We start from the raw sequence: 230686 nt of genomic DNA, 5'->3' as shown, positions 1-230686 counted from the left end.
TTGGAATTCCTGGTTTTAATGAGGGAAAACCTTTGGTTGAAAATAACTCACTTAAGGAAAAAGAGGAATTTTTTATCAATTTTCTTTCAAAAAATCGGAATGAGATTTTTATTAAATCCAGTAGAATGCTTGGAGAACCAATAAAGGTTGGAAAGCAGTATAAGGGCACAATGCAAATTGTTATTTATATCAATACATTAAAGAAAGATTTATTAAATAATAACATTAGGTTGATCACTGCAGAAAAGGAAATGCAAATGGATTTAGCAACTATAGCTGAGGAAATCCAAATGCCAACCATAATGGTAATTCCTTACAAGAAAGCAGGAGAATCCTTCAAAGACATACTACAGAATGATTTTGATAAGAGGATTGCTGCTGCTACAGTTCAGGAAGGTTTTAACCAAAGAGGTGTAACTACCATCGATTTTGAGGCAAAAATGAATGCAGCCATTCGTTCGGCAAATTTTGAAATGAATGATGCTCAAACTGTAGACAAGCAGCTGATCCGAAATTCAGGGTCGGATATCTATGTTTCAGTTGATATCAAAAAGGATTTTGCAGCCAATGGAAACAGAGTTGCATTAATTTTAAAGGCCTACGAAACGGCATCAGGAAATATCATTGCCAGTAAACAGGCATGGTCGCCGCGTTTTCGAACTTCGGCTATAGATAAGCTAGCTTCTCTGTCAATCAAAATCATGTTGGATGATTTTTTGGCCCAGGTAAATACAAATTTCCAGAAGAAGGCCAGTAGTGGAAACACCATTGTGTTGAATGTTTCAATTGCCAGCGATTCCATGACAGATATGGATACTGAACTTGGAAACGATATGATTCCATTGTCAGATCTATTGCGTCTTTGGGTGAAAAAGAATGCCTATAAGGGTAAATATCACGTTCAGGGATCTGTTGCAGAAGCGGTGATATTCGATCAGATTCAGGTGCCACCTAAAGATGAAAATGGAAATCCGTTTAGTGTAAGTGATTTCGCTTTTAATCTATGGGATTATTTAAGAAGTGATGTGGGCATTGTCGTTAAGAAACGAGTGGATGGCAATACGGTTTATATCACCATTCAGGAATAGTTGATTTCAAACAAATAGAATAACAATGAATTTTCTTGTTTTAAATAAGAAAGGTACTAGCCGGAGTTCTTTATGGACTCTGGCCCTGTGCCTTTTACTTTTAATTCCAATTCAATTGATTGGACAGAATAGGCCTTCTTGGGTAAGCAGTAGACCAATTAATACCATGTACTATACAGGTATTGGATATGCGGAAAAATCGCAGGAAGACTATATGAAAATTGCCAAGCGTAAAGCACTTAGTGATTTGGTTTCCGAGATAGAAGTAAAGGTTGCCAGCAATTCTTTGCTAAATACTTTGGAAGACAATGGGCAGGTATCAACTTCTTTCAAGGAAGATATCAAAGTGGAGGCTCAACGCACCATTGAAGATTATCAATTGGTTGAAACCTGGGAGAATGATACCGAATATTGGGTGTACTATCAGTTGAATAAATACGATTACAAAGAAAAGGAACGTCTTCGAATTGAAAGAATTCAACAAAAGGCTCACGATAATTTACAGAAAGCTAAAAGACATAAGATTTCCGGGAATATATCAGGAGCCATTTTTAATTACGTTGAAGGTTTAAAACTAATACAGAATGACCTTAACAAAAACTTGGCATACCAGGTGAATGGAGAAACCATATACCTGGGAAATGAATTGTATCAAGGTTTACTTGGTGCGTTCGAAGATGTTGAGTTATCTGCAATACCGAATTCTGTTAAAGCGCAAAACTTTCAGGCAGTTAAAGAACCAATCAGTTTAATTGCAAAACAAGGAGCATATTCCATTGCAAATTTGCCATTAAAATCAGAGTTTACTTCGGGTTCTGGTGAATTGAATGCAAACCTTATAACCAATGAGCATGGTAGTGCAAAATTGCAAATTTTAAATGTGACCAGTAAGCAAAGCAGACAGATGGTTCGCATAAAACCTGATATGGAAAAACTTTGTGCTGCCAATGATAAAGTGGTTCGAAACTTAATTCGCACCATAAAATCTATTCCAGAGGCACAGGTGACCATTAATTTGGAAGCACAAACGCTTAAAGCTTTTCTAAGACAAGGGCAATATGGCAATTCAGCTTTAATCAAATCTGTAAAGAGGATTTTGAGTAATAACTACTTCAACTTTGTTCCCAATGAAGCCTCAGCAGATGTTATTGTGGATTTAAGTGAAGAGTTTCGAAAAGGTGGAACTGTTCCTGGTGAGATGTACAATATGAAGGAGTATTTCACATCGGTAAGTTTGCAGATTGTGAAAAGAAATACCCAGGAAACTGTTTTTCAGTATTCGGTAAATGACCAGAGATCTTTAGCTCCGGAAAGCACTTCTGAATCAACAGCACGCATGTCGGCGAGTCGCAATGTTTTAAAGAAAATGCAGCGCAAGCTCATTCAGGAGTTGAAAAAATTACAAATGACCATTGATCATTCTGCTGCTGCTCCTTCTGTTCAGCCAAGAGTTCAAACCGAGAGGGTTCAGCAAAGCAATACAACGCAAACTCATGAGTTATTGGTTCCTTCAGGCTTATTGGCCTACTATACTTTCGACGATGGAACTGGAAAAAATAGTATGGGTTTGAGCAACTACAATGCCTTGGTACAGGGAGATCATGCCCCAATGGTGATCAATAGTACTTTAAGTGGGGCAGGTAAATCGGCACAATTTAATGGCGATTCTTATTTGGCAATCCCACAGCATCCAATCGAAAACTGGAGTGCTTACACCATTAGTGCTTGGGTAAAAACAAGTTCGGGAGGAGCCATTCTAGGACGAAAAGCTGCTGGTTGCACCATTTTAGGAACTACCCTTCAAAATCAGTTGTTCTACCAGAAAAGATATTCCGATGGAGGATACCTAACATTTGATTTTGATGCCAACCGATTGTTGCTGGACAACCAATGGCACATGATCACCTTAACCGTTGAGGTTTTGGAATACGAATCACGTTCAAAGTTGTTTGTAGATGGCCAAATGGTCTTGGTAGAGAATACAAAGATGCGAGGCGATATTAAGAGTGGTGAAGGAGGATTTATTGGCTACGACCCAGGTGCAAAAAGGTATTTCACAGGGGAGATTGACAACCTGAGAATTTACAATCGCCAATTACGCGAGAATGAAATTCGCCAACTCTATTTCAAGCATCAATAAGAATAGAAATAACACAATACAATAAAAACTTAAAAATTAACAAGAAATGAAAACACGTTTAGGAAAATTATTTGCAGTAGCAATGATGGGTGCAATGTTCGCATGTTCGGCACCACAGCAGGTAGCACAGGTTCAACAACCAGATGAAGTAGATTTTGACGTTCCTTGTTCTGGACCAGAATACTTTACCAATGGAGAATATTTTAGAGCATCGGCTGATGGTTTAAGTCCAAATATGAGTATTGCAAAGAAAATAGCTTATGCAGATGCTCGTGCCGGTTTGGCATCGGAAATTCAGGCAAAAGTAAATGTTGTGACAGACAACTACTCTTCACAGCATGATTTTAATGGAAATCAGGAAGCAAAACAGCGTTTCCAGGATCTTTCGAGAAGTATTGTAAGCCAAACGCTTAATGGAACTCGTGTAATTTGCGAGAAAATGAAGAAAACCAAAGATGGTAAATTTCACTGTTATGTTGCAATGGAACTTGCAGGCGAAGAAATCATTAAAAATATGGCAGACAGAATTAGCCAGGATGATAAGCTAAAAATCGATTTTGAATACGAAAAATTCAAGAAAGATTTTAAAGAGGAAATGGCGAAAATAGGATCTTAATCAATAGTTTTTTCAAAACAATGAATATCAAATCACTTTTGATATTATTCGTAGTTTTCTTAGTTAATCTACAACTAAAAGGGCAGGTTCGGGATTCCTGTTCTTTGGTTGTGGATTCTCTGGAAACTAAATTTTCACAAGATTCTGAGGATGGAAAATTTCCAGCATGGATTCAGCTGGCAACCTCCGATGAGTTTTGCATAGGAATTTCGGATCCTTATATGGATTCGGATATGGCATTGGAACAGGCGAAATTGAGAGCCGTTGCCATTGCCTGTTTAAAAAAGAATCTTGCCTACCGATCGATTGTAGACAACTATACCTCCGATAAAAAGGAAAGGTATGCCAGCTCAAAATTTGTGAGCTTAACCAATGTTTTGTCGGCTGCACAAGTCGATTTAAAAGCTTTGCTAATAGAAAAGAGTTTCACTTCAAGTTTCGATGAGGTATTTGTTTTGGTGAATTCAGCCAACATCAGGCAATTATCAAATGAATGCGACAGTACAAATACCATTCGAATTTCGGCAGATCTACTACAAAGTGAAATCAAAGGCTCCCGAGAGGAGAGCTATAGTTTTATCAAACTTTACATCAATACACCCAAGCAGTATCCCATTAAGGAGTTGAAATACTACTCCTATAACACCCAATCGGGAAAGGATATTGTTTCAAAAATTAACCAGTTCGAAATCAAATTCCCTTCTGGGATATTCAGGTATCAACCATTTCAAAAGTCTGATACAACAGCTTACCAAAATGGAATGCTGGATGCATCGTTGCACTATTCGTTTTGGAATGCCTACCTCGATGTGGTTCTGAATAACCTACTGCTGATGACAAAGGAGGGTGGAAAAATAAAGTCGGTGGGAGATCAGTACAATACCATGTTTAAGAATTTATTTCGGGTTATCGATTATCAAAAAATGAAATTTAGCATTACAGATATAAAGGTGGAAGGCAACCGATTATATATGAAAACCGATTTTTAACCAACAATACGATTATGAGGAAGTATGCACTATTATTGGGTTTTTTGTCAGCTATTTTGCTTGTAAATATCGGACAAGTTAGAGCACAAGAATTAGATTCGTTCGAAGCCTATAAGAAAGCTGAGAAAGCTCGATTTCAAAAATACAAGGAAGAATACAAGCGACAGTTTGAAGCTTTTAAAAAGAATGAACTCGATTGGAACAAGGAGATTTTGGGAATTGAAGTTGAAACACCTGTGTCGGAAAAGGTGGAGGCAAAAGACAAGGATTTGATTGCCAAGCCGCCAGTTCCCAACTATGTAAATCTGACGGCAAGTTTAGATGACGAGATCAAACAAATTAAGCGCAAGGTAGAGAAAATCAAGATTGAGGAAGTTCCTGCTGAAGCAATGAAGTCTGCCGAAGTGCAAGCAGAGGCTAAGCAGGAAACAAAGGCACAAACAGTAGTGGAGCCGCCAAAAGCCATGAGCAATCCTATACTTGCAGCCAAGAAAAGTGCCAACTCGAATCAGATGACAAACCCGGTTTCAAATCAAACAGCTACAAAGGCAATCGTTAATAATACACCAAGTCAGAAAATGGCTGATCCTGATGTGAAGGCCAAGGGAAACGAGATGGTAAACAGCAAAACAAGTGCAACTGCCCCCAAGGCTGTAGCACTAGAGAACCATAAGGCTAGTTTAATCGAAGTTGAAAAGCGAAGTATTCCTTCTACAAAACCGATCTACGACAAGTACCGCTTGAGTTCGAAATTTGGCAATCGCTTTCATCCAACTTTGTACCGTTGGCGATTCCATGGAGGAGTTGATATGGCTTGTCCGAAAGGCACCAAAATTCATGTTCCTGCCGATGGTGTAATCGTAAAATCGGGATGGAACGGTGGATATGGCAACTACATTAAGGTGAAGCATGGTAATGGCTACGAGACCATTTATGGGCACTTGTCGAAAGTGAGTGTGAAAAAGGGCCAGAAGGTGAAAAAAGGAGATGTAATTGGCAAAGTGGGAAGTACTGGTCGTTCAACCGGACCTCATTTGCATTACGAAATCATCAAAAACAAAAAACGTGTGAATCCTGAGCGATTCTTCGGATAGAAAAAGCAATTATGATCCCGATAGCTATCGGGAATAAATGATGAGTTATGAATGTTGCTCCCTAATTCATCATTCATAATTCCTAACTCATAATTTAATTACTCATGATAACCAAACTATTTAAAATACTAACCCCTCTGCTGATTTATGCTTTCGGGCGTGAATTTATTGCTACACTACAGATGGTATCATTTGCAGATGTATTTCAGAAAATCTTTTTTATCGCCTTGGGAGGTGGATTTTTATTCACCACAATTTTTATAAAAACCCATGGTTACCTGGCCATTTTGGCACATGAATTAACCCACAATGTGCTGGGCGTTTTAACCTTTAACAAGCCCATTGCTTTAAATGTTGAAGCCAATAGTGGAGGATTTTTTGCCTACCAGGGAAAACAGAATATCCTATCGGTATTGTCTCCTTATTTCTTCCCATTGCTAACCGTTTTTATCTTCCCGATCTATTTTATTTTGGCCAGTTCGGGAGCCGAAGTCTATTTCGGATTGTTGGGAGCAACTCTTGGATTTTCATTTTCCATTGCCATTCGTCAGGGCAAACCACATCAGCCCGATTTACATGTGTTTGGCATCACTTGGTCCTACCTGATCATCCTGTTTTTTCAAATCTTCATTTGGGGATTGCTCATCTCCTTCGTGATTGGAAGAATACCAATGTTGGTAAGCTTTGTGAAAATGAGTACCGATCATATCATTGAACTTTACCAAATAGCAAAGGCCTTGGTGATGATGGGATTGGATATGATAAAAGGCTCATAAATGTAAGTATTTTTAAAAATTAGATAATTATGAAAAAAAATGCAAGTGTTAACCTAATAATTGTGTTGATAGTTTTATTTTCAACTACAGCTTGTAATAATTACGTGAAAAATCCAACATTTGGAGAGTATCCATCTCTAGTTAAACAATATGCACTCAAAGTAGAGATAGCAGATAGAGAACGTTATTTACATAGACCTGGTACAAGAATGAGGATTGGAAAACAAAAAAAATATGATAGGTTAAGCGACAAGTGGGTAAAGAATAAAGAAACGTACCTAATGAAGTATCCTCTCGAAAATAAAGCAGTTCCGTATGTATGTAAGCCAGATCTGTCTTTTGATGTCAAGCATTCGATTATTAGAAGTTTACGATGGGGAGGAGGAATAGTAATTGAAATTTATGTAGAAAAAAGAGATAGAGATGGTGTAGGGTTTCCTCTTGATGTTAAGTTTATAGATGATACTGGTAAAATAATTTTAAAGCGAAAGGTTGTACTGAGAAGTGGTACAAGCTTTTCTCCAAGGAAAGATAAATATTCAATAGTATTATCTCCAGATGAAGTGGTAAAGATGGAACATTTTAACAATATAGAAATTTTGAAAGTGAAAAAATAAATGTCACTACAATTTCAAGAAACCAAAAGATATGGATTTAGAAAAAAGAAAAGAAATTGAAGCTGCATCTGCAGAAAATGAAGGAGGAGTAATTGCAGTTGTTGCATATTTATGGATCATTGGTCTTGTGATAGCCATTGTTATGAATTTGAAGAAGAAGAATGCTTTTGCCAATTTTCATATAAGACAGATGGTCTATTTGTGTTCAATTCAAATATTAAGTTATCTAATACTAGAATTGTATTATGAGAATGTTATGGTGCTTATTTACATTTGGTTGGCTTTGTGCTGGTTTTATGGCATTCATTCGGCAATTAAAGGAAGAATAGCTTCAGTATTGGCGTTAATAGAAAAAAACAATGGAAGATTTCGTGTTAAGTTGTTTATTTTATTTGGTTTATTGAGTATTCCTACATTTTATTATTGGATGGCAACACCACCTAAACCTGGTCTTCTATGGGCTCTATCAAGGTTTGAAACAGTATTTGACCGATTTGAAGATGCATTTGTTATGATCATTTTTGTGATAGTTTTTGCAAGCATTGGTGGCATTTTAGAATATGTAATTAGTAAGAAGCAGAATACGAATAACTCTGTAGTTTCCTCCCAAAATTAACTAAAATCTAAATATGATCTAGGAACAAAATGGAGTTCAGAACCCATGTAAAAAAACGAGGCGGAACCGAAAAGCTTTACGAGTAGGAAAACCTAAAACTTAAATTATGAAATACATATTACTAGGCCTTTACGTTGTGTTAACACTTGTATTGCCTTTAACTTTAGTTTTGTTTGTTATGGATACTGATCCAACAATGACTTCTTATTTTTTAATAAGCATTATTATTGGTTGGGTTATGCAGACGGTATTTTTAATCCCTCCTGTTTTGGTAGTTAATACTTTGTTAGGAGCAAAAATAAAATTAAATACAAAAAAAGCAATTGATGCAGAATATGAACACCTTACAGAGGATGAAAGAAATACATTATCATATTCCATATTGGAGCAGATGTATGGAAAGCTTCCTTCAGCTGAGATGGAAGATGGATCAGAAGGCTTTAAAATAGAAACAGGAAAAGATGCGATTAGGTTGAAAAGAACTATAGAATATATAGTTAGGGAAATTCAACCAAACAACGAAGAGATAAGTGAACTACTAGAAAATAATGCTTCGTTTTACAAGGAGGAAATGAAACGAGTATTTTTTGGAGCAAAGGCTGTTATGGTGGTTATGATAATTGCACTTGTTATAATTACGTTGTCTCAGAATGAGATTGGTGGAGTAATTGCAATGCTACTGATGGGAGGATTTTATATTACTTTCTATTACTATTCAGCTAAGCGTCCAATTTATTTGTTAAGAAAAGATGAAGAGAAAGGTAAAGTGTTTGATTCAAGTTTACTTTCACAATCTATAAAAAGTATCTGGGGACCAGGTAAATATAAAACAAGGCACTATGATGTTAATGATGGAAGAGTCAGTAGAAATTATGGACGGGAAGCAGAGGATAGTATTATGAATTTAGTAATAAAACTTATTGCAACTGTAATTACATCTATAATCGCTTTATTCTTGAGTCCGATTTATATTTTTTACTATTTCTGCTCTAATTATTGGGGAAACTGTTTAAATCCATTTAAGAATACTGAAAAGTGGATGAAAGAGGAATATGATTTTGATTACAGTAAAAAGCTTACAGAAGAAATCATGGCAGAAGTAAACTAATATTCATGTAATAGTTACAACATAAGGATATTAATACAGAAAAATAGTTTTCATTTCTCACAATTGTTTTGATTTTAATAAAGAGTAAGTGCCACTCTTGAAAGGGGGTGGTGCTTTAAACAATTTAGATAAAAATTGCCCTTATTATTGGGTAGATATAATCTTTTTATTTGAACACAGATTAATAAAAACCTGAATATGATCTAAGAACAGAATGGAGTTCAGAACCCATGTAAAAAAACGAAGCGGATCCGAAAAGCTATACGAGTAGGAAAACTAATACCCAAAATATGAAAAAACTGCTTATAGTAATTCTATTGTTTGTTCTCTGTGGAACAATTGGTGTGCAGGCCAGTGCTTTGGCTCAAACCGATCCTTCTGTAGAGAATGCGACAGAGCAAACGACCCCTGCCAATCAGACCGAATCAAAAGGAGGAGGAATTGATTGGATGCAAGTAATTTTTGCAGGAAGCTATTTATTAGGCGTTTTTGTATTGTTTCCTTTGGTAGTTTATACCAATTATCAGGAAAAAATGCTGGGCGATGAAAATCCTGAGAAGTTTAAAATACCTGAAGACTTATCAGAAGATGAACGAAACGACAGAGCTGAACAAATTTTGGTGGGCATTGAGGAAAAACTAACTCCTTTTACCGATGATGAGGGGAATGAAATGATTACCATTACCAGCGGTGCTCAAGCCAGATATATGCGTCATGGATTAAACTACATCAACACACGCTTGTGTCCTAGCGACCCAGTTGTATGTGCTCGTGTTAATGAGTTTTTAGATGTGTACAAGGATAGAACCACAAGAGAGTTCACCGGATCGAAATGGATACTGGGATGCGCAATTGGTATTTTGGTATTTATGGGCATCATGGATATTGGCATATTGCTTTCATCATTCACCTTGATTCATATTATTGGGATTACATTTTATTACTTATCGAGCCGAACAGCAAGGTATGCCTTGGAGAAAAGAATGGAGAACTTTAACTCTCGCAAGCTAGGTATTATTGGAGGTGTTATGGCTGCTTTGTTTGCAGGATTTTCTATTAAAGAATATGTAAGTGTAAACGGAGGCCCTTGGCAAAGAGATTACGAATCGGAGGGAACATCAAGCATGATGCTTATTGTAGCGATTGTAATGGTTGCCTTTTTCGTTGGGTTCCTGGTAGCCTTTTTCGGAATATTAAACTTTATCATCAACTATTCTACTTCATTTATTAACCCACTGAAAAAGCCAGAGGATTGGTATGCTGCAAAATTTAAAGAGCAAGAGGTAGCAATGGTTTCTTAAGAATTTCTGTTGCTTTAAGCTGGATAATAGAATCAACCATTTTGGAAATATTGTTAGTAGGGACAATTTACTGGTGCCAATTTGGTTGGTTCTAACTTTACAAACTTCAAATCAATTCGTTTGAAACAAATTAAAGCTTAAGACAGGCTCAAACTGATTGGAAAAATGAAAATTGAAGCTTGAGATGCACTCAATCAACTTGATTGATAAAAATTAAAGCGTGAAGCAGAGCCCTGCTATTTGTTTGGCCCCAATTGAAGCTTAAGTTGGCTCCACCCAAAATGAGCGAAACAAATTAAAGTGTGAATTGGCTTCCCTCAAGTTGATTGGATAAGGGGAAAGCTTGAAATGCCTTCAAACGAGATGAGAAAGTGTACATTAAAATTACAAATAGTATAGCACAAATACATTTATAGGGAAGAGTGACTTTACCTGATATGAACCACTTGGTTTAGACAGGACTCACCCATAATAACTGGTGCTGTATGATTTATAATGGGTAATTCTAAAGAAGTGCCTAAAGTACTTAGAATACTTGGAGTACTTAAAGTGTTGGTACGAAAATATTTTTTAATCAGTATTATTTAATACAAGCTTAAATGAGTGATTGTAATGCTTATACCATACATTTTAATTTTAAGTACTTAAGGCACTTTAAGTATTTTAAGTACTATTTAGTAACTCACCCACTAAAAATCATATAGAACCTAATAACTAACCAAAAAAAGTAAGAGATGATAGAAAACATGTCTTTTCATGCTCTGCACAGAGATGAGTATTTTACTTTTGGAAAAAGAGTAAAAGAAATTTTTACTGGTTATGAGCTTGAAACCCTTAACTTAAAACACCCTTACGATAGGGTTGTAGCAGCGCTCACCAATCTTGATGAGGCGATGATAAAAAACAGTACAGCTGCTTTAACTACCGAAGTAGTAAATAAAGACACTCGACGCGATGATGGTTTTATAGCCCTTCGTAACTACTTGCGAGCATGTGTAAAGCGTTTGAAACCAGAATGGCAAAATGCGGCACGTTTGGTATTGAATGAAATAAGAGTTTATGGTGTGAATTTACACAAAGAATCTTATTCGGCTGAATCAGCAAGGTTGAACAATTTGCTTTCTGATTTTGAAAACAAGCCAGAGCTAAAAGCAGCCATTACCCTATTGCTATTGACCGAATGGGTAGCTGAGCTGAAGCAGGCACAGGCTGAGTTTGAAACAGCTGAGAAAGCCAGAATTGATGCCAAAGCCAGTACCAGCGAAATTAAAACCGATGAGGCTTGTTTGGAACTTCGCAAAACGTTGGAATTCCTTTTCCAGTTTATGGAGCTGAACTATCAGATGACTCCAAGCGAAGAATACAAGCAAATTATGCGCAAAATAAACGAGGTAATTGCCGAATTTATGAGTGCCATTAAAGCTCGTAAAACCCGCAACGAAAAAGAGGAAGAAGAAAATGTAGAGGCTTAGAAATATAGGTTTTACATATTTATAGTTGCTAATGAAAAGCGCCACTTCTGTTAGGGAGTGGCGCTTTGATTATTGGGGGCATTTAAATATTATCTGCATGATACCGATTTATTAAATACATAAAAATTGCCTTTCGGGAGGTGAATCGATTAAATAGAAAACCAAAATTGCCGTTTTGTTTTATTAGTCGATTAAGTCAATTGTATTAATATAATATTATTACATTAGTAGTTTTTCAAATTTAATACTTTATAAAAGTACTATGAATGAGAAACTAGATACAAAGCTAATCGAATTAATTGCAGAAAAGATTCATGAGAAATGGATGCAGAAACGCATTGAAGAAGGTTGGACTTTTGGACCGGAAAGAAATGATACTAAAAAGCAGAATCCATGTTTAATTCCCTATCGTGATCTTCCTGATTCTGAAAAAGAATACGATCGTGCATCGGCAAGAGAAACTCTTGATGCACTGCACGAACTAGGTTTTCAAGTAATAAAGAGGAGTGATAAGCATAGTAAACTATAGAACATATGGAGAGGATTGTTGAGTTTTTTTCTGTCAATGTTAATTGGCTTGGATTTTATGTCTCATTTGGGATTATTTTATCTTTTATCGTTATATCATTTGGTAAGTTGTTTAGAAAACGTGTTGATAGACTGCTTTCAGGAAAATTGATATCTCAATTAGTCGTTTTATTAATTCTTTCAACTGGTATTATCTGGTTTTGTCAATCTTTACATACTTTATTCATTAAAGTAGATGGTACCGCCACCGGCAATTGGAATTCTGTTCTTCATTTTATTGATCCTGGAGCAATTCAGGAAAATAAATTTAAAGGCACTGAATTTTTGTTGGCTTTCTTAACTTCCTTTTTAGGATTGGTATTAATGGGAGGTATACTTATATCTGTATTTACAAACAATTATAATCAAAGAGTAGAACGATTTAAAAAGGGTTTTGGAAATTATTCGTTCAAGAATCATTTGATCATTTATGGTTATGACCACATGTCCTTACCATTAATTAAAGATTACCTTTTGGAGTCGGGAGATATTGTGTTGGTTTCGGAAAAGAATGTTGAAGAAATTTACCGATACATTCGTTCAAACCTTAGCCCCAAAGAGGAGAGAAGAGTTTACCTTCTGCAAGGAGTTAGAAACATTAATGAGGAAATAGAGAGAACCTATCCACATAGAGCCAATAGAATTGTTATTCTTGGTGAAGACAAGGAGGAGGGACGAGACTCCAAGAATATGGATTGTTTTGTAAAAATAGCCGAATTTATAAGCAAGAAACATTCTTCTTCAGGCTTTGGTAACAAACTACTAAAGAAAGTTGACTGTCATATCCATTTTGAAGAACAACAAACTTATTCCATTGCCAAAGAGTACAATTTGCCTGAAAAGTATAAAGATGTAATCAATTTTACTCCGTTCAGTTTTTACGATTTATGGGCCAATAAAACCTTGGTTCAGGGTTTGCAAATTAAAGAGCGAAATTTGAGTCTAGACTATCAGTCATTAAACAGAGAATCGGAGAAGTATGTGCACCTGGTATTAATTGGTTACAACAGAATGTCGCATGCTATTGCAGTTGAAGCGGGAAGAATAGCGCATTATCCCAATTTCATAAAAGGTGATAAAAAAACAAAAATTACCATTATCGACAAGATGGCCGAGGAACATGAGATGGCATTTAAGAATGCCTATCCAGGTATCGACCAACTAGAAGATATCACATACGAATTCAGGCAAGACAATATCTTTTCCAGTGAGTCGAAAGAGTTTTTGTCCAATTTAATTCAAGATGAAAACTGTTTGCCTTATATCATGGTTTGTTTTAACAGTTCTGAAATGTCATTGTCGGTGGGAATGAATTTGCCAAAAGAATTTTACGATACAGAAATACCAATAATTATCAGGCAAAGACATACGCATGAATTGCATAACCAAACCTTCTCTAATGTATATTTTTTCGGAACAGAAGGAATTGCATTGGATTTTAAAAAGATGAAAATGTATGAGGAATATGCTGCCGAATACAATGATGTTTACAACGAAATTTTTGGTTACGATACAGCTTGGGATGAACTTCCTCAGGATAAAAAATGGGCCAACAGATATGTAATTGATGCAATTCCAAATTTTTATCGAAACTCAATTCAAAATTGCATTTTATCAGATGAGATTGCAGAACTGGAACACAGAAGGTGGTGTGCCGAAAGAATATTTACCGGTCGTGTTTTTGATCCGGTAAAAGATGAGCGATTAAAAAAGCACCCTTTATTGGTTCCATACAAGGAATTGGGCATTAAAATACAGTACCAAAACAGAAAACTAAGTGAAGTTTACAGAAAAATTGACATCCCTAAAATGGATATTCAACTGTGATTAAAATAAAGAGAATGATGTGGGGGTAAATATTACTTGTTTCATAGGCAGAGTGAGATATGGATAAAAAGCTTTAGTTGAAAGTATTGAAAAGTTAAATAGAATTTAGTTACTAAGAAGGTTTATCTAAAACCTTTGATGTGGAATGATTTTATAGGGAGTGTCAATGGAATAAGTATGAATAATATGGATTGCTTAATGAAAACGTATTAACCTTATTGAAAGAAAAATCAGATAGCGATATGATTCTTGAATGTTATGCTGATATAAGCTATTGCTGATTAGTATACAAGAATAAGAAATATTTACTTGACAATAACTATTTCTATGGAGCAAATTTATTTTCTCCTAAAAGCTTATGGTAAAATAGATAAAAAACTTTACAAGATAATATCTATAAATTTGTAAATACGAATTAACCATTATCAAAGATAAACTAACATGAACAACTCTAATCCTGTGTGTCCTAAATGTAAGAGTGATGAAATTCATTACCGTAAGAAAAAAGCAAACTGGATTTGTGATGATTGTGATTTCGTTTTTGAAGAAGGTGTCATCCTGGAAAAAAATCAACAAAAAAAAGTAAAATTTCCTTCCCGAAATATATTTATTTCATACGGTCATGATCAATTTGGCAAAATCGCTTGTCGCTTGAAGGATGATTTAGAAAAGCGAGGTCATAAAGTTTGGATTGATCATGAGCTTAAAGCAGGTAATGATTGGGAAATTGATATCGAAGCTGCCCTAAATAAGTTAATTATAAATAAGCCGAACAGCTGTTTCTTGTTTTTAATGTGTCCACACGCGGTTCGCAGGCCTAATGGATACTGTTTAAATGAGCTCTCAGTTGCAGTTTCAAATGAAGTTTTTATACTACCAATTAAATTAGCAAATCTTACACCTCCGCTTTCAATTGCTCGAATTCAATGGATTGACTTAATAGGTGTTGATTTTGATGTCCATAAGGCATCTTTTGAGGAAAAAGAAAAAGCTTTAATTGAGGCATTGGAAAATGAAAATCTCGATTTTGAAGGCAGTTTCTGTAAATTGCAATCTGCACTGAAACCAATACATTTTAAAGCTGAAATTCAGAGATACACAAAGAGTTTTGTTGGTAGACAATGGATTTTAAGGGATATCAAAAGATGGCTAGAAGATGAGAAAAGCTCTAAGGTGTTTTGGATAACTGGAGGTCCTGGTGTAGGAAAGACAGCTATTTCCTTATGGTTGTCCTGCTGTGTTATTGAAGAAATAAGAGCTTGGCATTTGTGTCAACATTCTAATACAATTACAAGCGACCCCAAAAGATGTGTTTTGTCAATAGCATTTTTTCTATCTACCCATTTAGAAGAATATAGGAATTATATTGCTCGATTAAATTTAACAGAAATAGCCAATAATAATAGTTCAACGATATTTAATGAATTATTGATTCAGCCTCTCAATCAAATTAAGGAAGTGCAACGACCTGTTGTGATTTTAATAGATGCATTGGATGAATCCGCAGATGAAAATGGAAGAAATGAACTGGCAAAATTTATCGGTTTAAATTTTGGACTGTTACCAAGTTGGATCAAACTTATTGTTACCAGTAGACCTGTAAATGAAGTTACTAAATGGTTTCGTAAATTAAATCCATATTTTATTGATGCAAATGATCCCCAAAATATAGCAGATGTCTCTTTATATATTAGAAAAGATCTACAAAAACTTAATTTGGATGATCAGACCATGAATTCTGTGATTGAAAATATTATAAATAAATCAGAGGGGAACTTCTTATATGCAGAATATGTTTGTAATTCGATTGTTAAGGGGGAGTTAGATTTTAATAATGTTCATGATTTTCCTGATGGCTTGGAATGTATTTATGAAAGTTATTTTGAAAGACGATTCGAAGATTTAAAAGATTATCGAATTAGAGTTGCGCCATTATTGAGAATTATTGTTGCGAGTTATATTCCATTAAGCCTTAATATCTTTTCTGATATACTTAAATCAGATCATCTATACAATGAAGAGGGAATACTTCAGTTAAAAAAAGATTTTGGAGCTCTTTTTGTTTTTAGAGATGAATCTATTCTACCTTTTCATAAATCTATTTCAGATTGGCTTACCAATGATAGAAAATCTGATTTTTACATCAGTATAAAGGAGGGGCATACAATGATAGCTGATTGGGCTATGTGTCGATTTAATAATGATAATTATCAGAATGAGTACATTCTTAAATTTATTATACAACATATAGTTTGTGCAGGAAATATAAACAAGGCTTGTGAAATATTGAATAGCAATGTGTTATTTGAAGAAAGAATCAGATTATTTGGGTTTGACAATACGATTCAGTTATTTTTTAAAGATCTAAAGGGAATATTTAATTCGTCCAACTCTAAAACACATATTATATTTCAAAGTGGATTGTTTAAACAAATATTAAGTAACAATCGACGATATTTAATGGATTATGGTTTTTATTTAGATCTTAAAGAAATGGGGTTTAGTGCTGCATTGGATAATATATCTTTTCAAAATATTTCTAGAGGAGAACAAACTGCTATATTATATTATTACTATTTACATGAAGATTACCGAAAAGTAATCAAATTAGTGTCTTGTATTCAATATGAGATAGAAAAGGAATGTACATTTGTTGTTTGTCAAATATGTGAAGTTCTAGGTATGTGCCTAAGAAAAATAGGAGATTTCAATTTAGCAAAACAAGCTTATTATCGTACCATAAAAATAGCGAATGATCTGAATGATAACTACCAAAAATCTATTGGTTATATGAGTATGGCCAAATTAGATTATCATGAAGGGAATTTTAAAAGTGCATTTTTAAATAATGAAAATGGTATAGAAGCACTTCGTCTTTATTTGGATGAACAAGTGAAGCAAAGAGCAGATTTACAGGTTAGTGTAAGAATGTTTCTTGCTGAATATCACAGGTTATCTGCTGAAGCTTATATCTGGAATTCAGATTTTAAAAAGGCGAAAGAACTGCTTGCTTACACAAAAGAAATATATGATAGTATTCAAATCAGAAATAGATATTTTGTGAGATTTTTATACAATTCAGCTCAATTAGAAACAGGTATAGGTAATTGGAAGAAAGCTCTACATTTACTTTCAGATTCTAAAAAAATAGTAAGAAATCAATACGATAGTGGAGCTGTAGATTATTTTTCAGCAGTAGCATTGTTGAGAAAATATAATGATACTGGAGATGATAGCTTACTGCCAATTGCTGTGAACCATATAAAAAGATCTATAAAAGTATACACAAAGCTGGAAGCAATTATTGAACTTCTTGAAGCTACAATAATTGAAAAGTTAATTAGACAAATTCAAAACCCTAGAATTGAAAAGATAGAGATAGGGAAGTTTGATCAACATAAAATATGGGCAAAACACGTTATAACTTATATTTTTTCTAATATTTTAAACAATGAAAGAATTAATTATACTGGGAAGTGGAGGTTGGATTCCAACACCGAAAAGGGAAACTTGTTGTTATTTATTTCGAACTGAAAAAACATTATTGTTTCTGGATGCAGGTTCAGGTATGTCAAATTTATTTGATTATTCTGATATTATAAAAGACTATGATGAAATAAACATCGTTTTAAGTCATTATCATCTTGATCATATCATTGGACTTTCATTTTTATTGAATTGGGTAAGAAATGATCAAAAAATAATCATTTGGGGACCTGGGGCACCATACTATAATGCAGGATGTAAACAGATACTTTCCACAATTATAGGCGGCGATTATTTCTCAAGAAGAATTGACTCATTAACGGAACATGTTGAAATAAAAGATTTTCCTGATAATCAATTTAAAATAAACGAAATTAGTTTAGAAGTATATTTACAATCTCATTCTTCTCCTTCTTTCGGAATAAAATTAAACAACGATTTATACTATGCTACTGATACTGCTGTTAAGAAAGAAACATTTTTACATTCTAAGGACTGTAAACTAGTACTTCATGAATGCTGGGATTTATATGAAGAAGAATGTACGGGAAAGCACTCATCTCTTGAAGAGTTACTAAGAATAGTATCCAAAAATAAAGAACAAAGTATACGATTAATTCACATAAATCCCAATTGGTGTTTAGAAACAGAGAAGAAAATTGCTCAAATTATTGATGATAGAGATAATTTTCAAATGGCAACAGATTTTGAAGTGTTTAATTTTGCGAAATAGATGTGTGAACGTTTGACTCAAATATAATTTAAAGAAAATACTCAATAAAAGTAGAGAGTATTTTCTTTAAGTTTTCTATTTGAGATTAGTGTTTTTAAAGGTTTAGAATGATTTATATCGATTTAAGCATAATCTTCATCTAGATAAAGCAGTATGTATTTTTATCTATTATCTCCTTAAGTTTTTTCTTATTTGTTGAGATGCAATTTGTATCGATCTCCTTATTATCAAAAATAGAATCTATTTCTTCATTATTCAATATATCGCTTACAAGCTCTAAAAAATCTTTAGATAAATCAAATTGTGTTGTTTTGGCCTTAGTTAAGAATAATTTTAATGGCTCTCTCATTTTTGGACTATTATCTCTGCTCAATATTCGCTCCCAAACAATAACCAAATGCTCCAGGTTTCTTGTCTCATTAATCAATGCTTCCTGAGAGATTATTTCAAGAACTTGCTTTTGGTGCTGCCTAATATTGGCATAATCTTTTAGTTCCGACCAAATTTCGCTAGAATGAAAACTGCTGTCCTTCATGATCTCCAGTAAAATATTACTTCTCAACTCTTTGTATTTCTTAAAATCGAAGCTTAAAAGCAGGCTAAGTATATAATTGTTCGTGGAGTCGTATTTGGCAACTTCAATAATGAGTTGCTGATAGAATTCCAATTCCTTTTCGGCATGAGGAACGGCATGCATGCGATCCTCAATTTTTTTCAGATATTCAGGCAAGTACTTATAAGGAATGGATTTGCTCTCACATATTTTAATGAAAAGGGTAATGAAATCGTTATTGGCATTGCTATCATCTTTAATGCAAGCCTGAATCAATTCATCAATGGCCTGTTCTTCCCAATAGGAAACGTTGAGTTGCTGAATTTTTTCGCAAAAACGAAGACTTGTAGGTACACATTGCAGTCTCAACATCAAATAAGCCCCATACAATCGCTCTTCAAGCTGGAGTGAAAAGTGCCCTTTGCCTCGCTGATCCAGTAACAGATCGTAGCAAATATTAATTTCCTTTTTAATGCGCTCTTTATTGTGAATCTCGCTGAACTGATGCTTTTGAGCAAGCAAACAGCAAATGTCTACCCAATCACTTAAATCATCATTTGAATGATCCAAGCGCGTGTGAAAATCATTCTCAATTACATCGCAATGCGCCAATAGAAATTCATCCGATTTAAGATACTGTAGGCTGCTATCGGCCCAATATTTCACAAATCCGCTAAGCGAATTACTTGCTTCTTGAATAGTGTTTCGAATATTTTTAATTTCTGTATAGTCCAGGAGCTTGAACTGTTTTACCAATTCCCCAAAGCAGGAGTATAAATTCCCATAAAGCTGAGGGTGGTAAGTTGATCTGTTTTCACTGACAGATTGAAGGATTTCAATATAAATTTCAGACAGCTTGGTAATAAACTTCTTGCTTTTGTACCATTCCATTGTTTTTACCATTTCGAAAAACAATGGGAGTACATCGAAGTTCTCCCTCGAATAGTTTGTAAGACATGCCTCAATGATTTCTTTTAACTGTTTTACAAAGGAGTTTTTGAATTTATTCTGAAAATCAGATTGTAATTTGCCGTAAATAATTTTTAAATCATCAGTAATTTGTTGCTGCCATCCCGATTGAAATATTTGCAGAAAGTCAAGCAATTCAAAAACCTGCATTTCATGTTTTTCTGTTGCCAACGTATCAACATCTATTTTCGACAGGTAGGTAAGAAATCTTCTTTGATTGCTTAGGTTCGGATGCTTTTTACACACTTCCAGCTGTGAGTTCAATATATTGTTGATAAACACGCTTTTTCCGCAATAATAGGATTTAAAAGCCAGTAGCATGTTACCAAAATCGTGCAGATTTTCATTCTTCATTAAAGAAAGAAAGGATGCTTCGCTAAGGTTTTTCCCAATTAACCTACAGGCAAAGTAGTATTGTAAATTCAGGTTTTTGAAATGAAAGTAATTCTTGGAGTTTTTGTTTTTAATTACGCCAATTCCATACCGAATCATCTCATTTTCCAATGTAGAATTCTGAGCTTCCATATGAAATTGCCCATCCCTAAGCATTTGATACGCCAGCTTGGCAACTTCCTGTAAAAAGTCATGCTTTTGCTTTTCAGACATATCTTTCTTCAATTCACCATCTTCAAATTGATTTTCAAAGTGGATGCGTTGCACATCATAAACAGTATCATGCGTACGACCAATATAAGGCGATTGATCAGGAATGCTGTGTTGAATTGAATAATGATTTTGCAGCAAGTACTGGTTCGAAATCCTTGTAAACACTAGGTAACTCTGCTGGTTGAGCTCTTTAAGTACCTTCTGTAAATGCTGCTGTTTGCTATTGCTTAAGCAGTGGTAATTGTCGATAATTAATTTAAAGGATGATTGAGTTAACAGATTTTGAATGCTGTTGTAGTTCTCAAAAATAGAAGGATATTTAATCAACAGGTAAGCATCAAGTTCCTGGTCAATCAGCTGTGCAGCATCAACATAAATGGGTAGCTGGAATTGAATTTCTCTCTGCTTTGCCCAGCTTTTACAAATGGCCTTGGCAACTTTCGATTTTCCAGAAAAGGGATTCCCCGCAATGGCAATTGCCCTTTTCGAAATCAACAATTGCTGAATATTTTCTATTGTATCAATAGACTCAAAGTAATTCTCCTGCTTGCTATTTTGGCAATTCATAAAAAACTGACTTACCGTTTCGCGGGCATTCCTAATTGTCACGAATTCATTTTCATAATGCTCAGCCAGTTTCGTGCTTTTTTTGTTTTGTGCTATTTCTACTTTGTTTTGTTGGGATGCAATGCCATAGAAAAGCTCAACAAATTCAACAATTCGTTCATCGTAACTTTCACTTGTATGATTTGGATCCAGAACATATACAGCACTTCTAAACTTCTGTCTGTCCAAACAAGCCAGTATCCCTTCCTGAATTTGATCTTCATAATTCGAAGCTAAAACCACAATAGCCCGGGCCTTGTCTTCCTGTAGGTTTTTAAGCATTCTATAGAAGTGCGCACTATCAGTTAAGCGGTAATCTTCTGTTTCCAGATCTTTCAAATAGTTTACAACATCCTTTCGAATACTGCTATTGCTATAAACTTTTTCTTGCTCGTTAGAGCGATTAGGGTTAAGAGAAGAGTGCTTAATTCTGTCGATTCGTTCCTTCAAATTCATGTTTCTCCAAAATTTTTTATGTGTATCTGCTAGTGTATCCCTGTGTATTTGCCTTCCTCTTTTACTTACACCCTATACACAAATACATACACCAAAATACACATGTAAAATCGTGGTGTGAAGCAAAACGAAAGAGACTTACCGAACAAACCCGGGAACATGTAAAAGTAAGAATTTATTGTTAGCCGATCAATTGAAACTAGCACTTATTGATAAGAAGATAAAGGTACCAATCCGAATTGAAATCAAGCGCTAAACCAAAAGAAAAGGTCAAAAACAGGTGACCAATAATTTTTAACCAATAAAATTAAAACAAGATGAAAACTAATACATTTTTTTATTCGCTATTAATTGCCCTATTTACAATTTGCCTTTATAGCTGCGATGACTCATCTGAGGATTTTGGACAGGAAGAAGCACAAAGTTCCATTTCAATAAAAATTGTAAAAACAAGTTTAAAATATGGTGACGATGATGATATTGCACCAGATTGGCCAATTACCATTGAAGGAAAGACTAAGAGCAGTTCTAATGTTAGATTGGAATCAATGCCCGAGTTTGAAACCATGGATGAGACTACATCAAATATGGATGGTATTTTTTACCTGGAGGTGGAGAAAGCAGGGGAGTATCTGATCACCGTAAATCATCAGGATGGATTTAGCGAAGAGCTAGCGATTAATTTGGAATAAACGAGTATATTCAATTAATTTTAATAAATTACGAGGGTCATGAAAATGGCTCTCTTTTTTAATTTCAGCTAAGCCCAATGAAACAATATTTACTGCCTAAATTTTTATTCTGCAAATTGATTGTATGTGTATTTATCCTGTTCATATCCAAAACACTTGTAGCAGAAAATAAATCGGATCGTGAAGAGATTATCAAGTTAATTACATTGGGCATTGAACAATGGAAACAACATGCTTACGATAGTGCATATGTATACTTGTTAGAATCGGAAAGAAGAGCTACACAAGCGCAAGACACTCAGTTAGTAGTGGTAAGTTTGAATAATTTGGGTGGGCTCGAAACCTCAAGATCAAATTACGAGAATAGTATTGAATATTTCAAAAAATCATTGAAATACAATTCGAATACCAATAGCTCAAAGCTAAATGCACTTTTAAATATAAGTAAAGCTTATCGCAAGATGGGAGATTACAAATCAGCATTGAGTAATTTGCATAAAAACAAGGAAATTGCGCAAAGCTTGCAAAAAGATAAAGAACTTTTGCGTTGTTATAATGAATTTGGAATTATAAAAAAACTACAGAAGAATTACGAAGAAGCTCTTTCTTATTATCAGAAGTCCTTACGGATTGGTAGAATTTTGGACTATAAGAAAGGAATTGTAGGCGTATTAAACAATATTGGAAATGTATACAAGGAACAAAAGAACTTTTCAAAAGCTCTATTGTATTTTAATGAGGCCTTAAATCTTAAACTTGAATTGGGAGATAAAAGATATTTGTCATCTGCTTATCTTAATGTGGGCGAAGTTCAAATGAAATTGAATGATTTTATAAATGCCGAAAGCAGTTTAAAGAAAGCATTGAAATACAGTCGGGAATCTAACAATAAAGAACTGGAAATTACGAGTTGTTTTTTATTGGGAGAGATGTTCGTTTACAAAAATAATTTTTCACAATCGAAATTGTTTTTGCAGCAAGCTCATGAGAAGGCTGAATTGATAGGTGCCTTGGATTTACAAAAAGAGGTAATGTTGCGAATGAAAAACCTCTACGCCGCCCAAAACAAAGGAAAAGAAGCCTTGGCTTATTACGACAGGTACATCAGCATTAAAGACAGTATTTTCAGCATGGAGAGCATGAAAAGTATCAACGAAATGGAAGTTCGCTACCAAACTCGTGAAAAGGATATGGAAATAAAAGTCCTACATGTTCAGAACGAAGCCAAAGCAAATGAAAGTTTCTATATGAAGATTGTACTTGGGGTGTTTCTGTTTTCACTTTTGCCTATTGGTTTCTTTGTAAAGCAGCGCCAAAAAACGAGAATCTTAAAGGAAAGAGTAGCCGCATCGAACAGGGAGTGCACCAAACTGGGAATGGAACTGCATGATTCTATCTCTGGCAGCCTGACTTATTTGTGCCGAAGCATGGAGAAGGAAAGTGTGGGGGAGAGCTTTGTAGATCAGTTGCGACAAGTAAGTGATGAGGTGAGAGGCATTTCTCACCAACTGAACATGACGGCCATTGCCAATCAGGAATTCCGCGATGCCTTGTCGGATTCCTTGCAATTGGATCATTTTCCCGAAGATATTGATCTGAAAATATATGTTCCCGATGGCTTCGAAATTGATGACTATGAGAAAAAAATCAACTTGATTCGCATTGTTCAGGAATTAAAAACCAATAGTTTAAAACACGGCAATGCATCTTCTATTGTAATCAGCTTTTCACGATTGCAAAACAAAGTACGCCTTGATTACTCAGACAATGGCATGGGCTTCGACCTGAAAGAGGCTAAAAAAGGAAATGGCCTAATCAATATTCAGGAGCGGGTAGAGTTGCTCTCAGGAAAACTGGATTGGCAAACCTCTCCGGGCAATGGGGTTTCTTTTCATTTAACGGTGTAGTTGGAACTGTAGTGTTTGTTCACAAAAGCACACAATTTGGCACAAATGTTCAGTTGAACGAACATCACCTACAATCAGGGGCGTTAGCCCTGTCATCTGAAAGTTTACTAATTCTCCTTCACTCTATCATGAAAATGCTTTAAGCCATCCTTGCTTTTGATATCCAACTTGCGATAGATATTGCTAAGGTGTTTTTTTAAGGTATTGAGTGTAATTCCCAGTTTGTTTGCCAATTGTTCGTTACTATCGCTACTGTTTTCAGAAGTGGCTTTTGTTACCTTTAATTCGGTTTTGGTAAGCGATTTTTGTTTTTCGAAATCAGAAATGAAGAATTTCTGTTTCTCTTCTTCAACGGTCTGTTTGTATTTCAAGTAGGATGGAGATTCATAAAAAACATCCGAATCTTGGTTCATTACGGCATCAATGGTCGAAACAATGTCCTCTATTTTCGCATCCTTGTTTAAATAGGAGTTAAATTTGGCCTTAAGCAGATCTTTTAAAATCACTTTTAATTTGTGGTTGGTATAAGCAATGCATTTAAGATCTTTTCTGTTTTGCTTAAGCTCTGCTACAAACGAAACAATATCCTCATTAATGCTATTGTAATCAAAATCAACCAACATCAAATGGATTTCACGATTTTGAATATAGGCTGTGGCTTTCGACGGATAAGTAAAGCTTTCGATATGAGCTTCAGGATACATTTTGGCCAATAGATCGGCACTTGCCTTCTTTAGTAAATGATGATCTTCGATTACAACAATGTTCATATCACAAGTTATATGCTAATGAGATAATTATCGAAAATAGAAATTATTTTCTCTGAAAAGATCATTGGCATACATATTTTTATGAAAAAACAGAACTTGTACTTTAATCACTTAAATTGGGTGTTGGATATCTAAAAATCGGGCTAGGATCATTTCATAAGTGCAAAACCTACTACTTCGGGTTATTTTTTTTGCTTAAACAAATGTGGAATTTTGTTTCAATAGAAAATCAAACTAAAAAGTCCCGACCATGAATGTTTATTTAATCGTAGATCACTGCAAAAAGGAAATTGCAGATTTAAAATCGAAACTAAGTAAAATTGAACCGGAATGCAAGGTTTATCATTCTACTACCGTTGAAGATGCTTTATTGCTTTACGTATTGCACAAGCCACAATTGGTTTTTTTAGAGGTAAATCTGAAAAACGAAAATGGTTTTGAGTTAATTCATGGCTTATTGGAATTGGGAGAGCATCCAAACTTTGCCATTACAACCAAAAATGAAAGCTTTGCCATTAAAGCCATCCGATCTTCGGCAGTTGATTATTTGCTAAAGCCAATTTCCATTGAGGATTTGCAGTTTTGTTTGAATCGTGTTCTGACCATGGAATACGAAGAAATGGAGAAACAACGCATGACAGAATTGTTTCTAAAGTTGCAAATACAGAAGAGGGTCACCATTAAAAATCGTGTTGGTTTCGAGGTAATTAAACCAGAGGAAATACTTTTTTGCAAAGCCGATAGAAATTATACCGATATCAAATTGGTTGATGGCACAAGCTTAACCACTTCCACAACTTTGGGAAGCGTGGTGCAACAATTAACAAGCAAAGTGTTTTTCAGAATTGGCCGATCGGCAGTAATCAACCTGGATTACTTGAAGTCGGTGAACCGAAAAGACAAGCAATGTTTGCTGTCTTGTAATAGCGAAATTTATAAACTTCCAATGTCTCCTAATCGGGTTCAGGAATTATCAAGAGTATTGAATTGACTAATTCATGCTGATAGGTATTTAAAATGGAATCATAGGTGAATATCACCATCCTACTACTACAAAAAAAACAGCGCATGAATAATTCCATGCGCTGTTTTCATTTATACATTGAAAGGTTTTAGAAACCTCTTTGTTGAGCTTGTAATTTTTGCATTTCTTCTTCGAAAGTTTTCTTGAACTTTTCGTAATCGTAATCAACTTTCAACTTGTCGTCTTGCGATAATTTTTGGTTGATTGCTTCTTCCAAATCTTTAGCACTCATTTCAAGAGCGATGTAAGTTTTGTATTTGTTTTGAGCAGTTCTGGTTTGCTTTTCGCAGATCACCTTAATGTTGTTCAATTGTTGGTTGATTACTTCGCGAGTTAAACCTTCAAAACGTTCTTCCACTTGTTCAACATTGTTCAATTCAGTTGAATTTACGTAGTTGTCGATTGTTCCTTGAACAGTAGATTGAATTAAAGTTGCCAATTCGGCACGAGCATTGGTTCCAGCTTTTTTCTTAGAAACCATTTGATCTAAACTCTCGCCAATAGCAGAAGCTCTAAAGTGGTTTTTGTCACTTTGGTAATCAGGACCAGTACAATAAACTTCGATAAGCTCTTCGCCTTGTGCTTTGGTAGAAACTGCTTTTTCAGCAGATCCACATGAACTTAACCCTGCAGCTAATAAAACTCCTAAACCAAGGAATAATGATTGTAATTTTCTTGTTTTCATCTTTTCTTGTTTTGAGGTAATAAGGCAATTAATTACTCATTACCAATTGTTCATTATTAATTATTATAAGTCCAGTTGATTCAATTTTGGAATAATGACGTTGTGAATTTCTTCAACAGCTTGTTCGTATGCTTCTTTTACGGCATAGTCGTAGCTGATTGGTTTCATTCCTTTCACTTCATATATCGCATCATTAAATATTTCCATGCCACTCTTAGCATCAGTCAAAGAGAAGAAACAGTCAAGATATACAATGAATACTTTGTAGTTTCTGCCTTCCTTTACTTCGCCTTTGGTAACATTGGTATTGATTTTAAGAAAAACTTTGGCCTTCTCTTTATCGTTGGTAAACGAGAAGAAATTTTCCGATAGTTCTTTCTTCATGTTGTTCTTCAGAATCTCACGATTCGAATCCTTTCCAAATATCTTTTCGCTAAAGTTTAAATATGCTTTTAAACGCTCAACATTGATGATGATTTTGCTTTTTGGAGCCGATTCTGGCGTAAAGAACAGTTTGTTTAGCTGATAATTTTCCAATTCTTCATCTAGAATGGAACTTAAATCTAGGCCAACTTCGATTTCCTGTAATTTCATTTTCGAAGTTACTTTTGAAAGTTTCGAAGCTGCATAACCAAATTCGTCGGTGCTAACCTTGTTGTTTAAAACCCCTTCACCTTTCGAGAAATCGATCTCTAGAGGAAGATTAGGAATTAAACTGTTTCCACTTTCTCCCAACCATTCTGCTTTCACCAAAATAGGTTCTTTTTGCGATGTTGAAATTTCAATTTTTATTGTCTTTCTATCGGGAGTTAATTGTGTTCTCTTAAAAATATTCTGAATGGAGTTGTAGATATCGGTACCTAGGTTTATTCTTCCTTTAAAAGTCATTACCGACAAGTCTTCGTCCAAATGTTTCTTAATGGCATCAAGGGCTTTAGCATAGTAATTTAAAGCCTGGAAGATTTCTAATTTTTCTTCGCTCATTTTTCCTTGTTCGAAGAAGTTCTGAGCCAATTTTTTGGCTTTGTTCAATTTCAATCGCTTCTGTAATTCGTATTGCGATTTCGATAAACGATAGTAAACCCAATATTCATTTCCCCTTTTGTTGTCCCAAGTTCCAACAATTTCATATCCTTCCAATTCTTCCATTAATGAGGTTCTAACTTCCGATTGAAATTCCTCACGAAAGGCAGTTTCATCTTCGAATTGTTGAAGAACTGAGTTGGCAGAAATGTTTACCGATATCTCGGAACACAAATCGTGTAAAGCCTGATTTTTGGCCAATTGTATGTAATTTGTTTTTGAATCGTCCTTTTTAACTACCGAAATACCCACATAGTAATCAGGAGTAATAGGTCTTTCTTTAACCCACTTTGGAGGTCTTCTCTTTGCCATACCTTGTTGTGCCGAACAACCAATAAGCAAGAGTATTATCAATGAAAAATTGAGAGTCGTGCGTAGAGTTTTTATCATTTGTATAGGTTTAATGTAATATTAGATAGCAAAATTAAAGATAAACATTCCTTAACAATAAGCTTGCCAAAAGTAAATTTAAAGTTTTATTTTAATTCTGAGAGCAAGTCATCAATAAGATTTAAAGACAATTGAGATTCAAATCCTCGGCTTTGTGCAAAGCGATACATTTTTGTCTTTAACTGATATGGATCATCATCTTTTAGGCTTCGCAATTTCGACTGTAAAAGATCCTGAAGATTTTCTTTGTATTCCTGATCGTTAATCTGTTCCAGGGCTTCATTTATGATTCTTTCCGGGATTTGTTTGTGCTTTAAGTGGTATGATATTTTTATTCTTCCCCATTTGTTAAAACGATATTTATCGCGTACAAAAAAGTTGGTAAATCTGCTTTCATCGATAAACTTGTCTTCGATTAAGGAGCTTATGATTTCATCCTGATCATCGGCAGAGATGTTCCAATCTTGTAATTTTTTACGAATATCGCTGCAGCATTTTTCTTGTTTGCTACAAATAAATTGAACTTTTGAAAGAGCTGCCTTGGAACTTATTTGGGTGGGCTTTTTTTTATACATTGCTTTTTGAGTGATTTGTAAAGACTTAGCAATGCTACGTCACTACATTATAAAATTATTTTATTGCCGACATCATTCTGTCTTTGCCATTAATGTCTTTTCGAACTTGTATGCTGGAAAATCCTTTTTGCTCTAGCAATACTGTCATTTCTCTCCCCAAATTTTCGTTGATTTCAAAGTACAGTCTTCCTCCTTTTTTCAGATGATCTTGTGCTAATTCTGCTATTCTTCGGTAAAAAATTAATGGGTCATGATCGCTCACAAAAAGAGCTGTGTGCGGCTCAAAGTCCAATACATTTTTCTCCATTTTTTCCTTTTCAGCATTGGTTACATATGGTGGATTACTTACAATGATATCCAATTGTTCCCACTCATAAATTTCCCAATTAAGGATGTCTCTTTCATCAAATATAACCTGAACTTTATTTCGCTTAGCATTTTTTGTAGCAGTTTGAATGGCTTCTGGTGAAATATCAACGCTACTAACATTTGCGTTTGTAAGATGTTTGGCAAGGCAAATGGGAATACAGCCGCTTCCTGTTCCAATATCCAGAATATTCAGGTTGGCTTCCTTATTTTCATTTATAATGGCATGAACCAACTCTTCTGTTTCAGGTCTTGGTATTAATGTGTGTCGATTTACTTTGAATTTTAGTTCATAAAAATCAGCTTCGCCTAAAACATATTGAATCGGTTTATTGTCTTTCAAATCTGCAATGTATTCTTTTACTTTTGCGAATTGATCATCTTGAATGGACTCCGTTTTATTCAGTTGAATTTGAGTTCGTGAGTAATTCAGAAGCTCTTCAAGCAAAATATAAGCAATACTTTCACTTTCTCGCGAACTATAAATGCTTTCAAGTTCTTTTTTTATGTAATTTATTGTAGATTGTATGTTGTTTAATTGACTCATTTGTTCTGCATGATTTTTCTTTGAATTTCTGAGTTATATTCAGGCATTGCAAAGCGAATTTAAAAGCAAAGATACAAATCTTCTATTCTCATAGATTTATGTTACTATCAATTAATTGGTCAGATTTTTGGATACAGTTGTTTGGAGCCTTAAGTATTCTTTATGCTCTAACCATTATTACTACCATTATCATTGTTCTGCTTGAGAATAGAAGTCCTTTAAAAACCATATCGTGGACTTTGGTTTTGATATTTCTCCCGGTTTTTGGTTTTGTGGTTTACCTGGTTTTTGGACAAAGTTTCCGCAAACGAAAAATGTTTAGCATGAAAGGTTTGGGAGATTTAAAATGGTTGCAGGTGATGAGTCAGGATCAAAAACTTCGTTTGGATAAAAGCCGTTTCTTGAAAGATGAGCGCATCCATGAGAAGAAAAACATCATGACTTTGTTGTTGAATAATTCCAAGGCTTTACTGAGTGGTTATAACAAGGTGACAGTCTTGAATGACGGCAAGGAAACTTTCTCAGAAATTTTTAAATCCTTGCGAAAAGCAAAGGATCATATCCATTTGGAATATTACATCATAGAAGATGGTGAGTTGGCTTCTGAATTGCTTGAAATATTGGTGGAAAAAGCACAAAGTGGAGTAGAAGTACGAGTAATTTACGATGATGTAGGCAGTTGGAAGCTGAGTAAACAGTTTGTGGAAACTTTGGAAGAGGCAGGTGTAAAAGTCCAGGCTTTTTTACCCGTTCGATTTCCTATATTAACCAGTAGGGTAAACTATCGCAATCATCGCAAAATTATCGTGATTGATGGTACTACCGCTTTTGTTGGAGGTTTGAATTTTGCTGATCGTTATCTCAATGGAATTCCTGACATCGGTATTTGGAGAGATACACACTTAAAGGTGACGGGAGAGTCGGCTTCAAGTTTACAAATTGTTTTTTTGATCGATTGGTATTTTGTTCGTCAGGAGGTTTTGATCAATGAGAAATACCTACCCTATAAAAAAGCCAAAGAGAGATGTCTGCTACAAATAACTGCTTCTGGTGCCGATTCTGATTGGGCAAGTATTATGCAAGCTTACTTTTCGGCAATTACTTCGGCAAAACGAAATGTATATATTTCATCGCCTTATTTCATGCCGAACGGAAGTATATTAATGGCCTTAAAAACATCTGCCATGAGTGGAGTTGATGTTCGAATTTTGATTCCAAATAAATCAGATTCTTTCATGACTTATTGGGGAACTTTGTCGTACATAGAAGAATTGCTCGAAGCTGGTGTGAGAATCTATTTTTACAAAGCAGGTTTTAATCACAGTAAAATCATGACGGTGGATGGAATCCTGTCAACAGTGGGAACCGCCAATATGGATGTGAGAAGTTTTGAACAGAACTTTGAAGTAAATGCTTTGATTTACGATGAAAAAATAACTTTGGAATTGCGAGAACGCTTTTTAGAAGATTTGCAACAAAGTGAAGAAATCGTTCTTGAGAAATGGATTCACCGATCGAAGAAGCAAAAAATGCAGGAATCAATTGCTCGTTTGTTTACTCCTTTGCTTTAGTATATTCCTTATACTGATCGAGAATTTGTTTCATGACATCATAATCACTTGAATTCTCGGTTACATGAATTTTCTTTCCACAAAATTCCATGAATGCTACCAATTCATCCCCTTTTAATCCCGTTGCATTCGATACAATTTCAGCATTATATTTCGCGCCAATCTTTTTGTTTTTGCTTTCCGATTTAATGAGTTTACTGAGTTTTTTCTTGGTTTTTTCTTTTTTACTCAACTTGTTGTGCAGAAAATCCGTTGGTCTAAAAATGGCATCCAGAACATTCATTTTGCCCTCTACCTTAGGTCGATATTGGGCAGGAACAGGATCAGGCTTTTTGGTATTGTATGGAGCCAATTGTTTTCCAATATCCTTATTAATTGGGTTTTTCTCCTTCACTTTGGCTTTTACAAATTCATCTTTAAATTCGTCCCAAGTCCCCAAAGCGTAGATATCAATTTCTTTTAGCAGATAGGATATATCTTGCAGTTTTATTCGAAAGAATGGTGGAAAATCAGGGTTTAAAATTACAGGAACAGGCCATTCTTTCATTTCATAACCCAAAGCACTAATCACCAAAGTATCCCTTTCTTGAATCTGCAAATGAAAGACTCCGGTGCTATCACAAATAACACCTTTTCTCGACCTTTTAATGGTAACGGTAGCATTGGGAATTGCTTCATTGCTTTTCGAAGAATAGATTAAACCAGATATACTAACAGTTGAATCTTGCAGAAAAGATTGAGCATTGCCTTTAAAAGCAACTGCAGAGAGGAAAAGAATGAGTATGAATTTTAAAAAGATTTTCATATTAAGGTCGCAGGTGATTTGGTATTTTGTTTTCCTTATTAAGTTGTAATAAGCTAGAATTTGCCTTTTCAGGATCTAGTTTATATTCTTTGTAAAGTTCTAAAATTTTTGTTTGTATATCTAATTCACTGTCAAGGTAAGTGAAGTCTGAGTTTTTGCATATGTATGCATAAAGTTGTTCCAGTTTATTACCGGTTTCGCCTGTTAAGTTGGTAACAATTTCCCGGTTAAACTTTTCTTGAAGCATTTGCTGATGCAAGAAGCTCACCTCACTTGAGAATACAGGCTGAGGCTTCTTTTTCTTTTTGAATATTTTCTTCCCAATTCCAACTAAACCAGCAACCACATTAGGTGGTGTTCTTGCCTGTTCCTTTAGTTTAATCTCAAGCATTTGTGCTTCACTTAGTTTAAAGCCTTCTCCTTTCTTTTTCATTGGAGGAAGTTTTTTCTTAACGAACTCTTCTTTGAATTCTTCATAAGTTCCCAATGCATATACGTTTACTTCCTTTAAAGGAACTGCCTGACTTTTTAAATAAATTTTGAAAAATGGTGGAAAATTTGGATCTGAAATGGCAGGTACGGGCCATTGTATCATTTCAAAACCCATAGAACTAATTACCAAAGTATCTTTTGGTAGAATTTGTATATGAAAAACTCCAGAACTGTCGCTAATAACACCTCTTCTTGTTCTTTTAATGGTAATAATTGCATCTTCGATAGGCTCTTTCTGTTTGTCTGATAATATCAAACCAGAGATGCTAATTGTGGAATCCTGCAAAAAAGATTGAGAATATCCTCTAAAGTAAAGCGTAGATAGAAAAAGTATGATTATGATATTAAAAAAGGTTTTCATGGAGGAGTTAAGGACGTAAATGGTTAGGTATTCTATTTATCGTATCAATTTTTGCTATACTAATATTTGCTTTTTCTGGGTCTAGCATGAACTCTTTGTGAAGTTCTAAAATTTTTGTTTGAATATCTAACTCACTATACAGATAGGTAAAGTGTGATTTCTTACATATGTATGCATAAAGCTTTTCTAGTGTTTTTCCTGTTTCGCCAGTTAAATCGCTAACTATTTTCCTGTTAAATTTTTCCATGAGCACTTGCTTGTGTAGGTATTTTAGTTCATTTGAGAAAACAGGTTGTGGCGTTTTTCTCTTTTTTGGAAAAATTTTACTGCCTAGTTTAATACCTAGTCCAATTAAACCAGATACTATATTCCCTGGACAGCTTTCCATTTCTTTTTGTTTAATTTCTTCCAGCTGAACTTTACTCAGCTTATAACGTTCTCCCAAATTTTCTTTGGGAGGTGTTTTAGATTTTACAAAATCCTCTTTGAAATTTTCCCATGTTCCCAGTGCATATACATTTACTTCCTTTAAAGGAACTGCCTGATTTTTTAAATAAATTTTGAAAAATGGTGGAAAATTTGGATCTGAAATGGCAGGTACGGGCCATTGTATCATTTCAAAACCCATAGAACTAATGACCAAAGTGTCTTTGGGCAGGATTTGCAAATGAAAAACTCCAGAACTGTCGCTAATTACCCCTCTTCTAGTTCGTTTAATAGTGATAATTGCATCCTCAATAGGTTCTTTTTCTTTATCAGATAAAATCAAGCCGGAGATGCTAATTGTGGAATCTTGAGAAAGATTTTGTGCTGAACTAGTAAGTGATATAAAAATGAAGCAAATTAAAATAAGAGATTTAGGGTTTGGTTTCATCATAAGTGGGTTGCTATGCTTAAGGTCTTAGATGATTCTGGATTCTACCCAGTGTATCTGTGTAGCTTAGGTTGTTTTGAAAATCAGTGTCTTCTTGTAGAAATTCCTTATGCAATTCTTTTATTCGTCTTACGATGTACATATCGCTACTCTGATAAGAAAAACTGGCTCTGGAGTTAATGTATCTCATCAAAATCTCTAGGCGATTGCCATTTTCTTTTGTGATTTCAGCAACTACCTTGCGATTGTATTTTTGAGCAAATAAGCTTTCGTGCAGTTCTTCAATCGGGGTTCGAGGTTTCATGCCTTTCGCTCTTTTGTTTTTTTTGCCAAAACCCATGCTTAAGCCAAAACCACCACGGCGCATAGTTTTTGCTTCGGATTCGGCTAGTTTTAAACTTCCAAAATCAAAAGTTGAAGCTATGTTTTCCTCTTCTTCAATTTGTTGTTTTACGAACTTTTCTTTGAAATCATTCCAAGTTCCAAAAGAATGTACTTGTACCTCTTTTAGCATATAGCTTTCTTTTTCCATGTAAATTTCTTGGAAAATTTCGTTTTCAACGCTAGGAGTTTGAACAGCTACCAATTGTGCTTTATATCCCATAGAGGTAACTTTCAATTTCTGATCAGGATTAACACGTATTCTAAAAAAGCCTAAGCTATCGCAAATAACACCCCAATAGGTGTCATCTAAATTTACGTGAGCAAATGAAATTCCTTCTTTGGTTTCTGAGTTAATTACCTTTCCCGAAACAACAAAAGTTTGGTCTTTATGTTCCTGCGAAAATGAATTGCCAATGGTTAAAAGCAATAAAAAAATGGTGCTGATTGTAGTTTTCAAGATTCTTCGATTAAATAATGAATGATAAATATAGCTCACTCATTTATCTTAAAAACCGATTGTTACATTTTTTAACACACTTTAACCGAATTTAAGCGCAACCTTATTTGTTCAGACCTAACCAATCTACCTTATTTTTGGTTTCGGTAAACGGATTTATTTTGCCAAACAATATGTCATTATCTCTTTGATAGCACATCATTGGGTGCGATGTTTCTATTTTATTCTCAATTTGAATGTCGGCAACAATTTTTTGTGCATTATTTCCCCAAAGAAACCAAACTGCTTTTTTGTTATTATCAGCAAGATGACTGAGTACCTTCTGTGTAAACTTCGACCAGATTTTGGTATGAGAATTTGGATTGCCAATCTCACAGGTAAATGCAGTATTTAGCAGAAGTACATTTTCTTTTTCCCACCAATAACGGAACAATTGGTTTGGAGGTAGCACCTTAAAATCACCTTCCATTGGTAAGCGATCTCCCTCATTTAATTTTTTTAGGATTTCAGAATACTTCAACTCTTCGGCTGTATAAGCTTTGTAAATGCTTCTAAGAATATTTTTTAAGGATACATTCCTAAATTTATCGAACCACGAATTCAATCCATTGACCTCGAAAGATCGTCCCGTTGCAACACCTTCTTGTGGATAAGGATCTTGTCCTAAAATCACAACAGGAATAGCATGTAAATCCATCTCCAAAAATCTTAAAACCAATTCTTTTTTAGGTGTAGCACTTTCAATTTGAATGGATGATTCGATACTCTTAATCAAATCAATAATTTCATCAGTAAGAAAAGAATTCCACGATTCGTGAATGTTTAAGTTGGTAAGGAAGATTGAATTTTGCATGTTCTGATAATTTGTTTGCCCAAAAGTAATACGGATTCATTTTTAATACAACCATTTTATTTCTATTATCTATCTGATGAAAAATAAGTCTGCAACTTTTTGACTATTCGACATTTCTACATTTTGACTTTTCTACTTTTTAACTAGTTTTGTGAGCATTAACCAAAATTTTACAAGTAAAAAAGAATATGTACGAAAATCTTAAACAAAGCATTGAGTCTGCCTGGGAGGATAGATCTTTATTGAGTTCACCTGAAGTGCAGAAAAATATAGAAGAAGTAATTGAACTTCTTGACAAAGGAAAATTGCGCACAGCAGAACCAATTGAAGGAGGCTGGCAAGTAAACGAGTGGGTTAAAAAGGCAGTGATTCTTTATTTCCCAATTCGTAAAATGGAAACCATAGAAGTTGGTCCATTCGAATTCCACGATAAAATGGCATTGAAAACCAACTATGCCGATTTGGGAGTTCGTGTTGTACCTCATGCAGTTTCTCGTTACGGAGCCTTCCTTGCAAAAGATGTAGTGATGATGCCATCATATGTAAACATTGGCGCATACGTTGATGAGGGAACTATGGTAGATACATGGTCAACTGTTGGATCATGTGCTCAAATTGGAAAGCATGTTCACTTGAGTGGAGGTGTTGGTATTGGTGGTGTGTTGGAACCAATTCAAGCTTCTCCGGTAATTGTGGAAGACAACTGTTTTATTGGATCTCGTTGTATCGTGGTAGAAGGTGTTCATCTTGAAAAAGAAGTTGTGCTTGGAGCAAATGTTGTGCTTACAAAATCAACTAAAATTATTGATGTAACCGGAGAAGAGCCAGTGGAATATACAGGTTTTGTTCCAGCAAGATCGGTAGTAATTCCAGGAACCAGAACCAAAAAATTCCCTGCAGGAGAGTATCAAGTCCCTTGTGCACTTATCATTGGTAAGCGTAAACCATCAACCGACTTGAAAACATCCTTGAATGATGCACTGCGTGAATACAATGTAGCAGTATAGTAAATTTATTGATGATATGTAAAGGCGTAGCATTGCTACGCCTTTACCACATACAAATAATATGAACAACGACATTAACAAAGCACTAGAGGTTTTAAAGTCAGGAGGAGTAATTCTTTATCCTACCGATACCATTTGGGGAATTGGCTGCGATGCAACAAATGCAGAGGCAGTAAAAAGGGTTTATGAAATTAAACAACGTGAGGATTGTAAGGCAATGTTGGTGTTGATGGAAAATCCTAACAGACTGAATTCATATGTTGATGAGGTTCCTGAGATTGCCTGGGATTTGATTGAGGCCAACGACAAACCAATGACATTGATTTATCCGGGAGCAAAAAACCTGGCGCCTAACTTGATTAATTCGGATGGAACCATTGGTATTCGTATCTCGAATGAGGAGTTTACTCAGAATTTGATTCAAAGATTTAAAAAGCCAATCGTTTCGACTTCGGCTAACATTAGTGGAGATCCGTCACCTGCGAATTTTTCTGAAATCAATGAAGAATTGAAAGAGCTGGTTGATTATGTGGTGGAGTATCGACAAGATGATTTTGAAAAAGCGAGTGCTTCAAGTATCATTAAGATAGGAGTAGGAGGAGAAATCCAAATTCTAAGAAAATAGGCAATATAAAACCTCTCAGAAACTGTAATATCTGAGAGGTTTTCTTTTTACAAAATAACATTGCCTCTAGCAGCAGGAACAATACTTCTACAATGGTGAACGTTTCCTTTGTGCAAGAGCACCATGCCGCAGCGGATAACCACATTGCCTTTGTAGAAGAGAACGCTGCCGCTACGCATGGGAACGTTGTCTTTGCTTATCGGAACGCTTCCTTTATACGTGGGAACACAACAACTATTCCCCAATCGATTTAATAGATCCTGATCCTACAGATTTACAGTTAACATCTTTAGGGTTCCCTCTGTAATAAATATCACCGCTACCAGCAACTCTAGCAGTTATACTTCCCGAAGCATAAACTTTACAATCTCCAGATCCTGAAATATGTATGTCTGCAACTTTTGCTTCGAAATTCCCAGCTTCGATATCACCCGATCCACTAATGTGAATCTCCAATTCATCCTTACATTCTCCTTTTAAGCGGATATCACCTGAACCAGAAATGTGACACTCCACATTTTCAGCTTTCAATTTGTCGATAATAATGTTACCGCTTCCGCTAATTGCATAATCAACGCTACCAGATTCTATAGGAGTTTTTGCAATAATGTTTCCTGATCCTGAAATTCTAAGATTTTCAACATTAGGAGTTGAAATGTAAACTTCAACTTTTTTGAATGAGCGACTGTTCCAATTCCAGCCTCTGTTTTTTTTGCGTTTGATCTTTAATGTTGATCCATCTACTTCAGTGATGATTTCATCCAAATCATCGGAATAACCTTTTATTTTTACAGATGTTTTTTCGTTTTGACTCACATAAACTTTTGCTGAAATGGAAAGGCTGATAGACTCGAAGGAACGCACTTTTCGATCTTCAGTTTTTTGTGCAAAAGCAATTGTACTGCTTAATACCAAAGCAAAAACAGCAATAAGGGAAGTAATACGTATTGATTTCATATGTTATGGTTTTAGGTAAATTTTTATGTCGTACTTTTTAAAGGACGAACAAGTCTTCGAAAAGTTGCACTTATAATTTATAATTCTTTTTAATTTTGCTCAAAATTTGAAGAAAATGGAATTCAATCACATCAAGAAAATACAAATCCGATTTGGGGATATCGATTTAATGGGACATGCCAATAATGGCGTACAGTTGAGTTATTTGGATCTGGCAAGAATGGATTATTTTCAACAGGTATATGGTCAGGTGATCGATTGGAATGACTCAGCTCTTATTGTGGCTCATCTTGAAATTGATTACTTGTCGTCGATTACCTTGCACGACAAAATTGAAGTGCACACCAGAATTCACAAAATTGGGAATAAGAGTGTAGGAATGTATCAGAATATTGTAGACTCTGTTACTGGCGAAATCAAAACCAAAACATCTCAGGTTATGGTTGGGTATAGTCAAAGGTTAGGCGAAAGTATTCCTGTACCGGAAACCTTAAAAATCAGAATTCGTGAATTTGAAAAAGAAGTTGTGGGGTAACAATTGGCAGTGATCGTAAACAGATAACAATTATCAGCTTATGAGTTAAACATTAAACCCTAATAATTAATATTTATTCAAGATACAAATCAAGTAAACCATCTGGAGTTTCCATTACAATGGTTTTGTTTTCTTCATCAAGATCAATGAAGTTTTCATCGGCAAAAGGAATCATCACTTCCTCGCAATTAATCTCTACTACCAAAACAATATTTCCGGAAAAATCCTGAATATCCACAATCTCACCCAGTTCACCTTTTTCTTCATCCTCGTAGGTGAAACCAATTAAAACATTCGGATCCAATTCGTCTTGCTCCTCAATATAGTCTGGTACATCTTTCATTGGAATGTAAATATCACAACCAATAAACCTTTTGGCTTTTTCTTCGGTTGCCATATCTTCCAATAAAATTCTTACACTCGAATGATTTCTCGAGTTCATTCCATTTTTAGGAATGAAAAAAGGAACCAATCCTCCGTCGATATCGACAAGGATTGATTCCAATTTATTTCTTTCAAGAAGATCTCCATTAGTCTTTGCTACCAATTCACCTTTAACTCCATGAGTTTTAGTAAAAGTACCCGCTAAATAACAATCTTCTATTCTAAGCATGCAATTCAAATTAAGCTTCAGTTTCTTCAGCTCCTTCTTCATTTGCAGCTTCTTCGCCTGCTTCTTCAGCTTTAGCAGCAGCTTCAGCTTCAGCAGCTTTCTTAGCGATAGCTTCTGCTCTGTCAGCGCTAATTTTAGCTTCTGCTTCCAAACGTGCAGCTTTAGCTTCATCAGCAGCTTTCGAAAGACCATCTTTCTTAGCGTTGATTTTAGCTACTTTTTCTGTCTTCCAAGCCTGGAATTTTTCTTCAGCAGTTGCTTCATCAAAAGCACCTTTTTTAACACCTTCTAACAAGTGCTTTTTCATCATCACACCTTCGTATGATAAGATAGCTCTTGCAGTGTCGGTAGGCTGAGCACCATTACCAAGCCATGTTAAGGCTTTGTCAAAATCTAGGTCAATTGTAGCAGGATTGGTGTTTGGATTGTATGATCCAATACGCTCAATGTATTTACCATCACGTGGTGCTCTGCTATCCGCTACCACAATGTGGTAGAATGCACGTCTTTTACGACCGTGTCTTGCTAGTCTAATTTTTACTGGCATAACTCTTTTTAAATAAGATTAATAATTTGCCTACATTATAGTTGTGGTATACATACCACGTTTTATAAGCGCGACAAAGATACAATTTTATTTTTGATTCGAAATAGCTTGTTTAAGAATAATTTATACCCGTTCGAAACTTATATTCATTGCCTTATTAGTAAGCAATTGGGCTTGTCCCTTCGGATCGAGCCTTTCGCTTCAAGCCCTCGCGCAAACTGAAATGGAGCTATCAGCTAGCAGCAATCAGGAGTCAGCCTTCAACTGGGGACATGTATAAATCAAATTAGCTTGAAGCTTATGGCTGACTGCTGGCAGCTAAAATTAAAGTCTACAGCTTCTCAAATTCTAGCAAAATATCAAAGAATCCGTTCTGGTTCGAATTCACATTAATTCCTTATCTTCGCATTCCGGCTCCTCATATGAGCTTAAAATATAAAATTCCTGATACTGAGATGTTTTTAATATTTGATACCGAAACTACAGGCTTACCAAAAAAATGGAAAGCACCTTTAGATGATTTTGACAACTGGCCAAGAATGGTGCAGTTGGCATGGCAATGTCATGATATTGAAGGGAACTTTCTTTTTGCCAAAAATCATGTAATTACTCCTGATGGATATACGATTCCTGATGATGTTGTTGCTGTTCATGGTATCTCTACTGAAATCGCTCACGAAAAAGGAATTCCTCTTCAAGATGCTCTTCTTGATTTTATGGAGGATGTAAGAAACTCCAAATTTATCATTGGGCACAATGTTTCTTTCGATATTAATATTGTTGGTTGTGAGCTGCTACGTTCAGAAATGGAAGAGAAGGATCTTTTAAGAGCTCCTATGATCGATACCATGACAGGTAGTAAGGAATTTTGTGATCTAAAGCGTAGGGGACAACTTAAAAACCCTACTCTTACCGAATTACATACCAAATTATTTGGAGTTCCTTTTGCCGAAGCGCACAATGCTGCAGCCGATGTTGAAGCTACTTCTCGTTGTTTTCTGGAACTGATAAGAGTTGATGGATTAGGACAAGAAATTCATAGAATGTCTGTTGAGCAGATTCAGGCTTTTAAAATCAACAATCCGGATACTATTGAATTGGTTGGAATCGAGTATGAATCTTTCAAGGTAAATACTGCTTTTGATGATATTTCTATCGACAAAGAAGATAGAAAAAGGAAAGAAGCTGCGAAGAATATCACAACCAAGCAGCCCTTTGTTCATTTACATGTTCACTCGCAATATTCCATACTCGATGGAGCTGCAAAAACTTCTGCATTGGCAGCAAAAGCAAAAGAGGATGGTATGCCGGCTGTTGCCATAACCGATCATGGAAGCATGTTCGGGGTTAAAGAATTTCACGTAGCATGTAGCAAAGCTGGTATAAAACCAATTATTGGAGTGGAAGCCTATGTTGCGAAACGTGGGCATTTAATTAAAGAAAGTAAGGTCGATGCATCTGGGAATCATCTCATTTTGCTGGCCAAAAATTATAAAGGTTACCAAAGTCTGTTAAAGCTAACTTCTATTGCACATACGGATGGGATGTACTACAAACCGCGTATAGATAAAGATTTACTGGAACAATACAGCGAGGGCTTAATAGTAAGTAGTGCTTGTCTTGGAGGAGAAGTCTCCCAGCATATCATGGCAGGTAGTATCGATAAGGCAAAAGAAACAATACTTTGGTACAAAGATGTATTTGGAGAAGATTATTACTTGGAAATTCAACGTCATCCAAACGACGATCCTCGATTGAAAGGAGATGTATGGGAAAATCAGGTAAGAGTAAATAAAGTTATTCGAGAGCTAGCAGCAGAATTGGGTGTTAAAGTAATTGCAACCAACGATTCTCATTTTATAAATGCAGAAGATGCAGCAGCTCATGACGTTTTGGTTTGTTTGAGTACGGGTCGTGATTACGATGATCCAACTCGTATGCGTTACACCAAACAAGAGTGGTTCAAAACCACCGAAGAGATGAATGAGCTTTTTGCCGATGTGCCAGAAGCACTTGTCAATACTTTGGAGATTGCAGAAAAAGTAGAACCATATGAATTGGATGCGAATCCTATTATGCCTCCTTTTAATATTCCAAAGGAGTTTGGTACAGTAGAAGAATACAAAAAGAAATTCGATGAGGCTAGCTTAAAAGAGGAGTTTGAAGAAGAGCGTTACGAGAAACTAGGTGGTTACGATAAAGTACTGCAGATAAAACTTGAGGCCGATTATCTGGAATATCTGGCGTTTGAAGGTGCAAAAAAACGTTATGGCGAAGAGCTGGAAGAGAGTGTTGTTGAACGCCTGGAGTTTGAGCTGAACACCATTAAAACAATGGGTTTCCCTGGATATTTCTTGATTACACAGGATTTTATCAACTGGGCAAAAGACAACGGAGTAATTGTTGGTCCAGGTCGTGGTTCGGCTGCAGGTTCAGCGGTAGCTTATTGTATTTCCATTACCGATGTGGATCCAATTAAATATGATTTGCTATTTGAGCGTTTCCTGAATCCGGATCGTATCTCAATGCCCGATGTGGATATTGACTTTGATGATGATGGACGTCAGGAAGTATTGGACTATGTAACCGATAAATACGGACACGATAAAGTAGCACACATTTGTACTTTTGGTACCATGGCTACTAAGAGTTCTATTAAGGATGTGGCGCGTGTGCTTCGTTTGGATTTGGCTGAGGCCAATCGCCTTGCAAAATTGGTTCCCGAAGCACCAAAGATGAGTTTCAAGAAAGCTTACGAGGAAGAGCCTGCGTTGTTGGAAGAAAAGGATTCTCCAAATCCTCTGATTGCAAGGACAATGAAATTTGCAGAAGCTTTGGAAGGTTCGGTACGGCAAACGGGTGTTCATGCCTGTGGGGTTTTAATTGGAAAAAATCCGCTAGACGAACATCTTCCTGTAATGCCAACCAAAGGTGAGGAACTTCTAACTACACAATATGACGGTCGATTTGTTGAAGATATCGGCTTGTTGAAGATGGACTTTCTTGGACTGAAAACCTTATCCATTATAAAAGAGGTTTTATCCAATGTAAAATTGTCTCAAGGAGTTGATGTTGATATTAACAATGTTGATCTCGAGAATGAAAAGACTTTTCAGTTATTCAGTCGTGGAGAAACAACTGCCATATTCCAGTTTGAATCCCCTGGTATGAAGAAACATTTGCGTGCATTGAAACCAAACCGTTTCGAGGATTTGGTTGCCATGAATGCCTTGTATCGTCCGGGACCGATGGAATACATCCCTTCCTTTATTCGAAGAAAGAATGGTGAGGAGGAGATTGAGTATGATCATCCAATCATGGAAGATTACCTGAAAGATACCTACGGAATTACAGTTTATCAGGAGCAGGTGATGCTCCAGTCGAGAGCACTAGGGCAATTTACTCGTGGTATGTCCGATTCCTTGCGTAAGGCCATGGGTAAAAAGATCATTGCCATGATGGATAAATTGAAAGTTGAGTTTATCAATGGATGTCATGATAATCCAAAATTCATGGAAGGTGTTGGAGGCGATAATGCAAAAGCCGATAAATTGATCGAAAAAATCTGGTCGGACTGGGAAGCATTTGCCAAGTATGCCTTCAACAAATCTCACTCGGTTTGTTACGCCTACATTGCTTACCAAACAGGTTTCCTTAAGGCCCATTATCCGGCAGAATTTATGGCAGCCGTTCTGTCTCGAAATTTATCCGATATCACGAAAGTGACCATTTTCATGGATGAGTGTAAACGCATGGGATTGCCAGTATTGGGACCAGATGTGAATGAATCTTATTCAACATTTACCGTAAATAAGAATGGTGAGATTCGTTTTGGGATGGCCGGGATTAAAGGAGTTGGTGAGCAAGCCGTTGCCGATATTATAGAAGAACGAAAGAATGGACCATTCAAGGATATATTTGATTTTGTTGAGCGTGTAAATCTGCGATCAGTAAATAAAAGAACACTTGAAAACCTGGCCATGTCCGGAGGTTTCGATAGTTTCGGATTAAAGCGAAGTCAGTATTTCCAAATCGATGAAACTGATGTTACCTTTATGGAGCACTTGGTGAAGTATGGAAATAAACTTCAGGCGGAAAAATTAAATAATCAACAAACTCTGTTTGGTGGAGTAGAGGATTATGTGGTAACTCCTCCAAAAGCACCAGAATGTGCAGAGTGGGGTAAGCTTGAGCGCTTAAATAAAGAGAAGGAATTAATTGGTATTTACTTGTCAGCCCATCCTTTGGATGATTACAAGACAACCATTAATAACTTTTGTAATGCCAGCTTATCGGAGTTGTCATCCGAATTTGAAAGCTTTGCCAACAAGGATGTTAATGTTGCGGGAATGATTACTGCAATTAGAAGGGGAACAACCAAAAATGGAAATCCTTTTGCCATTGTTGGAATAGAAGATTTTTCAGATTCATATGAATTGGCCTTCTTTGGTAAAGATTTTATAGAATTTGGCAATTATTTTGTTGAAGGTCTCTCTGTTTATATTGGAGGTAGAGTTCAAACAAGATCCTGGCCAAAAGATTCTACGGAGTTAGAATTTAAGGTGAAAAATATAATGATGCTTTCCGAAGTCCTTGAAAAGAAAGCAAAAGAATTTACATTAGAAATTCCCATAAATGCATTGACAGATGAATTGGTTACAGAGATAGTGAACTGTATTGATGGGAACAAGGGAAGTATGAAACTTAACTTTGAAATTTTTGATAAAGGAAAGAAAGCATTGAAAATGTTTTCGAGGAGTTATCGAGTTGAGTTAACAAATGAATTAATAGAATATTTTGAAAATAATTCGGAAATTAAATTCAAAATTAATTAAATTGCACTAGTTTTAAATAAAATACATAAACGCTAAAAAATAGATTACCATGACAATTGAAGTAAACGATTCTAATTTTGAAGAAGTTGTTTTGAAATCAGATAAGCCAGTATTGGTGGACTTTTGGGCAGAATGGTGTGGTCCATGTAGAATGGTTGGTCCAATTGTAGACGAATTGGCAACTGATTACGATGGAAAAATCGTAGTAACTAAATTGGATGTTGACAGCAGCCCTGCAACTTCAGCTAAATTTGGAATCCGTAATATTCCTACAGTTCTTTTCTTTAAAGGAGGAGAAGTTGTTGATAAGCAAGTTGGAGCAGTTCCAAAATCAAGCTTAGCAGAAAAAATTGATGCTCTTTTGTAATAAGAGTATAAAAATATTTAGGGCATAGAGGTTTATCTATGCCCTTTTTTTATCCAAAAAATTAAAATGGTAAAGCAATTATCCGACCTGATACAGTTCGAACAATTCGATAATTTGGAGTTACTTGCACATCAAATTGTGGAGGGGTTTCTTATTGGTTTGCATCGCAGCCCATACCATGGTTTTTCGGTTGAGTTTGCCGAACATCGCTTGTACAACAAAGGGGAATCTACCAAGCATATTGATTGGAAATTATATGCTCGTAGTGATAAGATGTTTGTGAAACAATTCGAGGAGGAAACCAATCTTCGGGCTCATATTGTTATCGATACATCATCGTCGATGCTCTTTCCGTTTAAAACCAAGCATCAAACCAAGTTAGGGTATTCTGTATTGTGTGCAGCAGCCTTAATTCACTTGTTACGCAAACAACGCGATGCTGTAGGATTATGTACCTTTTCGGATAAAATAGACCTCTTAACACCATCAAAACTATCTCTTACGCATGCTCAATTAATGTACTCGCATTTGCACAAGGTATACAATGCCGAAGAGATAGGTAAGGAGAGGGAAACCAAAATTGCTGATACTTTGCATCGCTTGGCTGAAGGTCTACACAAGCGTTCGTTGGTGATTGTTTTTTCTGATTTTACAGGAGCCGAATCTCCTAAGGAAATCATGGAATCCTTGCAGCATTTGAGGTTCAACAAACACGAGGTAATTCTGTTTGCTGTGCGTGATCATGAATTGGAATTGGATTTTAATTTTGAGAATCGTCCAAGTCAATTTGTGGATTTGGAAACAGGTGAAAGCTTAAAGCTAAACCCAACTGATATTAAGGGAATGTATCAGAAAGAGCAGAAAAAGTTTTTTACAGAATTGGATTTGTTGTGTAGTCAGTTTTCTATTGATTTAGTAGAGGCTGATATCCGAAAGGACTTTGGCAATGTATTGCAATCATATCTTTTAAAGAGAAAAAAGTTAATGTAGCTTATTTGTTACGGAATAATTTTTAAGTTTTCAATGTTTAATATATTTTTATTGGGAATAACTCATATTCTTTATGGGTAGCACTAATTAAGAATCTCCTGATGAAATATAAATTTGTATTCCTTTTTGCTTTAATTTTGTTTGCCTGTGAGCAAAAAACTGATCGTTCTTCAAAGAAAGATCAGGATTTTGTGGAAAATGGAGTGGTAAAAAAATACGATGAGCAAAACAGGTTATCAGCAGAGATTACCTATCAAAATGGTGTTCGTAATGGAGTTACCAGATATTACTATTCTTCGGGTGCACTGAGCGACGAAATCATGTATGTTGATGATGAGAAGAGTGGTGTTGCCAAAAAATTTCACAAAAATGGAAATATCTATAGCTTAACACCATACCTCAATGATGAAAAGGATGGGATTCAGAAAAAGTATTATGCCAATGGTAAAATTTGGGCTGAAACACCTTACATGAAAGGTCAGCCAGGAATTGGACTCAAAGAATATAAGCGTGATGGTAGTTTGCGCGCGAGGTTTCCTGAGATTGAAGTACAAAAGTTGGAAAAATCAGATCGAATCATTTTAAAATTATTCTTAAGTAATTATTCGAAAAATGTGGTGTTCTACATCACAGGGTTAATGAAGGATAAATATATTCCACCTGCTGCAAAACCATATTATGCAAAAGGAGGATCTGCCCGTTATGAGTTCACGTTGGATTCGCAGGTAAAATTGGATACTACCTTGAATATTGTAGCTAAATATCAAACCAAAGATTATAATATTCACGTTTCTACACGTGAGTTGGTTTTAAAGAACTAGCTTATTTTTCTATAAAATTAAGTTCTGTGATTATTGGAAAGTGGTCGGAATATTTTTTCTTGATTCGCTTGTAATTGTGGCATATCATTTTGTCATCATGTAGGACAAAATCAATCCTGAAAGAGGGAAAATCACCAGAATAAGTTGTGCCAATTCCTAAGCCTTTTTCTCTAAAACAGTCGGTTAATCCATCTTTAATTTTGTGATAGGTGTAGGAGTGAGCAGTATCATTAAAATCACCACAAACAATTGTTGGATGAGGTGATTTAGCTATATGTCCCCTTATGATTTCAGCCTGTTTTGCTCTACGAATAAATGCATGTTGCAATCGGAACGAGATGTCTTTAATTTCCTTTAACTCCTCTTCATCAGCCTTAAACTCTTTCTTGTTGATGAAAGCATAGTTTCTACCTCCCAATCGGTTCGATTCCAAATGAAGGTTATATACTCTTACAATTTTTTCATTTTTTTTGATATCAGCATAAATGGCATTGCACCAATTGCCTTTTTCGAATTTAATTTCTCCTTTTCGAACAATTGGATACTTAGAAAATATGGCAACCCCATTGGTCTTTTTACCCAAAAACAAATACTTACAAGCTGTGACTTTTTTTAAGTTGTAAAGACTGAGCAAACCTTTACGAGTATTGTGAAACTCCTGAAAACAGTATATGTCGGCTTTATTTTGCTTTAAAAGTTCCACCATTTTATTAGGTGTTTTTTTGTCTTTGCTCCACTCATATTTATCGAAAGCCCTTACATTATAGGTCATCAGTTTGACAGATGGAGATTTGCTCTCTTCCGAGCTTGGTCTGTTGATTTGGATAAAATCTTGCAAATGACCATATCCTATCAATATCACAATTAATGGAATTAGGAAGCTCCAACGACGTCTTAGCATCCAGTAAATTGTGAAAACTACATTTGCCAAAAGCAAATAAGGATATGCTAAGCCCCAAAAGGCCGGCAACCAAAATTCCTCGGGACTTATATGCGGAGCAATGTAAGAAATGAGCAATGAGCCTGAAAATATCAGACTAAAGGCAACCAGAGCTTTATGGAGGAAGTTTTTCAATGTAAGTTTTACTTTTGATTGCTTGATTTAAATAGAATTTCTTTCTCCTCTTTGCTTAAACTGTCGTATCCCGATTTTGCAATTTTATCTAAGATTCGGTTCAATTCTTCTTGATTTACCTTCTTCGATTTGTTGTATTCTTCATCAGACATGTTGCGAGTATTTTTATAACTCACCTTCATTTTCTTTTTGCGTTTGAACAAACCAAAAAATGAATCCATTATAGAATTAAATCCACCTGAAATATCTTTTCCTTTGCGCAATTGAGATATAAAAAGCCAGCCGTAAAAAGCTCCACCCAAATGGGCTATATGTCCGCCAATATTTACACTTTCCGATAGGTAAAGTAAATCCATGGCAATAAAAAACAGAGCTATAAATTTGATTTTTACAGGCCCAATAAACATCAGGTGAATAACATGATTCGGTGCGTAAACAACAACAGCAAAAACAACTGCCATGACTGATGCTGAAGCACCCAAAGCATAGGCGATGAATTTAGTCTCATATAATGCCGGGAAAATATTATAAGAGAATAGGTAAATCGCAGCTCCAGTTAATCCACCAATTAAATAAACACTTAAAAGTTTTTTCTGATCGAGGTAGGTCAAGAATATTCTACCGAACCAGAAAAACCAGAGCATATTCATTAGAATGTGCATGAATTCGGTATGCAGAAACATATAGGTGAATACCGACCAAGGTTGTCTAATTAAAGTTTCAGGATAAGCAGGAACCATTAATTGGCGAACAATTACATCATCGATATTAGAGCCCGTTAACATGGCAATGATCTGTACAAGTTTTATGGCAAGAAATAATCCTAGGTTAATGTAAATTAACTTGGTAAGATTGCTTCCTTCTTTAAAGGAGCTTTTTATTCCTTCCCAAATGTTCTGATTGGAATAGCTCTGATATGGATTGTTAAAGTTCATGCTCATAATCAATCTTTGTTATCGATATAAACTTCCTTGCTTAATTTTTATTGTATGTAATTTAATAAAAACGATTCGAATTTTTTTGCCAATATTTTATTAGAATGTAACCAAATATCATACCTCCCAAATGGGCAAAGTGTGCAATGTTATCACCAGGTCTATTTAAAAATGCTAGGTATAATTCAATAGCTCCATATCCGATGACAAAATACTTGGCCTTTATTGGAATAGGAGGGAATATTAACATCAGTTCAGTATTTGGGAATAGCATACCAAAGCCTAAGAGAATACCAAAAACAGCACCTGAAGCACCAACTGTTGGGGCGTACATTATTGATGTTATTTTTTCTGAAATAGTTCCAGGGATATATTTTCCTTGAGCCGCAAGTTCCTTAAAATAGTCTAATTGATCAGGACTAAGAGACGATACCGCTACATTATACTCAATAAATGAAACTAGAACATGCAGTAAAGCTGCTCCAAGGCCTGTTATTAAATAAAACGATAAAAAGCGTTTAGGTCCCCAAACACTTTCCAAAACTCTACCAAACATGAATAAGGCAAACATGTTAAAAAACAAGTGAGTAAAGTCACCATGCATAAACATGTGAGTGAATATTTGATGAGGCCTGAAAAAGTCAGACGATGGAAAGTATAATCCCATATGTTGTTTTAAATCAATACCAAATTTTGATTTGACCACATATGTAGCAAGTAATAATATTACATTTATAATTAAAAGGTTTTTAACCACTGGAGGTAAATTCAACAGTGGTGGTCTATAGTTTGTCATTCGATATGCTTTTTTTAAATTCAGTTGAAGTCCAACAATAGTCAGACCAATTTAAAATTACAGGCTTCGGCCCATAATTGCAAGACAATTTGTCAGGCTAAAAGCCTTGTTTGTAGAATTTATGCTACTATTTAAATCGATTTTCCAATTCTTGAGTTTCCAAAACTGATATCACTGGCTTTCCATCAGGTGTAAAGTTGGGAACATTACAAGCAAAAAGTTGATCGATAATTGAACTCATCTCTTCGTTGGTAAGCGATTTGCCATAATTTACAGCAGAAGCTTTTGCCAATGATTTTGCCAAATTCTCTCTCACTTTCAGTTTTACATCCAGTTGATTGGTTTTATAGTTCGCCAATAGGTTTTCTAATAACTCTTTCGGATCACAATTCTGAATATCGGCAGGAGTACCATTAATCACAAAAGTTTTCTTCCCAAATTCACGGATGTCAAAACCCAATGCTTTTACATCTTCTAAAATCACTTGTAAAAGCGTGTAATCGGAAGCATTTAACTCTATGGTTTGAGGAAATAAAGTCTGTTGTGCAATTCCCTGTTGATTTTCCAGTGAACTTATAAACTTCTCAAACAAAATTCTCTCATGCGCTTTTCTCTGATCGATAATCATTAAGCCTGATCGGATAGGCGTTAGGATATATTTGTTTTTCAGTTGGAAAAAATTCTTTGTCTTCTGAGGTTGATCTACAGCCTGAAGTTTTGGTTGTTGAGGCATTGGTTTTTCAGGAGCCTGGAAATAGTCAGGAATATTTTCCCTGTCGATTACCGGTTGCTTTTCAATAATTTCTTCTTTAGGACTTTGATCTTTGTACAATTTTTCCCAATCGTCGGGCACTTGCTTCTTAGGCGCTCTGCTAACAGACGGTTCTGGACTTTTGGCTTTAAATTCCTGGAAAAATGGATTTGATTCGATTGAACTTGCCGATTGTTCGAAAGGATTGTAACTCTTTTCTGAATCAAAAGGATTGTAGTTCGATTCAGCTTCAAATGGATTAAATTCAGGATTAACCTTAATCATTGGAGCTTCCACTTCTGTGCTTTCATCAGCAACAGGAATCTCTAAACTTGTATCTTCATCAAAATCGATAGAAGGAACAATGTTGAATTTTCCCAATGCTTCGCGAATTGAAGCTTGAATGATTTGATATATGGCTCTTTCATCCTCAAACTTAATTTCCGTTTTGGTAGGATGAATGTTGATGTCGATAATCTTAGGATCTACCTCAAAAAAGATAAAATATGGAGGAATGGTTTCAGGAGGCAATATTTTGTCGTATGCCTGAATAATAGCCTTGTAAAAATAAGGATGTCGCATGAAACGATTGTTCACGAAAAAGAACTGTTCTCCAGTATTTTTCTTAGCATTTTTGGGTTTCCCAATAAATCCGGTAAGGTTTACAATGCTTGTATCGGTATTAATGCTGATCAGGCGGGAATTCATACTTTTCCCGAAAACATTAATAATTCGTTGACGAATATGCGATGCCGGAAGATTGTAAACTTCACTTTCGTTGTGAATTAATGTAAATGCAATATCAGGATGTGATAAAACGATCCTGTGAAATTCAGTAATAATATTTCGAAGCTCGGTTGAATTTGCTTTTAGGAATTTACGGCGAGCAGGAACATTGAAAAACAAGTTTTTCACAATAAAGTTACTACCATCGCTACAAGCTGAGGCTTCTTGAGAAACCAATTCGGACCCATCAATTACAATATGGGTTCCCAGCTCATCTTCGGTTCGTTTGGTTTTTAGTTCTACATTGGCAATAGCCGCAATGGAAGCCAGAGCCTCACCGCGAAATCCCATGGTACGAATACCAAACAAATCACCAGCTTTGCGTATTTTCGAGGTTGCATGTCTTTCAAAGGCCAATCGAGCATCCGTAACCGACATACCGCACCCATTATCAATAACCTGAATTAGGGTTTTACCCGCGTCTTTTAAATTAATTTTAATGGAACCAGCACCGGCATCTATCGCATTTTCAACAAGCTCTTTTACCACCGAAGCCGGTCTTTGTACTACCTCTCCCGCTGCAATTTGATTGGCAACATTGTCTGGTAGTATCTGTATCAAATCTGACATATATAGGTTTGAAATTTGATGTTAGCGATTAGATTTTAAACTCTCCATACCACCAATAATTCGTTCTATCAACTCATCCCAACCAAAAACATACACATAGGCTGCAACGGCAAGAATCACAAAGATGATAATTAATCTAAAGTTTGATTTTTGTCTTGTACCTCTTGCATCAGAATATTTATGGCGCAACTCACTTTTCATTCTCCCTTTTATATTGGGGATGTACTGTCCATTTTCATCCTTAATTCCAAGTTCCGATTTAACTCTGCGTTCACGCTCTTCTCTTTCTTCCTTGGCAGGATCCCAATAACGAGGCTGCAAATTAAATCTCTTATGTTGAGGTCTTTTAAAGAAACCGCTAGTAAATCCCATAATAAGTTGTTTTATACCTTGTTGCTAATAAGTGGTATAGGTGATTGTTATTCTTCTCTCAACAAAATAAGTTTCCTTATTGATTGTTGTTTAAAGAGACCTACAAATATACCTATAAAATCTGAATTTGCTTCGATAATTCACAAGGATCGATAGGTTAAAAATTGTAAAAAGTCGGTTCTGAATTAGTTCAGTTTGGCTCCACACTCGCTGCAATATTTTGCATCATGATTATGCCCTTCAGAAAGACATTCAGGACAAACCTGAGTTGAGGTTTCTTTGGTACTGTGCTTGGTAAGTTCGGCGGTTACAATCCCTGTTGGAACAGCAATAATGGCATAACCAATAATCATCACCATACTAGCTAAAAACTGTCCCAGTGAGGTAACAGGAGAGATATCACCATATCCAACAGTGGTTAATGTTACTACCGCCCAATAAATTCCCCGTGGGATGCTGGTAAAACCATGTTCGGCTCCCTCTACCAAATACATTACCGTCCCAATGATAATAACCAGTGTCAATACACCAAATAAGAAAACGGATATTTTATAACGACTCTCTCTTAAAGCTCGAATGATAACCGCACTTTCTTTCAAATATCGATTTAACTTTAAAATTCTGAAAATCCTAAGCAGTCGAAGTGCACGAATTACCATTAAACCTTGTGTGCCGGCAAAGAATAGAGCCAAATAACTGGGCAGAACAGCCAATAAATCGATAACTCCATAAAAGCTAAAAATATATTTTCGAGGGTGTCTTACAATCCAGATTCTGATGATGTATTCCAAACTAAAAATAATGGTGATGATCCATTCTGCGATTTTTAGAAAATCATGATACTTGTTTTCGATAGATGGAACACTCTCCAACATTACAAACAGAATACTAAGCAGAATAACAATTAGTAAGGCAAGATCGAAAAACTTTCCTATTCTGGTATCGGCCTCAAAAATTACTTCGTAAAGTCTCTGTTTTATTGGTAGCATGTATTAAACTTTGGATTTATTAGTAAACTTAGAAATAAAACTTGAAAAGTCCATTTTTAATTTATAACTCATTATTCTTAATTACTCGCTGCGTTTCGTATTTTTGGTAAAAATTAAAAAATATGATCATAAACGATATAAAGCAAAGTTTTCTTGATGCTCAGACAGTTTTAAATGAGTTTTTGGCAAAGGAAGAGAACTTTACAGCCATAGAAAAAGTAGGGGAAGCCATGGCAGAAACCATTCAAAATGGAGGCAAAGTAATTTCTTGTGGCAATGGTGGATCAATGTGCGATGCCATGCATTTTGCTGAAGAATTAACAGGTCGATTTCGCGATGAACGCCCAGGGATGGCAGCTGTTTCGATTTCTGATCCTAGTCATATTACCTGTGTTGGCAATGATTATGGTTTCGATTATATTTTTTCCAGATATGTAGAAGCCATGGGACAAAAAGGAGATGTTTTACTTGGAATAAGTACTTCAGGAAACTCTGCTAATGTGATAAATGCGATTAAATCTGCCAAAGAAAAAGGAATGACTGTTGTTGGATTAACCGGCAAAACAGGTGGTAAAATGGCCGAAATGTGTGATGTAGAAATTAGAGTGCCTTGGAATGAATACTCTGATAGAGTACAGGAAATTCACATTAAAGTAATTCATTGCTTGATTCAGTATATTGAAGCGAAGATGACCTAAGAGAAAAATTAAAAATATTTTAAGCTGTAGCAGATTTCTGTTGCAGCTTTTTTAATTTATACAATCTTCGTACTAGAATAAGCAGTTTTAGTCAGGAAGATTAAGGTCGTGGTTACTTATTGTATTGATTTTAAACTTATGAATGCATTAATATTCAATGCTATTTTAAATATTTCATTTTGAATTATGTTTTGATGAATTGTGGATTATTGTTATATTCATAGAATCATTCTATATATAAGATAATCAAACTATGCTTGTTAAGACTTATGGAAGTGCCGTATACGGCATTCATGCCACCACAATTACCATTGAGGTAAATGTTTTTCCTGGTGTGCGCTTCTCTCTTGTAGGATTACCCGATAATGCTGTGAAGGAAAGTCAGCAACGAATCGATTCTGCTTTGCGCGAAGTAGGCTATAAAATTCCTGGAAAAAAAATAATCATTAATATGGCTCCGGCCGATATTCGAAAGGAAGGATCGGCTTACGACTTACCTCTTGCCATTGGAATTTTAACTGCAACCGAACAAATATCTTGCGATAAGTTGGAGAAGTTTGTGATTATGGGTGAACTATCGCTCGATGGCAGTTTGGTGCCCATAAAAGGGGTTTTGCCTATGGCCATTCAGGCCAGGGAAGAAGGATTCGAAGGTTTGATTCTTCCGAAAGAAAATGCTCGCGAAGCTGCCGTTGTAAACAAGTTGAAAATATACGGAGCCGATAATATAAGCGAGGTAATTGGCTTTTTGAAAGGGGATGCAGAAATAAAACCTACTGAGGTTGATACAAGAGCAGAGTTTTATGCCCATCTGAATAAGTTTCCTCACGATTTTGCCGATGTAAAAGGGCAGGAGAATGTGAAAAGAGCATTGGAGATTGCTGCAGCCGGTGGTCACAACATTATCATGATTGGCCCACCAGGTGCAGGAAAAACGATGTTGGCAAAACGAATTCCAGGCATTCTGCCACCGCTTAGTTTGCAGGAGGCATTGGAAACAACCAAAATACATTCCGTAGCAGGAACTTTAGAGAAGGACAGTTCGTTAATTACTCAGCGTCCGTTTCGTTCTCCGCACCATACCATATCGGATGTTGCATTAGTTGGCGGAGGAACCTATCCGCAGCCCGGAGAAATTTCTCTTTCGCACAATGGCGTGTTGTTTTTAGATGAGTTGCCCGAGTTCAAACGCACCGTTTTGGAAGTAATGCGTCAACCTTTGGAGGACCGAACCATTACCATATCGCGAGCCAAGTTCACGGTAGATTACCCGGCAAGTACCATGTTGATATCTTCCATGAACCCATGCCCTTGTGGATATTACAATCATCCCGAGAAAGATTGTTTGTGTGCTCCGGGAATGGTACAAAAATACCTGAGTAAAATTAGTGGTCCACTCTTGGACCGAATAGACATTCATATCGAAGTGGTTCCCGTTACTTTCGATAAGATATCGGATACCCAATTGTCTGAAAAAAGTGAAGTGATAAGAGCAAGGGTAGAACATGCCCGACAAATTCAGGAAGATCGATTTAAAGATGAGGAGGGTATGCATTGCAATGCGCAAATGAGTTCCAAACTATTGCGTAAATATTGTCAGCCCGATGAAGCTGGTAATGCTTTGTTGAAAACGGCCATGGAGAAAGTGGGATTATCGGCTCGTGCCTACGACAGAATCTTGAAAGTTTCGAGAACCATTGCCGACCTGGCTGGTTCGGAAAACATAGAAAGCGATCATTTGGCCGAAGCCATTCAGTACAGAAGCTTGGACCGAGATGGATGGGGAGGATAAGCTAATTAATAATGATGAATTATAAATGATGAATGCTGGGCTGAGATTCTCACTTGAAGTGAGGCTCTCAGTTTTGCATCAGGCAATTCGTCAAACATCTCCAATTGTTTAGCGAGTAATTAAGTTGGAAAAAATCTATTGAGAATCCCACCCAAAGTGGGAGTCTCAAAAACAATATTTATTCTGAGGGTCTCACTCCAAGTAAGGCTCTCAGTTTAGTATTTGCCAATTCACCAAGCACCCTAATGCTAAGCAAGTAAGCAACGAATTAGAATTCTCCTCTTTAAGGGAGATGGCGACAGCCAGAGGGGTGTTTTATTTATCCAGTTATTTTCATCCACTTAACCCCATAATTTTTTCACAAAACATGATATTTATCATTAGTTTGGTATTATTGTTTTGTTTAATTTTAATATACCGATCATGAAAAGAGGCAGTTGAGGAGTGGTAGGTGAAGAAAAAGTGATGTTGAAATGATGGAAGTGATTAAAGAAGGCGTGTAGAGATCGGGCATCTGTATCTGCAAGAACAATTCATAAGGATAAGTTATTAATTAATCATTTAAACGATCTAGTTATGGCAACATTATTGAAAAATAGCATGTCATCGGAAACTCAAATCACTTATTCCGAAAGACATGTTCGTTTGTGTCAGCAAACCAATGGAGCTGAAAGTTTGGTAAGCAACATTCAGCCCAAAATCGAGAATCTTGAAATTCAAATCAAAAATCGAGTACAGAAAGTAAAGGCGCGTTATGCGGCCTACGATGCAATTGTTCTAAAAGATAGTCTTTTAGATGATTGTATTAAAAACTTGGTGGGTAGTGTAAAGCAGTTCGATAGAAGTAATCCTGGTCGCTCGGTATTCAATCAACTTTTTCCTGATGGAAAACCATCAAACATTACCAACGCTTCCTATTCCAAAGAGGTTGAAATTGCCGAACAATTGCTGTTTCGTTTACAATCTTTGGGCGAAGGGCATGTTCTACTATCGCATGTTGAATTGTTGAAGAATGCCATTGCTGCATCGCGAGAAGCTATTGCATTTCACAATGAGAAAAAAACCGAAGAAAAAGTGGCTGTTGCCAATGAGGAACTGGCTCAGTATGAATTGCAAAAGCAATACGAATTCAACACTTTAGATGCAACCAAATTGTTTGGGAAGAATTATGCCAACCGCCTGTTTCCGAAATTGACAAACGGAAAGAAAAAGGAGGCAGAGGAAGTTGTAGAAGAAATAGAAAGTCCTGTCAATGAGGAATAGTTTTTTTATGCCTAAAAATGAGTTGTTTCTATATGTTAATGCACTTCAGACCGTCTGAAGTGCATTTTCTTTTATGGCAGTGTGCTTCAGACGTTCTGAACAAGGCTGCCACAAATGGTAGAGCAGTTCAGACGCTCTGAACTGTATTGCCACAACGAGACAGAGTACCTCAGACGGTCTGAAGTGTATTTCCACAAATGGCAGAGTAGTTCAGACGCTCTGAACAAGACAGCCACAAATTGCAGAGCACTTCAGATGCTCTGAACTGCATTGCCACGAAAGTTGAAGCACTTCAAATGGTCTGAACTGCTCTACCTCTAATTGTAAGCGGCTTCCAACAAAAAACGCTGAATTTCATGAATAAGTAGAAAAAAATGATGTATTTTCGGGAAATTTTTAGTCCCAATTATCACGCACTTATAAATGGGCTAAGATTTGCAAAATTGTCGGCGATAGAAAACAAGAAAAACGAGATGAAGAATTTATCCATAATTACACCAGTAAAAGATTCCTTACATACTACCAAGGATACCATTAAAGCTGTTGCAAAATCAACAGTTTCATTTCCTTACAAAATTTATAACGATTTTAGTACAAAGGAAACTACAAAGTATCTTGACAAGCACCAAGAAAGCTTGAACTATACTTTGGTAAACCTGGAGGATATTACCAATACGCCATCCCCAAATTATAAATTGGTTCTTCAGATAGCACAGCAAGAGGCCATAAAAAATGAGTCGGGGCTATTGATTATTGAATCGGATGTGATGGTAAAACCAGATACGATTGAACAATTGTTTAAGCACAGCAAGGAGCTTGATTCTTGTGGAATGGTAGCTTCTGTAACGGTTGACCGCGATGAGAAATACAATTTCCCGTATAACTTTGTAAAAGAATCGGATCCGGAGATTATGGAAACCAGCAAAAGATTGAGTTTTTGCTGTACATTAATTACTTTGGATTATTTGAAAGCATTCGATTTTAGAGAGCTATCGGATGAAAAGGATTGGTTTGATGTTTACATTTCGAAAATGTCGCGAAAGCTAGGCTTTAAAAATTACATTCTTCGCAAGCATACGGTTTTGCATTTACCTCACAGTAGCCGACCATGGAAACAATTGAAGTATGATAATCCGTTGAAGTATTATTTCTTGAAGTTTATTAAAGGAAGAGATAAGATTTAAAAATATTATAAGAGCTGTTTCAAATGAATGAAACAGCTTTTTTTTTGCTCTGTTAGTTTGGAAAGAGTAATTCTTTAGATTTATTATTATCTAACTTAGCTTTGTTCTATTGACCAAAGTGGGCATTGGAAGATCAAGCTGATTAGACGCAGAAAAATTTTTAGAAAGACGGGGAAGCTGAGAACTTGTTCGAAGATCACCCCGCCGCACTTAAATTTTTCAAGTAGAAGAAGTTTGAGCTTACACGCCCTAGATTTTTTGCTTACTTTTTGATCAATGCAAAAAGTAAGAGCCATGCGGCTTGAGCAAAACGAAGTTAAACCAAAGAAGCATGGAAAAATTTTTCAAATAATAATCGGTATAAATTATTTACGCTTTTTAAAAATCCTTTTAAATCGTCCTCGGCGCGCTCTGTACTCCTGGTATTTTTTATCCATATCAACCAATTTCTCTGCGCATTCTTCAGGATCAATTCCCATTAGCTCACCATACCTTCTTCCTATAATCTTATAGTTCTCTGCTGTGGTATGAAGTTGCTTTAAATTCTCCATTCCTTTTTCCAGATCAATAGGGAAGAACTTCATTCGGTTCAGATCAATTACACTGTAAGAGTATCCATCTTTCTCTTTGCGAATCAGGATATTCCCCGGAGAATAATCCAAGTGAAAAACGCCATTCTTGTGCAATTTGTTTACCGTGTAATCAACAAAACCGTTTAAAATTTCCGTTTTGTTCTCTACTTTATCTTCGAGCACATCGCGCAAGTTACAATCGTGTTTGTGCTGAATGCTCACAAAATAACTCTCTTTTAGTACGCCACCATTATGGCACTCAACCCATGCTACTGGAGCAGGAGTTTCAATTCCTTTGCTCAATAAAAATTCAGCATATTCATACGATCGCTTGGCTTTTGAACCACGAAGGTAGCGATATGCAATTTTATTGAACAGATTGGGAACTTTATAGCTCTTTACATTTAAAAGATACCCATCTACATCGAAAATCTTTACTTCGTTTCGAACCTTATAAATTGATTTCCCTTCTTTTGGAAAGCGAATTGGCAGCTCTTCAATAAAGGATTTTAAAGCTAAATACTTGCTGTTTATTTGATATGGCATAATATTCTTAAAGTATGGCGTAAAACTAATAAGAATTTGCTGAATTATTTAGGATGTTAAGCCGGATTTATTCTATCAAACTGTTTGAGAGAGCTATGGCAACCGCTTGCTCCCGAAGTTTACCAAAATAAAGAAAATGTTGATGATGAAGTTACAGAGCGGCCTAAGTAGCCATCGGAGAGAAATAGGTATCAAAGAGTTATTTACAAGTATTAATGCACCTCAGAGCCTCTGAGGTGCATTGCTGTTAATGAGAATACACTAGGTTAATATGGAGTCTTTTAAGCGGGAGCTCATAATTTGAAATGGGCAATGATTCATGCTCCTGATATTAGTTTAACAACTAATGAAATAAGTATGTAAACAAAAAACATAAGTAGTCCAAATTGCAATGGCATTCTTATTTTTCCCCAAACCTGTAGTTTTAATGAACGGTGTTTTGGTGGACATACATCTTGATCCAGACAATTGAAACAATTTAAACATTCGTCTCCCATTATACTTTCTTTTTTCGATATGCGAATTTGCATTGGGCAGACCCTATCGCATTTTTTACAATTGATGCATGTTGATGAATCTCGAATAATACTGCTGCTCGGAAAAATGAGATTTAGCAAATTATAAGCCCCCTTTTGAAAACAAAGGTATTTGCAGAAAAAGCGAGGTAAGAATAGGGGGATAAATAGCACAGCTATGTGCTTAAATTTGATATACATTGATGTAAACCAATTGCTTTGGTACATGACCATGTGATCGCCAAAATAATCGATACCCTTAATGGCGAATAAGCTTAGAAAATAAACCAGAAGTAAATATTTACAGTATTTTAAGATGTTGTGAATCTTAGGTTGGATTTGAAACTGTAGAGATGGAAAGAGTTTGGCTCCTAATCTTGTCATAAAATAGGATGCATTTCCAAAAGGACAGGCCCAACCGCAGAACCAAGGACCGAGTAATAGAATGGATCCCAATACAATGTATTCCGATTCATATTCGAATCCTTCGTATCCTAAAATATGTGGGATAAGTACAAGAGCATAGAAGGAAAGTGCTGCAATAGCACGAACCAAATCTCTTTTAAATGTAAAGTTTGTGTTTTTTTTGATTCGTTTCATGTGTTTGATTGAGTTTATGCTTGAGATTAAAATTTATAGACGATATTTAAACCATAGGTTTTATTCCCAACCATGGGGGTAATTTGTAAGTTTTTGTTTTTCTCCCATCTATCGAAAAGGCGATAGCTTAAATCAACTGATAGGTAGCCAATACCAGCTCCCAGAACCACATCGCTTGCCCAATGCCTGTTTTTTAATATTCTGCATACTCCGGTGGTTGTAGCCATTCCATATCCGAGCCAACGGAGCCATGGATACTGTTTTCCATATTCTCGATCGAGAAAAGCTGCAGCACAAAATGCCTGTGCTGTATGACCTGAAGGAAAAGAGTTCTTTGCTGATCCATCAGGTCGCACGTGTTTGGTTTGTGACTTAATGGTGAAAACAGTGGCATTGCAGATGGCCTCGGCAAAAGCCAGTCGTTTTATTTGATGAGTAAATTTATGCTCACCTCTAATGCCGAATGCATTTAAACCCAGACCTATTGCAATAGGAGTGTATTGAAAGTAATCGTCGATACTGGTTTTTACATTTGGAAATTGGCGCAGCACATCGTCTTGAAATTCTTTCTTGTCGAAGATGCCCGAATATTCAAGTAAAAGCCCAGTTGCAATTACTCCTCCAGCAATATGAAGGGCTAACTTGTTATTGTTCTCATTGTAAGAATAACTTTCTTTTGGAATCGGAGGGTTTTTAACAAATTGAGAAAATGAAAAGTGTGAGAATAGAAGAAGGATAGTGGTAAGAAGAGAAATGATTTTTTTTGTTTGAGTCATTGTTACATAAAATTTAATTACCATTTGATTTATTGTAGGATGGTTTTGGTATGAATATTAGAACCTGTAAACGAGATTGATTCCGTACATATCTTTTCCTGCTATAGGTGCAATCATTAGCTTTTTGTTACCCAGTTTGTCAAATAGCCAATAGGTAAGGTCAACGGAAAGTACTCCAATACCTGCACCAACCAAAACATCAGAAACCCAATGTGAGTTGTTAAGAATTCTACAGGCCCCCGTAGTTGCTGCCATTCCATAACCTAACCAACGAACCCAATTGTGTTCTTTTCCAAATTCCTTGTCTAGAAATCGGGCCGACAAAAAGGCTTGAGCTGTATGTGCAGAAGGAAATGAGGTATAGCTATGGCCGTTAGGACGTAGGTGTTTGAATTTCTTCTTCATTTGATTAACCGTGGCATCCATTATTATTTGGGCACTAATCAATCGAGCCAATTGACCAATAATTCTATGTTCAGCCTTATTTTTACTGATGTTCATTCCTACGGCTAAAGCTAATGGGGCATATCGCAGGTAATCGTCGGATCGGGTAGAGAATCCAGGGAAATTTTCTCTTACTTTATTTTGGAAACTGTATTTGTTTTGCCACCAATGTTTATCGGAATTTGAATACTCGAGAGCCACTCCTAAACCAACAATACCAACCGCAATTGGTAGAGCTTTGTTCTTCAATAGGAAAGTTGGCTTGTGGTATGGAATTTCACTATTAATTGTATCTGTTTTTTGAGCCACACAATACAATGAAATGAAACTAAAAATTAGGATTAAACATTTCTTCTTCATTTGACTTACTTTTTGGGTGACAAAGCAAGTCTATACCTGAAAGGGAAGCGCTTTAAGTGCGCAAATCGAACATTTTATGAAGGGTTTGATGGTTCAGAGTGCGCATTTTGAACCCCCCATGAATAAGGTATTTGTTTGATTAATAGAGGTGGTTTTTAAAAAAGGAAGAGATTTGTTTAAAAAGGAGATAATGTGGAATAGTACTGATTCAATTACAAAATTTTATTCATTTTCCTTTAAACTTTGTCGATATTGTGAGGGAGTCATACCTGTATGTTTTTTGAAAATGGTATTGAAAGATGTTTTGGAATTAAATCCGGATTCCAATGCCAAAGCAAGAAGTGTATAGTTTTTAAAGGCAGGATTTTTAGCTTTTATTTTGAACTCCTCAACTCGAAAAAGGTTAATGTAATCGTTAAAGTTACATTGCATTTTTTCGTTAATAACCTGTGTAAGGTATTGTCTTGATATTTTGAGAGTGTCAGCTAATTCCTGAATGTTTAAATCGCCTTTTAGATATGGTTTTTCACTTTGCATTAGATCTTCCAATTTTTTTTGGATATCATCTAGTTTATTTTCGCTTAAATTTGATTTGGCATATTTTGCTATTGGCTCAGGTTTAGGTATAAGTTTCTTTACATCTTGAAACATTTGAGGCTGACTAAAGGCTTTATAGCTAATGAAGTATATCATTCCTAGGAAAAGGAAATCAATTACATCAAAAAAATCAAGACTTGTAAAAAAGTGAAAATGATCATTGAAATCATCAAGTATTTCCAGAAGAAGTGTAAATGAGATTAGAAGTAATAGTATTTTCAATAAAGATAAATACTGAGTTGTGATACTTTTTTCTCTTTTCGCAACAAGCAGATTTCGATAACTAAGAGGTAAGTATAGTAGCCACAAAAAAATATTCATCACAGATATAATGATCCCATAGGTAGAATTAATGAACATGTCGAAGCTTTTTATATTTACACTTAAAAAACACCAAAAGCTAAATGCAATACCTAAAATTAAGGGTGTTATTAGGTGTTTGCTAATATTCACTTTATTGTTTCTAACAAATGTTGAGATATAGCAATACAAAAGAATTGGAGTTAAAAACTTACTACTAACAAATAGAAAAATCCAATATCCATTGCTAAACTCCCAATATGTTTTTTCCAGTAACTCTACCGAAGAAAAAATTACAACCAAAAGTACAAAAGCACCTAAAAAGCGATTTTGAGTATGGTTAAATTTTCTCGTTAGAAGCAATAAAGAAAGTATGCTTCCCTGAATTAAAAGTAAAGTTAATAATGTATTCATACTGTATTTTGAGTATCTGCAAAAATAGAACAACGAATATAGTAAACAAGTTGAATGATTGTAGTACTTATACAGGATAGTCCTTATTAATGTTTGAAAATTGATTAATTATTGTCTTTGAATGTCGAATATCACCCAATTTTAATAATTAAGGCAAAAGAAAAAGGCATCAGGCTAGATTTTTATATTGTTTTACTACATTTGTTTATACCAAATGAATTAAGTTCGTTGTGCCAAAACGATACTTGTAAAGAAACACTTACTATGGGAAACAAATTAAACGATCCGATTGCAAGACTAATGGGCTTGCGATACAAATCACATCCATGGCATGGATTGGATATCGGAGATAATGCGCCAGAATCGGTAATGGCATTTATCGAGATGGTTCCAACTGATACAGTTAAATATGAGGTAGATAAGGTGAGCGGATATCTTAAAATTGATCGTCCGCAAAAATATTCGAATGTAGTTCCTGCCTTATACGGATTTTTGCCTCAAACCTATTGTGGCGATTCTGTTGGAGAATATTGTAGCGAACAGTCGGGCAAGCCTGGTATTAAAGGTGATGCTGACCCGTTGGATATTTGTATTCTTACAGAAAAATCGATTTCTCACGGAGATATTATTGCAGAGGTTCGTCCGATTGGAGGATTTAGAATGATTGATGGCAATGAAGCCGATGATAAAATTATTGCGGTTTTGATTAACGATGCTACCTACGGTGAGTTTACCGATATCAAGTGCATGCCTGATGTAATTGTTGATCGTTTGAAACATTATTTCTTAACCTATAAAGATATGCCAGGTTTAGATCGTCAGGCTGAGATTACACATACCTATGGTGTTGAAGAAGCGCACGAGGTAATCAGCCGATCGATGAACGATTACAAAACCAGATTCGAGAATTTGGAAGATATTTTGAAACACGTTTAAGCAGTGATCAGTTAGCAGTAAACAGTTAACAATGATCAGTTCATGATATTGAAAGCGATGGCCTTTGGGTTGTCGCTTTTTTATGACAGTCAAACAGTAAAAAAGGTCGGTTATTTACTAGAAATTGTAAACGAGCCTCACTCCATACGTTTGATTCCCGATGATAGGAGTTACCTGTAGGTTTTTATTCATCTCCCAGCGATCGAAAAGGCGATAGCTTAAATCTACCGATAGGTAGCCAATGCCAGCTCCCAAGACTACATCGCTTGCCCAATGTCTGTTGTTCAGAATTCGACAAATACCTGTTGTAGTTGCCATCCCATATCCGAGCCAACGTAGCCAGGGATATTGTTTTCCATACTCACGATCGAGAAATGCTGCAGCACAAAATGCCTGTGCTGTATGACCTGAAGGAAATGAATTCGTGGCAGATCCATCGGGACGTTCATGTTTGGTCTGAGTTTTAATGGTAAAAACAGTAGCGTTGCAAATGGCTTCAGCAAACGCTAGTCGTTTTAACTGATGGGTAAACTTGTGTTCCCCCTTTTTACCAAAGGCATTTAAGCCCAAACCAATGGCTATGGGTGTAAACTGAAGGTAATCGTCGACATGGGTTTTCGCATTGGGAAATGATCGCAGCACATTAGTCTGAAACTTCTTTTTATCGAACCACCCCGAATATTCGAGAAGTAAACCCGTAGTAATCGCTCCGGCAGCTATGCCTAATGGTAAGTTTAAATTTGGTTTCTTCTCTTGTAGAATTAATTGATCTGCATAAGTAGGATTTTGAAATTGTGCATAGCTTACATTACAAATAAGAAGCAGTGGGATCAGTAAAAATGCATTTACTTTTCTTACAATGTAAATCATGATAATGAAATCTGTTAATTATTACTTCTGAAATTGGAAGCAAAAATGAGTAGGAGATCTAACAGAATTCTAAACTGGGAGGAGGGTGATTGTGAAAGAAGGTTAAAAAGGATTAAAACAGTAATCAATGAACTTATGCGCTACATAATTTTAAGGACAACTCACTATAAATATTACAGAGCTACAATTCTAAAGTTGATTTATGCGATTGTTAAGCAGTAGTTAAATGTCTGTATAATTTAATCTAAATAAGGATTTAGATCTTGAAAAACTTGCACAATTCACAGATTTGTACGAGATTAAAATATTGATTTAAACCTTAAAATGAATTGATTAAATGAATATTATACTTGAAACCGACCGACTATACCTACGAGAGATACTACCAAGCGATGATGAAAGAATGTTTGAAATGGACTCAGATCCTGAAGTATATAAGTTTTTAGGACGCAAACCCATTCGTGATATTGATCAGAGTAGAAAGATGATTAAAAATATCATTCACCAATACAAAGAAAATGGCATTGGACGTTGGGCAATTATCGATAAGGAAACCCATAGTTTTATGGGCTGGACAGGTTTTAAGCTCGAAAAAGAAGAACTAAACGGATACAGCAATTATTACGATTTACGATTTCGTTTGCTGCGTAAATATTGGGGCAAAGGCTATATCACCGAAGCCAGCAAAGCTGCAATTGAATATGCTTTCGAAAAACTGGATATCACAGAAATCTGTAGTATGACCTTGGTCAGCAATGAAAAATCTCAAAAGGTACTTGATAAATTAGGATTGGAATTAATTGAGAAGTTTACTTATCAAGGAGATGAGATTACTTGGTACAAAAGAACAAGATAATGTGTAATTAATAATGAGTAATGAATAATACTTGTTTCAATTCTCGGAGCTTTTAATGATTTTGTAGAGAATCTTTAAGAGCTCCTTGTTTTCTTCATACAATGAATTGAATAATTTTTCTTCAATTATTTCAGTATCCTTTAATAATCGAAGCCAGTAATCTGTTTCACGAGATTCTTTATAAGCGATAGACATTTTCGCACGAAACTCTTTTTTGGAAATACCACCAACAGCTTCTTCTACATTTGCTCCAATAGATGTTCCACTACGCAGTATTTGCTTAGAAAGAACAAACTCTTTTTTCTCTTGCGTTAAAAACTGATTTAATTTGACAATTCTAACTGCAAATGCATATGATTTTTCAAGAATGATATTATTCTTCATAGATCAATGGATTAATGCAATTAAAATTAATTAAATATTATTATTCATTACTCATTGTTAATTACTAATTGAGTTTCTCTATTCATAGCGAAGCGATTCCACCGGATTCTTTTTAGCAGTTCTCCACGATTGCCATGTAACAGTTAGAACTGCTATACCAATGGCAATGATTCCAGAAAGTGCAAAAACCCACCAGTTTAATTCGGTTTTGTAGGCAAAGTTTTGAAGCCAAATGTTCATCACATACCAGGCAACCGGACAAGCCAAAATAAAGGCAATGATTACCCATTTTAGGAATTTGAGATTAAGCATTTGGATGATTTCATAGGTTTTGGCTCCATTGGCTTTTCTAATTCCAATTTCTTTGGTTTTTTGTCGCACTACAAAGCCAACAATGCCCAGCATACCAAGAATACTAATGATAATGCTTAGAATGGTGAATGCCTTGGTAGTGTTCTTTAAATGATTCTCATTGCGGTATTCAGCTTCCAAAAGATCATCGAAAAATTGAAAAGAAAATTCTCTGCCTTCTCTATGTTTTTTGTAAGTATCTCGAATAAAGGCAATACTTTCCTTGCGTTTGTGATTGGAAATCCTGATGTTCATGGTCATGATATTTTCAGGAGAATTCATTAACACCAAAGGCTCAATTCTGTGGTGTAACGATTTAAAATGAAAATCTTTTACCACTCCAACAATCTCATTGTTTCCAATTCTTTGACCAATAGGATCCTCGAAACCAAATAGTTTTTCGGCACTTTCGTTTATCACCACAGGGAATGAAAAAGTGTGATCATCAGATTTCTTTTTCATTTCTTCCCAATAGGTAGAGTAGTTCATATTTAGAAACTTACCTTTTGTAAGTTTCAGATCGTAATTTCTTGCAAATTCATCGTCAACATGAAGAATCACTGCATGAATGCTATCCTTAACTCCATTGTTATCGACAACAAAATTAGAACGAAAACCTCCGTACATTGGAGCATAAGTACTTGCCGAAGCAGAAAGTATATTCGGGTTTTGTAGAAGTTCATTTTTGAAAGAATTGCTATCATACCATAAGCCTGTAGGAACAACAAGCATGTTGCTATGGTTGATTCCCAAATCTTTTGTGGTAATGAAATGAAATTGCTTCATGAAGACTCCTGAAACTGAAATGGAAAAAATGGCAATCGCAAACTGGATGACAATGAGTAAATTCATCAGTCCAATATTTCCACCACTGTAATTTTTGGCTTTTAAAATCTGAACAGGATTCAATTTCGATAGGTAAATGGAAGGATACAAACCAGCTGCTATTGCTGTAAATACAATTAGCAGAAACAAGTATGTAATCAGTTGCATTGATAGATTGATTTGTAACTGCTGTCCTGTAAGTTCATTGAATTTTGGCAGCAAAACAAATGCCAATGCAATGGCAAAAAATGCAGCCACAAAAGTCTGCAGAAAAGAATTCATCATGAACTGTAGCAATAAGCTGTGGCGTTTTGCACCATTTACTTTTTGAATCCCAATTTCTTTGGCTTGTTCAGAATAGTTTACCGTTGAAAGAATGGTAAAGTTTAAAATCACCATAATAAGGATTAGCAAAGCCAAGCCCGAAAAAATTACAACATACTTGTAATTGCTGATCTTATTATCAAGCATATTGGTGGTGTAATCAGAGTGGAGGTGAACTTCAGATATAGGCTGAAACATCAGCTTGTCCGTTCTATTTGAGTATCGGCTAATATGATTGCTTATTCGGCTCAAAAACAGATCGTTTATTTCAGCATTTGTTGAAAGTTTGATATAGGTTCTAATCCAGTAGGAATCTCTCCATGAGTTTGTAGTGTGATGAAGGCTAAGATTGTCCTCAGACAATAAGTAACCAAAGTCAATATGAGTATTCCTTGGAATTTTTAAAACTGCACTAACCGTGTAAATGTTTTCACTGTATTTGTCACTAACTATTTTTTTGCCTAAAGCTGGTGAGTTGCCAAAAAGTTTATGTGCAACTTTTTCGGAAAGCACAATGTTTGATTTGTGTTTGAATGCATTTTCAGCATTGCCTTCCAGAAATTCAAAACCATCAAAAATATTAAAGAAATCAGTATTGGTAAAGTATTTTCTTGCTTCAATCTTTTTTCCATTCTCGAATTGTAGTGGGGAATCTTCTGATGATCCATACAGGTATGTGGCAGCCTCAATTTGTGGATAATCCTTTTTTATGGTTTCAGCGATTGGTTGGTATGAAGCTGCCGATTTAATAATATCCTCACCTTGCTTTGAGAGTGTTAAAACCCGATAAATTCTGTTGTAATCAGAATGAAATTTCTCAAAAGTGCTTTGATCGTAAACCCATAAATAAATTAGCAATGAAGCTAAAATTCCTATGGTAAAACCTGTGAAGTTAATGATGCTTAAAACAGGTTTTTTTAGAATTAATCGGAGTATGATTTTGAAGCTGTAATGCATATGTCTGAATTTGCTTTTTAATTGCCATGGAACTCGCCAATATTGTCATTCCTTTTTATGAGGATTTTTTCTCTCGGCTCGTTTCATTTGAGTGTTGTTGATGAAACTATTTAACCAGCATTAGCACTTGGTCGGTATCGGAGCAGGTTTTTGCTAACTGTATAAGCTTTTCTTTGTTGGCAGCAGGAGCTGTTGAATTTTTAAATTCATCCGAATTTACTTTTTCCTTGATATCTCTCCCCAGCAATGAAACCATTATATTATTCTTTCGATTTACCATGTAAGAGCTAGGCCAAACAGAAAATCCACCATCAATATCATTTTCTAGTAAATCCATCTCATAATTGTATGGATCATATTTAACGAAATTGAGTTTTTGATTCTTTTTGGAGTAGATGGCATATAGCATTCGAACACTATTCTTTTTTCTAGAATTTGGACAATAATTGTCATCTGCTGTTAATTCAATAAAGATAAAATCTTTACCATCTGCCCATTCCTGAGGAACAATTTTTCCTTTTAAATCGAATTTAGGATGAGAAGCATCTTGTTTACTAACTTTATGCTTGCCCAGTTTAATTACATATTCAGGTTTTATAATGTTTGGAGGTATCACTTTGAAAATGGTATCGTTATAATCTGATCTGAAATAATAATTTCCACCTTTTTCATATTGGGTTCCATAATCAAAACCTCTAATAACACGGGCTTTAAAATTGACCAGGCGTTCGAATTTGGTAAATTCGGCTAAGGTATCTCCTTTGGTATTGAAAATTTCCAACATGTTCCCCTTTCTGCTTCTCCTCGAAAAATAGGTGTTTCGGTCAGGAGTGAAAATTCCAATATACTGATATGTATTTTGGGGAGAAAATGATGACATGCCATTTGGATAGGGTGCCTTGAATGGTTTGTTCTGTCCTCTGTTTAGATCAACCAAAACTTTACCAGCACCTGAAACTGCTAATGGATTTTCAGGGTCGAACTGATACTGAGTATTGATTAAATCTTTGGAGCAATCTACCTCCATAATGTAATTTTGACCAGTATTAGTATTTCTGTAGTTATAGTACAATTGATCTCCTCTTGACCAAACATTAGGACTTCCACCTATTTTCGCATATTCGGAATAGTACACTAAAACTTGATTTTCATTCTCTTTATACTTTACACCACTTAGTTGGTTTTTTACAATTGTATTTTTGAACTCCCCATTTTTTGTAAACAGATGAATGCCATAAAGATTAGAGGCTACGATGTGCTTATCTGTCATGTAGTATTTGTAATTGATATTATTTGCAATACTTGAGTCTGGCAGATTTTGCATTTTAATATATTCAATGCTTTTTGCTACATCCGAGAGTTTGAATTCTTTGATGCTATCCATTCGGTTTTCAATATCGATAACAATTGGAGGATGAGAGGCATCCGTTTTTCTAACCGATTCGAATCGAAATCCTTTTGGTAACTTTGCCAAAGAGTCAGCCAATTCTTGCTCTTTTTTTAAACGTAGTTCTTCTTTTTGAGCTAAGATTTCTTCTTCACTTAAAATTTTTTGAGCCAAATCTTTTTCATTCAACTTCAGGCTTTTGTTTTTACAAGACGAAAGGATAAGCAAAGGAATGATAATTAAAAAAAAGTATCTCATAATTTAATTCTTGTGTTGTTACTTAAATCATAAATTTTCAATTGGTTCATGTACGATAATTACCCATGAATCAATAGTTGGTTTTATTTTACTAGCATTAAAACTTGGTCATCATTTTTGCAATTAGCTGCCAAATCGATTAGTTTCTGTTTGTTTTCATAGGTAGCCTTAGAATTTTTAAATTCATCAGAGGCAACTTTTTCCTTGATATCTTTTCCACGAAGAGCAAGCATGATTTCACCATTTCGGTTAATCATATAAGATTTTGGCCAAACAGGGAAACCTCCATCTATATTATTCACAAGAAGATTTTGTTGATAGTCATACGGATCTCGTTCTACAATAAATAGTGACTTATCTTGTTTAGAATATAGTGCAAAATAAAGCTGTGTGGTTTTATTTCTCATCGATTTGGGTGATAGATTATTATCTTTTAAAAAACTCATAAAGATAAACCGGGTACCATCAGCCCATTCATACGGAACCATTTTACCGTGCAGATCAAATGAAGGGGTTGTTGCATCTTGTTTGTTTACTTTGTACTTTCCTAGATTGAATACATATTTTGGTTGGATAATATTTGGAGGAATCACTTTAAAGATAGTGTCGTTATAATCAGTTCGAAAGAAGTAATTTCCTTGTTTTTCATATGACAGACCAAAATCGAATCCTCGCATGTTTTTATGCTTATAATTTATTAATCGTTCATGTTTCTTAAATTTTGATAAAGTATCTCCTTTTGAATTGAAAATACCCAATATATCTGTATTAACAGTATTGAGGATTTTTAATGAATTATCATGCTGATTAAGAGTTTTTATATAGGTGTTATTGTCGGGATTAAAATTTTCTAATCTTTCATATAGATATTCTGGATTAGTAATTAAAACACCAAGAGGAGTAGGAGCTTTGAGGACTTTATCTTGACCATGGTTCATATCAAATAAGACTTTCCCCATACCAATAATTGCTTTTGGTTCTTCTGGATTAAAATTAGGTTTCATTTTAACCAAATCCTGAGAACAATTAAGCTCCATAATGTAGTTTTGTCCTGTATTAGTATTTTGATAGTTATAATATAGTTTATCTCCTCTTGACCATACTGTAGGATTACCTCCTATCTTAGTATAGTTAGCATAGTACATCCAGATCTGTTTTTTTTTCTTATCATATTTAACTCCACTTAATTCGTTCTTTACCACTGTATTTTTATACGATCCATCCTTATTGAACAAATGGATGCCATAAATATTAGAAGCCACAATGTATTTATCGGTCATGTAGTATCTATAATCCATTTTATTGGAAATACTAGAATTTGGCACGGTCTGCATTTTAATATATTCAATACTTTGGGCAATATCAGAAAGTTTGAATTCTTTGATGCTATCCATTCGGTTTGCAATGTCGATCACAATTGGAGGATTAAAAGCATCCGTTTTCCTAACCGATTCGAATAGAAATCCTTTAGGCAACTTTGCCAAAGAGTCAGCCAATTCTTGCTCTTTTTTTAAACGCAGTTCTTCTTTTTGAGCTAAAATTTCTTCTTCACTTAAAATTTTTTGAGCCAAATCATTTTCATTTAGCTTCATGCTTTTGTTCTTGCATGAAAAACAAATGATTAACAAGAATGATAGTAAGAGGTTAAGTTTCATAATATATTGCTGTTTTGTTTTATTCGTAACGTAAGCTTTCCACCGGATTTCTCTTTGCTGCTCTCCACGATTGCCACGAAACCGTAAGCAAGGCAATTCCCATGGCAATGATTCCTGCCAAGGCAAAAATCCACCAACTGAGCTCGGTTTTATAGGCAAAGTTTTGCAACCACTTATTCATAGCATAGTATGCAACAGGACAGGCAATAAGAAATGCGATGCACACCCATTTAACAAAGCCTTTGTTTAGCATTAGAATGATTTCGTGAGTTTTGGCTCCGTTTATTTTTCTAACACCTATCTCTTTGGTGCGAACCAATGAGCCTATCCACGCCATGGTAAACAGATTGATTACACTAATTACAATTGCGAGGTAGACAAATGCATATAGCATTTTAATTAATTGAAATTCCTTGATAAACTGACGATTGTAAAAAGATTTGAGACTTACATATTGGAATGGGTAATTTGGAAAAGTAGTCTCAACTTGTTTTTTAATGTGGGCAATCTCTTCTTTTATATTGGGAGTCTTATATTTTACAATGTAGTACCCCCACATAATTTCTTGTGTCCAGTTTATTAAAATAGTAGGCCCTGGAAATTCTCGCAAACTTTGAAAATTAAAATTGGAACAAATCCCCTTAATTTCGAGCTCAAAGCCTTCCGTCATACTTTCATCTTTCAATTGTAATACTTTCCCAATGGCATCTTTAGGATGATTGTATCCAAGATCAGACAAACAAGCTTCATTAATCAAACATCCTGAATTAATGCTATTGGCATTTTTAGGGAAGTTGCTTCCTTCAATAAGAGAAATGCCAAAATTCTTTAGGTAATTGACATCAGCTACCATAAGGGATGCTTTCGCATTTTTATCTTTTCCTTTTTCTTTAAATGTGAAATTAAAGGCAAGTAATTCTCCTGGAATTTTATCGCATTGCGTAATCGATTCTACATTAGGATGTCTTAGGAGCTCTTGCTCGAATGTTTCGAAGTTCTTAAATCTACTGGATGATTTGCGCATGTTTTTTGGAACTGTTACAGCAATTTTATTGCTTAAATTCATTCCCATATTTTTTTCTTGTAAGAACTCCAGCTGCTTATTAATCCCCATAATACATATCAGAATAGCTATTACAATTACAAATTGACTTACCACAAATAGTTTCTGAATAGAAAAGCTAGAAGTAAGTGGATTAAATTTCAATTTTAACAATTCAAGACTATTGTATCGATTAATGAGGATGCCAGTGATAATACCATTGATTAAGGTGCTTAGTAGTATCATGCATAGTAGAATAATCCAAAAGAGCAGGGGGGCTTCTGAAAAATCAAGTGTAAGCCCATAATTTGAATATGCCAAAGGAGACAGAGCCTTGCAAATAAAAATGGCCAACACTAAAGAAAGTAAATGCAGAAGGAATGATTCCAGCAGAGATTGTGAAATTAAACTTCGACCTTTTGCTCCAACCACCTTTCTTAGTCCCCAATTGTTAGCATCTTTAATGGCTTTGGTATGCGAGAAATGAATGTAATTAAATCCAATGGCAATGAGTATTAAAAGGCTAATTGCCATTAAAACATACAAATAATCAGCACGGGTGTTTATTGCAAGTTCATCTTTTAAATGTGATTTTAGATGTATATCAGTTAAAGCTTGCAAATAGTAGGTATGTTGAATGTCCCCACCTTCAACGAGATTCCTTTTTTTGCTCAATGCAAGTTGATTCATCTTCTTGTTGAATCCATTAATGGAAGCATTGGCTTGGAACTTTAAATAAGTATAAAAAGCAGATTCTCCCCAAGCTTCCATAGCAGGAGGAGGAAGACGCATATTGTCATGAAAAGACAATAACATATTGGCCTTAAAGTGTAATTTTTGAGGTAAATCTTTGTATACCCCTTCTATTTCATAGCTAGCACCTGGATATTTAAATATCGTTTTACCTACCGGATTTTCATCTCCGAAATATTTTCTGGCATATGACTCAGAAAGTATTACAGTATATGGGCGCTTAAGAGCATTCGAGCGTGATCCGTAAATGAATTCAATCGAAAAGACATTTAATATGCCTGATGAAGCATGTAAAACATTTTCATCCTTAAATATTTGTTCATTTATTTTAAATTCAAGATTACCAGGTTTGAAAAAGAAGCCTGATTCCAGAACTTCAGGAGAATTTCTTTTTAACTCGTTACCCATATCTCTTTCGCATAGAGGTTTCGTAAGTTTAAGTTCTCCGGAAGTATAAATATTGGTTGCAATGCGATATATATTTTCAGCTTGTGGAAAGTCTCTGTCATAACTCATTTCTTGAGAAACATGACTTGCAATAAAAACAAAGGATACAAAACCAATGCATAAAGAAATCAGCAAGAATAAACTTGATAGTAAATTCTTGCTTAATGATTTAATTGCCATTTTCAACTGATACATACTTTATGTTTTTTTCTTAGAAAATGAATTATTCGTATCTCAAACTCTCAACCGGGTTTCTCTTTGCCGCTCTCCACGATTGCCATGAAACGGTTAGCAAGGCAATTCCCATGGCAATGATTCCTGCCAAGGCAAAAATCCACCAACTGAGCTCGGTTTTATAGGCAAAGATTTCAAGCCATTTGTTCATGGCGTACCATGCAATTGGAGATGCCAAAACAAATGCAATAATTACCCACCTTAGGAAATCCTTGTTTAGCATTTTGATAATCTCATGAGTTTTGGCTCCATTGGTTTTTCGAATTCCAATTTCTTTGGTACGTTGCTCCGAAGAAAAGTAGGAGAGAGCACTTATACCCATGATTCCAATGATGATGCCAAGGAGAGAAAAACTCAAGAGAATTTTTCTAAGTATATTTTCTGATTTGTATTGTTGGCCAACTTTTTCATCCATAAAGAAATAATCCATTTCTTGGTTTGGATAGTGTTTATGCCATTCTTCCTGAATGTAATCCATTGCCGATCTGATATTTCCGGAAGTAATTTTGATATGAGTAAACCTGGCTCTGCTTCGCGACTCTCCAATTAGGAAAACATAGTCGCCTATTTGATTGTGAGCCGAACTGTAATTGAAATCTTCAGCAACTCCTATAATATCAACCCTTCTCTGATCTGCTTCCAAAGGAACTCCTGCTCTGTAGGCATTCAGATTTTCAATATTTTGGTGTTTTTCCATCAATCTTTCGTACAAATGATTGTTGATAATCATTCCTTCAATGGTATCTTTCGATCTGTTGATGTAATCGTGAACCAACTGAATGTCCATTGTTTGTAGAAAATCGTAATTGGCTAAAGACATTTCTGCAGTTCCATCAATTCCCAAGCCATCCAATGAAATGGTTTGAGTTGGATGTCCAAAGTATTGCCTGGTAAAGCCAACGGAAACAATTTGAGAATTCTTTTTTAACTCGTTGGCAAACACTTTTGGGTCTTTAGAATAGTCCTTTTGATGGATGACCACAATATTGTCTTTTGTAAAGCCAAGGGGTTTGTCTAATATGAAGTTGATCTGTTTGTTTACAAGAATTGTTGATGCAATTAAAATGATTACAATTAGCATTTGAAATATCATTAAAGGTTGTAACAATTGCTTTCCTGATAAAGGGTGTAAACCTTTAATAATTTCGCTGGTAGAATAATTTTTAAGAATAAATAATCGAACAAATAAAACAGATATGATTCCACTAAGTGAAATGATCATTAGAATGGACAAATAGATAATAGGTTCGTTATAGAAAATATCAAACTGAATTTCGTAAAACTGGCTGATAATTGGTTTTATCAACTCTATTACAAATAAGGAAATAAAAATAGCAAGCGAACAAAGCAACAATACCTCAATTAGTATCTGGTACAACAAATGCTTTTTGTGAGCTCCAATGGAGGATTTCAAACCAAACTCTTTTGTTCTTTTGAAAAGATTAACTGTGATTAAGCTGATAAAGTTTACAAGAGATACAAATAGTATCACGAAAGAAACAATAGTAAATAAGCCAATATTAATTTTGGTATTGCTCTCTTTTAATTCAAACCTACAGTTCGATCTTAAATGAATGTCAGTCAGTTTTTGAAGATTAAATTTGTAATCTTTAGGACCTCTGGATTGTCTGAAAGCAGAATTGTTAAAATGGGTGAGTATTTTTTCGGCAATGAAAGTAGGTGAGGTTCCTTCTTTCAATTTTAAATAGTTGTAGACCCACTGTATTTTTCTTGTTGATAAGGAAGCATAACGTTGTTCAAGTGCTCCTTTTTGTGAAAGAAGTATTTCACAGTTGAAATGAGTTTTTATAGGCGTATTTTTTATAATCCCAACGATTTCAAATTTTCCGGGTTCTTTCCTTGATCGCAATGTTTCGGTCTCTATGTATTGACCAATTGGATTTTCATTCTTAAAATATTTTTTTGCAAACCGCTCAGAGATAAAAGCTACGTTAGGCTTCGAAATATCCTTTAAATTTCCAATTAGGCTTTCAATTCCAAACATGCTCATAAAGTTTGTGTCAACCGACAAAACATCCTTTTGAGCAACAGATTCATCGTGTATTTTGATATTTTCCAGCTTTGCATGGGAAAACCGTGTTGCATTTTCAACTTCAGGAAATTGGCTTGCAGCTTCTTGAATAAAGCCTAAACTTCTAGCCCAGGAATCATCAATGTGTGATGGAGTAGAGATTACCCTGTAGATGTCCTGATGATCATCAATGTGTTTGTCATAGCTTTTTTCATTTTGCACATGAATAAACAGTATAAAAAATGAGGCGATCCCAAAGCTGAGGCCAAATATATTGGTCAGAGAAAAAGCTTTGTTTTTAAGCAATCGTAAAACGGATAATTTCAAATGATACCAAAGCATAATTTTATTTTTTAATTATTCATATCTCAAACTTTCCACCGGATTTCTCTTTGCAGCTCTCCACGATTGCCACGAAACGGTAAGCAGTGCAATTGCCATGGCAATAATTCCTGCAAGAGCGAATATCCACCAGCTGAGTTCAGTTTTGTAGGCAAAATTTTCTAACCATTTGGTCATGATATACCAAGCAAATGGACTTGCAATAAGGAAGGATAATAGAACCCACTTTAAGAAATCTCTGTTCAACATTTTGATAATTTCATAAGTTTTAGCGCCATTGGATTTTCTTACTCCAATTTCTTTGGTGCGCTGTTCAGCAGAGAAAATTGCTAGACCTAATATTCCGAAACAGGAAATCAAAATGGCTAAAACAGCAAAAAGGCTAATGGTTTGGGCTAGTTTTTCCTCTTTTTTATACATTGAATCAAACCAATCATCGAAAAAGCGATAGGTGATAGGGTAATCAGAAAAGAATTCAGTCCACTTTTCTTGAACCAAATCCATTGCATCACCAATTTGGTTTGCTGCAATTCTTATATTCATGTGATAGGTGTTTAAATTTTTTGAATATAGAATGCATAGTGGTTCTATTTTCGAGTGCACGGAATTGAATTGGAAATCCTTTACTACGCCTGTGATATCGAATCCACCACCATTTTTGAATCGCTGTTTTTCCAGATTCTTAAATTCAAAAAACTTGTAATAAGATTCATTTATTAGGCATGTTTGATCATACTCACTTGGTAATGGCTTAGTTCCTTGTATCAAATCGATATTAAAAGTGGATAAAAAGTTGGTGTCAACATAAATACAAGGTATGTGAATCTGCTTTGTTGAATCTTTACTCATAGAACCCATTGAGATAAAAACTTCTCCGGGAACACCGTTAGTTAGGCTTATGTTTTTAATGAGCGTTGATTTTCTTAGTTCTTCAGCCAAGTAATCCACATTTTTTTTCTGATTTATTGGAAGGTATGGTAATCGGATACAAAGCAATTGCTCTTTCGAAAAACCCGCATCTTTATGTTTGGCAAAGTAGATTTGTTTCTGAATTACCAAAATGCAAATGATAAGAGCAATAGAGCTTGTGAATTGAAAAATGATTAAAGCATTGCGCGAATAGGATTTGTTTCTTTTTTTAGATCCTTTTATTGCATGATTAGCTTGGGTTTGTGATAATATGATTGCAGGAGCCAATCCACTTAAAATTCCCAATAGAACAATGCTCAAATAAAAGAATAAAAAAAGGTGATTTTGAAAGATTTGAGATAATTCAAAATTCACATCCAATATTTTTTGGAAAACTGGTTCTAGTAAAAGAATTATAAACAAAGAAATAAAAAATGCTAGACTGGAGATAATAATCGATTCTGAAATAAAATGCCAGAAAAGATTCATAAAACTGGCTCCATAACTTTTTCGTATGCCTGTTATTTTATTCTTTTTACTTTGCTGTGCAAGGGTTAGGTTGATGTAATTGACAATTGCCAATAACATGATTATTCCTGCAATAAGAGTTAATAAAATTAATAAACTATCATTGCCTTTTTTAGTTTGTGCACCTGTTGTATGATCATTTAGATAAATATCCGTTAAGGGTAAAAAATCAACTTCGGATACGTAAGGAGCCAACACTTTTGAATTCCTATTGATGTTTTGTTTTACCGATTCAAAATTGTTGAGAGGATTAATTTTTGCATAAAGTCTAAATTCATATCGATGCGTACTCTGATCATCCCAATTTTCACAACTAAATGAAAACTGAAACTTTCTGTTCTCTCCATTTACAAAAATACCACCTTCAATACTCGATTCTTTAGGAAAGTTTGCAATAACCCCGCAGATGTTTACGGTATCTTTTCCCAGAATAATAATCTCTTTGCCTATAACTTCATTGGTCCCAAATAAATGATTTGCAATTTCCTCTGTCAGTATTGCAGACTTTTTATCTTGAAAGGGCTGGTTTGGATTTCCCGAAATAAAAGGAATGGAAAACAAATCAAAAAATGAGGAGCTTACAGAAATAACATCAGATGATTTTAATGCCTCATTATTTGCTTTAATATTAAACTCACTTTGCTGTCTTGAAAGAAAGCAGGCATTTTCTATTTCTGGAAAATTTTCAAGCATTAAGTCTTTTACTCGATAATCGACATCACTCGAATTATCTTTGGCATCAACCAATCTTGCAATTTGATTTGCATCTTTGAAGTGACGATCATATGAAAACTCCTGAACCACATATAAAGTAATAGCTACACAGACTGCCAATGCAAAGGCAAACCCCATTACATTTAATAGCGTGAATTTAATATTGCAGCGTAAGCTTTTAAGCGATGAACTAAAGTAGTATAATATCATAAGTCAAATTGTTATTCGTACCTCAAAGATTCCACAGGATTAATTTTAGCTGCCCTCCACGATTGCCACGAAACGGTTAGCAAGGCAATTCCCATAGCGATGATTCCAGCCAATGCAAATATCCACCAGCTGAGCTCAGTTTTGTAGGCAAAACCACTAAGCCATGTGTGCAAGGAATACCAAGCAATAGGGCAGGCAATGATGCATGCAATAAACACCCACTTTACCAAATCGGTATTTAGCATTTTAATAATCTCGAAAGTTTTAGCACCATTGGTTTTTCGTATTCCAATCTCTTTGGTGTGAGTTTCAACAATAAAATAGGTTAAGCTGATTAATCCAAGGCAGGATAGGAGAATCGAGATTATGGTAGCGTAATTTAATATGCGCTGAAATTGTTTTTCCTTCTTGTACAAGGCTTCCCAGCTTGCATCAAGATATTTGATCTCCAAAGTGAAATTAGGAGATATATTTTCCCAAACCTTGTTGATGGAACGAATGCACCTTTGAGTACTGGCAGCACTGTTGGTGTTGATTTTAAAATAAATATACTCGTCGGTTTCTTTACAACTTCTAAAGCCCATTGGTCTGATAGCTGAATGCATGGATTCATGGTTGAAGTCTTCTACTTCGGCAATTACTTTACCTACCTTTCCATTGCGTGGAATGCTTGCATCTTCCGGCTTTTCAATATTGAATTGTTTAAAAGCTGTGGCATTAAAGATCCAGTCTGAATTTTCCTCTGAATAACGATTGAATTGTTTGCCCTGCACCAATTTAATTCCAAAAAAATCGAAGAAATTTGGACTTACAAAAAGATTGGCAAAGCCAATTTCTTGTTCTTCTCCCTTATTAATCATTGGTAGCCCCCAATTGGATTGATTATAACCTAATGGAGCAGATGTGTATGTATAATCGGAAATTTCAGGTATTCTTTTAATTTCAGAATTGAAAGCGCTACTGCTTTTCTCGATTTGTGGATTGGTGGCAGCATAAAGAATTTGCTCTCGATTAAAACCTGGATCTAATTCTGTTAGGAATTGGTTTTGTTTGTTAATTAGTAAGATTCCACAAAGCAAAATGATTGTGATGGTAAATTGGAAAATCAATAAAGCATTTCTCATGTGGTTTTGAGAACGGGTATTTACTGTGTTTTTTAATAATGCTGTAGTTTTTGTTTTACTAAATCTTATTCCGGGAATAATTCCGGTCAGTACAAAAGTAAAGGCAAGCAGAGAAATAAAGATTATCAGGTTTGAACCTGAAAAAATCTCTATTAATGTGAATTCTGAATTGGTAATTTGATTTAATCCAATTAATAAGAAATTGCTCAACACAATTACCAATATGCTAGTAAGGAAAAGCACTAAAGCGGACTCAACGGCAATTAACTCAACTACTTTGGCCTTTTTACTCCCCATTACCTTAAGAATACCAATGTTTTTAAGGCGCTTAATTTTTTGTGCAGTTACCAGGTTTATGTAATTGATACATGCAAGCAATAGAATTAAAAACCCTATGATTTGTATAACGTTTAAGGTAAGTTGATTTCCATGTTTTAAAATTTCAATTCCTGGCAATTCATTGTAAGCTTCGGAAAATGGCTGAATTTCAAAATTTGTATGATCCTTATATCTTTCAGGAATGTGATCGACGGAAATTTTGGCGAGTTTCTGATTGATTACACTGGCATCAATATTAGATGGTATTTTTGCAAATGCACTGTAGTTTTGAGTGCCCCAATATTCTTGGTTGTTTTTAAACCAAGGAATTTTATAATTGGTTTCAAGCGATAGTACCGCATCAAATTCCCAAGAGCAATGATGAGAAAGATCTTGAATAACAGCTCCTACCTCAACAATTACATTTTGCAAGCTGGTGGCATTGTATACCAATTCTTTCCCGATAGGATTGTCATCGCCAAATATCTTTCTAGCCACCGATTGAGTCAATACAATTTGATCGGCTGTATTTAAAGCTTTTTTAGGATCACCACAAACCGTTTCAAACTGAAAAACCTTGAAAAAGCATGAATCAGCAAGTAATAGATTATTCAACTTGTAAGCAGTGTTCTCTTTTTTTAGAAAATCCTGTGGCGACCAAGTATATCTTACCAATGTGATTGCCTCTATTTCTGGAATTTCAGACCTAACATGTCTAACCATACAGTTAGAAATATCAGGATATTTGTTATTTAAAAGTGTATAGGTTTGTTCAATTTCAGGAATCTCCTGATCCATATTTTTCTCCTTATTCACATAGGCGAAAACAAGTAGACTAACTGTAATTCCTATAACTAAGCCACTAATATTTATTGATGATACCAACTTATTCTTCAATAAGTTTTTGAATGATATTTTAATGTTGTAGAAATTCATTATTTGTTTAAAAAATTAGATAATTAGAGATTAGTTGGTGATCAATACTACTCGTATCTTAAACTTTCCACAGGATTAATTTTAGCTGCCCTCCACGATTGCCACGAAACGGTTAGCAAGGCAATTCCCATAGCGATGATTCCAGCTAATGCAAATATCCACCAGCTGAGTTCAGTTTTGTAGGCAAAACTACTAAGCCATGTGTGCAAGGAATACCAAGCAATAGGGCAGGCAATGATGCATGCAATAAACACCCACTTTACCAAATCAGTATTTAGCATTTTAACAATCTCGAAAGTTTTAGCCCCATTGGTTTTTCGTATTCCAATCTCCTTGGTGTGCGTTTCAACAATAAAATAGGTTAAGCTGATTAAACCCAGGCAGGATATGAGAATCGAGATTATGGTAGCGTAATTTAGAATTCGCTGAAATTGTTTTTCCTTCTTGTACAAGGCTTCCCAGCTTGCATCAAGGTATTTGATTTCCAGAGGAAAATTTGGTGAGATATTTTCCCAAATCTTGCTAATGGAATGAATACATCTTTGAGTACTGGCAACACTAGATTGATTAGTCTTAAAATAAATGAAGTTAGAAGTTTCACAACTTCTAAAGGCAATTGGTCTAATGGCCGAATGTAAGGACTCATGATTGAAATCCTCAACTTCAGCAATTATTTTGGTTGCTTTTCCATTTCGTCGAATTGTTGCATCTTCAAGTTTATCGATATTGAATTGTTTAAAAGCTGTCGAGTTAAAAATCCAGTCAGAATTTGCTTCAGAGAATTGATCAAACTGTTCTCCACGCACCATATCGATTCCAAAAAAATCGAAAAAATTAGGACTTACATATAAATTGGCAAAACCAATTTCCTGTTCTTCTCCTTTGTTAATCATTGTCAATCCCCAATTAGATCCATTTTCTCCCAATTGTGATGAGGCATATACAATGTCGTTTATTTCTGGTATTCTTTTGATTTCTGCATTGAAAGCTTTGCAACTTTTTTGTATCTGAGGATTCGTTGTAGCATAAAGTATTTGTTCTTTTTCAAAACCGGGATCCAATTCACTCATATAATCAATTTGTTTGTTGATCAACAGGATTCCGCACAGCAAAACAATTGTAATGCTAAACTGAAAAATGAGTAAAGCATTTCTCAAATGATTTTTCGAATGGCTATTGGTTGTATTTTTTAGTAAAGAAGTGGTTTTCTTCCTTCCTAAAGTGAGCCCAGGAATAATACCTGTTAGTAAAAAAGTGAAAGCAATTAAGGAAGCAAATATGATTAAGTTTGAACCTGAAAAAATCTCAAGTAAGGTAAATTCAGAATTGGTAATTTGATTTAAGCCAACCAATAAAAAGTTACTTAATACGATTACCAATATGCTGGTAATAAAGAGAACTAAGGCTGATTCTGTCGCAAGTAATTCAATTACTTTTCCTTTCTTTCCACCCACAACTTTTAAAATGCCAATATTTTTAAGGCGTTTAATTTTTTGAGCAACTACCAGGTTAATGTAATTGATACATGCCAATAGCAATATGAATAAACCAATAATTTGGATGACTCTAAGAGTACGTGGATTACCATGCTTTAAGATTGAGATTCCTGTTAACTCATTATATGCTCTTGTGAACTTCTGAATTTCATAATGGGTTTCTTCTTTGTAATCTTCAGGAACATTTTGGGTAGATATGTTACTAAGTTTTTCGTTTAGCGCATCAACATTAATATTTGATGGAATTTTTACAAAAGCCCCATAATTTTGTGCTCCCCACAAGGATTCTAACTCTTCGAACCATGAAATTCTCTTGTTTGTTTCAAGTGATATAATGGCATCGAACTCCCATGAACAATAATGAGAAAGATCTTTAATTACTGCACCAACTTCTACAATGACATTTTGTAATTGTGTAGAATTATATAGTAATTCTTCCCCAATAGGATTTTTGTTTCCAAATATTTTCTTTGCAACGGAATGAGTTAGAACAATTTTATCTGCTGAATTTAATGCCGCCTCAGGATTACCGTAAACTGCTTCAAATTTAAATACCCTAAAAAAGCTGGAGTCAGAAATTAAAAGGTTGTCCAATGTAAAGTTGTCATTATTCCGCTTTAACATATTTTGAGTTGACCAAACATGCCTTACATAGGTAATGGCTTCTATTTCGGGAATTTCTTTTATAACATGTCTAACCATCTCACTTGAGATATCTGGATCCTGATTGTTTATAAGAGTATATGTATTTTCAATTTCAGGAATTTCCTGATCCATATTTTTCTCTTTGTTCACATAGGCAAATACGAGCAAGCTGATGGTAATACCTATTACCAAACCACTAATATTAATCGATGATACCAACTTATTCTTCAATAAGTTTTTGTATGATATTTTGATGTTATAAAAGTTCATATTTTGTTGAATAAATTAATTATTAGAGATTAGTTGGTGATCAATACTACTCATACCTTAAGCTTTCCACCGGATTCCTTTTTGCTGCCCTCCATGATTGCCACGAAACAGTAATAAAAGCAATTCCGAAGGCTAATATTCCAGCTATGGCAAACACCCACCAGCTTAATTCAGTTTTGTAGGCAAAGTTTTCTAGCCATTTGTGCATTGAGTAATATGAAATCGGACAGGCAATTGCAAAAGCAATCAAAACCCAAATCGAGAAATCATAGTTTAGCATGTGCATGATTTCGTGTGTTTTTGCACCATTTACCTTTCGAACACCAATTTCTTTCTGCTTTTGCTGCACATAGTAAAGCGACATGGCAAACAATCCCATTACTGATATTATTACAGTGAGAATGGCAAAGTACTTTACTATTTTCCCTGTTCTCTCTTCCTTTTCGTACCAGCTTTGCACAGCTTGGTTAAAGAAGTTTATTTTAACAGGAGTACCATCGGTGAAGTCATTATGAGCTTTATGGATTCTTTGTAAGGTTTCCTGATTATTTACGCCATTCATTTTTACGACAAAGCTCCATGCATATTCATCCTTTGGTAAGATTTTAAAATAGGCCGGGCCCAATCTGCTTTTCAAATTTCTGAAATGGAAGTTTTTCACGACACCATATATAGGCCAAACATCAAACAATTCGTATTCACCAGGATTCTCTTCAATGTTTAGAATTTTTGCAGCAGCTTCATTAATCAGAATGGCTTCTTTGTCATAAGCAGTTCCCGTTTTACTTACTGGAATATCAAGAATTTCGAAAAAGTTTGTGTCTACTCTGAAAACCTGGAAGCTATATTGTTTCCCTTTTTCAGTAAAACAATTGTTATTTCCTCCGTCCAATGGTGTTCCGCAGGTAAGACACACATCTTCAACACCAGGAATATTCCTTAAAATCTCCTCAAATGATCTTTGCTTTTCTTTTGGAAGTGCATTTTCAAACGTGATTAAGTTTTCTTGTTCGAATCCCATTTTATAATTCTGCATGAAAGTGGTTTGCTTGTTGATAAAAAATGCAGAAATAATTAAGGTAATGATGATGAGGTATTGAAAGCAAATCATGATTTTGGAGTAAACATTTTTCTCCTTCATCCTAAATTTGCCTTTCACCACATCAATGGGGTTAAAATTTGAAATCTTAATGGCAGGAATGATCCCCGATAGAATACCAATTAGCACAATAAAACCAATGGCAATTAAAAGGTTCGATAGATTTAGCTCATTGATGATCTGAATATTTGTTTCCAGCAGATGATTAAAGATGGGTTCAACTTGAAAACTCAGTGCAATGGCAATAATTGAAGAGATTAGGCTAAGCAAAATGGATTCCATTAAACTAGCCGCAAGCAATCCGGGTTTTTTACCACCTATCAATTTGCGAATTGCAACTTCTCTACTTCGAAAAGAAGATTGTGCAATGGTAAGATTTACGTAATTGATAACCGATAATGTTAGAATCAGAAAAATGATCCCAGTTAAAACCTGAACGAAGCGTTTGCTCTTGTTTTTAACTTCGTAGGCATGCGAAGTGCTAAAATAAGATTCAGTAATGGGTTCCAATTCTACTGATTTGGCATAACCACCTTTAAACATCCAATTTACCCCCTTATACAACTCAAATATTTCATTTGCTTTTGAAGAAAGATTGGTTTTAGGTTTGGTAAGTACATACAATCCATAGGAGTTGTGGCTATACTTGTTCAGAAAAGTATCATCGTTAAATACTTTGGCCATGGTAGGAAAATTGATAATCATTCCGAACTTCTTAAAGTGCGTGTTGCTAGGAATATCTTCCATTACACCCGTTACTTCCAGACTTGTCTCGTCGTTCATCTTTATTTTGCTACCCAATTCAGGCAACTCTCCAAAAAGTTTTAATGCTAATGATTTGGAGAGAACAGCACTACCAATGGTTTTTAAAGCCGTTCTTGGATTTCCCTCTATCATTCCAAAAGAAAAGATGTTGAAAAAGGAAGAATCGGCAAAAAGTATGTTATCAGCAACTTTGGAAGAGCCATTCGCTTGCAAATAAGCTTCGTAGTATTTGGTTCTGGTAAAATTTTCAACATCAGGAAATGTTTCCATCAATAAAGCCCCCGAGGGAGGAGCAAATCCAGCATCTTTACCATGAGTTAATCTGAAAATTCTATCTTTTTTCTCATGAAATTCATCTACTCCGTATTCATTTTTGATATAAACACTTAGCAGAAGTATAAACATTAATGAGATCGAAAATCCCAATATGGTAATTGCGCTATACAATTTGTTATTCCACAAATGGATAAGAAAGGATTTCAAATGTTTAGATATCATGGTTCTGTGGTTATTGATTGGAAAATAAAATCTTACATTGGTTTTGGCTTAGAATACCTGCTCTGCCACCAAACTTTCTTCGGTTACAACTTTACCATCAAATAGGTTGATAATTCGGTGAGCATAACCTGCATCTTTCATGGAGTGAGTCACCATGATAATGGTAGTTCCTTCGCGATTCAATTCGGTAAGCAATTCCATTACTTCCTGACCATTTTTAGAATCCAGATTACCAGTAGGCTCATCGGCAAGTATCAGACCTGGGTTAGAAACTACTGCGCGAGCAATGGCAACGCGTTGTTGCTGTCCACCCGATAATTGCTGAGGGTAATGTTTTGCACGATGACTCATGTTCATTCTATCCAAAACCTGGCTTACCATTTCCTTGCGTTTTTTGGAGCTGATGCGCTGATAAACCAAAGGCATTTCAACATTTTCGAATACATTCAATTCATCAATCAAGTTGAACGATTGAAATACGAAACCAATATTTCCTTTTCTTAAATCGGTGCGTTGTCCTTCTTTCAAATTGGCAACTTCGGTTTGGTTAAAATTGTATTCCCCTTCCGATGGATTATCCAATAAACCCAAGATGTTTAAAAGGGTAGATTTACCACAACCCGAAGGTCCCATAATGGCTACAAATTCTCCTTCTTTGATGTTTAGGTTTACATCATTCAAGGCTAAAGTTTCAATTTCATCTGTTCTGAAAACTTTCGATAAATTTTTAATAGAAATCATATTCTTTGTTTTTAAATAGTACACCTGTAAAATTATTGCTCCCTGTTGCGAACTTTGTGCCGAAATTTGTAAACATCAAGATATCAGCGCAAAAAGAAAGGTGGGACTTTGAGGTGTGTAAAATATTTGGACAGTGCATGTCTAATATTTTGAAAAGCTGATTAAATTAGTGGTGGATGTTTACATTTAACCACGAATTACACAGGTTTGCACGATTTGCCATCTTATTCATAATCGGTATAATTCGTGGTTTTATAATTAAATCTTAAGCATATACACACTCATTCGCCCAAACATGAAAAAATCAAACATTCTAATTGTCGACGACAACCGAAGCGTTTTAAGTGCATTGGATCTGTTGTTATCGCCATACTGTGCAAAACTGAAATGTTTATCCTCGCCCAAAACCTTATTTGCCGAGCTGCAAACCGAAGACTACGATGTTGTTTTGTTGGATATGAACTTTACCGCTGGTATTAACAATGGGAATGAAGGCATTTATTGGTTAAACCAGATTCTGGAACAATACCCAGGCGTGAGTGTCGTAATGATTACGGCTTATGGCGATGTGGAATTGGCAGTGAAAGCGGTTCGTTCCGGAGCTACCGATTTTGTTCTGAAGCCTTGGGACAATGAAAAAATGATTGCAACCGTTGATACAGCCTGCAAGCTAAGTCAATCGAAGCGAGAGCTGAAAAAGATGCAGCTGAAAGAAAAGCAGTTCATCGAAGAGATTAATGGATCGAACAAAGATTTAATTGGCTCATCAGCTACATGGGAACGTGCCATGAAAATGGTTCGCAAAGTGGCCGATACCAATGCCAATGTTCTCATCACCGGTGAGAATGGAACAGGGAAAGAGTTGATTGCAAGAGAAATTCATCGAATTTCGAAACGATCCAACAAAGTAATGGTGAGTGTTGACATGGGGGCTGTGGCAGAATCCTTGTTCGAAAGCGAATTGTTCGGACACAAGAAGGGTGCCTTTACCGATGCGCATTCCGATAGAATGGGGAAAATAGAAGCTGCCAATAAGGGAACACTCTTTCTCGACGAAATAGGAAACCTTACCATGCCCATGCAGGCCAAATTACTGTCGGTGCTTCAGAACAGGATGCTTACCAAGGTGGGAGACAACCAGGCAACAAAGGTTGATTTGCGACTGATTTGCGCCACAAATGGAAACCTTAAGCAAATGGTATCCGAGGGCAATTTTAGAGAGGATCTTCTCTATCGAATCAATACCATACACATTGAAGTGCCACCTTTGCGCGACCGTAAAGATGATATCCCAGAACTGGCAGAATTCTTTGTGAACAAGTATGCCGATAAGTATGGAAAGGACCTAAAGATAAGCAGTCAGGCCATTTCGAAATTGAGCGATTACACTTGGCCGGGAAATGTAAGAGAGTTGCAGCATTCGGTTGAGAAGGCGGTAATACTTTCGGATGCTCAGCAGCTAAATGCAGGCGATTTTGTTTTCAAGAACGACGACATGAACAATGTTTCCAACTTTGGAGGAACCCTGGAAGATATGGAAGCACAACTGATTGCTTCGGCCATTGAAAAACATGCCGGAAACCTTTCAGCCGTATCAACACAGTTGGGCATTTCTCGTCAAACCCTCTACAATAAAATCAAGAAGTATGGGCTATAAGAATTACAACCTGGCACTTTGGATTAGAATGCTAATCCTGTTGACTACCGCCATTTCATGTGGTTATGCCATTGCCACAGCATCCTATCTGTCTCTTTCATTTTTTGCTCTGATGATGTTGCTTGAAGTTTGGGAACTCACTCGATTCCTGAACAAAACCCACAAACAGATCGATTTTTTTATCAAGGCCATTAAGAACGAGGATACCACCCTTCGTTTTCCCGAAAAATCAGGCAATAGCATTATTAACGAATTGCATCATAGTTTAAACGAACTAAATGGCATATTGCAGCAAGTGCAAACCAAATCCCGAATCAGGGAAAAGTACTTTGGCGAAATCTTACAGAACATATCCACCGGAGTAATTGTGCTATCGGAAAACACGCACATTACCGATGTAAATTCGGCTGCACTCGAACTTTTGGGATTGCCTGCGCTTACACACATCAGTCAATTGAATAGAATCGATACCCGATTTACCAATTCATTGCTTGAGATTTCGAACCGACAGAAGCAGGTTCTCGAATTGTCAACACCTAAGGAGAGAGTTCAGATCAGTACGGCATGTTCGGTGATTCGAATCGATCAGGAAGACATTAAGTTGATTACTCTGCAAGATATTAGGGGAGAGCTGGAACGAAAAGAGGTAGATGCCTGGATCAAACTGATACGAGTGTTGAGTCACGAAATCATGAACTCCCTGGCTCCGGTGACTTCCATCGCGCAATCGCTGAAGCGCATTTGGGAGGAGAAATCAGAAATGATTGTAGATGAAAATCTGGAAACAGAAGTAGGTAAAACCGTGAACGGACTAGGCGTGATCACCGAAATGAGCGAGGCATTGATCCATTTCGTGAAATCCTATCGCATGTTGTCAAAGCCTCCTAAACCAATTTTGAGTAGTGTAAACTCCATCGAGTTTTTCGACCGATTAAGCATTCTACTTTCTCCTATTAAGGAGGAGTTTGCCGGCGAATTACAGATTCAAACCCCCAAAAGATCCTTCGATTTTGTAGCCGACGAACAGATGATTGTTCAGGTAATTATCAATTTGGTGAAGAATGCCAAGGAAGCATTCAACGGAGAGGCCGAGACAGGAAAGATAAGTGTGAACTGCAACAAGAAAGGACCCATTTGTGAGATCAATGTAGTGGACAATGGTCCGGGCATTCCTGCCGAAATTGCCGATGAAATCTTTATTCCATTCTTCACCACCAAGACCAATGGCAGCGGCGTTGGCCTAAGCTATTCCCGACAAATTATTCGCGCCCATGGCGGCAGTTTGTATTGCAGTTCCAAACCAAATCAAACTGTGTTTAAATTGAGGTGGTGATCTTTTTTTTCCTCCAGATAAATCTGGAGGCTACTCAGAATCTGGAGGAAATTCATATTCTGGTGGCCATTTAAACCTGCATGATTATATTCTTTCCATTTTAGAATTACCTCTGCCTTTGAATTGCCTCGGGCTTTAGCCCGAGGAATATAAACACAATATCCTCCAGAAATTATGTAGGATATTTTAAAGATATTATGTATTTTTAATAGCAAATCAAAAAAACAATATTATGTCATCAGCCGGTCATGTATTCGATATGATTCGTAGATTGAGAGGCAATCGTGCCCAACTCACCTCTAACAAAGAAGGATTCCGCGATAATATAGAGATCAAAGAAAAGCGCAGAACCTTTGTACGCTTCAAAAAAATCTCCAAAGAAGAAATGAAGGAGGTAAAAGAGAACATTCGCTCTAAAGCCAAACGCGAAAAACGCAGATACTACATTGCCTCTGTTGTGGTGAGTGTCATTTTGATTGTTGCATTGATTTTTATTTTGAAATAGGACCTTTGTTTTCCTCCAGATTTATCTGAATTGCTACGGGTTTTATGAATTGCCTTGGACTGAATTCCCTCGGGTTTCAACCCGAGGAATATAAAAAATCATTTCATCCAAAATTAAAATAAAGCCATATGCCACATATAAAAGTGTATATTCATTTTGTATGGAGTACCAAGTGCAGAGAGCCTTTTCTTGACACTCCTGAGTTGAGAAATAAGATGTGGAATCACATCAAAAAAAATGCAAAGGAAAAAGGAATTCATGTCGATTTTATCAATGGGTATAAGGATCATTGTCATTGTTTGGTATCATTAGGAAGCAATCAAACTTTGAGTAAAATCATGGGCTTGATAAAGGGAGAATCATCACATTGGATCAATGAATGTGTTTTCCAGAAACCATTGTTTCAATGGCAAGAAGAATATTATGCGGTCTCTGTTAGCCAATCCATGCTCAATAAGGTAAGGGAGTACATCAAGAATCAAGAAACACACCATAGCCATAAATCATTTGATGAGGAGGAGAATGAGCTAATAGAGAAATATGGATTTGTGAAATATTCTGGGGTATGATTTTTATTCCTCCAGATAAATCTGGAGGCAATTTATAATCTGGAGGCAATTCAAAATCTGGAGCAATTCAAAATCTGGAGACAACTCAGAATTGTTCGAGCTTTGAACTCCCTTGGACTTTGAATTGCCTCGGACTTTGAATTGCCTCGGACTTTAGTCCGAGGATAAAATATAAATAAACAAACACATCATGTCACCAAAACAAACCATACAAAAATGGGTAGAGGCCTTTAACCAAGGCGATGCCGACCAAATAGCCGAATTTTACCATCACGATGCCATTAACCACCAGGTGGCCAATGAGCCTGTAGAGGGGAAGGAGGCCATTCGTAAAATGTTTGCCGAAGAATTGGCTGCGGCCGACATGACCTGCATCGTAGAAAACATCTTCGAAGATGGCGATTGGGCCATACTCGAATGGAAAGATCCATTGGGACTGCGAGGTTGCGGATTCTTTCAAATCATAGATGGCAAAATCAAATTTCAGCGCGGTTATTGGGATAAACTCTCATTCCTGCGAATGCATAATTTGTGTCCTCCAGATGAATCTGGAGGCAATTTATAATCTGGAGGCAATTCACAATCTGGAGACAATTTATAATCTGGAGGAATTCAAAATCTGGAGACAACTCAGAATTGTTCGAGCTTTGAATTGCCTCGGGCCTGAATTCCCTCGGACTTTGAATTGCCTCGGACTTTAGTCCGAGGAATGAAAAATAAAACAGATAATCCATCCATAAATCGAGAAATGGATGTACTTTTAAACAATAATTAAATTATCTACCAAGAATAATCATATGAAAAAATTACTAACACTAGCACTTATCCTAAGTGCTACACTTTTTGTACAAGCCCAAAAGTATGAGTTGGCTTTAAATCTTGAAGTGGGGAAGGTGTACATTCAGAAGTCGAATGCAAAAATGACCATTACCCAAAATTTTAACGGCATGCCAATCGAAATTGGTATGAATGTAAAAGGGGATTATACATTTAAGGTAATGAGTGCTGATAATAATCAGTATAATATGGAGGTGAATTACACTACCGTTGAGATGGAAATGGAAAGTGCACAGGGAAAAAGCTCATTCAGCTCCAATAATCCAAACGAACAAGATATCATGTCAACCATGTTATCAAGAATGATTAACAAGCCTTTTACGATGATCATGAGTCAAAGTGGAAAGGTAGTTGAGATCAATGGAATCGATAATCTTTTCGGGAGTTTATTCGAGGGATACGATCTTACAGAGCAACAGAAAGAGCAAATATTGGCACAGCTAAAACAATCATATGGTGCAAAGGCCATTAAAGGAAGTTTTGAGCAGATCACCGCCATTTACCCGGAGGAAAAAGTGAAATTGGGTAAAAAATGGTCGACCGAAACCAATATAGAGGCGGGCATGTCGGTGAATTTAACCACCAATTTCGAACTAAAGGCTGCCAATAGCGAGTACTTTCTAATTCATGGAGAAGGCGACCTGGTTAGCAATTCTAATGCCCCATATGTAAAGCAAAATGGCATGGACATTAAGATTTTGGTAGACGGACATTTGACTTCGGACATTAAAATTGACCGAAAAACCGGTTGGATTATTGATGCCACCATTGTTCAGAACCTAAGCGGAAATACCGAGCTTAAGGCTAGCGAGCAAATGCCTGATGGCATGAGCATCCCAATGACCATAAAATCAAAATCGGTAATCACAAACTAAAGATGTTCGGCATAATGCCGATTGTTATAGATCAGATGCCCCAAATCATTGCGATTTGGGGTTTGTTTTTTTTGTCCTCCAGATAAATCTGGAGGCAATTCTGAATCTGGAGGACAGAATTCCCTCGGGCTTTGAATTGCCTCGGACTTTAGTCCGAGGAGAGAAAAAAAATTCCCCAAAACCAAAGGCCATGGGGACAAACCAGATGTCAGAAAATTTACCATTAACTTTATGCATCACAGTTTAAAAGAGGAAAGGGGAAAAAGGAAAGGGGAAATTATTCTTCTGTTTCGTTTACAACTTCTTCGTTCACTTCTGTGTTTTCGGCTTCCTCCTTTGTGGCTTTAGGAGTAGGTGCCGGAAATCTAAACCACTTCAATAAATCCTCGTCATCTTCGTACATAATGCGTGCGGCCTTAAAATAGATGGCCAGCTTTTCGTACAAAGCATTCAGGGCAATGGTACGCTCTTCGGTAGCACGATTACGTTTCAGGATACAGTCCGATTGCTCATCCATAAAGCCTTTTAGCTTATCGCGATGTGCCAGAATCGCAGAAAAGGTATCCTCTGTCCATCCTTCTGCGGTAAGTGCCTCTTTGTACTTGTTGGCAATCATGTCGAAATCGGTTAGGAAAAGATACATCAACTTGCCACTTTTGCGGGCATTGTCGTAATCATTAAAACCAAACTGATTCCATACCTTCTTATCGTTCGGGAATCCCATTTCGATATCGAACTTGCATCTTTGGAAAAACTTACCCGATGCTGCCAATTCCTTATTCACATTCTCGGTGGCCTTGGCCTGAATGTCGATATAGGTATTGTCCGAAGGAATGTTACTGGCTGTTTCGAACAAAGTTTTCAGTTCAGCCTGCGTTTCTGCGGTAAAATGAGGCGAGAAAGCCACAAACTCATCATGCTTGTCGTTGATGATGTTAATACTTTGACTCGAAAAAATAATAAAATTGGCATCTCCGCCATTGTAAGATCTGGATTGTCCCATAATCATAAGTTTTAAGTTTAAGATTTACAATATGGAAATTAATGGGAACTTTTTGAATATGCAATAAAATGGATGGAAAATAATATGTAAATAAATTTCGATCGCCCTGTAAGGCTTGTAAATGCTAGTTGTTTGGGAGTTATTGTTTTTATTTATAAAATATTTACACTTTATTAATAAAAACTATGAAAAACAAGAAGAAAGAGCTGTATTGTCAATAAATACGGCTATCATAGGCTTTTTAGGCAAGAAAAATAGCTCATGTAAGGGTAAGCCAAAGAAGAAATGAAGCACCTTTGAAACAAAACTAAATTTCCTAAGGATGTAAAGTGCACATTTAAGGGGAGAGCAAGCATAGTTAAGATGGAAAGACACTATATTGTTAAGATTTGAAGGAAGTTTAGGAAAGGAAGCCCTTAGCCACAGACAAAAGATCAAAAGCCAAAAGCTAGTTATGCTTAGCCAAAGACCTTCCGCTCTTAGCCAATCACATTCCGAGCTTAGCCAGAGACTTTCCGTCCTTAGCCAAACACTTTCCGAGCTAAGCCAAAGGCATTCCGCCATTAGCCAATGGTTTTCCGAGCTTAGCCAAAAGCGTTCCGCCCTTAGCCAAAGACATTCCGTCCTTAGCCAAAGGCTTTCCGCCGCTCGGTTGAAGCTTTCCGCCGCCGCCAAGAGATGGGGAAGCAGCGGAATACCACAAAGGTGCGAGAACAAGAGACAGACTAGCAAGAATAGCCCTTAAAATGGAAGGGGAAAGGGGTGGAATACTGACGACAAACATAAAAAGAGCTTAGAGTGTTTATATTTATCTGATTACGGAATAATGGGTTCAGCAGGAAAAGGATTAATGGCTGACAACAAGAATGTAATTACAGATGTTAAGTGATTGATATAATTTTATTAACTTTGACATAACCCAAACAACATTGACTATTACTTATGCGTAACCCAAACTGGAGTGAGGAAGAACTCATTCTCGCTTTTAACCTCTATTTGAAAACGGAGTACCGGAAGATAACTCCCAAAAATCCACAAATAATTGAGTTGGCCAATATTATTGGACGAACTGCTGGCGCGGTAAGTTTTAAGTTGTCAAACTTGGCGAGTTTAGACCCTGCGGTAAAAAGGGCAGGTAAAAAAGGACATGCCAATGCGGGTAAAGCAACCGAGGAGATTTTCGAAAAATTCCAGAACGACAGGGAAGGCCTAATATACCAAAGTGAGAAGATACTGGCCGAACGCGAAGGATTAAGCCTTGAAAATAAATACGAAGCGGAATTGCCAGAAGCCAACAATTTGGTAGGAGAAACGAAGGAAAGATATGTGAAGACGCGGGTAAACCAAAACTTTTTCCGCCAGATGATTCTCACCAACTACCACAGCAAATGTGCGGTAACAGGCATTGACTTGCCGCAGCTATTAATAGCCAGCCACATTTTGCCATGGGCACAAAACAAAGCCGAACGCCTGAACCCCGAAAATGGCATTTGCCTTTCGGCACTATACGACAAGGCCTTCGACCAACACCTAATTAGTTTCGATGAGGATTACCGACTCATCCTCTCAACAAACCTGAAAGAACACTGCACCAAATCATACTACCAAACACATTTCGGAAAACTGGAAGGACAGGAAATGATCTTGCCGGATAAATGGTTGCCGAAAAAGGAGTTTTTGGAGTGGCATAGGGCAGTAATTAAATAATGACTTAAATAACAAGAATAAGATATGAGCAATAATTTGTTACAAATAGATTTACAGGAAGAGTTTAAAATTAAGATCGATGAACCGAATAAATTAGAAGAATCCTTTTTTAAAGATATATTTAATAGAGCTGCACAAGTAACTGCAGATATTCTCAAACTTGATCCCAAAGTATCAAAACAAAAGAGTCATTTTTTTGTAAATCAAGAAAATGAGTATAATAATATAATTTCTTTTTGTGGTGAAAGAGGAACGGGAAAGAGCTCAGCTATGATTACTTATGCCCGAAGTTTAATTAATATAAATGATGCGGAATACATTAAGACTGTAAAGGTTAATGATGAATTAAAATTATCGGATTTCAATTTTAAAAGTCTGGAGGTAATAGACCCATCAATGTTCGAGAAGGGTGAAAATATTTTTGAAATTATTTTGGCACAACTTTTTTTATCATTTGAAAATGAGTTGAAAGATTTAGATTCAAATAAAAAATTGAATGAAAAACGTGAATTACTTGAAGCTTTTGAAAAAGTGTATGAGAATTTACAAACAGTAAGGAAAAATGGTAAAAAATATGATGGAGAAGCTTTAGAAACTTTAAGTAAATTAGCATGTGGTGCTAATCTGAGAAATAATTTTAAGGAGTTAGTTAATTTATATCTTAAGTTTATTTCAAATAGTGAAAGAGAATCTATTTTAGTGATCGCCATTGATGATTTTGATTTAAATGTAGAAGCTGTTGCAGAAATGGCAGAACAGATTCGTAAATATTTAATGATACCTAAGGTGGTAATATTAATGGCTGTAAATATTGAACTCTTAAATCAAGCTAAGAAGAATGATATAATGGATAAAATGCCATTAGAGTATCAGAATGATATGGATACTAATGAATATCACTATATCGCAACTAGATTCACTTCAAAATTTATTCCAGAGAAAAATAGACTTTACCTCCCAAATTTAAAATTTTCTAATAACACTAATCTAATTAAAATCAATGGGGAAGTTAAAGGTATTGAGGAATTTGTATTAGAAGAAATTTATGAAAAAACAGGTATTATATTAGTTGCAAATAGAAATGAATCTCCCTTGATAGTTCCAGAAACAATAAGAGAATTAAAACATTTGCTTCATTTCCTTGATAGATTAGATACGATAGTTCCTTTGCATCTTAATCCAGATGAGAATAATAGAAGAATATTGAAATCAAATTTGAGTAAGTTTAATACATACCTTACCGAATATTGGGCTACGGTTAATCTATCAGAAGAATATAAAAATTTACTAAAAGAGCTGGATAGAATTGATTTCTCACAAAAGAATCAATTCGTCATAAGTAAAGTGATAAATAAATATCATATTGATTTTGCAAAAACTAGAAAGACAAAGGCTAATAGTGATATTGAGGCTCTTTACAAAGCTGTTCCTAACAGTGAGTCAATAGGAACAGCATTTATTAAGGTAATAGATAAGAGCAATAATTATGCGAATATATCTATCGGAGATGTTATTAAATTTTTTAAATCTTTGATTAGTATGCATAACTCTGCTGAGGATAAATTATTATATCTGATTTTTAAAATTAAATACTCATCATATATTATTGATGATTTAATTGTTGAAAAAAAGCATAGGAACACGATTTGTTTAATAAATGGTTTTGTAAATAATTTTGAAACTAATTTTATTCAAAATGAAACTATTGCAGTAGCTAATAGAAATGGAAGAAGTAATTATAGATTATTGTCTAGGCAGCATTTTAAAATAAACTACTCATTGCTAAAAACTAGGAAGTATGGAAATCAAGAGTTAAACAAAGTTGAGATAAAAAATGTTGAATTGCTTCATTATTTTATTAATCACTTTGGACATGAGGAGTTTAAACGTCCTTTTGAGTCAGTTTATTCTACTATATTCGATGAAACAGTTAATAATATTCAGAAAGCATTTTTTGATATTTTAATGCCTGTAGTTTCACAATTTTATAGTGATGAAATAAAGGTTATAAACGATGCCGATAGTGGAACTATTGATATGAAATCATGGTTTGAATTAGGTTATGTTTCAATCCTACCTATTTATAGTATAGATTTACTAGATTCAATATTAGATGTTAACGCGTTATACTATAAGAATTTTGCATCCACAATAAGCTATTTTGAGATAGTAAAAGGATTTTATTCAAAATTAGAACATCGTATTAAAGATGTTACAGAAGGAAATGTATGGGGTAATTTTATAGTTGAGAGTTTTACTTCTCACCCAGTCATGAAAGGAGTAAATAATGCTGATGATGATTTAAAACAGCTAATTAATGAATTGAGAGTTGAAGAAAAAGGGGAAGCTCCATATATTTTAATTATTAAAGAGCTTAATAATTTTATTAAACAATCATTAAATACTAAAGCAAAAACTTATACAGGATATAGAAGGTTCATAAGTAAGACAATTAAAAATACATTAAAGTATAGTAGAGAGCAATTTAGAAGTCATGTTTTTATGAATACTCTTCATGACATGAGGTCAGGGAATTTATTAAGAGTTCTCTCAGATGTGATTGATGAAATTGATTCTGATCTAATTGAAGAGTTAACAATTGAGTTTAAAGATGAATTCATAGAAGATTTTCAAGGAATAGAAACAGATTATGATATAGCAGAATCTCCAGTAGAGTTAAATGACGAATCCAAAATATATGATCTAATAGATTATCTTACGGAGTTAAAAGAATTAGAAATAGAGTTTGAATCTGATGATAGAAGCCTTATTGAGAATCTAGAGATTGAGATTAGCCAGGCATTATTAAGAGGACTTGCTAGTAAATTAATTGTAAAATAAATGAATAATCTAAGAGCAACTATAGATATTCTTTTTCGCAAATTACTACCTAACCAAGCGATAAATTCCTATTTCAATTTAAGGAGATCAGATAACTTGGTTGAATCTGCATGGAAAACAGATGAAAATCAAAGCCAAGTTTTCTACCATTTAGATTATTATTCCCACAATGAGTTAGGGAATGTATGGCAGAAGGTTCAAGAAGATTGGGCATTGGATGCTGATACAGGGAAAGTTTCAGTATTTGGCTTATTACATGAGTTTGGAAAGAATACTTTAAAGCAGATTGGTCATGATTTGGCTGTGGACTATCCCCAATTATTACGCTGGAGAGAATTGTCACATTTGGTTGGAGAGGATTTGTTGACTACTTGCTTTTTAGCGCAGAGGGATAAAGTATCAAGGCATCAGAGAACTTTTTTTGCTTGGCGCCCTGTCTTGAGTACCAATAATCATCGATTAAAAGTAATGCTGGAAAAGGGAGTGGCGGAAAATCACTTCCATTTGCAAGGGTCTGCACCTCATAGTCAGATAACATGGATTGCTTTGATGAACCGAGTAACTAATCGCAAAAAGGATTTTAAAGATTTTCTGGAAAAAGGAAAATTAGAGCCTGAAACAAGTTATGGTACCAATGCGGAACGATCGGATTTGTATGTATTGGTATTAAAGGCGGCATACATTCGTCTATTTTTATTCCAAATACTTCAAGGAGTCAAACACAATGAAAAATTATTCTCCAATAAGAATTTGGAAGTTCTTTTGAATTCGAAAACAGATCCTGATGGTTTGAGCATGATTTCAAATGTGAATGATTTGCAAAGAGAAATCAACAGCAATAGAATTTTGTTTGGGAAGCTGATAGATCCTAGTGTGGAAGTTGGGATTCCTGATTATTGTATTCCCAAGAATATTCATGAACAAAATTTTAATGGTAACATTTTGCTATGTGGAGAAAGAAAATTCTTATACGATTGTTTTCAAGCTTATTTTCAAGGGAACAAAAATTTCTTACCATATGCAGATCTATTCTATGCCTACTTGTTGATCAAATCGAAGTTTAGAGAAGAGATGATACAGGTAAATAAGAATGTCGGGTTTTCTAACTTTCAGAATTATCAGAATAGGAAGAAGATGTTTCTTACAAACAAAAGAGAAATATATCTGAAGGCTTTAAATTGTATGGCTGTACAAACGTCTAAAGACAATCAGGCAATAGAAAGTTTTGAAACTCGAATTCCTCCTCAAAATTCAAAGTATGAGAATCGAGAAATTCTTAATAGTTTGGATAAGGCATGTAACTCTAAAATCTTCTCAGATCCAAATCACTCGCATATCAATGAATTTCTAAAGAGATATGAAAAGAATGGAGAAGAAAAGAAAGAGGATTTCTTTTACGTACCTCATTTTATTAAGAAGGACGATAAGGTAAAGACTAAAAAAGAAATCGAGAAATTGATGAATAGTTTGACATCTAGAGATTCCAAAGTTAGGCAACAGGTTAAGGTACAAGCTCAAGCTTTGGTGGCATTGCGCAATGGTATCAATCAAGCCGCAAAACGCATTTATGGTATTGATGCTGCTTCTTCAGAATTTTCATGTAGACCAGAAGCTTTCGCACAGGCCTATCGCTTTTTAAAATATCAGCGTTTGGATGGTCGATTCGATCAGTTGAGAGAGAAGAAAGACATGCCTGTTTTAAAGGCAACTTTCCATGCTGGCGAGGATTTCTACGATGTGGTAGATGGGTTGAGAGCAATAGATGAAGCCATTAAATTTTTGAACCTTGAAGAGGGGGATCGTTTGGGACATGCATTGGCTTTGGGAATCAATCCTCGGGAATATTACGAAGGGAAACACAAAGATTTGATGCTGCCAAAGCAATGGCATCTGGATAATATTTCATGGTTGATCTCAAGAATTAACAAGTACAATCTTCACGAACATGCCTCTTATGCAAGTTATTTGCAATGGGAGTTTCGAACGCTATTCAATGAAATTTACGGACATGAAAAAGATTTGCAGGATGTTTCTCCTGAATTGTATTATGAGGGATGGAAGTTAAGAGGTGATGATCCGACATTATATAGTTCAGATGGTAAATTTAAAGAACATCAAAATATTACCTTTTGGCAGCGATGTGCGGTTAATGAAGTTTATCCTGATGGAGGGGCAAAACGTAAGGTGGGAATGGTAAATAAGCTGTATTATCTCTATCATTTTGATGTAGAAGCAAAGAATAAGGGAGCAAAGATCAAACGTTTTGAAGTAAAGAATGAATACATCAAGGTGGTGGAATCGGTGCAGAAACATTTTCAATTAGAGGTAGCTGAGAAACATTTGGGGATAGAAACCAATCCATCATCGAATTACTTAATCGGCACTTTCAAGCGATACGATAAACATCCATTGGTGAATTTCTACAATTTGGGTTTGGAGTTAGATCCACAGAAATTGCAGAATTGTCCACAGTTGTTTGTCTCTATAAATACAGATGATCAAGGTGTATTTAATACCTACTTGGAAAATGAATATGCTTTAATGGCATTGGCCTTAGAGAAAATGGAAGATGAAGATGGGAAGAAGATCTACAAACCAGCTATGATATATGACTGGTTAGATCGCATAAGGCAAATGGGATTAGAAATGAGTTTTAAGCAAGAATAATAATTGATTATTAATTTAAAATTTGTCTTATGAGAATTTCACATCGAATTTTAGAAACAGTTAGAAGGAATCCTACATCGGTTTTTGAATTAGGAAAAGGTCAGAGAGGTAGTAATTCCATTGCCAGAAATTGGGAGTATAAATTAAAGCCTTTTCATGTCCCAGGAGTGTCAATTGGTCAAGTGGCCAATACTTTCGAAGCCTATTGTTTGGGAGCTTTTAATAATAACAAAGCGAATCTGAAAAAAATAGGAGAGTTGTATGATAGATATCCTAAATATGAATTAAATTATCAACAACAGAATTTAGTTTTTCAAGACTTCCATAAAAACATAGAGTTTAATATTGCCGGAGATTTTTTATTAACAGGTGAAATCTTTAGGATTGATCGAACTAGAAATGGAGGATATGCTATAACGGTGGTTTGGAAGAACCAAGAAAGTGATATTTGGGCTCAAGAATTAAGATTCCCTGTATTACAAAAGTTTTATGCAGACGAATTTGGTGTGCCAACGAATAAAGTACAAGTTGGAATATATGATTTTGAAAATGTATCTCATGAATACATCTCATTTGATGAGGAGTCTATTGAAGATGCGATGAAAGAACTGCAGAATATCATTAAAGAAATTGGTGCAGCTACTGTTTAATTTCAAGAAAGCCCCAAGTGGGGCTTTTCTGTTATCATTAAAAACAAAGATTAAGACGCATTGTTTAAAAACTCAATGTAAACACAATCAAATCCGCCTTATCTCCTAAACGGCTAGCACTAATGGCTACAGAGCTGCCATCGGTAAGCGTGATGTCGTTTAGTTTTACACCTTGTGGCAGGCTGAATTCCTTTTCACTTTTTACAGAGCCTGCATCATCAATTTGTACCAGTTTAATTTTGTTATTGTAGGTACCAGCAATCACGAAAGTGTTATCGGCAAATGCCACAATGTGCTCGGGCATGCCATCGCCTGTAAGCTTTAGGGGCGAATCCCAAAGTTTTTTACCAGAGCTGTCGTAAGCTGCGGCAAAGGCTGCATTGTCCGTTGATCCTGCAAAGAGAACTTGCTTCTTGGCATTCATACCCACGGCAGTGGCCTGCTGATTCTCGGGCAATAGAATGTCCCATTGTAAATAACCCGCCTGGTTGATGGCAAAAATCCAGTTTCCGGCTGCAGCAAAAGCAGTGTTCGAATCGGTATCGCTGGTTAAAGCATACACTTTGCCCTTGTTGGTATAATTGCGCGACCATAGTTTTTTACCATCGGCATTTAGCTTTACCAAGGCAGGGGTGAACAAGGAGTCTTGGGTGTTTTGGGTATATCCGGCAATTAAAATCTGATTATCGGGGTACACCACAAAATCGAGCGCTTCGGCCAAGCTCACCTTTTGGTTGAATAGGTTCTGCCCATTGGCGGATAGCTTGTACATCCATGCCTGTCCTGCCACACTATCAACAATGGCATTGGTAATGCCTGCCACATAAATTTCGTTCTGCGCACTTACGCTAATCTTGTTTACCATGTCGTCGAAAGGATTTCCCAGCATCTTGTTCCAAAGCATTTTTCCATTGGCATCCAGACCTAAAATCCAGGAATCGTACATTTCGCCTTCGGCTTTGGGTGTGGCCGATACTACCACCAATTCACCATTGGGGCGAGTGGCAATTCCACCTCCAAAATCGTTAAACTCCTGATTGTCGAATCCTTTTACAAAGAGGTAATTTTCCTCGGGAAAGTCTTTCGAAATCTCATCGCCCAATATGCTGGCCTTTAAATTAAAAATATCGACAAACTGTTTTCCTTCGGGGTATAAAGACACAAATTGGTTGTAAGCCTCGAGGCTGTTTACACTTTTGGCCCATTCGAAAAGCAATTGCTTCTTTAACAATTTGGCCGCAGCAATTTTCGATGAATTGGGAAAGTCGGCAATATACTTGTCGATGGCCTCCAGGGTTTTTGTAGCAGCTGCCTCTTTAAAAGCCATGTCTGCCATTTGTTTTCTCACCTTATTTACTTGCTGTGCCTCGGGATAATTGCTCACAAAATCGCGCAGGTCTTGCAGCGTTCCTTTACCCATTGCATTTTGGTAAGCCAAATTGTTTCGCAGTTTTGTTGTAATCCCAACCTGAGCCGATTCAGGATAATCGTTTAAGAATTGATTAAAGGCATCCACGGTATTTTGCTTCTCGGCCTCGCGAAATTTAATGTAAGTTAAAATGTGGGCCACATTGGTTTTGTATTTCGAATCGGGAAATTCTTTCAAGAATCGCTTGGCATGCTCGGCATTGTTCTCCTCCCTCACGAATTTAATCAACTTGTCTTCCAGGTGCAGATATTCCCACTCCATGTTTTTATCAATGGGGCGGTTCTTGCGTCTTTTGTCTTGTCTAAAAAACAGCAGATTTAAAACCTCTTTCTCGTCGGCAGTAAAGGCTGGCTTTGCATCGTAAGCTTTCTGAAAATAGGCAAAGGCTTTAAAGTAATCTTTGCGCGAATATTTATCGACAGCGTAAAGGGCCGCCAGTCCGATGTTTGCCATTCGCGAATCAGGCTCTTTTACCAGCACTTTCTCGAAATTTGCTTTGGCCTTGTCGAGCTCAGCATCGATATCGGCTGTGGCCCGAGCTTCCATGCCTTTAAATAATGAATTGTTGAATATCCTTTTGGGATTTTGTGCCATGCCAAGCATCGAGATCAGCATGAACAGGATGAGTGTATTGATATATTTTGTATTCATGTTATACCATTTATATATTAAAATGAGCCGGTATAATGCCGATACATATTCGAAAGGGCTTTAGAAGTGAAACGCTCTAAAGGCGCTCCCGATAGCTATCGGGACTGAATAGTAATCGGTAAGTAGGGGCTTATTTTTTTAAGACTAAAAATTCCACACGGCGATTCTTCGAGCGTCCGTCGTCGGTTTGGTTGGTATCTATAGGTCTTGAAGCTCCGTAGCCAGCCGCTTTCATTCTATTGGGATCGATTCCCTTGCCAACAAGATACTTCACCACCGATTCGGCACGTCGCTGACTTAAACCCTCGTTCAATTCATCGGAGCCTTTGTTATCGGTATGTCCGCTAATCTGAATCTGGCTCACCATTCCTTCTTTTAGGAAATTGGCCACCTTGTCGAGCTCCTCAAAAGAAGTAGGCAAGAGTGTACTTTTGTTGAATTCAAAAAAGATATTGTCGAGAATCAGGGCAGCCCCTTCTTCAATTTGTCTCAGCTCTTCGGTAAACAAATCCTTAGGCAATTCAGGCTCTACGAAAGTAATGCTCCCTTGCGAGTGGCAATTGTTTTGGTCACTTACGTGATAAGTATAGGTACCCGCCTGCAGATTGGTCAATTTTGTGATGTCTTTCGAACCGTTGCTCCAATCGATATGATAAGGAGGCTGTCCGCCAGATATTACCAAACTAATTACACCATCGTTTATAATTTTACTGATTTGGCCCGTTACCGGATTTTTACCTCCTGTGTACGAAGAATCGATCACCACGGTCTCCAATCCTTTGGGAACACATGCACATGAGGTACAATCCACCAGGGGACGAATCTCAAAATCGTCGAAAAAGTAGTAAGCGTATTCTTTGCCTTTTTTGTTCTTGGTATCGCGACCGGTAACCACGTAGTTGGTGTTTTCGTAGTTCTTAAAGTTTCCTACAATAAAGTACTCCTCGTAACCTTGGGCAGTATAAACCATACAGAACTGGGCCCACTCTTCGGTATTGTCTAAAAACAGGCCTGCCTTATTGCTCAGGTGAGCTTTAAAAGTCAAATGGCTTTTGTTGCCGTTGGCCACTTTGGTTTCAGAAAAATGAATGCCCAACTGGTCAACCGCAAACTTACTTCCCGATGCCAATTTGTACCAAAAGGAAACGCAATATTTCTGCCCCTCAATCATAGGGCTGCTTAAAGTTCCTTGAAAATACTCCCTAAAATTGCGATTGCTTCCACTAAGAATGGCACCCATATAGCCTTTGCCAGTTTTGGCTTTGCTGTAGCCTGCAAAATTATCGGGTACGCCTACTTCTCCTTTGCTACATGCATTAAAATAATCGGGCGTGGTAAATGATGGATAGGTCCAATGCGGAATCAACTTGTGGGTTTTATCCATAAAGGTGTAGCTTTCGGGGCATTTCTCATACTCTTCGAAACTGGGGTTAAGCACCATATTCTCTTCCTGCGCATAGGATGCAAAGCAGGTAAAAACAGCACTCAATACCATGAGATACTTTCGGTAAATGTTCTTCATTACAAGTAAAGTTATAGTTAAGTCTTTCTCCTTCAATGTCAAATGTATTAACAAAACATATTTTAAACAATATTATGGCAATTAAATATTAAAATAGCCTGAAAGGCTAATAGCAATAGCATAAGGCGGAGCCCTATGAATGGGATGTATTAGAAAAGAAGCCCTGCAGGGGCGGGAGCAAAATTATCTATTAATTGATGTATCATATCGAAATGAGAAACATTCGAAATCAGGCTTACGCCCCTTCAGGGCTCAGGCAATGGAATAGATTCATTCCAATGGGCTACACCCATCGCTATTGCTATGGCCCTTTCAGGGCAATTAATTCTCCGAATAAATATTGAATTGCCTTTGAATTGCCTCGGGTTTTAACCCGAGGGAACAAATCATGCTATAAAACATCTATCTGAATTTATTCTAAATACAAACTGTATAAAACGATGAGATTATCCTTTTATCTGAAAAGGTTCTCTATCTATTGGATAATGGGGTATTCAGACATTATTATCTTTAATTGTGATTTAAAACACATCTAGATATCTAAACATAACGGGAGTCATACAAGCCTATATTTCATATATTTATTAGAGTTATTGATGTCTGACTCAATAAAATAAATCTATGAAACGTCCATGATTAAAGGAATGATCGAGCTACTACACGCATCAAAATCCTGAATCATCGGAATGTTCCATCTGCTAAAAAGAAAACCTAAAAGAAACAGATGAACATGGCGAACAAAAACGACAAGTCAAGAAGACGATTCCTGCAAAAATTGGGCATTGCAGGAGCGAGTACCGTTGCTGGATCGGCCTTGCTACTGCAAGGATGTAGCGATTCGAACAAAGCCAGCGGTAACAAAGTAAAAGTACTTACTGCCGATAACAAATTGGTAGAAGTAGATGTAGCCCACCTAAAACCCGGAGATAAAATCCAGGACCTAAAGTACCTACAGAAGCGAGGTCGCGAAGGAATTCCGGGAAAGAAATTTGTAATGGTTGTTGATTTGGCCAAGTGTAAGAATGCACGAAAGTGTATGAAAGCCTGCCAAAGTGCACATCAGCTAAAACCCGAAATGCACCATTTGAATGTGTTGGAAATGGAAGATCCGGTAAAAAAAACCTCTTACTGGATGCCTAAAACCTGTCAGCATTGCGACAACCCACCTTGTGTATCGGTTTGTCCGGTTGATGCAACCTTTAAGCGTCAGGATGGAATTGTTCTGATCGACAACGAACGTTGTATTGGTTGTAGATTCTGCGTGGCAGCATGTCCTTACTCGGCACGTACCTTTAACTGGACCGAGCCTAAGAATTCCGATAAGATGGCCGATGTTACCTACGATATGGAGCTGAATGTTCCTCAAAAGAAGGGTACAGTTACCAAGTGTGCCTTTTCGGCCGATCAGCTGCGTCATGGAAAGTTGCCTTACTGTGTGTCGGCATGTCCGAATGGGGTGTATTACTTCGGCGATCAGAACGAAGATTTGGTAACCAATGGTACTACCAAGAAAACCGTACGCCTAAGCCACTTGTTGGAAGAGAATGCTGCTTATACGCTAATGCCTGAACTGGGTACACAACCTAGTGTTTACTACTTGCCTCCGCGCGAAAGCGAGGGATAATTCAATTAGATTGGAAACACCCCTCTCCCTGTAGGGATCTCCCCTGAAGGGGAGAAATTAAAGATTGAAGTCGGTTTAAAACTTGTCAATCTGTTGAATAAGAAGGTTTCCCCTTTCAGGGGGAAATGCCGACAGGCAAAGGGGGTGTAGGTTAAAATGAATCTCAAAATCTAACTACGTTATAACTATGAACGAAACAATAGCAAAAGGTCATTTGAGCGAGGAGCAAATTGATAAGGACCTTTTAAAAAATGTGAACTGGGGAGGAAAGTTCAAGCTTTGGATGGGCTTTCTTACGGTATCACTTATAATATGCTTGTATTACTATTATCAACAATTGCAAAACGGATTGGGTGTAACGGGTCTTCACGACTATGTATCGTGGGGAATCTACATTTCTAATTTTGTTTTCTTTGTTGCAACCTCTTTAATTGGGATGCTGGTATCATCGGTACTGGGCATGATGAAAGTTGAATGGGTACGACCAGTAGCTCGAATTGCCGAGTTGGTAGCCCTTGCCTTTGCCATGGTAGCTGGACTAATTATCATTACTGATATGGGTCGACCGGATAGACTGTTGAATGTATTCATTCACGGTAGGGTGCAGTCGCCAATTGTTTGGGATATTGCCGTTGTGGTAACCTACGTTGTGATCAGTGGCTTACTATTATACATCCCCATGTTACCTGATATTGCATTGTGCCGCGATAAGCTAAACAATGTGCCGAAGTGGCAACAGAAAATGTACAGGAGCTTGTCCTTGGGATGGAACAACACAGCAAAGCAATTCCGTTTAATGAATCGCTACACTCGCATGTTGTTGATTCTGATTATCCCGATTGCCCTATCGATTCACACCGTTACTTCCTGGTTGTTTGCCATGACCTTGCGTTCGGGATGGGATTCGCCAATATTCGGGCCATACTTTGTGTCGGGTGCATTTGTAGCAGGTTGTGCTGCGGTAATCATTGCCATGTTCTTTTTCCGCAACAACTATAAGTTGAAAGAATACATCACCGCCGATCATTTCGACAGAATGGGTAAACTATTGGTTCTGGTTGCTTTGGTGTATGTATACTTCAATATCAACGAAATTATCGTTCCCGGATACAAGGCCAATACTGCCGATGCCAAGCATGTTCACGAAATGCTTTATGGACACGATTCGGTAATGTTCTGGCTGGTACAATTGGGAGGTTTGGTTATTCCTTTCTTACTGATTTTGTTCAAGCCAATGCGTAAGCCTTTGCCACTAACCATTATTGCTGTTGTGATTCTGGCCGGAGCCTGGTTCAAGAGAGTTCTAATTGTAGTTCCTACCCAGTTGGCTCCTTACTATCCAATTCAGAATGTACCAGAGGGATGGACAGGATATTCACCAACCACACCTGAGGTTGCCATTACCGTAGCATCATTCATTTTGGTAGTGATGATTATTACCGTGCTGGCAAAACTATTCCCTGTAGTTCCAATTTGGGAAGTTAAAGAAGACATGAACCACAAAAACAACAAGTAAGATGAAGAACAATAAAGGATATCATATAATCATTCTGTTCTGCCTTTGCTTTTTGGCTGTGGCGAATGTGAATGCACAAAGCGATTGGCAAGCACCTGCAGAAGAAAACGAAAAACTAAGCCCTTTCCTTTTCGATGATGATATGGTTTTGGAAGGGAGAATAGCCTACGAAAACTCATGTACATCTTGTCATGGCACACCAGGACAGGATGATTTCACACCAATGTCGCCACCTCCGGGTGATCCGGCAGCCGAACAGTTTCAAGCGCAAAGCGATGGATCGATGTTCTATAAAATTAAAATGGGACGTGGAACCATGCCGAAATTCGAAGATGCTTTTGCTGATGATGAGCTGTGGAACATTGTAGCATACATCCGTAGTTTCAACGAAGACTACAAGCAGGAGTTGCCAAATATGGAAGGTGTTGTAATTCCTGAATATGCGATGAGTTTAAGCTTTGATGAGAACGTAGATAAATTGGTTGTAAAAGTATTTGCTGAAGAATTACCACAGCCAGAAGTAAGCGTGAGTGCATATGTAATGGGGACTTTCGGGAAGCATTTATTGGGCAAAGCACAAACCAACGAATTGGGTATTGCCTATGTAGATGTTGATCCAACTCTGCCAGGCGATGAGGAAGGAAAAGTAAATGTAATGGTTAAAGCCACCAAAGAATTTGCTCGAGCGAAGGTAGAGAAGCACATGGTAATGGCTAAGCCAACCGAACGTCATTCTGCCATCGAAGGACGCCACATTTGGAGTACCGATAGAATGGCACCAATCTGGTTGAAGATTACCTTCTTCGTTTCGGTATTTGGAGTTTGGTTTGCACTTCTGTTCATTGTGTTTGGATTAAGAAATATCAAGAAGGCGAGAGAAGAAGCTTAAATAAGGTATGGTCTAATACACCCCTCTCCCTGTAGGGTCCCGATAGCTATCGCGGATCCCCTAGAAGGGGAGAAACACAAAATAGATTACAGTAGTTGAATTTAGATTCTTTCCCTTTTAGGGAAAGTGCCGATAGGCGAAAGGGTGCAGAGGAAGCTTAAGTAACAATTTTAGAAAATAAAAAAATCAAAATATATGAAACTTGCAAGGCGTGATTTTTTAAAGAGTTCGGCCGCCATAGCCGCTGCAACTGCTGTTGGAGTTGCAGTTCCGGAAACTCTGAAAGCAGAAGCTCGTGAGGCCGAAAGTGGCTGGACATGGGATAAGGCTGTATGTAGATTCTGTGGAACTGGTTGTGGTATCATGATTGCCACAAAAGACGATAAAATACTTGCTGTAAAAGGTGATCCATTGGCTCCTGTAAACCGTGGATTGAACTGTATCAAAGGATATTTTAATGCCAAGATAATGTACGGTGCCGACCGTCTGAAAAAGCCATTGCTTCGTGTGAACGAAAATGGTGAATTCGATAAACAGGGAAAATTTAAAGCTGTTAGCTGGCAGCGTGCTTTCGACGAAATGGAGAAGCACATGAAATCGGCCATGAAGGAATTGGGACCAACAGGAATTGGAATCTTCAGTTCTGGTCAGTATACCATTATGGAAGGTTATGCTGCATCGAAACTGATGAAGGCAGGTTTCCGTTCCCATAATATCGACCCGAATGCCCGTCATTGTATGGCATCGGCGGTAGTTGCCTTTATTCAGGCTTTTGGTATTGATGAGCCAGCAGGGAACTACGACGATATGGAAATTACCGATACGGTAGTAACCTGGGGAGCCAATATGGCCGAGATGCACCCAATTTTGTGGTCGAGAATTACCGAGAACAAACTGAGTCATCCCGACAGAACCAAGGTGATAAACCTTTCTACTTATACCAACCGTACTTCCGATTTGGCGGATATCGAAATTATATTCAAGCCGAATACTGATTTAGCGATTTGGAATTATATCGCTCATGAAATTGTGTACAATCAGCCACAAGCTATCGATTGGGATTTTGTGAAGAAGTATACCGTATTCGCAACTGGTTTTGTTGATATCGGTTACGGAATGCGTACGCCTGATCATCCTAAGTTTACCGATAAGGAAAAAGAAACCGTGAAGCATGAGGTTGCCAAGAAACTGACTGCCGATGAGGGGAAAACTTTGGCTTACCTGGGTTATAAGGAAGGTGATGTGATGGAAATGAAGCATCGCAACAAGGCAGTGAATCATTGGATCATTCAGTACGAAGAATTCAAGAAGGCATTGAAGCCTTACGATTTGGATACGGTAGCGAAAATTACCAAAGGTGATCCTGAGGAATCATTGGAAGATTTCAAGAAGAAATTGAAGGCCATGGCAGATCTGTACATTGAAAAAGGACGTAAGGTTTGTTCTTACTGGACCATGGGATTCAATCAGCACACCAGAGGTTCTTGGGTGAACGAGCAGGCATACATGGTACACCTATTATTAGGAAAACAATCGAAGCCAGGTGATGGTGCCTTTAGTTTAACGGGACAGCCATCGGCCTGTGGTACCGCTCGTGAGGTAGGAACATTTGCACATCGCTTGCCAGCGGATATGGTGGTTGCCAATGCCAAGCATCGCGAGATTTCTGAGAAATTGTGGAAAGTTCCTGCGGGAACCATCAATCCTAAAGTGGGGAGTCACCTGATGAAGATCCACCGCGATATTGAGGATGGAAAGATAAAATTTGCATGGATTAATGTTTGTAATCCATATATGAATACTGCCAATGCGAATCACTGGATTAAGGCAGCTCGCCAAATGGATAACTTCATTGTTTGTTCCGATGCTTATCCAGGTATTTCGGCTAAGGTTTCCGATTTGATATTGCCTTCGGCGATGATCTACGAAAAGTGGGGAGCTTATGGTAATGCAGAGCGCAGAACTCAGCACTGGAAACAGCAGGTAACTCCTGTTGGAGATGCAATGCCTGATGTTTGGCAGTTTGTAGAGTTGGCCAAACGCTTCAAATTGAAAGAGGTTTGGGGAGCACAAAAAGTTCCTGGATTGAAGGATGGTTTGCCAGATGTTTTAGAAGGAGCTAAAGCAATGGGTTACTCTCCTGAGGATACTTTATACGATGTGCTTTTTGCCAACGATGATGCGAAGAAATATGCTTGGCCAGATCCGATTGGAGAAGGTAAGATCAATACAGAATCTGGTGGTGATAAGCGTAAGGTATTAGGATCTGATGGGAAGCCATTTGAAGGTTACGGATTCTTTATGCACAAATACATTTGGGAAGAGTATCGCAAGTTTGGTTTAGGAAATGGTCACGATTTGGCTGATTTTGATACTTATCATCACTGCCGTGGATTGAAATGGCCGGTTGTAGATGGCAAAGAAACACTATGGCGATTCAATTCGGAATATGATGTATATGCCAAGAAGGCAGGAGTTGGACCATTTGCCTTCTACGGAAAAGCACTGAAGAAAATGCCTCAGGGATCCATCTCGAAACCTGATATGTCTAAGCCTAAAGTTGATTTGGCGAATAAGGCGAAGATCTTCTTCCGTCCGTATATGGAAGCACCTGAGGTGCCGGATAAGGAATATCCTTATTGGTTATGTACCGGTCGTGTACTGGAGCACTGGCATTCGGGAACCATGACCATGCGCGTACCTGAATTGTATCGAGCAGTGCCGGAAGCACTTTGTTACATCCATCCGAAAGATGCAGCTGAGCAAGGTTTTGCAGAAGGTGATTTGGTTTGGGTAGAATCAAGACGTGGACGAATTAAGGCGCACATCGAAACTCGTGGAAGAAATCGTGTGCCAAGAGGTTTAATTTACCTGCCATGGTTCGACGAGAAGGTGTTTGTAAACAAACTTTGTTTGGATGCCACTTGTCCGATGTCGAAAGAGACAGACTTTAAGAAGTGTGCAGTAAAATTAAGTAAAGCGTAAAACTAATTATGAATTAAGAGTTATGAATTATAAATGATTTTAAATCAGTTAATGCAATTCATAACTCATAATTCCTAATTAAAAATAAATATGGTGTCAAGAAGAAAAGTAATTCAAAGAGTACTGGAAGGAGCTGTATTTGTAGGCGGTGGCGGTTTAATTTGGGGGAAATCCATCAAAGCAAACACCAAGGCTGATTATGTGCTTCGTCCTCCTGGTGCTTTAAAGGAAAAAGACTTTCTGAAAGCATGTATCAAGTGCGGACAATGTGTTGAAGTTTGTCCCTATGATACACTAAAGCTTGCAGAGCCAGGTGATGGCATTGCAAACGGAACACCCTTTTTCGAACCTAGAACGATTCCTTGCTACTTGTGTACCGATATGCCTTGTACCGATTCTTGTCCTTCGGGAGCTCTGGATTTAAAGGTCCTGACCAAGGAAGAAGAGAAACCGGATATACTGAATTCTAAAATGGGCTTGGCTGTGATTCATAAAGAATCCTGTTTGGCCTATTGGGGAATTCGTTGTGAGGCTTGTTATCGCGCTTGTCCGTTGATCGATAAAGCTATTACGCTGGATTATGAGGTGAATAAAAGAACAGGTATGCATGCCAAGTTACTTCCTGTAGTTCATTCCGATGTATGCACCGGATGTGGCGTATGCGAACAAGCATGTGTTGCCGAGAAGGCTGCCATTTTTGTTCTGCCTTTGGACAAAGCAACAGGTGAAGTGGGCGACCATTACATCAAAGGTTGGGAAAAAGAAGATGAGAAAAGAATCAATGAGGAAGTCGAAAAAGCAGATGATGACAAGGATGTTAAATCGGCTATCGATTACTTGAATGATGATGATTTAATTGAAGACTAAAGATATTTGGATGAAAACGATTAAATATACCATACTAAGACGAATCATTCAGCTGTCCTTTTTGTTCCTGTTTGCTGGGGGAAACTATTTTGGATGGGAAATACTTCGAGGCAATTACAGTTCTGCCATCATTGCTGATTCTTTGCATTTGAGCGATCCTTATGCTGTTCTGCAGATATTGGTTTCAGGGTTTATTGCATCAAGTTCAGTATTGTTGGGAGCATTATTAATCTTTTTGATCTATGCATTGATTGGAGGAAGGATGTTCTGTTCCTGGATTTGTCCGATGAACATCATTACTGATATCGCTTTCCGTTTGCGCAGAATATTTAAGATAGAAACGGAAGCAAAGGTTTCGGTATCCCGAAATCTAAGGTATTATATACTGGCTTTAAGCCTAATTGTTTCTGCAGTATTTGGAATGGCTGCCTTTGAAATTATCAGCCCAATATCTATGCTTCACAGAGCCATTGTGTTTGGCTCAGGAGCTGGATGGGCAATTGTTGCAGTGGTTTTCTTTGTCGATCTGTTTGTTTTGAAAGCAGGTTGGTGCGGACACATTTGTCCTTTGGGAGGTTTTTATTCCTTAGTTGGAAAACAAGCTGTAATTAAGGTGAAGCACGATAAAGAGAAATGTACCCATTGTATGGATTGTTTCGATGTGTGTGTGGAAGAGCCTGTTTTGGATATTGTAGGCAAGAAAAGCGACTTTATTCGTAGCGGAGCCTGCACCAATTGTGGAAGATGCATTGAGGTTTGCAATGATAATGCGATGAAATATTCGCTGAAGTTCGATTTGAAAAATTAATTAAGAGATTAAATAAAATCTAAAAACATGAAATATCTAGCCCTAATTGCTTTGTTCTTTTTGGTTGCTTGTAATCAGCCTAAGGAGAAACAAATTGATGAAAATCAGTTGGGTTTTATTGATGCAGACTTGCATTCGGATGAAACCAATTTTAAAATGAAGGCCAATTTTAATGAGGATAAACCAGAGGTAGGGATAACCATTGAGCGTTCTTTTGAGAATGCACCACCTATGATTCCGCACACTACTGCTGGATTCTTCCCAATTAAAATGGACAATAACATTTGTTTGAGCTGTCACATGCCCGACAAAGTTGAGGAATCGGGAGCGCGTGAAATCTCAAAAACACATTTCCAAACCTGGCGTCCGCAAATGGATGTAAAAGATGGAGTGTATTCAAATCCAAAGGAAGACAACAAGGTATTTGTGAAAGATGTGAAGGATTTGAATATGGCATATTTTAACTGTTCACAGTGTCATGCTCCACAGGCAGATGTTACCATTGATATTGAGAATCTGTTTACGGTCGAGTTCCGTGAAAAATTTGGTATCAAAGAATCCAATTTACAGGAGAACATAGGTGATGGCGTAAATAATTAATTAATAATGGTAGAGACGCAAGGCTTTGCGTCTCTGCATGATATAAAGATTAATAATATGAATATATCCAGTGTAGTAGTTCGTGTTCTTCCAGAGAATACTGAACATTTAGTGGGAGTACTAAAGGATAGTGATTTGTGTGATTATCATTTGCATGATGAAGGAAAGATAATTGTTACAATCGAAGGAGAAGGTATCAGTGAGGAGATTGCCAAACTGAAGAAGATCCAAGCATTTAAAAATGTGCTTTCGGCTGATATGATGTATTCCTATTCCGAAGATGAATTGGATCAGGAAAGAGACAAGATTGACAAATCGGACGGAATAAAACCCTGGTTGAATGATAACAGCAAAGATGCCGGATTGATTAATTATGCCGGAGATCTGAAAAAGAAGAAATTATAATGTAGAGACACGCCATGGCGTGTCTTTTTTTTGAACATGCAATTCCAGGTTTATCGAAATGATTCGATTGTTAAGAGACAATTCATTTTTATCTTTATCGAATCATGAATAAGCATCAAAAGGAATACATACATCGAATAAATCGGGTACTGGATTATATAGAGTCTCATATTGATCAGGAGTTATCTTTGGAAACCTTGGCTGAGATTGCCAACTTTTCTCCCTTTCATTTTCATAGAATCTTTTCGGCATTTACCGGAGAAACAATCAATGGTTTTGTGAGAAGAATTAGACTTGAAAAAGCCGGCAGTATGTTGATTACATATGAGGAAAAAACGGTAAGTGAAATTGCCTATGCCTGTGGATTTCAAAGTGCTTCTGTTTTTTGTCGCAGTTTTAAATCTCGCTTTAAAATGAGTGCTCAGGAATTCCGTGAAAGCTGGGAACCCATAAATAGCAAGAATGGTCAATCGGATCGCAAGAATGGTAAAATCCTTACAGAAAATCAAACCTATGTTTGTGATGTTGAATTATTAAAAATGTCACAAATGAAATCGAAAATTGAAATTAAAGAAATGCCTGCGATGGATTTAATTTATTGCAGACATGTTGGTGAATACCATTTGATTGCGAATGCTTATGAAAAATTGAGGAAGTGGGCTGAACCAAGAGGTTTGTTCAAACCAGATACTAAAGCGGTAACCGTGTATCATGATGATCCGAAAGTAACAGAGCAGGATAATATCAGACAAAGTGCCAGTATATTATTGGATCATCCTGTAAAGGCAGAAGGCGAATTTGGCAACCTTTCGGTTCCTGGGGGAAAATATGTTGTTGGAAGTTTTACCATATCAGCAACAGAATTTAAAGAAGCTTGGGATGCGGTTTGTATTTGGCTATCGGAAAGTGGATATGAACCTACAGATGCTTGTCCTTATGAGTTATATCACGAGAGTGAGCCACCTGAAAAATTTGTAGTGGATATTTGTATTCCGGTTAAACCAATGTAATTGAATTGGGAAAACCAACAGATCTGAAAAAGACGAGAATATACTTCATTAATGAAATGATAATTTGTCCTGGGTTTCAACCCGGGGCTTTTTGTATTTTACAAATCAAACCCAACCTTCTCCGACGAGGCAATTACGAAGGTACTGTTGAAACGGGTAAGAAACTCAAATTTCGAAAGCTTCTCTTGAATAAAGTATTGAAACTCGTTCATGTCTTTCACCATAATCTTAAGCATGGCATCAAAATTTCCTGAGGTGTAATAAAATTCCATCACCTCTGGCAATGCCAAGGCTTCCTCCTGAAATTTATCCACCACATCTCGCGTATGCTTTGTCAATAGAATGGAGATAAAAACGGTCATACTTCTGTCAATCTTCTCAGGATCGAGCATGGCCACATAATTCTTAATAATTCCACTTCTTTCCAGCTTCTTTACACGTTCATAAACCGGAGTATTACTTAGGTGCAGCTTTTCTGCCAACTCCTTAATTGTGATCCTGCAATCTTGTTGAAGGAGTTCTAAAATCTTACGATCGGTTCTGTCCAGATTTTCCATAGGAGAAAAATTTTCTATTGATGTGCCTGATTTTGGCTTTTGTAAAGATATAAATTCTTCAGAATTGTACATTATATAGAGTAGTTTTCTGTATTTATTTCATATGCTAGTAAATCATTTGGTTGATGGGTATTTTTACAAGACAAAATTACGCCAATAATCAATGAGCAATTAAGAATTAACAATTAAGAATAAATCATGATTTGGTTCTTGATTATTAGTTTCTCCCCAAAAGGGAAAAAGGCCAAGGAAAAAGGGTAATTTTTAGTAAAAGAAAAAACAAACACTAAATAGATAATGAAAGAAATCAGATGGCACGGACGAGGAGGTCAGGGAGGATTTACTGCTTCTCGCTTGTTAGGAATTGCTGCCAGTGTTCATGGCGGAAAGCATGCTTTGGCTTTCCCATCATTCGGACCTGAGCGTAGAGGAGCGCCTGTATTGGCATTCACTAAAATTGATGACACAAAAATTCATGATCGAAGCGAAGTTCAGGAGAGCGACTTTGTTGTGGTTATGGACGAAACGCTAATTGTTCCGGGATTCGAAAAAGGAATCAAAGAAAATGCATGTGTATTGATCAACACCAGGGATGTAGAACAATATCGCGAGCAATTGAAAGGATTCGATTTACGAGGAATTGATGCTACCACTCTTGCCATGGAGGTATTGGGCAGACCAATTACCAATACTGCAATGTATGGTGCTTTGGCTGCTGCTTCAGGCCTAGTAAGCAAGGAAGCTGCAATTGCAAGTATTCATACCGAGATGAAGCCAAAGTTGGCTCAGCTAAACGAGAAGATCGTAGAGAGAGCTTTTGAACTAATTAGTCAATAGTCATTCGTCAATGGTTAGTGTAAAATTAGTGAAACGATTGACTAATGACCAGTTAACCAATGACCAAATAATTGAAAAGATGAGTCGTCCAAAACATACAGAATATAAAACTCCAACTCATATTGATGATTACCCAACCGGGCCACAATACGAAGCCGGATTTCTTCCGGAAAAGAATGCAGGTTGGAGAACCTTTAAGCCTGTAGTGAATCATGATGAATGTATTTACTGCTTGCGTTGCTACTTGCTTTGTCCTGATGGAACCATCATGAAAGACAATGGCAAAATCAAAATCGACATGGACTATTGCAAAGGCTGCGGAGTTTGCGCTCACGAATGCCCGAAAGATGCAATTAAAATGGAGAAGGAATAAAAAAGCTTGCAGCTGACAGCTTGCAGCTTGTTGATTGAAGATAATTGGCAAGCAAACCCCAAAAGATATTAATAGAGATGAAAAATAATAAGATTTTTATTTCCGGTGATGAAGCAGTAGCACAAGGTGTAAGACTTTCACGTCCTCATGTTGTGGCTGCATACCCAATCACCCCACAAACCATCACGGTTGAGCGTTTGTCTGAAATGGTTGAGGCAGGCGAGATGGATGCGGAATACATGCACGTAGAGTCTGAGCACTCTGCGATCTCAGCTACAATGGGTGCCAGTGCAGTTGGTGCCAGAACTTTTACAGCATCTTCTTCTCAGGGATTGTTGTACATGGCCGAAGGTCTTCACTATTGTAGTGGTGGTCGCTGGCCGGTGGTAATGATGAACGCCAACCGTTCGGTTGCTTTGCCTTGGAGTATCTATGGTGATCAGCGTGATTCATTGTCTTTATTGGATTCAGGTTGGATTCAGGTTTATGTGGAAGATGCACAGGAAGCTTTGGATATGATCATTCAGGCATATAAAATTGCCGAGCACAAGGATGTATTAACGCCAATGATGGTGAACCTTGATGGATTCATCCTGACTCATACTTATGAGTTGGTTGAGATTCCTGATCAGGAAATGGTAGATCATTTCTTACCTGCTTTTGAAACGCCTAACAAAATGTCTTTCGAGAATCCTAAGAACCTTGGGTTCAGTTCTCGTCCTGATGACAATACCGAGTTCAAATACCAGCAAAACGAGGCAATGTTTAATGCCATTGATGTAATTCACAAAACCGATGAGGATTTCGCTGCAATGTTCGGCAGAAAATATCACGGTATGGTGGAAGAGTACATGTGTGAAGATGCTGAAGTGGTATTGGTTGCTTTGGGTAGTGTATGTGGTACTGTTCGTGTAGTGGTTGACAAACTTCGTGCTGAAGGCAAGAAGGTAGGTTTGTTAAAGATCCGTTACATGCGTCCATTCCCTGTTGAGGAAGTGAAAGATTTGGCGAAGCGTGTAAAAGCAATGGGTGTAATCGATAAAGATATCTCATTCGGATACGAAGGAACGGTTTATACCAATGTGAATTCAGCTATTTCGCAGATTGACAAATATGTGTACAAGAGCAACTTTGTTGGCGGTTTAGGTGGTCGTGATATCACCAAAGCTGAAATTGAAGACATGTATAACAAACTGTTTGCAGGACTAGAAAACAAGAGTGAAGAGACAGTAGAATTTTTCAGCTTAAATGTAGAAGGCAATGACTAAAGTATTAGATATCCCAAAAGTGAATGCGAAGAACATGACCGAGAAGGAGTTTTTCTATGGTCATAAAGCTTGTGCCGGATGTGGCGGTAGTATTGCTGTACGTTTGGCTTTAAAAGTATTGGGCGAGCGCACCTATTCAGCTTTGCCTGCAGGATGTATGTCGGCAGTAGGATTTATCTTTCCTCAAATGGCATTCAACTCCAATGCAATTATTACAACTTTCCCTGGTTCGGCAAGTATGGCGGCTGGTATTGCTGCCGGAGCCAAAGCACTGGGACAGGAAGATTTTAAAACTGTAGTATTTGCCGGTGATGGTGGTACTGCTGATATCGGGTTCCAGGCACTATCAGGAATGATTGATCGTAACGATGATGTACTTTACATCTGCTACGATAATGAGGCCTACATGAACACAGGTATTCAGAAGAGTGGTTTGACTCCGTACGGAACAAAAACAACTACTACACCAGCTGGTCAAAATATCCCGGGAACGATAACACACAAAAAGAATTTGTTTGAGATTATTGCTGCGCACGACATTCAGTATGCTGCTACAGCTAGTATTGGTTACCCTCAGGATTTTCTGAACAAGGTGAACAAGGCGAAGCATGTAAAAGGAGCAAGTTTCATTCACGTGTATGCATCATGTCCGACAGGATGGGGAACTCCTACCGAAACATCGGTTGAGATTGCCAAAGATGCTGTGGATGCCGGATTAATTTTCCTTGCAGAATATGAAGATGGAGAGTACAAGCTGAATAGAAATCCTAAGGAATTCAAATCGGTTGAAGAGTACCTTAAAAAGCAGGGACGATTCAAGCACATGAGCGATGCCGATATACAGTGCGTTATTGAAAACCGCGACAAGAAGTGGGAACGCATGCGTAAGAATTGGCTATAAAACAATTAATAATTATCAATTAGTAATGAATAATTGCACCCCTCTGGCTGTAGCCATCTCCCCTAGGAGGGGAGAAATCCTAAATTGAATGTAGAACTTCAATTTTAAGTCTTCCCCTTTTAGGGGAAGTACCGATAGGCGAAGGGGTGCGATAAGCTTAAATTATGAATTCAGAATTATGAATGATTGATAATTAGATGGATTCTCGGTAATGAAAATTCATCATTCATCATTTATAATTCATAATTATAAAAACATGATCAGCGATTTAAAAGGAACTTTTTCCAACATTAGCAACAACATCAAAAGATCTGCTATTCGTGAGATCTTAAAACTGACTCAAAATCCTGAAGTAATTTCTTTTGCAGGAGGATTACCAGCACCGGAATCTTTCCCTGTAGACAATCTGGATGAGATCATCTCATGCATGTTGAAAGAAGAAGGAGCAGAGGTATTGCAGTACGACGCAACGGAAGGGGTAACGGAGTTAAGAGAGCTTCTTTTGAAGAGATATCAGAATGAAGGTGTTCAGTGCGAGTTGGACAACATGATTGTAACTACCGGATCGCAGCAAGGTTTGGATTTGGTTGGAAAAGTTTTTGTGAACCAGGGAGATGTTGTCATCTGTGGATTGCCATCTTACTTGGGTGGTATTAGCGCTTTCCAGGCGTATGGAGCTAAAATGGAAGGTGTACCAATGGATGAGAATGGTATGAGTGCAGAACTTTTGGAAGCCAAATTGATTGAATTGGCAGAGCAAGGCATTAAACCTAAATTCATCTATATCATTCCTGATTTCCAAAATCCAACAGGAATCACCATGCCTGAATCTCGTCGTTTGGAGATTATCGCATTGGCACACAAATACGATGTTTTGATTGTTGAGGATTGTCCTTACAGAGAGGTGAGATTCGAAGGAGAACCACAACGCATGATGTATGATTTGGACAATGATGATCATGTACTGACACTGGGAACTTTCTCGAAGACATTTGCACCAGGCTTGCGTATTGGTTGGATTTTAGGTCCGAAAGAAGTAAATGACAAGATTGTGATTGCCAAGCAATCGTCTGACTTGTGTACACCAACTTTCGTTCAGAAAATGGCGATTCGTTACATGAAATCGGAGCATTTTGAATCGAACCTTAAAAAGACCATCGACTTGTATCACCAGCGTAGAGATGTAATGTTGGCAGAGATGGAAAAATGCATGCCTGAAGGTGTGAAATGGACGCATCCTGAAGGAGGAATGTTCCTTTTCATTACTTTACCTGAGCATATGGATGCCTTGGGATTGTTCCACAAAGCAATTGAAAAGAAAGTAGCATTCGTAACTGGTAATGTATTCTATTGCGATGGAGGCGGAACCAATACCATGCGTTTGAACTTCTCATATGTGAACAACGAAAAAGCGATTGCAGGTATTCAGCGTTTGGCTCAAATCATCGAGGCTGAAATGACAGTTTGCAATGAACAATTAGTAATGAACAATTAATATATAGAATAGTTGAGATAATATTTCAATTGCCTCGGGTTTTAACCCGAAGATGATATTAATTATTGGGAGTATTTACATGATTCAGATTGTGTATCTGCTCCCTTTTCTTTTTTTTGATTAATTTTCCATGAATTTTGAGATTACGAACCTATGAAAACCTATTCAACAGCTTGTCCTAGAAATTGCTACAGCACTTGCAGTATTAAAGTTCGTGTAGAGAACGATAAAGTGATTGGAATTGACCCACATCCCGAAAATCGTGCTACACCAGAAGGACCATGTATTAAAGGTTTGGCTTATGTGGAACGCGCCAATTCGAAGGAGAGGATCTTGTATCCGCAAAAGCGAATAACCGAAGGAAAATACGAACGCATTTCCTGGGATGAGGCATTGAATACCATTGCTGAGCAGTTGAAGAACTGCAAGGAAACTTTTGGTCCGCATTCAATCCTTTATTTTGCGGCTAGTGGCATGTCTGGTTTGTTGAATGGAGTAGGAGCAAACTTTTGGAAACTGTTTGGAGGCGCAACAACTACTTATGGAAATCTTTGTTGGCCTGCAGGATTGGAAGCCACTCGACTGACCTTAGGTGCTAACAAACACAATGCACCCTGGGATTTAGAGAATGCCAAATTGATTTTGTTGTGGGGAAAGAATCCTGCCGAAACCAATATTCAGGAGATGATTCCTGTTGAGAAGGCACAGGAAAAAGCTGCGAAATTGATAGTAATTGATCCCCGCAGAACGCCTTCCAGCGAGCGTGCCAATTCACTCTTCCAAATTAAATCGGGAACCGATGCGGCCTTGGCTTTAGGGATTGCAAGAGAATTGATTCAGAATGATTGGATCGATCATGAATTCATAGAGAAATACGTATTTGGCTTTGAGCAATTCAAAGAGCGAGTGGAAAAATATACATTGGATAAAGTTTCTGATATCTGTCGCATTTCGGCGGAAGCCATTCAAGAATTGGCAAAAGAAATTGGAACAACAGATGCCATGACCTTGATTCCAGGATACGGCATGCAGCGATATGAGAATGGAGGACAAACCACTCGTTGTATTCTTGCCTTGTCGGTGATTACTGGAAATATTGGGAGGCCCGGTGCTTGTTTCCATTATGCAAATCTTCAGAGCTATGTGTTCGATGATTTGAAAGAGCCGGAATCCTACTTTCCGGGATGTGAGCATCCAAGTTTCAGAAGGAAGATATCCGTAGCCAAATTGGGTAAGGATTTATTGAATATCAAAGATCCGGAAGTGAAATTCATTTGGGTGGAAAGAGGAAATCCCTTATCTCAAAATCCTGATACAAATAAGATAAAAAAAGCATTTCGAAAGGCCGACTTTAGAGTGGTTGTAGATCAGTTCATGACTGACACCACTTTGGAAGCAGATATCATTCTGCCAGCAAAAAATATGTTCGAGCAATCCGATATCATCGGCTCTTATTGGAATCCGTATGTGCAATTGCGACAAAAGGTGATGGAGCCGGCGGGCGCGGTAAAGCCTGAGACGGAAATTTATTATCTGTTGGCAAAGAGGTTGGGATTTACCGATGAGGAGATCAAAGGAAATATCCCAGAGCCAAACGATGAGGCAATCGAAGAATATCTGAACGGATTCCTGAAAGATTTTCCAGAATTAAGTCTGGAGCAATTGAAGAAAGGTCCGCAATTGGCAAACTCTTTCGAAGAGATTCCTTTTGCAGATTATCAATTTCCAACTCCATCAGGAAAAATTGAACTGTATAGTGAACTGGCAAAAGAAATGTGGGGAGTAGATGAATTACCTGACTATGTTCCATTGCCTGAACAAACTGAATTTGAGTTTCAGTTGATTTCACCCAATTCAAAAAACAGAATACATTCACAGTTTGGCAATTTAAATGTGATCAAACAGTTTGAACCAGAAGCCTTTATTTTTGTTCATCCTTTGGATGCTGAAGAGAAAGAGATGAAGAATGGTGAAAAGGTTGAAATCTATAATCATCAGGGTAGAGCAGAAGTAAAACTGCAATATGATATGGGATTGCGCAGAGGGAATGTGGTACTGACCAATGGCCATCAATCTCATTTGGGTGCAGCACCAAACTTGTTTACTAAAGGATGCGAAACCGATATGGGACATGGTACTGCCTTTCATAACACGTGGGTAAACCTGAAGGCAATTAACAATGAGTAATGATTAATTAATAATTAGTAGGATGGTCTAAAATATCCCGAAGTGATATAACACAAATAACCATGGGTGAAGCCCATGGATAACAGAATGTAAATGGATCGTCGCAACTGCCAATGCTCCTAAAAGAGTTGGTGTAACATGCGACGAAATATGAAGAGCCTTACACTAGTATAAGAGCAAAAAATGAAAAAAAACTCATTCATATTTAATACCAACCGATGCGTAGGCTGTAATGCTTGCGTGGCGGGTTGCAGCATAGAAAATGGAACCGATTTTCGAGTAAACTGGCGAGAGGTAAACACCGGAAACAAAATCAAACACCCGGGATTGCCTGTCTTTCATTTTTCATTGGCTTGTAACCATTGCGAGGACGCTCCTTGTATGAAGAATTGTCCGGCACTGGCCTACACTCGAGATGAAAAAACGGGTGCCATCATTCATCATGCCGAGGCATGCATTGGCTGTACCTATTGCACTTGGGCTTGTCCCTACGATGCGCCAAAGTTCAATCCGGCTACCAAGATCGTTGAGAAGTGTAATTTCTGTGTAGATAGAATCTCAGATGGGAAACGTCCTGCCTGTGTGGAAGCTTGTCCGGTAGGAGCTCTTGACTTTGGACTTTTGGATTTGAAAGAAGAAGATAGAGTAACACCCGGTTTTGTGGATATGGGTATCAAACCATCCATTCAATTGATTCCGCTAAGAGAAGAAAATAAGGCGCCAAAGGTGGAGAATACCGATCAGGTAGAAGTAGATGAGAAAAAGATAGAGGAATGGCTGCCCAAACCAAAGGATAAGGTGGCATTGGACAAGGAATGGACCTTGGTGCTGTTTACCATAGCAGTAGCAGGATTGGTAAGTTGGCAGGCAGCTCATTTGATGGGCGCAATAGATATGCAATTGATTCCTTTTGGCATCGTATCGGTATTAGCCATTGCATTAACCTCATTACATATTGGCAAGAAAATGCGCATGTGGCGATTCATTCTCAACCTGAAAGGCTCTTGGTTGAGTAGAGAAATCTTCTCCTTTTCGGGATTTTTAGGATTGACAGGATTACAACTGCTTACAGTAAACGAAATGTTTGGCTATGCAGCTTTGACCTTTGGAATTTTTAGTTTAATATCGGTAGATATGGTCTACAAACTCCTGCAAAGAAAGGACAATTTGGTCTTGCATTCGGGCATGGTATCACTAACAGGTATTTTGCTCTTTGCATGGATGGCTGAGATATCCATTCTCATTGAGATGATCATTTTACTGAAAGGCATTATTTACGTCTATCGCAAGCGAGCACTAAAAAATAAAGGCATTGCCTATTTTCCGATACTATCATTGCTAAGAATTCTTTGTTTACTGATCCCCTATATTTTACTAGACTTGCAATTGGAATTGATTCTTCCGGTTTCCTTGGCAATCGTATTAATAGGAGAAATCATCGATAGGGCAGAATTCTATTATGAATCGGATGTGATCACACCGGAGAAGAAATTACGAATTAATAATTACGAACAATAAGGAATAGAGACGCAAGGCCTTGCGTCTCTGCAGGACCATACATTCACATACCATGAAAAAAAACATCAACGCATCGCACACCCCTCTTTATCGTGAAGCGGGATTCAACCTAAAAGATTCAAAAACCACACAGGAGGCATTCGCGGCCGAATTGGACCATCCGCACGAACCGGAGAATTACATTTATTCTCGTTACAGAAACCCAACTACCGTTGCAGTTGAGCAGCAAATTATGGAGCTGGAAGGCTGTAAATGGGCCTTGTTGGTAGAAACCGGAATGGCTGCCATCGATGTGGCGGTATCAGTTTTCCAAAAGGGAAAAGATACCCGACCTTGGTTGTTCTTCCATGAGATTTACGGAGGTACCAATTCATTTATCGATACGGTTCTAATCAAGCGACGCAATTTAGATGTACACCGATTCTATGCAAACGAAGGCTTGTACGATTTTGAGGAATTGGAGAGAATGCTAAAGGAAATCAAACCAGAATTCCTGTATTTCGAAGCGGTATCCAACCCAATGTTGATTGTAGCTGATGTAAAGCGAATCATGGAGCTGGCAAAGCAGTACGATTGCAAAATTATTGTAGACAACACCTTTGGAACCCCATATTTGTGGAAACCATTAGTAGATGGAGCAGATCTTGTGATTCATTCTGCAACCAAATACATGAGTGGACATGGTAACATTACTGCCGGTGTAATTTGTGGGAACGATGAGGAATTAATGAAGGAAGCCATTGAGTACCGTAAATGGGCAGGACACTTTTTAAGTCCTGATGATGCTTACCGTTTGGGATCCCAGTTAAAGAGTTTTGATCTGCGTTTTAAGCAACATTGCGATAATGCTCTGGCTTTAGCTGAATATTTAGAAAATCATCCAATGATTGAGGAGGTTTTGTATCCAGGTTTAGAATCTCACCCAACCCGTAAAGAAGCTCTTGCCCTGTTTGGCGACAAAGGCTTCGGCGGTATGGTCACTTTCGACATCAAAGGAGATTCGGATGAAGATAAGCGTGAAAAATGCAATCGCTTCATCGCTGCCTTGGAAGATCACATTCCTTTAGTACCAACACTTGGCGAGGTAGATACCATTCTTCTGCCGGTAGAACCTGTTTGGGGAGCCAAATATCCTCTACCGGGAACCATTCGATTGTCAGTGGGAATTGAGAATATTGAGAAATTGAAGGGGTGGATTGGAGATGCATTGGAGGAATTGTAAAAATAAAGAAGCTCACCATTTGGTGAGCTTCTTTATTTAAATGATATAGCAAATACTATTTTATATTTTTTATTAAGCCATCAATTATTTCTATTTCTGGTAAAATATTAATATTGATATTATTTTTTTCTACAACTAAATCAATCTGACTTTGAGTTTGAATAGCAGAGTGTGCGAATAATCCTCTTTTTGATCCAAAGCTATCCATAGTTCCTAACCAAACATCATCCAATTGAGATATTTCAATTCCTATCGGTAGTAGAATATTACAAATGTTTTTTGACTTTATTCCATGATTACTATCTAACTTATCAATAAAATGCCTGACTGTTTTATTAACACGGAAATCAAATTTAGATTTTTCCTCTTTACTTATACGTTCCCAATTAATTTCCTCAGAACAGAATGACATAACAGCAAGTAGGCAGTTACTTTTTTTTCTATCTGAACGCCAATCTTGTAATGCCTTTTGAATTTTTAATTTTGCAATATCTTCAAAATAAGATTCAATTTCCGCATGTACTAATAGGACATAACTACGAATTAGGTCAGATTCTTTTTTTGTATAATTACCATTAATTTTTACATCGGGTAAAATGTTGTTTTCTAAAAAAATGATTCTGGATTGCAGTTGATTATATCTTCGTGAATTAGCCATGATTAAACTAACTTAGTTTTATATACCTTTTCTGCATCTATATATGGAATTTCTATTTTTACATCCAAGATTTCAGCAAGGTTTTCTCCCCATGTTGTTAACCTTTTAAAAGTGTTATCAATACTTTTTGTTGTGTGTTCAAATGAAGTCATAAACTCAATATCGTTTGAGCATAAATCTTTAAAACGTTGTATTATAACTCCTTGCTTTTCTTTGGATTCATTTCTTATATCTGGATTACTAAAATAATAGACCATGATATCAAATATTGCTCTGTTAAAATTACCTTGGAATCCATCACCATTCCATTTACTAAAAGCATACTTTTTATTACCGAATAGACCTATTGTAAAACTAATTGCCTCATTGAATTCATTAGCTAATGATTTAATTTCATTTTCTTTACTTAGCCAACTTTTATTTAATTCATTTACAGTGTAATCAAAGGATTTTTTTAGGTTCCCATCATAAACATTTAGAAAGTACTTAAATGAAAAATATCTAATAACAATCTCAACATCACGCATTCTATAATCTGGCATATTAAGATTCAGCATCTCTTTGATGGGTTCGCTATTAACAGAAAAATCATCAGCAAAATCAATAAAATCCCCCGGATGCAAAGCTTGTCTCAGTTCCTGAGGACTTAGTTGTTTACTACCAGTATTTAACCTTAGAAACACAGTATACAAGAATGATTCATTTTGCCAGTTTTTAATTACTACAGTTCTAATACTTTGATTTTCTAATTGATTGAGTTCATCAGCAAACTGAGGATCGTTTTTTAAGTTCTCATAAGTTTTGCCATTTAAATTTGTTAAAATTTCAAGACCAGATAATCTTAAAGGTTTAAAATCTTTGCTGCTAGCAAAAAATCTACGTATGGTTAATAATCTTTGCTTTCCATCAATAACAATATATTTTCCTCTAGCATTCTTTTTTTCGGCTAAGATGATCTGTGGAATTGGTAATCCTAAAATAAGTGATTCTATAAAACGACTTTTATCTTTATTGGACCATGCATCTCTTCGTTGAAACTTTGGAAATAAATCAATAGTACCTCTTAATAATTGATTGTTTATTGTTTCAGAAGTCCAGTCTGTTCCCCATATTACAGCATTGCTAAAATATGAGTCATTTTGAATAAGATCATCCTCATTCTCAGAACCAACATTTTCAATGTCTAAATATAATTGTTCTTGATACTCTTCGTTATCTTTTATATCACTCATGTTAGGTAATTTAAATTCTAATTAGAAATAATCATGAATCAAATTTAATAAATCATAATGAACCGTAGCTAACTTTCCTATGAATTATTGTAAATAAACTAAAATCACTAAATCATCCCACAAAACAAAGCCCTATCGCCCCAATGCATATACCTATCGCGAATTCTGATATTCCTATCGCAAAAGAGTTCAACTATCGTAGGGTGTCCAGAAGGAATATATGGATTAGTGGTAGAAGGCAGCATTAATGATGTCTTTACATATTTTGTAAATCAGTAGCCAAACTTTATACTCCAGATTACTTACAACATTCTCCTGATTACAAAATGAGTCTCCTGATTAAAGAATTCATGCTTCTGATACCCAAATCAAGTCTCCTGATTGATAAAACACGCGCCTGATAGGCTACAACAGCCTCCTGATACCTAAATATACCCTCCTGATTAAAAACAAGCCAGCAGATATAGACCTTTCAGAAGATTTTAATGCCAGTTATCAGTTCCAAACACCAGTTAGGCATAAATAGCTTCTGTTGCAGAAAATCCCCCTTCAGTTAGATGATTTTATGCTTCTGTTAGATAAAACACCCTTCAGTTAGATGAATTTATGCTCCAGTTAGTTAAATAGGAGTTCCTGTTAGACTCGTCACCCTCCAGTTAGCAAAACTACACTCCAGTTAGGAGATAGACCAACAGATATAGGCCTTCCAAGATCCAATGACAATTTCATAATCGTACAGGCGGCATTTATGCCGTCTCTGCAAAGAATCCCACAACAAAAAAAGCCACGAAAAATCGTGGCTCTATATCATCTTTGCGTTCTTATTAAATAAGAATCTTCGCGCTCTTTGCGAGAAACCGAAATTACTCTTTCAATGTAGGCGCATCATCCATTCTATCGATTAAGGCTTGTGGTAGTTTTTTCTTCACCTTAGCACCCAGCTCTCTAATTTTTTCTGCACTTCGAACCAGGTTACCACGACCCTCGGTTAGTTTGTTCATCGAGGTAGCGTAGGTTTTCTTTGCCGTATCCATTTGTCTGCCCAGGCTGATCATATCATCAACAAAACCTACAAACTTGTCGTAAAGTGCTCCGCCTTGGCGGGCAATTTCCAATACATTTCGGTTTTGGTGCTCCTGTTTCCAGATTGAGGCAATGGTACGCAAAGTAGCCAATAGGGTAGAAGGGCTCACAATTACAATTTTGCTTTCCCATGCATAGCTGAACAATTCCTGATCGGCTTGCACCGCCATGGCAAATGATGATTCGATTGGCACGAACATCAATACAAAATCGGGAGAGTTTAAAGCCTCTGAACTTTGATAATGTTTATCGGCTAATTCCTTCACATGCGCTTTCATGGAGGTGATATGATCTTTCAGGTATTTATCTTTGTCTTCCTCGCCATTTGAATTTACAAATCGCTCGTAAGCTACTAGCGAAACCTTCGAATCAACAATTACATGCTTCTCTTCCGGCAAACGGATGATCACATCAGGACGAATGGTTTGTCCTTCGATATTCTGAGTTACTACTTCGCGTTCGTATTCTTCACCTTTCGATAGTCCCGAACGTTCTAGTATTCTTTCCAATACAACCTCGCCCCAGTTGCCTTGTTTCTTCACATCACCTTTTAGGGCTTTTGTTAGGTTATTGGCTTCATCACTAATCTTTGCATTTAGGTCGTAGAGCTTTTTTACCTCCTCTTTCAGGCTAATTTTATCGCGTAATTCCTTATCGTAGGTTTCTTCAACCTTCTTTTCGAATGATGTCAGCTTTTCCTTAATCGGCCCAAGAATATCATCCATATTCTTTTGGTTGGATGTGGTAAACTCTTTCGTGTTTTCCTTCAGGATTTTAGAGGCGATATTCTCGAATTCGGTAGTGAATTTCTTTTGTAATTCTTCCAATTCTTGCTTTTGGTTTTCCAAACGCTCTTCCAAATTCTTTCTTTCGGTGGCCGAAATAGATACCGAACGGGTTAGTCTTTCGTTTTTCTCCCTTTCTTCGCCCAGTAAATTAGCGGTTTCATCTTTTTCGCGTTTTATGTTATTTGCACGCTCTTCCAATATGGATAATTGGTGCGATAAATCTGATTTTTCTTTAATGAAAGCGTTTTCTTGCTTCAATAACTCCTCACGATTCAAAGTAGCTTGTTGAGTGATCTTTTTTCTCATCACCAGCCAGCCAATAATGAAGCCTTTCAGAATTCCGATTCCTATGTATAAATATTCCATGTGTTTAATATTTAACCACAAAGTAAAACGAAGTAATTCACGAAGTATCACAAAGTAGTACGTGTCCTTTGTTTATTTACTACACTTTATTCTTGTTTCATTTATTCTATCAAAAATAAGAATTTACAACACTTATTTCTTTGTGATACTTTGTGAAAAACCTTTGTGCCCTTAGTGGTTACTAATCGGTTTTTCGAATTCTTTCAATTCCATTACACCATTATCCAATACGGCATAGGTATAGTGTGTTACCCAATCGCCAGTATTGATGTATCTGCTCTCGTCATTCAAATTGATATTACAAGGCCAGTGGCGATGCCCGAAAACGAAATAGTCGAAATGTTCTTTTTTTAGTTCATCTTTGGCATAAAGTACCAACCATTCTTTGTCTTCTCCTCTAAATGTATCAGCTTCAATCTTGCCATTTTTAAGTCTACTGTGTCCCGACCAATTGTGAGCCAACCAAATTGCAAAATTTGGATGAACCCTTGCAAAAGCCCATTGCAGAAATTTATTGGTGAAGATCTTTTTCAGAATCTTATATCCCTTGTCGTATGGCCCTAATCCATCGCCATGTCCCAAAAAGAATTTTTTACCCTGAAGTTCGGTTTTTACAATATCACGATGAAGGATTACGCCAGTTTCGCTTGGCAGATAATCAAATACCCATATATCGTGATTTCCTGTAAAGAAATGCACAGGAATACCCGAATCGGTTATTTCAGCTAGCTTTCCTAATACGCGGGTAAAACCTCTTGGCACCGCACGTTTGTACTCGAACCAGAAATCGAAGATGTCACCCATCAGGTAAATTGCTTCGGCATCCGCTTTTACAGTATCCAGCCACTTTACAAACAACAATTCACGTTCGCGATTATTCTTTAAAGCAGGTGCCCCCAAATGCACATCCGATGCAAAATATATTTTTTTGTTTTTACTCATGAGAAAGTATCATGTACTTAAAATGCCTAAAGTTTAAAAGTAATGAAAAATCGTTTTTACCTTTGTACTTTAGGCACTTAATAATATTTTAGTTGTATTACTTTACGTATTCAGCAACTTTTTCTTCCAATCTTCTTGCAAAAAGATCCTTGCCAACAATTTCACCTCTTTGGTCGATTAGGTAGTTAGCAGGTACTTTTTGTACGTTTAACAAGCGAACTGCATAAGAACTTCCGTTTTCAACATCACAAACATTTGTCCAGTTCATTTTGTCTTCTTTAATTGCTTTTTTCCAAAGCTCTTCATCCTGATCAACAGAAATCTGGTAAATTCTTAATCCTTTGCTTTTATACTTGTCGTAGATTTTCTTAAGCGTTTTATTTTGCTTACGAGAATTTGGATCTTGAGATGCCCAGAAACTCAATACAATAAATTTCCCTTCAAAAGAAGAAAGTGCTACTTCTTTACCATTGGTGTCTGGTAATTTAATTTCTGGAAAGTTTGCGCCTTTTTCCTCTATCATTTTAGCCATGTTCAAATTGGCCATTCTTTTTTCAAGAGTTTTGTAGTTGGCCAAAATAGCTTTGGTATATTCATGTTCAGGGTAAAGTGCTCTCATCGATGAAGCCACAATTTTTACAAACTGAATGTCTTTGTTTTCATTCAAAGTAAATGTATTGTTATCAATTTTTTGATACAATGCCATGTAACTCGCTAAAGAAGTAGCATTTTGCATGATAAAATCGATAGAGAATTCTCTTTGTGCCTGAATGGCTTCTACATATTCAGCCACCAAATTTTGTGATACAGTTGAGAAATCGGCATCATTTTTCTTTTCCTCCAATTGCTTGCGGATTTTAGCAACTTTGGCTTTGGTAACATTTAAAGTATCGTTAATCTGTTTTACCAATTTCGAACCATTCGATCCTTCAACGATATATTTTTTATTCATGTTTTCGGCCTTGCTATACACCAACATTTTATCGTTTGCTTCTGCCAAAAGGGTAAGCAATTTACCGTTTGATAAACGTAACAAATAAAATTCAGGTTGTGTAACGTTCAAATCAAATTCAAATCGACCTTCTTCGTCAAGTTTTACCGAATCAACAGTAGTTTTGCTGGCAACATGTAAATGATCCAAATACAAAGTTTTCCCATCTGCATTATCGATTTTTCCTTCGATGCTTACATTTCCTTTTTGGCCACAAGCCCAAAATAAAACTAGTGGAAGTACAAATAATAGTTTTCTCATACTATGGATTAGATTGTGTTATTTAAACTGGTAAAATACTTGGTTTCGCAATCAAAACATTTATAATCAAAAGCTTTGGTTAATTTGAACTTAAGGTGTCAAATTCTTAAAGCGAATGGGCTACGAAACTTCAGGCGGAAATTTACTAATAATTTCCTGTATTATCATTATCAACCAATGCGAGATATTGAAGGAATCTATCATGTTCGGGAATTTTTCATATTTTTGCTTTCAGATTAAAAAGGTGAAATTTTCTGGCTCGATATATAGATGGGATGGATGATTTAGATCGAATTTCACCACATACAACTGATATTACTGATGAAGATATATACGGATCTTAAAGATTTTTCTGCTCTAAACCCCGTGGTTACCATTGGAACTTTCGATGGAGTTCATTTGGGACACCGAAAAGTAATTCGTCGATTACAGGAATTGGCCCATAGAGTAAAGGGGGAAACCGTGATTTTTACATTTTATCCACATCCTCGATTGGTTCTCAACAAGGAGAACAATGGTCTTCGCCTAATTAATACTTTGGAGGAGAAGAAGGTGTTGCTTGAGGCTGCTGGTATCGATCATTTGGTAATATATCCATTTACCAAAGAGTTTTCGCAATTGTCCTACATTGAGTTTGTCGAACAAATTTTGGTAAAGCAATTGGGCATGAAATACTTGGTGGTTGGTTACGATCACCGTTTTGGCCACAACCGCGAAGGGAAGTATGAAGATTTAAAGGTTTTTGCCGATCAGTTGAACTTTAAAATCGAGCGTCAGGATGTTTTAAATATGGATGCCATTAATGTTAGTTCAACCAAAATCCGTAAGGCCATTGGCGAAGGCGATATCAATACTGCAAATAAATATTTGGGTTATAGATTCTTTATCAAGGGAGATGTGGTTGACGGGAAAAAATTAGGAAGTAAAATTGGCTTTCCTACTGCCAATATCGATCCGCAGGAAAGTTATAAATTGGTTCCAAAAGATGGTGTTTATGCCGTTAAAGTTGATATTGACGACAAGCGCTATTTGGGTATGTTGAATATTGGTGTTAGACCAACGGTAAACAATCAGTTGGATAATCGATCTATAGAAGTTAATATATTTGATTTCGATCAGGATATCTACTACAAGAATATTACCATACATTTCTACAAAAGAATTCGCAACGAGCAATTCTTTGCATCAATTGATGAGTTAAAAGCACAGTTGGCAAAAGATAAGGAGTCGGTTGTTGAATTGTTAGGGAAATAAGAATTCGTATTCTTAGAGACGCAAGGCCTTGCGTCTGTTTTCAATATAAAAGATAAAAAAACAACCCCGAAGAAAATCCTCGGGGTTATTAATATTGAAATCAAAATTTAATTTGCATTAACTTTTACATCTTCCTGGTGATTGGCTCCAGGTTCTTCGGCATTAGCTTCTGGATTAGATTTTTCTTCACCAATTGGTTTATCAGGAATTCTCATTCCGTAGAAAGAACGGTAAACAAAGAATAATCCGATCAACAAGAATACACCACCAATGTATGGAGCCATATTCGCTTCTCCAGTTTTATCTGCATGAATAATTAATTCGATAGCAATTTCAGCTGCCAATAGGCCAAACAGAGTAGAGAACTTAATAATTGGATTCAATGCTACTGAAGAAGTATCTTTATAAGGATCACCAACAGTATCACCAACGATGGTTGCATCGTGAAGAGCCGTGTTTTTCTCTTTCAAATCAACCTCAACTACTTTTTTGGCGTTATCCCATGCACCACCGGCATTTGCCATATACATTGCCTGGAACAATCCGAAAATGGCAATAGAAATCAGGTAAGCCACAAAGAAGTTCGGGCTAAAGAATGCGAATGCCAAAGTTAAGCTTAGGATTACAGCAAAGATATTCCACATTCCTGATTGAGCATACTGAGTACAGATTTTTACGACATTTTTAGAATCTTCAATATCAGCTTCAGCCTTATCCAAATTTATATTTTTCTTGATGTATTCAACAGCTCTGTATGCACCAGTTGTAACTGCCTGCATTGAGGCTCCCGAGAACCAGTAGATAACAGCACCACCTGTAATTAAGCCTAGAATAACTGAAGGATCGGTTAATTCAATTTGTAATAACGATTGCCCGTTGGAAAGAATGGTTCCTTTCAGTAAAAGGATGATGGCAAAAATCATGGTAGTTGCACCAATAACTGCAGTACCAATCAATACAGGTTTGGCAGTAGCTTTAAAAGTATTACCTGCCGAGTCATTATCTTCCAGATTGTGCTTTCCAGTTTCGAAGTTAGGAGCAAAGCCAAAGTCTTTTTCAATTTCTTCACTAATGTTAGGAATACTTTCGATTTGAGACAGCTCGAATACCGATTGTGCATTATCGGTTACAGGTCCGTAACTGTCAACCGCAATGGTAACAGGTCCCATGCCTAAGAAACCAAAAGCAACCAAACCAAAGGCGAAAATACCTGGATATTCACCAAAAACATCAATATCTTGAACGGTGTAGAATGCAACAGCCATTAGCGCCATCATCACCATACCTTTCCAGAATGCAGAGAAGTTACCAGCTACCATGCCCGATAAAATGGTAAGTGATGCACCACCTTCGCGAGACGCACTTACAACTTCACCTACATGGCGAGAGTTTGAACTTGTAAAGGCTTTAGTAAATTCAGGAATAATAGCAGCTGCTAAAGTACCACAAGAAATAATGGTTGATAGTTTCCACCACAATCCGTTGGGAAGATCGGAAATCAACACATAACTCAACGCATAAGTCACCACAATGGAAATAATGGAAGTAATCCATACCAATGCAGTTAGTGGAGCTTCAAAATCGAAACTATCTTTTTTGCTATATTTTGCCTTCGCAATGGCTTGATTTACCAAATAAGCCAGAACTGAAGTGAAAATCATTAATACACGCATTGCAAAAATCCAAACAATCAATGTAGATGCAAAACCAACATTAGGAATCAATCCGGTTTCACCAAACATTAAAATAATGAAGGTAATCAATGCCACACCAGTTACACCGTAAGTTTCAAAACCATCGGCAGTTGGTCCAACGCTATCACCAGCATTATCACCTGTACAGTCAGCAATTACACCAGGGTTTCTAGGATCATCTTCTCCAATTTTAAAAACGATTTTCATTAAATCTGCTCCAATATCTGCAATTTTGGTAAAGATACCACCGGCAATTCGAAGGGCAGAAGCACCAAGCGATTCTCCAATTGCAAAACCTACGAAACATGCACCAGCACTTTCACCTGGAATGAAAAGAAGGATGGCAATCATCATGATCAACTCAACGCAAATCAAAAGTAAACCTACACTCATACCTGCCTGAAGCGGAATAGACATTACGTCGAAAGGCTTTTTCTTTAATGCAGCGAAAGAGGTTCTACTGTTTGCATAGGTGTTAATTCTGATTCCGAACCATGCAACACCATATGAACCAAGAATACCAAGAACGGTCCACAGAAGAATCAATAATGTCTTCGGAATACTTAAATGAGCTAATGCCAGGAAATAATAGCCAATAGCAACCCCAATAATCACGAAAAGAATAATCAGGAATTTACCTTGTTGCAACAAATAGGTTTTACAGGTTTCGTAAATAATATTTGAAACTTTTGCCATTGATTTGTGCGTTGGAAGTTTTTTGATGCGATTAAACTGCACCATCCCAAACAATAAACCCAAGACAATGATGATAATTCCGTAGAGGAGCAAGTCCCAGCCATTCATACCTCCAATTCCATCAAAGACACTTTGTCTTAAATCAGGAACTACCAAATCGGCTTCACTTGCAAATGTTGCGAACGGCGCACACAAAACCCCGAACACAAGTAGTAATAATGCTTTCTTCATAAGATTAAAAAATTAATTTGAATAGGTGAATTTCCTTTCAAATTATGCATTATTGTTTACCGAGTCAAGGTTTTTTTATATAAATATGCAATCAGAAAAACTTTCGTTGATTTGCTTTGTATCCTGATTTTGTTATATTTATGATGTCAAAATTAGTTCTGTTGGAAATGGGACTATTTTTTTGTGTCTAATATATACTGATTAGTTGTAAACCCTAAGTGTATTACCAGATACACTGGTTCTGTATGATTTTAATGGATGGATGGCAACAGATTCACTGGTTGGAGCTGCTCCTGTTGAAAGAATAAATTCGCTTCCACAAACTGGACAAGTCGCACCATTATTCCATGCATCATCATCGTCTGGGTCATTCAACACAACATGTTCATCAGCTTCAACATCATGAGTACAAGTAGCATCGTAGGCAAAGTATTGTCCATTGGATCTAAATACAAATATGCCATGACCTTTGTATCCTAACGAACGCCCTTCGATGAAATCGAAATACATTGCAGAATTGTTGGTCAATTGATTGTAATAGGTAAGATCGATGTGAGCATTAATTTTTTGGTAGGGAACAATTTCGTTTACATCTACAGAATCGGAACTACATGAACATATACTTATGCACAATGAAAATAAAACGAAAAAATATAGTAAATTTGATTTGTTGACTGACATAATTTTATAGTTTGCATTAATAAACGCAGGTTTATCCCGATTATTATTGTGAAAGCGTAAAACTAACAATTAAATATCAGAACTCTCATGGATGAAGGATGGGGAAATATAATATATCTGATCATATTAGCGATTGTAGGAATTTTTAGTTCTATCAAGAAGAACAAGAAGAAGCCTGTTCCATTGTCTCCACCCGATGATGGAGAAATTGCAGAACAACCCATTCCTCAAGCTCCAAAACCGCAAAACGATTTTGAATCGGTGTTTGAGGCTTTGTTGGGAAAGCAAATGCCTGAGCCTTATAATGAGGAAGACGAATGGGAAACTGAAGCTCCAATTGCCGAACAGGAGGTAGTTTTAGATTCAGTTCCTGAGCAAAAGGATTCTCGAGAAAGTAGTATCGAATATTCTGAGACACGACAAATTTCTACATTCGATGCTTTAAAAGATCTCTATCAGGAAGAAGAGGAAGAGGAAGTAAACGATAGGGAAGAAATTGATTGGCGTCAGGCAATAATTTACAAGGAAATTTTAGAGAGAAAGTACAATTAGTTTAATTTTTTAGTACTTTTATAAGTCCCAGTTTATACCGTATAAAAAGGAGCATAAATATAAATTTGTATATTTGTATTCCTGAAGAGTTCCGAGAAGTCGGGATTCTTTTTGTTTTATAGGTCTTTGGTGATCTGGGAATTAAGAAATCAAGAAAAAATAAATAGGAGGATATTATGTCTGGTTATTCATATGTGACAGCAGATGGTTTAAAAAAACTAAGAGAAGAATTGGAACAGCTTGAGAATATCGAGCGTCCAAAAATTTCAAAGCAAATTGGTGAAGCTATTGACAAGGGTGACTTGTCGGAAAATGCCGAGTACGATGCAGCAAAAGAGGCTCAAGGATTGTTGGAAGCAAAAATTGCTCAGTTGAGAGGAGTTATTGCTAACAGCAGAGTTATTGATGAAACTAAAATTGATACATCAAAGGTTCAGATGATGAACAAAGTTACCATTAAGAACCAGAAAAATGGTGCTGTAATGACTTACACTTTGGTGTCGGAAAGTGAAGCTGATTTTAAGAAAGGTAAACTTTCTATTAATACTCCAATTGCGAAAGGTTTAATTGGAAAGAAAGTTGGTGATGTAGTGGATATTCAAGTTCCTAATGGAATTATTCCTTTCGAAATCATCGAGATTTCTATCTAATGGAAACAAATTGTGAACTTCTTAAAACAGATAAAATGGCTTCAATTTTCACAAAAATAGTTCAAGGTGAGATTCCTTGCCACAAAATTGCCGAAGATGACAAGTACTTAGCATTTTTAGATATTAGTCCATTGGCTAAAGGTCATACATTGGTTATTCCAAAGCAAGAAGTTGATTACATTTTCGATTTGGAAGATGATGTATTGGCAGGTTTAAATGTATTTGCAAAAAAGATTGCCAAGGCAATTGACAAAAGTGTAGAATGTAAACGTGTTGGAGTTGCCGTTATCGGTTTGGAAGTTCCTCATACGCACATCCACTTGGTTCCATTGAATAATATCGGGGATTTAAATTTTGAAAATCCTAAATTGTCTCCAAGTCAAGAAGAATTAACCGAAGTAGCAGAAGCAATTCGCAAGAATTTAGAATAAGAGAATATCTTAATATATAGGAAAGTCGCTTTTTTGAGCGGCTTTTTTCGTTTGGTGTATTTATTTTTTTACTCGATTCGGATTGTTTTTTACAAAATCGGCCCATGAACTGGATTTTTTCGCCGTTACCAATGCATTATCCTGAAAAAAGTGACAAAGAGCAATTGCAATGGCATCCGATTCATCAGGATTTTGAGGAAAATCTTTCATCTTAAAATAACGCTGAAGAATAACTGCCAATTGTTCCTTTGATGCAGTTCCTGTACCTGTAATTGCCAATTTAATTTTACGAGGAGCATATTCAAAAATTGGGATATTGCGTTGCAAAGCGGCAGCAATGGCTACTCCTTGTGCACGACCCAATTTCAACATCGACTGAATATTTTTGCCAAAAAATTGAGATTCAATTGCCAATTCATCGGGATGATATTCATCTATGACTTGCAGTGTTCTCTGAAAAATCTTTTGAAGTTTAATATATGGATCGCTGATTTTTTTCAAATCGAGAACCCCCGAAACCATAATTTCAGGTTTTCTGTTTACCACTCTGATTAATCCGTATCCCATTAAATTGGTTCCCGGATCAATTCCCATAATAATTCTGTCGTTACTCAATTGAATTGGATTTTTGAACAAATTTTTGCAGCACAATTCCAGCTATAATAAGAACCAAGCCTGCCAGTGTACTAAGATAGATAGATTCTCCGAGAATCAGATTAATAAATATTAATGAGGCAAAGGGACTCAAGAAAACCAAGTGACTAATTTTATCGGTTGAACTGGTCAGTTTCATGGCTTTCAGCCAAAGTACATATGCAATTCCACATTCAACAATTCCAATGTAAATACCAGCCAATAAAGGTTTGGTATCAGGAAGTGTGAAATTAGAAAACAGGGCTATGGTTAGTGTAATGTAAATGAATCCAAAAATGAAGTTCAAGAATAGCTTGGCAACTTCTTCTCGCTTATCTCTTACATTATAAATCCAATACAAAGCCCAGAAAATCGAACTTCCAACGGCCAATAATACCCCGAAAGGATCTGGCATTTGCAATGAAGCAAATGAGCCTTTGTTAGCAATTACCACCACTCCAGTAAAACTGACCAGTATGCATAGAATACTTTTAATTCCTATTTTCTGTTTTAACAAAGGAATGGAAAGCAGTACCAAAGTAATTGGCCAGATATAATTTAAGCTCATTGCAAATTGGGCAGGTAAAATGGCATAGGCCTTCAGTAAAACCAGGTAGTATAAAAACGGATTTAATAAGCCTAAAATAGCTGAGCTGAAATAATGCTTTTTACTTACCTTAAAACTGTTTGAGAGTTGATTTTTTAGCACCAATAAAACAGATAGAAAAATAAGAGCCGTACCTGATGAAATCAAAAGCAAGTGCAGAAAGTCCATACCACCTAGAGCAATTTTAAATGCCGTTGCTACTGTAGACCAGCATAAAATTGCCAGTAATGCGAAAGTATATGCCCTTTTTTGCTGATTCAATGAATTCGAATTAAACTTCTTGCAAAAGTGAAGAAAATGTGATTACCTGGTTTTGAAATCTGGCATTAAAAACTGCTTTGGTTCTTGGCTCAAAACTATTAATGTATTTTTCCAGCTGCTCGCGAGTTTTGAATAAAAGTTGCAATGAATAAGTCATTCCACCATCTTCTTGTGCAACCATTACTTTGCAAAAATAGTTGTTCGAGAAAGTACCTGTTTCTTTTAGAAGAGGAATGAATTTAGTTTTCATCCATTCCACAAAAACACCCTCTAGTTCCTGTTCAAGCAAATAGCTTGTATTGTATAATAACATATCGTATATCTTTAAAAGTCGCGCAAATTTATAAAAATCTATCGCAAAGCATTAACCTTTTTTCTGGCTTCAACCGAGAAAATACTATCCGGATAATCTGTAATAATTGATTTGTAACAATCTAAAGCTGCTGTTGAATTTTGCATTTTTTCAAGCAGTTTTCCTTTTCGGAATAAAGCTTTATCCGCAATTGAATCCCAGGGATGATCAGTAATTATTTTTTCAAGATTCTCCAGTGCTTCACTTAGTTTATTCTGTCGCAAATAGATTTCATATTTTTTAAAATACACTTCGTCGATTAAACTATGGGCAGGTTGGTTTCTTATCAACTCATCCAATTTGTTTAAGGCTTCATCTTCCTTTTTTTGTAGGATTAAAAACTCGGCTTCAGCATAGGTTTTCATGGCCGTATAACTAGTATCCAAGGTAGTGTTATCACTAATTAATTGCGATAAAGCTATTGCATCATTGGCAATTAATTTAGAGGTACTACCTTTAAGTGCGTCCAATTGAGCTTTTGCCCATTTCAGTTCGCCCATATAATAGGAAACCTTCGCTTTTTTAAACTTAGCCTCATAGCCTATGTTATTGTTTTTATTTGCTTTTTCAATCTGAGAATAGAGTAGAATTGCATCCCACTTTTCATCGGTAAACAATTTAATATCTGCCAATTCCATTTTAATTTCGGACTTAAATTGTGGATGAATATTGCGGTTTTTTAGAATGCCTTCAAGTTTTTCAATTGCTTCACCATTTTTGTTTAGGTAAGCCGATAATATGTGAGCATGTCTAACGATAGCCCTGCTGGTTTGCCCAATGTTTTTTTCTTGGCCTAAGAAATCGTCGTATAACGAAGCCAGGTTTTCCCATTGTTCCTGCGAACTGTTTTTGGCTTCTTTTAATTGTAAAAATTTGGTTTCTAAATGTTCCGTTTTGGCCTTAAAATAGTTTGAAGCTTCGGCGCCTTTATCAATAACGAATTGAAAAGCTTCCAAGGCTGTTTCGAAATCTTTATTTGTTCTTGCTGTATGAGCTAAAGACATTATTCGAAAACCATCTTCTTTCTTTATCAGGTCAATAGATCTTGCTTGTGCCAAAGCTGGTTTAAACTGTTTTTTCTGCATAAAGTACCATTGCAATAATTCTTTTAAAGCAAAATTGTCTGGTTCTGTCTGCATTTTATTCAAAAGCTGATTTTTGATAATCGGATCAAGACTGGAATCTATATCCTGAGCAAGTGCAGATTGAAGTCGATTTTGTACAGTATTAACTTTGGTTGGATCAATGGATACGCCAATTAGAAATTCCGCAACCATTTTTTCAAAATCTCTTTGATAGAGGTGGATGTTCCCCAATTCGATATGATAAAGGTGTGGTTGCTTTAACAGTTCTCGTCCTCTTTCGTAGGCTTTGGCAGCAAACTCATACTCACGTTTGGAAATAAATGCATTGGCAATGCCATTAATATCAACCTTAATGGGCTTTAGTTTTTGCAGTGCTTTATTGTATTGCTTGATAGCTTCTTCTTCCTGATTCCATTTTTTATAGACATACCCCAAACTAATAATGAAACTGTTGTCATTTGGATTCTTTCGTACCTGTTTTTTTACAAAACTTTCGGCATCCTTAAATTCTTCCAATGCAAGTAGGCAATCTACATAGTAGTTGTAATAAGTTTTTGATTTTGTAAAATCATACAAATCGTAGAATAGGGTAGAAGCAGGTTTGTATTCTTTGTCGCGAAAATATTTAAATGCCAACTGACTTCCAGATTGAATGTTTAATTGACCAAACGTAGAAAGGCACGTAGATAGCAGTGAAATCAGTAATATGCTTGTTAGTATCTTTTTCAAAATGAAATTTTTATTGATTCAGCACCATAAAAATAAAAAAAAGCCCGACTTTAATGTTCGGGCTTTAGCAAATATTTTGATAATCGATTAGTCGATCATGTCAAATCCTGTGTAAGGAACCAGTGCTTTAGGAATTTTAATTCCTTCTGGTGTTTGGTGATTTTCCAATAAAGCTGCTACAATTCTAGGTAAAGCCAAAGCACTACCATTTAATGTATGAGCCAATTGTGGTTTTTTCATGTCTTTATCCTTAAATCTTAACTTCAAGCGATTTGCCTGATATGATTCAAAGTTAGAAACCGAGCTAACCTCTAACCATTTATCCTGAGCTGCTGAATACACTTCAAAATCAAAAGTTAAAGCAGCGGTAAAGCTTGTATCGCCACCACACAAACGCAACAAACGATATGGTAATTCTAATTTTTGAATAATGCTTTCAACATGATTTACCATGCCTTCTAATGCTTCGTATGATTTTTCAGGATGTTGCAATTGTACAATTTCAACTTTATCGAATTGGTGCAAGCGGTTCAAACCACGAACATCCTTTCCGTACGAACCTGCTTCTCTTCTAAAACAAGCAGAGTAAGCAGTGTTCTTAACTGGAAAATCTTCTCCTTTTAGAATTACATCACGATAAATGTTTGTAACCGGAACCTCAGCAGTTGGAATCAAATACAAATTATCTTCTGTAACATGGTACATTTGCCCTTCCTTATCAGGTAATTGACCTGTACCGTATCCTGAATCTTCGTTTACAACCAATGGAGGAATTACTTCTTCGTATCCTGCCTTGCGGTTTTCATCCAAGAAGAAATTGATTAAAGCTCTTTGAAGAATAGCACCTTTACCACGATAAAGAGGGAAACCTGCACCAGTAATCTTCACACCTAAATCGAAATCGATCAAGTTGTATTTTTTTGCCAATTCCCAGTGAGGAATTGCATCAGGAGCTAAAGTTGGAGCTTCACCAATTGTCTTTTCGATTACGTTATCTTCTTCGCCTTTACCTGCAGGAACCGATGAATGAGGAATGTTTGGAATCTGCAATAGCAAATTGTTTAATTCTTCAACAATGGAAGTTTGCTTGGAGTTTAATTCAGCAATGGAGTTTTTCAACTCACCGGTTTTAGTTTTTGCTGCATTAGCTTCTTCAGCCTTTCCACTCTTAAAAAGCATACCAATCTCTTTCGACAAGCTGTTCATTTCTGCTTGAGTTGCATCTTGTTCCGCTTGGGTCGCTTTTCTGTTCTCATCAAGATCAATAATTTTTCCGATAATTTCTCTTGCATCGAAATTTTTGATCTCTAAAGCCTTAATGGCTTCCTCTTGATTTTCCTGTAAATATTTTAGGCTTAGCATCTATTTTCTTTTGATGATGATTATTCCCTGATTTTTATGAAAGTGTAAAAATAAAAAAATCTCCTGTCTTTATACCTTGATAAAGCAGGAGATTTAAATATTTTAATACTGAATTAACTATTCAGCAAGAGGTTCAATAGAAACGTAAGATTTGTTGTCTCTTTTCTTTTTGAAAACAACAGTTCCATCAACAAGTGCAAATAGAGTGTGATCTTTACCACAACCTACATTCTCACCTGGATTATGCTTAGTTCCTCTCTGGCGTACAAGAATATTTCCAGCTTGTGCAAATTGTCCGCCGTAAATTTTAACTCCTAATCGTTTACTTTCCGATTCTCTACCATTCTTCGAGCTACCAACTCCTTTTTTATGTGCCATTTTGTAATATTTTTAAGGATTAAGCTACAATTTCTTCAATTTGAATTTGTGATAGGTACTGACGGTGACCGTTCAGTTTTTTGTATCCTTTTCTTCTTTTCTTTTTGAATACTTTTACCTTATCACCTTTCATGTGTGATAAAACTTTTGCAGTTACTTTAGCACCTTCAATAGCAGGAGCACCAACTGCAATTTCACCTTCGTTATCAACTAAAAGAACTTTAGCGAACTCAACTTGTCCACCTTCTTCAGCTTCTAATCTGTGAACGAAAATCTTCTGGTCTTTTTCAACTTTAAATTGCTGACCCGCGATTTCTACAATTGCGTACATTTTAATACAATTTTACGGTTTGTTCCAGGGGGTGGGCAACCTGCTAATCAAGTTATTCCTCTTGGTGAACCCCCGAAGAAAATTATTTTTCGGATTGCAAAAATAGAAAAGAATAATTGATAAACAAAGTTTTAAGGATGGAAAAGCAGTTTTTTACCGTTTTTTTTCTTTGTTAATTGTCTCATTTACAAAATGGGCTGTGAAATCCTTGCAAATGTACAAAGTTTCCTGATTCAGGTTTGGATTATGTAGGCTAATAATTGTATCTTCATGTAATACATTTAAGGAGGCTATTGAATAATTGGAATAAAGTATTCAAGTAGTTTTTTAGGTGAAAGTATAATCGGTGTTTGTATCGATTTTAATTTGAGGAATTGAGGAATGCAAATAAATAAGAAGTCTTGTTTCCCTTTATTGTTAATAAGCTTCAAAACAATTATTATATTTGCTTCCATAAAGATGGAAATTTGTAAAACCTATGGGTAAAATAAAATTAAACGTTCTTGGATTGTCATATAGTCAGACACAAACTGGAGCATATGCCTTGGTCTTATCTGAAGAAGATGGCGATAGACGTATTCCCATTATTATTGGAGGAGTTGAGGCGCAATCTATAGCCATTCAACTTGAGGAATTAGATCCACCAAGGCCTTTAACTCACGACTTGTTTAAAAGTTTTGCTGAGGCTTTTTCTGTAAATGTTACCGAGGTTAATATATATCGATTAGAAGAAGGAATATTCTATTCGGAGTTAATTTGTGAAAAAGGAAGCAATCGCATTCGTATCGATTCCAGAACCTCGGATGCAGTTGCCATTGCACTTCGATTTAAATGTCCAATTTATACAACAGATGAAATTATTGAGAAAGCGGGAATCGTTTTATCAATAGAGGGTGAACCTCAAGAGCCAACCATTACAGCACCAACTGCTGAATTTAGTTCGAGTGAAACAAGTTCAAGCAGTGGTGAGTTTAGTGATTATTCTATTGCTCAATTGCAAGGGATGCTAGATGATGCCATTCGGGATGAGGACTACGAAAAAGCATCTTTAATAAGAGATGAGCTTGATAAAAGAGGAGAGTAGTTAGCTAATGAAAATATTAAAAGGAAAGCAGGTTTATAGCCTGCTTTTTTTTGTTTTTATTGGAATATAGAGCTTTTAAATCCAGAGGAATACTTTAGCTTTTAAGATTAGTTTTTAATTAAACATCAAAAATTGTTATTTAAATAATAATCAATTAAGTTTGCTTTTGAATATTAACCTAATAAACAATTATGCAGGTGTGTGGAGGTTTGAAACTATTACTTTTATATAAACATAGTTCAGAGTTTTATACATCAAGAATCTAATTAAAAATTAAACTATGAAATTATTGAAACACGCAATTGGTATTTTGGTGTTGTTTTTTTTAAGCAATTCTATTGTTAATGGACAAAATAAAATTTGGGAGCAAGATTTGCGTTCAGCATTAGGGGAGGTAAATTGGATTGAGCAAACGAACGAAGGATTCATATTGGCTTCAGGAACAAAAGGATTATTAGCACTTGATAACAAAACAGGAAAGACTTTATGGCATAATTCAGAATTGAGAGGCGCTGTAAAAGAGTCATTAAAATTAATTGAAGGCTTGCCAATATGCTATATGGATTTTGCAAAAAGTGGTGTTATCCTTAATTCAAGTAATGGAGAAATTCTATATGATACAAAAAAGGATGGTGTTCGCGTTCAAAGTTATGGCATTCATAGAGATAAGAATTTAATTCTTTTTGAGATGTCGAGGGGAGACGATACGGCATTAATGAGTTTTGATCTTAAAACCTGGAAAAAGAAATGGATTACCAACCTTGGGAAGGTTTTTAAATTTTTAGGATTAAGGATCGACACGAGTATTATATCTCAAGGTCCATTCTTCACCAAGAAAGAGAGTATTATATTGAGTATAAAGAATAAGATCTTCGATCTAGATTTAAATACAGGAGAACTTTTATGGTCGAAAGAATGGAAAAAACCGGTTAGAACTTTAATTTACTCACCTCTTAATAATTGTGTTTATGTAGGTGTGCGCAAACATAAAAAATTGATTGTGCTGAATCCTAAAACAGGAGAAGACATTACTCCAGGTAAGTTCAAGTTAAAAGGAGAATTGGTTGATGTAATCAAGGATCAGGAAGGTAATTTAATACTAGTTGAGAACTATGGATTTAATCTTATTAATCCAGAAACGAATGGGGTAATATGGCCTAAAAAGGCAAAAGTGGATAATCTTCATGAAGTTATTCCACATGAAAAAGGATATTTTGCCATTTGTAAAGAAGAAAAGAAGGGAGATATTTATCTGTTTGATAAGAATGGGAAGAAAATATGGAAACAAGGTGTAAATGGTTACGTTTACTATGCTGTTAGTACCTCTAAAGGAATGATGTACATTTCAACGGAAAATTCTAATATTTTGAATTTTGAAAATGGGAAAAAAGTTTGGGACAAGACAGTTAAATTTAGAGCAATTCCTGCAGTAACTTTTGATCCCAAAGAAAAAAAAGTGATTCTTTTTGAGAATAAAAAAGGATACAAATTCGATTTAAAAACTGGAGATATTGAACAGTTTGCTGATGAAATTAAATTAGAGAAGGTTTCAAAATCTACTCCACTAGAGGCTGAATATATTACTAATGCAGGATATTTGTTAACAACTCCTCAACACATTTCTCTTTTAGGTTCAGGTGGCGAATTAAAATATACCCAATACTATAAACCGGCATCTTCTATAAAAGGAGTAAAAGGAGCTGCTCAATTTGGTTTAGCTGTTGCAGGTATCGATTTTGATATAGATGGTGCAATAGGAAATATTAACAAATTAAGCACCTTAGCAAATGGAGAAAAATTGATTGATGAAAATGAAGATACTGGAGATGCTGAAGTTCAAAAAAGTGATGTAATTGGACTTGCAGTTACGGATTCAAAAGGTGTGAGTCATGATGTTTTTAGAGTTACACGCGAACGATACTATAACTCGAAAAAGACTAAAAATGCTCAGTTTATTGTAAGTGCCGTAAAAGAAGAAACTGGTAAAAAACATTTTATTTATAAAGTTGATAAAAAGTCAGGGAATGTCGATTACAAAATTGAATTGACAGATAAGACTCCAAGTTATTTAATTGATGATATTGATAATGTAATTGTGATTAATGAGAAGAGTCATTTGATTACAGCTTATCAGTTTTAATTGAAAATATACTAATTGTTGACTTTAGTTGATATTGGAGGGGAGGTTTTATAAAACCTCCCCTTTTTACTTTCTATTTCAATGTAAGGTTAAATTGTCTACTTTTTCATCAAAGAGATCACATCTCGTAATATCTCACGTTCTTTTTTCAGATCTTCAATTTCTTTTTTGAGTTGTTCCTTTTCTTTATCTACCGGATTATTGATGTCAATAGCATCGGCCAATTGTTTAAAGATATTCACACCAGTGGCTTCGCAAATGGTCCAAAGTCGCCCAACCTGAACGCCACGCCTTTTTAATAGATAATGAACCGAGGAGTTTCCTATGCCAAGTTCAGCAGCTAAATCTACCGTACTCATGCGTGTTTCTGCCATGGCATCGTGTATGAGTTTATGAAGATCTACAGGTAGTTTAATGGGTTTTGAAGGTTTCATGAGCTATGTGTTGTTCATATAATAACTGTAATTTAGTGTATTTCAGTTATATTATCAACAAAATATCTAAGTAATAATATCAGACATGTATCAATATGAATCATAAGCCTATGAAATAGTCTCCTGCATATAGCAGCATGAAAACTACACTTATAACATAGCTTGCATCATATATCAGCATGAAATCTACACTAATAATATAGTTTCCTGCATATAGCAGTGTGAAAACTACACCTATCATATAGCTTCCTGCATATATGAGTGTGAAAATTACGACTATATTATATGATATGTATCATGTTGATAAAAAAATAAATAAACAAAACACCCCCTAATTTTCAGCAAAAAGAAAATTAGAGGGTGATGCAGGCAACTGACCTGAATATTTTTTAGTGAGCTATATTTTCTACCTGCTTAGGATCGTGTTTGTGTTTAAATAAAATCCAGAAGAATATAGCAATTACCAATGAGTAGATTGCAAAGGTATTCCAGATATCCATCCAGATAAAGTTTCCATCATTACCAGTAAAGAATGCTCCGATAATAATTCCACTAATCCAAGATCCCATGATTGCGCCAAAACCGTTGGTCATCATCATAAACAATCCCTGTGCACTTGCACGAATGCTAGAATCGCACTGTGTTTCTACGAAAAGTGAACCCGAAATATTGAAGAAATCGAAAGCCATACCATAAATGATACACGATAGAATGATCATCCATAATCCACCAGCAGGATCGCCATAAGCGAATAATCCGAAACGAAGTACCCAGGCAATCATACTGATTAGCATTACTTTCTTGATACCAAATTTCTTCAGGAAGAATGGAATTGCCAAGATGAATAAAGTCTCAGATATCTGAGAAATCGACATGATGATGGTAGAATATTTTACAACAAATGAATCGGCATATTTGTCAACGTGTTTAAAGCTATCTAAAAATACATCGCCATACATGTTGGTTAACTGTAAAGCTGCCCCCAAAAACATTGAGAAAATAAAGAACAATGCCATTTTGTAGTTCTTGAACAATTTAAAGGCGTTCAAACCTAATGTTTCAACAAGAGGAGCACCCTTTTGTCCTTTGTTTTGAGGCTTACATTGAGGCATTGTAAATGAGTAGGCCGCCAATAGGAATGATACGAATCCGGCAATGTAAAATTGGTTTGCCGAAGCTTTTGATCCCGTAAGGTTGGTTACCCACATGGCTGCAATAAAACCAATGGTTCCCCACACACGAATAGGAGGAAATACCTTAATTACATCGTAGTTGTTATTTTTTAAAACAGTGTAAGAAATAGTATTCATTAGTGCAATTGTAGGCATGTAGCAAATCATGGCCACTAAAATTACGCTAATAAATGAAGTGGAAGTTTCAATTTGAGGTAGGTAAAGCAATGCTGCACCTCCAAGTAAGTGAAGAACTCCATATAACCTTTCGGCATTCATCCAACGGTCGGCTATAATACCGGTAAGTGTTGGCATAAATAAAGAAGCGATACCCATTGTTGAGAAAACGGCACCAAATTCGGTAGGTGACCATTGTTTTGTTCCAAACCAATAATTTGCAATGGTTATCAACCATGCTCCCCAGATAAAAAACTGTAGGAAGTTTAATAGCGTCAATCGACCTTTAATTCCCATAATTCGTTGTTTAAATAAATAAGATTAGTAAATGTTTTTCTAAATGGTTTGGTTGTTCTAGTAGTTCAAAATCAATAGATGTAATTGGCTATCAATTTTGAAAGATCCAAATCTAACAAAAAAAGAAGAAAGGTAAAAGCATTGTTAATAAGCAGCCAAGTAAAACTTTGTAAGTGCGTTAATAAATGAATAATGTAAGCCATATTGATATGAAAAAAATGGTACTTTTGCCTCCTAAACAACTATAGCTGATGCAGGTAAATAAAGGTTATCAAACAAGGCAATCGGGGAAAGAGAAAATAAAAGAAGCGGTAAAAATTGCATTACCCAAAGCTTATTCTACAACAAAATGGTTGCTAAGTATCATGATTCCGGTTTCTTTTGGTGTCATGATTTTAAACTATACAGGAGTCTTGGCTATAGTTTCTTCCTACTTGGCTCCTGCTTTCGAACTAATTGGCTTGCCTGGCGAATCGGCATTTGTTTTATTGACAAGTATTTTCACCAATATATATACTGCAATAGCTGTAATTACCAGTCTTGAAATGCAGGGTAGAGTAGTCACCATATTAGCAGTAATGTGTTTGGTTGCACATGGATTTATAATCGAAACTGCTGTTTTGAAAAAAACAGGATCATCAGTGCTTAGGATGATTCTGCTTCGTGTATTTGGAAGTTTTGCAATTGGTGCGGTTTTAAATTCGCTGTTACCTGGTGAATCGATTCAACAAATTAGTTCAATTGCCACATCAAAGGAATCATTTTCTATCATGTTCCTGGATTGGGCTCAGTCATCATTGTTGCTAGCCATTAAAGTAATTGTGCTAATTACTTTATTAATGATTTTTCAAAAAATATTGGAACTGTTTGGCATCATCAAGTGGATTTCGAAATTCTTGAAGCCATTGCAAGTTGTTATGGGATTACCGGAGTCGACCTCTTTTTCGTGGATAGTAGCAAATACATTAGGATTGGCTTATGGAGCTGCCATTATTATGGAGCAGGTTGATGAAGGGAAGATGAGTAAGGAAGATGCTGATTTATTGAATCATCATATTGCTGTGTCGCACTCTCAATTGGAAGATCCATTACTCTTTGCAGCCATTGGTGTTCCATTGGGATGGATGATTATTCCAAGGTTGATTTTAGGAATTGTAGTGGTTTGGATTTGCCGACTGGAACGATTTTTAAAATCGGTATTTGGTAAAAAATGTTAATCTATCGGATTGGTGTTAGATACTCTTTACGAATTAATGTATCTTTAAAAACTAAAATTTCGATTGATACATTATGCAACAATATCTTCAATTATTAGAAAGAGTTCTTGAAGAAGGGAACAAAAAGGAAGACAGAACAGGTACTGGAACCGTTAGTGTTTTTGGGCATCAAATGCGTTTTGATTTGTCTAAAGGATTTCCTGTTCTTACTACAAAGAAACTTCATTTAAAGTCTATTATTCATGAATTGCTATGGTTCTTGAATGGCGATACAAATGTGAAATATCTTCAAGATAATGGTGTACGCATTTGGAACGAATGGGCCGATGAGAATGGAGATTTGGGACATGTATATGGTTACCAGTGGAGATCATGGCCAAAAGAAAATGGTGAATCATTAGATCAAATCAAGCAAGTGGTTCACGATATTAAAAACAATCCAGATTCGCGTCGCTTAATTGTAAGTGCATGGAATGCTGGTGATATTGAAAATATGGCTTTGCCACCATGTCATGCTTTGTTCCAATTCTATGTTGCAAACGGTAAATTGTCGTGTCAGTTGTATCAGCGTAGTGCCGATATTTTTCTGGGGGTTCCTTTTAACATTGCATCCTATGCTTTACTTACCATGATGATGGCTCAGGTTTGTGATCTTGAACCAGGTGAGTTTGTTCATACTTTGGGTGATGCTCATATTTATATGAATCACTTGGATCAGGTTAAGTTGCAATTGACCAGAGAAACAAAAGATTTGCCTCAGATGAAAATTAATCCTGATGTGAAGAGCATTTTCGACTTTAAATATGAAGATTTCTCATTGGAGAATTATGAAGCACATCCTCATATCAAAGGAGCGATTTCAGTTTAATTACGAATTAACAATTACGAATTTAAAATGAAAAAGGACAATGTATTACAACAGAAGAGTTTTGCCTTTGCGGTTCGTATTGTGAATTTGTATAGATATTTAAATGAGAAAAAGAAGGAATATGTTCTTAGCAAACAGCTATTACGAGCTGGCACTTCTATAGGTGCTAATGTTGAGGAAGCGATTGGTGGGCAAAGTGAAAAAGATTTTTTTGCGAAGTTGACAATTGCTTATAAAGAGGCTAGGGAAACACACTATTGGCTGCGGTTACTAACTGCAACTAATTATTTAACAAATGAAGAGGGACAAAGTGTTTTAGAAGATACTGATGAATTGCTTCGTATCATTGGAAGCATTCAAAAGACAATAAAGCAACGTAATTCGTAATTATTAATTCGCAATTTATGACTTTATCAATCATAGTCGCAGCTTCCCGAAACAATGTTATTGGGAAAGACAATCAGCTAATCTGGCGCCTTTCGGCAGATTTGAAAAGATTTAAAGCGTTAACTACAGGGCATACCATTATAATGGGACGAAAAACTTTCGATTCCATTGGTAAGCCACTTCCTAATAGAACTTCGGTAATTATTACTCGTCAGGAAGATTACAAGCAGGAGGGATGTATTGTCGTTCATTCTTTGGAAGAAGCTTTGAATGCAGTTAAGGATCAGGAAAAAGTATTTATTATTGGCGGAGGAACAATTTACGAGCAGGCTATGGACAAAGCTGATGAGTTGTACCTTACATTGGTTCATAAAGAATTTGAAGGGGATACATTCTTTCCAGAAATTAAATCAACAGAATGGGAATCTATTGCTCGAGAAGATTGTATGCCTGATGAAAAGAATGAATATCCTTATTCATTTATCGATTACAAAAGAAAATAGTATGAATTTTAGATATTTAAAATTAGGCCTTGTTGCTTTTTTGTTCGCAGGAACAACGAATTCATGTTCAACAGGTTCTGATCCGGAAGATATTATTGATGATATTTTTACGGTTCCAGCGACCTATTGCTTAAACATTAATAATGGAATTAATGACATTGTAATGAATGTAAATGCCATTGTAATGAATAATTTGGATACCAAGAAGGATGTTATAGATGATGAGGTGCCAACCGGAGTTACACCAACCATTTACAGAACAGGAGAAGTAATTGATTCGGTAGTGATAGATTACGGTAGTGAAAAAACCATTTCATCTCTTGGAGGTAAATTTAAAGGTAAAGTGGTTGTTGACCCAGTAGATGAAAAATTACAGAAATTTGAGATTAGATTGCAAGAACTTGAGGTAAATAATTTTGATGTTACCGGAGCATTTAATTTTGATATTGTTGGAGATTTAGCTGGCAGAGATTTTTCGGTGTCATCTAGTACAATAAAATTTTCATTTACTGATCAGGAAAGTAATGTGGTTCCATTTCCAGTTAGTTCATTTGAAGCAGATTATAAATATATAAGGAGTGAAGAAGATGATGTTGATTATGTAGATGATATTTATAATCTTACCAGTGATATTGATATTACTTATCCTAATGGTGCTTTAATGTCATTGACCAGTCAGTCTGATTTATTGTATGCCTATGCATGTAAAAATGTTATTGGAGGTACTGCACTTTTTACACTGCAGGATATTGGTGAAGGAACCGTTAATTATGGTGGAGGCGATACTGTCGATCATTGCGATGGAGATGCAAGTGTAACTTCCCACGGAGGTACCATTACAATAAGCATGTAGAGATTTTATCATAGAGTAAAAAAAAAATACCGGAGACAAACTCCGGTATTTTTTTTATAAGATTCCGATACAATAAGACTACTTTATATTTTAAATCTGGTATCGGTTATGCGACTTTTAAACGTTTTAAGTTTACTTTTTCAAGTTTTTCGCTAGCATATTTGCTATCAATCGAAATTTTCTTGTCATCTCCAGAAGGCAATTCAAACATTGCATCCATCATGATTGCTTCACAAATCGAACGCAATCCACGAGCTCCCAATTTGAATTCCACAGCTTTGTCAACAATGTATTCTAATGCGCTCTCTTCGAAAGTCAATTCAATATCATCAATCTTAAACAACTTTGTATATTGCTTAACTATTGAGTTTTTAGGCTCTGTTAAAATGTTACGAAGTGCTTCTCTGTTTAATGGCTCCAGGTAAGTTAAAACTGGCAAACGACCAATAATTTCAGGAATCAATCCGAATGATTTTAAATCCTGAGGTGCAATGTACTGTAAGAAGTTTTCCTGATCAACTTGTTCTTTTTCCTTGCTTGCATTAAAACCAACAACCTGAGTGTTCATTCTTTGTGCAATTTTTCTTTGAATGCCATCGAAAGCACCACCACAAACAAAAAGAATGTTTTTCGTATTCACAGGAATCATTTTCTGATCAGGATGTTTACGACCTCCTTGAGGTGGAACATTAACAACTGATCCTTCCAATAATTTTAACAATCCTTGCTGAACACCCTCTCCTGAAACATCACGAGTAATAGATGGGTTATCGCTTTTACGAGCAATTTTATCGATCTCATCAATGAACACGATTCCTTTTTCAGCAGCTTCTACATCGTAATCAGAAGCTTGTAGTAATCTTGTTAAAATTGATTCAATATCTTCACCAACATAACCAGCTTCAGTCAATACAGTAGCATCAACAATGGTAAAAGGAACATGCAACATTTTAGCAATGGTTCTTGCCAAAAGAGTTTTACCTGTACCTGTTTCACCTACAAGAATGATATTCGATTTTTCAATCTCGATATCTTCATCGTCTCTCTCCTGAAGTAATCTTTTATAATGATTGTAAACCGCAACAGAAAGGTATTTTTTAGCTTCATCCTGACCAATTACATACTGATCAAGGAAAGCTTTAATTTCCATCGGTTTCAATAATTTAATCTCTTTCAGGTTAAGATCCGAACGATTTTTTAATTCTTCCTGTACAATTGAATATGCCTGGTCGATACAGCTATCGCAGATGTGACCACTAATTCCTGCAATCAGAAGGTTAGTATCTTTCTTCTCTCTCCCGCAAAACGAGCATTTATCCATGATATTGATTTATAGTACTAAAAATGCAAAGTTAATGATTTTACGATTAACTCTGCATTAGGTTTGTTTTGATTTTGAGATGATTGATTATTTCTCGCGCGTTAGCACTTCATCAATCATACCATATTCTTTAGCTTCCATAGCTGTCATCCAGTAATCACGATCAGAATCTTTTTCTACTTTTTCGTAAGTATTTCCTGAATGGTCAGCAATAATGGTATACAATTCTTTCTTTAATTTCAAGATTTCACGAGCGGTAATCTCGATATCCGAAGCTTGCCCTTGCGCTCCACCCATTGGTTGGTGAATCATGATTCGCGAGTGCTTTAATGCAGAACGTTTTCCTTTTGTACCTGCAGTTAGCAAAACAGCTCCCATTGATGCAGCCATACCAGTACAAATTGTAGCAACGTCACACTTGATGTATTGCATGGTATCGTAAATACCTAAACCTGCATGAACCGAACCTCCTGGAGAGTTAAAGTAAATCTGAATATCCTTAGAAGGATCAGTAGATTCAAGGAATAATAACTGAGCCATGATGATGTTAGCAACATAGTCATCAATTGGAACACCAAGGAAGATGATTCTATCCATCATCAGACGAGAGAAAACATCCATTGATGCAACATTAAGCTGACGTTCCTCGATAATAGTTGGAGAAATGTAGCTGTTGCTAATTGAAGTGTATTTATCCAATGTTAGGCTGTTGATGCCCATGTGCTGCGTGGCAAATTTTCTAAATTCGTCTTTTGGTACCATATAGATATGATTTTAAATTTCGTAGACCTAAATTAGTCAAAATTTCTCCATTTGAAAAGAATAGCTTAACAAAAACTTATTCAAGGATCAAAAAGAAAACCACGCCTCAAAAGAAGCGTGGTTTTTTCAGTATTGTAAGAGTTCTCCTTATTCAAACATTTTGTTGAATTCTTCAGTAGAAACTTCTTTTTCTTCAATTTTGATAGCACCTTTTAAGAACTCAACAATTTTGTTGTCGATCATACGTTCGTAGATCTTTCTTTGCTCTTCTTGATTTTGCATCATTTGCTGAGCGTAGTTTGTTAAGTATTCTTCAGGTACTTCCATCATTCCGTACTGCTGGAATTGCATTAAAGCTTGTTGTTTAGCAAACTCCATAACTTCTTCCTGCTCTACTTTAAGCTCGTTTTCTTCAGTCAATCTATTTTTAATTAACTGCCATTTGAACTCATCAACGTAGTTTGCGAAATCTTTCTCAACTTGCTCTTCGTTCATTTCTTTGTTGGTCGCAATAATCCAACGCTTCAAGAATGCTTCAGGAAGAGTCATTTTAGCTTTCTTAACCAATTTCTCTTTTGCATCGATTAAGAATTTGTAGTCGCTATCGTTTACCAATTGTTTTTCGATATCTTCTTTGATTCTGTTTTTGAATTCTTCTTCTGAAGAAACAGTTCCTTCACCAAATACTTTATCGAATAATTCTTGGTTCAATTCAGCGTTAACAAATTTGTTGATTTCTGTAATTGTAAATTGGAAATCAGAATCTAAAGTTTCAGCTTCTTCTTTAGAGATGTTAAGCATCGAAGCTAAATCAGTTTTGTTAGCGAAAGCTTTAGCTGGGTTAAATACCACAACTTCACCTTTTTTAGCGCCAATGAATTTCTTTTTAGCATCTTCATCAGCCATGTATTCTAATGAGATTGCTACATCTTCGCTAGTAATTCCTTCTTCTACAAGTTTACCTTCAGCGTCAACTTGTGCGTAGTTACCTTTCAAAAGTTCTTTTTCTTCAACAGCTTCAGCTGGCTCGTTTGATCCGAAACGACGAGCGTGCATTTCAACACCGTTCTCGATCATTTTCTCATCAACAGCAATTTTGAAGAAAGTCATCTTATCTCTTTTGCTAAGGTTAAGAGTGTATTCTGGAGTTAAAGCAATATCGAAAGCGAATTCGAAATCAGTATCTTTTTCCCAGTTGATTTCTTTTTGCTCAGTTTCGTTAGGAAGTGGCTCGCCTAAAATTTTCAAATCATTTTCGCGAATGTACTTCATAAGCTCATCGCTAAGAAGTTTGTTCACTTCGTCAGCTAAAACAGGAGTACCATACATTTTCTTGATCACACCCATAGGTACTTTACCTTGGCGGAAACCATTGATATTTGCTTTTTTACGATAGTCTTTTAAAACATCGTTTACACGACTTTCATAGTCTTCTTTAACAATCTGTAATTTGATTACAGCGTTTAAATCATCAATGTTGGTTTTTGTGATGTTCATTTTTTAGCTATTAAAAGATAAAACCTTATTAATTGAAAAAAAACCGCTCAACCATTGATACATTGTATCGTAGTATGGGCGGTTTAAGGTTATTTTTTCTGTAGTGCGGATGAAGGGACTCGAACCCCCACGCCTTACGGCACTAGATCCTAAGTCTAGCGCGGCTACCAATTACGCCACATCCGCGGGTTAATTGCGGTGCAAATATAGAGTTGTTTTTTATAATTTGCAACAGCAATCAGAAAAAAAATGAAGATTTTTTTGTGAAAAAATCTGTGATGAAAATCTATAAGTAAAATACAAAGCTATAAACCTATTGGAAGCCTTTATTTTACTGGTTTTCGAAGCTCAAAGTTCTTTCCTAGGTATACTCTTCGAACATCTTCATCGGCTGCTAATTCTTCAGCGGTTCCAGATTTTAAGATATTTCCTTCGAACAACAAATATGCTCTTTCTGTAATGGAAAGAGTTTCCTGTACGTTGTGGTCCGTAATTAATATACCAATGTTTTTATCTTTTAGATGACGTACGATATCCTGAATATCTTCTACAGCGATAGGGTCAACTCCGGCAAAAGGCTCATCCAAAAGAATAAATTTTGGTTTGATCGAAAGAGCTCTGGCAATTTCTGTTCTTCGTCTTTCTCCTCCTGACAATTGAATACCTAGACTTTTTCTGATTTTCTGAAGGCTGAATTCATTCAACATCTCTTCTAGTCGGTGAGCTTGATATTCTTTTGAGAAATCAGACATTTCTAAAACAGACTTAATATTGTCTTCAACACTTAGCTTTCTGAAAACTGAAGCTTCCTGTGCCAAATATCCGACTCCAAGTTGAGCTCTTTTGTATACAGGTTCTTGAGTAATCTCTCGATCATCAAGAAAAATTCTTCCTCCATTTGGTTGAATCAATCCTACAATCATGTAGAAAGAAGTTGTTTTACCAGCACCGTTTGGTCCTAATAGTCCAACAATTTCACCTTGTTTTACGTCAACCGAAACACCTTTAACAACAGTACGGCTCTTGTATCGTTTAATTAAATTCTCAGCTCTTAATATCATCCTTGTCCAATTGTTTTAATGGTTTGGAGTTGTGCAAATATAAAAAAGATATCCTTAGAAAGTGATTTGTAGCATTGCTCGAATCCCAAAATCTTCAAAATCCTGATAAGGATTATCATCTAGGTGAGTTAATCTCCACATAGCATCAATTCTAATAAATTTAAAGATATTTTCGATCCCAACACTTGCTTCAAAATATGGTTTGCTAACATCTGAAAGTCCATCTGGAAATCTCATATAAGCTTCAGTATTGGCTAGTGAACCATTGTTCTTATCACTTAACTTCCCAATTAGGCCTTTACCTGAAACCACAGTTCTCCATTTTAGTTTTCTAAATAATGGAATTCGATTTAATATTAATCCATTAAAATGATGCTCTACAAATAAGCTGGCGTATTGTTCGCTAGCGAATTCATAGTAGTTCATCATATTAAATGCATATGGATCGAAAGCATAAGTTTCATTTCCTTCGTGTAAGTGCAATAAAGGATATGGAACTTTACCAAAAAGCTTACCTCCTGAGGCTAAAAAGTACAAGTTTCCAAGAGGAGGAAGTTCGAACGTGTGCTCAACACTTAGGTCAATTTTCTGATAATCGTAATTTGAACCAAGCACATTTTTCATTCCCATAGTTAAATATAGATTCACAATAGGAATAGGACCACCTAAATGAACACGTTCAAATTCTCCCATAACAACTTTTTCGTTCTTTGTCCAACGTGTCCTTAATTCTAACTCAGAAGTTGTTATTCTTGATATTGGATTTCCTATGCGATCCTCGAATGGAACAAATTCAGTTGGCTTAATGTCACGATACCTAAACTTTAGAGTATTTGAAAATCCTTGAAACCATTCTTTTTCATAATGGGTTTCAAACTGGTTCAGCATGGTGAGCTTATTGTTCGGATTTCGTTTTAAAAGTGAAGCCAAGATGTTTCCTTCGGTAAATGCATTCGGACTTTTACCCAATTGATGAATGTCGTGTTTGTACTGCATCCCAAAAGTTTCTCGGGGCAGTTTATTAATCATGTACAGAAAGCCAAGTCCATATTTTAACTTTTCATCTTTGGTTCCATAAGCTAAATGACCATTTAGCATGATTTTAGTACTGAATTCATTTGAAGTTCTTCCTCCAAACATGAATCGATTACCTTCAATTTCGTTGAAACTATATAATTTATAGTATGGGCCATATTCAAATTTGCCATGAACGTAATAACCCGTTATGAAAGTTGTAACCACATCAACAATATTCTTATAGAGAGGCACATTTTGTATAGAATCAACCATAGCATAAATACCAGATTCCCTCTCTGATAATTGGTAAGGTCTAGCATCGTTCCAATATTCTGGAGGATGAGATAATGCATCTTCGTTTACGATAACATTATTGTCAAGTTTTATAATTTCCTCCTTTAATGGAACATTTACTTCTACATTTTTATACGATACTGTTTTTCTACCAAAGAAACCCATTTGTTTTGTTGAGTCTCTTTCGGTAAGCATGAAATCTACAAACAGATTTTGCTTTTTGAGAAACCAGGTTGAATCGTTTAGTTTTTGAAATTCGTTATTACTGACTAAATCTTTAACCCAGTTTAGGTTTACATCTTTTGCAATACGCATTTGCATATTTTGAATTGCAAAAGTTGTATCGGCTACCCAGAAATCTCCCACAAATGTTGGTTCTTGCTTTCTTTTAGGCTTAAAAGACATGTGATAGCACCAATTGCCATCACGATATGCGCTATCTGTAAGATAATACTTGTAGTACCTTAATCCTCCATCGGCAATTGGACTTACGAATCCCATATCAAACAGGTCGATGAAGTTGTCGTAAACATTAACGTTTTGATGAAGTTGACCGGTGAATTGGGCCAAGCTGGCATTGTCTTGAATTCCCGACATTTGTGATGCCTTTATTATTTCGCGTTCAACTCTACGTTTATCTTGATAATAATAATCAGACAAAGATTCTGTGATAAAAATCGGTAAATAAGGTTTGCCTGTAATTACAGAGGTATCCATGTAATCAAAAACAAATTGGAACTGACGCATGATTTTTTTATCCTTAAAATCTTCTTTGATATTGTTCAGGTCCATTTCCATCTTGGTGTAAGTTTCAGCCTGGAAAGACTTAAATCGAGATGGATTGTTTTTCTTTTTGTTTTTAATGATTTTGCGCAAAAGCACATGTGCAGGATTTTCGCCAGGAACAACCACCACCTCTTGAAGATCAAATGTTTCAGCTTCAAGTTCAACATTTAAAGTTTGAAATTTACCCTTCTGAACAGCAAATATTCTTTCTTTATAACCTACAAATGAAATGTAAATAGAATCTCCTGGAGTTCTGGTTTCCAGAAAATAATTACCGTCAAAATCTGTAGTGGTACCAATTGTTGTTCCTTTATAAGCAATGTTTACAAATGGTAATGCTTGTTTTGTTTTAGAATCAACAACTTTTCCTCTTACTTTCGTGGATTGTCCTATGGCATTTAAACTTAACAAAGAAAATGTAAGAACGCTTAAAAAGAAAAATCCTTTTTTTAGTATCTGCATCTTAATAAATAAATAATGCCTGAGTGTTTTAAACTCAAGCTTTAATAGTGTTTATTACAATTAACTGGCAATAACTTTAATCTAAGTCCAATTCAGCTTGATGTTTTTTCTGAATTCGTTTTGAAATTTTAATGCCAATTTCATAAAGTAACATTAGTGGCAAACAAACCAATACCTGGCTAAAGATATCGGGAGGAGTGATAATAGCTGATAAAATCAAGATTAACACCACAGAATGCTTTCTGTACTTTTTTAGAAATTCGGGAGTTACCAAACCAATTTTACTTAGGAAGAAAATAAGAACTGGTAGCTCGAAAATAACTCCACTTGCCAAAACAATTGAAGTTATTGATGAGATGTAGGATTTTAGGTTTATTTGATTCATTACTTGATCGCTAACGCTGTATGATCCCAAGAAATGAACAGATAGTGGGGTAATTAGGTAATAGCCGAAAAGAACACCCAGAGCAAACAAAAAGCTGGTGTAGAATATTGATCCTCTTGCGTGCTTCTTCTCGTTAGCATAAAGTGCTGGTTTTATAAAGCACCAAAACTCGTAAAATATATATGGAAAGCTTGCAATAATACCAGCCACCAATGAAACACTAATGTGAGTAGCAAATTGGCCTGCCATATTTATATTAATCACCTGAAATGGTGCAGTGTTTATTTTTAATGCTTCAACTCCTGTAAATTCTGCAACTCTGGCAAACATTCTGTTTGTGAAGAAATCAGGATTTTTAGGAGCTAAAATCAAATAATCAAAAATGAAATCGTAAAATATAAAAGCAGCAACGGCAAAAACAAGTACTGCAATTACAGAACGCATTAAGTGCCATCTTAAAACCTCAAGATGTTCAAGAAAACTCATTTGGTTGTCGTTTTGCTGTTGTTCTTTTTCTGACATAGTTAATTATTTTGTGAAGCTAAGATATTAAACAATTCCTTCTTTCAAAATATCATGAAGGTGAACCATGCCAATATATTTTCCGTTATCAACAACTGCTAGGCCAGTAATGTTGTTTTTTTCCATAATTTGGAATGCATTAATTGCCAAAACATCAGAGCTGGTTATTTTAGGAGTTGGAGTCATAATGTCTTTCGCTGTAAGTTGACTCACATCCTCATTTCTTTCCAACATTCTACGAAGATCACCATCAGTAATAATTCCCAACAATTCATCTTGTTCATTTACTACAGCGGTTGATCCCATTCGTTTTGACGAAATTTCAAGAATAATTGGTCTGATTTTTTCATCGATGGATACTTTTGGTGGATTTTCTTTAGAAACCAAATCGCTTACGCGTAGGTACAATTTTTTACCTAAAGCACCACCTGGATGATATTTAGCAAAATCACGATCGGTAAACTGACGACATTCTAGTAGAGCAACTGCTAGAGCATCACCCATAACCAATTGAGCTGTGGTAGAATTGGTAGGAGCTAGGTTGTTTGGACAAGCTTCTTTTTCCACTTTAGCTTTAAGTACATAGTCAGAGTTTAAGGCAAGAAATGAATCAAGTCCTGACACCATGGCAACTAAAGTATTTCCCATGTTTTTGATAAGTGGCACCAAAACTTTGATTTCTGGAGTATTTCCACTTTTTGAAATACAGATGACAGTATCATTGGGACGAATCATTCCTAAATCTCCATGAATTGCATCTGCTGCATGCATGAAAAGGGCAGGAGTTCCTGTGGAATTAAGGGTTGCAACAATCTTATTTGCAATGTTGGCACTTTTACCAATTCCTGTAATTACGACTCTTCCGTTGCTTTCTAAAATTAATTCTACGGTTTTAACAAAATCTCCATCAATGTAATTTTTTAATTGATAAATGGAATTTGCTTCCTCTTCGATTGTTTGGATTGCAATATTTTTAATATCCTCTGATGACTTCACAGTTTCTTGATTTTTGGTTTGTACAAAGCTAAATAAACTCATTTGTTTTGATTTATCCCATACAGTTAAAATCTGTTAAAAGCTAAAATCGTTTTGAATTGTACAAGTGTTTATCTAAATTTAAAATACAAAAGTATCTAATTTTTGTAATTCGGGGATTGAAGATGGAGTAAAATTCATCTCATAAAAATTTTTGGTCGCTAATAAAATATTAATTTAGCGGGCCGCATAGCAAAATAGTAAGCATATCTAATTAAAGCATGGGAAAAAACTTTGAATTATCATCTAATTTAAAGAAGTATTTTGGATTTGAGCACTTCAAGGGGAATCAAGAGCCAGTAATTCAAAATATATTAGACGGTAAAGATACCTTCGTGTTGATGCCAACAGGAGGAGGGAAATCACTTTGTTATCAATTGCCTTCATTAATGTTAGAAGGTACTGCAATCGTTATATCTCCACTAATTGCACTGATGAAAAATCAGGTGGATGCAATGAGAAACTTTGGAGAGGATGATGGAATCGCACACTTTTTAAATTCGTCATTATCAAAATCGGCAACTTTAAAAGTTAAAGAGGATGTTATAGAAGGACGCACTAAACTGTTGTATGTCGCACCGGAATCGTTGACAAAGGAGAGTAATATTGAATTTTTAAAGCAAGTTAAGATTTCCTTTTATGCAGTGGACGAAGCCCATTGTATTTCGGAATGGGGACATGATTTTCGACCAGAATACAGAAAGATCAGACCGATTGTTCAGGAAATTGGTAATGCGCCAATTATTGCATTAACTGCCACTGCTACACCGAAAGTTCAGCACGATATTCAGAAAAACCTTGGGATGTTGGATGCAACGGTTTTTAAATCTTCATTTAATAGACCAAACCTTTATTATGAGGTGTTGCCTAAAGTAAATGCGACCAAGGAGATTATTAAATTTATTAAAGGGAATACCGGTAAGTCAGGAATTATATACTGCTTAAGTAGAAAGAAAGTTGAAGAGTTAGCTGAAACCCTCCAAGTAAATGGCATTAAAGCTGTACCTTATCATGCAGGTATGGATTCCTCAACCAGATCAGGAAATCAGGATAAATTCTTGATGGAAGATGTAGATGTTGTAGTTGCTACTATTGCGTTTGGAATGGGTATCGATAAACCAGATGTACGTTTTGTAATTCACTATGATATTCCGAAAAGCTTGGAAGGTTATTATCAGGAAACAGGTAGAGCTGGTCGTGATGGTGGCGAAGGGCGCTGTTTGACATTCTATAGTTACAAGGATATACAGAAGCTTGAAAAGTTTATGCAAGGTAAACCTGTGGCTGAGCAAGAAATTGGCAAGCAGTTATTGATGGAAACAGTTTCTTATGCGGAATCTGCTGTTTGTAGAAGAACTGTTTTGTTGCATTACTTTGGAGAAAAGCATACGGCTGAAAGTTGCGGTAATTGCGACAATTGCTTACATCCGAAAAAGGAGTTTCAGGGTGAAGAATATGTGGTTAAGGCTTTGAATCTTGTTAAAGATGTAAAGGAAAGATTTAAAGTAGATCATTTGGTGAACATTTTAATAGGTTCTCAAAATTCTGCAATAAAATCATATAAGCACGATCAGCTTGCATTGTATGGAGATGGTGATGATAAGGATCAGCATTTTTGGAATATGGTGTATCGTCGTGCATTAATCAATTCGTTTATTGAAAAAGACATTGAGCAGTATGGAGTAATTAAAATTCGCCCAGAGGGACATGCATTTTTGGAGAAACCATATCCGTTCATGCTGACTGATGATCATGATTTTGAAGGTGTAGATGCTGAAGCTCCAAAAAGTGGAGGGACTGCAGCAATGGATGAAGCTTTGTTGTCGATGTTGAAAGATCTTCGTAAAAAAGTTGCTAAGCAAAAAGATGTGCCTCCTTATGTGGTTTTCCAGGATCCTTCATTGGAAGAAATGGCAATTCATTATCCTACAAATATAGAAGAGTTGGCCCATATACAAGGTGTTGGAGCTGGCAAGTCCAAGCGTTTTGGTAAAGATTTTGTCGCGCTGATTTCGAAACATGTTAAGGAGAATGACATTGAAAGACCTCAAGATATGGTGGTTCGTTCAGTAGCTGATAAATCTAAATTTAAGGTTTATATTATCCAGAGTATTGATAGAAAATTAGATTTAGAGGATATTGCTGAAGCAAAAGGAATGGAATATGAAGATTTGCTGAAAGAGATGGAAGCAATTGTTTATTCTGGAACTAAGCTGAATCTAGATTATTATGTGGATGAAGTTATTGATGAAGATAAGCAAGAAGAAATTCTGGATTATTTTTATGAGGCAGAATCTGATAATATTGATGATGCTCTTGATGAATTGGGAGAAGAAGATTACTCTGAAGAAGATATTCGCTTGATGCGAATTCTGTTTCATTCTGAAAATGGATTATAGAGATTTATATTTATATAAAAGAAAAGGCTGCAATTTGCAGCCTTTTCTTTTATTGTATAATTTCTGATCGTTTAAACTCTTTCTTCTCATCAAACAGTTTGCGATAAGTGTGATGAGTTTTGTATACTTTAGCCCCAATGTGTTTCATCAAGTGGCTCATTCTTGGGTTGAAATCACCAATCCAATTCATTTCTAAAGTTCGAAATGGGAATTTATTATCAAGGCCCGATTTTGAGAATTCGTAAATCATTGCCGCTTCAATACCCCTTTTCTGAAATTCAGGTACAACACCGAAAATTAAACCAATGGCATTTTTGTTTCTTTGAAAGTATTTGTAATAAAGAAATCTTAACTTTCCATAGAATGTAATTTTACCGTTAATGTGTTGCAGGTATTCATTCAAATCCTGAATCATGATAAAAAATCCAATTGGCTGATCTTTGTAATAAGCAAACCACATTAGTTTTTCATGAATAATTGGCTTAAGATCATCAAAAAGCGTTTGGGTTTGGTGTTCGGTTATCCCCTCAATTCCTGGAATTTCTTTAACCCAAGCTTCATTATATATATGTACAAAATCCTTAATAAAACGTTGAGTTTTTGATTTAGAAAAATGCTCAACTCTGTAATCAGGATTTTTTGCTAGTCTATCGGCTTTCCATTTAATGATATCGCTTAAGCTATCAGGCGAGAAAATAGTTTTGTAGGTAAATTGTTTAAAGTAAACCTGAAATCCATACTCTTCAAAAAACTCTTTGTAGTATGATTTGTGGTATGGCATATTATAAACAGGTCTGTGTTCACCTTCAACCTGTAAACCCCACCATTGATGCCTTTCTCCAAAATTTACTGGACCATCCATGGCTTCAATATTTCTTTCTTTTAACCATTTTTTACAATGGTCAAAAAGGGCAAAAGCAGCTTCTTTGTTCTCGATGCATTCGAAAAATCCCATTCCGCCGGTTGGTTGATCGTTTAAATCTTTCGATTTGTGATCAATAAATGCAGCAACTCGGCCTATTGTTTCATTGGAGTCATTTGTCATGATCCAACGGCAACATTCTCCGTGTTGAAACATTTTGTTCTCTTTGGGATTGAATATGTTGTTGATTTCAAAATCGAGTGGCCTAACCCAATTCTTTTCGTTTCGATACAATCGAACAGGTAATTCTAGAAATTCTTTTTTTGTAATGTCGTCATTTACCTCTATGATCGTATATGTTCCCATATTAGGCTTTAGCTTTGTTGTTGATTAATTCTTTACGGTTGGCAAAAGGTAGAGCAATTACTGATAATGCTCCTACGATAATTATCATGGCAGTTTGAGCTCCGTGAACCACCAAAGCAAAACTTCTAGACATGCTTTCGATGTTGTTAACACCCGGTAGATATACCAATAATGTTCCAATTACCATGAAATGCCAAGCTCCAATTCCTCCTTGTACAGGAGCAACCATTCCAAAAGCACTCATTACAAATACGGTTAATCCGGCAAGTGCAGGTAGGTTTGAGGTGAAGCCAAAACTAAAGAAACAAATGTAGGTCATTAGGTAGTACATCACCCAAATGAATACAGTGTGTAGAATAAACGGCCATTTGTTTTCTATTTTTTTAATGGTCCTAAAACCATCCATAAAGTTTTGAAGTGTTTGGTCTATTTTTTTGAAAAAACCAGTATGTCTAAACTTCTTTCTAAGTAACCAAATTACAAGAGTAATTGCAATTAATGTATATAGTGTATAAGCTGATGCAAATACATTCGACAGCTTCTCGCTTACTTCAGGGTTGTTGGCGAAAAAGTTAGCAATTACAGAAAACTGAGTAGATAAGGCAATTAATAGGAATACTATTAGCATGATAATATCAAGAACTCGTTCTAGAACAACAGTTCCTACCAATTGAGAGAAAGAGATTTTCTCATATTTGCTAATGATTCCGCACCTTGATATTTCACCCATTCTAGGTAAAGCCAGATTGGCAAAATATCCTACCATTACGGCAAGAAATGTATTTACAGTTCTAGGTTTCTTGCCTAATGATTCAATTAATAGGTTCCATCTTATAGTTCTGCTTATATGACTTAGTAAGCCAAAAAATAGAGAAAGAAGAATCCAGTAGTAATTTACATCGTTCTTTATAGTATGTACTAGTTCAGATGCATTTTGATCTCTGTAAGTGATCCAAAATAAAGATGCACCTATTGAAAAGAAGATTAAAAATTTAAGAGTATTTGCGAGCTTTTTCTTCAATTTTGATATTTTTAATGTTAGAATTTTACAGAAAAAACTAACAATGATTAATTTTTCGGCACGAATACCAACTTATTCGGTATTAAGTCCTAATTTTGCCGAGCATTAAATGTAAGCTACAAAAATAAGTAAATGTTTGAAATCTCCTTTGAAAAGCTGCCGTTTTTAACTTTCGTTAATTGCAGGTGCTTGTATAAAAGAGAATAAAAAGGATAGGTATGGGATACGTTAGGGCGAAGAAGAATCTAGGGCAACACTTTTTGAAAGACCTCAATATTGCAAAAAAAATTGTGGCAGGCTTAAAGGCTGATAATGTTTCTAAGGTTTTGGAGATTGGTCCGGGTATGGGCGTTTTAACTCAATACTTATTGCAGGATGATAAGTTTGAAACGCATGTTGTAGAAATTGATACCGAATCAGTAGCTTATTTAAAGGAGAATTATCCGAATTTATCCGATCGAATTATTGGTGAAGATTTTTTAAAGTACGATTTATCAAAAATTTTTAATGAATCATTTGCCGTGATTGGAAACTTCCCATACAATATATCATCGCAAATATTTTTTAAAATTCTTGAGCATCGCGATCAAGTTCCGGAAGTTGTTGGAATGATTCAAAAAGAAGTTGCCGAACGTATGAGTGCAGTGCCAGGAAATAAAACTTACGGGATATTGAGTGTTTTGATGCAAGCATTTTACGATATTGAATATTTATTTACTGTAAGTGAAAAGGTATTTGATCCACCTCCAAAGGTAAAATCTGCTGTTATCAGAATGGCTAGAAATACAACTTCGAATTTGGAGTGCGATGAAAAATTATTCTTTCGAGTCGTGAAGACGGGGTTCAACCAACGCCGTAAAACTTTACGAAACTCCTTGAAATCCATATTGGGAGAACACAAGCTTGACGATGAGCTGATGGCAAAAAGACCGGAGCAGTTGAGCATTGAGCAGTTTGTGTACTTGACCAACAAAATTCAGGAGTTGCTAAATATGCAGTTAAGAGAATAAAAATTACACCTAAAATTTATTGTTATGCAATTTGAATTGACTCGCGAATATATCGATGAAATTAAAAGAGTAATCGAAGAGAAAAATGAAGCTGAGGCAATTGGTTTAATGGAAGAATTGCATCCAGCAGATATTGCCGAAATCTACGATGAACTAAGTATTGATGAGGCAAAATTCCTATACCTATTACTTGACGGTGATACTGCCGCGGATGTGTTGGCAGAATTAGAAGAAGACGATAGAGATCGCTTTGTGAAGGCACTGCCTGCAGAGGTTGTTGCCAAAAAGTTTATCGACAAAATGGACTCCGATGATGCTGCCGATGTGATTGGTGGTTTGTCAGACGAAAAACAAGAGGAGATTCTGTCTCATATCGAGGATATTGAACAAGCCGGTGATATTGTAGATCTTCTGCATTACGATGAAGATACTGCAGGTGGTTTGATGGCAAAAGAGCTGGTAATTGTAAATGAAAACTGGACAGTTCTTACTTGTTTGCGAGAATTAAGTCGTCAAGCCGAAGATATTGATGAAATCTACTATGTATATGTTGTTGATGATGATGGAATTTTAAAGGGTACATTGTCCTTAAAAAAGATGATTCTGAGTCCAACTTCGGCAAAAATTATCAATATCTACACACCAGATGTAATGTCGGTGCACACCGATGAAGAAGATGAGGAAGTAGCACATATCATGGAAAAATATGATTTGGTTGCCATTCCTGTAGTTGATAGCATTGGACGTTTAATGGGACGTATTACCATTGATGATGTTGTGGATGTAATCCGTGATGAAGCAGAGAAAGATTACCAAATGGCATCGGGTTTGGCTGAAGATGTTGAAGCTAGTGACTCTATTTGGATACAGACAAGAGCACGTCTTCCATGGCTTGTTATCGGTTTGATTGGTGGTATTTTTGCAGCTATGGTTATTCATAAGTACGAGGATGCCATTGGTCAGATTCCAGCTATGGCAATTTTTATTCCATTAATCACCGCGATGGCAGGTAATGTGGGAGTACAGTCATCTGCAATTATTGTGCAAGGTATTGCAAACAATTCACTTGGATTCGAAAGTGTATTTAGCCGAATTATGAGAGAATTGGGTGGAGCTGTAATTAATGGTTTGACCTGTTCGGCATTGTTATTTGTTTGTAATTATTTTTATTCAGGAGAGTTTACTCTGACAATTGCAGTTTCTGTTGCATTGTTCTCCGTAATTATATTTGCAGCAATTGCAGGTACTTTAATTCCTTTGATGTTGAATAAAGCGAAAATTGACCCAGCTTTGGCAACAGGACCATTTATTACCACGCTAAATGATATTGTAGGTATTTTCATATATTTTGGGATTAGTGTGTACTTCTTTAATTTATTGTAGCTTTTAGAAACGAGACAGGTTTTCATTAACGGTTTTTGATTGTGTTATTGTAAACTGTCTTATTTATTATGATGGAATAAAAAAGACAAATAAAAACTCTTTTCTTAAAGTGGATTTTTTTAGGTTTTTCTTAACTTTGCATGAGGTTTTAAGGGGTCTTGTAAGTTGTTATAGATGAATGATTTGTAAAACCACTCAGCCAAGATAGTTTTTCGCAAGGAAAATTAATTTATACCATTTTATAAAATACCTCCAAAAAAAAGAATTATGAAGAGAGCTCTTATCAGTGTTTTTGATAAAACAAATGTTGTTGAGTTTGCTAAGGAACTAACCGAAATGGGTTGGGAAATTATTTCAACAGGTGGAACATCTGCAAAGTTTAAAGCAGAAGGAATTCCTGTAATGGATGTGTCTGATTTGACGAAATTTCCTGAGTGTTTCGATGGTCGTTTAAAAACCATTCATCCACATGTGGAAGGTGGTATTCTTGCAATTCGCGACAATGAAATTCACCAAAAACAAATGGTTGAGTTGGGGATCGATCCAATCGATATTGTAGTTTGTAACCTTTATCCGTTCAAGCAAACAGTTTTAAATCCTGATTCAACTCATGAAGATATTGTTGAAAATATCGACATAGGTGGACCAACCATGTTAAGAGCTGCAGCTAAAAATTATAATTTCGTTTCTGTAATTACCGATCCGGAAGATTATTCAAAAGTAATTGAAGAATTAAAAGAATCTGGAGAAACAAGTAAGGAGACAAAAGAATATTTAGCAGCTAAGGTTTTTGAACACACAGCACATTACGATGCTTTGATTTCTGGTTATTTCAATAAAAAATTGAATGTGAAATCACCAAAAACTTTAACTCTAACATACGAAAAGAAACAAGATCTTCGTTACGGAGAAAATCCGCATCAAAATGCAGCCTTCTATACTCAAATTCAGGAAACAGAAGGGACATTAACTGCGGCAAATAAAATTCACGGTAAGGAATTATCGTATAACAACATTGGTGACACCGATGGAGCTTTGGAAACACTAAAAGAGTTTGAAGAGCCAACCATTGTTGCAGCCAAGCATGCTAATCCTTGTGGTATTGGTAGTGCAGAAACTATTGCTGAAGCATTCCAGAAAGCTTACGATGCCGATCCGGTTTCTATTTTTGGTGGAATTGTTGCAGCAAACCGCGAAATTGACAAAGCTACTGCTGAAATCATGAGCGGAATTTTCTTGGAAGTAATTGTTGCTCCTTCATTTAGCAAGGAAGCTTTAGAAGTACTAACCAAGAAGAAAAATTTGAGACTTTTGGAATTGCCTGAAATCCTAAAATCGGATTATACTGCTATGAAAGGCAGAACTGTATTGGGTGGATTGTTAATTCAGGATCAGGATCAGAAATTGATTGGAGAAGAATTAAAAGTAGTTACCAAAAGACAACCATCAGAAAAAGAGATGGAAGATTTGATGTTTGCATGGAAGACAGTGAAGCATGCAAAATCGAATGGTATCGCCTTAGCAAAAGACAAAACTACTACTGGAGTTGGACCAGGACAGGTTAGTCGTATTTGGGCATTGGAAAATGCAATTCGCCAGGGAGCAGAAAGAATTCAAGGAAGCGTTATGGCTTCAGATGCTTTTTTTCCATTCTCGGATTGTGTTGAAGCAGCTCATAAAGCAGGAGTTGCTGCAATTATTCAGCCAGGTGGATCGATAAGGGATGAAGATTCAATTAAAGCAGCTGACGAATTCGGTATTGCTATGGTGTTTACAGGAATGAGACATTTTAAACACTAAGATAATTGCGATTTTGGATACAGAATTTATTTCTGTATCCAAAAGCAACTAAAATAAGATAACAGAGATATAGCTACCATATGGGATTATTTTCATTTTTAACTCAGGAGATTGCTATTGATTTGGGGACCGCTAACACTATTATTATTTGTAATGATAAAATTGTTGTTGACGAACCTTCGATTGTAGCTCTCGATCGCCGCACCGAAAAAATGGTTGCGATTGGTGAGAAAGCTCGCCAGATGCAAGGTAAAACACACGAAGATCTGAAAACCATTCGACCGTTAAGGGATGGTGTTATTGCCGACTTTAATGCGGCAGAGCAGATGATTCGAGGGATGATCAAAATGATTAACAAAAAACCTCGATTGTTTCCTCCTTCGTTAAGAATTGTAGTTTGTATTCCATCGGGTAGTACCGAGGTGGAGATGCGTGCGGTACGTGATTCATCGGAACACGCCGGAGGTAGAGATGTTTATATGATTTATGAGCCAATGGCGGCTGCTATAGGTATTGGAATTGATGTTGAAGCTCCGGAAGGAAACATGGTAGTGGATATAGGAGGTGGTACAACCGAAATTGCAGTTATTTCTCTAGGAGGTATCGTTACCAACAAATCAATTCGTATCGCAGGTGATGATTTGACTGTAGATATTCAAGAATACATGCGTCATCAGCACAATATTAAAATTGGTGAAAGAACTGCAGAAGAAATTAAGATTCATGTAGGTTCTGCTTTGTCGGAGCTCGAAGATCCACCAGCTGATTTCCGTGTTCAGGGACCAAACCAAATGACAGCATTGCCAATTGAAGTGCCAGTTTCATATCAAGAGATTGCTCACTGTTTAGAGAAATCAATCTCAAAAATTGAAATTGCAATTTTAAGTGCTTTGGAGCAAACACCACCAGAACTGTATGCTGATATTGTAAACAGAGGTATCTACTTAGCAGGAGGTGGAGCTTTATTACGTGGTCTTGATAAGAGATTAACTGATAAGATTAACATTCCATTCCATATTGCAGAAGATCCATTAAGAGCTGTTGCTCGTGGTACTGGAATTGCCCTTAAAAATGTAGATAAATTTTCGTTCCTGAGAAGATAATCGGGAACGAAATCATATTTTATACTCAGGAATTGATTTTCGAATGAAGAATCTGTTGCACTTTATCGTACGATTTCATTTTACGATTTTATTTATTGTATTCGAAATATTTTGTATACTGTTGTTAGTCAATTATAACAACTATCAAAAATCAGAATTCCTGAATTCAAGTAATGCCATTAGCGGAGGAATCTATCAAAAAGTATCCTCCGTTACTGACTACCTTTCTTTAGCTAAAACCAATGAGGAGTTGAATCGTGAAAATGTAAGGTTACGAAACCTTTTACATTCATCTTATAAATTAACAACAGATTCTTCTTTTGTTTTTTTAGATACAATTTACAAACAGCAGTACATTTATCGCACAGCAAAAATTATCAATAACTCTGTTAATAAGCAGTTGAATTATATTACCCTTAATAAAGGTAGAATTCATGGAATTGAGCGTGAAATGGCAGTTGTTACCGATAATGGAGTAGTTGGTGTTGTAAAAAGTGTATCTGACAATTTTGCTTCAGTTATTTCTGTTTTAAATGATCGATTAAGGATTTCGGCCAAACTAAAAGGTAATAATTATCATGGATCTCTAATTTGGGATGGTGTAGATTATCGTAAGGCTATGCTTAAAGATATTCCATTTCATGTAAAAATTGCCAAAGGCGATACGATTGTAACAAGTGGATACTCAGCAATTTTCCCTGAAGGACTTAAATTAGGAGTGGTTGATAAAGTTATGACTTCTTCTGGTAGTAATTTTCAGAATATAAAAATTTTACTTTCAAATGATTTTAAGAGTTTATCATACGTGAAAGTTGTTGGTGATTTAATGAAAGAGGAGCGGTTAAAATTAGAGGAGGAAGCAACAGAATGAACATCATCTTAAAAAACATAATCCGATTTGTTGTTCTTGTATTCATTCAAGTTGCAATTTTAAACAACATACAGGTGAGTGGCTTTGTGAACCCATACATGTATATACTATTTATCCTGTTATTACCATTCGAAATACCCAATTGGTTATTGTTGATACTTTCATTTTTTCTTGGATTTAGTATTGATATTTTCAGCGGAACAATTGGAATGCATGCTTCTGCCTGTGTTTTTATGGCTTATGTTCGACCTTACGTATTGAATTATTTATCGCTTCGTGATGGCTATGAAGTTGGAACCTATCCTGGTATTGCATATTTGGGATTTGCGTGGTTTTTTAAATATGCATTGACTTTAATAATAGCTCATCACAGTTTTTTATTTGTTGCTGAGGCATTTTCATTTGCAAATTTTAGTGAAACCATTATGCGAATAATTTTTAGTACATTTTTCACGTTAACCTTAATAATTACCTCGCAATTTTTGATGTTTAAAAAATAGATCAATCTTATAGCAAATGAATAATTTCTCGAATAGAATATATGTAATAGGAGGAATCTTTGTTTTGGTTGTTCTGATTTTTATGATCAAACTTTTTAATCTGCAAATTGTAGATGATTCCTATAAGTTATCAGCAGAAAATAATTCTCAACGACAGGTAACTCAATATCCTGCTCGAGGATTAATTTATGATCGAAACGGAGAGCTTCTTGTTTATAATCAAGCAGTTTATGATGTAATGGTAATTCCCAAACAAGTGAAAGTTTTCGATACGCTTGATTTTTGTACTCTGCTTGGGATAGAAAAATTAGATGCCATTAAAAAGCTTGAACAGGCTAAAAATTACTCTTACCGAAGAGCATCTATTTTTTTGAAACAGCTCTCTTCAGAGAAGTATGCCGTTTTACAAGAGAAACTTTACAAATTCCCAGGGTTCTTTGTTCAACCACGTACATTGCGTAAGTATCCAAGACAGAGTGCGGCACATGCATTGGGATATCTTAATGAAGTAAATAATAAGGAAATAAAAGCAGATCATTACTACAGTCAAGGAGACTATATCGGTAAAAGTGGAATAGAATTGACTTATGAGAAGGATTTGCGTGGTGAGAAGGGTAAAAAGATCTATTGGGTTGATGTTTATAACAGAATAAAAGGCTCTTATCGAGATGGGAAATTTGATAAGCAACCCATTTCAGGTAAGGATTTGGTATCTACTTTGGATATTGATTTGCAGGAGTATGGTGAACTCTTAATGCAGAACAAAAAGGGAGGAATCGTTGCATTAGAACCAGCAACAGGAGAAATTCTAGCTAAAGTATCTAGTCCGGGTTACGATCCGGAGATGTTGGTTGGTAGAGTTATGAGTAAAAACTACAGAGCATTGGTTCAAAACGATAGCTTAAAGCCATTGTTTGATAGAACATTAATGGCTCAATATCCACCAGGATCAATTTTTAAAATGATTAATGCCTTGATTGGATTGCAAGAAAAGGTAATAAATCCTTTTACTCGATTTGAATGTCATAATGGCTATCATGTAGGATCATTTACTATGGGATGTCACTCTCATGCTTCTCCTTTAGATTTGCGACAATCTATCATGCATTCTTGTAATGCATATTATGCACATACCTTTCGTTATATTGTAGAATCTCCAAAGTTTGGTTCGGTAAATAATGGTTATGATGTTTGGCGAAATCATGTTATGTCCTTTGGTTTAGGACAACGTTTGGGAACTGATCTACCTCATGAATTAAAAGGAGGTATACCAACTTTAAACTATTATCAAAAAAAGTATAGGAGAAAAAATTTACGAGCTCTTAATATGATTTCTATTTCGATTGGACAAGGTGAGTTGTTGATTACTCCTTTGCAGATGGCTAACATGTGTGCTGCCATAGCCAATCGAGGTCATTATTATACTCCTCATATTGTAAAATCAATTGGTAAAGAAAAAGGTGTTGATGAAAAATTCACTGCTAAACATGAAACTAGTATTGATCCTTCCAATTTTCCTTCGATAATTGACGGTATGGAGATGGTTGTGACTGGAGGAAAAGGTAGTACAGGAGGTTTGGCTGCAATTCCTGGTATTCGTGTTTGTGGTAAAACTGGAACTGTTCAAACAGGTCGTGTTGACGAAGAAGATCATTCAGTATTTATTGCATTTGCACCACGTGAAAATCCCAAAATTGCAATTCTTGTATATGTTGAGAATGGAGTTTGGGGGTCGAGATATGGAGCGCCAATTGCCGGGTTAATGATTGAAAAATACATTAGAGGAGAAATCTCGAATAGTAAAAAATGGATAGAGAAACGCATGTTGGAAGCGGACTTAATTCATCAAGTAGATAAAAATAAGAAAATTTCACAATCGAATAATCACTAAAAATAGATATGACCAGAAGAGTAAGCTTAATTAAGAATTTAGATTGGTGGACAATTTTACTGTATGCTTTGCTGGTTTTTTTGGGGTGGATAAATATATACGCTGCCGTATATAATGAAGAACACCAAAGTATTTTTGATATAAGTCAAAGATATGGAAAGCAATTAATGTGGATTGGAGCTGCTGCTGTATTGGCAATTGTTATTCTAATTGTTGAAAGTAAGTTTTATTCTGCTTTTGCATATCCCACCTATCTATTTATGCTGATTCTTCTCATTGCGGTATTAGTGCTAGGACGAGATATCAAGGGAGCAAAATCATGGTTTGAATTGGGTCCAATTCGTTTTCAACCAGCAGAGTTTGCCAAGTTTGCCACTTGTCTTGCCATTTCCAGGTACGTCACGCAGTATAATTTCAAAATTCATAAGATAAAGTCGCTTTTTATTTCTGCTGTGATTTTATTCACGCCAATGGCATTAATTGTATTGCAAGGTGACGCAGGATCAGCATTGGTATATTCTGTTTTCTTGTTGGTTTTGTATAGAGAAGGATTATCAGGTATTGTATTATTTTTAGCATTTATAGCAGCCTTATTGTTTGTGTTTACTTTATTATGGCCCAAGTTTACGGTGCTTTTAATAATTGTTTGCTCGAGTCTTATTGTTGCAAAAACTTATGGCTTAAAATGGCCTGCTTTTGCAAAGGCAATATTATCATTAGGTGCATGTTTAGCTTTGGTATGGCTCGTTGCTAAAGGGTTAAAAATAGAAATTTCCAATTACTTGATTTTAATTATTTCTTTGGGGATAAATGCTGTTCCTTTCTTGGTGCATGCCTATAAAAAGAAGTTGCAAAATGTTGCATGGACAATCCTAATCGTTTTCGGTAGTATCTTTTATACTTTTTCGGTTGGATATATCTTTGATAATGTATTAGAGATACATCAGCGAACAAGAATTAACGAGCTTCTAGGTATTGAAACAAATCCTTACGGATCGGGTTATAATGTAGCTCAATCTAAAATTGCAATTGGATCTGGAGGTTTTGCAGGTAAAGGTTTTTTAAATGGTACTCAAACCAAGTTTAAGTTTGTTCCTGAGCAAAGTACCGATTTTATTTTCTGCACGGTTGGCGAAGAATGGGGTTTTGTAGGCTCAAGCTTTGTTTTGATTTTATTGCTTACACTGATTTTAAGATTATTATTTTTGGCAGAACGTCAGCGATCATCATTTAGTCGTGTTTACGGATATGGTGTAGCCTGTATATTATTTTTCCACCTGACCATTAATGTTGGAATGACAATAGGTCTAGCACCTGTTATTGGTATTCCTTTGCCATTTTTTAGTTATGGAGGTTCATCACTTTGGTCTTTTACCATTCTGCTGTTTATTTTCCTTCGTTTGGATGCCAACCGTTTGGAGTTGCTACGCTAATATTGTGTTCATCTCGTACATATTTTAATATGTCTTTCATAAATAATTTGAATTCATTTTCAAAATCGGTGTAGTTTTCTTCCAATGTTTTTATTGCAAAGCTTGAATTATCAGGTAAACTAGTTCTTTTGGCCATGATATCAAGAGCTGTTTGCAAACCATCCATATTTGCATAGCTTTCTAATCGTCTACTCTGAATTAAAAATGGCAGAAACATTTTAACTTTTTGAGGTAGTGTTAAGTAGTTTTTTACCAGAGTTTCGTGTGAATTTGTCACAAAATCCTTAATAGGTAATGTGTGATAGTTTTGCCAGTATTTAGCCAGAAAATGATCAAAAATTAAGTCAACAACTACTCCAGAATACCTGCCATAGCCCTCCTTTAATTTTTTCGAGCTATCAAGTACCAAAGGATGTTTGTCTGTGAAATGGTCAATATTTCGGTGTAAAATGATTCCCTTTTGGATACCAGGATGATACTTTTCGTACTTCTTTCCCTTGACGTAGTCCCCAATAAAGTTGCCAACTTTTACCTTTTCTGAATCACCAGATAAATACAAATGCGCTAAAAAATTCATGAAACAAAAATACAAAAAAGCAATTTAGATGAGTGGGTAGTCTTCGTTATGATTGTTCGAATAAATGGTTAACCAAAGAAGTTACGTTTAATTTTTACTAATGTCAAGTTTTTATATCGTGTTAAGCAACAGGCAGTAAATTAGTGATTAAAATTCGATAAAATTAGCATAATTCCATTAAAGTGATAATTTTATACACTCATAAACTTAATGTGAAATTAAATAAAAAGAAGGAGAGATTATGGCTAAAAAAAATGTCATTATTGTTGGTGCTGCGGGTCGTGACTTTCACAACTTCAACACCTATTTCAGAGACAATTCAGAGTACAATGTTGTTGCTTTTACAGCAGCTCAAATTCCAGACATTGATGGAAGAAAATACCCTGCAGAGTTGGCGGGTTCTTTGTATCCAGATGGAATTCCTATTTATGCAGAAGAAGATCTGCCTAAATTAATAAAAGAACATTGTATTGATGACTGTGTTTTTTCTTATTCGGATGTATCGTATAAGACAGTCATGAACATAAGTGCAATTGTTAATGCAGCAGGATCGAACTTTAAGTTATTAGGTCCTGGAGATACAATGATTAAAAGTCAGAAGCCGGTTATTGCGGTTGTTGCAACTCGTACAGGTTGTGGCAAATCTCAAACATCACGTAAAGTTATTGAAGAATTAATGGCAAAAGGGTTAAAAGTTATTGCCATTCGTCACCCAATGCCTTATGGCGATTTAGTAGCTCAAAAAGTACAGCGTTTTGCAACAATCGAAGACTTGAAAAAACACAAGTGTACTGTTGAGGAAATGGAAGAATATGAGCCACATGTTACTAGAGGTAATGTAATATATGCGGGTGTGGATTATGAAGCAATTGTTCGCTCTGCCGAAGAAGATCCTGATGGATGTGATGTAATTCTTTGGGATGGTGGAAACAATGATTTCGCTTTTTACAAGCCTGATATGACAATTACAGTTGCCGATCCACATCGTCCGGGAGCAGAATTAAGCTATTATCCGGGAGAAGTTAATTTAAGAATGGCAGATATTGTTGTAATAAATAAGATGGATTCGGCTGCACCTGAAGGTATTCAGGAAGTTCGAGAAAGTATTGCTTATGCAAATCCAAAAGCACAGGTTGTTGACGGTGCATCACCTATTAGTGTTGATGATCCTGAAATGATTCGTGGTAAGCGTGTCTTAATTGTAGAAGATGGACCAACTTTAACTCATGGTGAGATGAAGATTGGAGCAGGTACAATCGCAGCTCGTAAGTTTGGTGCAGCGGAAGAAATTGATGCTCGCCCATATCTGGTAGGTAAACTAAAAGAGACTTACGAAATTTATCCAGAGATTGGAAATATCTTACCAGCAATGGGATATTCTGATCAGCAATTGAAAGATCTTGAAGCTACCATTAATGCCAGCGATTGTGATACAGTCATTATTGGTACACCTATAGATTTAAATAGAATCATTAATATCAAGAAGCCAAATACTCGTGTTTACTATGATTTGGAAGAAATTGGTTACCCAAAAATGTCGCATATTATCAACCAGTTTGTGAAAGATCATAATTTAATTCAAGAAACTGTTGAGTAATTATATAATTGATTAAAGGTGATGAAGGAGGAACAGGTGCTATCTGTTCCTCTTCTTTTATTTGTGATTATAATGATTCTCTAGTATCGGTAAAAAATATGCTTTAAAATAGTTTTGTTAATGATAACCTTTTAAAGGAATTAGGAGTATAAAAGCTATTGCTGCCCTATATTATAAGCAATAACGAACTATTACTAAAAACTACTATTTGAAATCTTACTTATGAACGACTCTATTCTTCTTGGACTCGTGCAAAATGCAGCTATATTATTAAGCTTTAGTATTTTTTGCGAGTATATGTGGGTGAATAAGGCCAAATTAAAACCCCTATATCGACAAGTGTTTTTTGGAGGTATTATTGGAGCAATTGGTATCATTCTAATGATGACATCGTGGAAGGCATCTTCTGGAATTGTATTTGATACCAGATCTATTATTCTATCAATATCAGGATTATTTTTTGGTGTGATACCAACCATCATAGCTATGCTCATTACCAGTATTTACAGGATTTTTATGGGAGGAGATGGCATAACAATGGGAATAGCTGTTATCATTAGTTCGGGAACCATAGGTATTATTTGGAGAGGACTATTGACGAGAGTTGGCAATCATCTTAAATGGGTAGAATTATTGCTAATGGGTTTGGTTGTGCACATTGCAATGCTGTTTTGCACTTTATTACTTCCTTCTGAAAAAATTTATTCAACGCTTTCATATCTTGTTTTGCCACTTCTAACAATTTATCCAGTTGTAAATATGTTGTTGGGCTTGTTTATGCAGCGTCAAATGCAAAATGTAAAGAATAAAACCATTCTATCTTCAACCGAAGAAAAATATTCAAGATTATACGGAAGCATGTCTGATGCTTATGTTGTAATGGATATAGAGTACAATATACTCGAATGTAACAAAGCTTTACAAGATGTATTGGGTTATTCAGAAAAAGAATTGTTGGCAACGAATTTTAAAAGTATTACTCCTAAAAAGTGGATTCAAATCGATGATGGAATTCTAAAGAATGAAGTTTTAATAAATGGTAGTTCTGAAGTATATGAGAAGGAGTGTATAAGGAAAGATGGATCTACTGTTTCGGTTGAGTTAAGAGTTCATTTGATGAAGGATGAACAGGAAGAAATTGTGGGTTATTGGGCAATTTTAAGAGATATCAGTACGCGAAAAAACGCCTTGCAACAAATAGATAATGAAAGAGCCAGATTGGAAACAATTTTGGAAACGGTCCCAGAAATGATTTGGTTAAAAGATAAGGAAGGAAAGTATTTGGCATGCAATAATAATTTTGCGGAGTTCCTCGGGATTAAGCAGGAAGAATTAATTGGGAAGTCTGATTTTGTGATTTATAATAAAGATGAGATTGCCGATTTTTATTTTAAGAAAGATCTGGAAGTAATAAAGTCTGCAGAAACAATTCGATTTGTAAATTGGGCCAAATCGGTTAAGACAGACAAAGAGATTCTTACAGAGACAATAAAAACCCCGATGTACGATTCTAAAGGAAATATCACGGGAGTATTGGGGGTTTCAAGGGATATATCTGAAATTAAAAAGACCGAAGAAGAACTTAGAAAAGCCAAAGAACAAGCGGAAGAATCGGATAAGTTGAAATCGATATTTCTGGCCAATATGAGTCATGAAATTCGAACGCCTATGAATGCCATTATGGGATTTTCGGAACTTTTAATTGATTCTGAAATTGAAGAAGTAGAGCGTATGCAATATGTTAACATCATTCAACAATCAGGTAATCGATTGGTACAGATCATTGATGATATTGTGGACCTATCCAAATTAGAGATGAATCAAATTACGGTTAAGAATTCGGATTTTTATTTGTTCTCATTGATGAAGGAAAGTTTGGAGATTCATAAGAATCGAGACCTTATTAAAAGCAAGCCTAACTTGGAATTAGCAATCAAATCAAATCATGAACTCGAAGGTTTAGAATTGCATTCGGATAGTACAAGAATTCAGCAAGTTTTGGACAATCTGATTGAAAATTCTATTAAGTTTTCTGATTCAGGAAGAATCGAACTTGGTTGTAATTTAATAGAATCAGATGATCAAGCATTTGTTGAAGTATATGTAAAGGATGATGGTATTGGCATTCCCGAGGATAGACATGAAGTGATATTTGAAAGATTTAGACAAGGAGATGAGGAGCACTTTATTGATGGAACAGGTTTAGGTCTTAGTATATGTAAAGGCTTGGTAGAATTAATTGGAGGAACAATACGATTTGAATCGGAAGTAGGGATAGGAAGTACATTTTATTTCACAATTCCGGTTGATAAATCGAAACTTCCAACTAGAAATAATGATTTAGATACTTCAAAAGAGAGGATAGGATCAAAAAAAGTACTTGTGGCTGAGAATGATTACAACTCGTTTTTATATGTGAAGAAATTATTTGATGATCAGGATGTAGAGGTGTTATTTGCTGAAAATAGTACCGAAATGCTTGATAAATTGAAACAGTTATCTCCCGATTTATTGATTATGGATTTAGATATTCCAGGCAGGGATAGTATGAAATGTTTGGATGAAATTAAAAAATCAGAAATAGCAACAAAGATTATTGCTCAAAGTACCTATATCTTTAAAGAGCAAGAGGAAAAATGCATGAGTGCTGGTTGCGATGGATACCTTACAAAACCTTTTAGCAAGGAAGAATTGTTTGCGCAAGTAAGAAAGGTGTTGGTTTGATATAAGGAGCCATTTTATGGGCAATACAAAAAATATCTCCCAAGGCTATATGCAAGAATATAACTCCTGGCTCTTAAAACATTTTTAATGTTCCAAATTTACATTCAAGCTAAAATCTGTACGGTTTTTTCTTTGCGTCTTTTGGAAAGGATATAAAACAAAAGTAATATCACCAATTTGTGTGATATTATTTTTGTTTTGTGGTTTTGGCGTCCCACTTAGGAATATAATTACAGATTTAAGATCCATACCGATCTCCCCAAACTATAATAAGCTAAAAATTGATTTGTTTGGTTTTCCCCAAGCTGGGGAAAGTCCATTTTAAATAAAAGTATGCTTACCCAAATTATCATTTGTTTCAAATAAAATATTTGAAATTTACGGGAAGCATTAATTAGTACAAATAAAATATTTGATAATAAAGGCATAATCCGGAATAGCCAAATAAAATATTTGGAAGTAATGATGGTATAAAATCCTCGAATCTCAATTTATTTTAAACCAAGAAGTGTCACAATTCGATTTTACCTAGCGATTTTGCCTATTTCTTTTTATAAATAATATCTGCCATGGTAATGGTTAAAATTCCCAAGATGGTTAAGCAACCTCCCAAAAGCTGATTTACATTAGGAAATATTCCCATTAAAAGAAAGGCTCCAGCAACAATAAAAATACTTCTTGATGTTCCAATTAAAGTTGTAATGGATGCATCTACATATTTTAAAGATGCAAAAGTTAGAAGTATTCCTAAAAAAGGACCTAAAAATGAGCCTGTGGTGATATAGAAAACAGACTGAAGGCTATAAGTTGGTAATTCTTGGTTTGCTATCAGGTAGATTGTGAATCCGACAAAAAGGAATAGGTTTCTACAAACCGTAATCATTGTAGTTGGAATGTTTTTAATTTCTGATCTTGCCAGAACCAGACTTACACCGTAGAATAGAGCAAACACCAATGCACTAATACTGGCCGGAGTTAACAAAGTTTGCCATTCAAATTCCGAGTTGTTGGTATTCATCAAATAAACACCAAATAATGTAATGATGACTCCGAGAATGGAGATAAAACCATACCTAATTTGATAGAATACAAAACCAATAAGAATTACAAAAATAGGACTGGTATTGGCAAGGAAGGATACAATAGCTGGATTATCGGTAAGATTTATCGACAGGAAAAATGCCGTTATCGAGATAAATTCAGATAGACCAATGAAGAGAAGAATTCTCTTCGATTTTTTCGTTAAACTGCTTAGGTTCTGTCGTTGTGTGAAAAATCGGTTGTAAATTAAATTGTATATCAAAGCTAAGCCAAACCAAAGTATTCCAAAAGAAGCCAAATCAACATCTTTCATGGCCATTTTGCTAAACAAATAAACATTTGAAAAGCTAATGGTTGCAGCTAATGCAAGAGCTATGCCTTTGATTTTAAATTTATAATTCATGGTACTTTGAGTAATGGCAACAAATGTATCTAAAATTTGATGATTTATATAAGTAGCTTGTGCTTTGCCGATAATTATTGATATATTCGTTCGTATGGAACTAAATTTGATATTAGCAGCATTGGCAACTTACGTACTAAATTTGCCATTTGGCTATGTTCGTCAGGGATTTAAAAAGTTTTCGGTAATGTGGTTTATTGCCATTCATGCTCCAATTCCTTTTGTTGTTTTGTTTCGTCACTTGTTTGGATTAGGGTTTGAGTTGTATACCTATCCAATAATGGTGAGTGCATTTTTTCTGGGGCAGTTTACTGGTAAAAAGGCCAGAATTCATTTTGACAGCAAAAGAGTAAAAGAGGATGTGAAACTTTACGATACAAAAAAAGACCGGAATTAAGCCGGTCTTTTTAATATCATAAAGGTAGATTTTATAATCTTTCTTTTATTTTTGCAGATTCTTCTTCAAAACCTGGTTTCTCAAGCAAAGCAAACATATTGCTTTTGTAGGCTTCAACCCCTGGTTGATCGAATGGATTAACATCCAGGATGTATCCGCTAACACCACAAGCAATTTCGAAGAAGTAAAGTAGCTCACCCAAATAGAATTCATTCAGTTGAGGCATTTCAATTTTAAGATTTGGAACACCACCATCAACATGTGCCAATTGAGTTCCCAACTCTGCCATTTTATTTACTTCATCCACACGTTTTCCAGCAAGATAATTTAACTTGTCCAAGTTGTCTTTATCCTCAGGAATCAATACTGTGTGATTTGGTTTAGCAACAGAAATTACAGTTTCGAAAATGTTTCTCTGTCCTTCCTGAATATATTGTCCCATTGAGTGAAGATCGCTAGTGAAATCTACGCTTGCAGGGAAAATACCTTTGTTTTCTTTTCCTTCACTTTCACCGTAAAGTTGTTTCCACCATTCAGCTACATTGTGAAGTTTAGGATTGTAATTGGCAAGAATTTCGATGCCTTTTCCTTTTTGGTACAAAGCATTTCTGGTAGCAGCATAAAGCAATGCTGGATTTTCTTCAAATGAAGCAGCAACAGAATAGTCTTGCATCGATTTAGCACCGTTTACCAAAGCTTTGATATCGTGACCAGCTACCGCAATTGGCAATAAACCAACAGGAGTTAATACTGAATAACGTCCACCAACATTGTCAGGAATTACAAATGTTTTATATCCTTCCTGATCAGCAAGAGTTCTTAAAGCACCTTTCGATTCATCAGTAATTGCAACGATTCTCTCACGAGCTTCTTCTTTACCTACTTGCTCTTCCAACATTTCTTTCAACAAACGGAAAGCGATAGCAGGCTCAGTTGTAGTTCCTGATTTTGAAATTACACAAATACCAAATTCAATACTTTTTAAGATATCAGTTAATTCGTATAGGTAATCTTCGCTAATATTCTGACCAGCGTAAAGTACCAAAGGATTTTCGTCGCCAGAATTTAGGTGATCAAAACTGTGAGCAAGTGCATCGTTAACAGCTTTTGCACCAAGGTATGAACCACCAATACCCACAACTACCAACACTTCAACTTTATCTTTTAATGATTTTGCAGTAGCTTCGATGTCATTTAATTCTGCTTCAGTAATTCTTGAAGGCAAATCAACCCAACCTACAAAATCATTTCCTTTTCCGGTTCCTTCGTGAAGGGAAATAAGGTGTTTCTTACTGCTTTCTTCAAACTTAAAAATCTCTTCTTTGCTAACAAAGTCAAGAGATTTGTCAATACTCAATTTAATGTGTTCCATTGTGTAGAAATTAAGCCTTACATTTTACCTCTATCCGAACCGATACCCCTCCAAATAGTTTGATAGATATAGAATGTAAAAGTTGTATTTAAAAAGTTAATTCTTACGTATATCTGCTGCAAAAATACAGCTAAAATTCAAGTCTAACGTAAATCTTCTGTTAATAATTTTACTTCTATTGTAGGAGAAATACGTTCGTATAAAATATTGTAAACTGCCATGGTAATTGGCATATTTACATTGTAGTGTTCGTTAATTTCTTTGATACATTTTACAGCATAATAACCTTCTGCAATCATATGCATTTCAAGCTGTGCAGATTTTACTGTGTATCCTTTGCCAATCATTGTACCAAATGTACGGTTACGGCTAAACTGCGAATAACAAGTTACCAATAAATCGCCCAGATATGCAGAACTCTTAATGTCGCGAGAAATTGGGTGTACTGTATCAACAAAACGTTTAATTTCTTGAATTGCATTTGAAATCAGTACTGCCTGAAAGTTATCGCCGTAGCGAAGACCATGACAGATTCCTGCCGCAATTGCAAATACATTTTTTAGTACAGCTGAATACTCAGTTCCGTATATATCATCGGAAATGGTAGTTTTGATATAAGGACATTCCAGGTTAAGCGCTAGTGATCTTGCCTTTTTTGTGTCCTGGCATGCGATGGTTAGATACGATAAGCGTTCCATAGCTACCTCTTCGGCGTGACAAGGCCCTGAGATAACACCAATATTATCTAATGGTACATTGTAATGTTCATTAAAGAATTCACCAATAATCATATTCTCATCAGGAACAATACCTTTAATAGCTGAAACGATAATCTTATCTTCTAAGCTAACCGTTAATCTTTTTAAAGCATCTTTTAAGAACGCCGACGGAACTGCAAAAATGATCACATCCGAATTAAGAACTGCTTCATCCAGATTGTTGTAGAATTCAATGTGATTAAGATCGAACTCCACTCCGGTAAGATATCTTGGGTTGTGACTAAGTTGTTTAAATTGATTGATGGTATCAAGGTTTCGCATGTACCAGTTAAGCTTCAAGTCGTTTTCGCGAAGTATTTTTGCGATTGCTGTAGCCCAACTACCACCTCCAATAATGGCAATTCTCGACGATTCGTTCATATATTATTGCTAAGTCTTTTTAAAATAGAGAGTTGTTTTTGTAAGTAACAGATCTCTAATTTAATAAATATCGGAGGAAGGGAAAAATTCCCAACCTCCGATCATGTAATATTATTTATAAAATAAGTTTAAGCTAACCAAGCTTTTACTTCATCCTGGCTAGGATTTTTTAAACCCATTTTTAGTTTCTTGTTCAAACCACAAATATCCTGGTGTAGTTTGGTAGCCTTTTCTTCTTTAAGAGCTTCTACAGTTTGGAATCCAGCTTTACGAATTACAGGCATCCATTCTGGAGCAATACCTAATTCAATAAATTTTTCATCGCTATCAACTGCAGCTTTTTTCTCTGGTCTCATTTGAGGGAAGAATAGTACATCCTGAATTGAATGAGAGTTGGTCATCAACATGGTTAAGCGGTCGATACCAATACCCATACCTGATGTAGGAGGCATACCATATTCAAGAGAACGAACAAAGTCCATATCAATAAACATAGCTTCGTCATCTCCTTTTTCGCTCAATTTCATTTGTTCCTGGAATCTTTCCAGCTGATCAATAGGATCATTCAACTCAGAGTAAGCATTACAAACTTCCTTACCGTTTACCATAAGCTCAAAACGCTCAGTTAACTCAGGATTGTCTCTGTGTTTTTTACAAAGAGGAGACATTTCGATAGGGTAATCAGTAATGAAAGTTGGCTGAATGTAATTTCCTTCACATTTCTCACCAAAGATCTCATCAATTAACTTTCCTTTACCAAAAGTTTCGTCAACCTCAATATTTAATTGCTTACAAACATCACGAAGTTGTTCTTCATCCATTCCATTGATGTCAATTCCTGTGTGCTCTTTTATAGAGTCAATCATAGAAATGCGTTTGAATGGACGCTTGAAGTCAATCTCTTTGTCTCCCACTTGAACTTTAGTTGTACCGTGAAGATCCAAAGCAACTTTTTCAATCATCTCTTCGGTGAAGTCCATCATCCAGTTGTAGTCTTTGTAAGCTACATAGATTTCCATTACCGTAAACTCAGGATTGTGAGTTCTGTCCATACCTTCGTTACGGAAGTCTTTTGCAAACTCATAAACACCATCAAATCCACCAACAATCAATCTCTTTAGATACAACTCGTTTGCAATACGCATGTACAAAGGAATGTCTAAAGCATTGTGATGAGTGATAAACGGGCGAGCCGATGCACCACCTGGAATTGCTTGCAAAATTGGAGTTTCAACCTCAAGATATCCCTTGCTGTTGAATAGCTCGCGCATTGAGTTAATGATTTTGGTTCTTTTCAAGAACACATCTTTTACATCCGGATTTACAACCAAATCAACGTAACGCTGACGGTAACGCATTTCAGGATCACTAAAAGCATCGTATACTTTTCCGTCTTTTTCCTTTACAATAGGAAGTGGACGTACTGATTTTGAAAGAACAGTCATTTCGGTTGCATGAACAGAAGTTTCACCAACCTTGGTTTTAAATACGTATCCCTTAATTCCAATAAAATCTCCAATATCCAAAAGCTTTTTGAATACTGTGTTGTAAAGAGTTTTATCCTCTTCAGGGCAAATAGAATCGCGGGCAATGTATACCTGAATTCTTCCTTTTGAATCCTGAAGTTCAATAAAAGAAGCTTTACCCATAATTCTTCTGCTCATTATTCTACCTGCAATACAAACCTCCTGTAGGTTGTTCTTTTCAGGATCGAAATCTTTCAGAATATCTGTAGAATAATTATTTACATGATATTGTGCTGCAGGAAATGGATTGATACCCAAATTCTGCATTTCCTTTAGGGAATTTCTTCTAATGATCTCTTGTTCACTAAGTTCTAACGCATTCATCTTAATCTCAATAAAGTTTATTCGGGTGCAAAGATATAATAATCCCTGCAATATGTGAATGCATAAAAATAAATGCGTGTAAAAAAATAAACTAAATGTGATATTTCAAGCTAATCTTGTGGTGAAATGTCTGAATTTGAGTACGTAGACGAAAAATATTCCAATTGCATCAGATTATTCATTGAAGTGAGATGATTATTTTTTAATATTGCATCACATTTGATGGTATTTAGATTGAGTTTAAATAATTCAACGTCTAATAATTCAGTTAAAAACATACTGAATGGGGATAATAATTCAATCCTTTCGAATACCTTTGCATGAATTGAAATTTTATTGCAAGAATTATTAATTGTTGTAAGGTTTTAATGTTGATAATCAGTTGAGAGAAATAGATTATCGATAGAAATAGGGAGAAGCAGAAATGAAAATAAAAAGAAAGCCAGAATGGCTAAAAATACAGCTGCCAAAAGGTGACGATTACGCCTATGTAAATGGCATTGTTCAAGAACACGGATTGCATACAATTTGCTCGAGTGGAAAATGTCCGAATGTTGGAGAATGTTGGGGAAATGGAACAGCAACATTCATGATTTTGGGAAATATCTGTACAAGAGCTTGTAAATTCTGTAATGTTCCTACCGGAAAACCACTTCCTGTTGATACAAAAGAACCAAAACGATTGGCGCGATCAATTAAATTGATGAAGCTAAAGCATGCGGTAATCACTTCCGTGGATCGTGATGATCTGGAAGACGGTGGATCAGGAATTTGGGCAGAATGTATTAAAGAAATTAAAGAAACTTGTCCTGGAACTACCTTGGAAGTTTTAATTCCTGATTTTAATGGGAAAGAAAAGGATGTACAGAGAGTTATCAATGAAAATCCAGAAGTAATTTCTCACAATTTGGAAACAGTTCGTCGCTTAACACCAGAGGTTAGGAGTCGTGCAAAATACGACCTTAGTTTAAAAGTGCTGAAACAAATTGCAGATTCAGGTATTGTTGCAAAATCAGGAATCATGCTAGGTTTGGGAGAAACCGAAGAGGAGATTTACCAAACCATGGATGACTTGTTGGCGGTTGGAGTTAAAGTAATGACCATAGGTCAATATTTGCAACCTACTCGCAAGCACTTGGAACTTCAAGAGTATATTACTCCTGAGCAATTCAAAAAATATGAGCAGGTTGGATTGGAGAAAGGATTTTCATTTGTAGAAAGTACTCCACTTGTTCGTTCATCATATCACGCAGAACAACACGTTAACGCACTAAAATTAAAGCAGGTTTTAAAAAATGACTAATACAATTTTTAGAGACTTGGGCTCCATTGATTATCAAGAAGCCTGGGATTATCAGGAAAACTTGTTTCAGGAAGTTTTACAATCGCGACAAGAAAATGCTGATCTTCCAGTAGAAGAGAAAAACTTAAGCAATAATTACTTGCTGTTTTGTGAGCATCCACATGTGTATACATTGGGGAAAAGTGGTAAAGAGCAGAATATGTTGCTTAATATGCTGCAACTACAGGCAAAGGAAGCAAGTTTCCACAAAATAAACAGAGGTGGAGATATCACTTATCATGGACCTGGACAAATTGTTGGTTACCCAATTCTAAACCTGGAAACTTATGATATGGGTATCAAAAAATACATTGAAACACTTGAGCAGGCTGTAATTAATTGCATTGCCGATTATGGTTTGACAGGAACTCGATTGGATGGAGCCACTGGTGTTTGGTTAGATGTTGGAACACCAAAAGTTCGTAAAATTTGCGCCATTGGAGTGAGAGTAAGTAGATGGGTTAGCATGCATGGTTTTGCCTTTAATGTGAATACCGATTTGAAATATTTCGATTACATAAATCCATGTGGATTTGTTGATAAAGGAGTGACTTCATTAAAAAAAGAGCTAGGCAAAGAGCTTGATATTGAAGAGGTAAAACATAATTTAAAAAATCATATTGCAAATCTGTTTGATATGAAGCTGGAAATTGACTAATTTGGCTAGCTAAAATCTTGTATATGGAAAAGAGATGGGTAATAAATGAGCCGGGCGATGAAGAAACGGTTGGCACACTGATGGAATCATTGGGTGTTGACCGGGTGATTGCCAATCTGTTAGTTCAGAGAGGGATCACAAATTTCGATATGGCCAAAGCTTTTTTTCGTCCCAGTCTCGACGATTTGCATGATCCTTTTCTGATGAAGGATATGTGCAAGGCGGTTGACCGATTGGTTATCGCAATAGAGAAACAAGAGCGTGTAATGGTGTATGGCGACTACGATGTTGATGGCACCACATCTGTAGCTCTTGTTTACACCTATCTAAAATCTCATTTCGATTTTATCGATTACTATATTCCTGATCGCTATTCGGAAGGTTATGGTATTTCCAAAACCGGTATCGATTATGCCGCAGAGAATAATATCAGTCTGGTTATCGCATTGGATTGTGGAATTAAAGCCATTGAGAAAATTGCTTACGCAAGCGAAAAAGGAGTTGATTTTATCATTTGCGATCACCATACACCAGATGAAAATTTACCCGATGCAGTTGCAGTGTTAGATCCCAAAAGAAGTGATTGTGAATATCCTTGTGATGTTCTTTCAGGTTGCGGTGTTGGATTTAAGTTGATGCAAGGATTGGCAAACAGAAAGAATTGGCAATTTGATACGTTAATTCCTCTTTTGGATTTGTTGGCGGTAAGTATTGCATCAGATATCGTTCCCATTACAGGAGAAAATCGTGTTTTAACCTACTATGGATTAAAGCAGCTGAATGAGAATCCTCGTTTGGGATTAAAAACGATATTAAAGCTAGCTGGCGTTACAAAAGATTTGAGCGTTAATGATATTGTCTTTAAAATCGGGCCAAGAATTAATGCTGCCGGTAGAATTCAATCGGGTAACCATGCTGTTCAATTACTGATTGCCGAAAAGGAAGAGGCAGCCACGCTAATTGGAGATACCATTAATGGATTGAATGAAGATCGAAAAGAGTTGGATCATAGTATTACCGATGATGCCTTGGAACGTGTAGCAAAAAGTAAAACTCTGCTCGATAAGAAGAGTACAGTTTTATTTGATCGCAATTGGCACAAAGGGGTGATCGGAATTGTAGCATCTCGTATGATTGAAACTTATTACAAGCCAACGGTAATTCTTACCGAGTCGAACGGATTTGCAACAGGTAGTGCTCGTTCGGTTGATGGTTTCGATTTGTACAATGCAATATCCGCTTGCAGCGATTTGTTGGAGAACTTCGGAGGCCATAAGTATGCTGCGGGCCTTACCATGAAAATTGAAAATGTTAGTGTTTTTCAGCAACGTTTCGAAGAATATGTTTGCGAAAACATTACAGACGATATGTTGGTTCCTCAGATAAAAGTGGATGCCAGCATTAAACTTTCAGATATTACACCTAAATTCTTCCGTGTTCTAAAACAATTTGAACCATTCGGGCCCAAAAACATGACACCTGTTTTCATTAGTGAAAAGGTGGTTGATTATGGATATAGTCGTCCAGTAGGTAGAAATAAGGAACACCTTAAACTTTCGGTTGTTGATGATATCCGCGAAGGAGATGTAAAAGGAGGAATTGCCTTTTCAATGGGGAAATTGTATCCTAAAATTTCCAGTGGTTCACCATTTGATGTATGTTACTCAGTACAAGAGAATGAGTACATGGGAAAAGTGGAAACTCAGCTAATGGTGCGCGATATCAAATTTTAACCTTCATTTCCGATATCTTATTGTTTAAATCTTACTTAGATTGTGTCTGTTTAAGAAAAAAGTGATTTCTAGGCTGACGATTTCTAATCAAGGATCTAATTGGATTTTTAGAATTTACGCACTCCTTTGCGTTGATTTATTGAGCTTTTCGAATTTGTCAGTTTCGCGAAGCTTATTATCTTTGCGCCAATTTGTGAATTTTTAAATCCATTTTATGATCCTTACTCAAGAAGCTACGGCTCCGGGATTCCAAAGTCCCACGAAAAGAATTATTTTGGGAGTACAATTTCTCTTTGTTGCCTTTGGCGCAACGGTACTAGTCCCATTGTTAGTTGGTATTGACCCAGCAGTCGCATTGTTTACAGCAGGAATCGGAACCTTGATTTTTCATTTAATCACAAAAGGTATGGTTCCTGTTTTTTTAGGCAGTAGTTTTGCCTTTATTGCTCCAATTGTTGCCGCAACAGAACTATATGGTTTGCCTGGAACATTATCTGGCTTAATTGCGGTAGGTGTGGTTTACGGTTTGGTTTCCGGAATCATTAAAGTTTGGGGATTGCGAGTGATCGAGAAAATATTCCCTTCTATTGTAGTTGGACCAGTTATCATGATTATTGGTTTGTCATTGGCTCCTGTAGCTGTTAATATGGCCAAAACCAATTGGATCATCTCTTCTATTGCCTTGTTAACTGCCATTTTAATTGTGGTGTATACCAAGGGAATGCTAAAACTGATTCCTATTTTCTCAGCAATTGTTGTGGGATATATTGTTTCTGTAGTTTTAGGTGAAGTAGATTTTACGCCAATAACAGAAGCTGCATGGTTTGCTTTGCCAGAGTTTGTTCGTCCTGAATTAAACTGGAGTGCGATACTATATATGATTCCTGTGGCATTTGCCCCAATTATTGAGCATGTTGGCGATATGTATGCTATTGGTGGAGTAGCAAACAAAGAGTTTGTTAAAAAGCCAGGTTTAAACCGTACTTTATTGGGCGATGGTGTTGCTACTGCTTTCGCAGGATTTTTCGGAGGACCACCAAATACAACTTATTCAGAAGTTACAGGTGCAATTGCATTGACTAAGGTTGTTGATCCTAGAGTATTGAGAATTGCTGCAGTTACTGCATTGGTATTCTCATTAATTGGTAAGGTAAGTGCATTCCTTAAAACCATTCCTCAAGCGGTTTTGGGGGGTATCATGTTGTTGCTTTTTGGTATGATTGCAGGTATTGGTATTAAAACGCTTATCGATGCAAAAACAGATTTTACTAAAACCAGAAATCAGGTAATTATTTCGGTTGTACTTACTGTTGGTATTGGGGGAGCACAAATTTCATACGGTAATTTCTCATTGGCAGGCATTGGTTTGGCATCGGTTGTAGGTGTTGTTTTAAACCTGATTTTACCTGATAAATCGAAGCCAATTAAGGGAAGTGAAGTTAAGGAAGAATAGTTATTAGTAGGGGATTATTAAAATAATTAATCCGTTTAATAAGTATTCTGTTAAAAATTGATTAAATTTGATTCTGTTAACCTGAATCTTGATTTAGGTTTTAACATCCCTTTTATATATAAAGCCCCTGCAAAGGGGCTTTTTTATTATCATGAAGGCTGTCCAAATTGACAGTCTTAGTTTTTACCACAAGGTAAAACTACTTAGCATTTCGTGAATAGGAGTAGATATTAATGCTACAAAAAGCAGTAATACACCAAAAAACAGATATGTATTTGCTAAATATTTTTCCAATTTGGTGGATAACCTACCTAATAGCATGGCTAAGAAAGAAAGCATATAATAACTAAGGGGAGAAATTTTATCTTCATATTTAATATCCAAGCCCCAAAAACAACAAAGCAGTAAAATGCAATAGACAATAATTGGAAGTATGTTTCTCATATTCAATTTATTCTATCCAAGTTGTAAAACTCTTAATAACTTTCCAAACCCCTTTGTCCTTTTCTAAATAGAACCTCTCACCACTTGTTGTATAATCAACTTCAACCAACGCTTTGTTCTTTCTTTTATTGAAAGACACTTGTTTAATTACCCAATAATTTAAAACCGCAACTTCACCTTCTCCAGTGTAAATTGAAATATAATTGGAAAGTTTTTGTAATAGCGGATCAAACAACACAGGAGATTCCCATTTGCTTATTTTTCCATTTCTCCATATGGGTTTATATTCTATAGAAGAATTGATAAACTCGATGAAATTATTCAAAACCTGTTGGTTTCGTTTTGTTAAGAACAAGTGGTTTCTATCAATCTCTGGCCTAAATACAAATCTCTTATTTGAAGGGTGCATTCCTATCTTATTGAATACATCAGTTACCGAATAAGACTTGTTAGTAGTTTGAATCATTATTGAATCTTGAACCAAGATATAACAGTCATTCATACTATGGTTTGCATTATTAATTAGATCAAAAATCTCATAAGCATCTTTTATTGTATTAGATGCTTCATTGACTAAGTTTTCATCTTGCATTTTTTTTAAAATGACTCTGGTAAGGGAATCATCTATGGTATTAATGCTCTCCAGTAACTCCTTTGTAATTGTTGATTCAGTTGAGTTGATTTGCGCAAAGCTAGATATGCTTAGGTTTGATATTATAAAAAGTATAAGTAATCTCATTTTGATTTGTATAGGGGTAATCAATGCATTTCCCTTTTGGTTTAAATATCTCTTTTATTGTTTTTCTAATCCCCTGTAATGAACACTGCCTTTGGATAACTCTCGGTATTGAAAGCTGTATGCTTCTGAAAACATGTAAGAATACCAGTTCCAAAATTGAAGTGGTTTACGTTCAAAAGTTCTAAACAATTCTGTACCCTTATAATGCGGATCATCTTCCTGTAAAAATTCAAAATAGGTTTTTACACGTTCAAATTTACCTCCTTTTGAAGGAACGTAGGTAAACTTGTATTTTCCATCGTAAGTTTCATAGGTATATCCCTTGCCAATTCCCTCGGTAAAAAGATTTATTATGCCACTTAATAAATTCGCAAGAACAATTGTTATTGCTATAAGAGTGATCAACTTTCGTGTAATTTTTTTCATACTATATATTGTTTCATTTAGAGAAAGAGCATCTCGTTAGTAAGTCATGGCCGGAATAATTTCCGACTTCATTTAATTGCGTGTGGGTAAGTAGCCTTTGAAAATTGAGATTCTTGAAGAATTTTTAACTCATCCCAGGAAATTAAAATGGTGTTATATGTTTTCTCTCTTTTGTAATATGTGTTTGAAGTAATTGTAGAATCAGGAAAATGAAACTTCCAACAGAGTTTATCAAATTGACTGTAATATCCAAAATAAACCTTACATCTTGATGTGTCAAAGCGTTTTGATTTTGCGTAATTCAGAACGAATTGTTTTATGGTATCTCTTGCAATAAATTTCGATTTGTTATCCCACTTTTCTTTAGGCCAGTTGATATGCAACAGCTGCCCGTATTCATCAAGTTCTATTGATAGATTGTAGCTTTTTATGCCAATAGAACGATCGGTTAATACGAATTTTATAATGTATTTTGGGATTACTGCATTACCTATAAAGACTGCAGAATCTTTCTGAAATATAGCCTTTAAATCAATTGCCTGTGCCTGGGAGAAATGGAGACTGTCGCTCATTTCTCCTAAGATTTTCTTTAGATGTCCTTTAGTATTAAACTGAATTAATGAGGGTAAATCTGATAATGATTCAATTTTTATTAAGGGATTATGGCGATACGACCTATAACTATTATCTGTTTCTTGATTGACGATCATATTCTGTCCATAAGAACAAACATTAACAATTAAAAGTAGGGTTATTAAAACATTTCTCATCCTATCTATTTGTATTTTAATAAGTACTAACAACATTTAATTCCGATTATGCTTAAAAGGTAACCCGGCAAAATATATGTTATAGAACATTATTTATGTAATTTAATATTAAAGTACTCTGTAATGCCTGTGTACACAGGCAATAGATAATTACCTAATTAAGTAGAATGATTCTATATAGTAGTCATGTGTTGACCTCTGGTATAATGTTCACTAAGTTTATATATGTAATGATATAAACAACTGATAAAGAACCACAATAAAAGTGAATAGCATCCCACGCATATAATTTATGAATATTACGCATTACAAGTGTAGTGCAATTTTAGAATAGGGTATGTTGTGCCTTTTAACTCGCGCATCATGCATAGTAATAATTTTTAAAATTCAATATTATGGAATATTCCTTGTACGATTGTATGTTAACCAAAGACAATCCCATAGATAAGCTTGGGAAAGTGATGAACCAGAAGCCCAAAAACTTTGGGAATTTACTGGTTAATCTTACTGGGCCAGGTTCTATTTTAAAGGAAACAGAGTCGAAAGCGGTGATCGAAAAGTATTGGGAAACCATTATCGACTTTGTTCGTGAAGGTTATAGTTATCACGACGATCACATTACTGTGAATTTGGACATTGCCGGTGTTTTCGAGGACGAAAACGATAGGTTCGATCCATCGCGACACAGCATTAATGTGAGTATTGTTCCTTGCAGTGAATTAAAGGCAGCTACTAAGAATATTAAGCCTACCTATGTAAAACCTAATAAGGAAGTGCCGGAAATTATGAAGGTTTACGATTGGGGAACTGAAAAAATGGATGAGTTTCTTACTCCTGGTGCAGCATTGGAGATTGAAGGTAATGCACTTAAAATTTACGAGGAGATTGATGGGCAAGGTGTGTTTTTCATTAACAAGGCCGATGGGGTAGAAACCAAGGCTGGCATGCCTAAATTAAATGAGCCTAAGAAACTTTCTTTAAAAGTTCCTGCTTTAAACCCAGGTCAATATAGAATAGAGATTCGCAATACTACCAGAAATGGGAAAATATTACGAATCGGAATATCAACCGCATATTATACGGTCCAATAAGTTTGATTGTTCAATTGCTTACAACAGCCCGCATCTGATTCTATGGTGCGGGCTTATTTTATGCTTTACTTTCTTTGAGCAGGGGCATGCTCCCACCGAGAGCAGGGTCGTGCTCCTACCGAGAGCAGGGTCGTGCTCCTATCGAGAGCAGGGGTGTGCTCCTATCGAGAGCAGGGGTATGCTCAAATGGGTAATTGAATAATTAAAGTAAAAATCGCTTAAAGCACTAAGAAAGTTTATAATTAAATTAGGCTCTGTATGATTTATAGTAGGTAGTTTATAAAATTAGCTAGCTTATAAGTTAAAAAATTATTTCTACTTTGTTCGAACTGCATTAGTGGGCATTGGAAGGACAAGCTTCTTATCCGCAGAAAACATATAGAGAGACGGGGAAGCTTCGAAGAATTGAGAAGATCACTCCGCCGAACTTAATGTTTTCAAGTAGAAGGAGTTTGTGCTTACACGCCCTAGATTTTTTGCTTACTTTTTCATCGATGGAAAAAGTAAGAGCCATGCGGCTTGAGCAAAATATAGTTAAACTAAAGAATTATTGTTTTCAAATAATAATCGATATAGTTACCCACTATATTTCATATAGAACCTTAAATTACTTCTGGTAGCGAAACTGATACCTGCCGTATTCGAATTGGTTTTGCTGGCCATCCTTGGTAAAGAATCCTTTGTTGTCGCACAAACCATTGCCGTAGCTGTAGGTGCACGATTCGTTCTCTGCCGTAAACAATACTTCTCCTGAAGCAATAAATTCGCAGGCATGACTTACTAACAAGGGTGTTAATATCTCTGATTGGTATTCCCTTCCTTCCGAGTTGATGCCGGAGGTGGTACCGCTAATAAAAAACTGATCATCCCAATGGTTGTTTGAGGTTTCGTATCCTTCAATCCATTCTCTGCTTAGCTTTCCGCTTAGGGTGTAGGTGTTTTCTTTTTCGTCGGTAAATAGGATCTCTTCGAAAGTAACATCGAAAGTTAGGTTTTCGAAGCTTGCCGATTTTCTACTGTCCACTTTAATGCTACCCGTAATGTTTAAATTGTTGATGTAGTATTGCTCGAAGCTTACGGTATAGCAGCATTCTTCGCTTTTGAACTCACCTTCTATTTGTGTGGTGATGCGTCCTCTTTTTAGCTTGCCTAAGTAATCGCTGCTGTTTTGTTGTCCGTAGTTAATACTTAGTGTTTTTGTGTTTTCCTGATTGTTGTTATCAGCAATCTTTACAAAGGGTATGGAGTCTTGTTTTGTGGCAATGCCATTGTCGATACTCAGCATGTTGTACTCCACTTCGTTCAGGATATTTTCCAGTATGGAATTTACCATTGCATTTTCTTCCACATTTACCGCGTTGGTAATGTTCATTTCCAGTTCATGCTCATTCGAATTGCACGAGTACATCACAAGCATAGAGGCTAACAAGTAGCATACTTTCTTCCCAAATCTCATCATTCAACTTCTTTTTTAGTGATATGCAGAGGTTTACGAGATTGTTTAAGAAAAGTTATACAAGAATAAATTCAAGTAGATTGTTTGAAATGTTTTTGAAGTAAGAACAAGCAAGCATTAGAACATGTACTTGATGCCAATATTTAAAGTCGTTGGGTTGTATTTTAAATCAACAAGTGTTTGGTTAGAACCGCCTTCCTCCTTAAGATCGAATTTTGAGAAAAAGGATTTTCTCAGTTCAGTGTTGAGTATCCATCTTCGACTTAACTCATAATCGTAGGCCAGAATTAAATGAACCCCAATTCGTCCAGATTCTGAGAATGATACTTCTGAACCATTGGTTTCATAATCTAAATCTATTTCTTCTATCATCGCCAATCCTGCCCCGGTATAAAGGGTTGATTTGTCATTTTTGTACAATGAATAAAGTCCATCTAGATAGATGATGTTTGAGGCATAGTTTCCATCGTATTCCAAATTGTCGATACTTGTGGACGAACTGTTTGATTTGTATTCCCAGCCCAAAACAGTTGCTATTTTTTCGTTCCATTGATATCCGATCGAGATGCCCGATGAAAAACCAATTTTTGTATCTATATGTATTGAATTCAACAATTCAGCATCTTGTCCGTTGATATTCATGTTGGCAACATGGCTTCCACCACCATACAGTTTCAGAAAAAATTTGTGCTCTTGATTTTTATTCTGAGCTTCTGTTTTAATGCTTGAAAAACAGAGTACAGAAACGATTATTGCAATGTGATGTACTAATCTCATAGCTGGAGTTTTTATTAATTTCTATACCTCTCATAACAAATGGATTTTGATATTGTTTAAAAGAGATGCATTACGGGCAAAAAAAAATCCCTCTCTACCGAAGTAAAGAGGGATTTTGAATATGGAAAATTCTATTCTGATTTTTGTGCTATCAATTAGGCAAAATAGAATTTGATAATAAACAATACCACTATAACAATCATTACCGGGCTAATTTCTTTGTAACGACCCGTAAGTAATTTTAAAGTTACGTATGATAACATCCCGAAAACAATACCATCAGCAATACTGAAAGTTAATGGCATCATAATGATACAAAGGAATGCTGGAACCGCTTCTGTAAAGTCGTTCAAATCAACTTTCAAGATTGGCGACATCATGAATAAACCAACAATTACCAAAGCAGGAGCTGTAGCAGCTGAAGGAATCATGATAAATACAGGAGCAAATAACAATGCCAAAGCAAACATACCAGCAGTTGTAAGTGCTGTCATACCTGTTTTACCACCTTCTGATACACCAGCAGCACTCTCAACGTAAGTAGTTACAGTTGAAGTACCCAAGATAGATCCGAAGAATGTACCAACAGCATCGGCAAATAAAGCTTGTTTTACACGAGGTACACGACCATCTTTATCCAACATATCAGCTTTAGAAGCTACACCAACCAAAGTTCCTACAGTATCGAACATATCCACAAATAAGAATGTGAACAATACGATAGCCATATCAATGGTGAAGATTTGAGAGAAATCGAATTGGAAGAAGATAGGAGATACTGATGGAGGAAGACTTACAAATTTGTAGTTTTCCGGCATGTGAGTTACTCCTAAAATTAATGCCAATATGGTTGAGAAAAGGATACCGATTAAAAGAGATCCTTTTACGTTTCTTGCGAAAAGAACACCTGTTACCAAAATACCAACTAATCCTACAATTACGCTTGGGCTTTTCATATCGCCTAAGCTTACCAATGTAGCAGGATTGTCAACAATAACACCAGCTCCTTTTAATCCAATAAATGCAATAAATAGACCGATACCCACCGAAACAGAGTGTTTCAGGTTCAACGGAATGGAGTTAACGATTAGCTCGCGAATGTTGAAAGCTGTTAATAAAAGGAAGATGATACCTTCAAGGAATACTGCAGTTAAAGCAAATTGCCAGCTGTATCTCATTCCTAATACTACGGTAAATGCGAAGAATGCATTTAATCCCATACCAGGAGCCAATGCGAAAGGTAATTTAGCAACCAAAGCCATAACTAAAGTTGCGATGATAGCCGAAATAGCAGTCGCTGTAAATACAGCACCTTTGTCCATTCCGGTTGCACTTAAAATATCTGGGTTAACCGCAAGGATATATGCCATGGTCATGAAGGTAGTGATACCTGCAACAACCTCGGTACGAAGGGTTGACCCTAGTTTGGTAATGTTAAAAAACTTATCTAACATGATTACTAGTTTTTAATTGATGATTAGAAATTCCACTTCACTGCAAGAGTTGGACGAACTTCGAAATCGCCACCTGCAAAGTTGTTAGAGATTTCAACCTCTCCACCGAAAGAAACATTTTTAGTAGCATTGTACCATAACTGAGGCTCAGTTAAGAATACAGTGTCATCAGATAAACCATTTTCAGTCCAAAGGTCAGCAAAACCTGAGAAAGTCATTTTACCATCGAAGAAGTTAACATACCAAGTTCCTGTAATTTGGAAGTTAGCATCATCAGCATCTTTAATAGCTTTGTAACCAGCATAAGTTGAGAATCCTGATTTAGCACCACCTTTTGCGTAGTTCACACCAAAAATCCATGCATCGTTAATGGTATAACCAAAGTTATCAGCATTACCAACACCACCATTGTACTCAATGTGTAAACCAACTGGCATTTTCTCTGTTTTTAATACACGAGCAATCTCGAAGTATCCTTGGTTGATACCGTTATCTGCATCGTAATCAAAATCAATGAATGTAAAAGTGTTACCCCACTTGTCCATTTTGAACATTTCAAAAGTAGTTGTGAAGTGTCCACGGTCGAAATCGCGGTGTAATTGAAGGTTTTGTGCGTTAGCAGCAAAAGAAACCAAAACAGCGAAAATAGCAAGTAATTTTTTCATGATAAATTAAATGATTGTTTAATAGAATTTAATTAGTAAAAAATTTATAAATGGTTGTTTAATTCTTTGTGATCTCCTTTAAGTGGTTGACTACTGTAGGGCAACCAGTTTCCTTTAATTTTTGATAGGATTGATGTCCGGATGCAATTAAAATACAATTACAACCTAACTTCTTCGCAACTTCATAATCGTGTGTGGTGTCGCCAAACAGGCAAACCTCACTGGCTTTTAGCTCATGTTTTTTCATTAACTGTAAGCCATTGTCAATTTTCGAACTTGCGTATATATTATCAATTCCTGATATCTCATCGAAATACTTAATGATGTTCTCATTGCGAGTTGATTCATTAAGCATGTTTTGTTCCATTGCTGATAAAATAAATTGCTTTTTCCCCTCCTTATTAAAGTGAGATAGCAAATTAACAGCTTCAGGAAAAATTCCTGATTGTGGCAATAAAGATGTGTAATGATCTATGAATTCATTTGCAGCTTTATCCCAATCTTCGGTCTCAAAATTAAATCCTACTGCTTCGTAATAACTTTTCACAGGAAAAGTAAATACTTCGCGATAGTGCTCGGTTGTTAGTAAAGGCAATCCTCTTTTGTTTAGCATTTTGTTGATGCTAAGCACTCCAATGGATAAATCGTCGAGTAAAGTTCCGTTGTAATCCCAAATAATTGCTTTAAAATCTAACATGCCAGCTTTAGTTTAGGATTTGAGGTTAGACAAAGAGTTGCTTTTGTAATCGAGTGAAAGTCGATAGAATCTATTTTCATTTGTTTGTCTCTTAATCCTGCTTTTATTGAGAATTGTTTCAATTGTAATGCAAGGGTGTTGAGAAAAACAAGGTAATCCTTTTTCGTGTCTGGGAAAGAACATCCACCACAGATGTAATCAGTAAGTTCTTGAATATTTTTCAAGGCAGCCAAAGTACTCTTTTGGTTTTCGCTAATTTGTACAATGGAATTTGGTTTAAGTTCGGACGAACCAGATATGCAGTCGACAACAACTCCCGTTTTGTTTTCGGAAAGTACAAGGGTTTTGTTGATGTATGGAACATGCAGATTTGTGTTCTCGCTTACACGCTCAGTTCCCACTTCGATAGGATCTGTATCGTAATCGATAATCGCATATTCTATGTCTGCTCGATCTAAAATGCGAGCTGCATTGGTTTTCTTCATCCTTTCGTTTTTTGGCCCAATCTTGAAGGTTTTTCTTCTGATTGGGAATTACCAGTTTCCCAGATGATATTTTTTTAATGAGCGGCAAAAATAGTAAAAATTTTAAATTTCAAAATTGTTTCGATTCAATTGCAAAACAGATAAAGTGTAGAAGCCTTGTTTTTAAAGGGCATAAGTGATGAATAAAAAATGTTGTTTTAATTTTAAATGAATTAAAATTGTATTGGAAACAGCATTTATTAGTTTCGTTTGGATTTTGGATAAGGGTCATCTTATTTAAACTTATTTTTTAAACTGAATTTGGTATCTTTTATTATTCAATCATTTCTTATCGTCAAATAAAAATTGAGTTATGGTAGTTATTGAAGCTCATGTGGTTCCTGAAGGAACTGAAAGCATCCGTTTGCAAGAATATGCATTGCATATTTTCTCTGGAATTAATACAAATCAGGGAATCAAAAAAGCCATTAAGCGAGGCTTAATTCGGGTAAATGGATTACAGGCTTCAACGGGTTTGTGGGTAAAAGCTGGTTTTAAAATTGAACTGTGCGATTTAGAGCTGCCACCAAGTAAGATATATAAGTTGCCATTGGAAGTGGTTTATGAAGATGATCATATTGCTATAATTAATAAACCTGGTGGGATTTCGGTAAGCGGTAATCGGTTTCGTACGGTACAAAATGCTTTGCCTTACAATCTTCGACCTTCGATGAGGAAGAATGCTTTACCTGTTTTTCGTCCGGTTCACAGGATTGACAGTCCTACCTGTGGATTATTGCTTGTTGCTAAAACGGCTGATGCATCTGCCAAATTGGGCAAACAGTTCGAAGATCGGTTGGTAAAGAAAAGATACAGAGCTGTGGTGATTGGCTCTTTGCACGAAAAAGGAAAAATTGATATGCAGGTGGATGACAAGGATGCGGTAAGCACATTTAAGTTGGTGAAAAAATCTCCATCTATCCGAAACAGATTTTTAAGTATGGTTGATTTGTATCCTGAAACGGGAAGAACACATCAATTAAGAATTCATATGGCAGGTATCGGCAACCCAATTTTGGGAGATAAGATTTACGGTACAGAAGGGGAAATTCTTCGAGGGAAAGGATTGTTTTTATGTGCAGCCGAGTTACAGTTTACTCATCCTGACTCTGGAGAGGAGATGAGTATTTCCATCGATCCTCCATATAAATTTGGTCGATTTATGGAGATGGAGGAAAAACGATGGGAGAAATACAATTCGGAAAGTGAGATTGTGTAAGCATTACTCGTAAAAAGCCTCAATTCCCGGGTATTCAAATTTTTTAATAGCCATTTCTTGTGGGAAAATCATGTATTGGACTTCAGCTTCAGAACACACTTTTCCTGCTGGGTCAAGAATCTCTGCATGAATGGTTGCAAATCTTCGGTCTTTCGAAATTAGTTTTCCGCGTACGGTTAGATTTCCCTTATCTGTGAAGGCGGAGTTTTTAAATTTGGCATTCAAAGCTGTAGTTACTCCTGCAGTTTCACACTTTACAAATACTACCCAACAGGCTATTTCGTCGAGAATGGTAGTTTGAATTCCACCATGTAAAACATTTTTAAAACCAGAAAGGTGAGTTTTTGGCTCCCATTGGGAAACAACATATTCGCCATCTTCAAAAAAATCCATTTGTAGGCCTTGTTCATTATCAGGCGAACAGCCAAAGCATTTTCCGTTTTCTGTGGAACGATATGGGTTGATGATCTTCTTCATGATACGATCTTAAGAGTTAATTTAAGAATCCGAAAGTACAACAAGAAAATGATTGTGGAAAATCTAGAAACGAAATTTTAGCTGAAGTTTTACATCTGATTTTGTATCTCCATGAATCAACGAAGTTCCTGATCCAATGCTTTCCGTATTGGAGTATTTTGTTTGAGCATACCTGGCATAAAAGGTGATTCTGTTACTGATTTTATAATTCAAATTTAGATAGAATCGGCTTCCTTTATTGTAATAAGCCGGAACGGAGTAGGCGTATAAAATGTCGTTTTCATAGGCATAAATTCTTGTGTCGTAAGAATCGGTGTCGAATAATGCATACCTCAAACTGATGTTTAATGGAAATTGAGAAAATCTGTAAATCAAATCCTGATAAATAAGAAAGCCATTTTCGTTTTGTTCTGCCTGCTTGTATTTTGAAAATTCTATTCTGTTTCTGATTTCCCAGTTCGCTGCGGGTTTTGCTGATAGATGCAGGCGATATTGAGTTTTTTCATATTCAACAGGGATATTTATGAAATCAGCATCCATGTTATCAGCCTTGTTTTCTTGCTTGTACCTAAAATAGATGGATAGTTTATCGCTGTTTGTGTATTCTATCTGTGTAAAATATTCATGACCATCGGTAGGCGAATTGCTCGAATGTCTTAGCCATGGAAATTCAAATTGATCGTAGTAAACTTTTATGCTCCATTTGGGAAATGGATGAAAATCAATCCCGATGTAAATCCCTTCTTCATTTTGACTTCTGCTCTGTTCCGAAAAGGAATTGGAGTAGTGTGCGTGAAAATTCTTATCGTATTTTCGATATATGGTTTCAAGGTTGAATTGTGGATGTATTTGGATGTTGGCTCCTTGCAGTATTCCAATGCCTCCCGACTTTGATTGAGCAGCTTCTCCAAATAAATGTATGTTATTGATTTGGGTTTGATAGCTTAAGCTGAGGTTGTAATTGTTTTTACCCGTGAAATTGAATTGAGAGTATGCTTTCTCTTTGATTTGAATTTCTGGAGAGTAGGAATATTGAATAAAAGCAGCACCAAACTGGGTGTTCTTTAAATTACAAGTGAAATAGCCACCAAACAACCTTTCTTTTAAAGCATCTTTTTTATCCAATTCGTTCTTGTTTCGGTGCAAGCCTGTATTTACGATGCTCGATGCAAATGAAGAAATGGTGTCGGTGTCAGCGCTAGCATCTATCTTTTTGTAAGAGGCGAATGCGGCAAAGTCAATTCCCTTTAAGGGGGATATGATGATGGATACTCCTCGGAAAAATCGGTTTTCATCAGTTGATTTATAAGATCTGATACCTTGGTATTTTCTTGCATTTTGAGTGGTAAAGGAAGATTTCTTGCCGCCCATGCCTGACCATAGACTTAGACCTTGACCAAATTTAATTTGGAAATCGCCTAAGTTGACCCGCTTTAAAAATCCGTTTGATTTTTTTTGAACATGAGCCGAGTAAAAATCAAATCCATTTGAGTTTTGATCCTTAAAGAATGGTTCTCCCTTATCGTTCTCAGCAGTAAAACCAAAAACTATTCCTGATTTTGGAGATTGGATTTGGTATCTGCTGTAATATTTCCAAGGTTTTCCCAGGTATTTAGAATTCTCATTAGCGGTTTTATATCCTGCTTCTTTTTGAAAATTGTGTTCGCTTCTGATTAAGAGTTGATGCTTTAGGTTTTTAACGCTAATTGGTTTGGGGTTTGCCTTCGTGGAAATTAAAGGAGCGATATTTTTAACCAATTCTGCAGAAAAGCCTTTAATTAATTGTATTTCGTAAATGCTAAGTATTGCTCCATTTTCTTCTCGGTATTTGATTAATTGTTCTATTTGGTTTTGATTTAAAAAGTATAGTTTTTCAAGTTCATGAGAATTGGCTGTATTGATGTTTAATGGATTTTGAATCAATTTGGTAATTTCTTCCAATAGATTGGTGTAATCAGGATTTTCTTCCTCTTGTTCTGCGATATTTTCAATGATTCGCTCTATTAAATCTTGTTCTACTGCAGTGTTCTGAGCAGTGGCGATACTCAAATAAGAAAAGAACAATATCAATGGTAATATGCTGCGAATTCGTTTCATGATTCGGTTTTAAAATTGGAAACTGATATCGGCCGATGGAGTGTATCCAAGAACAGGGTGTCGGGAGAAGGCAATGTTGGTTTTTAGGTTAGAGATGTTATAACCTATTCCAAAACTTATTGAATTTGGATGGTTATATGCTCCTGCCCGAAAGAATAATTTTTCATTTACAGGGTATTCTATTCCTGCTTTTATTTGTGGGTCATCATCAATATTCTTTAGTATTTCAGAACTAATGATGGCTCCGTTTGATAATTTCCATGAAATTCCAAATCTACCTACTGTTGGAATTTTATCATCGTAATCCCAGGTTTCAAACTTTTCCTGTGTAGGATTAGACAGATGGAAACCCAAATAGAAATTTGGAGCAATTTCTGCTAACAATCCAAATTCGAATGTATACTTTGATTGTGCTCCATATTCGGCATTTAGTTTTTTTCTTATTTGATTGAGTTGTAGGCCAGCCCAAAAATGTTTTCCTAAGGCTCTGGAATATGAAAATCCGATTTTAGACTCTTTGTAAAGTTCAAAACCAAATTGAGTGTAGTTGCCAGAAAAGCACCCAAATTTACTTGGAATGTTGATGAGGAACGATTTGGTGCTTAATTCTTTGTTTGTGAATCTATTTTCGTAGTAAGCACCAAAAGATTTTTTCTTTAGCAATGCAAGGCCAGCTTGGTTGTGGAAGCCTGACCATTCATCAAAGAGCGCAACCGATGCATTTCCCATTGCAAAATACCTTGCACCTGCAGGTCTGTTTTCATTCGAGCAGAAAACCTTTATTGAGATGAATAGAAGAATGAATAATAAAAATTTGCGCATAGTATAGTTAAAAACTGTTTTACAGGATATTTACATACCAATGTCTTATAAGCAAGGCTTACAATTAAAAAAGCCTTGTCTTTTATGCGCTCTGATTTTTATCTATTCTTAATTTGGTTGATTGATGTCAAAAATCATAGTTAAATTAAAATAAAAAATCTGCATATCATAACGAAATGCAGATTTATTTCTATAAATAGGATTATGCTTTCCTAGTTCGTCTTGTAATCGTATTTTACAGTCGATAATTCTTCGTTTGCTTTAACGATTTTTTCTTTCAATCCTTCTTTGAATTCAATTACAGCTTCTTGAAGGTCTGCGTCGCCTACAGCAAGAATTTGTGCTGCAAGAATACCTGCATTCATTGCACCGTTGATTCCAACTGTTGCTACAGGGATTCCTGGAGGCATTTGAGCAATACTTAAAAGAGCATCCATTCCATCAAGTGATGCCTTAATTGGTACACCGATTACAGGAATCGAAGTCATAGCTGCAATTACACCTGGAAGGTGAGCTGCCATTCCTGCTCCGGCAATGATTGCCTGAATACCGTTTTCTTTTGCGTTTTTAGCAAATTTTTCAACTTGCTCAGGGGTTCTGTGTGCAGATAATGCATTGATTTCAAAAGGAATCTTGAAGTCGTTAAGAACTTTTGCCGCTTTTTCCATAACTGGCAGGTCCGATGTGCTGCCCATTATAATGCTAACTTTTGCTTTCATTTGGTTTTTTCGTGGATTTAATAAATAAAATGACAAAAAATTGTACTTTTGCAGCAAAATCAGGAATTGTTTTAATCCCAAAATGTGAACCTGCATCCGTCGCTAATTTTATAGCGTAAAAATGAAAAAAAAATATGTATGTTCCATGTGGAGTTGAAACATTTTTTATTTCCTGAAAAGAATAAAGATAAAATTACATTAACGATAGCTTAGGGCATTGCCTTAAACGCCCGATAACTCAGAAAATTTCTGACAGGGGAAGTCGGACAACTAAGACAAATTATTAAAGACTGATGAAACAAACATGATTTAAATAATCATTAACCCGATAGCTATCGGGGACACAACAATGATTATTTTAATCTTGTGGCTTCCATCTGACAAATTAAAGAAAATTAAAAACAGATGAAAACTGTAAAACTTCTTGATCGAGAATTTCGTGTATCAATTCCAGCAGAGGATATTGATAAGGTAATTGCCCAAATGGCTGAAAAAATGAATAAAGAATTGGCTGGGAAAGATCCTTTGTTCATTTGTATTTTAAATGGTTCATTCATGTTTGCATCAGATTTGATGAAGCAAATTACTGTTGAAAATGCACAAATTACTTTCATGCGTTTGTCATCTTACGAGGGAACAAGCACAACGGGTAAAGTGAAAAAATTAATGGGTTTTACCGAAGACTTGAAAGATCGTACAGTTGTATTGTTAGAAGATATTGTGGATACTGGAATCACAATTTCTAATACTTTAGAGCAGATCAAAGATTACGAAGCAAAAGAAGTGTTGGTAGCAACAATGTTGTTCAAACCAAAAGCATTAATCAGAGATGTGAAATTACACTATGTTGGAATGGAAATTCCTAACGATTTTATTGTTGGTAGAGGTTTGGATTATGATGGAATTGGAAGAAACCTACCAGATATCTACACTGTAATTGATTAAATAATGTTGAATATTGTTTTGTTTGGACCTCCAGGTTCGGGGAAGGGCACGCAATCTAAATTGATACAAGATAGATTTGGCTTGATCCATCTTTCAACTGGAGATGTATGCAGGGAGGAGATTAAAAAAGCTACACCAGAAGGATTGGAAGCGAAGCGACTAATTGATGGAGGTAACTTTTTTCCGGATAAGTTGGCGTATCGCATTGTAGAGAAGTTTATCGACTCGAATAGCGAAGCGAAGGGGTTTGTGTATGATGGAATGCCTCGTCATGTAGGTCAAGTTCCTGTTTTTGCAGAAATGCTTGCCAAGCGAGATAGTATTGTTGATATTGTGGTCGAGCTAAAAGTAGACGAAGAGGAGTTGATTCAACGTTTGTTGAAAAGAGGCGAAACTTCAGGTCGACCAGATGATAGTGGACGCGAAGTAATTGAAAAGCGTTTGCGAATTTATGATGATGTAACTGCGCCAATCGCAGAAGAATATAAAAAATCAGGTGTTTACTACTCTGTTGATGCAATGGGATCGATGGATGAGGTTTTGGATAGAATTTCAAAACTAATTGGGGAGAAATTATCTCTTACACCTGTATTTGCCGAAGTACGATAGAAAAGAAAAGCTATGTCAGGATCTAATTTTGTTGATTACGTAAAGATTTTTTGTAGATCGGGAGCTGGAGGAAATGGTTCAACCCACCTTCATCGTGATAAACTAACGATGAAAGGAGGTCCTGATGGTGGTGATGGTGGTCGCGGAGGTCACATCATTATCCGTGCAAACGCACAATTATGGACTTTAATTCACTTAAAATTTAGTCGTCACGTATTTGCTGGCGACGGAGGATCGGGTAGCCAAAGTAGAAGTACGGGGTTCGATGGTGAAGACAAGGTGATTGAAGTGCCATTGGGAACTGTTGCCCGTGATGCAGAAACCGGAGAGGTTATTTTCGATGTAACCGAAGATGGAGAAGAGAAAATCCTTGTAAAAGGTGGACGAGGTGGATTAGGAAACTGGCATTTCAGATCTTCTACCAATCAAACTCCAAGATATGCACAAACTGGTGAAGAAAGAGTTGAGAGATCGGTTATTTTGGAACTGAAAGTTCTTGCTGATGTTGGTTTGGTAGGATTTCCAAGTGTTGGTAAATCAACTTTGCTATCAGTTGTTTCTGCGGCCAAACCTAAAATTGCCGAATATCACTTTACTACATTGGTTCCTAATCTTGGAATTGTTGCTTATCGCGATGATCGTTCTTTTGTTATGGCCGATATTCCGGGAATTATTGAAGGAGCTCATGAAGGTCGAGGCTTAGGTTTACGATTTTTACGACACATCGAACGAAATTCTGTCTTGCTATTTATGGTAGCTGCCGACAGTGATGACATACATAAGGAATACAAGATTCTTCTGAATGAATTGAAACAGTTCAACCCTGAATTATTGGACAAGCAAAGATTACTTGCAATCACCAAATCAGACATGTTGGATGAGGAGTTAATGGACGAAATTAAACAAGATTTGCCGGATGTTCCTTGTGTTTTTATATCTTCGGTGGCTCAAAAGGGAATCATGGAGTTGAAAGACATGATTTGGAAAGCAATTAATGAATAAAAATAATTAGCGAATGGATACCTTAATTCAATTGGATAAAGAACTTTTTATGTGGTTTAATAGCCATAATACACCGTTTTGGGATGTTGTAATGATGTTTTTTACCCGAAAAGAATTTTGGATTCCATTGTACCTTTTGCTTTTGTATCAGATTTACAAAGTGAAAGGAAAAGAAGCCATTTACTGGATTTTAGGTGCATTTTTATTAATATTTTTGTGTGACCAGATTTCTACTCAACTATTCAAAAATGTGTTTGAAAGATTTCGTCCAAGTCACGATCCTAGTTTGAAAGGAGTTGTGAATTTGGTTAGTGGTTATACAGGTGGTCGATATGGATTTGTGTCCTCTCATGCAACGAATTCATTTGGATTTGCACTTTTTACATCTCTACTGTTTAGAAATAAATTATACACATTCTTCATATTTTCCTGGTCTTTATTGGTCGTTTATACCCGTATCTATCTTGGAGTTCATTTTCCTGGTGATATCATTGGAGGTATGATTTTAGGCCTGATCATTGGTTATGGTGTTTATCGTTTAACCAAGTGGTTCTCAAACTCTCGTAAAGGGCCATTAACACGGGGTAGACGAAACATTCAATCTCTTACTTATTCCGCAGCCTGGTTAATTTTAGGAGTAGCTTCTATCGAAATTGTTACCATTTGTTTGGTGGTAAGAAAGCTATTAAAATACGGTTTGTTTTAGAAAGGATTTAAATTTACTCTTTACAAATACAATCTGATTTTTTCTTGCTCTAAAAAGGGCTAAGAAATTCAGAGAAGCAAAACTTACAATTAAAATAAACCTGAGAAAGCTGGATTTTTAAAATTCCACTGTGAAAAATCTCTCAGAAACTCAGATCACACCATTTTCATTGTAAAAAGCGCTGAGAAAGCCAGAGAAATCAAATTTACACTTGAAATTGGACTGTGAAGGCTGGATTTTTAAAATTTCGCTTTGAAATACCCTTAGAAACTCAGATCAGTCAATTTTCATTGTAAAAAAGGAGTAAAACAAGCTGGAGAATTGAAATTTACATGGAAAACAGGAGTGAGAAATTCCGATCTGGAAAATTCAAATTAAAATTCCTTTCAGAAAGTCAGATTTTTTCATTTTTACTCGGAAAAAGAGTGAGAAATCCAGAGAAATGAATTTTTCATTGGAAAAAGGAAGTGAGAAATTGAGATTCTCAAAATTTCAAGCAAAAAGATTCTCCGAAAGACAGTTTACTCCATTTTTCAAGCAGAAAGACTTTGAGAAGGCCAGATAAAATGAAAATGCCTTGTAAATCGGCTCAGAAACTCAGATTTAGAAAAAACACAATAAAATTTACACTCAGAAAGCCAGCGAACACTTGTCTCCCCTTAAAAAAGCTTTCTCTGCAGGAAGAATTTGGAGCGTAAAATAAAAAAATGGCATTTCAAAGCAGATTATATTTACTCAAATTTATCAATTTGTGTTCTGTTGATTTGATATCCCTTTTAGACATGGAATTTCATGATTTCTTAGATTATGGTTAAGTTTTAAGGGTGATTTTTTTAAAAATTAAGTGTTGTCTTAATTTGGAATGAATTTTATTTTGAAAATCATTTGAATTGATTTTTAGAGATATAAGTTTTTAGTTGTCTTTTCTGAAATGCTTATTTTTAAAGCCTTTTAACAGCCTGTTGATAAACTACTTTCTTAGGAATCGTTCTTTTAGCTATATTTGTAAAAACGCGAAATTTTCATGACTGCAAAATATTCTGAAGACTCAATACGTACACTCGACTGGAAAGAACATATCCGTAAACGTCCCGGGATGTATATCGGGAAATTAGGCGATGGTTCTTCCCATGATGATGGTATCTACATTTTATTAAAAGAAGTAATTGATAACTCCATTGACGAATTTGCAATGGGTATTGGTAAATCAATAGAGGTTACCATTACCGATCGTAAAGTTACCGTTCGTGATTATGGGCGAGGGATACCATTGGGAAAGGTGATCGATGTAACTTCTAAGATGAATACCGGGGCCAAATACGATTCAAAAGCCTTTAAAAAGTCGGTTGGATTGAATGGTGTAGGTATTAAAGCCGTAAATGCTTTGTCGGATGAATTCATTATTGAATCTTTTCGAGAGGGAGAAGTAAAAAAAGCCCAATTTTCGCGAGGTGTTCTTTTAGCGGAGGAAGAAATTCAGCCATCGGAAGAAAAGAATGGGGTTAAGATTACCTTCCATCCCGATGAGGAGATGTTTGCGAACTACAGATTTATTTCGGAGTACATCGAAACCATGCTAAAGAACTATGTGTATCTGAATGCAGGTCTTTCGATCTATTTTAACGGTCAGCGATTTTTATCCAGAAATGGATTATTGGATTTGCTGAATGAGAATATGAATTCTGAAGGCTTATATGATATTGTCCACATGAAAGGGGATGATATTGAAATTGCACTTACACATGGCAGACAATATGGTGAGGAGTATTATTCGTTTGTAAACGGACAGCATACAACACAGGGAGGAACACACCTTGCAGCATTTCGTGAAGCAGTTGTAAAAACGGTACGCGATTTTTACAAGAAAGATTTCGATACATCGGATATCAGAACTTCAATAATTGCAGCAATTAGTGTGAAAGTTGAGGAACCGGTTTTCGAATCGCAAACCAAAACCAAACTAGGATCTAAAGATATTGGTCCAAATGGGCCATCGGTTCGTAATTTCATTATGGATTTTGTGACTTCGAATTTGGATAACTATTTGCACAAAAATCCAGAGGTTGCAGACATCTTGCATAAAAAGATTCTTGAAAACGAGAAAGAGCGTAAAGCGATTTCAGGAATCAAGAAAATTGCAAAGGAAAGAGCAAAGAAGGCAAGCCTTCACAACCGAAAGTTGCGCGACTGTAGAGTCCACTTTAATTCAAAGCACGAATCAAAATCAGAAACCTCAATTTTTATTACCGAGGGTGATTCGGCAAGTGGATCGATTACAAAATCGAGAAATGTAAACACACAGGCTGTATTTAGCTTGAAAGGGAAGCCGCTTAATACCTATGGACTGACCAAAAAAATTGTTTACGAGAACGAGGAATTTAACTTACTACAAGCAGCCTTAAATATTGAAGATGGAATGGAAGGCTTGCGTTATAACAACGTAATTATTGCAACGGATGCCGATGTGGATGGTATGCACATTAGGTTGCTGTTGATTACCTTCTTCCTTCAGTTCTTCCCAGATTTGGTAAGAGGAGGACATCTTTACATTTTACAAACACCTTTATTCAGGGTTAGAAATAAGAGAAAAACTTTCTATTGCTACTCTGATGAGGAAAGAGAGAAGGCAATTAAACGTTTGGGAGCAAAACCCGAAATTACGCGATTTAAGGGATTGGGTGAGATTTCCCCTGACGAATTCAAAAATTTTATTGGAAAAGACATCAGATTAGATCCGGTCGTGATGAAAAAAGATGATTCAGTTTCAGGAATGTTGGAATTCTACATGGGTAAGAATACACCAAAACGACAGGAGTTTATTATCGACAACTTGTATGTTGAAAAAGATGAGTTGTAAGGATTAAAAACCCACAATCAGTAAATCGAATAAAAACCATTAAACCCAAAAATCTCTATGAGTAGCGAAGAGAGACAAGATATGGAGAACCCGGAGGAGTTGGACAACGAAGTGAACGGTGCCCAATCAGAAGCCATGAGAAATGTTACTTACCTTTCTGGTATGTATCAGGATTGGTTTCTGGATTATGCATCATATGTAATTTTGGAACGTGCAGTACCTTATGTGAACGATGGATTAAAGCCTGTTCAGCGTAGGATTTTGCATGCTATGAAACAATTGGATGATGGGCGTTACAATAAGGTTGCGAACATTATTGGTAACACCATGCAGTATCACCCTCATGGTGATGCATCTATTGGTGACGCCTTGGTGCAATTGGGACAAAAGGATTTGTTGATCGATACTCAGGGAAACTGGGGAAATATACTTACGGGTGATTCTTCTGCAGCTCCTCGTTATATTGAGGCGCGTTTATCGAAGTTTGCCTTGGAGGTTTTGTTCAACCCGAAAACTACCAATTGGAAACTTTCTTACGATGGTAGAAATAAGGAACCAATTACGCTTCCTGTAAAATTCCCATTATTGCTGGCTCAAGGAGTAGAGGGGATTGCGGTTGGATTGGCTTCAAAAATATTACCACATAACTTTAACGAGTTAATTGATGCTTGTATTGCTTATCTGAAAGAAGAGGAATTCGTGCTATATCCTGATTTCCCTACTGCCGGAATGGTTGAGGTTAGTCGTTATAACGATGGATTAAGAGGGGGAGCAGTTAAAGTTCGTGCAAGAATTGAGAAGGTTGATAACAAGACTTTAAAGATTTCTGAAATTCCTTTTGGCAAGACTACTTCGAGCTTGATTGATTCAATTATTAAGGCAAACGATAAGGGGAAAATCAAGATCAAGAAGATTGATGATAATACAGCTGCTGATGTTGAAATTCTAATTCACCTGGCAAATGGTATTTCTTCAGATAAAACCATTGATGCACTGTATGCATTTACCGATTGTGAAACATCAATATCACCAAATGCCTGTATTATTGAAGATGATACACCAAAGTTTATTGGAGTATCAGAAATTCTTAGGAGATCGGCTGATAATACCGTTGCTTTACTGAAATTAGAGCTTGAAATTCGTAAGAATGAATTGGAAGAAGCTTGGCACTATGCATCTTTGGAAAGAATCTTTATCGAAAATAGAATCTATCGTGATATTGAGGAATGTGAAACCTGGGAATCGGTTCTTTCTACCATTGATGAAGGTTTGAAGCCACATACGCAGCATTTAATGCGAGCGGTAACCGAAGACGATATTGTTCGATTAACAGAGATTAAAATCAAACGTATCTCGAAATTTGATATCGATAAAGCGAAGGACTATATACAATCAATCGAGGATGAGATTGAGGAAATTAAAGTCCATATCGCCAATATTATACCTTTCACAATTCGATATTTCCAAGCCATTAAAAAGAAATATGGCAAAGGAAAAGAGAGAAAAACTGAAATCAGAAGTTTCGAGAATATTGTGGCAACCAAGGTGGTTGTGGCAAATCAAAAATTATACATCAATCGCGAAGATGGTTTCATGGGAACCAGCTTGAAGAAAGATGAATATGTATGCGAGTGTTCGGATATTGATGATGTGATTATTTTCAGAAAAGATGGAACTTACTTTGTAACCAAAGTTTCTGATAAATCATTTATAGGTAAGAATATCTTGCATATTGCTGTTTTCCGTAAGAACGATAAGAGAACCATCTACAATGTAGCCTATCGTGATGGACGTGGTGGAATTTGCTATGTGAAGCGATTCTCGGTAACCAGTATTACTCGAGATAAAGAGTATGATTTGACCAAAGGAACAACAGGTTCGAGAATTCTTTATTTCACGGCTAATCCTAATGGGGAAGCAGAAATTATTAGAGTAGTATTGAAGCCAAAACCAAGATTGAAGAAATTAAACTTTGAGTTTGATTTTGCAGAATTGGCTGTTAAAGGACGTGCATCAATGGGAAATATTCTTTCCAGAAACGATGTACACAAGATTACTTTGAAGCATGAAGGTGTTTCTACATTGGGTGGTCGTAAAATCTGGTTCGATCCGGATGTCTTGCGTCTGAATACCGATCAGCGAGGTGATTTCTTGGGAGAATTTATGGGAGACGATAGAATTCTTGTGGTGAGCAGGCCTTCTACTTTCCATTTTACCAGCTTCGATTTGAGCAATCATTATTCGGATAAGATCAGTATTATTGAAAAATTTGATGCAGAGAAGGTGTGGTCAGCTGTATTCTACGATGCAGATCAGGAATATTGGTACCTGAAGCGATTCACCATGGAAGGAAATGGCAAGCCAACGGGGTTTGTGGGCGATAATCCAGAGAACAAACTGTTGATTCTTACCGATGAAAAACATCCTAGGTTCGAGATTTCGTTTGGAGGTAAAAATGAAGATAGACCAAATGAAATTATAGAAGGAGAGGAGTTTATTGGAGTTAAATCATACAAGGCACGAGGAAAACGATTAAGTATCTACGAAATTGCCGAGATTGAAGAAATAGAACCACTTCCAAGGGAGAATGAAATTACAGAAGATTTGGAAAGTGAAGCAGTTGATGAGGTAACAACCGAAGACGATAAAAATCAAATTGAATTGAATATGTAATAATACAGGTGTCTCAGGCACCTGTTTTTTCTTATTGTTATGCGAATATTTTTAGTAGGATATATGGGGAGTGGAAAATCGCGTTGGGGTAAAATGATAGCCAATCATTATGGGCTTCGTTTTCTTGATTTAGATACCCACATTGAAGAACGTGAAGGAATGATGATTCCTGAAATATTTGCCAAATACAATGAGGAAGGGTTTCGAGAAAGAGAAAAAAGTGCTTTGCAATCTATTGTTGATATTGACAATGTGATTATCGCAACAGGAGGAGGAGCTCCTTGTTTCAATAATAATATGCAAGAGATGAATTCTTTGGGAGATACACTTTATATCGAGGGAACTCCTGAGTTATTGCGCGATCGAATTACAAGTTCAAAAACAGAGCGCCCTCTTGTAAAAAACTTTTCTCAAGAAGAGATGTTGGAATACATTCAGAACCATCTTAATTTCAGAAAACCTTTTTACGAGCAAGCAAAGCATAAAATTGTTACCGGTGATTTGGAGTTGGAAGATTTCATCCAAATCCTGGATCCAATTATAAACTCTCTAAATCGGTGATTTTAAAATCATTTAGACTGCCCAAAGTTTTATTTGCGATAATGAATTTTTTCAAATTCAATGCTCCTGATTCGGGGATAGCAAAACACTTCATATTCGCAGCTAGAGCTGATATCACACCATTTAAGGAATCTTCAAATACCAAACATTCACTTGGATTTACACCAAGCATTTTTGCGGTTGAAATGAAAATTTGAGGATGAGGTTTGCCATACTCTTCGTACTCTGCAGAATGAACAACTTCAAAATATTCTCGAATGTTCAATTTGTCCAGAACAGCTTCAATAATGTTCATTTTCGATGATGAAGCTAATCCTAGCTTTACGGATGATTGCTTTAAGTTTTCTAAAGTATTATACACGCCAGTTAAAGCTTTTCCTTTTGCTTTAACCAATTTAATTACATGGTTTACGATAGAGTCAACAACTTCCGTCTTGCTTTTATGATTCCAGTTTTGAATTTCCCACATGGCATCTACAACTTCATCAATTCTTTTCCCCATGAAAATTTCAAACATTTCTTTATTTGTTTTAATTCCCAATGAGTTGAATACAAGGTTTTCACTCTCTTGCCAAAATGGTTCTGAGTCGATTAGCAACCCATCCATGTCAAAAATCACCGCTTTAATCATGTGGCAAAAGTAGTATTTTTTTAAATGATATTTTAAATTGATAGATTTTATCAAATTGTTAATAATTGTTAAATCACTGACTGTCTAATCATAGAAAAGTCGATTTTTTTAAATTTGTTAGATACCAAATGAAAGTTTCTAAATATGGATATAGTTGTTGAGCATCTGACTAAAAGATATGGCCCGCAAAAAGCTGTAGACAATGTTTCTTTTCGTGTAAAAGCAGGAGAAGTATTAGGCTTTTTAGGACCGAATGGTGCGGGAAAGACAACCACGATGAAAGCAATTTCCTGTTACATAAACCCAGATGAGGGAGATGTTAAAGTTGGAGGTTATTCTATAAAAGAGCATCCTGAAATAATAAAGAAGAATATTGGCTATTTGCCTGAGAATAATCCTCTTTATCAGGATATGAATATTATTGATTTTTTAGAGTTTATTGCGAAAATTCATGGTATTCCCAGATACTTAATTCCCGAGCGAATTTTGGATATGGTTCGAATTTGTGGACTTGAAGGAGAAAAGCACAAGTTGATTAGTGAGCTATCTAAAGGATATCAGCAAAGAGTTGGTTTGGCTCAGGCTTTAATTCACGATCCTGAAATTTTAATATTGGATGAGCCTACTACAGGATTAGATCCCAATCAGATTGTTGAAATTAGAGAGCTAATAAAAAGAATTGGGAAGGAGAAAACCGTAATACTAAGCTCTCATATTCTTGCGGAAGTAGAAGCAACTTGTGACCGAATCTTAATCATTAACAATGGTAGAATCGTTGTTGATGGTACAGCTGAGGAATTAAGGAAACAGGCTGCAGGGAACGAAATTTTGAAACTGGGAATTCAAGGAGGTGATGTAAATGATATTTTCGAAAGTTTATTGAATTTAGAAACTGTTGATTCTGTGGATTTCATCGACATCGATAAACAGTTGTTTGAGGTGCAATCATTGAAGGAGGAAACCTCAGTTAAGCCTATTTTTGATTTATGTGTCCGAAACAATTATTATATTTCGGAATTAACACCAACCGAGAAGAAATTGGAAGATATTTTCCGTCAGTTAACTCTTCATTAATAGATTTATGAAGCAAATTTTACACATTGCATATCGAGAGCTAAATTCCTTTTTTGATTCGCTTACAGCCTATGTATTAATTGTGATTTTTCTAGGCTTTAGTGGATTTTTCACATGGATTTACGGTGCAGATGTATTCTTTTTAGGACAGGCGAGTCTTGATACTTTTTTTACTGTAGCATACTGGAGTTTGTTTGTTTTTATTCCTGCGTTAACTATGAGATCTATTGCAGGTGAGTTAAAGGCAGGTACTCTGGAATTGTTACTCACCAAACCTGTAAGTGATTGGCAACTAATTTTAGGGAAGTTTTTGTCAACTTTTTTTCTAATAGGAATAGCTTTAACACCTACATTGTTCTACTATTTTACTTTGTGGGGCATTGGTCCTGTTGATCACTCAGCAATTGTCCTAGGATATTTAGGTTTGCTCTTGATGAGCATGGTATATATAAGTATTGGGTTGTTAACAAGTTGCTTGTTTTCAAATCCAATCGTTGCATCTTTAACGGCATTGTCAATTGGAATATTTTTCCATATTATTTTTGATGTTTTGGCTGCAAATTTTGTTGGATTTACAGGAAGTGTATTTAGTTTTTTGAGTTTATCCACACATTTTGAGTCAATTACTCGTGGTGTTGTTGATACAAAAGATTTAATTTATTTCTTTTCAATTTCGTTCTTTTGTTTGTATTCGTCTAAAATGATTCTTTCGAATAGAAACCTGCAAGTATAATGTGTTAGATATTAAAGATGATAAAAAGAAGAAAAGTTGTATATAATATTTTAATGGTGGCTGGCTTGTTGATTGTGTTGAATTCACTTTCTTCAATGTTTTTTCTAAGAGCCGATTTTACCGAAGATAAAAGGTATACCTTAGATCGTTCAACAAAACGTATCTTGAGAGAGGTAAATGAGCCAATTATTATCACTTTATATATTTCTGAAGACCTACCTACCGACGTAAATAGAACTGTTAAGGATTTAAAAAACTTACTAACAGAGTATAGTCATTATAGCAATAGAAAAATTGATTTTGAATACATCAATCCAAATAAAAATGAAGAGCTCGAACAAGAAGCTATAGAAGCTGGAATTCACCCAGTACCATTAGAAATTAGGGAAAAAGATCAGCTAAAGGTCCAAAGGGTCTTTTTAGGTATGGTAATACAGGTTGGTAATGAGTTTGAAGCAATTCCTCTGATTAAGCCTGGAATTGCTATGGAATATACTTTGTCTACTTTAATCAAGAGGTTAACCATTAAAGATAAACCTCAAATTGGTTATATCATGGGGCATGGAGAGCCAGAATTTGCATCTATTGAACAAGTGTTGGATGAATTATCAATATTGTATGATGTAAAACCTGTTTATCTTCTGGCAGAACCTGATTTGGAAAAATATGAATGCTTGATGTTAATTGGTCCAACTGGTACAATTTCCCCAACTCAATTAGGAAGCCTTGATAATTATCTTGAAAAAGGTGGATCGTTGATGATAGCGATGGAGCGAGTTAGGGGAATGCTAAATGATGGTATAGGAGTAACTGTAAACACAGGTTTGGAAAAATGGCTTGAGAAGAAAGGATTATATGTGGAAGATTCTTTTATTGTTGATAAAAAATGTGGTACAGTAACAGTGCAACAGCAAGGATTTTTTTCATTCCCACAGCAAATTAATTTTCCATTTTTACCTGTCATTTCTCAATTTACAAATCATAGTATAACGGATGGTATTGAAACTCTGATTTTACAATTTGCCAGTCCGATAAAGTATGTGGGTGATACTTTAATGAATTACCAACCATTGGCATATACATCAAAAATATCAGGAAAATTGAAAGCTCCTATAAGCTTTAATATTGGCAGAAATTGGAGAGCACAAGACTTTTTGTATCCAGATTTAACTGTTGCTGCTACTTTATCGGGGGCGATGGGTGGAGAAGAAGAAGCCAAGATATGTTTGATTGGTGATGGAGACTTTATTGTAAACGGATTTGGTGCAAATAAAATTTCAATTCAAAAAGACAATATTAACCTTTTTGCTAATGCGATAGATTGGCTTTCAGATGACTCAGGGTTAATGAGCTTAAGAACAAAAGGCGTATTGTCGCGACCATTGAAAGAAATTTCCGATGGAAAAGTATTTATGATCAAGTATTTTAACTTTTTAATTCCAGTGGTACTTTTAATTGCTTATGGAGTGATAAGATTTAAACGAAGAAGCAACAGAAGAAGTAAAAGGATGAGACCTGGATTTATAAAATAAGGATGGAAATGTGTTGTTCCCGGCTTCCGGCAAATCGGGGAATGATTTTACCGGAAGCTAATTAGCATATCAATGAATCGGGGAACAAATAAAAACTTATTGTTTTTATTTATCGAAAGCAATTTAATTATATTAAGGTCACTAATCAAAAAAAATCTTTCTTTGTGCATCATGCTATGCTTAAAAATGTATGTAAGTCACAGTATATTAAAGTTATCAGGTGTTGTAAAATTTGTTAATTTAAAAATAATTTAAATAACGGAACTGATGATTTGTTTATAAATTAGAAGAATTTGTTTATAAATCCCATAAAAAAAGCGAAGATATTTCTTCGCTTTTTTTATGCAGTATGTAAGATTAACTCTTTCGTTTAATTCTTAATTTTTGCCCTACTTTAAGACTTCTGGCATCATTAATATTATTCAATTTCATAATATCGTGGTTCGAAACCCCAGGGAATTTTTTAGCAATTGTCCAGAAATTATCACCTCTTCGTACCGTATAGTAAACATACGATCCGTCTGTTTTTTTAGGTGTATTTGTAGCAGCAACAGCAGTGCTTGTGGAACTTACTTTTTTTCCCAATGTAGCTTGTTTTTGTGCATAGCTCATACTGTTGAAGTTTTGGTAATAATCAGCTTTAGATTTAGGAACATAAACTACTAGTTTTTGTCCTACTTTAATTAAGTTTCTTCTGATATTATTCCAGTAGCGCAAATCAGAGGTCCTAATGTGAAACCATGACGCAATCAAACCTACTGCATCACCAGGCTTTACTTTGTAGTATACCTTAGCCTTGTTTTTCGGTGTTACATGAGCAAATTTTTGATACCTGTCTCTAGGGTTAACAACCTTATCTTTTTGGCTGAAATAATAATCCTTCTTGTACGCAAAAATTGAATCTTGCATATCGATGAATTTTGAGGTTAATTTTAACGGAAGTTTAAGGGAGTATGCTTTTCCTCCAGGTAAAATATCAGCTCGATATTGTGGATTTAAATCTCTTAATTGTTCTTTAGGAATATTAATCACTTTCGAAACTTGATCGAAATGTAAAGTTTCATTAATCATTAAGGTATCGCATGCAATTGGGAAATTCGATTTCTTAGGATAAAGGTTGTGCTCCTTGTGATAATTGAAAGTGTATATAGCAGCAATAAAAGCTGGAACGTATCCTCTGGTTTCACGAGGTAAACGATAATAGATATCCCAGTAATTTCTTTTACCACCACTACGTCGAATAGCTTTGTTAACATTTCCAGGCCCACAGTTGTAAGCAGCAATTACCAAATGCCAATTGCCATACACTTTGTACATATCCTTTAAATATTTAACCGCAGCATAACTCGATTTTACAGGGTCTCTTCTTTCATCAACAAATGAGTTGATGTTTAGTTTGTACATGCGCCCTGTTCCATACATGAATTGCCATAAACCACTGGCTCCAGCACGTGATAATGCTTTAGGATTTAATGCCGATTCAATAATTGGAAGGTATTTTAATTCTTGAGGCAAGCCTTCTTTATCTAGAATTTCTTCGAAAATTGGGAAATAATATTCCGATAATCCCATCATGTATTCAACTTGAGATCTTCTCTTTTCTGAATATAGTTTAATGTAGTTTTTAACTATCTTGTTGTAAGATAAATCAATTAAAGAAGGAATTTGCTTTAAGCGATCAATGTATACAGAATCGTTTAAAGTGATATTGGTATTTACCTTTTCGCTACTGTAATTAGAATCTGTGTTTTTTATATACCATAGATGTAATAAGCTATCCAGATTACTTGAAAAATTGGTGTTGATATTATCATCTAGATCGTAACGTACATCAACATTGTTTAATTTTAGAAATGCCAGGGTATCTGTTTCTGATTCAGGTTCACTTACAGTAATTTCATTACTCGCAGTATCTATAGCAGGTAGAGTATTTTCAATTACTTCTTGCTCTTGCTTAATATTTTGTGTTGTAGATTGCTTAATTGTACTGCATGCCAATGCAGTTACCGATAAAATTATGGGTATAAAAAAAATCTTTCTTCTCATTGTCTCTCTCGTCTAAAAAGTAATTTGGCATCTAAATCCAAGCGTATTGCCCGTAAAGGCTGAGTAGCTTACTGCAGGTTCTACCCTAATAGTAAGTTCTTCGTTCACATTAAAATTCATTAAATGTGCATCAACGGCAGCATCAATGATATTTAATACGTAAACTCCGGCTAAAATGATATAGCTGAGATCTCTGTCGTGTTTGTATGAGTCTTTATTGTTTTGTAATTGTGTTTTGAACCAGTTATCAAAAGTAGCTGAAGAATTTTCAAAGTCAAATCCATCAGTGTAAAGGCCTTCATAACTTTTCGAATCAGGTTCAGGAATTGGAGTTTCTAAATCAGGAGACTGATATTTATAGTCATAGTATAGAGAAAAATCCCTAAATCCATCCTTGTATTTGTTAAAGTTTTTGGTATTCCAGTTAATCGCGTAAATGGTAGCACCAATTCCAGCGTAAAGGATAGGGATTTTCCAGTACTTTTTATTATATGCCTGACCTAAACCTGGCAGAATTACCGAATACATTGTAGCCTTATGAGGAGAGTGTATTTTAACACTTGATTCCACCTGCACGGTATCAGCTGTAAATTTCTGAGCCTGAACTTTTGAGTTTCCAGCAAAGATTAAAACAAGCAATACCGCCACTGTATTTAAAAGTGGGCGTAAATTGTTCAATTTTAATTGTTTTATGTGTTACTATTTACGAATTCATTTGATCCATAACGGCTAAAATACGCTCTAAATCATCATCCGATTTAAATGGGATAATGATTTTTCCTTTACCGTTATTGGTACGCTTTAAATCAACTTTAGTTTTAAAATGTTGTGAAAGATGGTCTTTTAATGACTCATACTCTTTAGGCAATGAAGTTTTGGAAGGAGCTTTTTTATCCTTACTGCCTTTGTTTAATTCACGAACCAACTCCTCAACTTTACGCACTGAGAAATCATTCTCAACGGTTAGCTTAAAAATGTCAAGCTGAGATTTAGGATCGTCAACATTTACAAGAGCTCTTGCATGCCCCATAAGAAGCCTTTTCTCGCGAATTCCTTTCTGAATTTCGGCAGGTAGTTTAAGTAATCGTAAATAGTTGGATATGGTGGAGCGTTTTTTTCCGACACGTTCGGATAAACTCTCCTGTGTTAGTTTAATTTCATCAATTAATCTTTGGTAACTAATGGCAACTTCAATAGAATCAAGATCTTCGCGTTGGATATTTTCAACCAATGCCAATTCCAACATTTTATCGTCATCAGCAAGGCGAATATATACAGGAACACTGTTTAAACCCGCAATTTTAGCAGCTCTAAAACGTCGTTCCCCGGCAATAAGCTGGTAAGAATTGTTATTGATTTTTCGCACTGTTAGCGGCTGCACAATACCTAATTCTTTAATAGATTGGGCAAGTTCATTTAAAGCTTCCTCGTCAAATTTTGTTCTAGGTTGGTAAGGATTGGCTTCGATTTTTGAAATTTCAATTTCGTTGCTTATACTTTTTTCTGGTTTTGCCTGTACTTCATCAACGTCGTCGATTAATGCACCTAATCCCCTTCCTAATGCGCTTTTTTTTGCCATGTTACTCTTTCAATGTTTTATTATTCGCTGATAATCTTTTCTTTATTACTCATTTTGGTCATGTTGTTGTTCTGCAACAATTCGCGGGCCAAATTTAAGTAATTAATTGCACCTGCCGAGTCTGCATCGTAAAGAATTGCAGGTTTTCCGTAACTTGGTGCTTCTCCAAGTTTGGTGTTACGTTGGATAATGGTTTCAAATACCATATCCTGAAAATGCTTTCTTACTTCGCTAACTACCTGGTTTGATAATCTTAAACGGCTATCGTACATGGTTAAAAGGAAGCCTTCAATTTCCAATTCGGTATTTAAACGAGATTGAATGATTTTAATTGTGTTTAAAAGTTTTCCAAGACCTTCCAATGCAAAATATTCACACTGAACAGGAATGATAACTGAATCTGCAGCAGTAAGTGCGTTAACAGTGATTAAGCCTAAAGATGGAGAACAGTCTATCAAAATAAAATCGTAATCAGGGCTAACTTTTTCTAAAACCTTAGAAAGAATCTTTTCACGATTTGATAGGTTAAGCATTTCAATTTCAGCACCAACCAAATCAATATGAGAAGGAATAATATCAAAACCTTCAATATCACTTGTAAGAACTGCCTCTTTTGGATTAATTCCGTCAACTATACATTCATAAATGCTATTCTCGATAGAACGAACATCATAACCTATTCCTGATGTTGAATTAGCCTGTGGATCAGCATCAATAATCAGTACCTTATATTCCAAAACGGCAAGGCTCGAAGCCAGGTTGATAGCCGTTGTGGTTTTCCCAACCCCTCCTTTTTGGTTCGCCAGAGCAATAATTTTAGCCATAAACAATTCTTATTACAAGGATTTAAATTAAATTTTTTGATGTAGTTTCAAAGATACAATTTTAAGCGACATTTAAAATTTTGAGTCATTCTAAAATACAAACAGAAACCAATAAATTATCAACATATTACTTGTTTGATTTCAGAAAATGTTCTAAAATCAACTTCTTTAATATCAATTATTTTCATAATCGAAAATAACAGTTTAAATGATTTTAAACTTGTGCGAATAATTTAATGCTTTCTTTAAGCAATTGTTCTTTTTTGATTGGTACAACTACAGGAATTTCACATACAATTCCACCAGCTAAATTCGAAATTGCAGCAATCTCTTTCGCATTCATGCCTGCCGCTACACAAAGTGTTGCAACACTAATTACAGTATCACCAGCACCCGAAACATCTGCAATTTCACGAACCACCGCTGGAATATGTTCGAATGTATCGTCATTACTAATAAAAACACCAAGCTCAGAAAGTGTTATTAACAACTTGCTAATACCCATTTTATTCTGGAATTTTTTAGCTTCCGCAAATAATCCTTCAATATTGCCTTTTTCGAGATTAAGGTTTGAACCTTCAACAAATTCTTTAAAGTTAGGTTTGAATAAGGTTACGTTTCTATAATCTGAATAGTGACGCTTTTTAGGATCAACAAGAATTGGAATGTTTTTATCGTTTGTAAGCTCAGTAATTTCGTCAATTACTTTTTTGGTGATAACTCCTTTATCGTAATCTTCAAAAATAACAGCATGAATTTCATTCTTGTTAATCAAATTTTTGATATGGTGGATAAATTCAGCTTCAATCTCGTCTGCTAACTCGTGGGTGTCTTCTTCATCTACACGAATAATGTGTTGATTATCACTAATGAATCTGGTTTTGACTGTTGTTCTTCGGTGATCGCTTACAACAACTCCAGACTGCTCATCTTGAATTTCGGTAAGAAGGTTTAAGAATTCTTTTCCTTTTTCATCACTACCAATTACAGAACAAAGAATTGGATTCGCACCCATAGATTTGATATTCAGAGCTACATTGGCGGCACCACCCAGTCGGCTTTCTCGATTAACACAGGAAACAATTGGTACAGGAGCCTCAGGTGAGATTCGGTCAACCTTGCCCCAAACATAGGCATCCACCATTACATCACCAATAATTAGGACATTATAATCGGAAAAACTCTCAAAAGTTTTTTCAAGTTCAGTTTTGTTCACAATAATTCGATTTTCGAGATTATTTAAGCAAAGATAAACAAATTCGTTTGTTGGTTAACACGAAAGAAAATCCTTATGTTTTTTTAACACTTAACTCCTTTAGCTTTACATTGGATCCACATCAAAATTGATTTGTATGCTTTTAAATTTTTCAATCTCCTTCAAGAAATTTGCTTGTTGATTCAGAATCCATTTGGCTTTTGCAGGTGAACTTTTCTTTTCAATTTTTAATAGAATATTCACAATAAATGAATTTTGAATTCGATTTATCACTGGAGATTGAGGACCAAAAACTCTAATTCCGAAAATTTTACGAAGAGAGTTGGCAAAATAATTGGCAGCTTCGTTAACCAAACGTTGATTCTTGTGTTTTAAACTAATGTTGATTAAGCGATAAAATGGAGGATAGATATATTCTTTACGCTCTGCAATCTGTGAAGAATACATCTCAAAATAATCATTCTTAACAACGTTTTTGATAATTTCATGTTCAGGTGTATAGGTTTGAATCAATACTTTGCCTCTTTTCTTTTTTCTACCTGCACGGCCTGAAACCTGTGCCATCATCTGAAAACTTCTTTCATATGCTCTAAAATCTGGATAATTGAGCATAGAATCGGCATTTAAAATTCCTACCAAACCAACATTGTCAAAATCCAAACCTTTCGAAACCATTTGTGTTCCAACCAAGATATCCAACTCATGCTTTTCGAATTGATAAATTAGTTTTTCGTATGCATTTTTCTTTCTGGTTGTATCCAAATCCATTCTGCCAACTTTGGCTTCAGGAAAATAGGAGAGAAGTTCTTCTTCAATTTTTTCTGTTCCGAATCCTCTGTCTTCCAAACCAGATGAGCCACAGTGCTCACAATTGTTTGGAGGAGTCATGCCATGACCACAATAATGACAAACCAATAAATTGTTATGACGATGATAAGTAAGACTTACAGAGCAATTTGGACAATGAGGAACCCATCCACAAGACTTGCATTCCAAATATGGAGCATATCCTCTTCTGTTTTGAAATAAGATGATTTGTTCTTTGTTTTCCAAACTTTCAGTCATGTGTGACATTAATTCTGGAGAAAAAATAGATTTCATCATTTTCCTTCTTCTCGCTTCTTTAATATCAGCAACAATGATTTCTGGCATTTCAATTTCCTGGTATCTTTTAAATAATTCCACCAAACCGTATTTGCCTGTTTGAGCATTATAATAGCTTTCTACCGCAGGAGTTGCAGTTCCCAAAAGGGTTTTTGCGCCATGTAAATTGGCAAGATATAAAGCTGCATCTCGTGCATGATATCTTGGAGCAGGATCAAATTGTTTGTAGGTGTTTTCATGTTCTTCATCAATAATAATCAATCCTAAATTATTGAAAGGAAGAAAAACAGATGACCGAACGCCCAAGATTACTTGGTAGGCTTTATCAGTTTTATTTTCTAATACGTTATTGTATATCTCAACTCGTTCTGAATCGTTGAATTTTGAATGGTAAACACCAACCTTATTGCCAAATACTGACTTTAAACGGTTAATGATTTGAGTGGTTAGGGCAATTTCAGGTAGTAAGTAAAGAACTTGTTTTCCAAGTTTTAATTGTTCTTCAATTAAATGAATATAGATCTCGGTTTTACCACTAGAAGTTACACCATGCAAAAGCACGCAATTTTTGTGTTCGAAGTTGTCCCGAATTTCATTTATTGCAATTTCTTGATGTGGGTTTAACTCCTTTAATCCTGTAGTATTGATTGAACTCAGATCTAATCGGTCTAATTTTTCGAAGTAAAACTTTAAAATATTCTTATCTACCAACGATTTTAATATTGCTCTCGAACAATCAACAGATTTTAAAAGTTCATTGCTGCTAACTTTCTCTGGTTTCTCTTCAAAATAATGCTTGGAAAGATTTAGATAAGAGTAAAGTAATTCTTGTTGTTTTTTTGCACGCTTCAATCCATTTAATATTTCACCAATTTCTTCCTCTGTGAAATTGGAATGCAGACTAACAAATTCTTGTTTTTTCTCTTTGTATCCAGATGAAATGTGCTCTTCTATCACAACAGCACCTTTGTCAAGTAGTGACTTTATTTGTGGAAGTGTATTTTTTAATCCTGTTGCTTGATTTAAGCTGGCAATACTAACATCTTTCGATTTGCTTAAAATGTTTAGGATTTGATCTTCGGTTTTACTTAGAGCATTATCAGCAACAAATTCTTCGTTAAGGATAATTTTTGTTTGGCTCTCCAATTTTAAACCAGAAGGTATGGCAGCCTTGTACACATCGCCCAATACTGATTGATAGTATTGCGATATCCAATCCCAAAATTTTAATTGAAAATTATTAATTACCGGAAAGTCATCCAAACAAGATAATATGTCTTTTACCTTGTAATCGGCAGGGGCATTATTGTGAAGTGCTTGAACAATGCCTGTGTACAGTTTTTTTGTGCCTAACGGAACAACTACCCTTTTCCCAATGGCCATTTGGTTTTTAAACTCATCTGGAATAGAATAAGTATAAACACCGGCCAATGGAAGTGGCAGTATAATATCTGCGAAATTTAGGTTATTGTTCATTTTTGAGGCATTTTCCCCAAAGTTATTAGTTCTGATTGAAATCCCAAGGCAGGAATCTCAATCAGAAGAAATATAACTTGAACAAAAGCTGTCGCAAATTTTAATTAGATAGAAAGAATTTCGTTGATACGTAGGTATGTATCCTTAACTTTCTTCTTGTTTTTAATGGTTTTGTTGAAAGGAACGTGAGTTACATCACCGTGAACCATTCCTACCATTATACTTTTTTGATCATCCAATAATGCATCAACGGCAGCAACACCCAAAGTAGAAGCAGTTACACGGTCGAATGCTGATGGAGAACCACCACGCTGCATGTGACCAAGTACTGACACACGAATGTCATATTCAGGATGTTCTTTTTCAATTTCTTTGGCAATTGTATATGCACCACCCGACTTATCACCTTCGGCAACAATAACAATACCACTTGATTTGTGCTCTTTATAACCTTTTTCAAGGTAAGCTTGCAATTCTTTAGCGTGAGTTTCTTTCTCAGGTATCAAAATAGCCTCAGCACCAGTTGCAATACCACTACGCAATGCGATAAAACCAGCATCACGCCCCATTACTTCAATAAAGAATAAACGGTTGTGAGCACTTGCAGTATCACGAATTTTATCAACAGCATCGATTACTGTATTGATTGCAGTATCGTAACCAATTGTATAGTCAGTACCATACAAGTCGTTATCAATGGTTCCTGGGATACCAACAACCGGAATATCGTGCTCTTGTGTAAAGATACGAGCTCCCGAAAAAGTACCATCACCACCGATTACCACTAAAGCATCGATTTTGTTATCAAGCATTTGCTGATAAGCTTTCTGTCTTCCCTCTACGGTTCTAAACTCCTCGCTTCTTGCCGAACGAAGAATAGTACCTCCTTTTTGCAGGATGTTACTTACATCGTGAGATTTCATTTTCTTGAAATCACCATTAATAAGGCCTTCATAACCTTGTTTGATACCTACAATTTCAAGTTTGTTGAA

The 230686-nt window shown here is 36.0% G+C and carries 191 protein-coding genes and 1 tRNA gene (2 of these 192 cut by a window edge); 98 read left to right on the top strand and 94 right to left on the bottom strand.

All coding sequences use genetic code 11. The features are described from left to right. The 15 genes from DF185_RS13645 to DF185_RS13575 all read left to right on the top strand — a co-directional run. Window positions 1–1088 carry the 3' portion of a DUF6175 family protein gene (locus tag DF185_RS13645; RefSeq protein ID WP_110361299.1) on the top strand. The gene continues 214 nt to the left of window position 1, outside the view, so only the last 1088 of its 1302 coding nucleotides appear in the window; its start codon lies off the left edge, out of view; its stop codon occupies window positions 1086–1088. Between the two features lie 25 nt (window positions 1089–1113). Further along, window positions 1114–3228: a LamG-like jellyroll fold domain-containing protein gene (locus DF185_RS13640; RefSeq protein ID WP_110361298.1), complete on the top strand. Its 2115-nt coding sequence runs from the start codon at window positions 1114–1116 to the stop codon at window positions 3226–3228. A 46-nt stretch (window positions 3229–3274) separates the two neighbouring features. Beyond that, the gene (locus DF185_RS13635) at window positions 3275–3844 is read left to right on the top strand and encodes an LPP20 family lipoprotein (protein WP_110361297.1); all 570 of its coding nucleotides are present in this window, start codon (window positions 3275–3277) and stop codon (window positions 3842–3844) included. A gap of 20 nt (window positions 3845–3864) precedes the next feature. Further along, window positions 3865–4833: a hypothetical protein gene (locus DF185_RS13630; RefSeq protein ID WP_110361296.1), complete on the top strand. Its 969-nt coding sequence runs from the start codon at window positions 3865–3867 to the stop codon at window positions 4831–4833. A 14-nt stretch (window positions 4834–4847) separates the two neighbouring features. Next, entirely contained in the window at window positions 4848–5927 is a 1080-nt protein-coding gene (locus DF185_RS13625) for a M23 family metallopeptidase (protein WP_110361295.1), read from the top strand. 104 nt (window positions 5928–6031) lie between these two features. Then, on the top strand, window positions 6032–6703 hold the full coding sequence (locus tag DF185_RS13620; RefSeq protein ID WP_110361294.1) for a hypothetical protein: 672 nt from the start codon (window positions 6032–6034) through the stop codon (window positions 6701–6703). Between the two features lie 29 nt (window positions 6704–6732). After that, window positions 6733–7320 (top strand): hypothetical protein, encoded by a 588-nt coding sequence (locus DF185_RS13615; RefSeq protein ID WP_110361293.1) that lies wholly within the window; start codon window positions 6733–6735, stop codon window positions 7318–7320. A 31-nt stretch (window positions 7321–7351) separates the two neighbouring features. Beyond that, window positions 7352–7936: a hypothetical protein gene (locus DF185_RS13610; RefSeq protein WP_110361292.1), complete on the top strand. Its 585-nt coding sequence runs from the start codon at window positions 7352–7354 to the stop codon at window positions 7934–7936. Between the two features lie 106 nt (window positions 7937–8042). Next, entirely contained in the window at window positions 8043–9044 is a 1002-nt protein-coding gene (locus DF185_RS13605; protein ID WP_133250038.1) for a hypothetical protein, read from the top strand. Window positions 9045–9334: 290 nt separating this feature from the next. Continuing rightward, window positions 9335–10345, top strand: coding sequence for a hypothetical protein (locus DF185_RS13600; RefSeq protein ID WP_110361290.1), 1011 nt, complete (start codon window positions 9335–9337; stop codon window positions 10343–10345). A 734-nt stretch (window positions 10346–11079) separates the two neighbouring features. After that, window positions 11080–11817, top strand: coding sequence for a DUF6261 family protein (locus DF185_RS13595; RefSeq protein ID WP_133250037.1), 738 nt, complete (start codon window positions 11080–11082; stop codon window positions 11815–11817). A gap of 262 nt (window positions 11818–12079) precedes the next feature. Then, complete coding sequence (locus DF185_RS13590) at window positions 12080–12346, top strand: RyR domain-containing protein (protein ID WP_110361288.1); 267 nt, start codon at window positions 12080–12082, stop codon at window positions 12344–12346. Window positions 12347–12351: 5 nt separating this feature from the next. Further along, window positions 12352–14211 carry a RyR domain-containing protein gene (locus DF185_RS13585; RefSeq protein ID WP_110361287.1) on the top strand — a complete coding sequence of 620 codons (1860 nt, stop codon included), beginning with the start codon at window positions 12352–12354 and terminating at the stop codon, window positions 14209–14211. Between the two features lie 441 nt (window positions 14212–14652). After that, window positions 14653–17745, top strand: a complete 3093-nt coding sequence (locus DF185_RS13580; RefSeq protein WP_110361286.1) for a toll/interleukin-1 receptor domain-containing protein — start codon at window positions 14653–14655, stop codon at window positions 17743–17745. Continuing rightward, a complete protein-coding gene (locus tag DF185_RS13575) occupies window positions 17663–18430 on the top strand; it encodes an MBL fold metallo-hydrolase (protein ID WP_110361285.1) in 768 nt (255 codons plus the stop codon). Before DF185_RS13580 ends, DF185_RS13575 begins: the two co-directional genes overlap by 83 nt. Window positions 18431–18569: 139 nt before the next feature. Here DF185_RS13575 and DF185_RS13570 read toward each other — a convergent pair whose 3' ends face one another. Then, window positions 18570–21620, bottom strand: a complete 3051-nt coding sequence (locus tag DF185_RS13570) for an NACHT domain-containing protein (RefSeq protein WP_110361284.1) — start codon at window positions 21618–21620, stop codon at window positions 18570–18572. Window positions 21621–21937: 317 nt separating this feature from the next. Here DF185_RS13570 and DF185_RS13565 point away from each other — a divergent pair, with 317 nt between their 5' ends. Both DF185_RS13565 and DF185_RS13560 read left to right on the top strand, forming a co-directional pair. Then, window positions 21938–22312, top strand: coding sequence for a hypothetical protein (locus DF185_RS13565; RefSeq protein WP_110361283.1), 375 nt, complete (start codon window positions 21938–21940; stop codon window positions 22310–22312). A gap of 77 nt (window positions 22313–22389) precedes the next feature. Next, window positions 22390–24219 (top strand): tetratricopeptide repeat-containing sensor histidine kinase, encoded by a 1830-nt coding sequence (locus DF185_RS13560; RefSeq protein ID WP_110361282.1) that lies wholly within the window; start codon window positions 22390–22392, stop codon window positions 24217–24219. A gap of 107 nt (window positions 24220–24326) precedes the next feature. Here the strand turns inward: DF185_RS13560 and DF185_RS13555 are convergent, their stop codons facing one another. Next, the gene (locus DF185_RS13555; RefSeq protein WP_110361281.1) at window positions 24327–24989 is read right to left on the bottom strand and encodes a DNA-binding response regulator; all 663 of its coding nucleotides are present in this window, start codon (window positions 24987–24989) and stop codon (window positions 24327–24329) included. 250 nt (window positions 24990–25239) lie between these two features. On the opposite strand from DF185_RS13555, the gene DF185_RS13550 reads away from it, so the two are divergent. Further along, window positions 25240–25980 carry a LytR/AlgR family response regulator transcription factor gene (locus DF185_RS13550; RefSeq protein WP_110361280.1) on the top strand — a complete coding sequence of 247 codons (741 nt, stop codon included), beginning with the start codon at window positions 25240–25242 and terminating at the stop codon, window positions 25978–25980. Between the two features lie 121 nt (window positions 25981–26101). Here the strand turns inward: DF185_RS13550 and DF185_RS13545 are convergent, their stop codons facing one another. The 4 genes from DF185_RS13545 to prmC all read right to left on the bottom strand — a co-directional run bounded on the left by DF185_RS13545 (window position 26102) and on the right by prmC (window position 29659). Then, window positions 26102–26698 carry an LPP20 family lipoprotein gene (locus tag DF185_RS13545; RefSeq protein ID WP_110361279.1) on the bottom strand — a complete coding sequence of 199 codons (597 nt, stop codon included), beginning with the start codon at window positions 26696–26698 and terminating at the stop codon, window positions 26102–26104. Between the two features lie 63 nt (window positions 26699–26761). Beyond that, window positions 26762–28171 (bottom strand): LPP20 family lipoprotein, encoded by a 1410-nt coding sequence (locus DF185_RS13540; protein ID WP_110361278.1) that lies wholly within the window; start codon window positions 28169–28171, stop codon window positions 26762–26764. Window positions 28172–28257: 86 nt separating this feature from the next. After that, window positions 28258–28746, bottom strand: coding sequence for a regulatory protein RecX (locus tag DF185_RS13535; protein WP_110361277.1), 489 nt, complete (start codon window positions 28744–28746; stop codon window positions 28258–28260). A 55-nt stretch (window positions 28747–28801) separates the two neighbouring features. Further along, window positions 28802–29659: a peptide chain release factor N(5)-glutamine methyltransferase gene (prmC, locus tag DF185_RS13530; RefSeq protein WP_110361276.1), complete on the bottom strand. Its 858-nt coding sequence runs from the start codon at window positions 29657–29659 to the stop codon at window positions 28802–28804. Between the two features lie 98 nt (window positions 29660–29757). Between prmC and cls the strand changes: the two genes are divergently transcribed. Continuing rightward, window positions 29758–31230 (top strand): cardiolipin synthase, encoded by a 1473-nt coding sequence (gene cls, locus DF185_RS13525; RefSeq protein WP_110361275.1) that lies wholly within the window; start codon window positions 29758–29760, stop codon window positions 31228–31230. Here the strand turns inward: cls and DF185_RS13520 are convergent. The 5 genes from DF185_RS13520 to DF185_RS13500 all read right to left on the bottom strand — a co-directional run bounded on the left by DF185_RS13520 (window position 31214) and on the right by DF185_RS13500 (window position 35456). After that, the gene (locus DF185_RS13520) at window positions 31214–32035 is read right to left on the bottom strand and encodes a carboxypeptidase-like regulatory domain-containing protein (RefSeq protein WP_110361274.1); all 822 of its coding nucleotides are present in this window, start codon (window positions 32033–32035) and stop codon (window positions 31214–31216) included. The genes cls and DF185_RS13520 overlap by 17 nt on opposite strands. 1 nt (window position 32036) lies before the next feature. Further along, window positions 32037–32888: a carboxypeptidase-like regulatory domain-containing protein gene (locus DF185_RS13515; RefSeq protein WP_110361273.1), complete on the bottom strand. Its 852-nt coding sequence runs from the start codon at window positions 32886–32888 to the stop codon at window positions 32037–32039. Window positions 32889–32895: 7 nt separating this feature from the next. Continuing rightward, a complete protein-coding gene (locus DF185_RS13510; protein WP_110361272.1) occupies window positions 32896–33765 on the bottom strand; it encodes a carboxypeptidase-like regulatory domain-containing protein in 870 nt (289 codons plus the stop codon). 16 nt (window positions 33766–33781) lie between these two features. Next, a complete protein-coding gene (locus DF185_RS13505) occupies window positions 33782–34603 on the bottom strand; it encodes a carboxypeptidase-like regulatory domain-containing protein (RefSeq protein ID WP_165836033.1) in 822 nt (273 codons plus the stop codon). Between the two features lie 103 nt (window positions 34604–34706). Beyond that, window positions 34707–35456, bottom strand: a complete 750-nt coding sequence (locus DF185_RS13500) for a uracil-DNA glycosylase (protein ID WP_110361270.1) — start codon at window positions 35454–35456, stop codon at window positions 34707–34709. 188 nt (window positions 35457–35644) lie between these two features. On the opposite strand from DF185_RS13500, the gene DF185_RS13495 reads away from it, so the two are divergent. Further along, window positions 35645–36463 (top strand): 2,3,4,5-tetrahydropyridine-2,6-dicarboxylate N-succinyltransferase, encoded by an 819-nt coding sequence (locus tag DF185_RS13495; protein ID WP_110361269.1) that lies wholly within the window; start codon window positions 35645–35647, stop codon window positions 36461–36463. A gap of 61 nt (window positions 36464–36524) precedes the next feature. Then, window positions 36525–37088, top strand: a complete 564-nt coding sequence (locus DF185_RS13490; protein WP_110361268.1) for an L-threonylcarbamoyladenylate synthase — start codon at window positions 36525–36527, stop codon at window positions 37086–37088. A gap of 234 nt (window positions 37089–37322) precedes the next feature. Here DF185_RS13490 and DF185_RS13485 read toward each other — a convergent pair whose 3' ends face one another. Continuing rightward, a complete protein-coding gene (locus tag DF185_RS13485; RefSeq protein ID WP_110361267.1) occupies window positions 37323–38045 on the bottom strand; it encodes a head GIN domain-containing protein in 723 nt (240 codons plus the stop codon). 115 nt (window positions 38046–38160) lie between these two features. Between DF185_RS13485 and DF185_RS13480 the strand changes: the two genes are divergently transcribed. Then, window positions 38161–38580, top strand: coding sequence for an acyl-CoA thioesterase (locus DF185_RS13480; RefSeq protein WP_110361266.1), 420 nt, complete (start codon window positions 38161–38163; stop codon window positions 38578–38580). Window positions 38581–38653: 73 nt separating this feature from the next. Here the strand turns inward: DF185_RS13480 and rimM are convergent, their stop codons facing one another. Both rimM and DF185_RS13470 read right to left on the bottom strand, forming a co-directional pair. After that, window positions 38654–39193 carry a ribosome maturation factor RimM gene (gene rimM, locus DF185_RS13475; protein ID WP_165836032.1) on the bottom strand — a complete coding sequence of 180 codons (540 nt, stop codon included), beginning with the start codon at window positions 39191–39193 and terminating at the stop codon, window positions 38654–38656. A 10-nt stretch (window positions 39194–39203) separates the two neighbouring features. Continuing rightward, on the bottom strand, window positions 39204–39740 hold the full coding sequence (locus DF185_RS13470; protein WP_110361264.1) for a 30S ribosomal protein S16: 537 nt from the start codon (window positions 39738–39740) through the stop codon (window positions 39204–39206). A 455-nt stretch (window positions 39741–40195) separates the two neighbouring features. Here DF185_RS13470 and dnaE point away from each other — a divergent pair, with 455 nt between their 5' ends. From dnaE to DF185_RS13450, 4 genes are all read left to right on the top strand, one after another. After that, window positions 40196–44575 (top strand): DNA polymerase III subunit alpha, encoded by a 4380-nt coding sequence (dnaE, locus tag DF185_RS13465; RefSeq protein ID WP_110361343.1) that lies wholly within the window; start codon window positions 40196–40198, stop codon window positions 44573–44575. 49 nt (window positions 44576–44624) lie between these two features. Next, window positions 44625–44942 carry a thioredoxin gene (gene trxA, locus DF185_RS13460; RefSeq protein ID WP_054716587.1) on the top strand — a complete coding sequence of 106 codons (318 nt, stop codon included), beginning with the start codon at window positions 44625–44627 and terminating at the stop codon, window positions 44940–44942. 66 nt (window positions 44943–45008) lie between these two features. Continuing rightward, window positions 45009–45932, top strand: a complete 924-nt coding sequence (locus tag DF185_RS13455) for a DUF58 domain-containing protein (RefSeq protein ID WP_110361263.1) — start codon at window positions 45009–45011, stop codon at window positions 45930–45932. Window positions 45933–46033: 101 nt separating this feature from the next. Beyond that, complete coding sequence (locus DF185_RS13450; protein ID WP_110361262.1) at window positions 46034–46753, top strand: toxin-antitoxin system YwqK family antitoxin; 720 nt, start codon at window positions 46034–46036, stop codon at window positions 46751–46753. 1 nt (window position 46754) lies between these two features. On the opposite strand, the gene DF185_RS13445 is transcribed toward DF185_RS13450, so the two are convergent. The 6 genes from DF185_RS13445 to DF185_RS13420 form a co-directional block, all read right to left on the bottom strand. Then, window positions 46755–47828, bottom strand: a complete 1074-nt coding sequence (locus DF185_RS13445; protein WP_110361261.1) for an endonuclease/exonuclease/phosphatase family protein — start codon at window positions 47826–47828, stop codon at window positions 46755–46757. 8 nt (window positions 47829–47836) lie between these two features. Beyond that, window positions 47837–48769: a rhomboid family intramembrane serine protease gene (locus DF185_RS13440; protein WP_207784650.1), complete on the bottom strand. Its 933-nt coding sequence runs from the start codon at window positions 48767–48769 to the stop codon at window positions 47837–47839. Window positions 48770–48824: 55 nt separating this feature from the next. Next, complete coding sequence (locus tag DF185_RS13435; protein ID WP_110361260.1) at window positions 48825–49559, bottom strand: rhomboid family intramembrane serine protease; 735 nt, start codon at window positions 49557–49559, stop codon at window positions 48825–48827. A gap of 127 nt (window positions 49560–49686) precedes the next feature. Beyond that, complete coding sequence (gene mutL, locus DF185_RS13430) at window positions 49687–51666, bottom strand: DNA mismatch repair endonuclease MutL (protein WP_110361259.1); 1980 nt, start codon at window positions 51664–51666, stop codon at window positions 49687–49689. A 21-nt stretch (window positions 51667–51687) separates the two neighbouring features. Continuing rightward, the gene (locus DF185_RS13425) at window positions 51688–52038 is read right to left on the bottom strand and encodes a hypothetical protein (RefSeq protein ID WP_110361258.1); all 351 of its coding nucleotides are present in this window, start codon (window positions 52036–52038) and stop codon (window positions 51688–51690) included. A gap of 185 nt (window positions 52039–52223) precedes the next feature. After that, a complete protein-coding gene (locus DF185_RS13420; RefSeq protein WP_110361257.1) occupies window positions 52224–53027 on the bottom strand; it encodes an ion transporter in 804 nt (267 codons plus the stop codon). Window positions 53028–53149: 122 nt separating this feature from the next. Here DF185_RS13420 and lpcA point away from each other — a divergent pair, with 122 nt between their 5' ends. From lpcA to DF185_RS13400, 4 genes are all read left to right on the top strand, one after another. Beyond that, window positions 53150–53725 (top strand): D-sedoheptulose 7-phosphate isomerase, encoded by a 576-nt coding sequence (lpcA, locus tag DF185_RS13415; RefSeq protein ID WP_110361256.1) that lies wholly within the window; start codon window positions 53150–53152, stop codon window positions 53723–53725. Window positions 53726–53978: 253 nt separating this feature from the next. Continuing rightward, the gene (locus tag DF185_RS13410; protein WP_110361255.1) at window positions 53979–55517 is read left to right on the top strand and encodes a YifB family Mg chelatase-like AAA ATPase; all 1539 of its coding nucleotides are present in this window, start codon (window positions 53979–53981) and stop codon (window positions 55515–55517) included. A gap of 576 nt (window positions 55518–56093) precedes the next feature. Next, a complete protein-coding gene (locus DF185_RS13405) occupies window positions 56094–56780 on the top strand; it encodes a hypothetical protein (protein WP_110361254.1) in 687 nt (228 codons plus the stop codon). A gap of 473 nt (window positions 56781–57253) precedes the next feature. Further along, window positions 57254–57964 carry a glycosyltransferase family 2 protein gene (locus tag DF185_RS13400; protein ID WP_110361253.1) on the top strand — a complete coding sequence of 237 codons (711 nt, stop codon included), beginning with the start codon at window positions 57254–57256 and terminating at the stop codon, window positions 57962–57964. Between the two features lie 365 nt (window positions 57965–58329). On the opposite strand, the gene DF185_RS13395 is transcribed toward DF185_RS13400, so the two are convergent. From DF185_RS13395 to DF185_RS13375, 5 genes are all read right to left on the bottom strand, one after another. Further along, window positions 58330–59082, bottom strand: coding sequence for a lipopolysaccharide kinase InaA family protein (locus DF185_RS13395; RefSeq protein ID WP_110361252.1), 753 nt, complete (start codon window positions 59080–59082; stop codon window positions 58330–58332). A gap of 317 nt (window positions 59083–59399) precedes the next feature. After that, window positions 59400–60197, bottom strand: coding sequence for a 4Fe-4S binding protein (locus tag DF185_RS13390; RefSeq protein ID WP_110361251.1), 798 nt, complete (start codon window positions 60195–60197; stop codon window positions 59400–59402). 26 nt (window positions 60198–60223) lie between these two features. Then, a complete protein-coding gene (locus DF185_RS13385) occupies window positions 60224–60973 on the bottom strand; it encodes a phosphatase PAP2 family protein (protein ID WP_165836031.1) in 750 nt (249 codons plus the stop codon). Window positions 60974–61030: 57 nt separating this feature from the next. Continuing rightward, a complete protein-coding gene (locus DF185_RS13380; RefSeq protein WP_110361249.1) occupies window positions 61031–61777 on the bottom strand; it encodes a phosphatase PAP2 family protein in 747 nt (248 codons plus the stop codon). Between the two features lie 222 nt (window positions 61778–61999). After that, the gene (locus DF185_RS13375) at window positions 62000–63088 is read right to left on the bottom strand and encodes a helix-turn-helix domain-containing protein (protein WP_110361248.1); all 1089 of its coding nucleotides are present in this window, start codon (window positions 63086–63088) and stop codon (window positions 62000–62002) included. Between the two features lie 264 nt (window positions 63089–63352). Between DF185_RS13375 and DF185_RS13370 the strand changes: the two genes are divergently transcribed. Continuing rightward, window positions 63353–64024 carry an inorganic pyrophosphatase gene (locus DF185_RS13370; protein WP_110361247.1) on the top strand — a complete coding sequence of 224 codons (672 nt, stop codon included), beginning with the start codon at window positions 63353–63355 and terminating at the stop codon, window positions 64022–64024. Between the two features lie 117 nt (window positions 64025–64141). On the opposite strand, the gene DF185_RS13365 is transcribed toward DF185_RS13370, so the two are convergent. Next, the gene (locus tag DF185_RS13365; protein ID WP_110361246.1) at window positions 64142–64894 is read right to left on the bottom strand and encodes a phosphatase PAP2 family protein; all 753 of its coding nucleotides are present in this window, start codon (window positions 64892–64894) and stop codon (window positions 64142–64144) included. Between the two features lie 337 nt (window positions 64895–65231). Here DF185_RS13365 and DF185_RS13360 point away from each other — a divergent pair, with 337 nt between their 5' ends. Continuing rightward, window positions 65232–65750: a GNAT family N-acetyltransferase gene (locus DF185_RS13360; protein ID WP_110361245.1), complete on the top strand. Its 519-nt coding sequence runs from the start codon at window positions 65232–65234 to the stop codon at window positions 65748–65750. Window positions 65751–65786: 36 nt separating this feature from the next. Here DF185_RS13360 and DF185_RS13355 read toward each other — a convergent pair whose 3' ends face one another. The 11 genes from DF185_RS13355 to DF185_RS13300 all read right to left on the bottom strand — a co-directional run bounded on the left by DF185_RS13355 (window position 65787) and on the right by DF185_RS13300 (window position 86994). Further along, complete coding sequence (locus DF185_RS13355) at window positions 65787–66134, bottom strand: four helix bundle protein (protein WP_110361244.1); 348 nt, start codon at window positions 66132–66134, stop codon at window positions 65787–65789. 78 nt (window positions 66135–66212) lie between these two features. Continuing rightward, on the bottom strand, window positions 66213–68591 hold the full coding sequence (locus tag DF185_RS13350) for an ABC transporter permease (RefSeq protein ID WP_110361243.1): 2379 nt from the start codon (window positions 68589–68591) through the stop codon (window positions 66213–66215). A 106-nt stretch (window positions 68592–68697) separates the two neighbouring features. Further along, window positions 68698–70236 carry a DUF4933 domain-containing protein gene (locus tag DF185_RS13345; protein ID WP_110361242.1) on the bottom strand — a complete coding sequence of 513 codons (1539 nt, stop codon included), beginning with the start codon at window positions 70234–70236 and terminating at the stop codon, window positions 68698–68700. Between the two features lie 83 nt (window positions 70237–70319). Then, window positions 70320–71891, bottom strand: a complete 1572-nt coding sequence (locus DF185_RS13340; protein WP_133250036.1) for a DUF4933 domain-containing protein — start codon at window positions 71889–71891, stop codon at window positions 70320–70322. A 19-nt stretch (window positions 71892–71910) separates the two neighbouring features. Continuing rightward, window positions 71911–74328, bottom strand: a complete 2418-nt coding sequence (locus tag DF185_RS13335) for an ABC transporter permease (RefSeq protein WP_110361240.1) — start codon at window positions 74326–74328, stop codon at window positions 71911–71913. Between the two features lie 28 nt (window positions 74329–74356). Continuing rightward, window positions 74357–76741, bottom strand: a complete 2385-nt coding sequence (locus DF185_RS13330) for an ABC transporter permease (RefSeq protein WP_110361239.1) — start codon at window positions 76739–76741, stop codon at window positions 74357–74359. Between the two features lie 15 nt (window positions 76742–76756). Next, complete coding sequence (locus tag DF185_RS13325) at window positions 76757–79102, bottom strand: ABC transporter permease (protein WP_110361238.1); 2346 nt, start codon at window positions 79100–79102, stop codon at window positions 76757–76759. An 11-nt stretch (window positions 79103–79113) separates the two neighbouring features. Next, window positions 79114–81480, bottom strand: a complete 2367-nt coding sequence (locus tag DF185_RS13320) for an ABC transporter permease (RefSeq protein ID WP_110361237.1) — start codon at window positions 81478–81480, stop codon at window positions 79114–79116. Between the two features lie 47 nt (window positions 81481–81527). Continuing rightward, complete coding sequence (locus DF185_RS13310; protein ID WP_110361236.1) at window positions 81528–83891, bottom strand: ABC transporter permease; 2364 nt, start codon at window positions 83889–83891, stop codon at window positions 81528–81530. Window positions 83892–83937: 46 nt separating this feature from the next. Beyond that, window positions 83938–86253 (bottom strand): ABC transporter permease, encoded by a 2316-nt coding sequence (locus tag DF185_RS13305; protein ID WP_110361235.1) that lies wholly within the window; start codon window positions 86251–86253, stop codon window positions 83938–83940. A 48-nt stretch (window positions 86254–86301) separates the two neighbouring features. After that, window positions 86302–86994, bottom strand: a complete 693-nt coding sequence (locus DF185_RS13300) for an ABC transporter ATP-binding protein (protein ID WP_110361234.1) — start codon at window positions 86992–86994, stop codon at window positions 86302–86304. Window positions 86995–87289: 295 nt separating this feature from the next. On the opposite strand from DF185_RS13300, the gene DF185_RS13295 reads away from it, so the two are divergent. The 6 genes from DF185_RS13295 to DF185_RS13270 all read left to right on the top strand — a co-directional run bounded on the left by DF185_RS13295 (window position 87290) and on the right by DF185_RS13270 (window position 92770). Continuing rightward, window positions 87290–88651 carry a sigma-54-dependent transcriptional regulator gene (locus DF185_RS13295; protein ID WP_110361233.1) on the top strand — a complete coding sequence of 454 codons (1362 nt, stop codon included), beginning with the start codon at window positions 87290–87292 and terminating at the stop codon, window positions 88649–88651. Then, a complete protein-coding gene (locus DF185_RS13290) occupies window positions 88641–89984 on the top strand; it encodes a sensor histidine kinase (RefSeq protein ID WP_165836030.1) in 1344 nt (447 codons plus the stop codon). The genes DF185_RS13295 and DF185_RS13290 overlap by 11 nt, the downstream gene beginning before the upstream one ends. A gap of 232 nt (window positions 89985–90216) precedes the next feature. Beyond that, window positions 90217–90489 carry a hypothetical protein gene (locus DF185_RS13285; protein WP_110361231.1) on the top strand — a complete coding sequence of 91 codons (273 nt, stop codon included), beginning with the start codon at window positions 90217–90219 and terminating at the stop codon, window positions 90487–90489. Between the two features lie 128 nt (window positions 90490–90617). Next, complete coding sequence (gene tnpA / locus DF185_RS13280) at window positions 90618–91058, top strand: IS200/IS605 family transposase (RefSeq protein ID WP_110361230.1); 441 nt, start codon at window positions 90618–90620, stop codon at window positions 91056–91058. A 190-nt stretch (window positions 91059–91248) separates the two neighbouring features. After that, complete coding sequence (locus DF185_RS13275; RefSeq protein ID WP_110361229.1) at window positions 91249–91623, top strand: nuclear transport factor 2 family protein; 375 nt, start codon at window positions 91249–91251, stop codon at window positions 91621–91623. Between the two features lie 232 nt (window positions 91624–91855). Next, window positions 91856–92770: a DUF6263 family protein gene (locus DF185_RS13270; protein WP_110361228.1), complete on the top strand. Its 915-nt coding sequence runs from the start codon at window positions 91856–91858 to the stop codon at window positions 92768–92770. Between the two features lie 277 nt (window positions 92771–93047). Here the strand turns inward: DF185_RS13270 and DF185_RS13260 are convergent, their stop codons facing one another. Beyond that, a complete protein-coding gene (locus tag DF185_RS13260) occupies window positions 93048–93773 on the bottom strand; it encodes a hypothetical protein (protein ID WP_110361226.1) in 726 nt (241 codons plus the stop codon). 942 nt (window positions 93774–94715) lie between these two features. Here DF185_RS13260 and DF185_RS13250 point away from each other — a divergent pair. Genes DF185_RS13250 through DF185_RS13235 form a run of 4 tightly spaced genes read left to right on the top strand, consistent with a single transcriptional unit; the run spans window position 94716 to window position 101638 of the window. Next, window positions 94716–95480: an HNH endonuclease gene (locus DF185_RS13250; protein WP_110361224.1), complete on the top strand. Its 765-nt coding sequence runs from the start codon at window positions 94716–94718 to the stop codon at window positions 95478–95480. A gap of 24 nt (window positions 95481–95504) precedes the next feature. After that, window positions 95505–98321 (top strand): hypothetical protein, encoded by a 2817-nt coding sequence (locus DF185_RS13245; RefSeq protein ID WP_110361223.1) that lies wholly within the window; start codon window positions 95505–95507, stop codon window positions 98319–98321. Then, window positions 98322–100988, top strand: coding sequence for a hypothetical protein (locus DF185_RS13240; protein ID WP_110361222.1), 2667 nt, complete (start codon window positions 98322–98324; stop codon window positions 100986–100988). Window positions 100989–101017: 29 nt separating this feature from the next. Next, window positions 101018–101638 carry a hypothetical protein gene (locus DF185_RS13235; RefSeq protein WP_110361221.1) on the top strand — a complete coding sequence of 207 codons (621 nt, stop codon included), beginning with the start codon at window positions 101018–101020 and terminating at the stop codon, window positions 101636–101638. Window positions 101639–101702: 64 nt separating this feature from the next. On the opposite strand, the gene DF185_RS13230 is transcribed toward DF185_RS13235, so the two are convergent. Both DF185_RS13230 and DF185_RS13225 read right to left on the bottom strand, forming a co-directional pair. Then, complete coding sequence (locus tag DF185_RS13230; protein WP_110361220.1) at window positions 101703–103718, bottom strand: outer membrane protein assembly factor BamD; 2016 nt, start codon at window positions 103716–103718, stop codon at window positions 101703–101705. 130 nt (window positions 103719–103848) lie between these two features. Then, on the bottom strand, window positions 103849–105240 hold the full coding sequence (locus tag DF185_RS13225; RefSeq protein ID WP_110361219.1) for an OmpA family protein: 1392 nt from the start codon (window positions 105238–105240) through the stop codon (window positions 103849–103851). A gap of 724 nt (window positions 105241–105964) precedes the next feature. On the opposite strand from DF185_RS13225, the gene DF185_RS13220 reads away from it, so the two are divergent. From DF185_RS13220 to DF185_RS13180, 9 genes are all read left to right on the top strand, one after another. Further along, on the top strand, window positions 105965–106864 hold the full coding sequence (locus DF185_RS13220) for a 4Fe-4S dicluster domain-containing protein (protein WP_110361218.1): 900 nt from the start codon (window positions 105965–105967) through the stop codon (window positions 106862–106864). A 187-nt stretch (window positions 106865–107051) separates the two neighbouring features. Beyond that, window positions 107052–108380: an NrfD/PsrC family molybdoenzyme membrane anchor subunit gene (gene nrfD, locus DF185_RS13215; RefSeq protein WP_110361217.1), complete on the top strand. Its 1329-nt coding sequence runs from the start codon at window positions 107052–107054 to the stop codon at window positions 108378–108380. 1 nt (window position 108381) lies between these two features. Then, window positions 108382–109269, top strand: a complete 888-nt coding sequence (locus DF185_RS13210; protein WP_110361216.1) for a c-type cytochrome — start codon at window positions 108382–108384, stop codon at window positions 109267–109269. Window positions 109270–109464: 195 nt separating this feature from the next. After that, window positions 109465–112254: a nitrate reductase catalytic subunit NapA gene (napA, locus tag DF185_RS13205; protein ID WP_110361215.1), complete on the top strand. Its 2790-nt coding sequence runs from the start codon at window positions 109465–109467 to the stop codon at window positions 112252–112254. Between the two features lie 93 nt (window positions 112255–112347). Next, the gene (napG, locus tag DF185_RS13200) at window positions 112348–113121 is read left to right on the top strand and encodes a ferredoxin-type protein NapG (RefSeq protein WP_207784649.1); all 774 of its coding nucleotides are present in this window, start codon (window positions 112348–112350) and stop codon (window positions 113119–113121) included. A gap of 10 nt (window positions 113122–113131) precedes the next feature. After that, window positions 113132–113929, top strand: coding sequence for a quinol dehydrogenase ferredoxin subunit NapH (gene napH, locus DF185_RS13195; protein ID WP_110361213.1), 798 nt, complete (start codon window positions 113132–113134; stop codon window positions 113927–113929). 27 nt (window positions 113930–113956) lie between these two features. Next, a complete protein-coding gene (locus DF185_RS13190) occupies window positions 113957–114529 on the top strand; it encodes a nitrate reductase cytochrome c-type subunit (RefSeq protein ID WP_110361212.1) in 573 nt (190 codons plus the stop codon). Window positions 114530–114586: 57 nt separating this feature from the next. Next, the gene (locus tag DF185_RS13185) at window positions 114587–114934 is read left to right on the top strand and encodes a chaperone NapD (RefSeq protein ID WP_110361211.1); all 348 of its coding nucleotides are present in this window, start codon (window positions 114587–114589) and stop codon (window positions 114932–114934) included. Between the two features lie 104 nt (window positions 114935–115038). Next, window positions 115039–115944 carry an AraC family transcriptional regulator gene (locus tag DF185_RS13180; protein WP_110361210.1) on the top strand — a complete coding sequence of 302 codons (906 nt, stop codon included), beginning with the start codon at window positions 115039–115041 and terminating at the stop codon, window positions 115942–115944. 98 nt (window positions 115945–116042) lie between these two features. Here DF185_RS13180 and DF185_RS13175 read toward each other — a convergent pair whose 3' ends face one another. Then, window positions 116043–116501 (bottom strand): Lrp/AsnC family transcriptional regulator, encoded by a 459-nt coding sequence (locus tag DF185_RS13175; protein ID WP_165836029.1) that lies wholly within the window; start codon window positions 116499–116501, stop codon window positions 116043–116045. A 297-nt stretch (window positions 116502–116798) separates the two neighbouring features. Here DF185_RS13175 and DF185_RS13170 point away from each other — a divergent pair, with 297 nt between their 5' ends. The 8 genes from DF185_RS13170 to DF185_RS13135 all read left to right on the top strand — a co-directional run bounded on the left by DF185_RS13170 (window position 116799) and on the right by DF185_RS13135 (window position 126302). Next, window positions 116799–117338, top strand: coding sequence for a 2-oxoacid:acceptor oxidoreductase family protein (locus DF185_RS13170; RefSeq protein ID WP_110361208.1), 540 nt, complete (start codon window positions 116799–116801; stop codon window positions 117336–117338). A 28-nt stretch (window positions 117339–117366) separates the two neighbouring features. Beyond that, window positions 117367–117711 carry a 4Fe-4S binding protein gene (locus DF185_RS13165; protein WP_207784648.1) on the top strand — a complete coding sequence of 115 codons (345 nt, stop codon included), beginning with the start codon at window positions 117367–117369 and terminating at the stop codon, window positions 117709–117711. Between the two features lie 77 nt (window positions 117712–117788). Beyond that, the gene (locus DF185_RS13160; RefSeq protein WP_110361207.1) at window positions 117789–118979 is read left to right on the top strand and encodes a transketolase C-terminal domain-containing protein; all 1191 of its coding nucleotides are present in this window, start codon (window positions 117789–117791) and stop codon (window positions 118977–118979) included. Next, window positions 118972–119880: a thiamine pyrophosphate-dependent enzyme gene (locus DF185_RS13155; protein ID WP_110361206.1), complete on the top strand. Its 909-nt coding sequence runs from the start codon at window positions 118972–118974 to the stop codon at window positions 119878–119880. Before DF185_RS13160 ends, DF185_RS13155 begins: the two co-directional genes overlap by 8 nt. A gap of 256 nt (window positions 119881–120136) precedes the next feature. Beyond that, window positions 120137–121375, top strand: a complete 1239-nt coding sequence (locus DF185_RS13150) for an aminotransferase-like domain-containing protein (protein WP_110361339.1) — start codon at window positions 120137–120139, stop codon at window positions 121373–121375. Window positions 121376–121528: 153 nt separating this feature from the next. Then, window positions 121529–123562, top strand: a complete 2034-nt coding sequence (locus DF185_RS13145; RefSeq protein WP_110361205.1) for a molybdopterin-containing oxidoreductase family protein — start codon at window positions 121529–121531, stop codon at window positions 123560–123562. A 183-nt stretch (window positions 123563–123745) separates the two neighbouring features. Further along, window positions 123746–125080 (top strand): 4Fe-4S dicluster domain-containing protein, encoded by a 1335-nt coding sequence (locus DF185_RS13140; RefSeq protein ID WP_110361204.1) that lies wholly within the window; start codon window positions 123746–123748, stop codon window positions 125078–125080. A 19-nt stretch (window positions 125081–125099) separates the two neighbouring features. Next, window positions 125100–126302, top strand: a complete 1203-nt coding sequence (locus tag DF185_RS13135) for a trans-sulfuration enzyme family protein (RefSeq protein WP_262509992.1) — start codon at window positions 125100–125102, stop codon at window positions 126300–126302. A 55-nt stretch (window positions 126303–126357) separates the two neighbouring features. Here the strand turns inward: DF185_RS13135 and DF185_RS13130 are convergent, their stop codons facing one another. From DF185_RS13130 to DF185_RS13110, 5 genes are all read right to left on the bottom strand, one after another. Next, a complete protein-coding gene (locus tag DF185_RS13130; RefSeq protein ID WP_110361202.1) occupies window positions 126358–126960 on the bottom strand; it encodes a HEPN domain-containing protein in 603 nt (200 codons plus the stop codon). Between the two features lie 2 nt (window positions 126961–126962). Next, window positions 126963–128192, bottom strand: coding sequence for a GmrSD restriction endonuclease domain-containing protein (locus DF185_RS13125; protein WP_110361201.1), 1230 nt, complete (start codon window positions 128190–128192; stop codon window positions 126963–126965). An 863-nt stretch (window positions 128193–129055) separates the two neighbouring features. Next, a complete protein-coding gene (locus DF185_RS13120) occupies window positions 129056–130429 on the bottom strand; it encodes a DNA recombination protein RmuC (RefSeq protein WP_110361200.1) in 1374 nt (457 codons plus the stop codon). Between the two features lie 171 nt (window positions 130430–130600). Continuing rightward, window positions 130601–131371 carry a UDP-2,3-diacylglucosamine diphosphatase gene (locus tag DF185_RS13115; RefSeq protein WP_110361199.1) on the bottom strand — a complete coding sequence of 257 codons (771 nt, stop codon included), beginning with the start codon at window positions 131369–131371 and terminating at the stop codon, window positions 130601–130603. Window positions 131372–131468: 97 nt separating this feature from the next. Then, window positions 131469–132623 (bottom strand): TlpA disulfide reductase family protein, encoded by a 1155-nt coding sequence (locus DF185_RS13110; protein WP_110361198.1) that lies wholly within the window; start codon window positions 132621–132623, stop codon window positions 131469–131471. 321 nt (window positions 132624–132944) lie between these two features. On the opposite strand from DF185_RS13110, the gene DF185_RS13105 reads away from it, so the two are divergent. Continuing rightward, the gene (locus DF185_RS13105; protein ID WP_110361197.1) at window positions 132945–133877 is read left to right on the top strand and encodes a bifunctional riboflavin kinase/FAD synthetase; all 933 of its coding nucleotides are present in this window, start codon (window positions 132945–132947) and stop codon (window positions 133875–133877) included. Between the two features lie 107 nt (window positions 133878–133984). On the opposite strand, the gene DF185_RS13100 is transcribed toward DF185_RS13105, so the two are convergent. Both DF185_RS13100 and DF185_RS13095 read right to left on the bottom strand, forming a co-directional pair. Next, window positions 133985–136498 carry a sodium-translocating pyrophosphatase gene (locus DF185_RS13100; RefSeq protein WP_110361196.1) on the bottom strand — a complete coding sequence of 838 codons (2514 nt, stop codon included), beginning with the start codon at window positions 136496–136498 and terminating at the stop codon, window positions 133985–133987. Window positions 136499–136699: 201 nt separating this feature from the next. Next, window positions 136700–137179, bottom strand: coding sequence for a Rieske (2Fe-2S) protein (locus DF185_RS13095; RefSeq protein WP_110361195.1), 480 nt, complete (start codon window positions 137177–137179; stop codon window positions 136700–136702). Window positions 137180–137266: 87 nt separating this feature from the next. On the opposite strand from DF185_RS13095, the gene DF185_RS13090 reads away from it, so the two are divergent. From DF185_RS13090 to DF185_RS13080, 3 genes are all read left to right on the top strand, one after another. Next, the gene (locus DF185_RS13090) at window positions 137267–137731 is read left to right on the top strand and encodes a hypothetical protein (protein ID WP_110361194.1); all 465 of its coding nucleotides are present in this window, start codon (window positions 137267–137269) and stop codon (window positions 137729–137731) included. Window positions 137732–137907: 176 nt separating this feature from the next. Continuing rightward, window positions 137908–138381, top strand: a complete 474-nt coding sequence (gene greA, locus DF185_RS13085; RefSeq protein ID WP_110361193.1) for a transcription elongation factor GreA — start codon at window positions 137908–137910, stop codon at window positions 138379–138381. A gap of 35 nt (window positions 138382–138416) precedes the next feature. Further along, a complete protein-coding gene (locus tag DF185_RS13080; RefSeq protein ID WP_110361338.1) occupies window positions 138417–138812 on the top strand; it encodes an HIT family protein in 396 nt (131 codons plus the stop codon). Between the two features lie 60 nt (window positions 138813–138872). On the opposite strand, the gene ruvC is transcribed toward DF185_RS13080, so the two are convergent. The 7 genes from ruvC to rplU form a co-directional block, all read right to left on the bottom strand. Further along, the gene (gene ruvC, locus DF185_RS13075) at window positions 138873–139427 is read right to left on the bottom strand and encodes a crossover junction endodeoxyribonuclease RuvC (RefSeq protein ID WP_110361337.1); all 555 of its coding nucleotides are present in this window, start codon (window positions 139425–139427) and stop codon (window positions 138873–138875) included. Further along, window positions 139420–140313, bottom strand: a complete 894-nt coding sequence (locus tag DF185_RS13070) for a DMT family transporter (RefSeq protein WP_110361192.1) — start codon at window positions 140311–140313, stop codon at window positions 139420–139422. The genes ruvC and DF185_RS13070 overlap by 8 nt, the downstream gene beginning before the upstream one ends. Before the next feature lie 10 nt (window positions 140314–140323). After that, the gene (locus tag DF185_RS13065; protein WP_110361191.1) at window positions 140324–140626 is read right to left on the bottom strand and encodes a DUF4286 family protein; all 303 of its coding nucleotides are present in this window, start codon (window positions 140624–140626) and stop codon (window positions 140324–140326) included. Between the two features lie 38 nt (window positions 140627–140664). Then, the gene (locus tag DF185_RS13060; protein WP_110361190.1) at window positions 140665–142479 is read right to left on the bottom strand and encodes a tetratricopeptide repeat protein; all 1815 of its coding nucleotides are present in this window, start codon (window positions 142477–142479) and stop codon (window positions 140665–140667) included. A gap of 87 nt (window positions 142480–142566) precedes the next feature. Further along, a complete protein-coding gene (gene serS / locus DF185_RS13055; RefSeq protein WP_110361189.1) occupies window positions 142567–143841 on the bottom strand; it encodes a serine--tRNA ligase in 1275 nt (424 codons plus the stop codon). Between the two features lie 117 nt (window positions 143842–143958). Continuing rightward, window positions 143959–144219: a 50S ribosomal protein L27 gene (rpmA, locus tag DF185_RS13050; protein WP_110361188.1), complete on the bottom strand. Its 261-nt coding sequence runs from the start codon at window positions 144217–144219 to the stop codon at window positions 143959–143961. Window positions 144220–144238: 19 nt separating this feature from the next. After that, window positions 144239–144550: a 50S ribosomal protein L21 gene (gene rplU / locus DF185_RS13045; protein WP_110361187.1), complete on the bottom strand. Its 312-nt coding sequence runs from the start codon at window positions 144548–144550 to the stop codon at window positions 144239–144241. A 478-nt stretch (window positions 144551–145028) separates the two neighbouring features. On the opposite strand from rplU, the gene DF185_RS13040 reads away from it, so the two are divergent. Together DF185_RS13040 and DF185_RS13035 are read left to right on the top strand one after the other, a co-directional pair. Next, window positions 145029–145634 carry a bifunctional nuclease family protein gene (locus DF185_RS13040; RefSeq protein WP_110361186.1) on the top strand — a complete coding sequence of 202 codons (606 nt, stop codon included), beginning with the start codon at window positions 145029–145031 and terminating at the stop codon, window positions 145632–145634. A gap of 280 nt (window positions 145635–145914) precedes the next feature. After that, complete coding sequence (locus DF185_RS13035) at window positions 145915–147774, top strand: outer membrane protein assembly factor BamB family protein (protein WP_110361185.1); 1860 nt, start codon at window positions 145915–145917, stop codon at window positions 147772–147774. A 98-nt stretch (window positions 147775–147872) separates the two neighbouring features. Here DF185_RS13035 and DF185_RS13030 read toward each other — a convergent pair whose 3' ends face one another. Together DF185_RS13030 and DF185_RS13025 are read right to left on the bottom strand one after the other, a co-directional pair. Beyond that, window positions 147873–148208: a helix-turn-helix domain-containing protein gene (locus DF185_RS13030; RefSeq protein ID WP_110361184.1), complete on the bottom strand. Its 336-nt coding sequence runs from the start codon at window positions 148206–148208 to the stop codon at window positions 147873–147875. A 389-nt stretch (window positions 148209–148597) separates the two neighbouring features. Then, entirely contained in the window at window positions 148598–149854 is a 1257-nt protein-coding gene (locus DF185_RS13025) for a nucleoside permease (protein ID WP_110361183.1), read from the bottom strand. 251 nt (window positions 149855–150105) lie between these two features. On the opposite strand from DF185_RS13025, the gene DF185_RS13020 reads away from it, so the two are divergent. From DF185_RS13020 to DF185_RS13000, 5 genes are all read left to right on the top strand, one after another. Next, on the top strand, window positions 150106–151071 hold the full coding sequence (locus tag DF185_RS13020; RefSeq protein ID WP_110361182.1) for a nucleoside recognition protein: 966 nt from the start codon (window positions 150106–150108) through the stop codon (window positions 151069–151071). Window positions 151072–151144: 73 nt separating this feature from the next. Continuing rightward, window positions 151145–151939: a thymidylate synthase gene (locus DF185_RS13015; RefSeq protein ID WP_110361181.1), complete on the top strand. Its 795-nt coding sequence runs from the start codon at window positions 151145–151147 to the stop codon at window positions 151937–151939. Window positions 151940–151966: 27 nt separating this feature from the next. Beyond that, window positions 151967–152326 (top strand): four helix bundle protein, encoded by a 360-nt coding sequence (locus tag DF185_RS13010; protein ID WP_110361180.1) that lies wholly within the window; start codon window positions 151967–151969, stop codon window positions 152324–152326. Window positions 152327–152343: 17 nt separating this feature from the next. After that, window positions 152344–152829: a dihydrofolate reductase gene (locus DF185_RS13005; protein WP_110361179.1), complete on the top strand. Its 486-nt coding sequence runs from the start codon at window positions 152344–152346 to the stop codon at window positions 152827–152829. 1 nt (window position 152830) lies between these two features. Then, window positions 152831–153682, top strand: a complete 852-nt coding sequence (locus DF185_RS13000) for a hypothetical protein (RefSeq protein ID WP_133250035.1) — start codon at window positions 152831–152833, stop codon at window positions 153680–153682. 106 nt (window positions 153683–153788) lie between these two features. Here the strand turns inward: DF185_RS13000 and clpX are convergent, their stop codons facing one another. The 8 genes from clpX to DF185_RS12960 all read right to left on the bottom strand — a co-directional run bounded on the left by clpX (window position 153789) and on the right by DF185_RS12960 (window position 162827). After that, window positions 153789–155003: an ATP-dependent Clp protease ATP-binding subunit ClpX gene (clpX, locus tag DF185_RS12995; RefSeq protein ID WP_110361177.1), complete on the bottom strand. Its 1215-nt coding sequence runs from the start codon at window positions 155001–155003 to the stop codon at window positions 153789–153791. Between the two features lie 87 nt (window positions 155004–155090). Beyond that, window positions 155091–155765: an ATP-dependent Clp endopeptidase proteolytic subunit ClpP gene (clpP, locus tag DF185_RS12990; RefSeq protein ID WP_110361176.1), complete on the bottom strand. Its 675-nt coding sequence runs from the start codon at window positions 155763–155765 to the stop codon at window positions 155091–155093. A gap of 147 nt (window positions 155766–155912) precedes the next feature. After that, the gene (gene tig / locus DF185_RS12985) at window positions 155913–157262 is read right to left on the bottom strand and encodes a trigger factor (protein ID WP_110361175.1); all 1350 of its coding nucleotides are present in this window, start codon (window positions 157260–157262) and stop codon (window positions 155913–155915) included. Between the two features lie 104 nt (window positions 157263–157366). Further along, window positions 157367–157448 (bottom strand) — tRNA-Leu (locus DF185_RS12980). Window positions 157449–157588: 140 nt separating this feature from the next. Further along, on the bottom strand, window positions 157589–158323 hold the full coding sequence (gene lptB / locus DF185_RS12975; protein ID WP_110361174.1) for an LPS export ABC transporter ATP-binding protein: 735 nt from the start codon (window positions 158321–158323) through the stop codon (window positions 157589–157591). Between the two features lie 54 nt (window positions 158324–158377). Next, window positions 158378–160882, bottom strand: a complete 2505-nt coding sequence (locus tag DF185_RS12970) for a DUF5686 and carboxypeptidase-like regulatory domain-containing protein (RefSeq protein WP_110361173.1) — start codon at window positions 160880–160882, stop codon at window positions 158378–158380. Between the two features lie 76 nt (window positions 160883–160958). Then, window positions 160959–161789 carry a twin-arginine translocase subunit TatC gene (gene tatC / locus DF185_RS12965; protein ID WP_207784647.1) on the bottom strand — a complete coding sequence of 277 codons (831 nt, stop codon included), beginning with the start codon at window positions 161787–161789 and terminating at the stop codon, window positions 160959–160961. Between the two features lie 27 nt (window positions 161790–161816). Beyond that, entirely contained in the window at window positions 161817–162827 is a 1011-nt protein-coding gene (locus tag DF185_RS12960) for a KpsF/GutQ family sugar-phosphate isomerase (protein ID WP_207784646.1), read from the bottom strand. A gap of 218 nt (window positions 162828–163045) precedes the next feature. On the opposite strand from DF185_RS12960, the gene recQ reads away from it, so the two are divergent. Then, the gene (recQ, locus tag DF185_RS12955; RefSeq protein WP_110361172.1) at window positions 163046–165223 is read left to right on the top strand and encodes a DNA helicase RecQ; all 2178 of its coding nucleotides are present in this window, start codon (window positions 163046–163048) and stop codon (window positions 165221–165223) included. Window positions 165224–165272: 49 nt separating this feature from the next. Here recQ and DF185_RS12950 read toward each other — a convergent pair whose 3' ends face one another. Together DF185_RS12950 and DF185_RS12945 are read right to left on the bottom strand one after the other, a co-directional pair. Next, the gene (locus DF185_RS12950) at window positions 165273–166451 is read right to left on the bottom strand and encodes a hypothetical protein (protein WP_110361171.1); all 1179 of its coding nucleotides are present in this window, start codon (window positions 166449–166451) and stop codon (window positions 165273–165275) included. A gap of 1 nt (window position 166452) precedes the next feature. Beyond that, on the bottom strand, window positions 166453–167472 hold the full coding sequence (locus DF185_RS12945; protein WP_110361170.1) for a lysylphosphatidylglycerol synthase transmembrane domain-containing protein: 1020 nt from the start codon (window positions 167470–167472) through the stop codon (window positions 166453–166455). Between the two features lie 218 nt (window positions 167473–167690). On the opposite strand from DF185_RS12945, the gene rsmA reads away from it, so the two are divergent. The 8 genes from rsmA (at window position 167691) to rodA (ending at window position 177463) form a co-directional block, all read left to right on the top strand. Further along, window positions 167691–168482 (top strand): 16S rRNA (adenine(1518)-N(6)/adenine(1519)-N(6))-dimethyltransferase RsmA, encoded by a 792-nt coding sequence (gene rsmA, locus DF185_RS12940; RefSeq protein WP_110361169.1) that lies wholly within the window; start codon window positions 167691–167693, stop codon window positions 168480–168482. A gap of 24 nt (window positions 168483–168506) precedes the next feature. Beyond that, window positions 168507–169865 (top strand): magnesium transporter, encoded by a 1359-nt coding sequence (gene mgtE, locus DF185_RS12935; protein ID WP_207784645.1) that lies wholly within the window; start codon window positions 168507–168509, stop codon window positions 169863–169865. Between the two features lie 267 nt (window positions 169866–170132). Then, a complete protein-coding gene (gene purH, locus DF185_RS12930) occupies window positions 170133–171665 on the top strand; it encodes a bifunctional phosphoribosylaminoimidazolecarboxamide formyltransferase/IMP cyclohydrolase (RefSeq protein WP_110361168.1) in 1533 nt (510 codons plus the stop codon). An 80-nt stretch (window positions 171666–171745) separates the two neighbouring features. Then, window positions 171746–172768, top strand: coding sequence for a rod shape-determining protein (locus DF185_RS12925; protein ID WP_110361167.1), 1023 nt, complete (start codon window positions 171746–171748; stop codon window positions 172766–172768). 43 nt (window positions 172769–172811) lie between these two features. Further along, window positions 172812–173639, top strand: a complete 828-nt coding sequence (mreC, locus tag DF185_RS12920) for a rod shape-determining protein MreC (RefSeq protein ID WP_110361166.1) — start codon at window positions 172812–172814, stop codon at window positions 173637–173639. Then, a complete protein-coding gene (mreD, locus tag DF185_RS12915) occupies window positions 173636–174139 on the top strand; it encodes a rod shape-determining protein MreD (protein WP_110361165.1) in 504 nt (167 codons plus the stop codon). The genes mreC and mreD overlap by 4 nt, the downstream gene beginning before the upstream one ends. A 16-nt stretch (window positions 174140–174155) precedes the next feature. Next, on the top strand, window positions 174156–176030 hold the full coding sequence (mrdA, locus tag DF185_RS12910) for a penicillin-binding protein 2 (protein WP_110361164.1): 1875 nt from the start codon (window positions 174156–174158) through the stop codon (window positions 176028–176030). An 8-nt stretch (window positions 176031–176038) separates the two neighbouring features. Next, window positions 176039–177463: a rod shape-determining protein RodA gene (rodA, locus tag DF185_RS12905; RefSeq protein ID WP_110361163.1), complete on the top strand. Its 1425-nt coding sequence runs from the start codon at window positions 176039–176041 to the stop codon at window positions 177461–177463. Here the strand turns inward: rodA and DF185_RS12900 are convergent. Further along, a complete protein-coding gene (locus DF185_RS12900; protein WP_110361162.1) occupies window positions 177417–178040 on the bottom strand; it encodes an acyl carrier protein phosphodiesterase in 624 nt (207 codons plus the stop codon). The two genes, rodA and DF185_RS12900, sit on opposite strands and share 47 nt — an antisense overlap. A gap of 241 nt (window positions 178041–178281) precedes the next feature. Between DF185_RS12900 and DF185_RS12895 the strand changes: the two genes are divergently transcribed. Together DF185_RS12895 and DF185_RS12890 are read left to right on the top strand one after the other, a co-directional pair. After that, entirely contained in the window at window positions 178282–179637 is a 1356-nt protein-coding gene (locus tag DF185_RS12895) for a cyclic 2,3-diphosphoglycerate synthase (protein ID WP_110361161.1), read from the top strand. Between the two features lie 222 nt (window positions 179638–179859). Next, on the top strand, window positions 179860–182361 hold the full coding sequence (locus tag DF185_RS12890) for a PAS domain S-box protein (protein ID WP_110361160.1): 2502 nt from the start codon (window positions 179860–179862) through the stop codon (window positions 182359–182361). A gap of 541 nt (window positions 182362–182902) precedes the next feature. On the opposite strand, the gene DF185_RS12880 is transcribed toward DF185_RS12890, so the two are convergent. Then, window positions 182903–183805 (bottom strand): DMT family transporter, encoded by a 903-nt coding sequence (locus DF185_RS12880; RefSeq protein ID WP_110361158.1) that lies wholly within the window; start codon window positions 183803–183805, stop codon window positions 182903–182905. A 94-nt stretch (window positions 183806–183899) separates the two neighbouring features. On the opposite strand from DF185_RS12880, the gene DF185_RS12875 reads away from it, so the two are divergent. Beyond that, window positions 183900–184202: a hypothetical protein gene (locus DF185_RS12875; protein ID WP_207784644.1), complete on the top strand. Its 303-nt coding sequence runs from the start codon at window positions 183900–183902 to the stop codon at window positions 184200–184202. 31 nt (window positions 184203–184233) lie between these two features. On the opposite strand, the gene DF185_RS12870 is transcribed toward DF185_RS12875, so the two are convergent. The 3 genes from DF185_RS12870 to lysS form a co-directional block, all read right to left on the bottom strand. Then, window positions 184234–185574 carry a glucose-6-phosphate isomerase gene (locus DF185_RS12870; protein ID WP_110361157.1) on the bottom strand — a complete coding sequence of 447 codons (1341 nt, stop codon included), beginning with the start codon at window positions 185572–185574 and terminating at the stop codon, window positions 184234–184236. 143 nt (window positions 185575–185717) lie between these two features. Then, window positions 185718–186713 (bottom strand): NAD(P)H-dependent glycerol-3-phosphate dehydrogenase, encoded by a 996-nt coding sequence (locus tag DF185_RS12865; RefSeq protein WP_110361156.1) that lies wholly within the window; start codon window positions 186711–186713, stop codon window positions 185718–185720. A 128-nt stretch (window positions 186714–186841) separates the two neighbouring features. After that, entirely contained in the window at window positions 186842–188563 is a 1722-nt protein-coding gene (gene lysS, locus DF185_RS12860) for a lysine--tRNA ligase (RefSeq protein WP_110361155.1), read from the bottom strand. A gap of 424 nt (window positions 188564–188987) precedes the next feature. Between lysS and lipA the strand changes: the two genes are divergently transcribed. From lipA to DF185_RS12840, 4 genes are all read left to right on the top strand, one after another. Then, window positions 188988–189866, top strand: a complete 879-nt coding sequence (gene lipA / locus DF185_RS12855; RefSeq protein WP_110361154.1) for a lipoyl synthase — start codon at window positions 188988–188990, stop codon at window positions 189864–189866. Next, window positions 189859–190563, top strand: coding sequence for a lipoyl(octanoyl) transferase LipB (gene lipB / locus DF185_RS12850; protein WP_110361153.1), 705 nt, complete (start codon window positions 189859–189861; stop codon window positions 190561–190563). Before lipA ends, lipB begins: the two co-directional genes overlap by 8 nt. Window positions 190564–190586: 23 nt before the next feature. Further along, a complete protein-coding gene (gene recJ / locus DF185_RS12845; protein WP_110361152.1) occupies window positions 190587–192296 on the top strand; it encodes a single-stranded-DNA-specific exonuclease RecJ in 1710 nt (569 codons plus the stop codon). A gap of 214 nt (window positions 192297–192510) precedes the next feature. Further along, window positions 192511–193749, top strand: a complete 1239-nt coding sequence (locus tag DF185_RS12840) for a uracil-xanthine permease family protein (protein ID WP_110361151.1) — start codon at window positions 192511–192513, stop codon at window positions 193747–193749. 183 nt (window positions 193750–193932) lie between these two features. Here the strand turns inward: DF185_RS12840 and DF185_RS23495 are convergent, their stop codons facing one another. The 4 genes from DF185_RS23495 to DF185_RS12825 form a co-directional block, all read right to left on the bottom strand. Next, complete coding sequence (locus tag DF185_RS23495) at window positions 193933–194193, bottom strand: hypothetical protein (protein WP_133250034.1); 261 nt, start codon at window positions 194191–194193, stop codon at window positions 193933–193935. Window positions 194194–194200: 7 nt separating this feature from the next. Beyond that, a complete protein-coding gene (locus DF185_RS12835) occupies window positions 194201–194932 on the bottom strand; it encodes a hypothetical protein (RefSeq protein ID WP_110361150.1) in 732 nt (243 codons plus the stop codon). A gap of 54 nt (window positions 194933–194986) precedes the next feature. Beyond that, window positions 194987–195358, bottom strand: coding sequence for a hypothetical protein (locus tag DF185_RS12830; RefSeq protein ID WP_110361149.1), 372 nt, complete (start codon window positions 195356–195358; stop codon window positions 194987–194989). Between the two features lie 68 nt (window positions 195359–195426). Beyond that, window positions 195427–195930 carry a hypothetical protein gene (locus DF185_RS12825; RefSeq protein WP_133250033.1) on the bottom strand — a complete coding sequence of 168 codons (504 nt, stop codon included), beginning with the start codon at window positions 195928–195930 and terminating at the stop codon, window positions 195427–195429. A 593-nt stretch (window positions 195931–196523) separates the two neighbouring features. Here DF185_RS12825 and DF185_RS12820 point away from each other — a divergent pair. After that, a complete protein-coding gene (locus tag DF185_RS12820) occupies window positions 196524–197219 on the top strand; it encodes a DNA-binding domain-containing protein (protein ID WP_110361147.1) in 696 nt (231 codons plus the stop codon). A gap of 607 nt (window positions 197220–197826) precedes the next feature. On the opposite strand, the gene DF185_RS12815 is transcribed toward DF185_RS12820, so the two are convergent. The 6 genes from DF185_RS12815 to DF185_RS12790 form a co-directional block, all read right to left on the bottom strand. Continuing rightward, window positions 197827–198678 (bottom strand): hypothetical protein, encoded by an 852-nt coding sequence (locus tag DF185_RS12815; protein WP_133250032.1) that lies wholly within the window; start codon window positions 198676–198678, stop codon window positions 197827–197829. A 114-nt stretch (window positions 198679–198792) separates the two neighbouring features. Beyond that, window positions 198793–199452 (bottom strand): porin family protein, encoded by a 660-nt coding sequence (locus DF185_RS12810; RefSeq protein ID WP_110361145.1) that lies wholly within the window; start codon window positions 199450–199452, stop codon window positions 198793–198795. Between the two features lie 155 nt (window positions 199453–199607). Then, the gene (locus DF185_RS12805) at window positions 199608–200906 is read right to left on the bottom strand and encodes an NCS2 family permease (RefSeq protein WP_110361144.1); all 1299 of its coding nucleotides are present in this window, start codon (window positions 200904–200906) and stop codon (window positions 199608–199610) included. Window positions 200907–200929: 23 nt separating this feature from the next. Next, the gene (locus DF185_RS12800; protein ID WP_110361143.1) at window positions 200930–201571 is read right to left on the bottom strand and encodes a DUF5020 family protein; all 642 of its coding nucleotides are present in this window, start codon (window positions 201569–201571) and stop codon (window positions 200930–200932) included. A 58-nt stretch (window positions 201572–201629) separates the two neighbouring features. Continuing rightward, window positions 201630–202268, bottom strand: a complete 639-nt coding sequence (locus tag DF185_RS12795; protein WP_110361142.1) for an HAD family hydrolase — start codon at window positions 202266–202268, stop codon at window positions 201630–201632. Next, window positions 202262–202753 carry a YbaK/EbsC family protein gene (locus DF185_RS12790; protein ID WP_110361141.1) on the bottom strand — a complete coding sequence of 164 codons (492 nt, stop codon included), beginning with the start codon at window positions 202751–202753 and terminating at the stop codon, window positions 202262–202264. The genes DF185_RS12795 and DF185_RS12790 overlap by 7 nt, the downstream gene beginning before the upstream one ends. Window positions 202754–203105: 352 nt before the next feature. Between DF185_RS12790 and DF185_RS12785 the strand changes: the two genes are divergently transcribed. Then, window positions 203106–204011, top strand: a complete 906-nt coding sequence (locus tag DF185_RS12785; RefSeq protein WP_110361140.1) for an RluA family pseudouridine synthase — start codon at window positions 203106–203108, stop codon at window positions 204009–204011. Window positions 204012–204014: 3 nt separating this feature from the next. On the opposite strand, the gene DF185_RS12780 is transcribed toward DF185_RS12785, so the two are convergent. The 4 genes from DF185_RS12780 to purE all read right to left on the bottom strand — a co-directional run bounded on the left by DF185_RS12780 (window position 204015) and on the right by purE (window position 208126). Continuing rightward, window positions 204015–204488, bottom strand: coding sequence for a PaaI family thioesterase (locus DF185_RS12780; RefSeq protein WP_110361139.1), 474 nt, complete (start codon window positions 204486–204488; stop codon window positions 204015–204017). A 63-nt stretch (window positions 204489–204551) separates the two neighbouring features. Then, window positions 204552–206585: a helix-hairpin-helix domain-containing protein gene (locus DF185_RS12775; RefSeq protein ID WP_110361138.1), complete on the bottom strand. Its 2034-nt coding sequence runs from the start codon at window positions 206583–206585 to the stop codon at window positions 204552–204554. A gap of 9 nt (window positions 206586–206594) precedes the next feature. Then, on the bottom strand, window positions 206595–207407 hold the full coding sequence (locus DF185_RS12770; RefSeq protein WP_110361137.1) for a PorV/PorQ family protein: 813 nt from the start codon (window positions 207405–207407) through the stop codon (window positions 206595–206597). Between the two features lie 212 nt (window positions 207408–207619). Further along, window positions 207620–208126, bottom strand: coding sequence for a 5-(carboxyamino)imidazole ribonucleotide mutase (gene purE, locus DF185_RS12765; protein WP_110361333.1), 507 nt, complete (start codon window positions 208124–208126; stop codon window positions 207620–207622). Window positions 208127–208531: 405 nt separating this feature from the next. Here purE and hpt point away from each other — a divergent pair, with 405 nt between their 5' ends. From hpt to DF185_RS12730, 7 genes are all read left to right on the top strand, one after another. Continuing rightward, the gene (gene hpt / locus DF185_RS12760) at window positions 208532–209071 is read left to right on the top strand and encodes a hypoxanthine phosphoribosyltransferase (RefSeq protein ID WP_110361136.1); all 540 of its coding nucleotides are present in this window, start codon (window positions 208532–208534) and stop codon (window positions 209069–209071) included. A 3-nt stretch (window positions 209072–209074) separates the two neighbouring features. Next, window positions 209075–209680, top strand: a complete 606-nt coding sequence (locus DF185_RS12755; protein WP_110361135.1) for an adenylate kinase — start codon at window positions 209075–209077, stop codon at window positions 209678–209680. Between the two features lie 12 nt (window positions 209681–209692). Further along, window positions 209693–210682, top strand: coding sequence for a GTPase ObgE (gene obgE / locus DF185_RS12750; RefSeq protein ID WP_110361134.1), 990 nt, complete (start codon window positions 209693–209695; stop codon window positions 210680–210682). Window positions 210683–210695: 13 nt separating this feature from the next. Next, window positions 210696–211388 carry a phosphatase PAP2 family protein gene (locus DF185_RS12745; RefSeq protein WP_110361133.1) on the top strand — a complete coding sequence of 231 codons (693 nt, stop codon included), beginning with the start codon at window positions 210696–210698 and terminating at the stop codon, window positions 211386–211388. Between the two features lie 1024 nt (window positions 211389–212412). Next, a complete protein-coding gene (locus DF185_RS12740) occupies window positions 212413–214245 on the top strand; it encodes a DNA topoisomerase IV subunit B (RefSeq protein WP_110361132.1) in 1833 nt (610 codons plus the stop codon). Between the two features lie 57 nt (window positions 214246–214302). Continuing rightward, entirely contained in the window at window positions 214303–216918 is a 2616-nt protein-coding gene (locus DF185_RS12735) for a DNA gyrase/topoisomerase IV subunit A (protein WP_110361131.1), read from the top strand. Between the two features lie 39 nt (window positions 216919–216957). Next, the gene (locus DF185_RS12730; RefSeq protein WP_110361130.1) at window positions 216958–217479 is read left to right on the top strand and encodes a shikimate kinase; all 522 of its coding nucleotides are present in this window, start codon (window positions 216958–216960) and stop codon (window positions 217477–217479) included. Here the strand turns inward: DF185_RS12730 and hxpB are convergent. Continuing rightward, a complete protein-coding gene (hxpB, locus tag DF185_RS12725; protein WP_110361129.1) occupies window positions 217457–218110 on the bottom strand; it encodes a hexitol phosphatase HxpB in 654 nt (217 codons plus the stop codon). The genes DF185_RS12730 and hxpB overlap by 23 nt on opposite strands. A gap of 144 nt (window positions 218111–218254) precedes the next feature. On the opposite strand from hxpB, the gene DF185_RS12720 reads away from it, so the two are divergent. From DF185_RS12720 to DF185_RS12710, 3 genes are read left to right on the top strand one after another with little or no spacing between them, the layout of a single operon-like run. Next, entirely contained in the window at window positions 218255–219184 is a 930-nt protein-coding gene (locus tag DF185_RS12720; RefSeq protein WP_110361128.1) for an ATP-binding cassette domain-containing protein, read from the top strand. 7 nt (window positions 219185–219191) lie between these two features. Then, window positions 219192–219917 (top strand): ABC transporter permease subunit, encoded by a 726-nt coding sequence (locus tag DF185_RS12715; RefSeq protein WP_110361127.1) that lies wholly within the window; start codon window positions 219192–219194, stop codon window positions 219915–219917. A 17-nt stretch (window positions 219918–219934) separates the two neighbouring features. Next, window positions 219935–221449 carry a GldG family protein gene (locus DF185_RS12710; protein WP_110361126.1) on the top strand — a complete coding sequence of 505 codons (1515 nt, stop codon included), beginning with the start codon at window positions 219935–219937 and terminating at the stop codon, window positions 221447–221449. A 357-nt stretch (window positions 221450–221806) separates the two neighbouring features. Here the strand turns inward: DF185_RS12710 and DF185_RS12705 are convergent, their stop codons facing one another. From DF185_RS12705 to pfkA, 7 genes are all read right to left on the bottom strand, one after another. Beyond that, complete coding sequence (locus DF185_RS12705; protein WP_110361125.1) at window positions 221807–223495, bottom strand: lytic transglycosylase domain-containing protein; 1689 nt, start codon at window positions 223493–223495, stop codon at window positions 221807–221809. A 12-nt stretch (window positions 223496–223507) separates the two neighbouring features. Further along, window positions 223508–224173: a DUF5683 domain-containing protein gene (locus DF185_RS12700; RefSeq protein ID WP_133250031.1), complete on the bottom strand. Its 666-nt coding sequence runs from the start codon at window positions 224171–224173 to the stop codon at window positions 223508–223510. A gap of 25 nt (window positions 224174–224198) precedes the next feature. Continuing rightward, window positions 224199–225074, bottom strand: a complete 876-nt coding sequence (locus tag DF185_RS12695; protein ID WP_110361123.1) for a ParB/RepB/Spo0J family partition protein — start codon at window positions 225072–225074, stop codon at window positions 224199–224201. A 20-nt stretch (window positions 225075–225094) separates the two neighbouring features. Beyond that, window positions 225095–225898: a ParA family protein gene (locus tag DF185_RS12690; protein ID WP_110361122.1), complete on the bottom strand. Its 804-nt coding sequence runs from the start codon at window positions 225896–225898 to the stop codon at window positions 225095–225097. Between the two features lie 214 nt (window positions 225899–226112). After that, entirely contained in the window at window positions 226113–227114 is a 1002-nt protein-coding gene (locus DF185_RS12685) for a bifunctional heptose 7-phosphate kinase/heptose 1-phosphate adenyltransferase (RefSeq protein ID WP_207784643.1), read from the bottom strand. A 105-nt stretch (window positions 227115–227219) separates the two neighbouring features. Next, window positions 227220–229694: a replication restart helicase PriA gene (gene priA / locus DF185_RS12680; RefSeq protein ID WP_110361121.1), complete on the bottom strand. Its 2475-nt coding sequence runs from the start codon at window positions 229692–229694 to the stop codon at window positions 227220–227222. A 104-nt stretch (window positions 229695–229798) separates the two neighbouring features. Next, window positions 229799–230686 carry the final stretch of a 6-phosphofructokinase gene (gene pfkA, locus DF185_RS24075; protein ID WP_110361120.1) on the bottom strand. It continues 960 nt past the right edge of the window, so 888 of the gene's 1848 nt are visible here — the last part of the coding sequence; its start codon lies off the right edge, out of view — the gene reads right to left on this strand; the stop codon is at window positions 229799–229801.

It is taken from the genome of Marinifilum breve, assembly GCF_003202155.1.
Taxonomy (GTDB): domain Bacteria; phylum Bacteroidota; class Bacteroidia; order Bacteroidales; family Marinifilaceae; genus Marinifilum; species Marinifilum breve.
Note: the sequence above shows the minus strand (reverse complement) of the source record. Positions and strands in the feature narration are given on the sequence as shown.

Excerpts from the sequence above, each read along its gene's own strand:
- DF185_RS13275 (WP_110361229.1), top strand. The coding sequence starts at position 91,249 with ATGTCACCAAAACAAACCATACAAAAATGGGTAGAGGCCTTTAACCAA.
- DF185_RS13230 (WP_110361220.1), bottom strand. The coding sequence starts at position 103,718 with ATGAATACAAAATATATCAATACACTCATCCTGTTCATGCTGATCTCG.
- napA (WP_110361215.1), top strand. The coding sequence starts at position 109,465 with ATGAAACTTGCAAGGCGTGATTTTTTAAAGAGTTCGGCCGCCATAGCC.
- DF185_RS13605 (WP_133250038.1), top strand. The coding sequence starts at position 8,043 with ATGAAATACATATTACTAGGCCTTTACGTTGTGTTAACACTTGTATTG.
- DF185_RS13455 (WP_110361263.1), top strand. The coding sequence starts at position 45,009 with ATGGTAAAGCAATTATCCGACCTGATACAGTTCGAACAATTCGATAAT.
- DF185_RS12770 (WP_110361137.1), bottom strand. The coding sequence starts at position 207,407 with ATGCGCAAATTTTTATTATTCATTCTTCTATTCATCTCAATAAAGGTT.
- DF185_RS13555 (WP_110361281.1), bottom strand. The coding sequence starts at position 24,989 with ATGAACATTGTTGTAATCGAAGATCATCATTTACTAAAGAAGGCAAGT.
- DF185_RS13285 (WP_110361231.1), top strand. The coding sequence starts at position 90,217 with ATGTCATCAGCCGGTCATGTATTCGATATGATTCGTAGATTGAGAGGC.
- mgtE (WP_207784645.1), top strand. The coding sequence starts at position 168,507 with ATGCAATTTGAATTGACTCGCGAATATATCGATGAAATTAAAAGAGTA.
- DF185_RS13225 (WP_110361219.1), bottom strand. The coding sequence starts at position 105,240 with ATGAAGAACATTTACCGAAAGTATCTCATGGTATTGAGTGCTGTTTTT.
- lipA (WP_110361154.1), top strand. The coding sequence starts at position 188,988 with ATGAAAATAAAAAGAAAGCCAGAATGGCTAAAAATACAGCTGCCAAAA.
- DF185_RS13175 (WP_165836029.1), bottom strand. The coding sequence starts at position 116,501 with ATGGAAAATCTGGACAGAACCGATCGTAAGATTTTAGAACTCCTTCAA.
- DF185_RS13295 (WP_110361233.1), top strand. The coding sequence starts at position 87,290 with ATGAAAAAATCAAACATTCTAATTGTCGACGACAACCGAAGCGTTTTA.
- prmC (WP_110361276.1), bottom strand. The coding sequence starts at position 29,659 with ATGAGTCAATTAAACAACATACAATCTACAATAAATTACATAAAAAAA.
- DF185_RS13115 (WP_110361199.1), bottom strand. The coding sequence starts at position 131,371 with ATGAGTAAAAACAAAAAAATATATTTTGCATCGGATGTGCATTTGGGG.
- DF185_RS13220 (WP_110361218.1), top strand. The coding sequence starts at position 105,965 with ATGAACATGGCGAACAAAAACGACAAGTCAAGAAGACGATTCCTGCAA.
- mreC (WP_110361166.1), top strand. The coding sequence starts at position 172,812 with ATGAAGAATCTGTTGCACTTTATCGTACGATTTCATTTTACGATTTTA.
- DF185_RS13310 (WP_110361236.1), bottom strand. The coding sequence starts at position 83,891 with ATGAACTTTTATAACATCAAAATATCATACAAAAACTTATTGAAGAAT.
- DF185_RS13330 (WP_110361239.1), bottom strand. The coding sequence starts at position 76,741 with ATGCTTTGGTATCATTTGAAATTATCCGTTTTACGATTGCTTAAAAAC.
- DF185_RS13155 (WP_110361206.1), top strand. The coding sequence starts at position 118,972 with ATGACTAAAGTATTAGATATCCCAAAAGTGAATGCGAAGAACATGACC.
- DF185_RS12705 (WP_110361125.1), bottom strand. The coding sequence starts at position 223,495 with ATGAGAAGAAAGATTTTTTTTATACCCATAATTTTATCGGTAACTGCA.
- DF185_RS13390 (WP_110361251.1), bottom strand. The coding sequence starts at position 60,197 with ATGAAACGAATCAAAAAAAACACAAACTTTACATTTAAAAGAGATTTG.
- DF185_RS13335 (WP_110361240.1), bottom strand. The coding sequence starts at position 74,328 with ATGTATCAGTTGAAAATGGCAATTAAATCATTAAGCAAGAATTTACTA.
- lysS (WP_110361155.1), bottom strand. The coding sequence starts at position 188,563 with ATGAATGCGTTAGAACTTAGTGAACAAGAGATCATTAGAAGAAATTCC.
- DF185_RS13635 (WP_110361297.1), top strand. The coding sequence starts at position 3,275 with ATGAAAACACGTTTAGGAAAATTATTTGCAGTAGCAATGATGGGTGCA.
- DF185_RS13370 (WP_110361247.1), top strand. The coding sequence starts at position 63,353 with ATGGGAAACAAATTAAACGATCCGATTGCAAGACTAATGGGCTTGCGA.
- DF185_RS13435 (WP_110361260.1), bottom strand. The coding sequence starts at position 49,559 with ATGACAAACTATAGACCACCACTGTTGAATTTACCTCCAGTGGTTAAA.
- DF185_RS13355 (WP_110361244.1), bottom strand. The coding sequence starts at position 66,134 with ATGAAGAATAATATCATTCTTGAAAAATCATATGCATTTGCAGTTAGA.
- DF185_RS12795 (WP_110361142.1), bottom strand. The coding sequence starts at position 202,268 with ATGTTAGATTTTAAAGCAATTATTTGGGATTACAACGGAACTTTACTC.
- obgE (WP_110361134.1), top strand. The coding sequence starts at position 209,693 with ATGTCAGGATCTAATTTTGTTGATTACGTAAAGATTTTTTGTAGATCG.
- DF185_RS13035 (WP_110361185.1), top strand. The coding sequence starts at position 145,915 with ATGAAATTATTGAAACACGCAATTGGTATTTTGGTGTTGTTTTTTTTA.
- DF185_RS12870 (WP_110361157.1), bottom strand. The coding sequence starts at position 185,574 with ATGGAACACATTAAATTGAGTATTGACAAATCTCTTGACTTTGTTAGC.
- DF185_RS13145 (WP_110361205.1), top strand. The coding sequence starts at position 121,529 with ATGAAAACCTATTCAACAGCTTGTCCTAGAAATTGCTACAGCACTTGC.
- DF185_RS13375 (WP_110361248.1), bottom strand. The coding sequence starts at position 63,088 with ATGAATACATTATTAACTTTACTTTTAATTCAGGGAAGCATACTTTCT.
- rodA (WP_110361163.1), top strand. The coding sequence starts at position 176,039 with ATGACCAGAAGAGTAAGCTTAATTAAGAATTTAGATTGGTGGACAATT.
- DF185_RS13185 (WP_110361211.1), top strand. The coding sequence starts at position 114,587 with ATGAATATATCCAGTGTAGTAGTTCGTGTTCTTCCAGAGAATACTGAA.
- DF185_RS13065 (WP_110361191.1), bottom strand. The coding sequence starts at position 140,626 with ATGTTATTATACAATACAAGCTATTTGCTTGAACAGGAACTAGAGGGT.
- DF185_RS13300 (WP_110361234.1), bottom strand. The coding sequence starts at position 86,994 with ATGATTTCTATTAAAAATTTATCGAAAGTTTTCAGAACAGATGAAATT.
- DF185_RS12775 (WP_110361138.1), bottom strand. The coding sequence starts at position 206,585 with ATGAAACGAATTCGCAGCATATTACCATTGATATTGTTCTTTTCTTAT.
- DF185_RS13515 (WP_110361273.1), bottom strand. The coding sequence starts at position 32,888 with ATGAAAACCTTTTTTAATATCATAATCATACTTTTTCTATCTACGCTT.
- mutL (WP_110361259.1), bottom strand. The coding sequence starts at position 51,666 with ATGTCAGATTTGATACAGATACTACCAGACAATGTTGCCAATCAAATT.
- DF185_RS13245 (WP_110361223.1), top strand. The coding sequence starts at position 95,505 with ATGAGCAATAATTTGTTACAAATAGATTTACAGGAAGAGTTTAAAATT.
- DF185_RS13270 (WP_110361228.1), top strand. The coding sequence starts at position 91,856 with ATGAAAAAATTACTAACACTAGCACTTATCCTAAGTGCTACACTTTTT.
- DF185_RS13470 (WP_110361264.1), bottom strand. The coding sequence starts at position 39,740 with ATGCCAGTAAAAATTAGACTAGCAAGACACGGTCGTAAAAGACGTGCA.
- tig (WP_110361175.1), bottom strand. The coding sequence starts at position 157,262 with ATGAACATCACAAAAACCAACATTGATGATTTAAACGCTGTAATCAAA.
- DF185_RS13600 (WP_110361290.1), top strand. The coding sequence starts at position 9,335 with ATGAAAAAACTGCTTATAGTAATTCTATTGTTTGTTCTCTGTGGAACA.
- DF185_RS12925 (WP_110361167.1), top strand. The coding sequence starts at position 171,746 with ATGGGATTATTTTCATTTTTAACTCAGGAGATTGCTATTGATTTGGGG.
- lptB (WP_110361174.1), bottom strand. The coding sequence starts at position 158,323 with ATGATATTAAGAGCTGAGAATTTAATTAAACGATACAAGAGCCGTACT.
- DF185_RS12755 (WP_110361135.1), top strand. The coding sequence starts at position 209,075 with ATGTTGAATATTGTTTTGTTTGGACCTCCAGGTTCGGGGAAGGGCACG.
- DF185_RS12875 (WP_207784644.1), top strand. The coding sequence starts at position 183,900 with ATGGAACTAAATTTGATATTAGCAGCATTGGCAACTTACGTACTAAAT.
- DF185_RS12710 (WP_110361126.1), top strand. The coding sequence starts at position 219,935 with ATGATAAAAAGAAGAAAAGTTGTATATAATATTTTAATGGTGGCTGGC.
- DF185_RS13140 (WP_110361204.1), top strand. The coding sequence starts at position 123,746 with ATGAAAAAAAACTCATTCATATTTAATACCAACCGATGCGTAGGCTGT.
- DF185_RS13160 (WP_110361207.1), top strand. The coding sequence starts at position 117,789 with ATGAAAAATAATAAGATTTTTATTTCCGGTGATGAAGCAGTAGCACAA.
- DF185_RS13620 (WP_110361294.1), top strand. The coding sequence starts at position 6,032 with ATGATAACCAAACTATTTAAAATACTAACCCCTCTGCTGATTTATGCT.
- rsmA (WP_110361169.1), top strand. The coding sequence starts at position 167,691 with ATGGGATACGTTAGGGCGAAGAAGAATCTAGGGCAACACTTTTTGAAA.
- DF185_RS13005 (WP_110361179.1), top strand. The coding sequence starts at position 152,344 with ATGACTTTATCAATCATAGTCGCAGCTTCCCGAAACAATGTTATTGGG.
- clpP (WP_110361176.1), bottom strand. The coding sequence starts at position 155,765 with ATGGTACCAAAAGACGAATTTAGAAAATTTGCCACGCAGCACATGGGC.
- DF185_RS13535 (WP_110361277.1), bottom strand. The coding sequence starts at position 28,746 with ATGTATAAAAAAAAGCCCACCCAAATAAGTTCCAAGGCAGCTCTTTCA.
- lipB (WP_110361153.1), top strand. The coding sequence starts at position 189,859 with ATGACTAATACAATTTTTAGAGACTTGGGCTCCATTGATTATCAAGAA.
- priA (WP_110361121.1), bottom strand. The coding sequence starts at position 229,694 with ATGAACAATAACCTAAATTTCGCAGATATTATACTGCCACTTCCATTG.
- rimM (WP_165836032.1), bottom strand. The coding sequence starts at position 39,193 with ATGCTTAGAATAGAAGATTGTTATTTAGCGGGTACTTTTACTAAAACT.
- DF185_RS13615 (WP_110361293.1), top strand. The coding sequence starts at position 6,733 with ATGAAAAAAAATGCAAGTGTTAACCTAATAATTGTGTTGATAGTTTTA.
- DF185_RS13365 (WP_110361246.1), bottom strand. The coding sequence starts at position 64,894 with ATGATTTACATTGTAAGAAAAGTAAATGCATTTTTACTGATCCCACTG.
- DF185_RS12780 (WP_110361139.1), bottom strand. The coding sequence starts at position 204,488 with ATGAAGAAGATCATCAACCCATATCGTTCCACAGAAAACGGAAAATGC.
- DF185_RS13130 (WP_110361202.1), bottom strand. The coding sequence starts at position 126,960 with ATGGCTAATTCACGAAGATATAATCAACTGCAATCCAGAATCATTTTT.
- DF185_RS13385 (WP_165836031.1), bottom strand. The coding sequence starts at position 60,973 with ATGACTCAAACAAAAAAAATCATTTCTCTTCTTACCACTATCCTTCTT.
- DF185_RS13290 (WP_165836030.1), top strand. The coding sequence starts at position 88,641 with ATGGGCTATAAGAATTACAACCTGGCACTTTGGATTAGAATGCTAATC.
- DF185_RS13440 (WP_207784650.1), bottom strand. The coding sequence starts at position 48,769 with ATGAGCATGAACTTTAACAATCCATATCAGAGCTATTCCAATCAGAAC.
- DF185_RS13480 (WP_110361266.1), top strand. The coding sequence starts at position 38,161 with ATGGAATTCAATCACATCAAGAAAATACAAATCCGATTTGGGGATATC.
- DF185_RS12880 (WP_110361158.1), bottom strand. The coding sequence starts at position 183,805 with ATGAATTATAAATTTAAAATCAAAGGCATAGCTCTTGCATTAGCTGCA.
- DF185_RS13380 (WP_110361249.1), bottom strand. The coding sequence starts at position 61,777 with ATGAAGAAGAAATGTTTAATCCTAATTTTTAGTTTCATTTCATTGTAT.
- hpt (WP_110361136.1), top strand. The coding sequence starts at position 208,532 with ATGAAAACTGTAAAACTTCTTGATCGAGAATTTCGTGTATCAATTCCA.
- DF185_RS13500 (WP_110361270.1), bottom strand. The coding sequence starts at position 35,456 with ATGCAAAATTCAATCTTCCTTACCAACTTAAACATTCACGAATCGTGG.
- DF185_RS23495 (WP_133250034.1), bottom strand. The coding sequence starts at position 194,193 with ATGAGAAACATACTTCCAATTATTGTCTATTGCATTTTACTGCTTTGT.
- DF185_RS12900 (WP_110361162.1), bottom strand. The coding sequence starts at position 178,040 with ATGAATTTTTTAGCGCATTTGTATTTATCTGGTGATTCAGAAAAGGTA.
- DF185_RS13550 (WP_110361280.1), top strand. The coding sequence starts at position 25,240 with ATGAATGTTTATTTAATCGTAGATCACTGCAAAAAGGAAATTGCAGAT.
- rplU (WP_110361187.1), bottom strand. The coding sequence starts at position 144,550 with ATGTACGCAATTGTAGAAATCGCGGGTCAGCAATTTAAAGTTGAAAAA.
- mreD (WP_110361165.1), top strand. The coding sequence starts at position 173,636 with ATGAACATCATCTTAAAAAACATAATCCGATTTGTTGTTCTTGTATTC.
- DF185_RS13520 (WP_110361274.1), bottom strand. The coding sequence starts at position 32,035 with ATGAAAATCTTTTTAAAATTCATACTCATTCTTTTCCTCTCTGCAGTT.
- DF185_RS12830 (WP_110361149.1), bottom strand. The coding sequence starts at position 195,358 with ATGAAAAAAATTACACGAAAGTTGATCACTCTTATAGCAATAACAATT.
- DF185_RS13400 (WP_110361253.1), top strand. The coding sequence starts at position 57,254 with ATGAAGAATTTATCCATAATTACACCAGTAAAAGATTCCTTACATACT.
- DF185_RS13180 (WP_110361210.1), top strand. The coding sequence starts at position 115,039 with ATGAATAAGCATCAAAAGGAATACATACATCGAATAAATCGGGTACTG.
- DF185_RS12960 (WP_207784646.1), bottom strand. The coding sequence starts at position 162,827 with ATGAGTTTATTTAGCTTTGTACAAACCAAAAATCAAGAAACTGTGAAG.
- DF185_RS13565 (WP_110361283.1), top strand. The coding sequence starts at position 21,938 with ATGAAAACTAATACATTTTTTTATTCGCTATTAATTGCCCTATTTACA.
- DF185_RS13360 (WP_110361245.1), top strand. The coding sequence starts at position 65,232 with ATGAATATTATACTTGAAACCGACCGACTATACCTACGAGAGATACTA.
- DF185_RS13560 (WP_110361282.1), top strand. The coding sequence starts at position 22,390 with ATGAAACAATATTTACTGCCTAAATTTTTATTCTGCAAATTGATTGTA.
- DF185_RS13345 (WP_110361242.1), bottom strand. The coding sequence starts at position 70,236 with ATGAGATACTTTTTTTTAATTATCATTCCTTTGCTTATCCTTTCGTCT.
- DF185_RS13350 (WP_110361243.1), bottom strand. The coding sequence starts at position 68,591 with ATGCATTACAGCTTCAAAATCATACTCCGATTAATTCTAAAAAAACCT.
- DF185_RS13240 (WP_110361222.1), top strand. The coding sequence starts at position 98,322 with ATGAATAATCTAAGAGCAACTATAGATATTCTTTTTCGCAAATTACTA.
- greA (WP_110361193.1), top strand. The coding sequence starts at position 137,908 with ATGTCTGGTTATTCATATGTGACAGCAGATGGTTTAAAAAAACTAAGA.
- DF185_RS13125 (WP_110361201.1), bottom strand. The coding sequence starts at position 128,192 with ATGAGTGATATAAAAGATAACGAAGAGTATCAAGAACAATTATATTTA.
- DF185_RS13320 (WP_110361237.1), bottom strand. The coding sequence starts at position 81,480 with ATGAATTTCTACAACATTAAAATATCATTCAAAAACTTATTGAAGAAT.
- clpX (WP_110361177.1), bottom strand. The coding sequence starts at position 155,003 with ATGGATAAATGCTCGTTTTGCGGGAGAGAGAAGAAAGATACTAACCTT.
- DF185_RS13025 (WP_110361183.1), bottom strand. The coding sequence starts at position 149,854 with ATGGGAATTAAAGGTCGATTGACGCTATTAAACTTCCTACAGTTTTTT.
- DF185_RS12840 (WP_110361151.1), top strand. The coding sequence starts at position 192,511 with ATGATCCTTACTCAAGAAGCTACGGCTCCGGGATTCCAAAGTCCCACG.
- DF185_RS13485 (WP_110361267.1), bottom strand. The coding sequence starts at position 38,045 with ATGAAATCAATACGTATTACTTCCCTTATTGCTGTTTTTGCTTTGGTA.
- lpcA (WP_110361256.1), top strand. The coding sequence starts at position 53,150 with ATGATCATAAACGATATAAAGCAAAGTTTTCTTGATGCTCAGACAGTT.
- DF185_RS12970 (WP_110361173.1), bottom strand. The coding sequence starts at position 160,882 with ATGCAGATACTAAAAAAAGGATTTTTCTTTTTAAGCGTTCTTACATTT.
- DF185_RS12720 (WP_110361128.1), top strand. The coding sequence starts at position 218,255 with ATGGATATAGTTGTTGAGCATCTGACTAAAAGATATGGCCCGCAAAAA.
- rpmA (WP_110361188.1), bottom strand. The coding sequence starts at position 144,219 with ATGGCACATAAAAAAGGAGTTGGTAGCTCGAAGAATGGTAGAGAATCG.
- DF185_RS13585 (WP_110361287.1), top strand. The coding sequence starts at position 12,352 with ATGGAGAGGATTGTTGAGTTTTTTTCTGTCAATGTTAATTGGCTTGGA.
- DF185_RS12735 (WP_110361131.1), top strand. The coding sequence starts at position 214,303 with ATGAGTAGCGAAGAGAGACAAGATATGGAGAACCCGGAGGAGTTGGAC.
- DF185_RS13510 (WP_110361272.1), bottom strand. The coding sequence starts at position 33,765 with ATGATGAAACCAAACCCTAAATCTCTTATTTTAATTTGCTTCATTTTT.
- DF185_RS13105 (WP_110361197.1), top strand. The coding sequence starts at position 132,945 with ATGAAGATATATACGGATCTTAAAGATTTTTCTGCTCTAAACCCCGTG.
- DF185_RS13095 (WP_110361195.1), bottom strand. The coding sequence starts at position 137,179 with ATGTCAGTCAACAAATCAAATTTACTATATTTTTTCGTTTTATTTTCA.
- DF185_RS13170 (WP_110361208.1), top strand. The coding sequence starts at position 116,799 with ATGAAAGAAATCAGATGGCACGGACGAGGAGGTCAGGGAGGATTTACT.
- DF185_RS12785 (WP_110361140.1), top strand. The coding sequence starts at position 203,106 with ATGGTAGTTATTGAAGCTCATGTGGTTCCTGAAGGAACTGAAAGCATC.
- DF185_RS13610 (WP_110361292.1), top strand. The coding sequence starts at position 7,352 with ATGGATTTAGAAAAAAGAAAAGAAATTGAAGCTGCATCTGCAGAAAAT.
- DF185_RS12790 (WP_110361141.1), bottom strand. The coding sequence starts at position 202,753 with ATGAAGAAAACCAATGCAGCTCGCATTTTAGATCGAGCAGACATAGAA.
- nrfD (WP_110361217.1), top strand. The coding sequence starts at position 107,052 with ATGAACGAAACAATAGCAAAAGGTCATTTGAGCGAGGAGCAAATTGAT.
- DF185_RS13570 (WP_110361284.1), bottom strand. The coding sequence starts at position 21,620 with ATGAATTTGAAGGAACGAATCGACAGAATTAAGCACTCTTCTCTTAAC.
- DF185_RS12810 (WP_110361145.1), bottom strand. The coding sequence starts at position 199,452 with ATGAGATTAGTACATCACATTGCAATAATCGTTTCTGTACTCTGTTTT.
- DF185_RS13580 (WP_110361286.1), top strand. The coding sequence starts at position 14,653 with ATGAACAACTCTAATCCTGTGTGTCCTAAATGTAAGAGTGATGAAATT.
- DF185_RS13250 (WP_110361224.1), top strand. The coding sequence starts at position 94,716 with ATGCGTAACCCAAACTGGAGTGAGGAAGAACTCATTCTCGCTTTTAAC.
- serS (WP_110361189.1), bottom strand. The coding sequence starts at position 143,841 with ATGCTAAGCCTAAAATATTTACAGGAAAATCAAGAGGAAGCCATTAAG.
- DF185_RS13305 (WP_110361235.1), bottom strand. The coding sequence starts at position 86,253 with ATGATATCTAAACATTTGAAATCCTTTCTTATCCATTTGTGGAATAAC.
- DF185_RS13000 (WP_133250035.1), top strand. The coding sequence starts at position 152,831 with ATGAATTTTAGATATTTAAAATTAGGCCTTGTTGCTTTTTTGTTCGCA.
- DF185_RS13100 (WP_110361196.1), bottom strand. The coding sequence starts at position 136,498 with ATGAAGAAAGCATTATTACTACTTGTGTTCGGGGTTTTGTGTGCGCCG.
- DF185_RS13640 (WP_110361298.1), top strand. The coding sequence starts at position 1,114 with ATGAATTTTCTTGTTTTAAATAAGAAAGGTACTAGCCGGAGTTCTTTA.
- DF185_RS12815 (WP_133250032.1), bottom strand. The coding sequence starts at position 198,678 with ATGATGAGATTTGGGAAGAAAGTATGCTACTTGTTAGCCTCTATGCTT.
- DF185_RS13340 (WP_133250036.1), bottom strand. The coding sequence starts at position 71,891 with ATGAAACTTAACCTCTTACTATCATTCTTGTTAATCATTTGTTTTTCA.
- tnpA (WP_110361230.1), top strand. The coding sequence starts at position 90,618 with ATGCCACATATAAAAGTGTATATTCATTTTGTATGGAGTACCAAGTGC.
- DF185_RS13040 (WP_110361186.1), top strand. The coding sequence starts at position 145,029 with ATGGGTAAAATAAAATTAAACGTTCTTGGATTGTCATATAGTCAGACA.
- DF185_RS12690 (WP_110361122.1), bottom strand. The coding sequence starts at position 225,898 with ATGGCTAAAATTATTGCTCTGGCGAACCAAAAAGGAGGGGTTGGGAAA.
- DF185_RS13110 (WP_110361198.1), bottom strand. The coding sequence starts at position 132,623 with ATGAGAAAACTATTATTTGTACTTCCACTAGTTTTATTTTGGGCTTGT.
- recJ (WP_110361152.1), top strand. The coding sequence starts at position 190,587 with ATGGAAAAGAGATGGGTAATAAATGAGCCGGGCGATGAAGAAACGGTT.
- DF185_RS12835 (WP_110361150.1), bottom strand. The coding sequence starts at position 194,932 with ATGAGATTACTTATACTTTTTATAATATCAAACCTAAGCATATCTAGC.
- DF185_RS13210 (WP_110361216.1), top strand. The coding sequence starts at position 108,382 with ATGAAGAACAATAAAGGATATCATATAATCATTCTGTTCTGCCTTTGC.
- DF185_RS13325 (WP_110361238.1), bottom strand. The coding sequence starts at position 79,102 with ATGATATTATACTACTTTAGTTCATCGCTTAAAAGCTTACGCTGCAAT.
- napH (WP_110361213.1), top strand. The coding sequence starts at position 113,132 with ATGAAAACGATTAAATATACCATACTAAGACGAATCATTCAGCTGTCC.
- DF185_RS13495 (WP_110361269.1), top strand. The coding sequence starts at position 35,645 with ATGTACGAAAATCTTAAACAAAGCATTGAGTCTGCCTGGGAGGATAGA.
- DF185_RS13010 (WP_110361180.1), top strand. The coding sequence starts at position 151,967 with ATGAAAAAGGACAATGTATTACAACAGAAGAGTTTTGCCTTTGCGGTT.
- DF185_RS13030 (WP_110361184.1), bottom strand. The coding sequence starts at position 148,208 with ATGAAACCTTCAAAACCCATTAAACTACCTGTAGATCTTCATAAACTC.
- DF185_RS13080 (WP_110361338.1), top strand. The coding sequence starts at position 138,417 with ATGGCTTCAATTTTCACAAAAATAGTTCAAGGTGAGATTCCTTGCCAC.
- DF185_RS13410 (WP_110361255.1), top strand. The coding sequence starts at position 53,979 with ATGCTTGTTAAGACTTATGGAAGTGCCGTATACGGCATTCATGCCACC.
- DF185_RS13260 (WP_110361226.1), bottom strand. The coding sequence starts at position 93,773 with ATGGGACAATCCAGATCTTACAATGGCGGAGATGCCAATTTTATTATT.
- recQ (WP_110361172.1), top strand. The coding sequence starts at position 163,046 with ATGGGAAAAAACTTTGAATTATCATCTAATTTAAAGAAGTATTTTGGA.
- DF185_RS12895 (WP_110361161.1), top strand. The coding sequence starts at position 178,282 with ATGGCTAAAAAAAATGTCATTATTGTTGGTGCTGCGGGTCGTGACTTT.
- DF185_RS13015 (WP_110361181.1), top strand. The coding sequence starts at position 151,145 with ATGCAACAATATCTTCAATTATTAGAAAGAGTTCTTGAAGAAGGGAAC.
- DF185_RS12805 (WP_110361144.1), bottom strand. The coding sequence starts at position 200,906 with ATGTTAGATAAGTTTTTTAACATTACCAAACTAGGGTCAACCCTTCGT.
- tatC (WP_207784647.1), bottom strand. The coding sequence starts at position 161,789 with ATGTCAGAAAAAGAACAACAGCAAAACGACAACCAAATGAGTTTTCTT.
- purH (WP_110361168.1), top strand. The coding sequence starts at position 170,133 with ATGAAGAGAGCTCTTATCAGTGTTTTTGATAAAACAAATGTTGTTGAG.
- DF185_RS12865 (WP_110361156.1), bottom strand. The coding sequence starts at position 186,713 with ATGAACGAATCGTCGAGAATTGCCATTATTGGAGGTGGTAGTTGGGCT.
- dnaE (WP_110361343.1), top strand. The coding sequence starts at position 40,196 with ATGTTTTTAATATTTGATACCGAAACTACAGGCTTACCAAAAAAATGG.
- DF185_RS12950 (WP_110361171.1), bottom strand. The coding sequence starts at position 166,451 with ATGGGAACATATACGATCATAGAGGTAAATGACGACATTACAAAAAAA.
- DF185_RS13090 (WP_110361194.1), top strand. The coding sequence starts at position 137,267 with ATGGATGAAGGATGGGGAAATATAATATATCTGATCATATTAGCGATT.
- DF185_RS12715 (WP_110361127.1), top strand. The coding sequence starts at position 219,192 with ATGAAGCAAATTTTACACATTGCATATCGAGAGCTAAATTCCTTTTTT.
- DF185_RS13190 (WP_110361212.1), top strand. The coding sequence starts at position 113,957 with ATGAAATATCTAGCCCTAATTGCTTTGTTCTTTTTGGTTGCTTGTAAT.
- DF185_RS13540 (WP_110361278.1), bottom strand. The coding sequence starts at position 28,171 with ATGATAAAAACTCTACGCACGACTCTCAATTTTTCATTGATAATACTC.
- purE (WP_110361333.1), bottom strand. The coding sequence starts at position 208,126 with ATGAAAGCAAAAGTTAGCATTATAATGGGCAGCACATCGGACCTGCCA.
- DF185_RS13450 (WP_110361262.1), top strand. The coding sequence starts at position 46,034 with ATGAAATATAAATTTGTATTCCTTTTTGCTTTAATTTTGTTTGCCTGT.
- DF185_RS12730 (WP_110361130.1), top strand. The coding sequence starts at position 216,958 with ATGCGAATATTTTTAGTAGGATATATGGGGAGTGGAAAATCGCGTTGG.
- DF185_RS13590 (WP_110361288.1), top strand. The coding sequence starts at position 12,080 with ATGAATGAGAAACTAGATACAAAGCTAATCGAATTAATTGCAGAAAAG.
- trxA (WP_054716587.1), top strand. The coding sequence starts at position 44,625 with ATGACAATTGAAGTAAACGATTCTAATTTTGAAGAAGTTGTTTTGAAA.
- DF185_RS12800 (WP_110361143.1), bottom strand. The coding sequence starts at position 201,571 with ATGAAAAAATTACTTGCTATTTTCGCTGTTTTGGTTTCTTTTGCTGCT.
- DF185_RS12745 (WP_110361133.1), top strand. The coding sequence starts at position 210,696 with ATGGATACCTTAATTCAATTGGATAAAGAACTTTTTATGTGGTTTAAT.
- DF185_RS13020 (WP_110361182.1), top strand. The coding sequence starts at position 150,106 with ATGCAGGTAAATAAAGGTTATCAAACAAGGCAATCGGGGAAAGAGAAA.
- DF185_RS13235 (WP_110361221.1), top strand. The coding sequence starts at position 101,018 with ATGAGAATTTCACATCGAATTTTAGAAACAGTTAGAAGGAATCCTACA.
- DF185_RS12695 (WP_110361123.1), bottom strand. The coding sequence starts at position 225,074 with ATGGCAAAAAAAAGCGCATTAGGAAGGGGATTAGGTGCATTAATCGAC.
- DF185_RS13575 (WP_110361285.1), top strand. The coding sequence starts at position 17,663 with ATGAAAGAATTAATTATACTGGGAAGTGGAGGTTGGATTCCAACACCG.
- DF185_RS13420 (WP_110361257.1), bottom strand. The coding sequence starts at position 53,027 with ATGCTACCAATAAAACAGAGACTTTACGAAGTAATTTTTGAGGCCGAT.
- DF185_RS13625 (WP_110361295.1), top strand. The coding sequence starts at position 4,848 with ATGAGGAAGTATGCACTATTATTGGGTTTTTTGTCAGCTATTTTGCTT.
- DF185_RS13150 (WP_110361339.1), top strand. The coding sequence starts at position 120,137 with ATGATCAGCGATTTAAAAGGAACTTTTTCCAACATTAGCAACAACATC.
- DF185_RS12820 (WP_110361147.1), top strand. The coding sequence starts at position 196,524 with ATGGAATATTCCTTGTACGATTGTATGTTAACCAAAGACAATCCCATA.
- DF185_RS13120 (WP_110361200.1), bottom strand. The coding sequence starts at position 130,429 with ATGGAATATTTATACATAGGAATCGGAATTCTGAAAGGCTTCATTATT.
- cls (WP_110361275.1), top strand. The coding sequence starts at position 29,758 with ATGTTACTATCAATTAATTGGTCAGATTTTTGGATACAGTTGTTTGGA.
- DF185_RS13395 (WP_110361252.1), bottom strand. The coding sequence starts at position 59,082 with ATGCCATATCAAATAAACAGCAAGTATTTAGCTTTAAAATCCTTTATT.
- DF185_RS12825 (WP_133250033.1), bottom strand. The coding sequence starts at position 195,930 with ATGAGCGACAGTCTCCATTTCTCCCAGGCACAGGCAATTGATTTAAAG.
- DF185_RS13545 (WP_110361279.1), bottom strand. The coding sequence starts at position 26,698 with ATGAAAACAAGAAAATTACAATCATTATTCCTTGGTTTAGGAGTTTTA.
- DF185_RS12740 (WP_110361132.1), top strand. The coding sequence starts at position 212,413 with ATGACTGCAAAATATTCTGAAGACTCAATACGTACACTCGACTGGAAA.
- DF185_RS13490 (WP_110361268.1), top strand. The coding sequence starts at position 36,525 with ATGAACAACGACATTAACAAAGCACTAGAGGTTTTAAAGTCAGGAGGA.
- hxpB (WP_110361129.1), bottom strand. The coding sequence starts at position 218,110 with ATGATTAAAGCGGTGATTTTTGACATGGATGGGTTGCTAATCGACTCA.
- DF185_RS12890 (WP_110361160.1), top strand. The coding sequence starts at position 179,860 with ATGAACGACTCTATTCTTCTTGGACTCGTGCAAAATGCAGCTATATTA.
- DF185_RS13630 (WP_110361296.1), top strand. The coding sequence starts at position 3,865 with ATGAATATCAAATCACTTTTGATATTATTCGTAGTTTTCTTAGTTAAT.
- DF185_RS13425 (WP_110361258.1), bottom strand. The coding sequence starts at position 52,038 with ATGGGATTTACTAGCGGTTTCTTTAAAAGACCTCAACATAAGAGATTT.
- DF185_RS13405 (WP_110361254.1), top strand. The coding sequence starts at position 56,094 with ATGGCAACATTATTGAAAAATAGCATGTCATCGGAAACTCAAATCACT.
- DF185_RS13595 (WP_133250037.1), top strand. The coding sequence starts at position 11,080 with ATGATAGAAAACATGTCTTTTCATGCTCTGCACAGAGATGAGTATTTT.
- mrdA (WP_110361164.1), top strand. The coding sequence starts at position 174,156 with ATGAATAATTTCTCGAATAGAATATATGTAATAGGAGGAATCTTTGTT.